The sequence below is a fragment of the Parageobacillus galactosidasius genome, assembly GCF_002217735.1.
Classification (GTDB): domain Bacteria; phylum Bacillota; class Bacilli; order Bacillales; family Anoxybacillaceae; genus Parageobacillus_B; species Parageobacillus_B toebii.
In genome coordinates this window covers 57,672-288,357 of record NZ_NDYL01000001.1, presented here as the reverse complement: position 1 = coordinate 288,357, position 230,686 = coordinate 57,672, and the positions used below count along the sequence as shown (strand labels likewise).

General features: G+C 41.0%; 229 protein-coding genes, 23 tRNA genes, 3 rRNA genes, 17 pseudogenes, 2 riboswitches and 3 other annotated features (2 of these 277 only partly in view). Of the genes and pseudogenes, 80 read left to right on the top strand and 192 right to left on the bottom strand.

Features of this window, described 5'->3' with window-relative positions:
- The 3 genes in view from B9L23_RS01630 to B9L23_RS01620 are tightly spaced (at most 8 nt apart) and all read right to left on the bottom strand, a layout consistent with a single transcriptional unit that may run on beyond the window.
- Positions 1–1,761 carry the 5' portion of a DUF4129 domain-containing transglutaminase family protein gene (locus B9L23_RS01630; protein WP_089096754.1) on the bottom strand. It extends 426 nt beyond the left edge of the window, so the window shows 1,761 of its 2,187 coding nt (coding positions 1–1,761); it begins with the start codon at positions 1,759–1,761; its stop codon lies beyond the left edge, outside the window.
- On the bottom strand, positions 1,758–2,945 hold the full coding sequence (locus B9L23_RS01625) for a DUF58 domain-containing protein (RefSeq protein WP_089096753.1): 1,188 nt from the start codon (positions 2,943–2,945) through the stop codon (positions 1,758–1,760). The genes B9L23_RS01630 and B9L23_RS01625 overlap by 4 nt, the downstream gene beginning before the upstream one ends.
- Positions 2,946–2,953: 8 nt before the next feature.
- Positions 2,954–3,904, bottom strand: coding sequence for an AAA family ATPase (locus tag B9L23_RS01620; protein WP_089096752.1), 951 nt, complete (start codon positions 3,902–3,904; stop codon positions 2,954–2,956).
- Between the two features lie 681 nt (positions 3,905–4,585).
- On the opposite strand from B9L23_RS01620, the pseudogene B9L23_RS01615 reads away from it, so the two are divergent.
- From B9L23_RS01615 to B9L23_RS01605, 3 genes and pseudogenes are all read left to right on the top strand, one after another.
- Positions 4,586–5,833 (top strand): annotated as a pseudogene (locus B9L23_RS01615) (Nramp family divalent metal transporter).
- Positions 5,834–6,309: 476 nt separating this feature from the next.
- Positions 6,310–6,804, top strand: a complete 495-nt coding sequence (locus B9L23_RS01610; protein ID WP_062677492.1) for a cation:proton antiporter regulatory subunit — start codon at positions 6,310–6,312, stop codon at positions 6,802–6,804.
- A 9-nt stretch (positions 6,805–6,813) separates the two neighbouring features.
- Positions 6,814–8,052 (top strand): cation:proton antiporter, encoded by a 1,239-nt coding sequence (locus B9L23_RS01605; RefSeq protein ID WP_089096751.1) that lies wholly within the window; start codon positions 6,814–6,816, stop codon positions 8,050–8,052.
- A gap of 258 nt (positions 8,053–8,310) precedes the next feature.
- On the opposite strand, the gene groL is transcribed toward B9L23_RS01605, so the two are convergent.
- Both groL and groES read right to left on the bottom strand, forming a co-directional pair.
- Complete coding sequence (gene groL / locus B9L23_RS01600) at positions 8,311–9,930, bottom strand: chaperonin GroEL (protein WP_089096750.1); 1,620 nt, start codon at positions 9,928–9,930, stop codon at positions 8,311–8,313.
- Between the two features lie 82 nt (positions 9,931–10,012).
- On the bottom strand, positions 10,013–10,297 hold the full coding sequence (groES, locus tag B9L23_RS01595) for a co-chaperone GroES (protein WP_043903404.1): 285 nt from the start codon (positions 10,295–10,297) through the stop codon (positions 10,013–10,015).
- A gap of 279 nt (positions 10,298–10,576) precedes the next feature.
- Between groES and B9L23_RS01590 the strand changes: the two genes are divergently transcribed.
- Entirely contained in the window at positions 10,577–11,311 is a 735-nt protein-coding gene (locus B9L23_RS01590) for a CPBP family intramembrane glutamic endopeptidase (protein WP_081189581.1), read from the top strand.
- 4 nt (positions 11,312–11,315) lie between these two features.
- Positions 11,316–11,498, top strand: a complete 183-nt coding sequence (locus tag B9L23_RS01585) for a YdiK family protein (RefSeq protein WP_012748978.1) — start codon at positions 11,316–11,318, stop codon at positions 11,496–11,498.
- Between the two features lie 14 nt (positions 11,499–11,512).
- Here the strand turns inward: B9L23_RS01585 and tatC are convergent, their stop codons facing one another.
- Genes tatC through moaC form a run of 4 tightly spaced genes read right to left on the bottom strand, consistent with a single transcriptional unit; the run spans position 11,513 to position 13,599 of the window.
- On the bottom strand, positions 11,513–12,259 hold the full coding sequence (gene tatC, locus B9L23_RS01580; RefSeq protein WP_089096749.1) for a twin-arginine translocase subunit TatC: 747 nt from the start codon (positions 12,257–12,259) through the stop codon (positions 11,513–11,515).
- A 20-nt stretch (positions 12,260–12,279) separates the two neighbouring features.
- Complete coding sequence (locus B9L23_RS01575) at positions 12,280–12,435, bottom strand: twin-arginine translocase TatA/TatE family subunit (RefSeq protein WP_012748976.1); 156 nt, start codon at positions 12,433–12,435, stop codon at positions 12,280–12,282.
- Entirely contained in the window at positions 12,432–13,088 is a 657-nt protein-coding gene (locus B9L23_RS01570; protein ID WP_081189579.1) for a redox-sensing transcriptional repressor Rex, read from the bottom strand. Before B9L23_RS01570 ends, B9L23_RS01575 begins: the two co-directional genes overlap by 4 nt.
- Complete coding sequence (gene moaC / locus B9L23_RS01565) at positions 13,078–13,599, bottom strand: cyclic pyranopterin monophosphate synthase MoaC (RefSeq protein ID WP_012748974.1); 522 nt, start codon at positions 13,597–13,599, stop codon at positions 13,078–13,080. Before moaC ends, B9L23_RS01570 begins: the two co-directional genes overlap by 11 nt.
- 124 nt (positions 13,600–13,723) lie before the next feature.
- On the opposite strand from moaC, the gene B9L23_RS01560 reads away from it, so the two are divergent.
- Complete coding sequence (locus B9L23_RS01560) at positions 13,724–15,658, top strand: ABC-F family ATP-binding cassette domain-containing protein (protein ID WP_012748973.1); 1,935 nt, start codon at positions 13,724–13,726, stop codon at positions 15,656–15,658.
- A 420-nt stretch (positions 15,659–16,078) separates the two neighbouring features.
- On the opposite strand, the gene tsaD is transcribed toward B9L23_RS01560, so the two are convergent.
- The 19 genes from tsaD to B9L23_RS01465 form a co-directional block, all read right to left on the bottom strand.
- A complete protein-coding gene (gene tsaD / locus B9L23_RS01555; protein ID WP_089096748.1) occupies positions 16,079–17,092 on the bottom strand; it encodes a tRNA (adenosine(37)-N6)-threonylcarbamoyltransferase complex transferase subunit TsaD in 1,014 nt (337 codons plus the stop codon).
- The gene (gene rimI / locus B9L23_RS01550) at positions 17,089–17,541 is read right to left on the bottom strand and encodes a ribosomal protein S18-alanine N-acetyltransferase (RefSeq protein ID WP_012748970.1); all 453 of its coding nucleotides are present in this window, start codon (positions 17,539–17,541) and stop codon (positions 17,089–17,091) included. The genes tsaD and rimI overlap by 4 nt, the downstream gene beginning before the upstream one ends.
- The gene (gene tsaB / locus B9L23_RS01545) at positions 17,501–18,241 is read right to left on the bottom strand and encodes a tRNA (adenosine(37)-N6)-threonylcarbamoyltransferase complex dimerization subunit type 1 TsaB (protein ID WP_081189578.1); all 741 of its coding nucleotides are present in this window, start codon (positions 18,239–18,241) and stop codon (positions 17,501–17,503) included. The genes rimI and tsaB overlap by 41 nt, the downstream gene beginning before the upstream one ends.
- Positions 18,238–18,696 (bottom strand): tRNA (adenosine(37)-N6)-threonylcarbamoyltransferase complex ATPase subunit type 1 TsaE, encoded by a 459-nt coding sequence (gene tsaE / locus B9L23_RS01540; protein ID WP_012748968.1) that lies wholly within the window; start codon positions 18,694–18,696, stop codon positions 18,238–18,240. The genes tsaB and tsaE overlap by 4 nt, the downstream gene beginning before the upstream one ends.
- 319 nt (positions 18,697–19,015) lie before the next feature.
- Positions 19,016–19,088 (bottom strand) — tRNA-Asp (locus B9L23_RS01535).
- A gap of 5 nt (positions 19,089–19,093) precedes the next feature.
- Positions 19,094–19,170 (bottom strand) — tRNA-Met (locus tag B9L23_RS01530).
- Between the two features lie 189 nt (positions 19,171–19,359).
- Positions 19,360–19,476 (bottom strand): 5S ribosomal RNA (gene rrf, locus B9L23_RS01525).
- Between the two features lie 267 nt (positions 19,477–19,743).
- Positions 19,744–19,817: transfer RNA gene (locus B9L23_RS01520), tRNA-Gly, on the bottom strand.
- Positions 19,818–19,843: 26 nt separating this feature from the next.
- Positions 19,844–19,917: transfer RNA gene (locus tag B9L23_RS01515), tRNA-Pro, on the bottom strand.
- A gap of 3 nt (positions 19,918–19,920) precedes the next feature.
- Positions 19,921–19,997, bottom strand: a tRNA-Arg gene (locus B9L23_RS01510).
- A gap of 76 nt (positions 19,998–20,073) precedes the next feature.
- A tRNA-Leu gene (locus B9L23_RS01505) sits at positions 20,074–20,156 on the bottom strand.
- 16 nt (positions 20,157–20,172) lie between these two features.
- A tRNA-Leu gene (locus B9L23_RS01500) sits at positions 20,173–20,257 on the bottom strand.
- 5 nt (positions 20,258–20,262) lie between these two features.
- A tRNA-Lys gene (locus B9L23_RS01495) sits at positions 20,263–20,335 on the bottom strand.
- A gap of 1 nt (position 20,336) precedes the next feature.
- Positions 20,337–20,411, bottom strand: a tRNA-Gln gene (locus tag B9L23_RS01490).
- Between the two features lie 20 nt (positions 20,412–20,431).
- Positions 20,432–20,507: transfer RNA gene (locus tag B9L23_RS01485), tRNA-Asp, on the bottom strand.
- 49 nt (positions 20,508–20,556) lie between these two features.
- A tRNA-Glu gene (locus B9L23_RS01480) sits at positions 20,557–20,628 on the bottom strand.
- 20 nt (positions 20,629–20,648) lie between these two features.
- Positions 20,649–20,741 (bottom strand) — tRNA-Ser (locus B9L23_RS01475).
- Between the two features lie 2 nt (positions 20,742–20,743).
- Positions 20,744–20,818, bottom strand: a tRNA-Asn gene (locus B9L23_RS01470).
- A 411-nt stretch (positions 20,819–21,229) separates the two neighbouring features.
- Positions 21,230–21,697, bottom strand: coding sequence for a SprT family protein (locus tag B9L23_RS01465; protein ID WP_012748967.1), 468 nt, complete (start codon positions 21,695–21,697; stop codon positions 21,230–21,232).
- A gap of 88 nt (positions 21,698–21,785) precedes the next feature.
- On the opposite strand from B9L23_RS01465, the gene cmpA reads away from it, so the two are divergent.
- On the top strand, positions 21,786–21,899 hold the full coding sequence (cmpA, locus tag B9L23_RS01460; RefSeq protein ID WP_089096747.1) for a cortex morphogenetic protein CmpA: 114 nt from the start codon (positions 21,786–21,788) through the stop codon (positions 21,897–21,899).
- Here the strand turns inward: cmpA and B9L23_RS01455 are convergent.
- The 6 genes from B9L23_RS01455 to acpS all read right to left on the bottom strand — a co-directional run bounded on the left by B9L23_RS01455 (position 21,894) and on the right by acpS (position 27,999).
- Positions 21,894–24,059 (bottom strand): Tex family protein, encoded by a 2,166-nt coding sequence (locus B9L23_RS01455; protein ID WP_211278802.1) that lies wholly within the window; start codon positions 24,057–24,059, stop codon positions 21,894–21,896. The two genes, cmpA and B9L23_RS01455, sit on opposite strands and share 6 nt — an antisense overlap.
- A 332-nt stretch (positions 24,060–24,391) precedes the next feature.
- The gene (gene ndoA, locus B9L23_RS01450) at positions 24,392–24,742 is read right to left on the bottom strand and encodes a type II toxin-antitoxin system endoribonuclease NdoA (RefSeq protein ID WP_003253417.1); all 351 of its coding nucleotides are present in this window, start codon (positions 24,740–24,742) and stop codon (positions 24,392–24,394) included.
- Between the two features lie 4 nt (positions 24,743–24,746).
- Positions 24,747–25,028, bottom strand: a complete 282-nt coding sequence (locus B9L23_RS01445) for a CopG family ribbon-helix-helix protein (RefSeq protein WP_003253419.1) — start codon at positions 25,026–25,028, stop codon at positions 24,747–24,749.
- 128 nt (positions 25,029–25,156) lie between these two features.
- A complete protein-coding gene (alr, locus tag B9L23_RS01440; protein ID WP_012748964.1) occupies positions 25,157–26,320 on the bottom strand; it encodes an alanine racemase in 1,164 nt (387 codons plus the stop codon).
- Positions 26,321–26,544: 224 nt separating this feature from the next.
- On the bottom strand, positions 26,545–27,558 hold the full coding sequence (locus B9L23_RS01435) for a LolA family protein (RefSeq protein WP_089096745.1): 1,014 nt from the start codon (positions 27,556–27,558) through the stop codon (positions 26,545–26,547).
- Between the two features lie 81 nt (positions 27,559–27,639).
- Positions 27,640–27,999, bottom strand: coding sequence for a holo-ACP synthase (gene acpS, locus B9L23_RS01430; protein ID WP_012748962.1), 360 nt, complete (start codon positions 27,997–27,999; stop codon positions 27,640–27,642).
- A 59-nt stretch (positions 28,000–28,058) separates the two neighbouring features.
- Between acpS and B9L23_RS01425 the strand changes: the two genes are divergently transcribed.
- Positions 28,059–28,676, top strand: a complete 618-nt coding sequence (locus B9L23_RS01425; protein ID WP_089096744.1) for a rhomboid family intramembrane serine protease — start codon at positions 28,059–28,061, stop codon at positions 28,674–28,676.
- A 37-nt stretch (positions 28,677–28,713) separates the two neighbouring features.
- Here B9L23_RS01425 and uvsE read toward each other — a convergent pair whose 3' ends face one another.
- The 8 genes from uvsE to B9L23_RS01385 form a co-directional block, all read right to left on the bottom strand.
- Complete coding sequence (gene uvsE / locus B9L23_RS01420) at positions 28,714–29,682, bottom strand: UV DNA damage repair endonuclease UvsE (protein ID WP_089096743.1); 969 nt, start codon at positions 29,680–29,682, stop codon at positions 28,714–28,716.
- A gap of 129 nt (positions 29,683–29,811) precedes the next feature.
- Positions 29,812–31,212 (bottom strand): degradosome RNA helicase CshA, encoded by a 1,401-nt coding sequence (cshA, locus tag B9L23_RS01415; protein ID WP_089096742.1) that lies wholly within the window; start codon positions 31,210–31,212, stop codon positions 29,812–29,814.
- Positions 31,213–31,303: 91 nt separating this feature from the next.
- Positions 31,304–32,014: an alpha/beta hydrolase gene (locus B9L23_RS01410; protein WP_169712544.1), complete on the bottom strand. Its 711-nt coding sequence runs from the start codon at positions 32,012–32,014 to the stop codon at positions 31,304–31,306.
- Positions 32,015–32,107: 93 nt separating this feature from the next.
- Positions 32,108–33,484 (bottom strand): UDP-N-acetylmuramoyl-tripeptide--D-alanyl-D-alanine ligase, encoded by a 1,377-nt coding sequence (locus tag B9L23_RS01405; protein ID WP_089097456.1) that lies wholly within the window; start codon positions 33,482–33,484, stop codon positions 32,108–32,110.
- Positions 33,485–33,501: 17 nt separating this feature from the next.
- Entirely contained in the window at positions 33,502–34,596 is a 1,095-nt protein-coding gene (locus B9L23_RS01400) for a D-alanine--D-alanine ligase (protein WP_062678769.1), read from the bottom strand.
- 149 nt (positions 34,597–34,745) lie between these two features.
- Positions 34,746–35,885 (bottom strand): MGDG synthase family glycosyltransferase, encoded by a 1,140-nt coding sequence (locus B9L23_RS01395; protein ID WP_062678770.1) that lies wholly within the window; start codon positions 35,883–35,885, stop codon positions 34,746–34,748.
- Positions 35,886–35,897: 12 nt separating this feature from the next.
- A complete protein-coding gene (locus tag B9L23_RS01390; RefSeq protein ID WP_062756420.1) occupies positions 35,898–36,494 on the bottom strand; it encodes a DedA family protein in 597 nt (198 codons plus the stop codon).
- An 11-nt stretch (positions 36,495–36,505) separates the two neighbouring features.
- Entirely contained in the window at positions 36,506–37,228 is a 723-nt protein-coding gene (locus tag B9L23_RS01385; RefSeq protein ID WP_089096740.1) for a polysaccharide deacetylase family protein, read from the bottom strand.
- A gap of 347 nt (positions 37,229–37,575) precedes the next feature.
- Between B9L23_RS01385 and B9L23_RS01380 the strand changes: the two genes are divergently transcribed.
- A complete protein-coding gene (locus tag B9L23_RS01380) occupies positions 37,576–38,649 on the top strand; it encodes an undecaprenyldiphospho-muramoylpentapeptide beta-N-acetylglucosaminyltransferase (RefSeq protein WP_062756422.1) in 1,074 nt (357 codons plus the stop codon).
- Positions 38,650–39,182: 533 nt separating this feature from the next.
- Positions 39,183–39,272 (top strand): putative holin-like toxin, encoded by a 90-nt coding sequence (locus B9L23_RS21610; protein ID WP_222706528.1) that lies wholly within the window; start codon positions 39,183–39,185, stop codon positions 39,270–39,272.
- A 448-nt stretch (positions 39,273–39,720) separates the two neighbouring features.
- Here the strand turns inward: B9L23_RS21610 and B9L23_RS01375 are convergent, their stop codons facing one another.
- The 6 genes from B9L23_RS01375 to B9L23_RS01355 form a co-directional block, all read right to left on the bottom strand.
- Positions 39,721–40,776 (bottom strand): RNA-guided endonuclease InsQ/TnpB family protein, encoded by a 1,056-nt coding sequence (locus B9L23_RS01375; RefSeq protein WP_089096739.1) that lies wholly within the window; start codon positions 40,774–40,776, stop codon positions 39,721–39,723.
- Between the two features lie 165 nt (positions 40,777–40,941).
- Positions 40,942–42,111: an IS256 family transposase gene (locus tag B9L23_RS01370; protein WP_089096738.1), complete on the bottom strand. Its 1,170-nt coding sequence runs from the start codon at positions 42,109–42,111 to the stop codon at positions 40,942–40,944.
- A gap of 276 nt (positions 42,112–42,387) precedes the next feature.
- Positions 42,388–42,516, bottom strand: coding sequence for a hypothetical protein (locus tag B9L23_RS21300; protein ID WP_257790145.1), 129 nt, complete (start codon positions 42,514–42,516; stop codon positions 42,388–42,390).
- Positions 42,517–42,537: 21 nt separating this feature from the next.
- Positions 42,538–42,783 carry a hypothetical protein gene (locus tag B9L23_RS01365; RefSeq protein WP_089096737.1) on the bottom strand — a complete coding sequence of 82 codons (246 nt, stop codon included), beginning with the start codon at positions 42,781–42,783 and terminating at the stop codon, positions 42,538–42,540.
- Positions 42,784–43,023: 240 nt separating this feature from the next.
- A complete protein-coding gene (locus B9L23_RS01360) occupies positions 43,024–43,407 on the bottom strand; it encodes a DUF302 domain-containing protein (RefSeq protein ID WP_089097455.1) in 384 nt (127 codons plus the stop codon).
- 119 nt (positions 43,408–43,526) lie between these two features.
- A complete protein-coding gene (locus B9L23_RS01355) occupies positions 43,527–44,219 on the bottom strand; it encodes a plastocyanin/azurin family copper-binding protein (protein ID WP_245842265.1) in 693 nt (230 codons plus the stop codon).
- A gap of 273 nt (positions 44,220–44,492) precedes the next feature.
- Between B9L23_RS01355 and B9L23_RS01345 the strand changes: the two are divergent.
- The 6 genes and pseudogenes from B9L23_RS01345 to B9L23_RS01320 all read left to right on the top strand — a co-directional run.
- Positions 44,493–44,780: pseudogene (locus B9L23_RS01345) on the top strand (glucose-1-phosphate thymidylyltransferase); the annotation flags it as partial.
- An 18-nt stretch (positions 44,781–44,798) separates the two neighbouring features.
- On the top strand, positions 44,799–45,356 hold the full coding sequence (gene rfbC, locus B9L23_RS01340; protein WP_089096736.1) for a dTDP-4-dehydrorhamnose 3,5-epimerase: 558 nt from the start codon (positions 44,799–44,801) through the stop codon (positions 45,354–45,356).
- A gap of 2 nt (positions 45,357–45,358) precedes the next feature.
- Entirely contained in the window at positions 45,359–46,372 is a 1,014-nt protein-coding gene (rfbB, locus tag B9L23_RS01335; protein WP_089096735.1) for a dTDP-glucose 4,6-dehydratase, read from the top strand.
- The gene (gene rfbD, locus B9L23_RS01330; RefSeq protein WP_089096734.1) at positions 46,369–47,229 is read left to right on the top strand and encodes a dTDP-4-dehydrorhamnose reductase; all 861 of its coding nucleotides are present in this window, start codon (positions 46,369–46,371) and stop codon (positions 47,227–47,229) included. Before rfbB ends, rfbD begins: the two co-directional genes overlap by 4 nt.
- Positions 47,230–47,494: 265 nt before the next feature.
- Positions 47,495–48,384, top strand: a pseudogene (locus B9L23_RS01325) (transposase).
- A 148-nt stretch (positions 48,385–48,532) separates the two neighbouring features.
- Positions 48,533–49,972, top strand: coding sequence for an O-antigen ligase family protein (locus B9L23_RS01320; protein ID WP_089096733.1), 1,440 nt, complete (start codon positions 48,533–48,535; stop codon positions 49,970–49,972).
- A 68-nt stretch (positions 49,973–50,040) separates the two neighbouring features.
- Here the strand turns inward: B9L23_RS01320 and B9L23_RS21605 are convergent.
- A pseudogene (locus B9L23_RS21605) lies at positions 50,041–50,229 on the bottom strand (transposase); the annotation flags it as partial.
- A 286-nt stretch (positions 50,230–50,515) separates the two neighbouring features.
- Between B9L23_RS21605 and B9L23_RS01305 the strand changes: the two are divergent.
- Positions 50,516–50,776: pseudogene (locus B9L23_RS01305) on the top strand (IS481-like element ISBst1 family transposase); the annotation flags it as partial.
- A 134-nt stretch (positions 50,777–50,910) separates the two neighbouring features.
- Here B9L23_RS01305 and B9L23_RS01300 read toward each other — a convergent pair.
- A complete protein-coding gene (locus B9L23_RS01300; protein ID WP_089096732.1) occupies positions 50,911–52,572 on the bottom strand; it encodes a hypothetical protein in 1,662 nt (553 codons plus the stop codon).
- 116 nt (positions 52,573–52,688) lie between these two features.
- Between B9L23_RS01300 and B9L23_RS01295 the strand changes: the two are divergent.
- Positions 52,689–53,811: pseudogene (locus B9L23_RS01295) on the top strand (IS3 family transposase); the annotation flags it as partial.
- A gap of 278 nt (positions 53,812–54,089) precedes the next feature.
- Here the strand turns inward: B9L23_RS01295 and B9L23_RS01290 are convergent.
- The 6 genes from B9L23_RS01290 to B9L23_RS01265 form a co-directional block, all read right to left on the bottom strand.
- Positions 54,090–54,812, bottom strand: a complete 723-nt coding sequence (locus B9L23_RS01290) for a hypothetical protein (RefSeq protein ID WP_013877627.1) — start codon at positions 54,810–54,812, stop codon at positions 54,090–54,092.
- Between the two features lie 570 nt (positions 54,813–55,382).
- Positions 55,383–55,583, bottom strand: coding sequence for a hypothetical protein (locus tag B9L23_RS20690; protein WP_035502542.1), 201 nt, complete (start codon positions 55,581–55,583; stop codon positions 55,383–55,385).
- A 235-nt stretch (positions 55,584–55,818) separates the two neighbouring features.
- Positions 55,819–56,874: a hypothetical protein gene (locus B9L23_RS01280; protein WP_245842261.1), complete on the bottom strand. Its 1,056-nt coding sequence runs from the start codon at positions 56,872–56,874 to the stop codon at positions 55,819–55,821.
- Between the two features lie 172 nt (positions 56,875–57,046).
- On the bottom strand, positions 57,047–57,604 hold the full coding sequence (locus tag B9L23_RS01275; protein WP_245842259.1) for an ABC transporter ATP-binding protein: 558 nt from the start codon (positions 57,602–57,604) through the stop codon (positions 57,047–57,049).
- A gap of 92 nt (positions 57,605–57,696) precedes the next feature.
- Entirely contained in the window at positions 57,697–58,635 is a 939-nt protein-coding gene (locus tag B9L23_RS01270; protein ID WP_013401801.1) for a hypothetical protein, read from the bottom strand.
- A 234-nt stretch (positions 58,636–58,869) separates the two neighbouring features.
- Positions 58,870–59,418, bottom strand: a complete 549-nt coding sequence (locus B9L23_RS01265) for a hypothetical protein (RefSeq protein ID WP_013401802.1) — start codon at positions 59,416–59,418, stop codon at positions 58,870–58,872.
- 185 nt (positions 59,419–59,603) lie between these two features.
- Here B9L23_RS01265 and B9L23_RS20250 point away from each other — a divergent pair, with 185 nt between their 5' ends.
- Genes B9L23_RS20250 through B9L23_RS01250 form a run of 4 tightly spaced genes read left to right on the top strand, consistent with a single transcriptional unit; the run spans position 59,604 to position 63,385 of the window.
- Positions 59,604–59,768, top strand: a complete 165-nt coding sequence (locus B9L23_RS20250) for a hypothetical protein (protein ID WP_013877629.1) — start codon at positions 59,604–59,606, stop codon at positions 59,766–59,768.
- 6 nt (positions 59,769–59,774) lie between these two features.
- Positions 59,775–60,725, top strand: coding sequence for a polyprenyl synthetase family protein (locus B9L23_RS01260; protein ID WP_062679274.1), 951 nt, complete (start codon positions 59,775–59,777; stop codon positions 60,723–60,725).
- A gap of 7 nt (positions 60,726–60,732) precedes the next feature.
- Complete coding sequence (locus B9L23_RS01255) at positions 60,733–62,814, top strand: sensor histidine kinase (protein WP_089096731.1); 2,082 nt, start codon at positions 60,733–60,735, stop codon at positions 62,812–62,814.
- Positions 62,786–63,385, top strand: a complete 600-nt coding sequence (locus B9L23_RS01250) for a response regulator transcription factor (RefSeq protein WP_089096730.1) — start codon at positions 62,786–62,788, stop codon at positions 63,383–63,385. Before B9L23_RS01255 ends, B9L23_RS01250 begins: the two co-directional genes overlap by 29 nt.
- A 47-nt stretch (positions 63,386–63,432) precedes the next feature.
- Here B9L23_RS01250 and B9L23_RS01245 read toward each other — a convergent pair whose 3' ends face one another.
- The 5 genes from B9L23_RS01245 to B9L23_RS19800 all read right to left on the bottom strand — a co-directional run bounded on the left by B9L23_RS01245 (position 63,433) and on the right by B9L23_RS19800 (position 66,884).
- Positions 63,433–64,254: an undecaprenyl-diphosphate phosphatase gene (locus B9L23_RS01245; protein ID WP_089096729.1), complete on the bottom strand. Its 822-nt coding sequence runs from the start codon at positions 64,252–64,254 to the stop codon at positions 63,433–63,435.
- 284 nt (positions 64,255–64,538) lie between these two features.
- Positions 64,539–65,495, bottom strand: coding sequence for a sporulation protein (locus tag B9L23_RS01240; protein WP_089096728.1), 957 nt, complete (start codon positions 65,493–65,495; stop codon positions 64,539–64,541).
- A 103-nt stretch (positions 65,496–65,598) separates the two neighbouring features.
- On the bottom strand, positions 65,599–66,267 hold the full coding sequence (gene ytaF, locus B9L23_RS01235; protein WP_081189358.1) for a sporulation membrane protein YtaF: 669 nt from the start codon (positions 66,265–66,267) through the stop codon (positions 65,599–65,601).
- Between the two features lie 110 nt (positions 66,268–66,377).
- A complete protein-coding gene (locus B9L23_RS21295) occupies positions 66,378–66,509 on the bottom strand; it encodes a hypothetical protein (protein ID WP_255265232.1) in 132 nt (43 codons plus the stop codon).
- A gap of 180 nt (positions 66,510–66,689) precedes the next feature.
- Positions 66,690–66,884 (bottom strand): hypothetical protein, encoded by a 195-nt coding sequence (locus B9L23_RS19800; protein WP_141103831.1) that lies wholly within the window; start codon positions 66,882–66,884, stop codon positions 66,690–66,692.
- A 407-nt stretch (positions 66,885–67,291) separates the two neighbouring features.
- On the opposite strand from B9L23_RS19800, the gene ltaS reads away from it, so the two are divergent.
- Positions 67,292–69,244 (top strand): lipoteichoic acid synthase, encoded by a 1,953-nt coding sequence (gene ltaS, locus B9L23_RS01230; protein ID WP_201030684.1) that lies wholly within the window; start codon positions 67,292–67,294, stop codon positions 69,242–69,244.
- An 18-nt stretch (positions 69,245–69,262) separates the two neighbouring features.
- Here ltaS and B9L23_RS01225 read toward each other — a convergent pair whose 3' ends face one another.
- The 3 genes and pseudogenes from B9L23_RS01225 to B9L23_RS01215 form a co-directional block, all read right to left on the bottom strand.
- On the bottom strand, positions 69,263–70,588 hold the full coding sequence (locus tag B9L23_RS01225) for a S8 family peptidase (protein ID WP_089096727.1): 1,326 nt from the start codon (positions 70,586–70,588) through the stop codon (positions 69,263–69,265).
- Positions 70,589–70,723: 135 nt separating this feature from the next.
- The gene (locus B9L23_RS01220) at positions 70,724–71,410 is read right to left on the bottom strand and encodes an N-acetylmuramoyl-L-alanine amidase family protein (RefSeq protein ID WP_089096726.1); all 687 of its coding nucleotides are present in this window, start codon (positions 71,408–71,410) and stop codon (positions 70,724–70,726) included.
- Positions 71,411–71,558: 148 nt separating this feature from the next.
- A pseudogene (locus B9L23_RS01215) lies at positions 71,559–71,758 on the bottom strand (DUF3949 domain-containing protein).
- A gap of 39 nt (positions 71,759–71,797) precedes the next feature.
- On the opposite strand from B9L23_RS01215, the gene B9L23_RS01210 reads away from it, so the two are divergent.
- Together B9L23_RS01210 and B9L23_RS01205 are read left to right on the top strand one after the other, a co-directional pair.
- Positions 71,798–72,025, top strand: coding sequence for an ATP-binding protein (locus B9L23_RS01210; protein ID WP_089096725.1), 228 nt, complete (start codon positions 71,798–71,800; stop codon positions 72,023–72,025).
- Positions 72,026–72,086: 61 nt separating this feature from the next.
- Positions 72,087–72,551, top strand: a complete 465-nt coding sequence (locus B9L23_RS01205) for a DinB family protein (protein ID WP_062679282.1) — start codon at positions 72,087–72,089, stop codon at positions 72,549–72,551.
- Positions 72,552–72,612: 61 nt separating this feature from the next.
- Here the strand turns inward: B9L23_RS01205 and B9L23_RS01200 are convergent, their stop codons facing one another.
- The 6 genes from B9L23_RS01200 to B9L23_RS01175 form a co-directional block, all read right to left on the bottom strand.
- Entirely contained in the window at positions 72,613–73,323 is a 711-nt protein-coding gene (locus B9L23_RS01200; protein WP_081189364.1) for a DsbA family oxidoreductase, read from the bottom strand.
- A 142-nt stretch (positions 73,324–73,465) separates the two neighbouring features.
- Positions 73,466–74,158, bottom strand: coding sequence for a DUF1129 family protein (locus tag B9L23_RS01195; RefSeq protein WP_089096724.1), 693 nt, complete (start codon positions 74,156–74,158; stop codon positions 73,466–73,468).
- Positions 74,155–74,487 carry a PadR family transcriptional regulator gene (locus B9L23_RS01190; protein ID WP_012748933.1) on the bottom strand — a complete coding sequence of 111 codons (333 nt, stop codon included), beginning with the start codon at positions 74,485–74,487 and terminating at the stop codon, positions 74,155–74,157. Before B9L23_RS01190 ends, B9L23_RS01195 begins: the two co-directional genes overlap by 4 nt.
- A gap of 404 nt (positions 74,488–74,891) precedes the next feature.
- Positions 74,892–75,344, bottom strand: a complete 453-nt coding sequence (locus B9L23_RS01185; protein ID WP_089096723.1) for a CPBP family intramembrane glutamic endopeptidase — start codon at positions 75,342–75,344, stop codon at positions 74,892–74,894.
- A gap of 125 nt (positions 75,345–75,469) precedes the next feature.
- Positions 75,470–76,111, bottom strand: coding sequence for a tetratricopeptide repeat protein (locus B9L23_RS01180; protein ID WP_012748932.1), 642 nt, complete (start codon positions 76,109–76,111; stop codon positions 75,470–75,472).
- 112 nt (positions 76,112–76,223) lie between these two features.
- Positions 76,224–76,694, bottom strand: a complete 471-nt coding sequence (locus B9L23_RS01175; protein ID WP_089096722.1) for a YjdJ family protein — start codon at positions 76,692–76,694, stop codon at positions 76,224–76,226.
- A 336-nt stretch (positions 76,695–77,030) separates the two neighbouring features.
- Here B9L23_RS01175 and B9L23_RS01170 point away from each other — a divergent pair, with 336 nt between their 5' ends.
- A complete protein-coding gene (locus tag B9L23_RS01170; RefSeq protein WP_089096721.1) occupies positions 77,031–77,252 on the top strand; it encodes a hypothetical protein in 222 nt (73 codons plus the stop codon).
- A 1-nt stretch (position 77,253) separates the two neighbouring features.
- Here B9L23_RS01170 and B9L23_RS20245 read toward each other — a convergent pair whose 3' ends face one another.
- Positions 77,254–77,403, bottom strand: a complete 150-nt coding sequence (locus B9L23_RS20245; protein ID WP_169712510.1) for a hypothetical protein — start codon at positions 77,401–77,403, stop codon at positions 77,254–77,256.
- 486 nt (positions 77,404–77,889) lie between these two features.
- Between B9L23_RS20245 and B9L23_RS01165 the strand changes: the two genes are divergently transcribed.
- The 16 genes from B9L23_RS01165 to B9L23_RS01090 all read left to right on the top strand — a co-directional run bounded on the left by B9L23_RS01165 (position 77,890) and on the right by B9L23_RS01090 (position 95,729).
- Positions 77,890–78,252: a DUF3147 family protein gene (locus B9L23_RS01165; RefSeq protein ID WP_190305454.1), complete on the top strand. Its 363-nt coding sequence runs from the start codon at positions 77,890–77,892 to the stop codon at positions 78,250–78,252.
- A 14-nt stretch (positions 78,253–78,266) separates the two neighbouring features.
- A complete protein-coding gene (locus tag B9L23_RS01160) occupies positions 78,267–78,650 on the top strand; it encodes a DUF3147 family protein (RefSeq protein ID WP_081188392.1) in 384 nt (127 codons plus the stop codon).
- A gap of 351 nt (positions 78,651–79,001) precedes the next feature.
- A complete protein-coding gene (locus tag B9L23_RS01155; protein ID WP_081188390.1) occupies positions 79,002–80,672 on the top strand; it encodes a response regulator transcription factor in 1,671 nt (556 codons plus the stop codon).
- A gap of 280 nt (positions 80,673–80,952) precedes the next feature.
- Positions 80,953–81,354 carry an ATP-binding protein gene (locus tag B9L23_RS01150; protein ID WP_081188388.1) on the top strand — a complete coding sequence of 134 codons (402 nt, stop codon included), beginning with the start codon at positions 80,953–80,955 and terminating at the stop codon, positions 81,352–81,354.
- Between the two features lie 21 nt (positions 81,355–81,375).
- Positions 81,376–81,714, top strand: a complete 339-nt coding sequence (locus B9L23_RS01145; protein WP_012749106.1) for an STAS domain-containing protein — start codon at positions 81,376–81,378, stop codon at positions 81,712–81,714.
- The gene (locus B9L23_RS01140) at positions 81,711–83,240 is read left to right on the top strand and encodes a SpoIIE family protein phosphatase (RefSeq protein ID WP_081188386.1); all 1,530 of its coding nucleotides are present in this window, start codon (positions 81,711–81,713) and stop codon (positions 83,238–83,240) included. Before B9L23_RS01145 ends, B9L23_RS01140 begins: the two co-directional genes overlap by 4 nt.
- Positions 83,241–83,395: 155 nt before the next feature.
- A complete protein-coding gene (locus tag B9L23_RS01135; RefSeq protein WP_089096720.1) occupies positions 83,396–83,803 on the top strand; it encodes an RDD family protein in 408 nt (135 codons plus the stop codon).
- Positions 83,804–83,937: 134 nt separating this feature from the next.
- Positions 83,938–84,363, top strand: coding sequence for a DUF2935 domain-containing protein (locus tag B9L23_RS01130; protein WP_062679323.1), 426 nt, complete (start codon positions 83,938–83,940; stop codon positions 84,361–84,363).
- A 190-nt stretch (positions 84,364–84,553) separates the two neighbouring features.
- Complete coding sequence (locus B9L23_RS01125) at positions 84,554–85,807, top strand: methyl-accepting chemotaxis protein (RefSeq protein ID WP_081188384.1); 1,254 nt, start codon at positions 84,554–84,556, stop codon at positions 85,805–85,807.
- 63 nt (positions 85,808–85,870) lie between these two features.
- A riboswitch (TPP riboswitch) is annotated at positions 85,871–85,985 on the top strand.
- A 370-nt stretch (positions 85,986–86,355) separates the two neighbouring features.
- Positions 86,356–88,077 (top strand): phosphomethylpyrimidine synthase ThiC, encoded by a 1,722-nt coding sequence (thiC, locus tag B9L23_RS01120; RefSeq protein ID WP_081188382.1) that lies wholly within the window; start codon positions 86,356–86,358, stop codon positions 88,075–88,077.
- Positions 88,055–88,240, top strand: coding sequence for a hypothetical protein (locus B9L23_RS01115; protein WP_012749112.1), 186 nt, complete (start codon positions 88,055–88,057; stop codon positions 88,238–88,240). The genes thiC and B9L23_RS01115 overlap by 23 nt, the downstream gene beginning before the upstream one ends.
- Before the next feature lie 232 nt (positions 88,241–88,472).
- Positions 88,473–89,930 carry an NAD-dependent succinate-semialdehyde dehydrogenase gene (locus tag B9L23_RS01110; RefSeq protein WP_089096719.1) on the top strand — a complete coding sequence of 486 codons (1,458 nt, stop codon included), beginning with the start codon at positions 88,473–88,475 and terminating at the stop codon, positions 89,928–89,930.
- 212 nt (positions 89,931–90,142) lie between these two features.
- Positions 90,143–91,312, top strand: a complete 1,170-nt coding sequence (locus B9L23_RS01105; protein WP_089096718.1) for an aminotransferase class I/II-fold pyridoxal phosphate-dependent enzyme — start codon at positions 90,143–90,145, stop codon at positions 91,310–91,312.
- Between the two features lie 26 nt (positions 91,313–91,338).
- Complete coding sequence (locus B9L23_RS01100) at positions 91,339–92,976, top strand: thiamine pyrophosphate-binding protein (RefSeq protein ID WP_089097453.1); 1,638 nt, start codon at positions 91,339–91,341, stop codon at positions 92,974–92,976.
- Between the two features lie 80 nt (positions 92,977–93,056).
- Positions 93,057–94,538, top strand: a complete 1,482-nt coding sequence (locus tag B9L23_RS01095) for an aldehyde dehydrogenase family protein (protein ID WP_062754909.1) — start codon at positions 93,057–93,059, stop codon at positions 94,536–94,538.
- A 3-nt stretch (positions 94,539–94,541) separates the two neighbouring features.
- Positions 94,542–95,729: a saccharopine dehydrogenase family protein gene (locus B9L23_RS01090; protein WP_281255481.1), complete on the top strand. Its 1,188-nt coding sequence runs from the start codon at positions 94,542–94,544 to the stop codon at positions 95,727–95,729.
- Positions 95,730–95,794: 65 nt separating this feature from the next.
- On the opposite strand, the gene B9L23_RS01085 is transcribed toward B9L23_RS01090, so the two are convergent.
- The 5 genes and pseudogenes from B9L23_RS01085 to B9L23_RS01065 form a co-directional block, all read right to left on the bottom strand.
- Positions 95,795–98,320 carry an EAL domain-containing protein gene (locus tag B9L23_RS01085; protein ID WP_089096716.1) on the bottom strand — a complete coding sequence of 842 codons (2,526 nt, stop codon included), beginning with the start codon at positions 98,318–98,320 and terminating at the stop codon, positions 95,795–95,797.
- 191 nt (positions 98,321–98,511) lie between these two features.
- Positions 98,512–98,826, bottom strand: a pseudogene (locus B9L23_RS01080) ((2Fe-2S)-binding protein); the annotation flags it as partial.
- Positions 98,815–99,209 (bottom strand): annotated as a pseudogene (locus B9L23_RS01075) (FAD binding domain-containing protein); the annotation flags it as partial. The pseudogenes B9L23_RS01080 and B9L23_RS01075, both read right to left, overlap by 12 nt.
- Before the next feature lie 148 nt (positions 99,210–99,357).
- On the bottom strand, positions 99,358–99,549 hold the full coding sequence (locus B9L23_RS01070) for a type II toxin-antitoxin system antitoxin (RefSeq protein ID WP_062754901.1): 192 nt from the start codon (positions 99,547–99,549) through the stop codon (positions 99,358–99,360).
- 15 nt (positions 99,550–99,564) lie between these two features.
- Positions 99,565–100,410 (bottom strand): SPFH domain-containing protein, encoded by an 846-nt coding sequence (locus B9L23_RS01065; RefSeq protein ID WP_081188366.1) that lies wholly within the window; start codon positions 100,408–100,410, stop codon positions 99,565–99,567.
- A gap of 453 nt (positions 100,411–100,863) precedes the next feature.
- Between B9L23_RS01065 and B9L23_RS21600 the strand changes: the two are divergent.
- A pseudogene (locus tag B9L23_RS21600) lies at positions 100,864–100,983 on the top strand (RNA-guided endonuclease TnpB family protein); the annotation flags it as partial.
- 38 nt (positions 100,984–101,021) lie between these two features.
- Here the strand turns inward: B9L23_RS21600 and B9L23_RS01055 are convergent.
- From B9L23_RS01055 to rrf (B9L23_RS00880), 37 genes and pseudogenes are all read right to left on the bottom strand, one after another.
- Positions 101,022–101,237: pseudogene (locus B9L23_RS01055) on the bottom strand (SgcJ/EcaC family oxidoreductase); the annotation flags it as partial.
- Positions 101,238–101,371: 134 nt separating this feature from the next.
- A complete protein-coding gene (locus B9L23_RS01050) occupies positions 101,372–102,577 on the bottom strand; it encodes a trans-sulfuration enzyme family protein (RefSeq protein ID WP_089096714.1) in 1,206 nt (401 codons plus the stop codon).
- Between the two features lie 315 nt (positions 102,578–102,892).
- The gene (locus B9L23_RS01045) at positions 102,893–103,642 is read right to left on the bottom strand and encodes a MerR family transcriptional regulator (RefSeq protein WP_089096713.1); all 750 of its coding nucleotides are present in this window, start codon (positions 103,640–103,642) and stop codon (positions 102,893–102,895) included.
- A gap of 172 nt (positions 103,643–103,814) precedes the next feature.
- A complete protein-coding gene (locus tag B9L23_RS01040; RefSeq protein ID WP_062679289.1) occupies positions 103,815–104,171 on the bottom strand; it encodes a putative RNA methyltransferase in 357 nt (118 codons plus the stop codon).
- 1,253 nt (positions 104,172–105,424) lie between these two features.
- On the bottom strand, positions 105,425–106,222 hold the full coding sequence (locus tag B9L23_RS01035; RefSeq protein ID WP_089096712.1) for a hypothetical protein: 798 nt from the start codon (positions 106,220–106,222) through the stop codon (positions 105,425–105,427).
- A 70-nt stretch (positions 106,223–106,292) separates the two neighbouring features.
- Positions 106,293–106,442 (bottom strand): hypothetical protein, encoded by a 150-nt coding sequence (locus B9L23_RS20240; RefSeq protein ID WP_160331333.1) that lies wholly within the window; start codon positions 106,440–106,442, stop codon positions 106,293–106,295.
- Between the two features lie 375 nt (positions 106,443–106,817).
- A pseudogene (locus tag B9L23_RS01030) lies at positions 106,818–107,613 on the bottom strand (transposase); the annotation flags it as partial.
- Positions 107,614–107,663: 50 nt separating this feature from the next.
- Positions 107,664–108,833 (bottom strand): annotated as a pseudogene (locus tag B9L23_RS01025) (IS3 family transposase).
- A gap of 379 nt (positions 108,834–109,212) precedes the next feature.
- Positions 109,213–110,034 (bottom strand): hypothetical protein, encoded by an 822-nt coding sequence (locus B9L23_RS01020; RefSeq protein WP_062679198.1) that lies wholly within the window; start codon positions 110,032–110,034, stop codon positions 109,213–109,215.
- Positions 110,035–110,481 carry a hypothetical protein gene (locus tag B9L23_RS01015; RefSeq protein WP_062679199.1) on the bottom strand — a complete coding sequence of 149 codons (447 nt, stop codon included), beginning with the start codon at positions 110,479–110,481 and terminating at the stop codon, positions 110,035–110,037.
- A 514-nt stretch (positions 110,482–110,995) separates the two neighbouring features.
- Positions 110,996–111,142, bottom strand: coding sequence for a hypothetical protein (locus B9L23_RS20235; RefSeq protein WP_160331329.1), 147 nt, complete (start codon positions 111,140–111,142; stop codon positions 110,996–110,998).
- Between the two features lie 31 nt (positions 111,143–111,173).
- A complete protein-coding gene (locus B9L23_RS20825) occupies positions 111,174–111,524 on the bottom strand; it encodes a hypothetical protein (RefSeq protein WP_070104976.1) in 351 nt (116 codons plus the stop codon).
- A 91-nt stretch (positions 111,525–111,615) separates the two neighbouring features.
- The gene (locus tag B9L23_RS01005; protein WP_062679200.1) at positions 111,616–112,116 is read right to left on the bottom strand and encodes a hypothetical protein; all 501 of its coding nucleotides are present in this window, start codon (positions 112,114–112,116) and stop codon (positions 111,616–111,618) included.
- 933 nt (positions 112,117–113,049) lie between these two features.
- On the bottom strand, positions 113,050–114,180 hold the full coding sequence (kdpDN, locus tag B9L23_RS01000) for a KdpD-like non-kinase potassium sensor (RefSeq protein ID WP_062678973.1): 1,131 nt from the start codon (positions 114,178–114,180) through the stop codon (positions 113,050–113,052).
- A gap of 20 nt (positions 114,181–114,200) precedes the next feature.
- Positions 114,201–114,767: a potassium-transporting ATPase subunit KdpC gene (gene kdpC / locus B9L23_RS00995; RefSeq protein WP_043903358.1), complete on the bottom strand. Its 567-nt coding sequence runs from the start codon at positions 114,765–114,767 to the stop codon at positions 114,201–114,203.
- A 22-nt stretch (positions 114,768–114,789) separates the two neighbouring features.
- Positions 114,790–116,823 (bottom strand): potassium-transporting ATPase subunit KdpB, encoded by a 2,034-nt coding sequence (kdpB, locus tag B9L23_RS00990; protein ID WP_062678974.1) that lies wholly within the window; start codon positions 116,821–116,823, stop codon positions 114,790–114,792.
- A gap of 18 nt (positions 116,824–116,841) precedes the next feature.
- A complete protein-coding gene (gene kdpA / locus B9L23_RS00985) occupies positions 116,842–118,527 on the bottom strand; it encodes a potassium-transporting ATPase subunit KdpA (RefSeq protein WP_062678975.1) in 1,686 nt (561 codons plus the stop codon).
- Between the two features lie 35 nt (positions 118,528–118,562).
- Positions 118,563–118,640: a K(+)-transporting ATPase subunit F gene (kdpF, locus tag B9L23_RS21595; protein ID WP_353652437.1), complete on the bottom strand. Its 78-nt coding sequence runs from the start codon at positions 118,638–118,640 to the stop codon at positions 118,563–118,565.
- Between the two features lie 30 nt (positions 118,641–118,670).
- The gene (locus B9L23_RS00975) at positions 118,671–118,880 is read right to left on the bottom strand and encodes a hypothetical protein (RefSeq protein ID WP_017553312.1); all 210 of its coding nucleotides are present in this window, start codon (positions 118,878–118,880) and stop codon (positions 118,671–118,673) included.
- A 5-nt stretch (positions 118,881–118,885) separates the two neighbouring features.
- Positions 118,886–119,048: riboswitch (cyclic di-AMP (ydaO/yuaA leader) on the bottom strand.
- A gap of 676 nt (positions 119,049–119,724) precedes the next feature.
- On the bottom strand, positions 119,725–121,527 hold the full coding sequence (glmS, locus tag B9L23_RS00965; protein WP_081189341.1) for a glutamine--fructose-6-phosphate transaminase (isomerizing): 1,803 nt from the start codon (positions 121,525–121,527) through the stop codon (positions 119,725–119,727).
- 465 nt (positions 121,528–121,992) lie between these two features.
- Positions 121,993–123,339, bottom strand: a complete 1,347-nt coding sequence (glmM, locus tag B9L23_RS00960) for a phosphoglucosamine mutase (RefSeq protein WP_012748922.1) — start codon at positions 123,337–123,339, stop codon at positions 121,993–121,995.
- 28 nt (positions 123,340–123,367) lie between these two features.
- Positions 123,368–124,603 carry a CdaR family protein gene (locus B9L23_RS00955; protein ID WP_012748921.1) on the bottom strand — a complete coding sequence of 412 codons (1,236 nt, stop codon included), beginning with the start codon at positions 124,601–124,603 and terminating at the stop codon, positions 123,368–123,370.
- Entirely contained in the window at positions 124,596–125,417 is an 822-nt protein-coding gene (cdaA, locus tag B9L23_RS00950; protein ID WP_062756465.1) for a diadenylate cyclase CdaA, read from the bottom strand. Before cdaA ends, B9L23_RS00955 begins: the two co-directional genes overlap by 8 nt.
- A 101-nt stretch (positions 125,418–125,518) precedes the next feature.
- The gene (gene rsiW / locus B9L23_RS00945) at positions 125,519–126,130 is read right to left on the bottom strand and encodes an anti-sigma-W factor RsiW (protein ID WP_062678980.1); all 612 of its coding nucleotides are present in this window, start codon (positions 126,128–126,130) and stop codon (positions 125,519–125,521) included.
- A 13-nt stretch (positions 126,131–126,143) separates the two neighbouring features.
- On the bottom strand, positions 126,144–126,707 hold the full coding sequence (gene sigW / locus B9L23_RS00940) for an RNA polymerase sigma factor SigW (protein WP_089096711.1): 564 nt from the start codon (positions 126,705–126,707) through the stop codon (positions 126,144–126,146).
- Between the two features lie 159 nt (positions 126,708–126,866).
- Positions 126,867–127,769, bottom strand: a complete 903-nt coding sequence (gene rocF / locus B9L23_RS00935; RefSeq protein ID WP_012748917.1) for an arginase — start codon at positions 127,767–127,769, stop codon at positions 126,867–126,869.
- A gap of 166 nt (positions 127,770–127,935) precedes the next feature.
- A tRNA-Ala gene (locus B9L23_RS00930) sits at positions 127,936–128,008 on the bottom strand.
- Positions 128,009–128,028: 20 nt separating this feature from the next.
- A tRNA-Gly gene (locus tag B9L23_RS00925) sits at positions 128,029–128,100 on the bottom strand.
- A gap of 7 nt (positions 128,101–128,107) precedes the next feature.
- Positions 128,108–128,180: transfer RNA gene (locus B9L23_RS00920), tRNA-Lys, on the bottom strand.
- A 144-nt stretch (positions 128,181–128,324) separates the two neighbouring features.
- A tRNA-Gln gene (locus B9L23_RS00915) sits at positions 128,325–128,399 on the bottom strand.
- Positions 128,400–128,491: 92 nt separating this feature from the next.
- Positions 128,492–128,576 (bottom strand) — tRNA-Tyr (locus tag B9L23_RS00910).
- A gap of 9 nt (positions 128,577–128,585) precedes the next feature.
- Positions 128,586–128,658, bottom strand: a tRNA-Thr gene (locus B9L23_RS00905).
- A 157-nt stretch (positions 128,659–128,815) separates the two neighbouring features.
- A tRNA-Val gene (locus B9L23_RS00900) sits at positions 128,816–128,891 on the bottom strand.
- A gap of 12 nt (positions 128,892–128,903) precedes the next feature.
- Positions 128,904–128,975: transfer RNA gene (locus B9L23_RS00895), tRNA-Glu, on the bottom strand.
- 18 nt (positions 128,976–128,993) lie between these two features.
- Positions 128,994–129,066 (bottom strand) — tRNA-Thr (locus B9L23_RS00890).
- A gap of 1 nt (position 129,067) precedes the next feature.
- Positions 129,068–129,142, bottom strand: a tRNA-Asn gene (locus B9L23_RS00885).
- Positions 129,143–129,294: 152 nt separating this feature from the next.
- Positions 129,295–129,411, bottom strand: a 5S ribosomal RNA gene (gene rrf, locus B9L23_RS00880).
- 262 nt (positions 129,412–129,673) lie between these two features.
- Positions 129,674–129,820, bottom strand: a sequence feature (23S ribosomal RNA rRNA prediction is too short).
- Positions 129,821–130,376: 556 nt separating this feature from the next.
- Between rrf (B9L23_RS00880) and B9L23_RS00875 the strand changes: the two are divergent.
- Together B9L23_RS00875 and pdaB are read left to right on the top strand one after the other, a co-directional pair.
- A pseudogene (locus tag B9L23_RS00875) lies at positions 130,377–130,598 on the top strand (transposase); the annotation flags it as partial.
- 147 nt (positions 130,599–130,745) lie between these two features.
- The gene (gene pdaB, locus B9L23_RS00870) at positions 130,746–131,507 is read left to right on the top strand and encodes a polysaccharide deacetylase family sporulation protein PdaB (protein WP_081189983.1); all 762 of its coding nucleotides are present in this window, start codon (positions 130,746–130,748) and stop codon (positions 131,505–131,507) included.
- A 96-nt stretch (positions 131,508–131,603) separates the two neighbouring features.
- Here the strand turns inward: pdaB and B9L23_RS00865 are convergent, their stop codons facing one another.
- From B9L23_RS00865 to B9L23_RS00860, 3 genes are all read right to left on the bottom strand, one after another.
- On the bottom strand, positions 131,604–132,209 hold the full coding sequence (locus B9L23_RS00865; RefSeq protein ID WP_012748915.1) for a KinB-signaling pathway activation protein: 606 nt from the start codon (positions 132,207–132,209) through the stop codon (positions 131,604–131,606).
- Between the two features lie 223 nt (positions 132,210–132,432).
- Complete coding sequence (locus tag B9L23_RS20820) at positions 132,433–132,708, bottom strand: hypothetical protein (protein WP_158268578.1); 276 nt, start codon at positions 132,706–132,708, stop codon at positions 132,433–132,435.
- 13 nt (positions 132,709–132,721) lie between these two features.
- Positions 132,722–133,276, bottom strand: coding sequence for a transposase (locus tag B9L23_RS00860; RefSeq protein ID WP_081189185.1), 555 nt, complete (start codon positions 133,274–133,276; stop codon positions 132,722–132,724).
- A gap of 331 nt (positions 133,277–133,607) precedes the next feature.
- On the opposite strand from B9L23_RS00860, the gene gerD reads away from it, so the two are divergent.
- Positions 133,608–134,237 (top strand): spore germination lipoprotein GerD, encoded by a 630-nt coding sequence (gene gerD / locus B9L23_RS00855; RefSeq protein WP_062756081.1) that lies wholly within the window; start codon positions 133,608–133,610, stop codon positions 134,235–134,237.
- Between the two features lie 39 nt (positions 134,238–134,276).
- Here gerD and B9L23_RS00850 read toward each other — a convergent pair whose 3' ends face one another.
- From B9L23_RS00850 to rrf (B9L23_RS00500), 70 genes and pseudogenes are all read right to left on the bottom strand, one after another.
- Positions 134,277–135,293, bottom strand: a complete 1,017-nt coding sequence (locus tag B9L23_RS00850) for an Mrp/NBP35 family ATP-binding protein (RefSeq protein WP_012748913.1) — start codon at positions 135,291–135,293, stop codon at positions 134,277–134,279.
- A gap of 98 nt (positions 135,294–135,391) precedes the next feature.
- Positions 135,392–136,099 carry an N-acetylmuramoyl-L-alanine amidase CwlD gene (gene cwlD / locus B9L23_RS00845; protein ID WP_062756047.1) on the bottom strand — a complete coding sequence of 236 codons (708 nt, stop codon included), beginning with the start codon at positions 136,097–136,099 and terminating at the stop codon, positions 135,392–135,394.
- Between the two features lie 64 nt (positions 136,100–136,163).
- A pseudogene (locus tag B9L23_RS00840) lies at positions 136,164–136,603 on the bottom strand (YbaK family protein).
- Positions 136,604–136,727: 124 nt separating this feature from the next.
- Positions 136,728–137,120, bottom strand: a complete 393-nt coding sequence (gene rpsI / locus B9L23_RS00835) for a 30S ribosomal protein S9 (protein ID WP_062756051.1) — start codon at positions 137,118–137,120, stop codon at positions 136,728–136,730.
- Positions 137,121–137,142: 22 nt separating this feature from the next.
- Positions 137,143–137,580, bottom strand: a complete 438-nt coding sequence (gene rplM / locus B9L23_RS00830) for a 50S ribosomal protein L13 (RefSeq protein WP_012748909.1) — start codon at positions 137,578–137,580, stop codon at positions 137,143–137,145.
- Between the two features lie 145 nt (positions 137,581–137,725).
- Positions 137,726–138,472 (bottom strand): tRNA pseudouridine(38-40) synthase TruA, encoded by a 747-nt coding sequence (truA, locus tag B9L23_RS00825; RefSeq protein WP_089096710.1) that lies wholly within the window; start codon positions 138,470–138,472, stop codon positions 137,726–137,728.
- A 13-nt stretch (positions 138,473–138,485) separates the two neighbouring features.
- Positions 138,486–139,283, bottom strand: coding sequence for an energy-coupling factor transporter transmembrane component T family protein (locus B9L23_RS00820; RefSeq protein WP_012748907.1), 798 nt, complete (start codon positions 139,281–139,283; stop codon positions 138,486–138,488).
- Entirely contained in the window at positions 139,273–140,148 is an 876-nt protein-coding gene (locus tag B9L23_RS00815) for an energy-coupling factor ABC transporter ATP-binding protein (protein WP_062756053.1), read from the bottom strand. The genes B9L23_RS00820 and B9L23_RS00815 overlap by 11 nt, the downstream gene beginning before the upstream one ends.
- Positions 140,124–140,963, bottom strand: coding sequence for an energy-coupling factor ABC transporter ATP-binding protein (locus tag B9L23_RS00810; RefSeq protein WP_062756055.1), 840 nt, complete (start codon positions 140,961–140,963; stop codon positions 140,124–140,126). Before B9L23_RS00810 ends, B9L23_RS00815 begins: the two co-directional genes overlap by 25 nt.
- A 121-nt stretch (positions 140,964–141,084) precedes the next feature.
- Complete coding sequence (gene rplQ / locus B9L23_RS00805) at positions 141,085–141,447, bottom strand: 50S ribosomal protein L17 (RefSeq protein WP_012748904.1); 363 nt, start codon at positions 141,445–141,447, stop codon at positions 141,085–141,087.
- 137 nt (positions 141,448–141,584) lie between these two features.
- Complete coding sequence (locus tag B9L23_RS00800; protein WP_012748903.1) at positions 141,585–142,529, bottom strand: DNA-directed RNA polymerase subunit alpha; 945 nt, start codon at positions 142,527–142,529, stop codon at positions 141,585–141,587.
- 174 nt (positions 142,530–142,703) lie between these two features.
- Positions 142,704–143,093 (bottom strand): 30S ribosomal protein S11, encoded by a 390-nt coding sequence (rpsK, locus tag B9L23_RS00795; protein WP_003247621.1) that lies wholly within the window; start codon positions 143,091–143,093, stop codon positions 142,704–142,706.
- Positions 143,094–143,118: 25 nt separating this feature from the next.
- Positions 143,119–143,484: a 30S ribosomal protein S13 gene (rpsM, locus tag B9L23_RS00790; RefSeq protein WP_012748902.1), complete on the bottom strand. Its 366-nt coding sequence runs from the start codon at positions 143,482–143,484 to the stop codon at positions 143,119–143,121.
- Positions 143,485–143,504: 20 nt separating this feature from the next.
- Complete coding sequence (rpmJ, locus tag B9L23_RS00785) at positions 143,505–143,618, bottom strand: 50S ribosomal protein L36 (RefSeq protein WP_003247619.1); 114 nt, start codon at positions 143,616–143,618, stop codon at positions 143,505–143,507.
- A 32-nt stretch (positions 143,619–143,650) separates the two neighbouring features.
- Positions 143,651–143,869: a translation initiation factor IF-1 gene (infA, locus tag B9L23_RS00780; protein WP_003247618.1), complete on the bottom strand. Its 219-nt coding sequence runs from the start codon at positions 143,867–143,869 to the stop codon at positions 143,651–143,653.
- A gap of 104 nt (positions 143,870–143,973) precedes the next feature.
- Positions 143,974–144,720, bottom strand: a complete 747-nt coding sequence (gene map / locus B9L23_RS00775) for a type I methionyl aminopeptidase (RefSeq protein WP_012748901.1) — start codon at positions 144,718–144,720, stop codon at positions 143,974–143,976.
- The gene (locus B9L23_RS00770; protein WP_012748900.1) at positions 144,720–145,370 is read right to left on the bottom strand and encodes an adenylate kinase; all 651 of its coding nucleotides are present in this window, start codon (positions 145,368–145,370) and stop codon (positions 144,720–144,722) included. The genes map and B9L23_RS00770 overlap by 1 nt, the downstream gene beginning before the upstream one ends.
- Positions 145,371–145,417: 47 nt before the next feature.
- Positions 145,418–146,710, bottom strand: a complete 1,293-nt coding sequence (secY, locus tag B9L23_RS00765; RefSeq protein WP_081189184.1) for a preprotein translocase subunit SecY — start codon at positions 146,708–146,710, stop codon at positions 145,418–145,420.
- Entirely contained in the window at positions 146,710–147,150 is a 441-nt protein-coding gene (gene rplO, locus B9L23_RS00760; RefSeq protein WP_081189183.1) for a 50S ribosomal protein L15, read from the bottom strand. Before rplO ends, secY begins: the two co-directional genes overlap by 1 nt.
- Positions 147,151–147,173: 23 nt before the next feature.
- Positions 147,174–147,362, bottom strand: coding sequence for a 50S ribosomal protein L30 (gene rpmD, locus B9L23_RS00755; protein WP_012748897.1), 189 nt, complete (start codon positions 147,360–147,362; stop codon positions 147,174–147,176).
- A gap of 13 nt (positions 147,363–147,375) precedes the next feature.
- Complete coding sequence (gene rpsE / locus B9L23_RS00750; RefSeq protein WP_012748896.1) at positions 147,376–147,876, bottom strand: 30S ribosomal protein S5; 501 nt, start codon at positions 147,874–147,876, stop codon at positions 147,376–147,378.
- A 19-nt stretch (positions 147,877–147,895) separates the two neighbouring features.
- Positions 147,896–148,258 (bottom strand): 50S ribosomal protein L18, encoded by a 363-nt coding sequence (gene rplR / locus B9L23_RS00745; RefSeq protein WP_012748895.1) that lies wholly within the window; start codon positions 148,256–148,258, stop codon positions 147,896–147,898.
- Positions 148,259–148,290: 32 nt separating this feature from the next.
- Positions 148,291–148,827 (bottom strand): 50S ribosomal protein L6, encoded by a 537-nt coding sequence (gene rplF / locus B9L23_RS00740; RefSeq protein ID WP_012748894.1) that lies wholly within the window; start codon positions 148,825–148,827, stop codon positions 148,291–148,293.
- Positions 148,828–148,858: 31 nt separating this feature from the next.
- Positions 148,859–149,257, bottom strand: coding sequence for a 30S ribosomal protein S8 (gene rpsH, locus B9L23_RS00735; protein WP_012748893.1), 399 nt, complete (start codon positions 149,255–149,257; stop codon positions 148,859–148,861).
- Between the two features lie 32 nt (positions 149,258–149,289).
- Positions 149,290–149,475, bottom strand: a complete 186-nt coding sequence (locus tag B9L23_RS00730) for a type Z 30S ribosomal protein S14 (RefSeq protein WP_003247599.1) — start codon at positions 149,473–149,475, stop codon at positions 149,290–149,292.
- Between the two features lie 34 nt (positions 149,476–149,509).
- Positions 149,510–150,049, bottom strand: coding sequence for a 50S ribosomal protein L5 (gene rplE / locus B9L23_RS00725; RefSeq protein ID WP_012748892.1), 540 nt, complete (start codon positions 150,047–150,049; stop codon positions 149,510–149,512).
- Between the two features lie 27 nt (positions 150,050–150,076).
- On the bottom strand, positions 150,077–150,388 hold the full coding sequence (gene rplX / locus B9L23_RS00720) for a 50S ribosomal protein L24 (RefSeq protein WP_012748891.1): 312 nt from the start codon (positions 150,386–150,388) through the stop codon (positions 150,077–150,079).
- A gap of 37 nt (positions 150,389–150,425) precedes the next feature.
- Positions 150,426–150,794: a 50S ribosomal protein L14 gene (rplN, locus tag B9L23_RS00715; protein WP_003247583.1), complete on the bottom strand. Its 369-nt coding sequence runs from the start codon at positions 150,792–150,794 to the stop codon at positions 150,426–150,428.
- 50 nt (positions 150,795–150,844) lie between these two features.
- Complete coding sequence (gene rpsQ / locus B9L23_RS00710; RefSeq protein ID WP_003247581.1) at positions 150,845–151,108, bottom strand: 30S ribosomal protein S17; 264 nt, start codon at positions 151,106–151,108, stop codon at positions 150,845–150,847.
- Positions 151,109–151,131: 23 nt separating this feature from the next.
- Entirely contained in the window at positions 151,132–151,338 is a 207-nt protein-coding gene (rpmC, locus tag B9L23_RS00705; RefSeq protein ID WP_003247579.1) for a 50S ribosomal protein L29, read from the bottom strand.
- Positions 151,328–151,762 (bottom strand): 50S ribosomal protein L16, encoded by a 435-nt coding sequence (gene rplP / locus B9L23_RS00700; protein ID WP_012748890.1) that lies wholly within the window; start codon positions 151,760–151,762, stop codon positions 151,328–151,330. The genes rpmC and rplP overlap by 11 nt, the downstream gene beginning before the upstream one ends.
- A 2-nt stretch (positions 151,763–151,764) precedes the next feature.
- Positions 151,765–152,421, bottom strand: coding sequence for a 30S ribosomal protein S3 (gene rpsC, locus B9L23_RS00695; protein ID WP_012748889.1), 657 nt, complete (start codon positions 152,419–152,421; stop codon positions 151,765–151,767).
- 3 nt (positions 152,422–152,424) lie between these two features.
- The gene (rplV, locus tag B9L23_RS00690; RefSeq protein WP_012748888.1) at positions 152,425–152,766 is read right to left on the bottom strand and encodes a 50S ribosomal protein L22; all 342 of its coding nucleotides are present in this window, start codon (positions 152,764–152,766) and stop codon (positions 152,425–152,427) included.
- An 18-nt stretch (positions 152,767–152,784) separates the two neighbouring features.
- Complete coding sequence (gene rpsS / locus B9L23_RS00685; protein WP_003247570.1) at positions 152,785–153,063, bottom strand: 30S ribosomal protein S19; 279 nt, start codon at positions 153,061–153,063, stop codon at positions 152,785–152,787.
- Between the two features lie 57 nt (positions 153,064–153,120).
- Positions 153,121–153,951, bottom strand: a complete 831-nt coding sequence (gene rplB, locus B9L23_RS00680; protein ID WP_012748887.1) for a 50S ribosomal protein L2 — start codon at positions 153,949–153,951, stop codon at positions 153,121–153,123.
- A 26-nt stretch (positions 153,952–153,977) separates the two neighbouring features.
- The gene (gene rplW, locus B9L23_RS00675; protein WP_012748886.1) at positions 153,978–154,265 is read right to left on the bottom strand and encodes a 50S ribosomal protein L23; all 288 of its coding nucleotides are present in this window, start codon (positions 154,263–154,265) and stop codon (positions 153,978–153,980) included.
- A complete protein-coding gene (rplD, locus tag B9L23_RS00670; protein WP_062756061.1) occupies positions 154,265–154,888 on the bottom strand; it encodes a 50S ribosomal protein L4 in 624 nt (207 codons plus the stop codon). The genes rplW and rplD overlap by 1 nt, the downstream gene beginning before the upstream one ends.
- A gap of 29 nt (positions 154,889–154,917) precedes the next feature.
- Positions 154,918–155,553 (bottom strand): 50S ribosomal protein L3, encoded by a 636-nt coding sequence (gene rplC / locus B9L23_RS00665; protein WP_012748884.1) that lies wholly within the window; start codon positions 155,551–155,553, stop codon positions 154,918–154,920.
- Between the two features lie 20 nt (positions 155,554–155,573).
- The gene (rpsJ, locus tag B9L23_RS00660; RefSeq protein WP_003247558.1) at positions 155,574–155,882 is read right to left on the bottom strand and encodes a 30S ribosomal protein S10; all 309 of its coding nucleotides are present in this window, start codon (positions 155,880–155,882) and stop codon (positions 155,574–155,576) included.
- 295 nt (positions 155,883–156,177) lie between these two features.
- The gene (tuf, locus tag B9L23_RS00650) at positions 156,178–157,365 is read right to left on the bottom strand and encodes an elongation factor Tu (RefSeq protein WP_012748883.1); all 1,188 of its coding nucleotides are present in this window, start codon (positions 157,363–157,365) and stop codon (positions 156,178–156,180) included.
- Between the two features lie 144 nt (positions 157,366–157,509).
- Entirely contained in the window at positions 157,510–159,588 is a 2,079-nt protein-coding gene (fusA, locus tag B9L23_RS00645; RefSeq protein ID WP_012748882.1) for an elongation factor G, read from the bottom strand.
- Positions 159,589–159,745: 157 nt separating this feature from the next.
- A complete protein-coding gene (rpsG, locus tag B9L23_RS00640; RefSeq protein ID WP_012748881.1) occupies positions 159,746–160,216 on the bottom strand; it encodes a 30S ribosomal protein S7 in 471 nt (156 codons plus the stop codon).
- 37 nt (positions 160,217–160,253) lie between these two features.
- Positions 160,254–160,676 (bottom strand): 30S ribosomal protein S12, encoded by a 423-nt coding sequence (gene rpsL / locus B9L23_RS00635; RefSeq protein WP_012748880.1) that lies wholly within the window; start codon positions 160,674–160,676, stop codon positions 160,254–160,256.
- Between the two features lie 104 nt (positions 160,677–160,780).
- Entirely contained in the window at positions 160,781–161,029 is a 249-nt protein-coding gene (locus tag B9L23_RS00630; RefSeq protein ID WP_012748879.1) for a 50S ribosomal protein L7ae-like protein, read from the bottom strand.
- Positions 161,030–161,161: 132 nt separating this feature from the next.
- Positions 161,162–164,761: a DNA-directed RNA polymerase subunit beta' gene (gene rpoC / locus B9L23_RS00625; protein WP_012748878.1), complete on the bottom strand. Its 3,600-nt coding sequence runs from the start codon at positions 164,759–164,761 to the stop codon at positions 161,162–161,164.
- A gap of 139 nt (positions 164,762–164,900) precedes the next feature.
- Positions 164,901–168,458 carry a DNA-directed RNA polymerase subunit beta gene (gene rpoB, locus B9L23_RS00620; protein ID WP_062756067.1) on the bottom strand — a complete coding sequence of 1,186 codons (3,558 nt, stop codon included), beginning with the start codon at positions 168,456–168,458 and terminating at the stop codon, positions 164,901–164,903.
- A 221-nt stretch (positions 168,459–168,679) separates the two neighbouring features.
- On the bottom strand, positions 168,680–169,282 hold the full coding sequence (locus B9L23_RS00615) for a class I SAM-dependent methyltransferase (RefSeq protein WP_012748876.1): 603 nt from the start codon (positions 169,280–169,282) through the stop codon (positions 168,680–168,682).
- Positions 169,283–169,383: 101 nt separating this feature from the next.
- Entirely contained in the window at positions 169,384–169,749 is a 366-nt protein-coding gene (rplL, locus tag B9L23_RS00610) for a 50S ribosomal protein L7/L12 (RefSeq protein ID WP_041269549.1), read from the bottom strand.
- A gap of 53 nt (positions 169,750–169,802) precedes the next feature.
- Positions 169,803–170,303 carry a 50S ribosomal protein L10 gene (gene rplJ, locus B9L23_RS00605; RefSeq protein WP_062756068.1) on the bottom strand — a complete coding sequence of 167 codons (501 nt, stop codon included), beginning with the start codon at positions 170,301–170,303 and terminating at the stop codon, positions 169,803–169,805.
- A 44-nt stretch (positions 170,304–170,347) separates the two neighbouring features.
- Positions 170,348–170,501: a sequence feature (ribosomal protein L10 leader region), on the bottom strand.
- Positions 170,502–170,548: 47 nt separating this feature from the next.
- A complete protein-coding gene (gene rplA, locus B9L23_RS00600; protein ID WP_012748873.1) occupies positions 170,549–171,250 on the bottom strand; it encodes a 50S ribosomal protein L1 in 702 nt (233 codons plus the stop codon).
- 108 nt (positions 171,251–171,358) lie between these two features.
- Positions 171,359–171,784, bottom strand: a complete 426-nt coding sequence (gene rplK, locus B9L23_RS00595; protein ID WP_012748872.1) for a 50S ribosomal protein L11 — start codon at positions 171,782–171,784, stop codon at positions 171,359–171,361.
- 247 nt (positions 171,785–172,031) lie between these two features.
- Entirely contained in the window at positions 172,032–172,565 is a 534-nt protein-coding gene (nusG, locus tag B9L23_RS00590; protein WP_012748871.1) for a transcription termination/antitermination protein NusG, read from the bottom strand.
- 128 nt (positions 172,566–172,693) lie between these two features.
- Positions 172,694–172,876 carry a preprotein translocase subunit SecE gene (gene secE, locus B9L23_RS00585; protein ID WP_012748870.1) on the bottom strand — a complete coding sequence of 61 codons (183 nt, stop codon included), beginning with the start codon at positions 172,874–172,876 and terminating at the stop codon, positions 172,694–172,696.
- A 42-nt stretch (positions 172,877–172,918) separates the two neighbouring features.
- Complete coding sequence (rpmG, locus tag B9L23_RS00580) at positions 172,919–173,068, bottom strand: 50S ribosomal protein L33 (protein WP_012748869.1); 150 nt, start codon at positions 173,066–173,068, stop codon at positions 172,919–172,921.
- Between the two features lie 89 nt (positions 173,069–173,157).
- A complete protein-coding gene (gene sigH / locus B9L23_RS00575; protein ID WP_062677080.1) occupies positions 173,158–173,808 on the bottom strand; it encodes an RNA polymerase sporulation sigma factor SigH in 651 nt (216 codons plus the stop codon).
- Between the two features lie 69 nt (positions 173,809–173,877).
- Positions 173,878–174,390 (bottom strand): NYN domain-containing protein, encoded by a 513-nt coding sequence (locus tag B9L23_RS00570; RefSeq protein WP_012748867.1) that lies wholly within the window; start codon positions 174,388–174,390, stop codon positions 173,878–173,880.
- A 4-nt stretch (positions 174,391–174,394) separates the two neighbouring features.
- Positions 174,395–175,132 (bottom strand): 23S rRNA (guanosine(2251)-2'-O)-methyltransferase RlmB, encoded by a 738-nt coding sequence (rlmB, locus tag B9L23_RS00565; protein WP_012748866.1) that lies wholly within the window; start codon positions 175,130–175,132, stop codon positions 174,395–174,397.
- Between the two features lie 2 nt (positions 175,133–175,134).
- Positions 175,135–175,554, bottom strand: coding sequence for a Mini-ribonuclease 3 (locus B9L23_RS00560; protein ID WP_012748865.1), 420 nt, complete (start codon positions 175,552–175,554; stop codon positions 175,135–175,137).
- A gap of 6 nt (positions 175,555–175,560) precedes the next feature.
- Positions 175,561–176,961: a cysteine--tRNA ligase gene (gene cysS / locus B9L23_RS00555; RefSeq protein ID WP_012748864.1), complete on the bottom strand. Its 1,401-nt coding sequence runs from the start codon at positions 176,959–176,961 to the stop codon at positions 175,561–175,563.
- Positions 176,939–177,610, bottom strand: a complete 672-nt coding sequence (gene cysE, locus B9L23_RS00550) for a serine O-acetyltransferase (protein ID WP_012748863.1) — start codon at positions 177,608–177,610, stop codon at positions 176,939–176,941. The genes cysS and cysE overlap by 23 nt, the downstream gene beginning before the upstream one ends.
- Positions 177,611–177,681: 71 nt before the next feature.
- Positions 177,682–177,914, bottom strand: a binding site (T-box leader).
- Positions 177,915–177,953: 39 nt separating this feature from the next.
- Positions 177,954–179,414, bottom strand: coding sequence for a glutamate--tRNA ligase (gltX, locus tag B9L23_RS00545; protein ID WP_062677078.1), 1,461 nt, complete (start codon positions 179,412–179,414; stop codon positions 177,954–177,956).
- A gap of 114 nt (positions 179,415–179,528) precedes the next feature.
- Entirely contained in the window at positions 179,529–180,005 is a 477-nt protein-coding gene (gene ispF / locus B9L23_RS00540; protein ID WP_089096709.1) for a 2-C-methyl-D-erythritol 2,4-cyclodiphosphate synthase, read from the bottom strand.
- A 16-nt stretch (positions 180,006–180,021) separates the two neighbouring features.
- Entirely contained in the window at positions 180,022–180,708 is a 687-nt protein-coding gene (gene ispD, locus B9L23_RS00535; RefSeq protein WP_012748860.1) for a 2-C-methyl-D-erythritol 4-phosphate cytidylyltransferase, read from the bottom strand.
- A 23-nt stretch (positions 180,709–180,731) separates the two neighbouring features.
- A complete protein-coding gene (locus B9L23_RS00530) occupies positions 180,732–181,826 on the bottom strand; it encodes a PIN/TRAM domain-containing protein (RefSeq protein WP_081189181.1) in 1,095 nt (364 codons plus the stop codon).
- A 111-nt stretch (positions 181,827–181,937) separates the two neighbouring features.
- The gene (gene radA / locus B9L23_RS00525) at positions 181,938–183,311 is read right to left on the bottom strand and encodes a DNA repair protein RadA (protein ID WP_062756074.1); all 1,374 of its coding nucleotides are present in this window, start codon (positions 183,309–183,311) and stop codon (positions 181,938–181,940) included.
- Between the two features lie 86 nt (positions 183,312–183,397).
- On the bottom strand, positions 183,398–185,833 hold the full coding sequence (clpC, locus tag B9L23_RS00520) for an ATP-dependent protease ATP-binding subunit ClpC (protein WP_062756076.1): 2,436 nt from the start codon (positions 185,831–185,833) through the stop codon (positions 183,398–183,400).
- Positions 185,833–186,921 carry a protein-arginine kinase McsB gene (gene mcsB / locus B9L23_RS00515; RefSeq protein WP_012748856.1) on the bottom strand — a complete coding sequence of 363 codons (1,089 nt, stop codon included), beginning with the start codon at positions 186,919–186,921 and terminating at the stop codon, positions 185,833–185,835. The genes clpC and mcsB overlap by 1 nt, the downstream gene beginning before the upstream one ends.
- A 4-nt stretch (positions 186,922–186,925) precedes the next feature.
- Positions 186,926–187,474 (bottom strand): protein-arginine kinase activator protein McsA, encoded by a 549-nt coding sequence (mcsA, locus tag B9L23_RS00510; protein ID WP_062756079.1) that lies wholly within the window; start codon positions 187,472–187,474, stop codon positions 186,926–186,928.
- Between the two features lie 13 nt (positions 187,475–187,487).
- Complete coding sequence (locus tag B9L23_RS00505) at positions 187,488–187,949, bottom strand: CtsR family transcriptional regulator (RefSeq protein WP_012748854.1); 462 nt, start codon at positions 187,947–187,949, stop codon at positions 187,488–187,490.
- 225 nt (positions 187,950–188,174) lie between these two features.
- Positions 188,175–188,291 (bottom strand): 5S ribosomal RNA (gene rrf, locus B9L23_RS00500).
- A 505-nt stretch (positions 188,292–188,796) separates the two neighbouring features.
- On the opposite strand from rrf (B9L23_RS00500), the pseudogene B9L23_RS00495 reads away from it, so the two are divergent.
- The 5 genes and pseudogenes from B9L23_RS00495 to B9L23_RS00475 all read left to right on the top strand — a co-directional run.
- Positions 188,797–189,900: pseudogene (locus tag B9L23_RS00495) on the top strand (site-specific DNA-methyltransferase); the annotation flags it as partial.
- A gap of 3 nt (positions 189,901–189,903) precedes the next feature.
- Positions 189,904–192,858, top strand: coding sequence for a type III restriction-modification system endonuclease (locus tag B9L23_RS00490; RefSeq protein WP_089096708.1), 2,955 nt, complete (start codon positions 189,904–189,906; stop codon positions 192,856–192,858).
- Positions 192,859–192,995: 137 nt separating this feature from the next.
- Complete coding sequence (locus tag B9L23_RS00485; RefSeq protein WP_074043459.1) at positions 192,996–194,150, top strand: ImmA/IrrE family metallo-endopeptidase; 1,155 nt, start codon at positions 192,996–192,998, stop codon at positions 194,148–194,150.
- Positions 194,147–194,650 (top strand): DUF4411 family protein, encoded by a 504-nt coding sequence (locus tag B9L23_RS00480; protein ID WP_089096707.1) that lies wholly within the window; start codon positions 194,147–194,149, stop codon positions 194,648–194,650. The genes B9L23_RS00485 and B9L23_RS00480 overlap by 4 nt, the downstream gene beginning before the upstream one ends.
- Positions 194,651–195,103: 453 nt before the next feature.
- A complete protein-coding gene (locus B9L23_RS00475; RefSeq protein WP_089096706.1) occupies positions 195,104–195,496 on the top strand; it encodes a hypothetical protein in 393 nt (130 codons plus the stop codon).
- A 70-nt stretch (positions 195,497–195,566) separates the two neighbouring features.
- Here B9L23_RS00475 and B9L23_RS21590 read toward each other — a convergent pair whose 3' ends face one another.
- On the bottom strand, positions 195,567–195,755 hold the full coding sequence (locus B9L23_RS21590) for a hypothetical protein (RefSeq protein ID WP_141103828.1): 189 nt from the start codon (positions 195,753–195,755) through the stop codon (positions 195,567–195,569).
- Between the two features lie 104 nt (positions 195,756–195,859).
- On the opposite strand from B9L23_RS21590, the gene B9L23_RS20815 reads away from it, so the two are divergent.
- The 15 genes from B9L23_RS20815 to B9L23_RS00410 all read left to right on the top strand — a co-directional run bounded on the left by B9L23_RS20815 (position 195,860) and on the right by B9L23_RS00410 (position 205,503).
- A complete protein-coding gene (locus tag B9L23_RS20815; protein WP_245842255.1) occupies positions 195,860–196,615 on the top strand; it encodes a hypothetical protein in 756 nt (251 codons plus the stop codon).
- A gap of 35 nt (positions 196,616–196,650) precedes the next feature.
- Positions 196,651–197,376: a hypothetical protein gene (locus B9L23_RS20810; protein ID WP_245842253.1), complete on the top strand. Its 726-nt coding sequence runs from the start codon at positions 196,651–196,653 to the stop codon at positions 197,374–197,376.
- A complete protein-coding gene (locus B9L23_RS20805; protein ID WP_245842252.1) occupies positions 197,336–197,992 on the top strand; it encodes a Piwi domain-containing protein in 657 nt (218 codons plus the stop codon). Before B9L23_RS20810 ends, B9L23_RS20805 begins: the two co-directional genes overlap by 41 nt.
- A 157-nt stretch (positions 197,993–198,149) precedes the next feature.
- A complete protein-coding gene (locus B9L23_RS00465) occupies positions 198,150–199,001 on the top strand; it encodes an Rpn family recombination-promoting nuclease/putative transposase (RefSeq protein WP_089096705.1) in 852 nt (283 codons plus the stop codon).
- Positions 199,002–199,085: 84 nt separating this feature from the next.
- Complete coding sequence (locus B9L23_RS00460) at positions 199,086–199,595, top strand: hypothetical protein (protein WP_021322736.1); 510 nt, start codon at positions 199,086–199,088, stop codon at positions 199,593–199,595.
- 330 nt (positions 199,596–199,925) lie between these two features.
- Complete coding sequence (locus B9L23_RS00455; protein ID WP_089097452.1) at positions 199,926–200,441, top strand: hypothetical protein; 516 nt, start codon at positions 199,926–199,928, stop codon at positions 200,439–200,441.
- Positions 200,442–200,477: 36 nt separating this feature from the next.
- On the top strand, positions 200,478–201,266 hold the full coding sequence (locus B9L23_RS00450; RefSeq protein ID WP_089096704.1) for an NERD domain-containing protein: 789 nt from the start codon (positions 200,478–200,480) through the stop codon (positions 201,264–201,266).
- A 53-nt stretch (positions 201,267–201,319) separates the two neighbouring features.
- Positions 201,320–201,943 carry a hypothetical protein gene (locus tag B9L23_RS20685; protein WP_089096703.1) on the top strand — a complete coding sequence of 208 codons (624 nt, stop codon included), beginning with the start codon at positions 201,320–201,322 and terminating at the stop codon, positions 201,941–201,943.
- A gap of 216 nt (positions 201,944–202,159) precedes the next feature.
- Positions 202,160–202,897, top strand: coding sequence for a hypothetical protein (locus tag B9L23_RS00440; RefSeq protein WP_089096702.1), 738 nt, complete (start codon positions 202,160–202,162; stop codon positions 202,895–202,897).
- Positions 202,884–203,456 carry a hypothetical protein gene (locus B9L23_RS00435; RefSeq protein ID WP_015863630.1) on the top strand — a complete coding sequence of 191 codons (573 nt, stop codon included), beginning with the start codon at positions 202,884–202,886 and terminating at the stop codon, positions 203,454–203,456. The genes B9L23_RS00440 and B9L23_RS00435 overlap by 14 nt, the downstream gene beginning before the upstream one ends.
- Positions 203,457–203,510: 54 nt before the next feature.
- Entirely contained in the window at positions 203,511–203,765 is a 255-nt protein-coding gene (locus B9L23_RS00430; RefSeq protein ID WP_089096701.1) for a hypothetical protein, read from the top strand.
- A gap of 18 nt (positions 203,766–203,783) precedes the next feature.
- On the top strand, positions 203,784–204,062 hold the full coding sequence (locus B9L23_RS00425; protein ID WP_089096700.1) for a hypothetical protein: 279 nt from the start codon (positions 203,784–203,786) through the stop codon (positions 204,060–204,062).
- Positions 204,063–204,162: 100 nt separating this feature from the next.
- Complete coding sequence (locus B9L23_RS00420) at positions 204,163–204,567, top strand: hypothetical protein (protein WP_211278787.1); 405 nt, start codon at positions 204,163–204,165, stop codon at positions 204,565–204,567.
- Positions 204,564–204,836, top strand: coding sequence for a DUF3986 family protein (locus tag B9L23_RS00415; RefSeq protein ID WP_089096699.1), 273 nt, complete (start codon positions 204,564–204,566; stop codon positions 204,834–204,836). Before B9L23_RS00420 ends, B9L23_RS00415 begins: the two co-directional genes overlap by 4 nt.
- A gap of 67 nt (positions 204,837–204,903) precedes the next feature.
- Entirely contained in the window at positions 204,904–205,503 is a 600-nt protein-coding gene (locus tag B9L23_RS00410; protein WP_015863639.1) for a Uma2 family endonuclease, read from the top strand.
- Positions 205,504–205,611: 108 nt separating this feature from the next.
- Here the strand turns inward: B9L23_RS00410 and B9L23_RS00405 are convergent, their stop codons facing one another.
- A complete protein-coding gene (locus B9L23_RS00405; RefSeq protein ID WP_015863640.1) occupies positions 205,612–205,977 on the bottom strand; it encodes a hypothetical protein in 366 nt (121 codons plus the stop codon).
- 287 nt (positions 205,978–206,264) lie between these two features.
- Here B9L23_RS00405 and B9L23_RS21290 point away from each other — a divergent pair, with 287 nt between their 5' ends.
- On the top strand, positions 206,265–208,385 hold the full coding sequence (locus B9L23_RS21290; protein WP_089096698.1) for an SEC-C metal-binding domain-containing protein: 2,121 nt from the start codon (positions 206,265–206,267) through the stop codon (positions 208,383–208,385).
- Between the two features lie 162 nt (positions 208,386–208,547).
- Here the strand turns inward: B9L23_RS21290 and B9L23_RS00395 are convergent, their stop codons facing one another.
- Entirely contained in the window at positions 208,548–209,852 is a 1,305-nt protein-coding gene (locus tag B9L23_RS00395) for an acetamidase/formamidase family protein (protein ID WP_089096697.1), read from the bottom strand.
- Between the two features lie 198 nt (positions 209,853–210,050).
- Between B9L23_RS00395 and B9L23_RS00390 the strand changes: the two genes are divergently transcribed.
- The 6 genes from B9L23_RS00390 (at position 210,051) to dhaM (ending at position 215,319) form a co-directional block, all read left to right on the top strand.
- Positions 210,051–210,245, top strand: coding sequence for a hypothetical protein (locus B9L23_RS00390; protein ID WP_015863651.1), 195 nt, complete (start codon positions 210,051–210,053; stop codon positions 210,243–210,245).
- On the top strand, positions 210,226–211,638 hold the full coding sequence (locus B9L23_RS00385) for an amidase (protein ID WP_089096696.1): 1,413 nt from the start codon (positions 210,226–210,228) through the stop codon (positions 211,636–211,638). The genes B9L23_RS00390 and B9L23_RS00385 overlap by 20 nt, the downstream gene beginning before the upstream one ends.
- A gap of 180 nt (positions 211,639–211,818) precedes the next feature.
- Entirely contained in the window at positions 211,819–212,811 is a 993-nt protein-coding gene (locus B9L23_RS00380) for an NADPH:quinone oxidoreductase family protein (protein WP_062679373.1), read from the top strand.
- Positions 212,812–213,278: 467 nt separating this feature from the next.
- A complete protein-coding gene (dhaK, locus tag B9L23_RS00375) occupies positions 213,279–214,274 on the top strand; it encodes a dihydroxyacetone kinase subunit DhaK (RefSeq protein WP_089096695.1) in 996 nt (331 codons plus the stop codon).
- A gap of 20 nt (positions 214,275–214,294) precedes the next feature.
- Positions 214,295–214,909 carry a dihydroxyacetone kinase subunit DhaL gene (dhaL, locus tag B9L23_RS00370; protein WP_089096694.1) on the top strand — a complete coding sequence of 205 codons (615 nt, stop codon included), beginning with the start codon at positions 214,295–214,297 and terminating at the stop codon, positions 214,907–214,909.
- 14 nt (positions 214,910–214,923) lie between these two features.
- Positions 214,924–215,319 (top strand): dihydroxyacetone kinase phosphoryl donor subunit DhaM, encoded by a 396-nt coding sequence (gene dhaM, locus B9L23_RS00365; protein WP_089096693.1) that lies wholly within the window; start codon positions 214,924–214,926, stop codon positions 215,317–215,319.
- A 440-nt stretch (positions 215,320–215,759) separates the two neighbouring features.
- On the opposite strand, the gene gltC is transcribed toward dhaM, so the two are convergent.
- Positions 215,760–216,662 carry a glutamate biosynthesis transcriptional regulator GltC gene (gltC, locus tag B9L23_RS00360; RefSeq protein WP_089096692.1) on the bottom strand — a complete coding sequence of 301 codons (903 nt, stop codon included), beginning with the start codon at positions 216,660–216,662 and terminating at the stop codon, positions 215,760–215,762.
- 124 nt (positions 216,663–216,786) lie between these two features.
- Here gltC and gltB point away from each other — a divergent pair, with 124 nt between their 5' ends.
- The 7 genes from gltB (at position 216,787) to B9L23_RS00325 (ending at position 229,408) form a co-directional block, all read left to right on the top strand.
- Positions 216,787–221,349 carry a glutamate synthase large subunit gene (gene gltB / locus B9L23_RS00355; protein ID WP_089096691.1) on the top strand — a complete coding sequence of 1,521 codons (4,563 nt, stop codon included), beginning with the start codon at positions 216,787–216,789 and terminating at the stop codon, positions 221,347–221,349.
- 202 nt (positions 221,350–221,551) lie between these two features.
- On the top strand, positions 221,552–223,033 hold the full coding sequence (locus B9L23_RS00350; protein ID WP_089096690.1) for a glutamate synthase subunit beta: 1,482 nt from the start codon (positions 221,552–221,554) through the stop codon (positions 223,031–223,033).
- A 103-nt stretch (positions 223,034–223,136) separates the two neighbouring features.
- A complete protein-coding gene (locus tag B9L23_RS00345; RefSeq protein ID WP_089096689.1) occupies positions 223,137–224,981 on the top strand; it encodes a sigma-54-dependent Fis family transcriptional regulator in 1,845 nt (614 codons plus the stop codon).
- Positions 224,982–225,138: 157 nt separating this feature from the next.
- Positions 225,139–226,131, top strand: coding sequence for a thiamine pyrophosphate-dependent dehydrogenase E1 component subunit alpha (locus B9L23_RS00340; RefSeq protein WP_062679381.1), 993 nt, complete (start codon positions 225,139–225,141; stop codon positions 226,129–226,131).
- Positions 226,132–226,159: 28 nt separating this feature from the next.
- Complete coding sequence (locus B9L23_RS00335; RefSeq protein WP_062679382.1) at positions 226,160–227,194, top strand: alpha-ketoacid dehydrogenase subunit beta; 1,035 nt, start codon at positions 226,160–226,162, stop codon at positions 227,192–227,194.
- 78 nt (positions 227,195–227,272) lie between these two features.
- Entirely contained in the window at positions 227,273–228,526 is a 1,254-nt protein-coding gene (locus tag B9L23_RS00330) for a dihydrolipoamide acetyltransferase family protein (protein ID WP_089096688.1), read from the top strand.
- 426 nt (positions 228,527–228,952) lie between these two features.
- Entirely contained in the window at positions 228,953–229,408 is a 456-nt protein-coding gene (locus tag B9L23_RS00325) for an OsmC family protein (protein WP_089096687.1), read from the top strand.
- A 364-nt stretch (positions 229,409–229,772) separates the two neighbouring features.
- On the opposite strand, the gene B9L23_RS00315 is transcribed toward B9L23_RS00325, so the two are convergent.
- Positions 229,773–230,573, bottom strand: a complete 801-nt coding sequence (locus B9L23_RS00315) for an ExeA family protein (protein WP_015863909.1) — start codon at positions 230,571–230,573, stop codon at positions 229,773–229,775.
- Positions 230,566–230,686, bottom strand: a pseudogene (locus tag B9L23_RS00310) (Mu transposase C-terminal domain-containing protein); its annotated part runs 236 nt beyond the window's last position; the annotation flags it as partial. The pseudogene B9L23_RS00310 and the gene B9L23_RS00315, both read right to left, overlap by 8 nt.

Below are 230,686 nucleotides of genomic sequence, written 5' to 3'. Positions count from 1 at the left end.
CTCCATCACATCTTTTATAGGAACACGGCCTTGCTCGAGCCTACGCTGTCGAGGAACCGGCGCTGTTTCCGGCGTAGATTGCAAATCGGTAAACTCATATGGGTTCGCAAACCCTTGCGTTGGCTCAAACGGAACCCAGCCGATTCCGGAAAAATACACTTCCACCCATGAATGCGCATCCTTGTTCGTCACTTGATATACATTTTTTCCTTCTTCCTCTCCCAAAGTTGCTCCTTCTATTAGTTGCCCCGACGTATATCCCTTCACCCAACGTGCTGGAATACCAAGAGAACGTAGGAGCACAACCATCGAAGTGGAAAAATTATCACAATATCCTTTTTTTGTTTCAAATAAAAACTGATCGACGTAGTCATCCTTTTCCCCTGGAATAGCAACATCACTCGTTTCATACACATATCCGTTCATGTGAAAATATTGCTCAATTGCTTTTACTTGTTCATACTGTGTTTGCTTTCCTTTTACGATTTGTTTCGCCAAATCGCGCACTCGTTTCGGCACGCTTTCAGGAAGCTGCGTATATCGCTTTTTTAACCCCTCATCTTGCACTGGCGGTGCGGCGTTTAATTTATCAATGGAGAACGTCGGATATTCATAAGTAATATTATATGTCCTTAACATAATCGCATAAGCTGAACGATCAGTTGCATACATTTTTTCCGTTGCCGTGTCCAAACGAAACACAATGTCTTCAGGCGTATCTATTGTCTTTAGCCCAAGAGGGTAAACAATATGGAAATAAGGCTCCTTTATATGGATGCTAGCTGTCATCGTTTGTTTTTTCACCGATAGATTCCACCAAGAATAACCGATATCTGTATTTTTTTCAAATGTTTTTACTTGCACACTATCCGAGCTTTCCCATCCTTTTCCTGTATAAATATCTTTCGTTTCGACACGCCAATAATGCCGCTTTTGGTCTTCGGCAATAAAAACGACCGTATCATCGGCAATAAATGGACCGCCAAGCCGCGAATCATTTTGCCCATAGCCGATTTTTTTCACCTTTGCTAAAGCAGGATCATTCCGTTTTTCCTCTTGCGGGGCTGCATAGCTTCTCACAAACGCCACCGGATCCGGCCATTTAGGCGGCAGTTTGGGACTAAAATATCCGCAGATGAAAGCTAGTCCAATTAGGCATAAGCAGAAAACCGTCCATTTTCTGATTCCGCCTGCAATCGATGCCTTTTCACGCAACCGTTCTATATGCAGGAAGCTTAAGAGGAAAAAACCAAAGACGACTAAACGAATAATCGCACCGTTTCCACGAAACATGGTAAACGTATCTAGTACCGTAATGTACGTAACAGTCAGGACATAAAAGAAAAACAGCCGTTTTTGCGTAAATAGCCAATAATGCAGTAAATACGCCATCATCCATAACAAAAGAAAAAAAAGAAAGCTGCGAAACGAGTTGGTCAGTTCCGCCCAACGCATCGAAAATAAAATAGGGACGTGATCAACAATTTCCCGAACAAGCAGCTTCAGCACCTGCAGATAAGAAACATGGTAAAACAATGTGTTTAACGCACAGACCATATATGCAATCTTTATAAAAGCAGAAAGCCACACTGGAATCCGCAACAAATAAAGAAGAAAACAGACAGACACAAACCAAATAAAGACTTGCACATTCCTGGTATCAGACACCGTTTCTAGCGGAAGAAGCCATTCGATCAGCAGCCAGCAAGCCAACCCATATATAAGCAGATTCTTCCCGAGATTTTTAATTGCATTCATCATTCATCCCTGCCTTTATGCAAGGTCGTCATTATATTTCGCGGCGATACGACCACAACATGGATTCCTTTGTGGCGCAGCGCTTCCATCCAATTCCGCTCCTCTTTCGTCAAATCATCCTTGATAAGAAACACGGTTCCCTCATGGCGGCGTGCAGACATTTCGCCTAACGTGAAAACCAGCTCTTTCTGTAAATAAGAAGTAACATAGCAAAAAGCAACGGACGCTCTCCAGTTTGCTCTTTCATTGGAAATAACGCGCGCAAATGGCTCATGACTATCACAAGCTACTTTTGCCAGATGATAAAACAAGCGCTGTAGATGCTCCTCACCATTTCGAGCAGGAAAGATAGTGCGGTCGCTGCCAACGGATACAAGTCCTGTCTGCACCCCTTGTTTAATAGCGGCCCGCAAAAAAGAAGCAACAAATGTCACGATCTCTTCAAACAATGATGTTGGTGTACGATCAAGTACAACGATCAAATCATCCCGCTGCCGTTCTTCAAACTCTTTTGTCATCAACCGTTGCTTGCGGGCAGATGCTTTCCAATGAACCCATGAAAAGCGGTCGCCTGGCGCATATTCCCGAACCCCCACAGCCATCGTCATATCTCGATGAATCTGTAGCAAGGAAGCGGCCATTCCTTGGTCAAACTGTTGTCCCGCTTTTCGGTACATGATATCGATATAGCGAGGATATACTAAAATCGTTTCTTCTGCGAAATGGCTCGAATTCTTTTCTATCAGTCCGAAAAAGTCCGTAGCGGTAAGGCGAAGCGCGGAAAATACATGTTCCCCTCGCGGCAGCTCGCGCAATTCATACGTGTAAGAAAACGTTCGTTTCCAAATAAATGGAATCGTTACTTTTGTCTGTTCCATCTTAAGTAAAGGAACATCGGCTTCCTCCATCGTCAACGCCACAAATGGAAACCAAATCGGAAAACGCACTTCGACCGTTGCCGTAAGCGAATCGCCGGCATGAAACTGCCGCTGATGAATCACTCGCCTCACAATGACGCGATGAAACGGATAGACGGCAATTGCTAGTGAATAAAGACCAAATGGAAGAAAACTATAAAACAAAAACCAACTGACAAAGCCTCCCTGAAACATCGCATATGAAAAAAGGATCACAAATAAACTAAATAAACCAAAAACTTGCCGAATAAAGCGCGTTCGTTTTCTCATCCGTTTCACTACCTTTGAATTGGAACAGGAATTCTAGCGATAATTTGGGCGACAATCTCTTCCGCTGTGAGCCCGTCAAACTTTGCTTCTGATTTAATGATCATGCGATGAGACAATACATATGGCGCTAAAAACTGCACATCATCAGGGACAACGAATTCCCGTCCGTGCATAAACGCATACGCTTGTGCCGCTTTCATCAGCGCAACAGAACCGCGTGGACTTACTCCTAGGTAAACGGACGCGTTCGAACGGCTTCGCTGCACGATGTCAACGATGTAACGCTTAATAGGATCGCTAACGTATACTTCCGTCACCTGCCGCTGCAGCTCCAGCAGCTCATCCAAAGCCATTACAGGGCGAATTCCCTCAATAGGCGGCGCTTTTTCCACTCGGCTTAATATTCCCACCTCTTCCTCAGGGGATGGATATCCCATGTTTAGCTTCAATAAAAAGCGGTCTAACTGGGCTTCCGGGAGCGGATATGTTCCTTCATATTCAATCGGGTTTTGCGTTGCCATGACGAAAAACGGACGCGGCAACGGTCTTGTCGCCCCGTCCACTGTAACGCTTCCCTCTTCCATCGCTTCCAAAAGCGCCGATTGCGTTTTCGGCGACGTACGGTTGATTTCATCGGCCAGCACGATGTTCCCCATAATTGGCCCGGGCTTGTATTCAAATTGCCTCTCTCTCGGGTTATAAATAGACACGCCTGTTACATCGCTCGGAAGCAAGTCAGGGGTGAATTGAATCCGCTTAAACTGCGCGTTGATCGATTTGGCCAGCGCGCGCACCAGCATCGTTTTGCCGACGCCGGGAACGTCTTCCAAAAGCACATGTCCTTTGGCCAGCAGTGCAACAAGGCTTAATATCGCTACGTTTCTTTTCCCCACAATCACTTTCTCGATATTTTCTACAACTTGTTCTATCGAAGGCTGTAACATTTCTTTTACCGTCATGAATGAAGCTCCTTTACTTTTAGGATGGCAGTCATATTGTTATGATGATAAAACTTTTGGCTGTGGACATTTCATTTCCTCAATTATTTAATATTATAATAACTAATATACATAATTTTTGAAATAATTTTTATTATTAAGGAGCATTCCTGTTAGAAGTTTTTTCGGGGACTTGAATAAAAAAAGCCCTCTTGGTATGATTCGGGGGTGTCAATCGGATGAATTGACCCCTAATTTGGATACCAAGGAGGACTATACATGAATTAGGACATCTTTGGCCTCGAAACGGCTGCTTGATGCCTATAGTCTCGATTCTCTAGACAACAAGGATGACACGGAGAAGCTGGCGCGATATCATCCATTCGACCTTGAGTCCCTAAAGGAGCTTAGCCGGCCTCTGCCTGATGACTAGACCGAACGAAGGAATGTAGGCACAAGGATGCCAAGAGACATGGGAGGGTTCGTCATCATCAGCGATGCAGAGATCCACGGTGCATCCCATACGCTTCCCCCCACTACAACCAAATTTAACCAGTAGTGGCCGCGAAGCGTACCCAGTAAATGTAAGATATACACATATTTAAGAAATAATGTTAGAAACTTTGTCGAAAAATATTTTTTTGACACCCCTGAAACGGCTACAACCGTTGATATATCAACATTTATAGAGGGAGGATGGAGATGGAAACATCAAATAGCCAAACTAACAAGAAAAAATGGACCATTATTGGTCCCGGTCTCATTGTCGCGGCTACCGGTGTCGGGTCAGGGGACCTCGTCGCCGCGCTTGTCGCCGGCACGAAAATTACGCTCTTGTGTTCGCATGGGCAATCATCGTTGGAGCTATCTTTAAATTTGTGTTAAATGAAGGGGTAGGACGCTGGCATTTGCTGAGCGGCAAAACCATTTTTGAAGGCTGGCAGTCGATGGGGAAATGGGCCTCCGGCTATTTTGGCGTCTATGCGCTTATTTGGGGCTTTGTATACGGCGCCGCCGGTACATCTTCGTGCGCCTTGGCGATGTCAGCGATGGTTCCGGCCATTCCTCTCTGGGCTTGGGCAATTATCCATGGAATCGCCGGGTTTGCGATCACTTGGTCGGGCCGTTTTCAGCTATTTGAGCGTGTCATGAACGTACTAGTCGGTCTCATGTTTATTACTGTAGTCGGCTCGGCCATTCTCGTTCTTCCGCAGCTGAACGGACTATGGCATACGGCCGTTCCTGACCTGCCGAAAGGATCCCTCCTTTACGCGCTTGGATTAATCGGCGGCGTCGGCGGCTCGATTACAATGGCATCATACGGCTATTGGATTCAAGAAAACGGCTGGAAAGGACCCTCCTACATTTCGCCGATGCGCTATGATTCCGCTATCGCTTACATTGTAACAGCTATTTTTACGTTGTCGCTACTTGTGCTTGGTGCCGCCTTGTTATACGGAACAGACACAAGCATCAGCGGCGAGCAAGGGCTTGTCTCCTTCGCCTCCATTATGGGCAATGAGCTGCATCCGGCAGCGCGCTGGCTGTTTTTGCTTGGATTTTGGTCTGCCTCCTTTACGTCGGTAATCGGCGGTATGGAACGGAGTATCATATTTGTTCGCCGATTTTATCCGCAATGTACGAAAATTGAACATTGATAAAGAAAAACTCAATCAAACAAAAGCATTCCGCTTTTACGTCTTTTGGCTCACATTTCCACCGATGCTTTTGCATTTTATCGGCAAACCGGTTGGATTAATTATCGTCTACGGTGCGTTAGGAGCATTATTTATGCCGTTTTTGGCGATTACGCTACTGTGGCTTTTAAATTCGAAAAAAGAGCTACCGGAAGGAAGACGCAACCATTGGCTGTCCAACTTATTGTTGATTCTTTGCCTCGTCTTGTTTGCCGTATTGGCGGTGAACGAACTGCGCAACCTTTTTGCCTGAATAAAAAAACATCCTGGAGCTGCCAGGATGTTTTTTTCTATCGTCCACATAATGATTTTTTATTGTCTTTCGTGTAACGCAAAACAAAGGAAAAGATATAGAAAGGCGGGGCAACTGACATATGTATTTCCCTCTCGCCTGCCTTCAAACAGTCAACCAAGACAAAAACAGTGAAAAGAACCTTTTTTACTGTTATAATAACTATAGCCCAAATAGATAACAGGAAAGGGATCATTTGGTGTAAGAATTAGATATAAACAAAAATGGTATTTTTATCCAAAAAAAATTTTCGACTGCTTCCTCTATAAGCAAACTACTCATCATCGACACTTCTATTCCTTCGATGGCCAAATCTAAAAAAGGTCGTAGAAAGTTTATTGTTGCTCACATTTGGTAATATTAGGGTTTATTAGGTGCCATAATCCAAATGGCGCTTCAAAAACAAATAAACAATCCATAAGGAGGAATCTTTGACCATGAATATTCGAGAAATTGAACTTCCAGGAATTGGGTACAAATTTGAAATTATTACGCGAAACAAAGATAAACTTGTCATCGTGATTCATGACGATGGACGAAGAGAAATTTATCACTTTGACGCAGAGGATTATGATGAAGTCGTTAGCAGTGTGACGCTAAGCGACCAAGAAGCGAGGCAAATCGCGGGGATCATTGGAGGAATGGCATACAAACCGAAAGCACTCGAAACGGTTGAATTCGCCTTTGACGATCTAATTATCGAGTGGTTTCAAGTAGAACCGAACGCCCCTGCTGTAAATAAAAAAATTGGAGATCTTGATATTCGGAACCGCTTCGGTATCACCGTTATCGCTATCAAAAAGAAACATTCCCAAAAATCTCATAATCCGGGTCCCAATACATTGATTGAAGCCGGGGATACATTGGTCATGTCTGGAGAAAGACAACAAATAAAGGAGATCATTAATCAGCTACTATCAAATAAGGAGTGATGTAGATAAATGAACTACTTAGTATTGGAAGTGGGAACAGCGCTCGTTTTAGTTGCTATTGGATCCATCATTGCCAATAAATTAAACTTCTCCATTATCCCGTTTTTGATCATTATCGGCATGCTGGTTGGTCCTCATGCCCCCACGATTGGGATTATTGACCTCACCTTTATTGAAAGTAATGAAATTATCCAGTTTTTAGGGAGGATCGGGGTACTTTTTTTGCTGTTTTATTTGGGGCTTGAATTTTCTGTCGGCAAACTGATTAAGTCCGGAAAAAACATTGTGGTTGGTGGCACCATCTATGTCATAATGAACTTTGTTTTAGGATTGCTTTACGGCAAGGCCGTCGGAATGCCATGGATGGAAACGCTTCTGATTGCTGGGCTCCTCAGTGTATCATCAAGTGCCATCGTGACTAAAGTGCTTGTCGATTTAAAGAGAACGGCCAATCCTGAAACAGAGCTCATTTTAGGGATGATCCTTTTTGATGATATCTTCCTTGCCTTATTTTTGACGACGATGTCAGGTGTTTTGCTAGCTGGCTCCACCTCCCTTTTTGGAATCAGCCTATCTGTTTTCACATCTGTCGCTTATATGTTGCTATTTTTTATCATCGCTCGAAAAGGTGCCCCTCTACTGAACAAATGGTTAAATATCAAATCCGATGAAATATTTATCATCGTCATCTTTGCTACTCTCTTCTTTGTTGCCGGTTTTTCCGAAACGATTCACGTCGCTGAAGCCATCGGAGCCTTACTGCTCGGGCTTGTCTTTTCGGAGACGGAACACCGTGATCGGATCGAACATTTAGTTGTTCCATTCCGTGACTTCTTTGGAGCTATTTTTTTCTTTAGTTTCGGTTTGAGTATTGAACCGTCAACCTTAATTCATGCGTTTTGGTTATCATTAGGGGCCGTTATCGTCACTCTAATAGCAAATATCGTGGCAGGGATGATCGCTGGGAGAAGGGCTGGATTGTCCTACAAGGCCTCTACAAACATTGGTTTGACGATCACTGCGCGTGGGGAATTTTCCATTATCGTTGCGAATCTGGGGATTACAGCGGGGTTAAACCCTATATTAACTCCTTTTACCGCACTTTACGTTCTCATGCTCGCGATATTAGGGCCGCTCTTTGCTAAAGAAAGCAAAAGTATATATAAACTACTCAATAAAGTATTTAAATGGGATAAGAAGGTAATAAAAGAGAAGCAGAAGGAACGACTGGAAACTGCGGAAAAATAATAGCGTCTGCAACGCCTTCTTTACCATTCGCTTACTTCAGATCCATCTCTTATTTGCTTCCCCCGAGTGGACGCTCAGTTACCGGACAAGCGGCAACTCGGGGATGTATTCATGCAACCGATCGGTCGAAAAGACGTTTACATTCCAAAAGAAGACCTCTCTATGCAAATACTGTAGACTCCGTTTCTTCTCTTCCCTCTATCCAAAAAGAAAAGGAACACCGGGATCACTCCCAGTGTTCCTTGTTTTTTATAGGGATTACATCATTCCGCCCATGTCAGGCATGCCTGCGTTGCCGCCTTTGTTTTCTTCTGGTTTGTCAGCGACAACTGCTTCTGTTGTTAAGAACATAGCGGCAACAGAAGCTGCGTTTTGAAGTGCGGAACGAGTTACTTTCGTTGGGTCTACGATACCAGCTTCAATCATGTCTACCCATTCACCAGTAGCCGCGTTGAAGCCGATGCCAGGTTTTTCTGTTTTTAAGCGTTCAACAATGACAGAGCCTTCCAAACCAGCGTTTTGCGCGATTTGGCGAACTGGCTCTTCAATTGCGCGAAGAACGATTTTCACACCAGTTGCTTCATCGCCTTCTGCTTCAATCGCAGCAACTTTGTTGTATACGTTCATTAATGCTGTACCACCGCCGGCTACGATACCTTCTTCCACAGCGGCACGAGTAGAGTTGAGCGCGTCTTCGATGCGTAATTTGCGTTCTTTCAATTCTGTTTCTGTAGCTGCACCAACTTTGATTACCGCTACGCCGCCAGCTAATTTTGCTAGACGTTCTTGTAATTTTTCACGATCGAATTCAGAAGTTGTTTCTTCTAATTGAGCACGAATTTGGTTGATGCGGGCTTTAATGCGGTCAGAATCGCCAGCGCCTTCTACGATTGTTGTATTTTCTTTTGTTACAACAACTTTTGAAGCGCGGCCAAGTGATGCGATTGTTGTAGATTTTAAGTCACGTCCTAGTTCTTCGGAGATAACTTCACCGCCAGTTAAGATTGCGATGTCTTCAAGCATTGCTTTACGACGATCACCGAAGCCAGGAGCTTTTACCGCTACAGCAGTGAATGTACCGCGAAGTTTGTTTACTACTAATGTTGCAAGCGCTTCGCCTTCGATATCTTCTGCGATGATTAATAATGGTTTGCCTTGTTGAACAACTTGTTCTAAGATAGGCAAGATGTCTTGGATGTTAGAGATTTTTTTGTCTGTGATTAAGATATATGGATTTTCAAGCACTGCTTCCATTTTTTCTGTATCTGTGATCATGTATGGAGATACATAACCACGGTCAAATTGCATACCTTCCACAACATCTAATTCTGTTGTGAAGCCTTTTGATTCTTCTAATGTGATAACACCGTCGTTACCAACACGTTCCATTGCTTCTGCGATTAATTGGCCAACTTCTTCGTCAGCTGCAGAGATAGCCGCAACTTGAGCAATCGATTCTTTTCCTTTGATTGGTTTGGAGATTGCTTTTAATTCTTCTACTGCCACAGCAACCGCTTTTTCAATACCTTTACGGATGCCCATTGGGTTTGCGCCAGCTGTAACGTTTTTCAATCCTTCGCGGATCATTGCTTGCGCTAAAACTGTTGCCGTTGTTGTACCGTCCCCAGCAACATCGTTTGTTTTGCTTGCAACTTCAGCGACAAGCTTCGCACCCATGTTTTCAAATGGATCTTCTAATTCGATTTCTTTCGCGATTGTTACACCGTCGTTTGTAATTAATGGAGAACCGAATTTTTTCTCTAATACGACGTTACGGCCTTTTGGACCTAACGTTACTTTTACCGCATCAGCTAATTTGTCCACACCACGTAACATCGCACGACGAGCTTCTTCGCTGAATTTAATTTCTTTTGCCATACCCCGTTACCTCCTTATGAAATAGAATCGTTAAGTATTTTGTTAAATATTATTTTTGCATATCTATGTTATCAATGCTATATTAACCAATAACAGCTAAAATATCGCTTTCACGTAAAATTAAGTATTCTTTGCCATCATATTTTACTTCTGTACCAGCATATTTCGAGAAGATAATACGATCGCCAACTTCTACTTCTGGAGCTACACGTTCACCGCTGTCAAGCACGCGACCTTTACCAACAGCAACAACTCTGCCTTCTTGTGGCTTTTCTTTCGCAGTGTCTGGCAATACGATGCCGCTTGCAGTTTTTTCTTCTGTTTCAATCACTTCAATGACAACGCGATCACCTAATGGCTTTAACACGGAAAACAACCTCCTTGATAATAATTTTCGCCGTTCTTATTAGCACTCGTCTTAACTGAGTGCTAACACACTTATAATATTAATGAACTTCTCTTTTTTTTGCAAGTGGGAAACACCAAAAAATAATATGTTTTTTCTCGTTTCCTGCCCTTTTTAATTATTTCACATTTCCACAAACCTAAACAACAATCCATTCTTTTTTTGTCATTTTTTATAGAAGATGTGCTACAATACGGGAAGTATCACTATATTATTTTATCGGCAAAGGGGTAAGTTTCATTGAAACGACGCTACTGGTATGTCATTATTACGTATGTCATCATGCAGCTATCAGGTATTGCAGGGGTCCCATTGTTGCATTTTCTCGGTGTTGGAAAACACGCAAAAAATGACTTTGTGGCAACAGAGATCGCCTCTGGCTATTGGGCGGTTATCAGCTTTTCCATCGCCTTTCTCATCATTCTCTTTTTCTTGCGTGAAGATATAAAACAGCGGCACACCCGTTATAGCGTTCCGTTATCTGCGGCATGGATGTGGGCCATTGGCGGCGTCTTTTTAGCCTTGTTTGCCCAAAGCATTGCCGCCAATATTGAATGGCGCTTGCTCGGCATCGAGCCCGGTTCAGAAAATACAAAACGAATTGTCGAGATTATTCGAGTCACCCCATTATTGATGGTCGTTACTTCTATCATCGGACCGATTTTAGAAGAAATTATTTTTCGCAAAATTATTTTCGGAACACTATATCAAAAATATAATTTCTTCATTTCCGCACTAGTTAGTTCTCTTTTATTTGCGGTTGTCCATATGGAGTTCGAACACCTGCTGCTGTATGCGACAATGGGATTTACCTTCGCGTTTCTTTACGCGAAAACAAAGCGTATTTTCGTTCCGATTTTTGCCCACGTCACTATGAATACGTTCGTCGTATTAATACAAACGATATTTGCGGATGAGATAGAAAAAATGATGCGTCAAACAGAACAGATACAACTCATTATTGGAGGCTTTTAGTACGATGAAAAGGTCACCATTACAATTCGCTTTTTTCTATTTTCTTATGGGCATCTTATTCACTTACTTGTCGATTCAAAGTGCGGATGAAACCATTTGGAATTTTTTCACGATCGTTCTTGCGATAATAGCTACGCTTGATTTTGGAACTGCGATACGTCTGTTAGTACTTTACTTTAAAAAATGAACCTCCCGCCGCATTCACGGGAGGTTTTCTTGTTCCGTCTGCGCCAATAGCGCTTTGCGATAAGCTATTTTCGAAATCCAAATGCTCACTTCATATAAAATCGAAAGCGGAATCATAACAATGACTTGTGACAGCACATCTGGCGGCGTAATGACCGCCGCTAAAATCAATAATGCTAAATAAGCATATTTGCGCACCTTGATTAATAACATCGGTGTAATCAAGCCAAGCCTTGTTAAAAACATCACAACTACCGGCAGCTGAAATACAATTCCAAATGGCAAGATCAGATGAAGCAAAAATTCAAAGTATTCATTAATCCCTATCACCTGATGAATGCCGAGACGGGACGCTAAATTTTGCATAAAACGAACGACGAAAGGAAATAAGATGAAATACGCAAAACTAATGCCAGCTAAAAAGAGAAAGATCGAAATCGGAATGTAGCTTAACGTGACTCTTCGTTCCTTTTCATACAGCCCAGGACTGACAAACGCCCAAATTTGATAAAGCAGAACTGGCGCGGTAAGAACAAACGCAAGAACAAACGCAAATTGAACATAAATTTTTATTGGATCTGTTAAACGAAAGGCGTTCATCGTTAATTCCTTCGCTTCGTCCGTTCGCTGCAAATATAAAATGACGGGCTCCACGAAAAAGAAACTAGCAATAAGGGCAATGACAAAAAACACAAGAACAATAATAAGTCGCTTTCGTAATTCTCCCAGGTGTTCGTACACCGACATTTCTTTATCGTCCATACTTCAATCATCCTAACAAATCATAATTGGTCTGGTTTTTTTTCATCCTCGTCTGTTAATCCTTTAGTGGCATCCTTAAATTCCCGCAGCGATTGACCGAGCGATTTGCCCAGCTCCGGAAGTTTTTTCGTTCCAAACAATAATAAAATAACAAGCACAATTAACAAATATTTCACTTTTCATTCTCTCCTTTATCGGCCGGATAATTTTTTAAGAAATAGACTAATGATTGCAATTCAACCGCTAAATCAATATGATGGACACGAATATGTTTCGGTACGTTCAATCGAGCGGGTGTAAAGTTTAAAATTCCTTTAATCCCTTTTTGAACGAGACGGTCCGTAATCCATTGAGCGGCAGGAGCCGGTACGGTCAAAATCGCAACAGGAATTCCTTCGTGAAGGCGATTTTCCAATTCATCCAAATGATATACTGGCACACCGCCAACTTCTTTTCCTACTTTCTTTTGATCGACATCAAATGCCATCACAATTTTTGTATTATTATTTTTTGTAAAATTATAATTTAAAAACGCTGTCCCTAAGTTCCCGACTCCAAATAACGCCACTTCGGTAATTTCATCTTGATCAAGCGTCTTGCGAAAAAAAGATAATAAATAATTGACATTATATCCGTATCCTTTTTTGCCAAGCGCACCGAAATAGGAAAAATCACGGCGAATGGTCGCGGGATCAACTTTTACTGCCTCACTTAATTCCGCAGAAGAAACTCGTTGTTTTCCTGAAGCATGTAAATTTTTCAAAAAGCGGTAATATAGTGGCAAACGTTTTGCAGTTGCTTGCGGAATTTTTGGTTGTTCATTGTTCATTCGCAAATCCCCCAACACTACTGTTTTCTCGTTGATAATGGCCTGATTTCCCACCTGATTTTTCCACTAAATAGGTTGGGCCAATCACCATCCCTTTGTCTAGCGCCTTACACATATCATACACGGTCAGTGCACAAACAGAAGCAGCCGTCAGCGCTTCCATCTCCACACCTGTACTTCCTTTTGTTTTTACCGTTACGGTGATCAGTAATTGGTAAAGCGCTTTTTCTTCCTCGACATGCCATGCAAATTGGATGTCGACACCTTTTAACATAAGAGGGTGGCACATTGGAATTAAATCAGACGTTTTTTTTGCGGCCATAATGCCGGCTACTTGCGCAACAGCAAGCACATCCCCTTTTTCAATCATGCGATTTGTCATTTTCTCGTAAATTTCTTTATTTACGGTCACGCTCGTTTGTGCTACCGCTACTCGAATGGTATCCTCTTTTTCCGTAATATCGACCATTTTTGCACGGCCTTGTTCATTAAAATGCGTAAATGATGACACACATATCTCCCCCATTTATAAACTATACACTATTTTTAGACATCTGTCTTTTATCGTTTTGTTTTATTGCGATAAGAAAACAAATTACGCTACACTATTATTGTTAAACGAGAGGTGAACAACAATGATTATTTTACAAGTCAATCAACTAACAAAATATTTCGGTGCTGACCTTATTTTATCGAATATAAAATTAGAAATACAATCCAAAGATAGAATTGCGCTCGTCGGAAGAAACGGAGCAGGAAAATCGACACTATTAAAAATTATTGCTGGTGAGATGTCTTACGATAGTGGAGAAATCATCAAACCAAAAGAAGTATCGATCGGATATCTTGCTCAAGATAGCGGTCTACACTCCTCTTTATCCATTTGGGAAGAAATGATGACAGTATTTGCTCCTCTAAAAACAATAGAAAAACAACTTCGCCAGATGGAGCTGCAAATGGGAGACCCTGATCTAATCGCCGATTCTTCCCGCTATGAAAAATTATTAAAAGATTATGATGCATTGCAAGAACGCTATAAAGAACAAGGCGGTTATCAATACGAAGCGGATATTCGTTCGATTTTACACGGCTTACAATTTGCGAAATATGACTATATGACGACTCCCGTTCAATCGTTAAGCGGCGGACAACGAACTCGTCTGGCGCTTGGAAAACTGCTTTTAATGAAGCCTGATTTGCTTATTTTGGACGAACCGACAAACCATTTAGACCTTGAAACATTAACATGGCTCGAACAATACTTGCAAACATATCCTGGCGCTATTCTTATCGTATCCCACGACCGCTACTTTCTCGATAAAGTTGTCACCCAAGTATATGAGCTGTCACGGACAACATTGAAACGATACACAGGAAATTACAGCCGTTACTTAGAACAAAAAGCAGCCGAATATGAACGAGAACGAAAACTGTATGAAAAACAACAAGAAGAAATCGCAAAACTCCAAGACTTTATTCAACGCAATATTGCCCGTGCCTCCACAACAAGACGTGCGCAAAGCCGGAGAAAACAGTTAGAAAAAATGGAGAGAATGGAAAAACCAGCAGGAGACGAAAAAGTTGCTTCCTTTTCTTTTGACATCGAACGGCAAAGCGGAAATGACGTATTAATCGCTGAAGATGTCGCAGTCGGATATGATGAGAACAAGCCGCTCATTCGCAACATTCGTTTCCGCATCACGCGCGGTGAAAGCATCGCCTTGGTCGGACCGAACGGAATCGGAAAGTCAACGTTGTTAAAAGCGATTGTAAACAAACTTCCGCTGCAATCAGGACATTTCCGTTACGGTTCGAACGTGCAAATCGGCTATTACGACCAAAACCAGGCTGATTTGTCCTCGAATAAGCGCGTGCTCGATGAACTTTGGGATGAATACCCTGACAAAACGGAAAAAGAAATCCGCACCGTGCTCGGAAGCTTCTTATTCTCTGGAGACGATGTATTAAAACCTGTATCGGCCTTAAGCGGCGGTGAAAAAGCGAGACTGGCGCTTGCCAAACTAATGATGCAAAAAGCCAATTTCCTTATTTTAGACGAACCGACAAACCATCTTGATTTAGACAGTAAAGAAGTGCTCGAAAACGCCTTAATCGAATATCCCGGAACTATTTTATTCGTTTCTCACGACCGCTATTTTATTAATCGAATTGCCACGAAAGTATATGAGCTTTCTAGTGACGGAATTACCGAGTATTTAGGCGATTATGACTACTATGTCGCAAAAAAGGCGGAAATGCTGGAGCTAGAACGTCTCGCTTCCGAGAAACAAACAGGCCGTTCTCATGAAGAGGCATCATCGAAACTTAGCTACGAACAGGAAAAAGAGGCGAAAAAACTAGAACGACAGCGCAAGCGGCGCATTGAAGAAATTGAAACAGAAATTAGCGAATTAGAACAGCAAATCGCATACATCGACGAACAATTATGCGATCCAGAAATTTATCAAGACCATGAGAAAGTACAAAAATTAACAAAAGAGAGTGACGAAATGAAGGGAAAATTAGAAAAATTACTAGAAGAATGGGAAACACTTCATACATTACAATAATAATTGCGAAAAAACATCCACGGTTGTGCATACCCGTGGATGTTTTTTAGTTAGTCACATACCCACAAACTTATCCCCAATTTTTTTCCCACAATTTAAGTTATTCACGGATTTTTCCACATTATCCACAAAAAAAGCCGTTTTTATATGAAAAAATTTGTGGTTATTTCATCCCTAATAAAATAAGATTCTTTCTCTTTTTCCACAATATCCACAATTTGTGGATAAATATATTCACATGATTATTTTTTTAATAAAAAATTGGTTTTTCCTTTTTCCACCATGTAAAACGCTCATAGCTAATCTGTTCAAAGATACTTTATCTCTCTTCCTTTCACTCCGTTCAACGAAAAAAGTTACACATTTTTATATAAAAAAAGAACTTCCTTCAAGACATATCTTGAAAGAAGTCCTTTTCGTTTAATCTAGTTCTAAACTTGGATCTGCGTTCAATGCCATGTCGGCAAGTTTTCCTTGTGTGAATAAAACAGTTCCTGCCGCCGCAATCATCGCCGCATTGTCGGTACAAAGCGATAAAGGCGGAATAACCAATTCGATATGGTCTAATTCAGCCATTTTTCGCTCCAACTCCGCTCGTAATCCTCTGTTTGCGGCGACTCCGCCCGCAAGCAGCACTTGACGGACATTATATTCTTTTGCTGCGTTGACGGTTTTGGTCACAAGCACATCGATTACGCTCGCTTGAAAGCTGGCTGCCATATCTTTCGGGTCGATGATTTCTCCACGCTGATTCGCGTTATGAAGCGTGTTTAATACCGCCGATTTCAACCCGCTGAAGCTAAAATCATATGACCCTTCTTCCAGCCATGCACGAGGCAAATCAATGGTCACCTTTCCTTCCTGTGCAAGACGGTCAATATGCGGTCCGCCCGGATAAGGAAGGTTTAATGCCCTCGCCACCTTGTCATACGCTTCTCCCGCCGCATCGTCTCTCGTTTCGCCGATGACTTGAAACTTGCCATGCCCCTCCATGTACACAAGTTCCGTATGTCCTCCTGAAACCACAAGAGATAACAACGGAAATTTCATTTCCGTAACAAGCCGATTCGCGTAAATATGCCCGGCGATATGATGAACGCCTACAAGCGGAAGACCATGGGCAAACGCTAACGCTTTCGCCGCGTTCACACCAATCAAAAGAGCGCCGACTAATCCTGGACCTTGCGTCACTGCAATAGCACTCAACTGTTGAAACGAAACATCCGCCTTACGCATCGCTTCTTCAATAACGAGCGTAATCTGCTCGACATGGTGGCGCGAGGCGATTTCTGGTACGACTCCGCCAAATCGTTTATGGCTTTCCATTTGGGAAGCCACAATATTAGACAAAATTTCCGTTCCATTTTTCACAACTGCCGCCGCGGTTTCATCGCAGCTCGTTTCAATTCCAAGAACATATATGTCATGATTCATGATAATTTCACCCACATTACAAGAGCATCTTCTAAATTATCTGGATAATAATGTCTGCGGATACCGCCATTAAGAAATCCTAATTTTCGATATAAAGATTGGGCTACATGATTAGAAACACGAACTTCTAATGTCATGGTGACAGCCCCAAGTTGCTTTGCTGTTTCCATTAATTTGCGCATTAGCGCTTCCCCTAATTTTTTGCCGCGATATTCAGGCAATACAGCTACATTTGTAATATGCGCTTCATCAATGACGACCCACATTCCCGCATAGCCAATGATGCGGCCGTTATGTTCCATTACGATATATTTGGCATAACGATTATAAACAAGCTCATTATAAAATGCTTCTCTGCTCCAAGGAGACGTAAAAGAAGCATGCTCCACTTGCAATACTGCATCAATATCATTTAAGGTCATTGAGCGAAATCGAATTTTCATCCCCATATTTGTTTTCCCCTTTTTGCTTGGCAAGCCATTTTGCTTCTGCCTCGGCAAGGCGAACGTAATTAGGCACAAAAGTATGAGTATTCTCTTTTTCTTTATTTTTTCCAAGCAGCGCTAACTCACCTGGGCGAGGCAATTGTAACGAAGACGGCGCAAATTCCGCAAAATCGCCAAGTTGTTGCTGAAACGTTTCTTTATATAAGGCGATATCGGCTCCGATAAATAACACTTTCTCCTGTCTTTCCTGCAGTTTGTGCGCCCATTCATCGGCCAAAACGATTCGGTCACTTTCTATACACTCTAGTTGTACGCCGTTATAGCGATATAATCCTGTATAAATTTGACCTCTTCTCGCATCAAAAAACGGAGCGATAACACCCGAAAAATACCTTCCGTTCGCTGCTAACACTTCAAGGCTAGATACTCCTACAATCGGGATCTTTAATGCCCATGCTAATGTTTTTGCAATCGTTACTCCGATGCGCACTCCCGTATAAGATCCGGGCCCTCTCGCAACAACAATTAACTCTAGTTCACTGGGAGATACACCGCAATCTTTCAATAAAGACTGGATTGCCGGCATTACGCGCGTGGAATGGTCTTTCTTTATATTTGTCACTATTTCTCCTTTTACGATATCGTCTTCCACTAATGCGACTCCCATTACCACATTTGATGTATCAATCGCTAATATTTTCATGACTCTAAAATCCCCTTACATAACTGTTCATATCGTTCTCCGATTGGTTCAATCACTAATTTTCGCTCATCATTCCCATGGTGAAACAGATAAATGTTCAATCTTTCCGGTGGTAGCTGTGGTTCGATAAGATGTGCCCATTCGATGACAGTGACACCATCACCATGAAAATATTCGTCAAAACCGAGATCCTCCATTGTATCTTCTAAACGATACACATCCATATGATAAAGGGGGAGACGCCCTTTATATTCCTTCACAATCGTAAAAGTAGGACTGCTAACCGTTTTCCTTACTCCCAATCCTTTGGCTAATCCTTTTGTAAACGTCGTTTTTCCCGCGCCTAAATCCCCTTCTAATGTAATGACATCTTTTGCTTTTAACTGTTCTCCAAATCTTGAAGCAAGATGCATCGTTTCCTCAGGAGAGTGCATAATCAGTTCATAACGTTTCATCACGTTTCACCTTTACATTTTTATAATGATAACCTTCGCTTCTGAAATTTTATCATATTCTTATCACTTGTTACCACTTTCCCTGCTAATATTTAATATTGTTGAAAAGAAGCATCTATGCCTCTACACAATGACTAAAGTTATCGGCTTCCTTCGTCAATCTTCTTAAAGGATGAGTCCAACCTGCAGTAAGCTAGTTGCACATCTAAAAAAAATAAAAAAACCCTAGGAAGCCACTTCCTAAGGAGAAATAAAAAAACGAAACAAGGCTGTTTCGTTTCCTACGCAAGAATTTTATTAAAATGCATTCAACCTTAAGCGGTCCCGACGGGACTCGAACCCGCGATCTCCTGCGTGACAGGCAGGCATGTTAACCACTACACTACGGGACCAATATTGGTTGCGGGGGCAGGATTTGAACCTGCGACCTTCGGGTTATGAGCCCGACGAGCTACCGGACTGCTCCACCCCGCGGTGATAGAAAGGAATGATTGAATTAGGAACAAATGATTGGAAAACTTTAATTCAATTCGTTGCCTCTTCCTCTACTAGCTAATTCAAAGATGTCAAATGCGTCGAGGCAACTCGTAGCTTATTCGATGGAGCTTAAGCTCGTTGCTCCACCCCGCGACGATAGAAAGAAATAAATTAATCATATAAATAGCCTAGCGACGACCTACTCTCGCAGGGGCGCTGGCCCCAACTACCATCGGCGCTGGAGAGCTTAACTTCCGTGTTCGGGATGGGAACGGGTGTTTCCTCTCCGCTATTGTCACTAGGCAAGCACTTCAATTGGCCACATATTATTATACCCGTCCGCCGCTAACCGAACAGAAGCAAGCTTCCGTTCGGTCCGCTCGACTTGCATGTATTAGGCACGCCGCCAGCGTTCGTCCTGAGCCAGGATCAAACTCTCCAAAAAGAAAGTTGATTGGCTTTAATTCGGCGCCGACACCGAAGGTGTCAAGTCGCCTTCGCTTTTCGTTGTGGACGCTTCGTTTTGTTCAGTTTTCAAGGAGCATTCCCTGAAACATTAGTTGTTAATTATGGAGCGGGTGATGGGAATCGAACCCACGACATCAGCTTGGAAGGCTGAGGTTTTACCACTAAACTACACCCGCATGTTTATTCATTAAGATTAAATAAATCGGGAAGACAGGATTCGAACCTGCGACCCCATGGTCCCAAACCATGTGCTCTACCAAGCTGAGCTACTTCCCGAAATGGCGCGCTCGAGAGGATTCGAACCCCTAACCTTCTGATCCGTAGTCAGATGCTCTATCCAATTGAGCTACGAGCGCAAATATTGATTTTGGAAACAACGAATTATATTTTAGCACTTCCTGAAATAAATCACAAGTATTTTTTTTGTATTTATGCGGTCGAGAGGACTTGAACCTCCACGGGGTTGCCCCCACTAGGCCCTCAACCTAGCGCGTCTGCCATTCCGCCACGACCGCATGTTTATTAAGTTAGTGGTGCGGGTGGAGGGACTTGAACCCCCACGCCGTAAGGCGCCAGATCCTAAGTCTGGTGCGTCTGCCAATTCCGCCACACCCGCAAAAATGAGCCATGGAGGACTCGAACCTCCGACCCTCTGATTAAAAGTCAGATGCTCTACCTACTGAGCTAATGGCTCATGGCTGGGCTAGCTGGATTCGAACCAGCGCATCACGGAGTCAAAGTCCGTTGCCTTACCGCTTGGCTATAGCCCAATGTAAATAAAGTATCTAAATGGCGGTCCCGACGGGACTCGAACCCGCGATCTCCTGCGTGACAGGCAGGCGTGTTAACCACTACACTACGGGACCATCAATAAAATGGGGTTGGTGCTTTATAGACCCCAACACCCATCAGCAGTGACCCGTACGGGATTCGAACCCGTGTTACCGCCGTGAAAGGGCGGTGTCTTAACCACTTGACCAACGGGCCACGACAAAATATATCAAAAGTGGCGGAGAAGGCGGGATTTGAACCCGCGCGCCGTAAAGACACGACCTAACGGTTTAGCAAACCGTCCCCTTCAGCCACTTGGGTACTTCTCCAATGGCTCCGCAAGTAGGATTCGAACCTACGACCTACCGGTTAACAGCCGGTTGCTCTACCGCTGAGCTATTGCGGAATAAAGGGAAATGTAGTTATCTTGTTGCAAAACATCATAACTTTCCAGTTCGTTGCCTCTTCCTCTGCTAGCGAACTCAAAGTTGTTGGATGCGTCGAGGCAACTCGTAGCAAATTCATAGAAGTATCGCTCGTCGCTGAGCTATTGCGGAATAAAAATCATAGCAAACTTTTTCATCGCTTCCCAATTACTTACGAACTTGGACAATCGACATTCTTTATTATATTGAGCTGAGTGATGGTTGTCAATAGCTTTTGTATTCATTTATCATCCATCGCCTTTTGGCGACGGCTTTTATAATTTAGCATATACAAACAATAGCTGTCAACACTTTTTTAACAAAAATATTGTTTGTTTTTTTAGGCTTGCCCCTATAAATGCACAAAAATGAAACTACGGCAAAACGTGCTTTCATATTTCTCCGCCGTTATCCAACATTAGTTTTCCGCCACATTGTCCACAAACATACTTGTCTGTATTGACCCGCTTTTTCCGTCTATATTTTAAACTGCACTTAGAACAAACATACACGTAAACTTTTTTTGTTCTTTGTTGTGCTTGCTGAGGGAGTGGCCGACAATAGCGGGGAGCCTGAACTTGTCGTAATAAATCACGAAAGTCTTGGTCACGATGGCGATATCCTTTTCCTTCCAAATGAAGATGGTAATGGCATAATTCATGCTTAATAATGGCAATAAGCTCTTCTTCTCCGAACGCTTCGTAATATTTTTTATTTAGTTCAATGTTATGAGTTTGTAATATGTAACGTCCTCCCGTTGTTCGAAGCCTTGGATTGAATGTCGCTGTATGTTTGAACGGTTTTTTGAAAAATTGTAAAGACACTCTTTCGACAAGCCGTTGCAAATCACTTTGTTTCATTTTCGTTACTCCTTACTTTTTTGACACAGGACAGACCAACCATACATACATTATATACTAACCTTTCTGTTACAGGAGGTCGACTGTTATGCCAACATGGTTAAAAAATCAAATGAGACGAGCCTATTATGAAAAAAATCGTTACCAAATCAAATTGCTAAATCAATGCTGGTTTTTTTATCGGAAAAAACACTGCTCATGAAAGCAGTGTTTTTTCTGATTCTTCCGGTGGAATCATAGATAAAGAAATTCTTCCTTTATCGAGATCTACATTGTCAACCCAAACTTTTACCACATCGCCTACTGATACAACGTCAAGCGGATGACGTACATATTGCTTGCTTAATTTTGAAATGTGAACAAGCCCATCCTGCTTAACCCCAATATCCACAAACGCTCCGAAATCGACGACGTTCCGCACCGTCCCTTCTAACTCCATTCCCCTTTTTAAATCTTCCATTTTTAAAATGTCTTTTCGTAATAACGGCTTTGGCAGCTCATCGCGAGGATCACGTTCTGGACGAATTAAAGCGTCGATAATGTCTTGTAATGTCAATTCTCCGATGCCAAGTTCAGCAGCCGTGTCAGGAATGGAAAGAGATTGCAATGCCTGACGAAGCTCTTCACTTCCGATATGTTCAGTTGTAAAACCAATTTGGTGCAACAGCCTTTTCACTTCTTCATACCGCTCAGGATGAATCGGCGTACGGTCGAGCGGTTCGTCTCCATCAATAATGCGTAAAAATCCGATACACTGTTCATATGTTTTAGCACCAAGCCGCGGTATCGATTTTAATTCCTCGCGGTTTTTAAATTTTCCTTGTTCCTCACGGCGTTTTACGATATTTTCCGATACTGTTTTCGTAAGCCCTGATACGTATTGCAATAAAGAGACGGAGGCAGTGTTGACGTTGACGCCAACTTGGTTAACAACGGTTTCCACGACAAACTGCAATGATTGCGCTAATTTTTTTTGTGAAACGTCGTGCTGATATTGGCCAACTCCTACTGATTTTGGATCAATTTTCACCAGTTCGGCAAGCGGGTCTTGTACACGCCTTGCGATCGAAACTGCGCTCCGTTCTTCTACCTGTAAATCTGGAAACTCTTGACGGGCAAGGTCAGAGGCGGAATAGACGCTCGCTCCCGCTTCATTGACAATAAGGTAAAAAATTTCTTTATCTACTTGTTTTAAGGTGTCCGCCACAAATTGCTCCGTTTCCCTTGATGCAGTTCCGTTCCCAATGGCAATCATTTCGACATGATATTCTTCGATAATGCGGATTAACTTTTCTCTCGCTTCTTCTATCTGTTGCTGCGGGGGATGAGGGTAAATGACATCGATTTTCAGCAATTTGCCTGTTTCGTCGACCACCGCCATCTTGCATCCCGTTCGATAGGCAGGGTCTATACCAAGAACAATCTTCCCTTTTAACGGCGGCTGAAGCAATAGCTTGCGTAAGTTCTCCGCAAAAATATGAATCGCCCGCTCTTCCGCTTTTTCGGTTAATTCATTGCGAATATCCCGCTCGATTGACGGTTCAATAAGCCTTTTGTAGCCGTCCTCAATCGCTTCAGAAAGGAGGGAAGCGGCGGGAGATTGCGGATTTGTAATAATGTGCTTTTGTAAGTATGTCATAATATCTTCTACCGGCGCCTGAATGGAAACACGCAACACTCCTTCTTTTTCGCCGCGATTGAGCGCTAATACACGATGCGGAACAATCCTATGTACTGGCTCTTCATATTCGTAATACATTTCATATACTTTTTTCTCATCATTTTCCGACTCTTTGACAGTCGATATGATCACGCCTTTTTTCCATGTGTGCTGGCGAATCCATTGGCGAAATTGTGCATCATCCGATACCTTTTCAGCGATGATGTCTTTCGCACCTTGAAGCGCCTCTTCGACGGTACGTACTTCTTTTTCTGGTTGAATAAACTCTTGTGCTTTTTCTTCCGGCCGCGGCCTCATTGGACACGTCCATAACCATTCCGCAAGAGGCTCTAACCCTTTTTCCTTGGCAATGGTGGCTTTTGTACGTCGTTTTTGTCTATAAGGACGATACAAATCTTCCACTTGCTGCAGTTTCGTAGCATTGATGATCGCGTTTTTTAGATCATCCGTTAGTTTTCCTTGTTCATCAATAAGGCGAAGGACTTCTTCTTTCCGCTGTTCTAAGTTTTGTAGGTAATTCCATTTCTCCAAAATATCACGAATTTGCACTTCATCTAAGGCGCCTGTCATCTCTTTCCGATAGCGGGCAATAAACGGCACCGTATTTCCTTCCTCAGAAAGAGAAATCACATTGCTAACTTGCTTTGTGGACAAATGTAATTCATTCGCTATCAGGTCCATCAACGCTTCTCTATTTAACAAATCCTTACCCCTCCATGACTAAAAATAAAAATAGCTACAATGATGCAGCTATTCCTAACGAGTCGTATATGAATAAAATAGTTGGACAGATCGATTGTTTGCGACCTGCCCTTTTTTGCGCATAGCAAACTACTCACCACTTTTTATGAAACGGAGGCGATAGGTGGCTCAGTGCATTCTCTCATGGTGAATGAGACTTATATATCCTGAAGGCCGTTTCCGTCTATACTCTTGCTGCAAAAACGGAGTGGGGGGTTCACGAAACAAGTTTTGTTTCGGAGAAGAGAAATTTAAATTTCGAGCGCTACTGTTTAAAAATCTATAAGTCCTAAACTAATTTGCAGCGCTTCGTCCACCTTATCCATCATTTCATCGTCCAAGTGAGTAATTTTGTCTGTTAGCCGCTGTTTATCAATTGTCCGAATTTGCTCTAGCAGAATGACAGAATCCCGCTCAAACCCGTAACGTTTTGCATCAATTTCGACATGCGTTGGCAGCTTCGCTTTTTGAATTTGTGCTGTAATTGCCGCCACAATCACCGTCGGACTAAATCGATTTCCAATGTCATTTTGAATGACCAATACCGGACGAACGCCTCCTTGCTCTGAGCCCACTACCGGGGAAAGGTCCGCAAAATAAACGTCGCCACGCTTAACAATCAAAGCATTACCCCCCGCTAACTAAACGTTCAACGGTGTGGTCGGCCTCGTATTCTGCAAGAAACGCTTCTGAAGCAATGGATAAATTGATTTTGGCCATTTCCATATAACCGCGTCTCATTGCTTCACGGATTTGACGTTTTTTTCGCTCGCGAATATACATTTTAGTCGCTTGATAAATAAGGTCATTGCGGTTGCCGTTTTCCTGTTTTACAAGCACATCTAATTCGGTTACCAATGCTTGAGGCAAACGAACGACGATTTCTGTTGTTGCGCTAGATTCCGACACGAACATACACCTCCACGAACTGCAGCCGATTCATTACTTCCATTTCATAATACCACTAAATAAAAACGCTGCAAAGTCATTTCTGCTTTTTCTACCTATTATCTTCTGAAAAGTCTTTCAGTTTATACTTAATCATTGCCATCCAAAACAAAATTTCTCACTTCCATTATACTCTTATTTCTGAAAAAAATACGGGGAACGCGATAACTTATTGTACAAGGAACCTCATAGTTAATCGTTCCAAGATATTGAGCCACGTCATCAACAGAAATATATTCGTCGCCTTGCCGCCCAATCAGCGTCACTTTCGTTCCAACAGGCATTTGCTTCGGCAGACGGACCATTAATTGATCCATGCAAATTCTTCCGATAATCGGCGCTTTTTCTCCGTTCACAAGTACATGAAAATTTTGCAGTTTACGCAACCAACCATCTGCATATCCAATCGGGACCGTTCCAACCCACTGCTCCGTTTCCGCCGTATATGTCGCTCCATAACTCACCTTTTCTCCAGGCTTTAACTTTTTCACATGAACGAGACGGCTATGTAATGAAAAAGCTTCTTTTAGCTCATACGGCAAATATTGTTTGATTTCCGGTGAAGGAGATAGACCATACATTGAAATGCCAAAGCGCACCATATTAAAGGCTTTATCCGGAAACCGTAAAGCTGTCGCACTGTTTCCGCAGTGGATAATCGGTGGTTTATATGGAAGCCATTCAAGCATTCGCAAAAAATTATCGTATTGGAAAGAAAAATAGTCCGTGTTTATTTCATCAGCTGTAGCAAAATGAGTATATGCTCCTTCCAATGAAAAATACGGATGTCGGTCAATTTGTTCAATGACGCGCTTTGTTTCCGTTTCCTCCCTGACACCTAACCGTCCCATTCCTGTATCCATTTTTAAATGAAATAAAACGGGACTCGTTTCGCTGTATACGTTTGCCGCTTGTTCTATCCATTCCGGCTGAAACACAGTGAGCGTAATCCGATGCTTTGCGGCAATATTAATATCGCTAGGCCGGCAAGCCCCTAACACAAGAATAGGTGCAGTAACTCCTTTTTTCCTTAGCGCAATCGCTTCGTCTAAAAACGCCACTGCTAAATAAGAAGCACCTGCTTCAAGCGCTGTTTTTGCCACTTGTACATCACCGTGGCCGTATGCGTTTGCCTTCACTACCGCCATAATGCGGATGTCGTTTTGCAAAAAGTTTTTTAATTGTGAAACATTGTAGTAAATGGCATCTAAATCAATTTCTGCCCAAGTATCGCGGTAAAACAAATTGCTCATATCTCGCTGCACTTCCTTGTCTATCAAAATGAATGCAAATACATTGAAAGATATTTACTCCAACTTTATCTTCCTATCTCGATAAAAGGAAGCATTCCATCTTTTTTTAGTTTACCACTTGCAAAGCAATGAAGGAATATGTACTTATCGTCAATATTTAAGTTCCCCAGATTTTTTAGCAAATAAAAAAAGGCACAGCAACTGCTGGCCCGTGTCAATAACGGTTATTTCATTGCTTTTCCTTGTACAGAACGAGCAACCATTACCATTTCTTCTGGCGTTAAGTCCTTCGAAGCGAGCGTAAATTCGACTCCTTTATACGACCATGTAAGAGTCTGATCTGTCAATGCGCCGATCGCAAAGCCTAAATCAACTGGCTCGCCATTGACAAGTGTCGGAGTGCTTGTTGCCGGCAATACTTTCGCTTTCTCTTGGACTAACGTGAATGATTTTTCGCCTCCAAATGTCATAATAATCCGTTTCCCATCTTCGGCAGCAACTTCTTTTTCATCTATTTGTTTTACCCCTTCCGGTAAATTGACCGGATACATTACTTCAACCGCTTTGTCTTCCGCTTTTGCCATCGTTGGTACTTCTAAGCGTGCTCCTGTCATGTTTTTAGAGGTATCAAACGCATCATCATCAAATTTTTTATTAAACTCCACTTTTGAAAATTGTACGGTTAACAAAGCGTTCCGGTCTGTATCCATCACTTTGACGGATACCGGCGATAAATCTTTTTTGTTTAACGTAATTTCTTGCTTTGGAATCATGTTGCTGTTCGGATAGTTTGTTTTCGTTTCAAATACGTAATGATTTTTCGTCGCTTTAAAACCCGCTTTCGGATCGCTTAAAATGTCTTTGACCAGTGACTCATACAAATACGCTTGACTGCTGTTTTTCGGCCAATCACTTTGGAAACGGAAGCTTTTGTTTAGCGCCGGAGTAAAAACAAAAACCCCTTCATCGTTGCGTAAAATCATCTGGCTTTGACCTTTGTCGGCATTTTTTAAGCTGACACGGTAGTACGAAGGCTGCTTATACCAAATTTCAACATGGTATACTTGCGGCTTAGATCCTGTTTGAAAGGTCATTTTTGCCTCTGCTTGGTAACTTGTCATCTCATCCATCTTTTCATCCAGCGCTTTCATCACGTCTTCTTGTGATTTTGCCCAGCAGCCAGTTAAAGCGACAAGCAGTATGATGCCCATAAATACACTAAACACTTTTCTCCTCATCGTTTCAACCCCTTTGTCTCATATCGATTTCCATCTGTGCATTACAATATATGAGACAACTTAGGGGAATATGCAGACTAGCTATGACAAGCGCTCAATAATGACTTGAGCAATCGCATAATCGCGGCTATGAGAGATCGAAACGTGAATGCGGCAATCCTTCCCATTTGAAACAACGATCGGTTTTCCGTTATCGTCATTCATAATTTGGATATCATGAAATGATACATTCTTTCCGATTCCTGTTCCAATCGCTTTTGCATATGCCTCTTTTGCCGCAAACCGCCCTGCCAAAAATTCTACTTTTCGTTTCGGTGATAATTGAAAAAAAATCCTTTTTTCTTCCTCCGTTAAAATTCGATCAATAAATTTTTCATTTTTCATCATTAGTTGCTCAATCCGTTCCAATTCTACAATATCGATGCCAATCCCGATAATCATCGTTCTTCTACCCTCTCTATGTACATACATTTTAATAAACGAATAAAGGAGCGAAGTTTATGTTTGCGCGCATGGAAAATGCCCATACATTTTTTCGGTTTTACCCTGTCGTTTCCATCCTTGTCGCCCTTCACGTAGTGATTTGGTTCACGTTTTTTTTACGCATTCCTATAGCCGAGCCATTATGGGAAAAAATGATTGGTTTTAATGCCGCTGTACAGAACGGGGAGTATTGGCGGTTAGTAAGCCCGCTTGTTTTGCATGTACGGTTTGAACATATGATCATCAACTCCATTTCTCTCATTTTATTCGGACCTGCTTTGGAAAAAATGTTAGGGAAAAGCAAGTTTCTGATTCTTTATATTGGCAGTGGAATATGCGCCAACATTGCAACATTTTTTGTTCTGCCAGCGATGTATAGTCATGCTGGAGCTTCTGGGGCCATTTTCGGTTTGTTCGGCATGTATGGATACTTGATCGTATTTTGCCGCGATATAATCGAAACACAACACGCGCGACTTCTTTTTGCCGTCATATGTATTAGCCTATTTATCTCATTTACTGCCCCTAATGTAAATATGGTCGCTCACCTGTTTGGTTTTTTAGGCGGTGGGATCATTGCTCCTTTCATTTCTTCCCATCTGCATCCACATCAGCCTTTTCTTCTTCATCGCTAAGATTCCGCTTTCTTCATTCATGAAAGCGGGATCTTAATTACCGAATGAGAAAACTTGCACCATCAATCCATTCGATTTCAGGAAATGACCGCAAATTACTAACAAGATGAAATAATGCTTCATCTTTTTGTTTCGCCTCAATCATACAGTCAAGCTGCTCCACCGTTCCTTTTATTTCATGTAAAAAAGAAAGAAAAAGCTGAGCGTCCACAAAATCATGATGCGCTCGGAACTCTTTGTCGCTTTTTGGACTAGATATATGCATTTTCATCGGTAAAGGGGAATATTTCCACGTATTTACGATACGATCCCACTCTTTTCTCCAATCTTCCTCTTCTTCGTGATTAGCGAAATGATGATGAAGGTCAAAAACAAATGGTATTCCTAATTTCTCACATAAGTATAATGTATCACGAACCGTAAAAACCTTATCATCATTTTCTAACATAATCATTCGTTGCAGTTCGTTCGAGATATATCCCCAATTATAAATAAACTGTTCAAGCGCTTTTTCTTTATCGTTATACCCTCCACCAATGTGGAGGACACAGCGATGTTGAGGATTTACCTTCATTCCTTTTAACAAAGCCTCATGCATGCGCAACGTTTTTAGCGATGTTTCAAAAATATTACGGTCGGTCGTATTTAAAATGACAAAATGATCTAGGTGGAAATCGATGCGCATCGGGTACATTTGTAAAAACTGGGCTATATCAGCGAGCGGTTGCTCGAGCATCCTCATATAATCCCAATCGTCTAACGCCTCGTGATTTGCCAATGGAATTAAACGGGAACTGAAGCGAAAAAAACGAATATCATGCACTTTGTTATGTTTCAACAACCGTAAACAATTATGCAAATTAGAAATGGCAATCCGTTCTAGTTTTTTTATCGCTTCATCCCGATCATGTATTTTTTGAAATTGCGCAAATGTCATCGTTTGGGAAGGAGAACAATTTTGTAAATGTACACTCATCGCTACATAACCAAGCCGGACAATTGTCATACGAATCACCTTTCATCTATCAGCATATTGTATATTCATAATGTCTACTGTCCGGCTGTCATTCATGCATACGGATTTTCCCGCTTTATTGGATCGCTCAAATAAAAAACGGCGCTTATGCGCCGTTTTTTAACGGGCAACGCGCCGTTTTTTTGTACGCTCTTTCGGTTGACTGCCTTGACGGTTCCCGCGCTTTTTCTCCCGTTTTACCGGAAGCGGCGGCTCTTCCGTTAATTGCACTGGCGTTGTATCAGGCTCTTTTGTCAACATTTTAATGCACGCGGCGACAAGCGACACGGAATCATGTTCTTCCAATAACTCTTCGGCAGCTCGTTTATAAAAAGAAAGATTTTCCGATTCGACAGTCGCAACCAGCTTTTCCACAGCGATACGCTGTTGGCCTTCTAGCGCCTCATCAAGCGTCGGCGGCTTCATCCGTTCCATCTTCCGTTTTGTCGTGCGCTCAATATTATGAAGCTGTCCAATTTCCCGCGGCGTAACAAACGTCATCGCTACACCTGTTTTTCCAGCGCGCCCGGTGCGGCCGATACGGTGAACGTAGCTTTCCGGATCTTGCGGGATATCAAAATTGTAAACGTGCGTCACGCCGGAAATATCCAGTCCACGTGCCGCTACATCCGTAGCGACTAAAATTTCAATCGAACCTTCTTTAAATTTACGAAGAACGGATAACCGTTTCGCTTGGCTCAAATCGCCATGAATTCCTTCGGCAGCGTACCCACGCAAGTTGAGCGCTTCTGCCAATTCATCCACGCGCCGTTTTGTACGTCCGAAAACAATGGCTAACTCCGGCGCTTGAATATCCAATAAACGCGTTAAAATATCGAATTTCTTCTTTTCTTGCACTTCTAAATAATATTGTTGAATATTTGGAACCGTCATTTCCCTCGCTTTTACTTTCACAATGTGCGGCTCATTCATAAACCGTTCGGCGATGCGGCGGATTGGCTCCGGCATCGTTGCGGAAAATAATAATGTCTGCCGTTTTTCAGGAACATTGCTTAAAATCGCTTCGATATCGTCGATAAACCCCATATTAAGCATCTCATCCGCTTCATCAAGCACAACGGTGTGCACGTTGTCTAACCGAAGCGTCTTACGGTTGATATGATCAATAATTCGGCCAGGCGTTCCTACAATGATGTGCGGGCGTTTTTTTAATGCGCGAATTTGCCGCTCAATATCTTGCCCTCCGTAAATCGGCAATACTCGAACGCGCTTGACTGCTCCAATTTTATAAAGTTCTTCCGATACTTGAATCGCCAGCTCCCGCGTCGGTGCCACAACAAGACCTTGAATGGCTTCATTTTTTACATCTACTTTTTCAATGAGCGGAATACCAAAAGCAGCCGTTTTACCGGTGCCAGTTTGCGCCTGCCCAATGACGTCTCTATTTTGTAGACTTAACGGAATCGTTTCCGCTTGAATCGGGGTCGTTTCCTCAAATCCCATCCGGCGAATCGCCTTCATTAATTCGTTGCTTAATCCTAATTCATGAAACGTTGTCAATGTTATTCAAACTCCTTTAAATTTCCTTACTATCCGAAATGAATCGAATAAAAATATTTAAGAGTTATCATACCATTTTCACGCTCTGTTTTCAATAAATACCATTTTCTAACTTATTTTCCCGTAAAAATTTTTCTACTTCGCAAAACAATAGATATCGGTCAGGGCCGTGGCAGACGTGATGGTATGATTCTCGTAACAATAACAGCTTTTTTTGCGATGAACCGATCTTATTATATAAATAATGGGCGCTTTTTACCGGAACGATGCCATCTTTTTCACCTTGAACAATCAGCGCCGGAATATGTACATTAGGCAAACGCGGCCGGACTTCATTGACTAATTTTCGGAACTCTAATATGGCTGTAAGCGGCGTTGCTAAAATTTTATTTTTGTAACGGATAAAAAGCGGATTTTCGCGAAGACGCCTCCTCCATCCATCACGAACGATTTCATGGATATCTTTTATTAATTGACGCGGATTGACATAATAAAAAGCGGCGCTTAATAGCACAAGCTTGTCAATCTTATATTTTTCCGCCAAATATACCGCGATTACTCCACCCATCGAAAAGCCGATGACATAAACCGTTTCGCATATTTCCATTAATGCTTGCAATTCCCTTTCTGCCGCTTGAAACCATTGATCATAAGTAATTCCTTTTAGTTGCAGCCGCTTTCCATGTCCGGGAAGTGTCGGCGTTTTGATCACCCAGTCCGTTCGTTTTTGTAAATATTCCGCCAGCGGAGCTACTTCATCAGGGCTTCCCGTAAATCCGTGTATACATAGACACCCAATCATCATCATCACCATTTTCCAAAAAAATCAAAAGCGGCAGTTAGAAACGCCGCTTTTATTTTTTCACGGTTGTTTTCATTTTACACAATGATATGGTTATTGCAAATCAGGAAGCAACTCTTCTAGCTTCATTCCACGTGAAGCCTTCAGCAAAATCACATCGCCAGAGGAAACAACTGCAAGCAAGTCTTTTGCCAAAGACTGCTTATCTTCATATGCTTTCACGCGTCCATCCGGAAAAAACGGCTGTGCCGCGAGCGCAATATGACGTGCTAACGCTCCATACGTAAATACATAATCGACCATTTCCGGCCGCAGCATCGCGCCGATTTCCCGATGAAACTCCGCTTCTTGATCGCCAAGCTCCAGCATGTCTCCTAATACAGCAATCTTTTTCTCATATCCCGTCAATTCGTGAAGCAATTGCAACGCCGCTTTCATCGATGTTGGGTTAGCGTTATACGCGTCATTAATAATCGTCCAGCCTTTCTTTGTTTCGATTAATTCCATGCGCATACGCGTCACTTGCAATTGTGAAAATGCTTCTTGAATCTTCTCCCAGCTTACGTGAAAAAAGCGAGCTACAGCGATAGCAGCCAACGCGTTATATACATGATGCTTCCCTAAAATCGGAAGGAAAAAGGAGCGATTTGGCGCCTGATGAACGGTAAACGTAGTGCCATTGGCCTGTACATGGACCGCTTTCGGATAATAATCGTTTTCGCTTCCTTGCCCAAATCTCAAGACGTGCTCAGGCAGCGGCAAGTCTGGAACCCGGTTCACCAGCAACGGCTCATCTCCATGATAAACAAAAAGGCCGTTCTTTTTTAAACCCGATAAAATTTCTAATTTTGCTTGAGCAATCCCTTCGCGTGAACCTAGTTCTTGCAAATGCGATTCGCCAATATTTGTAATAACTGCCGCATCCGGCTCGGCGATGTTAGATAATAATTCGATTTCGCCAAAATTGCTCATTCCCATTTCGACGACAGCCATCTCTGTGTCTTCTTCCAAGCGGAGCAATGTCAATGGTACGCCAATATGATTGTTCAAATTTCCTTCCGTCTTTTGTACTTCATAGGTGGTTGCTAATAATGATGCCACCATATCCTTTGTCGTTGTTTTGCCATTGCTCCCCGTAATGCCGATGACTTTTACCGAAAGCTGCTTGCGATACCGATGCGCGAGGCGCTGGAGCGCGCGCAACGTGTCGTCCACGATAATCACTGGCACGTCTTTCGGCGGGGTTCCTTCCGTTTCCGCCCAAAGCACAGCACTCGCGCCCTTATCGAGCGCATCTTGGACAAACGCATGACCGTTAAACTTAGCTCCTTTTAATGGAACGTACAAATTGCCTTGTTGAATCGTTCGCGTATCCGTTGAAACCCCATGAACCATTATGTCGAAAAAGCCGGCCGCTAAACCGCGTCCGTCCACCATCGACTGTATATCGCGCAATGTACGAGTAATCATTTCTTTCACCTTCATTTCTATTTCTCAAACGTGTACGTGATCGTTTGCTTTTCTTCATGACGTTCGATCGCTAATTGTACAAGACGTTCAATCAGTTCTGAATAGGAAATGCCGCTATGTTTCCATAACAAAGGAAACATACTATACGGTGTAAACCCAGGCATTGTATTAATTTCATTAATATACGCTTCGCCGTCTTCCGTTAAGAAAAAGTCGGCTCGTACGAGTCCAGAAAGGTCAAGCGCCTTAAACGCGGTAATCGCCATTTGTTTAATCGTTTCATACTGTTCTTTTGTAACGTCTGCCGGAATAATTAATTCCGTATTACCGTCTTCATATTTCGCTTGATAATCGTAAAATTCTTTTTTCGGGACAATTTCTCCAACAACCGAACAAATTGGATCATCGTTGCCGATGACGCCGATTTCGATTTCACGCCCAACAATCGCTTCCTCAACAATAATTTTTCGATCATACTTAAACGCCTCAGCAAAAGCCGCTTTTAAATCATCGCGCTGCTTGCATTTCGTAATCCCAACGCTTGATCCCGCATTCGCCGGCTTGACGAAACAAGGGTATCCAAGCTCTTGTTCCACCTTGTCATAAGCCGCTTCTTCGTTTCTACTCCATTCCCGCTTCGTAAACGATACGTATTTTGCCTGACGTAATCCTGCTTGCGCAAATAAGTTTTTCATCACCACTTTATCCATCCCGACTGCGGAGGCAAGCACACCGTTTCCAACGTATGGAATATTAAGGAGCTCAAGCAACCCTTGCACCGTGCCATCTTCTCCGTTCGGCCCATGCAATAATGGAAAAATGACATCCACTACCGCTTCCTCTTGCTTTTTCCCGTCCGCAACCGCCGGCGTTTGATTTAACGCTACCGGTATAATGGCTTTTGCGTCAGATTGAAACTGCAATTGCTTTATATCATTTACTTTTCCGGTCAACCGTTCTCCCTTGATCCACTGTCCTTCTGTTGTAATATAAATCGGGATGACGTCAAATTTATTTTTATCAATGGCATTCATCACCGCCATCGCCGTTGATAAAGATACGTTATGCTCAGGCGATTTGCCGCCGTATAAAATTCCAACTCTCGTTTTCATTTAGGCTCCTCCTCTTTGTTTACCATAGTTTCTATTTTAACACGTTTCCAGCATAATCGTATGGTATTTTATATGAGTAATATAGGTTGTTTCGTCACTTTGAAAACAGTAAAAACACCATCTAACCCATTCGTTAGATGGTGAAATCTCTATTTCCAGAGAGCACGGTATTGTCCTTGATACATTGCCACAATCTCTTTTAATGCGTCTTGCGCCGTTTTTTCAATCTGTGAAAAATATTCATGCACCCGTCGATAAAAATGATTTTTTTCTATTTCATCCGTGAGTACATGAATGATTTTTCGTTCGTAATAACGAAACCCTGTCAAATTATAAATCAATCCATGTTTTTCAAGATATTGCAAATTAATTTGTTCTTGACCAGGCAAGTAACCAACCGTAAAAACAGGCAATTGTTTATGCAGCACTTCACTTACCGTAACGCCGCCTGGTTTTGTAATTACCGCATCTACTTCGTTATACAAACGATTCATCTCTTGTGGGCTAGATATGTATGAGAAAGGGCGAATATGTGGATGCTTCCAGCTTGCGATTTCATCATATAACTTTTTGTTCGTTCCACATAGTACCGAATAGCGAAATAAACGGGAATCTTCTACTTTCTTAAAAAAATCGACAATATTGCCTAGTCCTTGGTTTCCTCCCGCCAACAGCAAATGAAACGGGCGTCTTTTCCCCCTCAGCTCGGAATGTTTCGTCATAAACACTTCATGGACGGGAATACCTGTCACAATAATTCGTTTTTCATCAATATGATATTTCGTCATTAACTCCTTTTTTGCGTCCGCATGTGGAACAAAATGATAGTCGATGTCCCGTTTCCCCCATACGCTATTGATGAAAAAATCGGTATATACGTTGATTACTGGTATTTGAATCAGCTTCTTCCGCTTTAGCCGTTGCAAAATGCGCGATGGGAACGAATGAGTGCAAATAATGAGTGTCGGTTTCTCCTTCTCCAACATTTTTTTCATTTTATTTTCAAAATAAGGCAGCCATGGCTCAAAAGAAACGAATTCTAACCGATGAACATCATAGTACATAAACGCCTTATAAACACGATGATAGGAAGCTGGATGAGAGCGAATCCATCGTAAATACATTTCAGAAACCATTTTTTCCATCAGTTCATTACAATAGCTTAAAAAGTCGATTTTTTTACAGTATATATCTTGAAATTGCCTTTGCAGAAAATCAATCAACGTATCGGCTACTTTATGATGGCCTGTGCTCATTTGGAACAATGGTAATACAAGAATTTTCATCATCGTTAGCTCCCTTTAATTTTCAAAAGATTTTTTGCGAAATTGCTGTCCAACCCACACTCCAAGCAGAAACAACAAAAATAAAACAATCCCGATCATCGGAAAATAAATCAGTGGAATTTGCACATGTTGACCAAGCAGCATTCCAACAACGATGATGGGAATCACCCATATCGCTGCGCCAACGGATGCAAGCAATAAAAACAAACGGAAAGGAAAGCGGATCACACCAGCCATATATGGCGAAATTTGCCGAACGCCGGGGACGTAATAGCCAAACAAAATGACCCATTTTCCATATCGATGAAACAACTTTCGTGTTCGCTCCCATTTTTCCTCTTTTATTCCTACATACTTTCCGTACCTTTTAATAAATGGCGCTCCTAAAAAGCGGCCGATGCCGTAGGCGACGATCATTCCTATAACAACACCGCCCCAGCTTACGATAAAACAATATTCCCATAACAGCTGCTTCCTGGCAATAACAATCCCTAGAAAAAACAGCAAACTCTCTTCCGGAGCGGGAATGCCGACAATGCCAAAAAACAGAAACAGAAAAATAATCACATATCCATATGATTGCACGTACGAAAAAAGAATGCTCGTATCCATAGATCCCCCAATTATATCGATGAAATTTGTTTATTAGTTTGCTCGTTCAGCAAATCTGTAATCGTCACCCAGCGCATATTTTTCGCTTCTTCTTCCTTCAATAACAATTCCAACGCCGAAAGCATTTGTTCTGGAGCCAATTCATCAGCGCCAAACGTTTTCCCGCTGTCATGAAGAACAATCACCGCTCCATCTTTCAAGCTATTTTTCAGCCGATTAAACAATTCCATTGTACCAATTTTGGCATTCCAATCGCCAAGAATGTCCGTCCACATCACCGTCGAATATTTTTTCTGCAAAAACGGGGTGAACAAATTAAAATGCCCCCACGGCGGACGATAATACATCGGCCGCGTTCCAACAATTTGTTCAATAATATCCGCGGATTTTTGCAATCCTTTTTCTAAAAAAGGAGGGAAAATAAACCAATTGCTTATATGTCGATAGTTATGCATCCCAATTTCATGGCCTTCATCATGCATTCGTTTCACAATATAAGGGTATTGCTTCGCCTTTTTCCCAACAACGAAAAAGGTTGCCTTCACTTGATGTTTTTTCAACAAATCTAACAGTCTCGGTGTATAATATGGGTCGGGACCGTCATCGAACGTTAACGCGATCATTCCTGGTTGTGTCCCTTTGCGGTAAATGCGAAAATTTGTTTTTCGAATAAGAACTGTTGGAACGATGCCGTATAATATCATTACTCCAGCGAACAAAACGATCCATAGCATCGTTTTCACCTCTTTATTTGTACTTTACCAGTACTCTTTTTCTTTGAAAATAGAAAATTATAATCCTATTTATCTTTATTAATCATTTTCACGTAACCATTTCCAATTTTACATTTTTTATTAAATGAATAAAATCAGTCATATGTTATATACCGCAAGCACTTTCATAAAAATAAAAAAGAAAAAGATACAAACATTGCCTTGATTCTTCTCCATCTAACGAAATTTTCATGTTTTCGCACCTCAAGCGTCAATTTGCTATAATACAATACGATATTAAAGATAGTAATAATCGTTTTTAAAAGGAATGTAAAATTTCAATATGCTCAAAAAGATAGGTGATTACATTGAATAAAAAAATTATTCTTACCGGCGGCGGAACAGCCGGGCACGTGATGGTCAATTTAGCGCTCATTCCCAAGCTAAAAGAACAAGGCTGGGATATCGCATATATCGGTTCCCACCAAGGTATTGAGCGCGAACTAATTTCGAAGGTGGAAGGCGTGCCTTATTTTCCGATTTCGACAGGAAAACTACGCCGCTATTTCGACTGGAACAACTTTAAAGATCCATTTAAAGTCCTCAAAGGTACATTTCAAGCGTACCGCATCATTAAAAAAGAAAAACCGAGCATCGTATTTTCCAAAGGTGGATTCGTTTCCGTCCCCGTCATTATCGGCGCATGGTTAAATGGCGTCCCATCCATCATCCACGAGTCCGATATTACCCCGGGACTTGCCAATAAAATTGCGATGCCGTTTGCGACAAAAATTTGCGTCACGTTTCCAGAAACACTCCGCCATGTCAAAGAAGAAAAAGGGATTTACATTGGCGCGGTGGTGCGTGAAGAATTAAAACGAGGAAACGCCGACAAAGGGCGGGAGTACTGCCAATTTGAAAAAGGGAAACCCGTTCTTCTCGTCATGGGCGGAAGTCTCGGTTCGAAGCGGATTAACGATGCACTGCGCGCCAATTTACAGACGCTTCTTGATGATTTTCAAATCGTCCACATTTGCGGAAAAGGAAATGTCGACCCTCAATGGACGAACAAAAAAGGCTACAAACAGTTTGAGTACGTTCATGAAGAGCTTCCTCATCTGATGGCAATGGCGGATATCGTCTTATCACGAGCTGGCGCAAACTCGATTTTCGAGTTTCTCGCCTTGCGCAAACCAATGCTGCTCATTCCTCTTTCCAAAGAAGCAAGCCGCGGCGACCAAATTTTAAACGCCCGCTCTTTTGAAAAATCCGGCTACGCGGAAGTGCTGATGGAAGAAAACTTAACGAACAAATCACTGCGCAATGCTATTTATCATCTTTACCAAAACAAAGACCGCTACCGGCAAAACATGGATCGGTCCGACGCGGGAGATGCACTGCAAAAGTTGCTGACGTTGATTGAGGAAGCAAGGAAAAGTTAAGTAAAAAAGACGAGGTTGACTCAAAAGGTTGCTAAATCCACCTTTTGAAGTCAGCCTCTCTTTCCCATTTTCCCTATTTTTATTATCTATTATTTATTACACTTACTAATTCCTTTAGTGTGTCATTAATTGGTATAGTTGAAAACCTACAAAAAAGACACCAATTGCTACTAGAGACAATACTTGTCTTGATTCTTCACAAATATCACCTCTTTATATGCACTAGCCGAAAAAGTACCATCACTTTTTACTATATTTAGAGTCTGCTTTAGCTGAATTTTTTCTTAAAAAGTTAAAGAGCGTAATCTCCGACTCTTCTTCTATTGCGCTTTCCACCGTGATAGCTAAACTATTTAAAATCCCTTGAATATATGTTTTGCTGTCGGAAATAATTTTCCATTTTTGCTTGACACATTACCTTATTATCTCCCGTTTTCAACAGTTGTAAATATATAGTATAATAGGAAGGCAATGGTACGGGGAAACTCAAGGGTGGGTCGGCATTGTACCCCTTTATATGCAGAAAGGGGGTGATGCCGATGACAGTGTTTGAAGCGTTAATGTTTGCGATAGCTTTTGCAAGTCTTATCGTTTCAATACTGTCTTACAACCAAAAGAAATAATCCACCCTTGAGTTGTCGGAGCTACGGGTGGATTATTTCTGCCCTGCTGCCGATCCCCCTTTCAGGGAACCGTTCTATTGCAGGACCGAGGGTGTTGCAGCACCCTTGGTCTATTTTATTTATACGAACCTTCTGTATATATTATACATGATTAGTGTCGTAAAATGAAGGCTTTTGTTTGATGTTGATCAAGTCCTAATGATTGTGTAAAATTTCGCTCTCAGTCCATTGAACTTGGATCACCGGAAAACAAAATCGTTTTTTGCCGTTTTCTTTTTATACAAATTTCAGGATTTAATCCAGTTTCCTCCTTTTATATATAAATCCAGTTTGAAATTCCGACATGTTTAATCAACCTGCATCCTTGTCTATACTGCTCCTAAATGAGTAAATCAAAGGAGCGGAAGAAGAATGAGGAAAAAAGGATTACAAATTACAAACGACTAGCCTAATTGGCTGCCGCGTTCGGCTGGTTGACAGCAGCCCTGCGGATGTTTTCCGCAGCCACGTTGTCGGCAGGGGCAGCGTACCCACAAGCTCGACAACAAAACTGATCCCTTGACGGTCTGTTTTCTTTGGCCACATGTCCGCAAACCGGACAGGTGCGGGAAGTATTTTTTGGATGAACCAATACCACCGGCACGCCAGCGATCGCCGCTTTATACTCAATAAACTTTCTCAACTGATAAAAAGACCAAGAAGAGTGTTGACGACGCTGTTGCTTTTTAACCGTTTTCTCGGTGCGTTGGCGGATGCCCTTTAAATCTTCAAGGGCAATGCCGCATCCGAGTGCCTTTGCCTTTTCAACAATCTTCTTGCTAATGCAGTGGTTCACATCACGGGCAAATAGTTTTTCCTTCTTGGAACGCTTTTTAAGCAGGCGTTTCGCTGACTTGGTGCCTTTCTTTTGGAGTTTGGCGCGAAGTTTCGCATGGCGGCGGCGCAGCCCGTTGACCTTCGAGCCGGAAAATACCTCACCGGTGCTATCGACGGCGATATTAATGATGCCAAGGTCCACACCGATAAATCCGTTTTCGGAATTGGGCTGGCCTTCGGGAACGTCCACCACGAGCAGTAAATAAAAAATACCGTTTTGAAGGACTAAATCGGCTTGACCCCGAACACGGTTGCCGCACAGCAAACCTTGATGGTAGCGGCTAATGACCATAGGGATTTCCATTCTTCCTTGCAAGGTAAGGATGGAAGCATACTCTAACCCTTTAAAGGACAGGATTCTTTCATCATACACGATGGCACCGGTTTCTTTAAAGTTATGCAAGGTTTTTTTATCCAAACGATAGCTTTCCGACACTTTGCCGATGGCACGAACGGTCATTTGGGCAGAGAGGCCAAATTTTTCCCTGACGTCATAGTAGCAAAGCCGCTGGATTTTCGTTTTGGAAAAGGTTCTGGAGCGAAAAGCAATCTCGCTAATATAGTTGCATGCTTGGTTAAACCGTTTCATTGTTTCCAGCAGCGCATGAAACTGTTCAAGAGTTGGCAGGTACCGTCAAGAATTTTGTGTAATGTAAATGGGGTAGGGTTTCTCTGAAATGGATTTGAATTGATAGGGGACTGATTTTCTCCACACAGGAGACTGAATATTCAGTCTCTTGTGTGGAAAGGGAGAATCCCCTTATCGTATTGGTTTGATATTTACATTATTTGGTTAATTGTAACGTTCTTCAAATATTCGCTCGAGGGCTTCCTGTGCTTCGGCAAATCCTCTTAACTTTCGCCCTGCCCATTTCTCATTAAAATCTTGAATGGTCAAATACACGATTTTTTCAGCGGCTTCTAAACTATTCAAACTGTTCATCGGTTTTAGGCGTTTCCGAATCTCCTTGATCGTTCGTTCGATGGCATTCGTCGTGTAAATCACACTTCGAATACTGCTTGGATAATCCATAAATGTAAGGAGGACATCCAACTCATTGGCCCAAGATTGAACTTCTCTCGGATACTTGCTGGACCATTTCGACTCAAACTGTTGAAACATTTGTAACGCCATCTCCTTATTCGGCGCGCGATAAATCAGCTTGAGATCCTCGGCCACTTCGAATTGGTCTTTTTTCCGAACACGGCTGAGGGTGTTGCGGACTTTGTGAACGACACAGCGCTGCACATCGGCTTTCGGATACACCGCCTTAAAGGCTTCCTCCAGCCCCGGTAGTCCATCGAATACGCCCAGAAGCACTTCCTTGACGCCTCTTTTGTAGAGCTGTTGGAGAATCTCCCGCCATCCATAGGCGCTTTCTTGTCCTCCCACGAAGAAATCCAGAATTTCGCGATACCCTTCTTCATTCACTCCTAACACCACATAAATGACTTCTTTCTCTACCGTATCGCGGCGAAGTTTCACGTACAAGCCGTCCAAATATAAGACAGAATAACGTTTGGATAGTGGACGATGGTGCCATTTCTCGATGTCTTCTTTCACGACATCGGTAATCCGGCTGATCGTCGCTGGAGAATAAGCATTTCCTAGAATTCGTTCAATAAACTTGCCAATTTCCCGTGTACTCATGCCACTTTGATACATCCTAATGATGGCTTCCTCCAGCCAGCCCGTGTGGCGTTGGTAAGGAGCGAACAATTGGGTTTGAAATTCTCCGTTTCGGTCTCTAGGGACCAAAAGACCTTCAATCCGGCCATATTGCGTATCTAGATTTCGTTGATAGTAGCCGTTTCTCCTATTTGATGTTCCGGCCTGTTCTATTTCGAGGAAATTCTTGATTTCTTCCCGCATGATCAGTTCTAATTTTTCCTTTACAAACTGACGAATGACATTTTCCAGTTGATTTGCCCAGTCGACATTCGGTATACTTCTTTTAGACATAGGTAGGGTACTCCTTTCTCTAAGATTTTTGGTCCAATCAGAGAATACCCTACCTTTTTTCTTTTGGTCTAGCAAAATGCTTTACACAAAATTTTATACATCATCAATAACCCTCTTCTTGAGGGTTATTTGGCATGCCCAGCATTTGGTTTTCTCTTCATCCTTTGATTGATTTTTCGAACATGCGTATCATCCTAAAAAATTTTATACCGCTAACTTGACGGGTATGGGGGCCAGTCCCCCTCTCCTGCTCGTTTTGTTTCGAGATATCTTGTTTTAGTCTTTATTGCGTAATGCAAGTTTCACGGCAAAATAAACGACCAATCCAATGATGAACAGGTTAAGGATCCAGCCGAAGAACCAAAATCCCATCATTCCCCAACCACTCATCATACCACCCATCATGATCATCGCCTCCCAAATTATCTAAAAATTATTCATCATCATTCCTTGAGGTTCCATTTGTTCAAAGTTTTTACTTGGTGCTGCCCCATTTGTGTCATAGCATGAATTATACATGTCTTTTAGCTCGTTTTCAGATAAGTAAGGGGGCATTTTCTTCATAAATGGAAGCATCTGACCGAAATTCAAAGTACCTTCGCCCACATCGTTACTATTCGCAAATACTTCAGTTCCTATTCCTAATACTAACGTAGCAATAAAAGATCCCACTTAAAATCTTTTTCGTGGTTAGCATCCACTTTCCTACTATGGTTTTAGAATAAAGGAAAATTATGGAGAAAGTGTTCATAAAAATTTACAATTTCTTGTCTTGGATTATTATTTGTTAATTGGATATTTTCGAAAAATGGACTAAACTCCTCCCAAATTTTACATAAAAGAGAAAAAGCCTAATAAAGGCTTTTTCTCGAAGGTTTAGACAATGTTATTTTCGGTTCATTTAACAGCTATTTATCTGCATTCATCAATACAGGATATTAATCTCTTTTCAATGTCTTCCGCTAGTTTTTTCAGTTCTTCATGATTCATCATGCTGATTAACATGGATGGTTTTGGCATACCAATTTTTGTTGTTTCATTTTCTTTATACACCACGATTTTGCACGGAAGAAAATAACCTGCTAATAAGTTTTCAGAAAGCACACGCGCTGCTTCTTGCGGATTACATACTTCCAAAATCACAAATGGTATTGGAAAATCGAATCCTTTTTCCTGCAGTTTTTCCGTTACACTAAATTTCCACAAAACTCCAAATCCTTCTTTTTTCAAGCTTTCTTCCAACATCTTTATCGTTTCGTTCATTCCCCTTTGTACTTCAATCGTATAATGAAACACCTTCATTCAACCGCCCTTCTCCAACATATTGCATGTTATTTCACTTTAGTTGTATGTAAAACTAAACAATAATATAAATGAAAAAAGCCGAGCATTGTCTCGGCAGCTACTTCACTTTGTTAAGAAACTTCAACGAATCCAACCATACCAGATTCTTTATGTCCGGGAACCGTGCAATAAAAGCGAAAAACACCGCTTTCGATTGGTATGAACTTCACTTCAGCTGTTTTTCCCGGTAAAGAATGAATATGAACGGTTTGATTTTTTGAATGATGCCCATGGTGACTCTGTTGTAAGAGAGATGCTTTCATATTTTCGAATTCGATATCATGTTCAACTTCACCGCTATTTTTGAAAATTAAGGTTACGGGTTGTCCTGCAGAAAGTTTGAAATCTTTAGGGAAGTAAGCAAATTCGGTTGCTTCAATGACTACTTTTTTCGCCTTTGTACTGGAATTCAACGGAGAGCCAGACGACTTATTATGGGTCATCGATTGACTCATATGGGAATTTTTTATGGGCACGTTATGGTCTTGAGCGAGTTCATTGTATAAGTGGTTATAGGTGTAGAAAAACAGCAGAAAGACGATTGATAATAACAATGGATTATGGAATATTTTGTTGATGAAAGAGAAACGGTTAAAACCAGTTTCTTGCTGAAGCATGTATAAAACAATACCAATCATCCCAACAAATATGACGAGCATTACACGAATCATTGAATTTTGGTGTTCCGGCGAAATCATTTCTCCTAACATCGCTCCCATCATTCCGCCCATTATTCCTGACAAAACGCCATCTATGATGGCCATGACACTAATCGGCAGCCCGGTTGTAAATTAGCACATTATTTCAGAATCCCTTTTTCAAATTATTTCAGGCGGATTCGGAAATAATGTGCAAAATTTTTGCGGATTGTTCCGGATTTTGCACATTCTTTCGGAACGTTTGCACGCTCTTTTTATGACGCTGCAAAGCAAGATATTCCCATTGATGTGATCAAAAAACAGCTCCGTATCGCGTAAGGGGTACCCTGTTTGTCTCTCTAACCATGGAAATTATTGTAATGAAAAATGCTCATCTACAGTAAAATATATTTAGAACTTGGCGAATTGCATGTTGAAATTTTAGGTCGAGGTTTCTCTTGGCTAGATTCAGGTACACATGAGTCATTGCTTGAAGCTTCGCAATTTATCGAAACAATCGAGAAACGTCAAAGCTTAAAGGTTGCTTGTCTTGAGGAAATTGCTTATGTGAAAGGATATATTACGCGGGAACAGTTGTTAAAGTTAGCGGAGCCGTTAAAGAAGAACCAGTACGGCCAATATTTAATAGATATCGCGAATCAGAAAAAGAAACCAATCTATTTATAAAATGGCGGGGTGCTTGTTATGAAAGTGATCGAGGCTTCACTGCCCGATGTGTTGTTGATTGAACCGAAAGTATTCGGCGACCACCGCGGCTTTTTTATGGAAAGCTACAATAAAAAGCTTTTTGCAGAATATGGGCTTGATTTCGACTTTATTCAAGACAATCACTCATTATCTCAACAAGCAGGGACGATCCGTGGGCTTCATTATCAGTTGAACCCGAAGGCTCAAACGAAGTTAGTTCGGGTTACCCGTGGTGCGATCTATGATGTTGTTGTCGATATTCGCAAAGGTTCACCGACATTTGGAAAATGGCAAGGGTTTATCTTAAGTGCGGATAATAAGCGGCAATTGCTTGTACCGAAAGGGTTTGCCCATGGATTTTGTACATTGGTGGAAAATACAGAAGTGCAGTATAAAGTGGATGAATATTATTCACCTGAACACGACCGCGGCATTCTCTGGAATGATCCAGCATTAGGGATTGACTGGCCGACAGCGAATCCAATTCTTTCTGATAAAGATACGAAACATCCACTATTAGCAGATGCCGAAATCAACTTTGAGTGGGAGAGATAATAATGAATCTTTTAGTTACAGGCGGAGCAGGGTTTATTGGTAGCAACTTTGTCCGTTACATGCTTGAGAAATATCCAAATTATAAAGTAATTAATTATGATTTATTAACCTATGCTGGTAATCTTGAAAACTTAAAGGATATTGAAAATCATCCGAACTATACATTTGTGAAAGGTGATATCAATAACCGTGAGTTAGTAGATTATATTGTTAAAACACATGAGATTGACGTTATCGTGAACTTTGCAGCTGAATCACATGTAGACCGTAGTATTACAGATCCTGATATTTTCGTAAAAACAAATGTATTAGGCACGCAAGCGTTATTAGATGTGGCGAAAGCCAACAATATTAAGAAATATGTGCAAATTTCAACGGATGAAGTGTACGGTACACTTGGAGAAACGGGGTATTTTACAGAAGAAACACCATTAGCACCGAATAGCCCTTATTCGGCAAGTAAAGCTGGTGGAGACCTACTTGTAAGAGCGTATCATGAAACGTATGGGTTAAATGTGAACATTACGAGATGTTCTAATAACTATGGACCATATCACTTCCCTGAAAAACTCATTCCGTTAATGATCACGAATGCGTTGGAAGGAAAAGAACTTCCGATTTACGGTGACGGCCAAAATATTCGTGATTGGTTGCATGTTAAAGATCATTGTGCGGCGATAGATTTAGTGATTCATAAAGGCAGACCTGGGGAAGTATACAATATCGGTGGACATAATGAACGGACAAATAACGAAATCGTGCATCTAATCGTTGAAAAATTAGGAGTTTCAAAAGATTTAATCAAATATGTTGCGGATCGTCCAGGACATGATCGTCGTTATGCGATTGATCCAACGAAAATTATGACCGAGCTTGGTTGGAAGCCACAATATACCTTTGAAAAGGGTATCATTGAAACAATCCAATGGTATATCGACAACCAAGAATGGTGGAAAAATATTAAATCAGGTGAATATATGAATTACTACCAAAAACAGTATGGTGACAAACTATGAAAGTGGTTGTAACAGGTGCAAAAGGTCAGCTTGGTACAGATTTAGTCCATTTACTCGCTGATAAAGAGTATGAAGTTTATGGTTATAGACGAGAAGAGTTAGATATTACAAACTTTGACCAAGTAACACAGGTTATTCGCAAAGTTAACCCTGATGTTGTCATTCATGCCGCAGCGTATACAAAAGTTGATTTAGCGGAATCCGAGCCAGACCAAGCATTTTTAATTAACGCATATGGAACGAGAAATGTTGCTGTTGCATCGGAAGCAGTAGGAGCTAAACTTGTCTATATCAGTACAGATTATGTTTTTGATGGAACGGCGAATGTGCCTTACAATGAATTTGCTCCAACAAATCCACTTAGTGTATACGGTAAAAGCAAATTAGCCGGGGAACAGTTTGTTCGAGATTTACACTCGAAGTTTTTTATTGTCAGAACGTCTTGGGTGTACGGAAAGCATGGAAACAATTTTGTTAAAACAATGTTAAAACTTGCACAAGAACGAGACGAATTGATGGTTGTGCAGGATCAAGTCGGCTGTCCGACATATACAGTTGATTTAGCGAATTGTATTTTGGAACTGATTCAAACGCAAAAATACGGAGTTTACCATGTTTCCAATTCTGGACATTGTTCTTGGTACGAATTTGCAAAAGCAATTTTTGAGGAAACGGGGATAGAAGTTAAAGTAAATCCTTGTACTACAAAAGATTTTCCAAGACCAGCGCCAAGACCGGCTTATTCGGTATTTGATCATATGTCATTGAGGATAAATGGTTTTAAAAAAATGCCGGATTGGAGAGAGTCATTAAAAAGTTTTTTGAAAAGTGTTAATCATATTTCTGAAAAATTTTAATATACTTTTTAGGAATTACCTATCAAATATAGATATATCAAATATAGATATTTTATTGTTACTTCTATGTGTAACCGTAATAATTAAAAAGTATCTATCTCCTAAGTTAGGAGATAGTCTCTTCTTTTTTTTGGTTGAATTGAGTTCTCTTTTAATTGAACGTGTTGCAAAACGCATAACGAATGCATAAATGCACATAAAAAATCCACCACCTTGGAAATCATATACAGTGACCAAAAAAACTCTCCAAGGGGTGGACACTATTATGATTTCCAATTGGAACAGCGAACATGCATGGACTTATGAAATTGACCCAATTTTAGAAGCATTATTTCGGTATATCGACTCGCTATCATTGCCGGAAACACCGTATGTGACAGGAAGACCGCCGGTGTCGAAAAAATCGTTGTTGAAATGTTTCTTTTTGAAAACCTATTTTCCATTGATTCCTTGCGAAAATTAGTGCGCATCCTGCAGCGTTTTCGCTGTTTTCAACGGGCCTGTGGGCTTGGTGAAGTCCCTCACCTTTCTACGTTTTCCCGTGCGGCGAAGTGGTTCCGGGAACAAGGATTTCCTGTTTTTCATGCACAGCTGCTCAAAGATCTAGAAGTACGTTATCCGCAAATCGTGCTGATCGACAGCACGGCCCTTCGAAGCAGTCTTTACGATCCACAGGCGAAGTGGGGAGTGTCCACCCGATATCACTGGTTTAAAGGATATAAACTCCATCTCTGCACCACCGCCGAGGGAATCATTTTATCTCATGTGTTGACCACAGCGAATCGAAATGATGCGGCAGTAGCACCAGAATTGCTTGTTTCTTTAAAGCAGTGGGATATCGAATTGGTATTGGGCGATGCCGCGTATGACAGTGAAAAGGTTCGTCAAACAGCAGAGCAGTCAGGAATCCTATTCATTTCCCCTATCAACCGCCGCAATAGCAAGGAACGAAAAGATGCCTATGGCCGGGTTCTTCCTGTCTTTTTGAAAACGAGATTTGGCCAATGGCTGTTTGGACTTCGTCGTGAGATTGAACGAGTATTTAATGAGTTAAAGAGTGACGGGTTGGAACAGCCAAGATGGTATGGATTTCATCGATATGTACTGCATGTGTTATGTTGCATCCTTATGCATAACTTCGAGTTTTTACTCTAGTTTTGCAACACCATCTTAATTAATAACATATTTTAATTTTTTAGGAATTTTAAGAATTTGAAAGTGATTAAACTGGAGATTGGTACTACTTTCCGGTGTTAATAGCCTATACGTTGTATGTAATTTAATATGAGAGGGGCTATTAAATATGATGAAAAATGCGGCTTTATCAACATCAAGTATAAACCTTAAATCAATAACAATATATATGTTCATCGGCTTAACTCTAGGAATTTTAGTATCCTTCTTAGGGATATATTCGATTGGTTTAGTAACAATGCTTTTTGCTTTGTATGGAATATTTAAGGTAAATTTAAATGGACTAACAACTATTTTCTTAACTACTGCTGTATTATATGTGAATTTTTTAAGGCCTTTAAACGGTTTCAAATATTTTTCAATAATGATAGATATCTTTATATTTGTTTTAGTTGTGAAATATTTGTTTAGTAAAGAGATAGGGAAAGAAAAAATATTTTGGATTGTTGTTGTTTCAAGTTTTGTAGTAATATCCTTTCTACAGATATTTAATCCCAATATTCCATCTTTTATGGCCGGAATAGAGGGATTTAGAAAAACGTCATTACCTTTTTTATTTTTTTATGTGGGGTTACTTGCTTTCAAAAATGTAAAGGAAGTCAAAAGCTTTATAATAAGTTTCTCACTAATTAGTATGCCGATTCTTTTATACGGTATAAAACAGTATTTATTCCCAACAAATTTCGACATGTTATATATAAAAGATAACGATGCTGATATGTACACTGGAATATTTTTTGGGAAAGTTCGCGCTACTTCAGTTTTTGCAGGACCATTTCATTTCGGTATGTTTTCTGCCATTTTGGCTGTATTTAATCTTTTTTTAATAGATATAGTTAAAAAGAAGAGACATAAATTCTATTTCTTTTTACAATTTTTAGTTTCAGTAGTTGCTTGTTATAGTTCTTTAACTAGGACAAATTTAATAGCTTTATTTGTGGCGTTGCTTCTTTATAAAATATTATTTGTGGATGTAAAAAAATTGTTTATTATTCTTTCGGTTATAAGCGTATGTTTTATTACCTCCATTAATTTTATTATTTCATATAGTCAAAAACTTATTTATTCTAGTAATGATTTGCTCAGAATGATAGGTACTATTGCAAACTTTAATGAGGATTCTCGTTTATTAGGAAGAATCCATGGATGGGAAACAATTTTGTATTTAATAAAACAACAACCGATTACTGCATATGGTACAGGATCGGCGGGCGACACACTACAGAATACTTATGATTTTCAGTACCATGTGACAAGTCATAACTTTTTCCTCAAAGTTTTTATGGAAACTGGTTTATTTGGGTTTATTATAATATTACTTTTATTTACCATGATTACTATCACTTTATTAAAAAGAATAACTATTGAAACTAACGTTTTTAATAAGAAATTGCTTATCTGTTGTTTTTCAGTTTTTAGTATTTTTTTAGTAAATACAGTTGTTGGTTCAACCATTGAAACTTATCCTGTCTCTGGGTTTATTTTACTTATGTTAGGATTAGCTCTTATTAAGTTTGAAAAATTAGGACATTTAGAAATCGGCCAATAAAATCTATATGCTAAGGAGTAAAATCAACAATGTCTATATACATGCAACATGAAGAGTTAACTTCTCAGTCATCCTGCACACCCTAAGCGCTGCAGCACTTCCTCCAGACGTTCGTGGATGTAGTTGACAAACCGAGTAATGGCTTGAATGATATCGTTGCGATCCTTGTGAAATACATTGGCAATCACCGTATCTTTCAGCCATTTCCATAAGCGTTCGATCGGGTTCAGCTGCGGCGAATAGGGAGGAAGGTAAATAAAGTGAAATGCATTGCGATCCCAAAAGTAGACAGTATAAATTCGGTTTTGCGAAGGAATCAGAGTGATAAAGCTCTGATTCTTTCCTTTTCTCGTCTTTTTCACAGTGTCTCAGAACCCCGAGGAACTGTCAAGGAAAGCACTTGACAGCCCCTCGGTGTAAATTAGCACATTATTTCAGAATCCCTTTTTCAAATTATTTCAGGCGGATTCGGAAATAATGTGCAAAATTTTTGCGGATTGTTCCGGATTTTGCACATTCTTTCGGAACGTTTGCACGCTCTTGGACCGCGGCCACTCAAGGCGTCTGTCGCCCGATGATGAGGATCATATTTTAGCCCTAAGAAAAGAACATCCCACCATGCCCGTGACGGTGTTCTACGAACACCTGATCGAGCAGGGGGAAATCCCAGAAAACCATATCTCTTACTTTACTATATACCGATTGTTGAAAAAATACAACCTTGTCGGGAAAGAAATCTTGCCCATGCCGGAGCGAAAGCGCTTTGCGTATGACCAGATCAATGAGCTTTGGCAAGGTCGTTTGTAATTTGTAATCCTTTTTTCCTCATTCTTCTTCCGCTCCTTTGATTTACTCATTTAGGAGCAGTATAGACAAGGATGCAGGTTGATTAAACATGTCGGAATTTCAAACTGGATTTATATAGAATTTGATGTCTTTTACCTTTTATTTAAAAGTTGGTATGTCTTTAAAACATAATAAAAATCTCTTAAATGAAATGTCTCCTTATTGTCTTTTATACTCTCTATACTTCTATTTAAGTGATCATTAATTAAACTATTTATATCTACATAATTTCCGTTTTGACTAATAATAGTAAGAATCCACATAATATAAGGATCATTTAAATTGTTTTTGATATCTTTTTGGAATTTTTCCCAAAAAATTTTAATGTCTTTTTGTGAGATTCTTTGAGATATACTAAGGGTTCCTAATAAAAAAAGATGATCTTTGAAATTAAGATTATTAAGATTATCCTGTATATTAATCTTTAATTTAGGTATTCCAACGTTAATAAGCTTCATAACATAGGATACATATAATGCATGTTCATAATTTTTATTCTTGATTAAGTCTTTATATTTATTTTGAATACTCTCAATAGCTTCTTCAGGTATTTTAATATTGTATGTTTTAAGAGTTTCAATAATATGTGCAATTGTCTTACCATCTAAGATATCCCAGTTAATTTTCCTAATAATTAATTTCAATAAATCCTTAGTTTCTTTTTCGTTTTTAGTTTTATACCCATAGTAGTCACTTATTTGTTTAACCATATTTGTACTCTCTATTGAGAACTCTTTTTGTATAATTTTTGAATAACCTCCATCAATGCCTTGGTGATCTTCTAACATCTCCTTTAGAATTTTACTTTTCCTTACATCTTTATTAAAATGTTCAAGGAATTTTAAAGCTAAATAAGTTCCCTGCTCATCACTAGGTCCCTCTAGTGCAGCATTCCATCCACCATCATTATTTTGATTTGCATATAGTAAAGAAAATATTTTATCTGGCGGTTTATTGTAGTCTAATTTATAATAATTTAACAAATCAATTATTTCTAGTGATGTATTCAATTCAAATAAATCCAATTTAGTTTTAGAAAATGTTTCATTAACGTATTTAACCATTATTTTTTTATCTGATTCAGGAATCTGATGATTATGGTTAAACTTTAATAAAAGAATATTTTTGAAATAAATCAATCTGGCGTTGCTTAAAGAATTATCCAGTTTAATATTTGCTATCCAATCTTCTTTTATTTTTGTTTTATCCAATTGTAAAAAATCTTCAATCTGGCTAGCCATATATGTAGATATTAAATAATCTTTCAGTTTCTCATTCCCATAAGTATCAAAAGAATAGTATCCGTCTCTGTAAAGCTTGACAAACATTTTTTCTAAAAGTGCATTTATTTTTTTATTTTTGAACTCCCCTAAATTTTCCAAAATATTTACTGTATAATATAAATCGTCCATCATAATATTTTTATCTTCAATATCTGCTAAGTTATTTTCTAACATTATTATTGTTTTTCTTTTATTTGTAAAGCTATTAACACCTAGTAATTTCAATGACTCCATAATATAATATGTGGAGTAAATATTCCCTCCATAGTAAATAAAAGGAATGCTGTATCCCCCTTCATACATACGCAGTTTCCCTTCATAAATAAGAAACTGTGTTCTTATGTCTTGTAAGTCTAAATTTCCTGTTTCGTTTCTATTCTTAATTGTTTGGTTAGTAGTTTCACTTATACAGCCAAATAAAATGATTATTATAATAAAGATCAGACTTATATTTTTGAACATTAACTTCATAATTTATTCTCCTTGTATACTTTATATATATACTTATAAAAAGACTGGTGTTAGTATAGTTTCATGGACACATCTTAGTTAAAATTTTTTATAACTGCTATAATAAAAACGAAGGGATGTGTCCTCTATGGGTAAATTTTAATGAAGATTTCAAAAAAATGGTTGTTGAACTTTATCACTCAGGAAGTGCAGTTAAGGATTTAAGTAGCGAACATGGCGCTTCAGATATAACGATTTATAAATGGATTAAAAAATATTCTCCTGTTCATTTAGAAGATGGCTCAACTTTAACTCCAGATGATTATGCGAAGTTACAAAAACAACTCCGGCGTTTACAGGAGGAAAATGAAATATAAAAAAAGCTATGGCCATATTCGCGAAAGGATAAATCCCCATGAAATAATCGAAGTGATTGATGAATGAAAAGACCAGTATACTGTCAAAACCCTTTGTGATGCATTAGAATTCCTGAGAAGTTCGTATTATGATTCTAAAAATAAGCAGGAGTCCAATCGTGCTCGTGAAAATAAAGAATTAACCGAGAAAATTAAAGAAATTCATTTGAAAAGCTCTAAACGTTATGGAGCCCCGAAGATTCATGAGGCACTTAAAAAAGCTAGTTATGTAGTCAGTGAAAAAAGAGTACAGCGTTTGATGAAAAAAGCCGGGATCCGTTCAATTATTACAAAAAAATAACGTCCTCATTGCAGTAGTAAAGGCGTAGTCGTTGATCACCCAAATATATTAAATCAAGATTTTTCAACAACCACCATTAATGAAAATGGGCAGCTGACATCACCTATATTCATACCATCAAAGATGGGTGGTGTTATTTGGCATCGGTCATGGATCTCCATTCCAAAAAAATTATCGGTTATTCCTTTTCACGGAATATGACGACAGAGCTGGTCATGAAAGCTTTTGATAATGCGTACTCAACACAACAACCAAAAGAAGGATTAATCCTTCATTAGACTTAGGCTCCCAATATACGAGTGAGGAATTCCAACAATATCAGCAATCAAAAGGAATGAAGCATTCCTTTAGCAAAAAAGGCTATCCATATGATAATACCTGCATGGAATCCTTTCATGCTATTTTGAAAAAAGAAGAAATCTAGCAAGTACGATACTTAGATTATCGTTCTGCTCAATTATCTTTAAATATATTGAGGGCTGGTACAATCGTCAAAGAATCCATGGAAGTTTAAGTTATTTGACCCCTCAAGAAGTAGAGGATCAAATCAAAGGGCAGCATGAACCACTACATTTTTATCGAGCGCTCTGCTTTATATGGAGAGGTGGGCGTGGTAGGCTATTTAGCCTTGCGAAATATGACCTCCCTTTCGCCCTTCGCAAGATACCACGCCCACAGATGCTCCATGTCAAGCGTCAAAATACAACCAACTATTTTGGTGCGATAACCAAAATTTCCCTTTAACTAAATTATGTCCGAAATATTGACCTAGATCCAGACCTTGTTCTATATGAACAAGATCTTTTTACTAATCATAGATATTAGTCTATAGTAGCTACTGCTGTTGTACGATAGTCATATCCTTGTGGGCTCCGTACAGTAGTTGTGGTATCTAAAGTTGCTTTGCCAAGAGATATCCAGCTAGATGCACTACCATTATTAAAAGTCACAGCATGAACATTAGTACCATATCTTTTTTCACCATTATATGTTGCTACTTTTGAATCGCTAGTAACAGAAAAACCTGCTGGCCAAGATATTGATACAGCTACACCGGAATAAGCTAATTTTTGGTCAATTTTAATCCATTGTGCCGTTCCAGATCCAGTCCATTTACCAATACCCGATCCTGCCACGCTTGTCCAATGTACTTTTCCATTATTCCAATGGTATCCCTGAACCTGTGACATGGAAGTAGCATAAACATTTTTAGAATCTTTTTGATCATAACGGAAAGCATCACTACACTCCTTAGTACATATACTAGCTCCAAGAGTAGTAATTCCTCCATTATTACTGGTATTAGAAATTAATTCTTTTTCACCTTCTTCTTTATATTTTTCCAATAATTCAGCAACAATCTTCTCTGTATCTTCTCCTGAGATTGTAATAATGTCTTCAGTTACTTTTTCAACAGTAGCATTTGTATACTTTTTCTTAATAGAGTCTAATGAAGTCGTTCCATCCTTAGCAAAGGCAAAGTTTGTTCCACCTAATAATAGAGATAAGCCTAAAACTCCAGATAAGATTTTTTTCAATACCATTTCCTCCTCATTCATTATCTTATCAAGCCGGCCGACTTCACCCTTACTGTATCAAAATGAACAAGAAAAAACATCCGTATTTTCCGCAAATTTGATTGCGGAAAATACCTATTTTTTCAAAAAATAATGACATAAATTGTAATATAGTGTAAAATTTTGATGAAAATATTGGTTGGCGGTAGATATTATGAACCAAAACTTATGGAATGTTCTTCAAACACTACTAGAAAAAGATTCCATTTGAACAACGGAACTTGCGTTAGCAAGGAGAAGTTAAACCCAGAAGTCTTCTCATCATTAGTGGAGTCTCTGCAAGATGGATGGAGATCAACAGGTATCAGATAAATATTGTCGGAAGAAGCGAAATAAAGACTTTTTGCAAAATCATTTGTCCACTAACTGCATGTTTCACCCATGAGTGGCAAAACGCTTGTAATGGACAATGGAGAGACTTGCATTTGGTCATAGAGTATTATTTGTCCCTTGTAAGACTAGTTTGCGAACAAAGCGAGATTCATCATCAAAACATATTGGGGATCCATTGCAACGAACATCGGTATTGCCAGTCAGCTAAAAATGAGCATTGGTGCTGTTTTTTTCGTGCGTGCTCCCAATTGTTCCATGTAGGCTTAAAGTTGGTTCATCATCCGTTCTTGCTGTTGAATCATTTGCTTTTGTTGCTGGGCGATGGATTTTGCCAGATTTATTGGCAAAGCCCTTGAACCAACTCAGTTCTTGTTGGTATACCGCTGCAATTAGTCCCCGGTTCATGTTCCCATTCTTCTCCCATCCCTACATCACTCCTGTCTTCATTTGGAGAACAACGGTAAGGGGTAAACAGAATATAGGCAAATTTATAGCAATAAACTGAGTAGTTAACTCATAAATTATCATTCATAGTAATAAAAGCATACTTCGATTGGTTAAGAAGCAGTGTCATATCCCGCTTTATCGTCACTGCCAATAATCGGATCATACCAAACATAAAAATTATAAGTTCGGTAATTTATTCAAATTCTTTGTTCATTTTCAAAAGTTCGATGATTCCTTTGCTTGTATATTTTTTAAGGATAATATGGACGATGACGCGATTGATAAGAAGCAGAATGAGTAACAAAAAAATGACAAGAAAAATTAGATAACCAATAGAGTGAAGCGGAACCAACAGCAATCCTACCAATATTGTATACGAAATGATAACTGCAATAACCTTAAAAAAGATATGGTTGATATTATATGAATATATTTCTTGAACGCTCTCATTACTATACCCATACTGTTTCAAAATCCCCATATCTCTTTGTTGGACTTTGAGATATGAGTTGAAAGAGAGGATAACATGTGTAGCAGTGATCAAAAGAATAACCAGAGCCAATAAAGAAGCAAGGATCGCCGTATTTTTCATAGATCCAGTGAAATTATCAAACGCTTTAAAAGTGTATCTTGTGTTATAACCAAGATCGTTCAATAATCTGGCTGCCGCTTCGACATCCGTAATCTTATCGACATAAATATACATATTTTTGAGCACTTGAATGCCGAACGGATTGTCCTGATCATATTTTTTCACGAATTCATCCCAGCGCACGTGAAATGCGATTTCAATCATTTTTTCAAATGTATGACTACCAACATATAAAATGCCTGTATCTGAGATTACCTCATCGCCTTCATATAATGTAAATGGATTCCTTTCAAAGACGCCGCCTTGATTGGCCACAGGAAAATCGACATTCTGCTGGCTGCTGAATCCCCCCTCTTGAACGTCGATCACTGGAATTTTCAGAACTGATCTTTGTTTGATTGTTTTCCTTGCACATGTCGTATTTACTTCCAAATGGCAATTTCCAAGCAAACGGGCAGCCCCTTCGTCTAAACCATATATAAAGTATGTATTGCCATTCTCATCTTGAACCCCAAAACTGAGTTGATATAGTTTGTATAATTGAAATTTCACATTTGGCAGATGTTTTGAGATTGCCTCTTTGACCTTGTCTTCATCTTGAAACGTTAAAAACTGTATCTGCGTGTTCCCTTCTCTTTTGCTAGTGATCTCGATCATATGTGTATTGTCGTTCCGAATAAAGTCTTTATCCACTTGTAAATATTGATTAATGAAAAAAACCGATGCTGTTGAAATTAAAACGAGCGACAAGATAAACAATCCAATCGATATTTTTAAATATGAGCTGGATTTCTTTAAAATGAGCTTGGAAATCTGCCTTGCTATTTTTTTATTCATATTGCAAACTCCCGTTCACTAATTTTAAATGAATGCTATTACTCGGCATCTGATCATTCTCATGGCTCACAATAATAACCAGTTTATTCCTAAAAGCATGAGTAATTGCATCCAAAATGCTCTTCCTGTTCTTAGCGTCTAGCTTCGACGTCGGTTCGTCCATGAGTACAATATCTGGATTCGACATAAACACATTGGCCAATTGAACACGCCGTTTTTCTCCACCTGACAGCATGGAAACCTTTCGATCTATTAAATCAATGATGTGAAAACTCCTTAAGACATCATGCGCTGTTTTTTCGAATCCGGCAGCATCAGGATGAAGTACAGCATATTTGATATACAAGTTCTCTTGAACAGTTAAATTGGAAAACAACATATCATCTTGAAAGAGGTATTCGATTTTTAAATCCCCCGCCCTCTCTACCTCACCTTCATCTGCATGAATATATCCGGCTATGATGTTCAATAATGTTGTTTTTCCTGAACCGCTTTCACCGCGAATAACATATATATTTCCGTCTTTGAATTCAAAATGGACATGATTCAAGACCTTTTTCCCGTTAAAGTTTTTCGTCACATTTGTAAGCTTCAGCATGATCATAGGCACTCCTTTGCTCCGCTGTACACCCTATTTTATGCTCATTGAATCGTAATTCGTTTGATATCCCTTTGGCCGTAAACGATAACCTCATTTTTCTCAATCGAAAAATCGATCACATCCGTCGCAGACCCTATGTGTTTCTTCGTTTGCGTGTCGATCACGTCCAGTATCAAAGTCGCATCACGATTAGGGTAAATTTGGATTAACATTTGACTGTCTTGATCGAAATAATTCAGGATTTTTTTAGTAAAAACATTGTTACCATGATATATTTTTTCTTTATCCGATCGATACAGCTGATCATTGAGACAATACAACTCACCGGCTTCTAGGCCAGTTTCGAGTAATTGCGGCATATTGTTTCGATCAGACAAGTCTAGCACGTACAATGAATAGGAGTCTGTAGGTTTATCATAAGCAGTGTAATAAAGCTGATTATGTATGATGACCCCATAAGATATCAGCCCTTTTGCATTAGGATAATCGATCAACTGATGTTCTCCTGCATCCAAACGAACAATAGAGCGCTTTATTTCTGCACCATTTTTGTCGCAGTATAGCATGATAAAAAAGAATCTTTTTCCATCCGTAGCCAAAGGGAAAATGGCTTGCTGATCCTCTAGACGATAGATTTCTTTTATTTGATTTTGATGAATACGCAAAATTGAAAAGTCTTTAGCGTGACTATCCCCTGCAGTGTAGTAGTTGCTTTTTGTATTAAACTCGTATACAACGTAATTTGGTCTATTCGTTTGTTGCTCTATCGTTTTCGTTGCCAGATTGTATGCCAATAACTTTTGAGTAAACCTGTTATATAGAATCATGCAGCTGTCTTTCGATTGACATTTGGGCAAGGTTACGCCCTGCCCCGACAAAGACGAACTATTGTTTTCTGAATTATTATTTTCATTTACGATACTACAGCCAGAAACAAAATAAAATACTATGCCCATTATGAGCATAACTACTCTTTTCATTTATTCACCTCACGAGCAGATAATCTTTGATTATATCAAGCGTGCTTAATACAATCATCAGATTGCATGCTATTAGAACTAACGGCTACAACATGCTCTAGATATATAATTATGAGCCGGCAGCAGTCTAATTATCTCTCCGATCACACCGACCCGCCGGCCCGTAATATTTCTGACCTTATTCTAATTTACTATTCTCATAGCAAAGTGTAGCGCTTGTACCTAAACTTTTTATTAAACCCCAGCAGAGATGTAATAGGTTCTAGGATCTCCTTTTAGTTTTACATATGCTGTATTGATTGTTGCAATAGTGCCACTTCTATAATCCTTCTCAGGGGCTATAACAATGTTTGAACGCCAAGAAGAACTTTTTGCTCCGTTGGTATTTGTCCAATATTTTACTTTTGTTTGGACAGTTTGCCATGATGATGAAGCACCAGCACTAGCACCATCTCCAGAAACCCCCATGGTAATAGAAGCGGAATTTCTTAAAGATGCAGTACTGTACCACTCAGTCTTAATCATTTCTACAGTGACATTACCACTATAAACTGCTGAAACTTGCCAGTCCCATTGTATAGTATTCCCTGAATACGTTGCTGAAGTTGATCGCCAAACATTAGAAGTTAATGTCCCTTGCCCGCCAGGAATTGTATAATCTTTTGCTTGAGAAACAGCAAACACCTTTGAATTCGAAATAGACAGAGAAAAACTTAAAACAGAAATAAGAAGCACAACAAACAAGCCTTTCAACCATCCTGAACCAATTCTGAGAAAAAACATAAATACCCCCCTTAATTTTAAAATGACAGCCGGCTTCACCCCCACTATATCAAAATAAATCTGAAAAAACATCCGTATTTTCCGCAAATTTGATTGCGGAAAATACCTATTTTTTCAGAAAATAATGACATAAGTTGTAATATAGTGTAAAATTTTGATGAAAATATTGGTTGGAGGTAGATATTATGAACCAAAACTTATGGAATGTTCTTCAAACACTACTAGAGAGAGATTCCATCGGAACAACGGAACTTGCGTTAGCGAGGGAGAGTTTAAGTCCAGAAGTATTTTCAGCACTGGTAGAATATATGCAGAACGGATTCAAAGCAAACGGAGATCAGTGGGTGTAGGATTGAATGAATATTGTTGGAAGAAACGAAATAAGAGCTTTCCTACAAAATCACTTATCTACTAACTGCATGTTAGAACAAGAGATCATTCAATATATTTTCCATATGCTGCACCGCAAAGGAAAAATATTTAATAATGATGAAACTTATTTTTCTTGGGGAGAGTTTTATGCATACGTATCCTCATTCCGTTTTGATGAGGATACATGCAGACAATCTGTTATTACTTACGCTGCGGCCATTGAGCTTCTTATTTTAGCGACCGACATTTTTGATGAGATTTCTGACCATGATCAAAGTAATGAGATAATAAGCCAGTTATCTATAGGCGAAACGGTCACCATTGCCAATGCGATTATGATGGAAGCGTTTCGACTCATTCTTCACAACTCTAAGACAGATGTGTATGAAAAGTTTGCTATTATCATCCATGAGTTGCAAAACGCTTGTAATGGACAATGGAGAGACTTGCATTTTGTCATTTCTGAACATGTTCCGACAGAAGAAGAGTATTTTCATCTCATCCAACAAAAGTCTTCGTCCTTAGTAAAACTAGTTTGTGAACTCAGCGATATCCATAACCAAAACATATGGGGACCCATTGCAACTGACATCGGCATCGCTGGCCAACTGAAAAATGACGCAAAAGATATTCTTTCTGATGATAAGAGTGATTTAATAAACCAAAAGGCCACTCTTCCTTTCATTAAAGCCGTTGAATATAGCATCGAAAATGATAATGGGTGGCTACTAAAGAAACTTCATCAATTGAAAGCAAATGATCACAACTCTCTATTAATGCAGGAGATTAAGAACTATATACGTAAAACCGGGGCAATCGACTACTGTTTCATTCTCTCCAAAGTTTATATGAATAAAGCATTGGACCAGCTTGCTGCCCATTTTCCTGAAAAACAAGTTCAAGTGAATCGTTTAAAAAGTTATCTAGAAAGCTAGGGATAATATGAACAAAAAAGTTTTTCCCTTTGTCATGCCACTCATTTTTGTCCTTATTATTTGTTATAATCTATTGAAAATGTACAATGAGCACTTTTCGTTCCAGCATTATTTCACGATGTTCATTGGAATGGCGTTTTTGTTTATTGGCATCTATAGCTATGTGCAAAAACCGAACTCCATCGTTGTTCAACATTTTTTAGCGTTAATGTTTATTAGCGGACTTGCTATTGCTTTGTCAACTCCTTCTAGCTGGAACATAAAACCGGCAAAAGAATTGGAAGTGATCGCCGTTTCTTTTGCCCCGTATATTCTTATGAAATTTTTTGAGCATTTTCCTTCATCTACAAAACCAGCATTTTTTCGTCAGGTGCGTATAATCACATTATTTATCGCTATTTTCGTAACGCTCAATTATTTTTTAATAGGTATTCGTCACGATGTCATCGTCAGCACGATCGTTCGGCCATGCATTGTTGCAAACATGGTTCTATCGTTACTATCTTGTATTGTCATCTTTTATTTACACCTTCAATCCAATTCCGATAGAATAAGAAATCAAATGTATCTTTTAATCGCTGGCTTGATTCTGTCGTTTGCTCCTGTTGTCATTCTTAGCTTAATTCCAGGTGCATTTTTTTCTTTTTCAGGCGTTCCTTTTCATTATAGTCTTAGCAGCATCATTGTCTTTCCTATGACACTGTCATATCTATTAACAAAGCAAGAAGTCGTTGATTTTCGAGAAATCTTTCGAAAAATTAGTTTTCAATTATTAGCAGTGATTTTGAGTTTAGTTGCATTTAACCTATTATTGGCTATGTTTTACAAATTCAACTTAAAGTCAGCTGTCTTAATAAACACCCTGCTCGTATGCACCTTCGTTGTTTATGACCTGATCCACAAAGGGTTGGAACCTTTAAAAATGAAAAAATGGGATCTTAAGAATCAAGAAATACAAAAAGAAAAATTGCTCATCCTTCAGCAATTGCTGAACGGGAAGCATTTGGAATATTGCGCAAAGCTCCTTGCTGATTTAATACATAAAACGATCGATGTTAGCGGAGTATGCCTGATATGGAAAAACGATAACATCCCTAAGATTTTACATAAAACAGGGGTTTTTCTCCATTTCAACGATGCGGAACTACTGACTTGCGTTCATCCAAGCTGCCATCCTGAAAAAATGAATATCAATGGAAAGAACTTTTTTTTCTATCCTATGAATATGGAGGATGTAACAATCGGATGGATCATCATCGGGGAAAAAACGAACGCAACGGTTTTTGAAAAAGAAGAAATCAAACTCATCGAAAAAATTCGAACCGACGCGACAGAATTATTTTCCAGCTCTAAATCGTTACAGCAAATCGAAAAACAGCTAAAGGAAACAGTGAAAGAATCCCTCACTTCCGAACAATTTCATTTGCTGCTGATTAATGAACAAGAAGAGGAAAAAAAGAAGCTATCTGTTTTTCTCCATGATGAGGTGTTGCAAAATTTAATCCTGCTTTTTAATAAACTTGAATTGCTAAGCAAAAATAAAAAAATGGATAACGGAGTTTTCGAAGACATTAAAGAGTCGCTCCGCAACAGTATTTTTGAAATAAGGGAAATGTGCCATGAGTTATATCCGGTTATAGTAGAAGATTTGGGATTGGAGAAAAGTCTTTATTCACTAAAAAGAAAATGTCAAACGAACCATAATGTGATCATTGAGATTGATTATAATACGAATCTGAGAGTCATTCCCGCTTCCCTCTCTATTCAAGTGTTTCGAATGATCAAAGAATTGGTTTGCAACGCTATCAAGCATTCTTCGTCAAAGAAGGTTTTCGTTTCTGTTGTAGAAACGAACAATTTCCTAAACATAAAAGTAAAAGATCATGGTATTGGATTTAAGGTGCCGAATCGTTTATCAGAGTTATCGCAAAACAATCATTTAGGATTGATTACGATTCAAAAACGAGTCAATCAGTTAAAAGGCACACTTGACATACAGTCTGAACCGGGAGCTGGAACTTGCGTTTCGATAACTCTGCCAATAGATGGGGATGGAACAAATGAAAATCAAAGTATTACTAGTGGATGACCATTTATTAGTGATGCTCGGGATTCAACAATTGTTAGAACATGAAGCTGATTTAGAGGTTGTAAATACGATTTGTCATCCCGCCCGTTTAGAGGAGGAAATCATCAAGCACAACCCTGACGTCATTGTCATGGATATAAGAATGAAAAACGATAACGGAATTGAATGGACGAAGAAAATCGCTGAAACATATCCAACATGTAAAGTCGTTATTTTATCAGGGTATGACTATGACGAATACATTCACGCTGCTTACGAAGCTGGGGCTTATGCGTTTGTGACAAAAGAAAATTCCGCCTTTGAATTGGCCAATGCGATTAGGCAAAGCCATTTAGGAATCAAATCTTTTCCGATTGACCGATTATCCAATTATAATTCTCCTCTCACAAAAATAGAATTAAACATTCTCCAACTCATTTCCGAGGATAAGACAAACGCAGAAATCAGCGAGCTGTTAAACATCAGCAGAAGAACGGTCGAACACCACGTATCTTCGATTTTGCGAAAATTGGATGTCGACTCACGGGTGGGAGCGGTTGTCAAAGCGATGAAACTAGGAATATTGGAATAAAAACAGCCCGATGGAATGTTGTCCATCGGGCGTCAGTTAAATAATTTCTAGAAATACACGATGTAAATAACAAGCGCCAAAACAATACGGTACACCGCAAACGGCACGAGGCGGATTTGGTTAATAAGCTTTAAGAAAAAGCGAATCGAAATGAGTGCGAACAAAAACGCGCTAATAAAGCCGGCGGTGAAAAACGGCAGAGCGTCGATCGTAAAATACTGCCAGTTTTTCAGCAAAGAGAGCACGCTCGCTCCCATCATAATCGGAACGGCCATAATGAACGTAAAATCGGCTGCCGCCCGGTGGCTCATTCCCACCAATACCCCGCCGGAAATCGTCGAGCCGGATCGGGAAAATCCTGGCCATAAGGACAAACATTGAACAAGACCGACGATAAGCGCCTGCTTATATGTAATTTGGTCCACCGTTTGCGCTTTTGGCGCCTTTTTGGCAAATACATCGGCGGCAATCATCAACAGCGCCCCGAGCACTAATCCGATCAGCACGGTTGCTGTGGAAAATAAGTGCTCGTCAATATAATCTTCAAATAATACCCCTAATACCCCTGCTGGAATGAGTCCAACGATCACTTGCATCAGCTTCAAGCGCGGCTTCCCATCACGATGGCGTCCGCGCAGCCCAAGCAAGTCGATAAATCGGTCTTTAAACACGACAACGACCGCCAAAATCGAGCCGAGCTGAATAACGACCTTAAAGGTATTTGCTGCATATTTTCCTAAAAATTTCTGCGATTTCAGCCACATATCATCGACAATAATCATATGACCCGTTGAGGAAACAGGGGCAAATTCCGTTAATCCTTCGACCATTCCTAAAATAATGGCCTTTATAATCTCTACAATGTCCATCCTCTAGCATTCCTTTCTTTTCGAAATTATGGCTGTCCTTATATAACATATTTCTCCGCTATGCCAAAATATCACGATTCTCTTCTTTTTACATCACTTTTTTGCTTTTACCAATCGATACACACCAAAAAGTCAGCACGCCTTATTTTACTATAAATCTTCAATTTCTACCACCGCCAAAAGAGGTATCTATCTGCCATAAGCCATTCACCGTTTAAGCTCACGATGATTGACGCAGAAAAAAGGGTGTCCCCTTTCGCTTTTGGAAACACCCTCTGTGATGATTATATAATATCGTCTCCACCGTCGAACCAATCGCCGACATCCAACATGTCTCCTAGGTCATGGTCATCGAGCGCTTCCTCAATGACATCCTCCAGCAACTCCTCCGCTGCCATACCTGCAAGCATTCCTGCCGCAAATCCTCCAATCGCTCCCGCCATTCCATGTCCGTGGTGATGAGATACGTACCGCGGAGGATAGGAAGCATGTGGAACATACGATGTGCCAGCATAAGAATGTGGCTGCTCGATCATTTCTTCGATAGCTGTGTGCAATTTTTTCGCGGTTTCTTCCACATCCTCTATTTCTTCATCGCTCAAGAAGATTTCTCGTTTTATTTCTCTTTCATGGAAGCCGCCAAATCCGCTCCATACATCCACTTCAAGGAACAATCGAATACCGTTTTCTTCGATGAATGCTGAAAATTCCACTTCTTGAACAGTGCCTTTAAACACTTCCGTTGGGAAAAACGCAAATTCCTGACCATATGCAGTTATTTTCCCAGATGAAGGCTTTTCGCGGAAGCCGAGCTTTTCAAACGCATGAAATAGTTTCTCGAGCGATAGTGGAGGAAGAATACGGATCGCATCTTGGTCAAAAGCATCGACTCCGTCTGCAATATCTAAACGTGTTACAAACGTATAACCCACGCTAGGACGAGTAATTGGCAAATGCAGTGGAAGCACATACGAAAACGGCAATACTTTTCTTCCTCCAGGCTGAATCGTAAATGAAGGGGAAACCGGAATGACAGCAACCGTTCGGCGATATGCTTTTCCATTCGTCTGAACGATAAGCTGTAGTTCCACCTCTAATTTGCGAATGCGTTGTTCTACTGTTCCTCCTTCAATAAAAAACTCCCCTTCCAACTTCTCCCCAAGGCGCACGTGAGGATGATGCAGCACAAGATCGACTTTCGCAGCTCCTACTCCAAGCTTGGACAAAAGCTTTTTCAACATGGCACCGATCTCTCCTTACGCAATAATGTTTATTTCAACAATGGTTACGAACCAACTGGCAAAAAGGATTCAACATAATAAATCCTAAAGGCAAATAGTACCTTTAGGATGTTCTAAAAAATATTTTGACAATCCCAAGAAAGATTAAAATCATCCCAGGGATGACAGTTGCTTTTTTCATTGCCTTTGTCTTGGCAAACATATTTCCGACCCTGAATCCTAAGCGAATGAAAATGACATTCCATATACATACAAGCAAAGCAAGCATAAACGGCGAATAGCCTAAAAACGAGGCGCTTAATCCCGCTCCAAACGCATCCATCGATAGCGCGAAACCAATAAGCAATGCTTCTTTTATACTAATGCTTCCTGAACGATCTAAATCCGCTAACATTGGGCGTTTCAGCACTTGAATAACGATACCAAACCGTTTTAAATCGAATCGCCATACTTTGATTCTAAGTTGTTTTGGCAATGGTTCGGAATAATCGCATTCATCCTCATCTTTTTTAATAACATTATAAATCGCCCAAATGCCGAGCGCAATTAGCAGACATGAGGCGATCCATCGTTCCGCTTGCACCGGTAAAAACAATAGAAGAAAGCTGCCAACATGCATAGACAGTAGTAACATCACACTGGACATACACGCAATAATCATAACGGATCGAAGCGGAAATTTAATATTTCTCATTCCATATGTCACACCGACACTGAAACTATCCATACTCACGGCAAAAGCTAACATGAACATCGATATATATTTCCACATAATTCGTTCCTCCTGCGTTACTATATGCAAACAACAACGCAGAGGAAACCATTTTGTTTCATTCGACACATATCGATTTCCAAGGAAATATTTCCGCTTTTATCGACACATTACTCTTTTAAATGATACGGCAACGTCGCAATGACAATATCTTTTTTCATAATAAAGAAAAAGCGCAAAATAATCGCTGTTTGGTTGTGCAGAAGCGTATGCCACCATTTTTTTACGATGAATTGCGGCATTAAGATCGTAACCGGTGAATCCCATTAGAAAATACAAGACGATCGCCGCGAGCCGATAAGCTCCTTGGCAAAAATCGATCATTGGCAATAAAGGAATTTTGCTTATTTTATGGCTTGCTGTTTTTTCTTTCTCACTCTTTTGCTTATTTTTCGCTTCTCGCTTAACCAATCATCATTTTTTTAGATAACAAAACGAATCATGTTTGCGATGCAATGTGGCCAGCCTAAGGCGATCGGTCCAACTCTTCCTCGCAAATATTGTAATGTTAAATCACCAGCATTCAATGTATCCAATCCAGCTGTTCGCGGTGCTGCGGCCTGATAAAGTCCGCATAGTTGTACATCAACCATAGAAAAACATACAAGTACGCTCAATTTTTCATTGCTTTATTTTTAATCATAATAAGCAATTCCATTAATAAAATGATTAGAGGGCATGACCATTCCTTTATTTTATAAATTTTACATAAATCATGAAACTATTTGTCTTCCATTTTCGTCTATGTAAAATGGAAAGAAAAATGCTTGGTTTTAAAGGGGGGGCTCACCGCAAGAAGCAAAAAATGGGGTGGAAATATGATAAAAACATTCCAATTGACTTTATATAAAATAGATATTATGCTACTTGACGTAGAGACTTTTCAATGTAAAATGGTGACATAACGTTTTTTTGCATGCTGCACGGAACTTTGTGCAGCTGTTGGTCTTATATTCATATATTCGTAGTTATTTGCACCAGACGTTGGAATAACGAATAAGGAGGCGAAGAGGACGTGAAGAGGATTGGTGGAAAGCTATTAGAAAAATACCGTTCTCTCCCTAATCAATATACTGTTTTTTTTATTTTTACCGTATTTTTATTTTGGATGAAAACATATGCAGCTTATCAAGCTGAATTTAATTTAGGCATTAGCAATTCCTTGCAGGAATTTCTATTATTTATCAACCCGGTTAGTTCGGCAATTTTCTTTTTTGGATTAGCGTTACTCGCGAAAGGGAAACGAACATATACTTGGCTCATTATCATTAATTTCATTTTATCGTTTATTTTATACGCCAATATTGTTTATTATCGTTTCTTTAGCGATTTTATTACGTTTCCGACGCTCACACAAACGAAAAACTTTGGCGATCTTGGCGGAAGCATTTGGGAACTAATAAAGTGGTACGATATTTTCTACTTTTTAGATACGATTATTTTAATTGCTATTGTCGTTTCGAAACGTTTTTCGTTGCCAGCAGTTCCGGTCGGACGTTATAAAAAACGCATTGTGTTCGCCATTTCTGCTCTCATTTTCAGTGTAAACCTTGCACTAGCGGAAGCAGACCGTCCACAATTGTTAACAAGAACGTTTGATCGCAACTATATCGTGAAATATTTAGGTGTTTACAACTATTTGATTTATGATGCTGTACAAAGCATGAAATCGTCGACACAGCGTGCTTTTGCGAATAAAAGCGATATCACAACCGTTCTGAACCATGTACAAGCAACATATGCAAAACCAAATCCAAAGTATTTCGGTGTAGCAAAAGGAATGAATGTGATTTACATTCATTTGGAATCATTCCAAAGCTTTTTGATTAACTATAAATTACATGGTGAAGAAGTAACGCCATTTTTGAACTCGCTCGTTCGTGATCCGAATACGTTTTACTTTGATAACTTTTTCCATCAAACAGGTCAAGGGAAAACATCCGATGCTGAGTTTATGCTAGAAAACTCGTTGTTTGGATTGCCGCAAGGAGCCGTGTTTACGACAAAAGGACAAAACACGTACCACGCAGCTCCGGCTATTCTTTCCCAGCAAGGGTATACGACAGCGGTATTCCACGGCAACTATAAAACGTTCTGGAACCGCGATGAAATTTATAAATCGTTTGGTTTCGACTATTTCTTTGACGCAAGCTACTATGACATGAGCGATGAAAATGTGCTTAACTACGGGTTAAAGGATAAACCGTTCTTTAGAGAGTCGATTCCGTTGTTAGAATCATTGAAAGAGCCGTTCTATGTAAAATTTATCACGTTATCGAACCACTTCCCTTATCCAATCAGCGAAGAAGAGGCAACAATTGAACCAGCTGAAACGGGAGATGGCTCGGTAGACCGTTATTTCCAAACGGCTCGCTATTTGGATGAGGCATTAAAAGAGTTCTTTGATTATCTCAAAAAATCCGGTTTGTACGACCGTTCCGTCATCATTTTATATGGTGACCATTATGGAATTTCCGAAAATCATAACAAAGCAATGTCACAAGTGTTAGGAAAAGAAATTACACCATTTGAACATGCACAATTGCAGCGAGTGCCTTTATTTATCCGTGTTCCGGGTGTCAAAGGCGGAATTATGCACCAATACGGCGGACAAATTGATTTATTGCCAACGGTTCTTCACCTATTAGGAATCGATACGAAAAACTATGTTCATTTCGGTACAGACTTGTTGTCACCGGAACATCAGGAAATCGTACCATTCCGTAATGGTAACTTTGTCACTCCGACAGTGACAGCAGTAAATGGAAAATATTATGATTCGAAAACGGGCGAACCAATTAAAGAAACACCGGAAATTAAACAGCTTGAGCAAATCGCCCGTACAAAACTCGATCTTTCGGACAAAGTCGTATATGGAGATTTACTGCGGTTCTACACACCAAAAGGATTCAAACCGGTCGATCCTACAAAATACGATTATAATAATCGTGAAGATAAAGAAAAGGGAAGTAAATAACAGCTTCCCTTTTCTTTTTTATTTTTTTAATAACTCAATCGCCCTTTTCGCATTGACATATCCCGCGCCATATATATTTGGGTCACGATCTTTCCATAAGACTGCGCCTTCTTTTAGCGCGCTTTTTATCTCATCTGGCGTTGCATTCGGTTTATATTCGAGCATTAAAGCAACAATGCCAGCGCAGATTGGCGTCGCCATCGATGTTCCTGACATGCTCGTATAGTATTGCCCAATGCGATTTTGCTTTTGATATTTATCGAATGTTGATTTTGGCGCACGTAAAGAAATAATGTTTACTCCTGGAACGACAATATCTGGTTTCCTAACTCCATAATAAGTCGGCCCACGGCTAGAAAATTCCGCAATTTCATCATCTTCTCTTGTCTCTGCTGTATCGCGGTCATCTAGCGCTCCAACTGTAATAATTTTATCGCTAATTCCAGGGCTTGAAATCGTTTTATATTCCGGCCCCTCATTTCCAGCTGCAGCACAGACGACTATGCCCCTGTCCCATGCCTCTTCCACTACTTGAACAAGCGGATCGTCATTTTCCGCTGGAAACGGCTGTGATTCCCCACCCAATGACAATGAAATAACATCGATCTTTCTATCTTTATTCATTTCATTATATTGGATGCACCATTCAATCCCGCGAATAATCGTATCAAGCGTGCCAGCGCCTGTTTTGTCCAACACTTTTACTCCAACCACATTTGCCTCATACGCCGGTCCCGCATACAATCCGGAAGAAACCGAACCATTCCCTGCTGCGTCCCCCGCGCAATGGGTGCCATGTCCATTATCATCATATGGAGCTGTACGCCCATTGACGAAATCGACAAACTCGACAATCCGTCCTTCTAAATCAGGATGCGGATAAATCCCTGTGTCGACAATCGCAATTGTCACTCCTTTTCCGCTTAACGTTGTTCCGTTCACCGCCACATGTTTCGCATTCGCTGATGGAACAGCGTTATTTAATAACGTGCTTACTTTTCGGTTTAAGTATACTTTTTTCACATCAGACCGCTGTAAAATTTGTTCTAACACTTGCGGAGTCACTTCGGCACTACACGAAGAGATATAGCGGAATTGATGGTGGATTTTCATGCGGAAGTGTTGTTTTTCAATTTCCCGGAGAGCAAAAATACTATTCTTTTCATGAAAATGAATGATAACCGGAATTTTTTTTGCCTTTTTCATCCATCTTTCTAGCTGCTTATGAATCATACAAGGAGTATACATAAAAGGCTTATACATACTTACCATAAAATGGCGCAAAGGACGGTCTAATTTATGTGTATAATTGCGCGCTAGTTGAACGATAGAATACCCAAACATTCGATCTCCCCCTCTAGTGAAACCTTGATATACTCTATGAAAAAGGAGGAGCTTGGCAACGGCTTGTATCTTGCGACAAACCAATCAAAAAAGCCTATCACACTTAATAAAGTGCGATAGGCTTGCTATACGAATTTATCTTTTCACTCGTTCCAACTCGATTTTATTAGCCTTTCCTAAATAGTACTCAACTTGTTTCAATACATTTTCTTTTTTCTCATAGGCACCGATTTGCTTTCCATCAACAATGACACGAATCAAATCGTTCGAATCCGACTTTTTCATTAAATGAAAAGCTTTCTCTAACCCATTCACATGTCCTCTTGCGATCTTTTGAAGAAACGCAGGGTCTTTCAACTTTTCCGCATCTTCCTTTCGATCGACAAATCCGTTTTCCGTAAGTATCGCTGACATGATCGTTTCCCTTAGCACATAAAAGTTTGCTTTCTTTTTCCCACGATCGCGGAATCCTGTCGCTCGTATCACTTCTTCGTGAATGATATCGCGAATCCGCGCTGTTGTTGAGTGATCCGAAAGTCCTTCATAAATGTAATCCTCATACCCCGTTCCTCCGCCAGCATTCACATGAATCGATACGTAAACATCGGCGCCCCAGCGGTTCGCTTTAGCCGCCCGCTCGCTTAACGGCACGGCTATATCGCTTGTTCGACTTAATTGCACAGATACGCTTTCATATTCGTTTTGCAATATACGCCGCATCTCCAATGCAATGGACAACGTAATATCTTTCTCTTGCAGTCCGTTTCCAAGTGCGCCTGTATCTTTTCCGCCATGTCCCGGATCAATAAAAATTTTCAGCATATGTTCCCCCCTATCAATTCCATGACAGAACCTCACTATTAGAATATGCACAACGATGAAAATCGCAACGCATCATCGTCTATGATAGAAATAAGGCACAACGGAACTAACATTGAAATGGATGAGGAAAGCGTTTGTCCCTTGATCGCTATAATTTTCCTTTATGATGGCGAATGTGATACAGTGCATTCGCGACCAATGCAGCAGGGCGATTCAAATGTTTCCTTGTATATGGAAGTGTAGCTGCTCTTTCTCAAACGATATGTTTACATACATTTGCTCTTGTGAAAACTTCAATTTTTTTGTCCGCTCTTTTGCTCCATATAAATATTGAATCAGAACCATCATAAGGAAATACAACAGTGCAATAATGCCGAAAAACCCTCAATGACGATGTCATTCTCATTTTCTCTTTTATTATATTACGAACGGTATTTCCAAAAGTTTCATTCGTTGTTTAATCGATTTTACCGCACTGATGAGTCAAGAACGTGCAAGCAGGGCGACTGGGGGCTTTCGATTGCGAAAGAATTCGTATTGACCCTCGATGACACGATCGGCATAGAAAGCTCCTCAGGGCAAGGGACGACCTTTATTGTCAAGCCGCCTTACTAACTATATCCTGTCCTTCTTTGATATAATCGAAAGGGAAACAAACCTAAAGGGAGGAATACACATGAGCCGTGCACAGCAATTCGTGCAACACTTTTTATCCCATCGCAATGTCACGGTGGAGTTAATTAATAAAATCGAGGAAAAGCATTATGACTACAAACCGACACCAACGTCGATGTCGGCAAAAGATTTAGCCACTCATATTCTTTTTAGCTTTTATAAATTCGCCAACACCGCAAAACAAGGGGATCCAGCGTTATTTACACAAAAAATCGAGGAAGCGGAGACCAATTTGCAAAAGCTTGCTGAAACATATACAGAAAAAACGAAGCAATTGCTCGAATCCCTTACCGATGAAGATTTCGAGCGCGTTTTAGATCTCACAAACGTATTTGGCGCAAAAATCCCAACAGCGCAATTTTTGCAAATGGCGATGGACCACGAAATCCATCATAAGGGCCAGCTTTTCGTATACGTCCGCGAAATGGGGCATACCGACTTGCCATTGTTTGTCAAACGAGGATAATGAAAAAAACAACCAGGCGTCTCTCTCCAAAGACCGTCTGGTTGTTTTTTCATACGCTTACCTATTCGATTTTGCAGTTGCCGTCCATGCATTGGCCTCCTCCATCAGCTGCCAGCGGCTGCAATGGAGAGTTTGCGTTTTCCTCTTCCCATACTTTTTCAAGCGCCTGCATAAACACTTCGGTCGGCTGTGCGCCGGAAATCGCGTATTTGCGGTTCAGCACAAAGAATGGCACACCGCGGACGCCGAAACGAGCCGCTTCCGCTTCGTCTTTTCTCACCTCATCAGTATAGCGGTCGCTTTCAAGAACTTGTTTTACTTTATCGCGATCCAGCCCTGCTTCGCCTGCCAACTCGATAAGCACGTCATAGTCGCTAATTAGTTTCGAATCGGTAAAATACGCTTGAAACAGCTGCTCTACCATTTCCCGAAGTTTTCCTTGTTCTTCGGCATATTTGGCAAGACGGTGGGCGTCAAACGTATTCGTCGGCTTCATCGTGTCAAAGCGGAACGTCAGCCCGACGGACTCTGCCTGTCTGCCAATATCGGCATTGACCCTTTTCGCCTCTTCAACTGAAATACCATATTTTTGCGCAATGATTTCGTGAATCGTCATATCATAATGTTTTTTTGCGTTGGGGTCCAGCTCAAAACTGCGGAATATGACTTCGACTTGGTCTTTATGCGGAAACTGCTCAAGCGCTTTTTCCAACCGGCGTTTCCCAATATAGCAAAATGGGCAGACAAAATCAGACCAAACTTCTATTTTCATCGTATATGCACCTCGGTTTAGGCTCTCCGTTGCATAAACAACAAGAAAGCAAAATTTCATGTTTCCACTTTATTGTAGCGAATCGCCATGCCGGTATTCAAATAAATGAACTTGGCATGCATAAAGGAAATGCCGCTCACAACTATTTTGTAATGCGAAACTTCTTATTAAGCAACCATGTCATAGCTAATACAAACAAGCCGAAAAGGATCCGAACCATTCCTCCCGCTTCGATACGGTAACCAAACTCAGGGACAAGCCTTTCCATTAGAATAAACATACCGAAGACAATGAAAAAAACAAACCATACAACCAAGAATGTCTTTACCTTATTGTTAAATGTGTTCGAATCATCACGAAAAGTAGATTTTCTAATCCATAGTACGATGATAGCAACCACTAACAAAATAACAGCACATTCAATCACAAAAAGGACAAACTCTTTTCCAAGATAGACGGTATCATCCACATCTGTAAACAGCTCTGCTACTAGTTCCACTGCACCTGTCGCCAAGGCAATGAGAGCGAATAATTGGATCATTAAGTAGCCAATAAAAGCATATATATTTCTCCTTTTTTCCTTTGGCAGCTGACCAATCAACTCATCGCAATACGCTTTCGGATCTTTGCCGAATACATCTTCCGCACTTTTGCCATGTTTCTGTGCCTCCAATAAATGATCTAACAATTCCATCAACAATTCCTCGCTTTGCTGTTCCGATAGCAACAAATGGGAACGGATATAAACGAGCATATCTTCATAGTAGTTTCGATTATGTTCATTTAATTGTTTACGCTTTTCATTATTAAGCACTGCCAAATCTTTCGCATTCATGTTACCTCTCCCCCTCGTAAAATCGCCTCTACCGGCGTCCGAATACTCTCCCACTCGGTGATGAAGTCTTGCAGCGCTTTCTCCCCTTTTTCTGTCAGATGATAATATTTCCTCTTCGGACCTGAAGGGGAGTCACGCATTTCTCCCTTAATCAATCCCGCTTTTTGCAGCCGAAGCAAAAGCGGATAAATGGAGCCTTCACTCACGTCATTGAGGCCAAATTGCTGCAGCTTTACTGACAATTCATAGCCGTACACGGATTCTTGTTTAATAATGGCCAAAATGCATCCTTCCAGCACCCCTTTTAACAACTGGCTTCTTAGCGACATGTTTTCCAGCTCCTTATATACCTTGTAATGCAAGATAGTCAGCAAAAGAAAATGTATCTTGCAATGCAAGATACCTACATGTTTATTATATATCCACTTCCATCTGAATTTCAACCAAAATATTCCTTACATTTCAGTGTTGATTTTAGACCACAGACAAAAATAGATCTTGTTCAACGAAACCCCCGTTAGCCAACTATGCCACATTTCATAGCACCACAGATGATGGAAGTTAATTCATTCTTCCATACCGCGTCACATCATCAGTAAATAAATGATCGTTGAACAAGATAATCAATCACATTTTTTATCAAGACCTAAAATCTAAAAATCTCTAAAAAATAAAGGTAAGCACATATTAGTCATATTGAATATGTTTGCTTACCTTTTATTTCATCTATTTTTTATCGGCATTTTTTCTTATGATAATGAACAGCTATAATAAAAAACAGAGTATATGTAATAATCGAATAAATAGTAGAAAGCATACCATTTACATCGATTAAGGCCAATAAAGAAGGAAGATTTCCATATACACTATTTTCATATGTCAAAAAGATACAAAAAAACATATTGTTTGCAGCATGAGCACCAATCGTGAATTCAGCACTATTGGTTCGAATAGTGATGTATGAAAGCATGAACCCAGTGAAAACATAATCTAACCCTACCCAAAGTGCGCTATTTGACATCTCAGGATTACCAAAATGTAATGCTCCAAAGATAAATCCTACTATGATGGATAATAAAATTGGTTGTTTGACTAGTTTCCCTATCCATTGCAATAAAAATCCTCTGAAAAATAACTCTTCCGAAGTAGTTTGAATAGGGACAAGAAAAATAACGAATATGACCATTTTTTCCTAATTCAGGAAGAACAAAATTTGGCTTCATATACTAACTCCTTCTAATATTATGTATGCTCTTATATTGAACATAGTATCCTCTAATCATTCTAGTTTTAATTTTTAAAAGGGCTTATTTAAAAAAATGAATGTCTGTTTGGATTTTTTTGCTGACGTTCTAATGATCGGACAAGCACATATTTTTGCAGGCCTCTTGCGGAAGAAATAGCGAGATGGCCAAGCTGTTCCGCCTCTTTTTTGTCTCCTTGGCGAAAAGCCTTTTCTGCCTCCAATACATAACGGAGCACTCGATTTGCCACGTTGTTCTTTGCCTGTGCAAACTGCTCCTCTTTCCCTTGCATGAGGGCGACGAGCGCCTGGTTATAATAACGGACGGTATCGTTCTTGATTTCATTCGCTATGTCAGCGGCTTCTTCCAGCTGATTTTTCTCTATTTGAATATTCGCCAGCGCCGATTTTCGCGCTTCTTCATACTTTCCCGTCAGTTGTTCGGCATATCGCTCCGCCTTCTCAAGATCCCCGTTTGCCAGCGCCAGCATCAAAGCGTAATAAGGCTGCTTCTTTCGCTTCTTGAGATATGCTTCGACGAGCTGGATATTCTTTGTCCAAAAAAGAACATACGCATGATAACCAACAATGACAACGACCAGCGCAATTACGATTCCGACGGCGGCCCAATCTGGGATCTGCACTCCCGCCATCCCGAGCATCCATCCTATTGCGGCTCCTACTATGCACCAAATAATAATTGTTCTCATTTCCAAACTCCTTTGCTATGTTTTCAACATTTATAAAAAACAACCTTATGGAGCGTCCAAATCCATTAGGGGTTAATGAGGAAACAACTCCGTAAAAAAATTAACTCCATTTTTATATCCTTTTATTACGATTTAATACTTGGAAATAAGTTATTATAGCTATTACAGTACACAAAGATCCACTCACTAACCAAATATAAAAAAAGATTTTTCCACCTATTGAAGTAGAATCAATAAAAAAATAACTAAGTAGGAGTAAGCCTCCTCCTAAAATTAATAGAAAATAAGCAAATCTTTTATGCTGCAGTTTTAAGAAATAGTATCCAATAAGAATTAATAAGTATAAACTGCTTATTGCCATGATACTTGGAAAAATAGGACGGAATTTAGCCGCGTATACAAAGTAGTCAAGTTGTGAAATATGGCTTTCACTATGTACTTGACCGTATAGCATTTGGGAAAATGGTGTTGAATGCTTCCATTCCCAAGGATTATCTAATATTGCACTACCTTCATACCAAGCAGCTAGAGTAGAAAATAAAAGTAAAATAGTGACTAATCCAAATTGAATAATAATCCTCAAAGCAATAATCCCTCCCCCTAAAACGTAATCTTATAATTTCTTCTATGTCTTGGACTGTTGCTTTACGAATTTCAAATTGCAAATTCATTATAAACCCTCCCTTCATTCATTATGTACACATAAAAAACTTCTCTAAAGACAATTCTCCCTACAAACTTGATATCCTTCTTCAAGAAAACTGCCTATTTACAGTTGCTTTTTTTATGCTCACGAGAACATCCGCCGGAAGCCCACTGCTTTAGCTGTGGAAGAAAGGCGGGGTTTATATTTTCAGTATATATTGAATTTTTCGTTCAGTATAAGTACACTGGATTTAGAAAGGTAGGTGAATCAAGAATGCTCTGCACTCTCAAGATTAAATTAATGCCAACTCTTGAACAGTTTCATGCGCTGCTGGAAACAATGAAACGGTTTAACCAAGCATGCAACTATATTAGCGAGATTGCTTTTCGCTCCAGAACCTTTTCCAAAACGAAAATCCAGCGGCTTTGTCTGGCATGGCAAGGGATGAGAGTTCGAAAGCGCTTACGGATGAAATTCAAAAAAATGGTTCGCTAACCTATGACTTACATCTGTTTTCAGGAATCAAAAAAGTTCCCACAAAGTCTTGACTGACTCCATTCACTGTCACTACTTGCCCATTAATACAACCACATCTTATCTTTGGCTTATGGTGATCTTTACATTTTTCTTCCCAATCTTTTGACATATGTTTCACCTCTTTTAATTAAGATTCGATATTAATATATGAGCAGGATAATAAGTTTGATTAGACAAGTTGTAGGTTAAGTGTTTGTATTTCCAAAATTAGGCTATTGAATATTCGGAGATGAGATAGCCAAAAGGAGGCATTCCCTCTTTCTCTTGTAGATTTTTTCAGTTCAGAATGTTCATTGATGTTCCAGCTAGCCATGCTGTTTTTGAATGTTTGCATTTACGTTGTTCATATGATGATTAAATCGATTTACTATAAAAATATTTGCCGCCATGGTTGGGAGTAAGAAAAAATAAGTTTTATTCAAACATTTGTCACAAATTTGGAAGTGTAAGCGTTACAAGAAAAAAATTAAATAAAAGTTCACAAGCGTTTGTTCTATCGTCGTTTACAATATATACGTGAAAATAATCACAAATAAATATATAAAAATAATATTTACCTCACTAGATTGGTCACCAAAGAAAGGATGAATCTATCTTGGAGTCATTATCAATTAGTGGAATAGTTATTCGATTTTTATTAGGGGGAGGCGCGGTCGTCGCTTCTACCATTATCTCGAGAAAATTAGGGCCGAAAATAGGAGGAATTTTTGCTGCCTTTCCCGCTGTATTTTTAGCAGCATTACTGACACTTCGGCTCGATGCAAAGGGCAGTGAATTAGTGGAAAAGTCGATTGTTCTATCTCAAGGAGCCGTTGTTGGGATGTTCATCAATATTATGTGTGCAATAGGGGCCGTTTACTTTTGTACTAAGCAAGGTTGGAAACGTGGGCTTACACAATCAATAGCTGGGTGGTTTCTCGTTTCCATCCTTTTTGCTGTCATTTCAGGATATTTTTAATTAAAGGTGATTGTATGGATAGACGTGATTTATTTTTCCGTTTTTTATTCGGCGGATCAGCCGTTGTGTTAAGTTATGTAACGGCAAAACTATTACCATGGAAAGTTATCGGGGGAATTTTTGCCGCATTTCCAGCCGTTATGGTTGTTGCTGTGATGATGGTTGGCATGAAGAAAGGTTCTAAAGAAGCAGCGAAAACTGCGCAAGGGTCTGTTTATGGGATGATTGGTGGTTTCATTTGTGTGTTAACGGTTTTATTTTCTCTACAATTTACACAAAATTGGTGGGGAAGTTTTATCTTTGGGTTGATTACATGGTTTGCAAGTTCATTATTCCTTGTATACATGCGGGATCATAAAAAAGAAAATAGAGCATCAAATATCAAATTGGAACATTGATAAAGAGGTGGCAGACCGAAAAACAATGGAGCCATGAGTAACGAATACAGAAGCCTGGCATGATACGAACGTGCCGGGCCTTTTATATGTTATGAAAGATTGAATTAATAGAATCGTAAACAATAGATGGAAAATGGTAGAGGTTGTTTGCCTGTTAACTGATGGTTTTGATCAATCGGCATTTCAAGACTAAAAAATTATTAACAGATCGACTTATGATATTGAACATATGAAAATAGGACTATATAGTTGAATTATCTATCCTTATTTTCCTAAACTTGACTTCGCTTTACTTATACGTAAATAATAGATAAGGATGACAATATTACAAGTAAGTGAGTTGAGGAGGAATTGAATATTAAAGATTTTTTGCAGCATGTTCAAGATGCATATGCAGCACTCACGGAGTTAAGCATTATTATGCTTGATTTACAGCATCAACCTGTTACAAAAGTCTCAAATATAACGGAATTAGCGGAGCTTGTACTTTTTTCTCCAGATAAGCCGTTTCCTCCTTCATGTTTTCCGAATGACTATACCGAATGGCAACGTCCGATGGTTGTTCAGACAGGGTATTGGGGAGTAAAGGCAATTGTCGCACCTGTACTAGTGGAACAAAAAGTCGAGTATTGGATTTGGGCAGGTGCGTTTATTGAAGAAGAGACAAAACCGATGATCAAGGAGCAGTGTTTTCGTTTCCCTGACTCACAAATATGGCTTCAAGCCATTGAACAAACAAAAGAGCAAACGATATCGGCGGTGGAAAAAAAGTTAAATGATATTGAAAAAATGGCAACAATATGTGGCGAGTTTATTAGCAATAATAGACAAAAACAACATTACGAACAGTACTTCTATTTATTAGATACGGCAGTGGATCGTGCGCAACAGTTTTCTTTGCATATGGACGATTTTTTACATATGTTTCAAAAGATAGACTCTGATATAGATTTTTCATTGTATATAAAACGGCAAAATCGCGAATGGGTTGTTGCACACGCTGTGGGAGAAAAGGCAGAACAGCTTTGGAATCAGCAGATAAAGACCGCTTTTCCTCCACTATCAAACTCCCTATTTCATTCGCACAATGTTGTTTGTGTTGAAAATGCCGCGCTTGACCCACGTTTTGCTTTTTTCGTGAAAAATGGAATAAAACCGAGTACTGTTGTGATATATCCGATTTTGCACAACGATGAAGTAGAAGGCTGGATTGTGATCGGCAGTCAAACAAAACGTTCATTACCGAAAGAGGCAGTCCAAATCGGCGCTATTCTCATGAAATATTGGCAATTACATTCCAAATATGAATTAGCTTACATAAAAATGGATCGACATTTCATGAGATTATCGATGTTAATAGAAATTGGCCGGGCAATGAATGTTGTAAAAGATACCGATGAAATTATACGGATGATGACAGATTTTGTTGCGGAACTGGCGTACGGTGATTTCGCATTTACAGTGTTAGCCGATCATAAAAGGAAAGTAAAGGTTCATTGTGGCGCCATTTCAGAACAACAAGTAACAGAATATTATGAAGATGTTTGCCAACGCTACTTTTCTACTGAAAAAAGACTGCTAGAAAATATACCGAAGCTGCGTGAAACAAAGTTTGGGACTGTAATGGAAATTTCATTTTCGGTTCATGAACATGTGCACGGCGTGATGGCTGTTCATTTGAAAGATATCGAGGCTGCAAAAGAAGCGGAAGTATATGTTGCGGCATTAATAGGGATCGGCACAATGGTCATGAAGCAAAATACTTATCAGACGTCAAAGCAAGAATTGAATATCGATATGCTATCGGAACGCTTAACGACCCGGGAGATGGATGTGTTAAACTTATTAGTCCAAGGATGCAGCAACCGCGAAATTGCGGATCGATTATTTATTAGCATTCATACGGTGAAAAACCATATTACAAATATTTTTCAAAAAATAGGGGTAAACGACCGTTCTCAGCTAATTGCTCTTGTATATCAGTTAAACAATCGTAAAGTTATCAATGAGGAACATCATTAGACAAAATTATGGATCGATGATGTTCCTTTTTTATTTTCTGCTTGTTTAACATGGAAATGTTTTGGTATATAGGAAATAGGAAGCAAAATAAATTTGTATTATAATCATTAATAGTATATAAGAACTAGGTATTTAGTTATAATAAACATATAGAAGCGAACATAGTGCGATGTTGCTGTGTTGTTATAAAGATGCTCATCCCCTATGAATAGAAAGTGTTATCGTACTTACAAAAGTACTATTTAGCACACATATTATAGAAGAAATAGGGGGAATATTGATGGAAAGTATAAGTATAAGGAGAAATATCACAGTAATGGAAGATTCTGATATTATGAAAGCGATGGATATAACCGAGCAAATCGCAAGTGAAATGGGATTTTTGCCACGTGATTGTCTCTTTCTTCGATTAGCAACGGAGGAAGCGTGTACGAACGCGTATGAATATTGTCAAAAAACAAACCAGCTGCCTTTTGAAGTATTTTGGAAATGTGGAAAAGAGAATTTGATTATTGGTGTAAAGCAACATGGAAAGAAATTTGACATTACAAGAAAGGATGAGGTCAACAAAGGCTTACGTGGTAGGGGGTTGCAGCTTATCACTCATATTGTAGACGATGTTTATATTGAACAAAAAGGGAATAACGTATTGTTTTATATGTGTAAATATAAAGCTCATTGACGACTGTTGGAGGAACGGAATATGGGTGCACAGCATGAACTAATTGATGTTTTCGTATGGAATGAAGATATTACTTTGAACAATACCGAACAATTTCGAAAAGCGATGGCTAAGTTTATTCAAAATCCAGCTGAGTATCTCATATTAAATATGGAACAAGTGAAATATATTAATAGCGCTGGTCTTGGCATTATTGCCAATAGTGTCATGACGGCAAGAAAGCAGCAAAAAGAGCTGGTGATCGCAGGGGTTCGAGATTCGCTTCAAGAAATTTTCCATATTGTTAAGTTTGCTTCGTTTATTAAACTTTTCGATACGGAAAAAGATGCGATTAATTTTTTTATGGAGAATGGGATATGATTCATAAGCATTTGCAAAAAATCAGGAAAGACAAAAATGTTTCGTTAAAAGAATTATTGGAACTTCTTGACGAATGGAACACACTCTATAATAAAGCGGACCAAGTTTATTGGCTAGCTAACTTAGCGGAAAGGCGGGTTATTTTTGTTTCTCCGGCTTGCGAGAAGATTTACGGAATACAGCCTGAAGCCTTTTATCAAGATGTAGAGCTATGGAAAAAAGTTATTCACCCGGAAGATCGAGAAAAGGTAGAGAAAAAGCAATCTGCTCTTTGGAAGGGAAGCTGTCTTGAACATGAATATCGCATTATTCATCAACAGGATGGGACGGTTCGCTGGGTTTTGGATCAAACGTTTCCCGCATTTGATGAAAATGGAAAGCTAGTAATGTTAAGTGGAGTGATTACGGATATTACGGAGATAAAAAAAATGAATGAAAAGCTTTTACTAGCGGAAAAAGTGTGCGAACATGTACAGCAGGGCATATTGATCACAGATGAAAATGGAGTTATTCAATTTATTAATCCCGCTTTTACAGAAATTACAGGGTACGGGTCAGAAGCAATCGGTTTGTCATTAGACTTTTTGTATTCTGGTTACTACAATGAACATTTTTATCAAATCATTAAGAAAACTGTCGCTGAAAAAGGACAGTGGAGAGGGAGTCTGCGGGGGCGCCGGAAAAATGGGGAAGTGTATGCTCAACAGACGACGATTACAGCGATTCATGATAAAGAAGGGCATCTGATTTTTTATCTTTTTCTATTTTCAGATATGATCAAAAACGAAAAGACCGCAACAAGCTTAAAAGATGATTTAAAGTTAGCGCAGGAAGTGCAAAAACGTGTATTGAGCAAGCCGCTTAAAACGGAAGCGATTGATATATATGGTATGTATGTCCCTTCAGGAGAATTAGGGGGAGATATGTACGCATGGTATCGGATTGATAGCGACCGATACGGAATCTTTTTGATGGATGTGATGGGGAACGGAGTAGCTGCTTCACTCATTTGTATGTCGGTTCGTTCATTATTAAATGGGGTTATTCGAAAATGCATTTATCCGCAAGAAGTATTTCATGAGTTAAATAAACATATGCAGTTGTTGTACCATGAAGATGGGCCAATGAATACGTATTATTTTACTGCCGTTTATGCGATGGTAAACACAAAAGAAAAGTTCATTGAATATGCTTCGGCAGGTCATCCTCCTGGCTTTTTATTTCATCCAAACGGTTTAGTCGAGGAGCTGGACCAAGGATGTGCCCCGATCGGGTTGTTATCGTATCTTCATGTGGAAACGGGAAAACTAAATTACGCTCCAGGAGCAACGTTAGTGCTGTACTCGGATGGAGTAGTCGAAGGGGCCCATGGTTCTGTTAGAACCAATATCGAAATGTTCCGGGAAAAACTAAAACCATATATTCATTTAGACAACAAAAATATGATAGTACATATAAATAAAATGTTTAAGGAAGAGTATCCGTTTCTCGATGATATTTCTGTCGTTGTGGCGAAATTGCATTAAATTGAACTGTTTTTCAAAGTTCGATAATGAAAAAATAATGTCATGCATTGTCAATAAAGAGATAAACCGGTATGATAAATAATAATCTTCCATGAATCGGATGCAATGGTGATGAATACATTGTAGTGATGAAGGGAAAGAAAGGGGATTGTATCATGGTGAGGAATCCAGCGGGATTTTGGAAACGGTTAGCGGCTGGTTTATTAGACGGTCTTATTGTCGGTTTGCCGCTAGTGCTTATCGGCTACCTTATTACGGGAAGCTGGGAGGAGAATTGGTTCACTACGGCAGCAAACATCGTTTACGGTCTAGTTGTACCGGCGGTTTGGTCTGGATATACAGTGGGGAAAAAGTTGTTGGGCATTCGCATCGCAAAAGTAAATGGCGAAAAAGTCGGAATCGGGACGATGTTTTTACGGTCCGTTGTCGGCGGACTTGTTTATGGGTTAACGCTTGGCATCGCTCTCATTATTAGCACCATTATGGTGGCAGCGCGCGAAGATAAACGTTCTATTCATGATTTTATTGCCGGAACGTATGTGACGACAGAGAAACCAGCATAATTGGATATTGATCATAAAGAACGGGTGTCTAAGAAGGAGATGCCCGTTTTTTTATGGTGAATTACAGGAACGCTTGTTTGTGTATTCATACTTTTTCATTTTCCCCCATATCATGCAATATGGGGGGGATGTTCATGCAATTTTACTATGGCCAGCAAATGCCGCTGCGTATTTTAGACGAAGCGGAATTTTGGAAACATCAAGAAGAGGAGCATACGGTCGTTATTCGCGAGCTTGTTAGCGGTTTAGAGCCGGCTTATGTCGAAGCGTTGAAAAAATGGGAAGAGGCGCTTTCTGCAACACATCAGCAAGTAGTGCGTTTTATTGAATCGGTCGTTCGCGCAGGATATTACGTTCCTTATCAGCTTTACCAGCAAGTGTTGCAGCTAGTGTCTCATTGCTTGCAGCAAAGTCTTGATTTTATTAAGCTGTGTCAACAAATAAAAACGGAAAGCAAAGCAGTGAGCAAAAATCCAACGGCAAAAGTAGTGCTGAACCATATTATTCGTGAGTCAGAATATTTTATTGGCATCGCGCAATTGTTATTATACGGAAAATAAGGAAAATGCCTATTCGTTTCGGATAGGCATTTTATGTGTTTGAAAAAGAGCAGAGTAAGTAGTAATGAAAAAGGGTAACGGTTTGTTTTATGTTTTGTAATATTATACTAGAAATATAAAAAAGAGGTGAATATATCCGATATAATTAATAGTAAGATTCTTTAATATTAGAAAAAAGGTGGGAAAAAGGTTGTCGCTGCATAGTTATATTTTACGCACGATGTTCATTGTCATACCTGGCACCGCTCTCATCGGCCTTGGTGTATGTATGGCGAATGGCATTAGCGGCGCGGCGTTTTGGTGGACGCTTGTTGCGACTATATTATTTGGGGCTGTAGTCGGAGTCGTTTCTGCGATATTAAACTATCGTCGATTTATTGCCCCGATCGCTATTATCAATCAGCATTTAGATAAGATGACCAATGGAGATTTATCGGCGCGTGTTCCTATGGATGAAGTGAGACAGTTAAAACCGATTGCCGTTTCGCTCAATAAAATGGCCCAAGCGTGGCAAGAAGTCATCGCCAACGTTCAACGCCATTCCGATGAGATGACGCAATTTTCCGGACAGTTAACCGCCATTGCGGAACAGACGACGAAAGCAACGGAGCAAATTGCGTCAACAATGGAGATAATTGCCTCAAGTTCGGAACAGCAAGTCAAAACGGCGCAAGAAACGTCGTCAGCGATGAACGATATCTCCGATACGCTTATGCAGGTGGCTGCGAATACGAAGTGCGTGTCTACGAACGTAAATGAAACATCGGCAAAAGCGCAATCGGGAAAACAGTCGATTTCGCAAATGGAAGAGCAGATGCAGTTTATTTATGACCATGTCCAATCACTTGGACAAGTTATTAAAGCGCTTGGAGAGCGTTCGAATGAAATCGGCCAGATTACGCAGGTGATTACAGGAATTGCTTCGCAAACGAATTTACTTGCCTTAAATGCGGCGATTGAGGCGGCAAGGGCTGGAGAACAAGGAAAAGGGTTCGCCGTTGTGGCGGATGAAGTTCGCAAATTGGCGGAACAGTCTGCTCAATCCGCACAGCAAATTTCGCAGCTGATCGGCTATATCCAAGAAGAAACGGAAAAAGCGATCGAATCGATGGAAACCGTAGTTAGCGAAGTATCGCAAGGGCTTGATGTTGTGCAAACGGCTGGACAGTCGTTTGAACAAATCCGCCAATCCATCGGCGAAGTCAATGCCCAAATCGAACAAGTATCCACAGCGATCGAGCAAATGACAGAAAACGTGCAACGGGTGGCCGCTTCCATTGGACATATGACGGAGATTGTGGAACAAACTTCTTCTGGATCAGCGAATGTTTCGGCGGCAACACAAGAACAAATGGCATCGATGGAGGAAATTGCTTCATCGGCATCATCGTTAAGCAAAATGGCAGAAAATATGCAAACAATGTTAAAACGGTTCACCGTATAAGGAAGCGTATTTACATTGCTTTATAAGTATGTTAATATTAAGAAAAATTAAATAAGTTTGTCGCTTATCTACTAGGGGAGTCCAATAGCTTGGACTGAGAAAAGAACGCGCTTAAGTTCTTTGACCCTTTGAACCTGATCTGGGTTATACCAGCGTAGGGAAGTAGATAGCGGGAGTGTATGCGTTTGTTGCGTACGTTTCGCTATTTGCGTTCCGTCGGGTTCTCTTAGAGAACCCGATTTTTATTTCCGCATATATTCTCCTATCTCCGCCCCGCGTTTTGGTGTAACTTCAGGTCCTCACTATTATTTTAAGGAGGTGTAGACCTGGTTACTAAAATCGTTGTCGTGTACTGACCGATGGAAGGAATGGTGCACGACAGATGCCGTCGCTGACAAGCGATCCACGGGGTGTCTTTCACAGCGGGTGAATGACAAGGGAAATTCCCTTCCTGATGGAACTCAGGTGTTTCCTGAGCGGCAAGCAGTTTTGCTGGTTCCATCGCGATGAGTCGATTTTTATAGATTTTAGTAACTAGGAGGAGTTACATGCAAAACATCAAATCTTTTATGCAATTTCCTGAGAGTAAAAAGGTGTATGTCGAAGGTTCAAGACCGGATATTCGTGTTCCGATGAGAGAAATTACGTTAAGTCCAACAAAGACAGAAACAGGAATCATCGAAAATGAACCTGTTCGTGTTTATGACACAAGCGGTCCTTACACCGATCCTGATTTTCAGCCGGACATTCAAAAAGGATTGCCGCCGCTAAGAAAACGCTGGATTTTAGAAAGGGGCGACGTTGAAGAATACGAGGGGCGTCCAGTGAAACCGGAAGATAACGGATTCCGTAATGGGAAGCAATCAGAGATTACTCTGCCTTTCGAGAGAAAACCGCTGCGCGCAAAAAAAGGAAAAACTGTGACGCAAATGCATTACGCAAAACGAGGGATTATTACGCCGGAGATGGAATTTGTTGCGATTCGCGAAAATATAGATCCGGAAATCGTGCGTCAAGAAGTTGCCGCAGGCAGAGCGATTATTCCTTCGAATATTAACCATCCGGAAAGTGAACCGATGATTATTGGGAGTCGTTTTCATGTAAAAATTAACGCGAATATTGGCAATTCCGCAGTCACATCATCCATTGAAGAAGAAGTCGAAAAAATGCTTTGGGCGGTGCGCTGGGGAGCAGACACGATTATGGACTTATCGACGGGAAAACACATTCATGCGACACGAGAATATATTATTCGCAATTCCCCTGTACCTGTCGGGACGGTTCCGATTTATCAAGCGCTTGAAAAAGTGAACGGCGTCGTCGAAGACTTAACGTGGGAAATTTACCGTGATACGCTCATCGAACAAGCGGAACAAGGGGTGGACTATTTTACGATTCACGCGGGGGTGCTGCTTCGTTACATACCGATGACGGTAAACCGAACGACTGGCATTGTTTCACGCGGCGGCTCGATTATGGCGCAATGGTGTTTAGCCCACCATGAAGAAAACTTCTTATACACGCATTTTGAAGAAATATGCGAGATTTTGAAAACGTACGATATTGCAGTATCGCTTGGAGACGGGCTGCGCCCAGGCTCGATTGCCGATGCGAATGACGAAGCGCAGTTTGCTGAATTGGAGACGCTCGGAGAATTAACAGAAATCGCTTGGAAGCATGATGTGCAAGTGATGATTGAAGGACCAGGGCATGTGCCGATGCATAAAATTAAGGAAAATGTCGATAAGCAAATCGAAATTTGCAAAGGTGCGCCGTTTTACACATTAGGACCGCTTACGACCGATATCGCGCCGGGATATGACCACATTACATCCGCGATCGGAGCAGCGATCATTGGCGCGTACGGAACGGCGATGCTTTGTTACGTGACGCCAAAAGAGCATTTAGGGTTGCCGAATAAAGATGATGTGCGCGAAGGAGTGATCGCTTATAAAATCGCAGCACACGCGGCCGATTTAGCAAAAGGGCACCCGGGAGCGCAACGGCGGGATGACGCGTTATCAAAAGCGCGCTTTGAGTTTCGTTGGAACGATCAGTTCAACCTTTCGCTTGATCCAGATCGAGCTCGGGAATATCATGATGAAACATTGCCGGCGGAAGGGGCGAAAGTCGCGCACTTTTGTTCGATGTGCGGGCCGAAGTTTTGCTCGATGAAAATTTCACATGAGCTGCAAAAAACGGTGAGGGAAGAAGGGATGAAACAAAAAGCGAAGGAGTTTGTCGAAAATGGCTCATCTCTCTATCGATGATGTTCAAGAATTGCAAAAGGAAATTGCCGAATTGAAGGAGAAAATTCTTAAATTGGAACAGCAAATTGCCCATATTCAAAAAAATTGCCAGCATTCATTTTTTGAGACACCGTTTATGCGAAAATGTGTCAAATGCCATTATATAGAGATTTTATATTATTAAGGGGATTGTCAAATATATAGCTAATTCATCTCCCGTTTTGCAGGACGGAAATCGGGAAATGAATTAGCCTTTTTATTTTTGTTTTTAGTCATTTCTTTTAAGTTTTTTTATATATATTTCATGAAAAAGTTTATTTGATTGGTTGCGGCGGGATATGGTGCATGATGGATAACAATAAAAAATGTCTAGTGATTATTTACAATCAGATTTTTATTTTGGAGGGAAACTATATATGACCAAATTTCCCAATTATACAAAAACAATTTTTATTGATGGACAATGGTTGGAAGCACATAATGGCAACACGCTTCCTGTTCAAAATCCCGCCACGTTAGAAACGATTACGGAAGTTTCATACGGCGATGAAGTGGAAGCGGAACAAGCGGTGCGCGCAGCCAGCCAAGCATTTCGAAAATGGTCGGCAAAAACAGCAAGAGAACGGTCGCAATTGTTATATGCCGCGTATGAAAAAATGCTGGAACATAAAGAAGAACTTGCTTCCATTTTGACAACAGAGCAAGGAAAACCGTTAAAAGAGGCAAGGGCAGAAATTGATTCAGCGGCAAGTTACTTTCTTTGGTATGCCGAGGAAGCGAATCGCCTGTATGGAGAAATTATTCCTTCGTCCAATAAACATAAACGGCTAATGGTCATTCCGCAGCCGATCGGCGTTGTCGCTGCCATTACTCCGTGGAATTTCCCGGCTTCGATGATTACAAGAAAGCTAGCGCCAGCACTTGCGGCAGGGTGCACCGTTGTATTAAAACCGGCTCCAGAAACGCCGTTAACCGCTTATCAGATTGTAAAAATATTAGAAGAAGTAGGGATTCCAAAAGGAGTTGTCAATCTCGTTACTGGCGATGCGGTTTCAATCGGGCAGTGCTGGATGAACCATCCCGATGTGCGGCTGATTACGTTTACCGGTTCGACGGAAGTCGGACGTCTGTTGATGAAAGGAAGCGCGGATCATGTAAAAAAACTTTCTTTAGAACTAGGCGGCCATGCGCCGATTATCGTATTTGATGATGCCGATCTTGATTTGGCAGCCGAGATGACGCTTGCCAGCAAGTTCCGCAACTGCGGGCAAACGTGTATTTGCGCCAACCGCGTATATGTGCAAAAAACGATTTGGGATGATTTTCTCGAAAAACTAACGGAGAAAGTACGCCGTTTATCGATTGACATTGGCGCAAAAGAAACGGCGGATATCGGGCCGCTAATTAATGAAGAGGCAGTGCAAAAAGTGCAGCGGCATTTAGAGGATGCTGTACAAAAAGGAGCTTCGGTCATTTACGGCGGAAAGAGATGGGATGGTCCGTATCCAGGATACTTCTTTGAACCGACCCTGTTAGTGAACGTTACGAAAGAGATGAGAGTAATGAATGAAGAGACGTTCGGTCCGCTTCTGCCGCTGCAGCCGTTTGAGGAGGAAGAGGAGGCGATTCGTCAGGCGAATGATACGCCATATGGGCTAGCAGCTTATATTTTTACGGATTCGATTCATCGCGCGTATCGAGTCATGGAGAAGCTGGAGTATGGAATTATTGGCATTAATGACGTCTTTCCAGCCGTAGCGGAAGCGCCGTTTGGCGGTGTGAAACAATCGGGGCTAGGAAAAGAAGGAGGAAAAGAGGGCATTTTTGAATTTGTGGAATTAAAATATGTTTCCATGGGGATACGGTCTAGCTGAGCCCCCTAAATATAAAACTGCGTAGTCTATTTCCACCGTCTTTGCCGGCGGTTTGTAAAAATAGACATCGGCCAGTTTAATCATTATGTGATTATACTGGCCGTTTTTGTTTTCTTGATTTTTTACAACCGTTTTCGAAAAAGAGTTAAATAGCCAATGAGAAGCATAGAGTAAGAGGGAAAGGACCATTTAATGGATGTGAGGGGATACGTATGGACGTTTATTCTGACATCATAAGAAGCATGCCGCCATATTTGTTCTCTGTTTTTCAGCAAAAGAAAGAAGAACTAATGAAAAAAGGAGTAGATGTGATCGATTTAGGGATAGGGGCGCCCGATTTGCCGCCGCCTGCTTTTGTGGTGGAGAAATTAAAGGAAGAGCTGGATAATCCTAAAAATTTTACGTATTCTCCATATGCCGGGTGCCGAGAGTATAGAGAAGCGGTTGCGCTCTTTTATAAACGGGAATATGGCGTAGAGTTAGACCCAGATACAGAAGTGTTGGCATTAATCGGTTCCAAGGAAGGAATTGTCCATTTATTACAAGCGATTCTTCATCCAGGGGAGACCGTGTTAGTTCCAGATCCTGGCTATCCGGTTTATAGCACAGCTGTACATTTAGCAAGAGGAAAAATCGTTCGTTTGCCGCTTGATTCGGAAAACGGATATAAGCCGAGTTTTTCGAGCGTTCCTTCAGGAATTTATCGGGATGCGAAATTAATGTTTTTAAACTACCCCAGCAATCCAACAGCTGCGACTGTCGAAATCGATACGTTTGCTGAAGCTATTTCGATTGCGAAACAATATCATATTTTCATTGCTCATGACTCGGCTTATTCTTTTGTTACGTTTCAAGGATTTAAAGCTCCAAGCATTTTGCAAGTAGATGGGGCGAAAGAAGTAGCGGTGGAATTTGGTTCGTTATCGAAAAATTACAATATGGCCGGTTGTCGAATCGGATACATTGTTGGGAATCGCGATATGATTAAAGCGCTGTCGATCATCAAAAGCAATATGGATACTTGCCAGTTTATTCCGGTCCAAAAAGCGGCGGCGGCAGCGTTAACAAGCGATCATGAAGCGGTCAAAGAAAACAATCGAATATATGAACAGCGGATGAATATGATGGTAAAAGCTTTGCGCTCGCTTGGCATAAATGTTCATCCCCCGAAGGCGACGTTTTTCCTATGGATACCTGTTTTAAAAGGATACTCTTCCGAACAATTTGCGACTAAATTGCTCAAAGAAGCGGGAGTAATTGTTACACCAGGAACAGCGTTTGGTCCATCAGGAGAAGGATATGTTCGGTTATCGCTTTCCGTTTCGATGGAACGGTTACAACAAGTGGCTGACCGACTCAAACAAGTAAATTGGGAGGAGTAGAAGCGGTGAAACAGGAAAAGGGCAAAATTACGGCGGCGAAGGCGATTGTCCATTGTTTGAAAAGCGAAGAAATTTCCCACGTGTTTTGCGTGCCGGGAGAAAGTTATTTGCCGCTAATGGACGCTATTTTTGATGAACCTTCCATTCAGCTTATTTCTGCTCGTCATGAGGGAGGCGCCTCTTTTATGGCGGAGGGCTACGCGAAAGCGACAGGAAAACCGGGAGTGGTGCTGGCGACAAGAGGAGTCGGTGGCGCGAATTTGGCGATTGGTGTCCATACGGCAAAGCAAGATTCGACGCCGATGGTCGTTTTTTTAGGCCAAGTGCACAACGATTTTCGCGGCAGAGAAGGGTTTCAAGAAGTCGATTTAGAGCAATTTTTCCAGCCGATTGCAAAATGGGCGGTAGAAATCAAAGATGCGAAGCGAATCCCTGAACTTGTTCAACGGGCGTTTCGTGTTGCGCAAACAGGAAGACCGGGGCCTGTTGTCGTATCGCTTCCGGAAGACGTATTTCTCGCAAAGATAGATGAAGTTATTTTTCCAAAAACAATCGTTCCAAAACCCGCCCCAAGCCAACAAGATATTTTGCGTGTTCAAGACATTTTACAAAACGCCAAACGGCCTGTCGTGATTGCCGGAGGGGGAGTGAAACTTTCGAAAGCGGAACGAGAATTGCTTTTGTTTGCTGAGAAGTTTACGATACCTGTTTCTGTCTCTTTCCGAAGACATGATGTATTTCCAAACGATCACCCATTATATGTTGGACATCTCGGTTTAGGAACGTCAAAAGGGATTATTGAGACAGTAAAACAAGCGGACATCATTATTGCGATTGGAACGAGATTATCGGAAGTGACGACACAAGACTACCGCTTGCTATCAGCAGGACAAACGCTGATTCATATTGATATCGATGCAAATGAATTGGGAAAAGTATACCCGCCAAAAGCGGCAATCATAGCTGATTGCAAGGAAGCGCTTTCGAAACTGCTTGAAATCGATATTCAGCCATTTTGGCATGACTGGGCAACATCGAGACGAAAAATATACGAACAAGCATCAACACTCCCAATGGAAAAACGAAATGTGAATGAATCCGTGATTGCTAGTCTACAAGAACATTTGCCGCAAGGTGCGATCATCACCAATGATGCAGGAAATTTTGCTGGTTGGCTGCATTCCTTTTTTCAATTTACGGAAAAACATACGTATATCGGCCCGACATCCGGAGCGATGGGATATGGCATGCCGGCCGCCATCGGTGCCAAACTAGCATATCCCGACCGTGTGGTAGTTTCACTATCAGGAGACGGCGGTTTTATGATGACCGTTCAAGAGTTAGAAACGGCTGCTAGATATGAAATTCCTATTATTAGTGTTGTTTTTAATAACCGCATGTATGGAACGATCCGGATGCATCAAGAACTGCATTTTCCAAAGCGAGTCATCGGAACAGATTTAGGGAATGTATCATTTGCGGAATTGGCTAAATGCTTAAATGGCAACGGCATTCAAGTAGAAACGGAACAGCAATTTACCGAAGCGCTTCTTCAATCTCTCCATGCAAAGAAACCTACGGTCATTGAAGTCATGACGGATCCAAATCAAATTTCGGTCACTTCTACAATTGAACAATTGCGGAAGCGGGTGGATTCTATATAATCATTTCATTTGATTAATAGCAACCATCATGGATGCATAAATTTTTAATAGAAAGTAAAGAGCAAGGAGGAACTCCGTTGATGAAAGTATTGAATTTTATTAATGGCGAGTGGAAAGAATCGAGCAGCAAACAATTCGCCCCGGTCATTAATCCGGCGACAGGAGATGCGATTGGAGAAGTGACGGTTTCGATTGAAGCGGATGTGGGCGCGGCGGTAAAAGCGGCAAAGGCTGCGCAAAAAAAGTGGGCGCTTGAACCCGCGCCGAAACGCGCCGAAGTGTTATATAAAGTAGGATATTTGTTGAAGGAACGAAAAGAACAATTAGCAAGAATGTTAACCATGGAAATGGGAAAAGTCATTGAAGAAGCTCGCGGAGAAGTACAGGAAGGAATTGATATGGCGTTTTATATGGCGGGAGAGGGAAGACGATTATTCGGAGATACGACTCCTTCCGAATTAAAAGATAAATTTGCGATGAGTGTCCGTGCCCCTGTAGGAGTCGTTGGCATTATTACTCCATGGAACTTTCCAATTGCGATCGCCACATGGAAATCGTTCCCTGCCATTGTAGCCGGTAATGCGGTCGTTTGGAAGCCAGCGTTGGAAACGCCGTTTATGGCGCAGGAATTAGCAAAAATTTTTGAAGAAGCTGGATTGCCAAAAGGAGTATTTAATGTCGTCAATGGTGACGGTCCGACAACGGGGAACGCGCTTGTCGAACATCCTGATGTACGGGTGATTTCCTTTACCGGATCCAATGAAGTAGGCAGAAAAATTGCGGAAAAATGCGGCCGAAGCTTGAAAAAAGTGTCACTCGAAATGGGCGGAAAAAATGCGGTGATCGTGATGGACGATGCGGACTTATCTTTAGCGGTAGAAGGAATTTTATGGAGCGCTTTTGGCACTTCTGGACAAAGATGTACCGCGTGCAGCCGAATTATTGCCCATGAAAGTATAAAAAAAGAATTAGAAAATAGACTGCTAGAGGCGATGCGAACTCTAACAATCGGGAATGGCTTAGATGAAAATGTAAAAGTTGGACCAGTTATCAATGAAAAAGCGTTACAAAAAATTGACCGATATGTGCAAATCGGTAAAGAAGAAGGAGCAAAACTATTGACAGGTGGGTATATTTTGCAAGAAGGAGAATATAACAAAGGATACTATTACGCTCCGACGCTCTTTACGGATGTAATGCCAAATATGCGGATCGCGCGGGAAGAAATTTTCGGTCCAGTCGCTTCTATTATTCCTGTGAAAAGCTTAGAAGAAGCGATTGAAGTGAACAATAGCGTTGACTACGGATTATCTAGTTCTATTTTCACTCGCGACGTGAATAAAGTGTTTACCGCAATGCGTGATTTGGATACAGGAATTGTATATGTGAACGCAGGTACGACAGGGGCGGAAATTCATTTGCCGTTTGGTGGAACGAAAGGAACGGGAAACGGCCATCGCGATTCCGGGGTGGCGGCGTTAGACGTATTTACAGAATGGAAAAGTATTTACATTGACTTTAGCGGTAAATTACAGCGGGCGCAAATCGATATTGACGAATAACGAATTCATCAGCGAAAGAATAAGGGGGCGCATGCCATGAAAGCGTTAGTGCTTGGAGCTGGACTGATGGGAAAAGAAGCAGCGCGTGATTTAGTGCAAAGTGAAGAGGTTTCTTCCGTCACCATAGCAGATATCGATATAAAAAAAGCGGAGCGAGTTTGCCAGCAGTTATATTCTAGTAAAATCGAGGCCAAACAAGTCGATGCATCGAATGAAAGAAAGCTAGCGGCATTAATGAACGAACACGATGTTGTCATCAACGCGTTGTTTTACGCTTTTAATGAAACGGTGGCGAAAACAGCGATTCAAGTCGGTGTCCATTCCGTTGATTTAGGCGGACATATCGGCCATATTACGGATCGCATTTTACAATTGCATGAGAAAGCAAAACAAGCTGGTGTGACGATCATTCCTGACTTAGGAGTGGCACCGGGAATGATTAACATTTTATCTGGTTACGGAGCAAGCAAACTAGATGAATTGAAATCAATTAAACTATACGTCGGCGGGATTCCTGTGCGTCCGGAGCCTCCGTTAGAATACAACCATGTCTTTTCACTGGAAGGATTGTTCGATCATTATACGGACCCGTCTCTCATCATCCGGGATGGACGGAAGCAAGAAATCCCATCTTTATCAGAGATTGAAACAATCTACTTTGATAGGTTCGGGCCGCTAGAAGCATTTCATACATCAGGAGGAACATCCACGTTATCTTATTCCTATCCGCAATTAGAATGTTTAGAATATAAGACGATCCGCTATCCAGGCCATGCGGAAAAATTTAAGTTGCTCGTCGATTTAAATTTAACAAGAAATGACTACGAGGTGGAAGTGAAAGGGCAAAAAGTGAAGCCGCGAGACGTGCTTTTAGCAACATTATCCCCGCTTTTAGACTTAAAAGATAAAGAGGATGTCGTCTTGTTAAGGGTGATTGTCGGAGGAATAAAAAATAATAAAGAAACGATTTTTGAATATGAAACGGTCACATTTAAAGATCGAAAAAAGAATATTACCGCAATGGCGCGGACAACAGCGAATACGATTTCTGTCGTTGCACAAATGATTGGAAACGGAATCATCGAAAAACGAGGTGTTTACCCGCCAGAACAAATCGTTCTGGGTGACATCTACATCAAGGAAATGGCAAAGCGCGGCGTTGTTATCAAAGAGAAACAATATGTAAAGTGATAAAAAAAGGCTGCTTTTAGGTGGAAAAATCTCAACTAAAAGCAGTCTTCATTGTTTTTATTAGCTCAACATTGTGATGAGCTGTTATGAAGAAGCGAAACGAGTTGTTCAAACGAAACAGGAGGGCTAAATAAATAGCCTTGGATTTTATCGCAATGGTGTTGTTCTAAGAAGTGTAACTGTTCCGCTTTTTCTACTCCCTCTGCGACAACTTGCAGGTTTAAGTTATGCGCGAACGTGATAAGCGCAGACGTCAAATGAGCGGTATTTGGATTGGTTGCTACATCGAAAATGAATGATTTATCAATTTTCAATGTGTCAACGGAAAAGGTTCGTAAATATCCGATGGAGGAATGGCCGATTCCAAAATCATCAATCGCGATGCGGACACCTATATCTTTTAATTTCTGAATGCTATAGATGACGTTTTTTTCGTCGCATAGCGCGATATTTTCTGTAATTTCTAGTTCTAAATAGTTTGCTTGCAATTTGTTTTTTTGCAGTAATTGACTGATCAGTGAGGTAAAGTCATGATGCCGCAATTGTCGTAATGAAAGGTTCACACTGACGTATAAATGATCAAATCCGATTTCGTGCAAATGTTTTAAATCGTGAAGAGCTGTCATTAATATATGCTTGCCAAGCGATACAATTAGACCGTTTTCTTCTGCAACTGCGATAAATTCATTTGCCGGAATCTCCCCGATCTCTGGATGGTTCCAGCGAACTAAAGCTTCTAAGCCGATAATCCGTTTTGAAACAGTATCAACAATCGGCTGATAGCATAAAGAAATCTCTTTGCTTTCTATCGCGGTGCGAAGCATCTGTTCAATTTTTGATTTTCTTGTTCTCTGTTGTTCTAGTTTGGTCGTATAGAATGAAAATTGGTTTTTTCCTTTCTTTTTCGCATCATACATTGCCATATCGGCGTGTTGGATTAAGGTCATTTCGTCATCTCCATCTTTTGGATACACGCTGATCCCTATGCTTGTTGTAACAAAGACTTCTTTATTTTCCAGTTTAATCGGCTGGCTTAATATTTGAATGGTTTTGCAAGCGATTTCCTCAACATTGAAATTTCCGGATAAAAGAACGGCAAACTCATCTCCACCCAAACGGGCGATAAAGCAATCAGGATGAATCATTGTCAAGCGTTGAGCCACGTTTTTTAATAGTAAATCCCCCATGATATGACCAAATGAATCATTAATATTTTTAAAATTGTCTAAATCCAAATACAGTACAGCAATTTGGCTGTTATGTTTTTCTGCGCTTTTCAGTTCGTTCTTCAGCTTCTCAATCAAGTAGCGGCGATTTGGCAAATCCGTTAATGCATCATGGTAGGCTTGATATTTAATTTTTTCATTGTATTTTTTTCGTTCAGTAATATCACGAAAGACAACGACAGAGCCGATTATTTCTCCGTTATCGTCGATCATCGGCGTAGAGACATAAGCAATTGGCAGCAGCGTCCCATCTTTTCGCACAAAAAAATCCTCTTCTACGCGATATGCTTTTTTTAATTCCATCGTCTGATGGATCGGACATTTACAGAGGGAATCGCATTGATTTTCACTGCCGCAATGAATTTTTTTGAACAATGCTTTTCCTAATAATTCACTTTTTTGATAACCGAGTAAACGCTCCGCTTCTTGGTTCATAAAAGTTACTTTTTTGTCTTTGTCTAATACGATGACACCTTCACCTAATGACGAGGTGATCGTTTTTAGATGTTTTTCACGTTTTTTCAATTCTTCCTCTGCTTTTTTCCGGGCATCGTATGGTTCTTTAATCGTCGCAATGTATATTCCTTTCATAAAATAAATGTAACTGATTCCTTTGTACAAATGACCTAAAAAATTTTGCAAGTCGTACACGTTTTTATACAGTGTAAACAAAAGTTCGCTTAAAATTAAAAATATAAACGCTAAGATGAGATCAAGATAAGACGTTTTTGGCTGTTTTTTGTAGGAAAGCAGCATCATCAAAGCGGTGGAAGCATAAAAAAGGATAACAATATATTCTAAGAAATTTTTTAAATTCGTTGTGCCTTTCCCATCGATCACAAGAAGCGGAAGTGTTTGTTCATAGCGAATGATAATGTAGGAAATAACAAATACATAGAGAAGAGAAAAAATAAACACCGTCTTTTTTTGTCTGCTTTGTACTTGTTTGTCTGGAAAAAACATGATCAGAAACAGCATGCATGCTTGTGTTAATCTGGCAGCAATCCAAAACCATGTAGCTTTTTGCGTAGAACTTTCCGTAACGATTAAGCCAGGCATGCCTTTATACGAAAGCGTGTGCAGTAAGTCGATGATACCGATGATTAGAAATATCCCGGAATACCATAAGCGATATCTAGATAAATGTTGCGGAAAAATCATCCATCCTTGAATCGCAATGGACAACGAGACGGTGATGCTGAGGAATTCTAAGATGGTGTGTATGGATAAATATTGTTTTGCTTTGGCGACAAAATACAGTTCATCGCGAAACAAAATGGTGACTAAAAAAAATAAGACAGCGATGCTGGTAATCATTAATGCTTTTTTCTCTTGTTTATTTGAAATGCCGGAATTGCTCGTCATCGATATCTCCCCTCCCCTCTGATATCTAAAATAGTTATATTTATCTATTACAATTGGCCTATTCAAATATAGAATACTCTATTTTTTGTTTGAGTCAAGAATCGCGTAAAAAATATGCAACAAAAAGCACTCCCGTTTTAGAGCGATATTTGCTCATAAGCGGGAGTGTTTTTTAGCTTTGAAAAACTTCTCTACTCGTTTTTTCTCTTTTCCATTAGTACGGATTTTACTGCTTCCTCAATTTCTTGATAACTTGTGCAGCGGCAAATATTGGATTCAAGCCATTCTTGAATAGTACTGTCGTCCGCGTCGGGATGCTGTTCTGTTAAAGCGTAGGCGTTCATAATAAATCCAGGTGTGCAATAGACGCATTGGAAAGCGAAATGTTCAATAAACGCACGCTGAATCGGCGTGTTACGAAGACCTTCGATCGTAGTAATCTCTTTTCCAACTGTTTCGATGGCAAGCATCATGAACGATTTGATGGGGATGCCGTCAACTAATAATAGCGGCAATACGGCTTCACGAAAAAAATTTGTCCGCAAATATTTCCGCCAAGGGTAATTTGGTTGCGTGCTGTCCGGTCGGCAACCTCGCTTGCGGTTTTTGTTAATAGTGGGAAAGGATTTGTTTCTTCAATCGTTGTCAACGATAATGCCGCTCCAAGGACGAGTTCGTGTTGTCCAACTTCGAGCGTGCGGCATTCAGGAATATGTTTAATGTCGATCACTGCATCGGCGGAAACGAAGTGAAGCCGAGAGAGTGTAATGATTTCCGTTCCTCCTCCATAATAGAGAGGCTTTTTTCCTTGCTGTTGCAATGTTTCAAATAGCTGAACCGCTTCTTCAATCGATATAGGACGATGATACGTCATATCAAATGGAATCATGAGCGTCACCTTTCTTTTTCCGCCAAATCAGTTCCGGAATAAGCGGCACTCCTGAAGCAAGTGATAGCGCGTTTGCCAGCGCCGCCGTCAAACAAAAACAAAATTGACAAAAATAAAAAGGCTAGCAATTCCGTCTAAATCGGAAATGCTAGCTTCTTTCATCTGGAGGATTGTCTGTATTTATTTTTCGCTGCGTAAGTCGTCCGGCTCGTTTAGCAGCTTCGCGCAATAGAAATTCAATATGAGCATTGACGCTGCGAAATTCGTCGTGCGCCCACCGTTCAATGACTTCGTATAAGACTGGATCGATTCGTAAGGGGAAACTTTTCTTTTTTGCCATAGCACTCCACAACCGTTAATATAGACTTCCGGTATTGATCACCGGTTGGGTCGCGCGTTCGGATACGATGGCGACCATTAAATTGTTAACCATGTTTGCTTTTCGTTCATCATCTAACTCTAAAATTCCTTCTTTGTCAAGTTGCTCGATCGCCATTTGCGCCATGGAGACAGCACCTTCGACAATTTTCTTTCTTGCCGCTAAAATCGCGGCTGCTTGTTGCCGTTGCAACATCGCGCTTGCAATTTCTGGAGAGTAGGCGAGATGAGTAAGGCGAGCTTCGATTACTTCCACTCCGGCTACTTTTAGGCGCTCTTGCAACTCGTTGGCAAGGACATCGGAAATAATATCTGCATTGCCTCGTAATGTGATTTCATCATCATCGGTAAAGGTATCATAAGGATATTTCGTCGCAACATGGCGAATGGCTGCCTCACTTTGAATCTCTACAAACTCTTCATAGTTATCTACATCAAAAACTGCTTTTGCGGAATCAATGACCCGAAATACAATAACAGCGGCAATTTCGATAGGGTTGCCTTGAACATCGTTTACTTTTAATTTTTTGCTGGTAAAATTACGGACGCGCAAAGAAACGTTTTGCCTAATCGTAAGCGGAACAGTAAGAAATAGTCCGCTGTCGCGAATCGTACCTAAATAGCGGCCAAAGAAAATCAACACTTTTGCTTGGTTCGGCTGAACAATGGTGATGCCGCTGGCCAACACGATGGCGGCAACAACGAATAGAACGGCAATAATGACTAGCTGCTGAAGCAAACTAATAATCGCCACTGCCACTAATACAGCAATACCAATAATCCCAGCAAACCCGTTCATATACCATGCCTTTGTTTCCTTCATGAGCATCGCTCCTTTAACATCAATTTTATATCAATATGATATCATGTTTTGAAATAAATGTAAATTTATTTTTGTGTTCTTTTATTACAAAGTTATTGGTTATATATTTCAGAATTAGCTAACTTTTTTGAATAAGGCGGTTTGCTTGTTGCGATTTTGTGTGAGTAAAATGTTTGTGGGAGAAATTCTTAGAAGTTCCCCGATGAGGGGGTTGGGAACGTAGGTTCGCAATCCCCCCCTCATCGGGGCCACCAAGCGAAGCGCGGTAGGATCCCAAGCAGGAAACATGAAAAAGGACTCTCTCCCTGGTAAGATGATCATTGTCCACACCATCAAACAGGAGGAGAGAGTCCTATGAATATTCAACAACATCTTACCACAAATTCGTTGACATGGAAAGAGATCGAACTTGATTTGTTTCGAGCCTTGCAAAACACCTTCGCTGAGCTGTACAGACCGTCAAGGGATCAGTTTTGTTGTCGAGCTTGTGGGTACGCTGCCCCTGCCGACAACGTGGCTGCGGAAAACATCCGCAGGGCTGCTGTCAACCAGCCGAACGCGGCAGCCAATTAGGCTAGTTGCAAGCCCACGACTTTAGCCGTTGGGTAGTTGACTTTGCTCACATATGGGGGAGTAGGATGACTTTCAAAGATCTGTTGAAGATGAGAAAAGATCTCTTCCCGTCCAATCGCCTGGCTCCCATCAAAACCGATGAGCTCGCCCTTCTCTGTAAACTGCTCGGCCATTGCAACGGCATTTCGGTTATTCCATCCATCTCACAGCTTTTGATAGAGTGCGATGGCTTCATTGGATGCAGAAGAGTTCACAATCATTTTCTCCTTTCCCTGCTTGATAGGATGGTTCTATTATAGAACATACGTTCACTTTTAGGAATCAAAAATTCCCGATTCATCTCCCCCCTTCCCTTTATTTTGAGGAGGGAGACTCCTCGGGAAATATGTTAAACTACCTGCAGAGCCTGCCATACATCCGCTTTCAGGTCCTCGATGTGTTCGATGCCGACCGAGAATCTCACGAAATTGGACGGAATCCCAGCTGTCTTCATCTGCTCCTCGGTCATTACTCCTTCCCACATTGCCGCAGTATGTACCACAAGGGAATCGATCCCTCCCAGACTCACCGCATTAGGTGGTAGTTTCAATGCGGAAACGAACCGCTGAGTTTCTTCATAACCCCCTTTAATGGCAAAGGCAATAACCGCTCCGAACCCTTTCATCTGCCGTTTTGCCAATTCGTGTTGCGGATGGCTAGGAAGGCCAGGATAATACACACGCTCTACTTGCGGCTGCTCCTCCAAAAACTTTGCCAATGCTAAGGCGTTGGCATTAATGCGTTCCATCCGTATCGGAAGCGTGCGCAGACCGCGCAATAATAGCCATGCATCCATTGGCGAGAGGACGGAGCCGATGGAAATATGCGTATGCCAAATACGCTCGGCTAACTCCTCGCTGGTGCAGATGACACCAGCTGTCAAATCATGGTGTCCACCCAAATATTTTGTCGCGCTATGAATAACGATATCAACGCCTAGATCGTGAGGACGCTGATTGATCGGAGACGCGAAGGTGTTATCAGCTACGACGATAATTCCATGCGGGCGCGCCAACTCCACCACAGCAGCTAAATCGGTCAACACCAAAGTCGGATTAGCTGGCGTTTCTACCATGATAAGCTTTGTGTTAGGCCGTATCGCTTCCGCAAAGGCGTTGATGTCCGCTTGTTCGACCAGAGTCACTTCCACACCAAATCGCGGTAACATTTCATCCATGATCTTGGCGGTGCTCATATAATGCCGTGTCTGTGCAATCACATGATCTCCTGCGCTGACCAAAGCCAAAATGGTCGTAGCAATTGCCCCCATCCCGGAGCCAGTTACCATTGCAGTTTCTGTACCTTCCAGTTCAGCCATAATCTTCGTTACACGCTCATGCACTGGATTGCTGTAACGCGTGTAATACCGAGGATGACGGGGTGTTCCCGCCATTTCCGCAAATTCACTGGAATTATGCGCGCGAAACGTAGCTGAGTAATAAATTGCCGGAGCTATCGTCCCATCATTAGTTACCCAGTCATCGCCATGCACGACCAATGTTTCGGTTCGGAGTCCTTCAAGGTTCATCTCTTTACGATTTTCACGTTTGTTCATCTATTCTCTCTCCTTTACTTTTCTAGATAAGCGGCGCCGGTCTATTATTGGGCCCATATGGATCTACTTTACAATTAACATAACCTTCATTTATTTCAGAATTTAATAGATATTATATAATTTTTCTTAAAAAAAAGTAAACCCATCGTTATAGATGGATTAAGTCAAGAGGGTGTGTAATATTCTCCCTTTTCCCTTTTTGTTTGCCATTGTGTTTTATCGCTCTTCTCCTGCCTGTATCACCATCTACTTAAGCAAAAACTTATTTTGTGGTATAAGCAGCAAAAGCGGGGCATTGCCCTGCTTTTGTTCACATCATTTTTTGTTTTTATCCGCAAAGACTGCCATGGCATCGCGCATAAATTTTGCCAGGCCTTCTCCAAATTGGTCGATGTTTTTAGTGAAGCGTGCATCATCCACGTACATTTGCCCTAATCCTTTGAACGCTTCGAGCGAGTAATTGCCAAAGTTATTGTTCAAAAAGTCATACCATTCTTTAATTGCCGCTTGCGCCTCTTCTGATTCAGGCGAGCCGTGGCGAAGGGCTGCAAGTTTTTTATAGATCGAATTCATTGTTTGAACCATAGCTTCTTGTTCTTCTTTAGACATGCTCCCGATTTTAGCGTTTGCTTTATCGACCGCTTCATCTCCCCAACGTTCACGTGCTTCTTGTTCATATGGATTATGACGAAAATCAAAACCTTCAAATTTCTCTTTGTTTGTCATTTGAATTTCTCTTTTCATGTGCTGAATGGTCTTATCAATTGTCGCAATCATTTTATCGAGCCGCCTGCGTTTCTCCAGCAGCATTTTCCGCTGCAGCACCAACGCCTCATATCGGTCAAACGAAGGATTATTGATAATTTCTTTGATCTTTTTTAAAGGGAAGCCAAGCTCTTTAAAAAATAAAATTTGTTGTAATTTCTCAAGATCAGCATCTGTATAAAGGCGGTAACCAGCTTCGGTTGTCTTCTCTGGGGTTAATAGCCCGATTTCATCATAATAATGCAGTGTGCGCACACTAATGCCAACTAAATCTGCTACTTCTTTCACTCTCATTGCCATCGTTTTGGCCTCCCTTCAACATTCACTATAAAGTATCACGCAACGTGAGAGTCAACATGCGTTTTGAAAAATAAACGTATAAAATATGCATAACACCGTTCAGAGATCCGAACGGTGTAAAAAACAGCAATTTCTTCTGTTTATGTGGCTTTCTAAACAAAGCCATATGGCCTTATTTTTTTCCAACTAAAATATCTAGATCGATGGTTATTTCGGTTAAATTCATATTTAACAATGCCTCTAAATGCACTTCATTTTTTATCCATTCACTAATCATCTTGTATAACGGTTCAAAAAATCCATTTTCAGCAATAATCTTACGTGATTCAAATAATTCCTTATCGTACTTCGTTGCGAGAGAACGAGTCATCAAATTTACATATCCCTGCTTAGCGATATCAAAAGTATGGTTGTTAGAGCAAACCAAACTTTTCAAGTCCACGATTCCCATAGGAGACGAACAAATAGGACATTGAAAAATCTCTTCAAATTTATTCATAAGTGTTGCGTTTATTATTTTTTTGTTCATTTGGACAAAGACACCTCATTCTTTCATATTTAGATAAATGAAAAAGATAGACAAATAAACCTCATAAATTAGTTATTTTTGTACTTTTTTCTCTTGGCTAGTATGGATGTTGAACATATTGAACCATCGTATTGAAGAATATTTCTCATTGAGGGAATTGGCTTGCTATCTCATTTTATCAAAGATTTATCTCATTACCAGACTTTCCTATTCACGAAGAACGAAAAGAAGGGAATCGCTCTGCACCTAGCTGCCCATTTGTCCCATCTGTTTTGAACGTACAACAAAAATGTCACCAAAGCGACATCAGTGGACACATGGATATTACCATTCGGTTGGATTATCTCGGATCGAATTTCTTCATGAAAGATGACGTTGCCGAGCTTGTCCCATCCTATCCAAAGCATTCACTTCAGGAAATAACAAAAAGAAAAAAGGAAAAACAAGGAATAAGGATTTTCTTCTCTCTTCCCCTTTAAAACAACAAAATCGAGAAAAGCACAGTTAGGCACTTTTCTCGATTCCCCTCAATCTTATTCCCTTTCTCCCTCAATTTATTTCCCAGCCATCGTCACACTTTTTTGTGTGCCGTCATGTTTTTTGTAGGGAGACACAAACATGTTAGTGAAAAATAAAGTTGGTAACCAAAAGTTCTTTTGTTCCAAGGATTATTTACTTTGTTAAAGTGGTACGTCTTTTATTAAAGTTGGTAACTGATCGTTAAGCATGTAATTTCAAATGAAAAATAAAGATGGTAACTGAACATCCTGGATATGACAAAGATTTTTTCATGATTATAATCAATTCTGTATGCACAAATTAAAAACGACCTTTGAACAGGTCGCTAAACTCCTCCGTCATTATTTTCCTTTTCTATTTTATCATAATTAAACATATGTTTCATCATGCTTTCATTTCCATTAGATCCTCAATACAAAAGAAGACCCCTTCAATAAAAATTGAAAGGGTATCTTATAATAGAATTTTTGATATTTTAAGTCTCAACTGTTACCAGCAATAAACAAAAAAAGATCTTTTCATCTTGTGAATAGGTTATAGTTTATTGAAAATTACGTTAACGATTTGATAAGGCTTTTCTATATTCATTCCAATTTATACGTTCAAATTTCAAATCAATTTCTGCAGGAGGAATTTTTTCTTTGCTTGTAACCTTAATAACAAAGTATCCCCTTTTTTTCGATCTTTTATTACTCTTTATTCGCTTAAGGAACATTTGAAATCTTCCTCCTTTTTTATCTTCTAATTGTTGCCATGGCTTCAGTTAATTTTTCGTTAAAACCCATTAACAACAAATACGATGTAGGAATCAAAAACTCCTGCTTAATTTGATCATTTATCACACCATTTTTATAAATCAAAACTGCAAATCCAAGTTTAAGATCTCCAAAGTTCCGAACACACATCAGTTCTTCAATTGGTTCATTATCGATATGTTGTGAAACTTGAGTGTCAAAATAACGAGACTTCGGGCTTCGAACAATAAAACTCAATAAATTTTTAATTTCGTTAGTTATAGTCGCCTTTGATATTAAAAGGAAGTCGGTTGTTTGATTTTCACCAGAATTAATACCAGATTCAAGTTGGGGCGAAGGTATAATCCAGAAACATTTATAATGTTTGCTTTGCAATTTCAGTATGCTTCCGATCCATTCCTCAAAAGAATCCATGAAATTTGTTATAGATTCTTTAATTTTAGAATCACTTTCATTTTTTTCTACATTCATTATCGCTTCGGATAAGTATTTCTCGAATTGCTTCAAATATTGATTTTCATTGAATTGATTTTCTCTCAATCCCATTATAAAGTTATATATGCCGCTTATAATAAAGTAATAAGATAAAAGAATAATGCCGAAAAATAATACTTTTACGAATGATAATTGATGAGCTTTTAAAGGATACAACCATTTTATTGGTTTAATAAGAACATCGTTAAAAATGTCTATAACATCTGTAAAGGTTTCTGACATTCCAGTCAATACAATAGTCAATAAAATATAAAAAATAGGGTACCTATAAAACCTACCCATATTAATCCCCCGAGACTTATATGCCAACCTCTCTTCTTTTTAATTTTACCACATAAGCCAAAATTTTTCATCATTCAGCTGGAGGTATAGGTTTATCACCTTTTACAATCTTCCAATTATATGTGATCCCTTTTTTATTTGTGTAGCTCCCTTTTTCTTGTAAAGGTTCGGTTAATTTTACTTTTTGAAATTGCTTTTTAAACAAGCTAAATAAAAACATTATTCATTCTCCCCTCTTATCAATCTATACTGGATTTATCTTGATACATCCTATGCAACAATTTAGAATACCTTTCCTCTCAAGATCACGGATTACTCTTTTTGTTGTATTAACTTCCGACCATTAAATTTTTTATCTTTTACATAATATCCTTGCCGGTTTAATAACGAGGTAAACATAACATTTACTTACTAATACGTAACTATACCTATGTTTCATCATGTTTTCATTTCGATTAGATCTTTAATACAAAATAAGGGGCTGACTCAAAACATCGCCTTTAAGCGATGTTGAGTCAGCCTTCTTTGTATAGTTTTGGAATTAATTGTTAATTATATGATGTTTTTTCTTACTTAATTTTATTTGATTGGGGGATTATCTTTTTCCCCCTTGTTGAAGTTCCCTTATCTTTTGCCACTTTTTAAAATTGTGCGCAACGCAAACTAGGCCCCATTCCACAGTCGTTTTGGAGAGGCCTCGCAAATGAAAACGTCGAAAGTCTTGATTCTGCTTGATTTGACCATACACACTTTCCACTTCCGTCTTTCGACGTCGATATTTTTCTTTTCCTTCTTCAGAAAGTAGTCGCTCTTTTATTTCCTTTCTTTGAATCTGATTCTTTAAGGATATCGTGATGGTACGATGCGTTTTTCCTTTTGCACACGTGCTCTGGAATGGACATCCTTGACACTGATCGCATCGATATCGACGTTTAATGGATAGGTATCCATGGGATGATTCCTTCTTTGTTTCATAACGAAAAGTGAAACGTTGTCCATTCGCACAAATGAATTCATCTGCTTCTTCCTCATATTCCATGTTCTCGACTCGTTCGATCCGTTTTTTCCATGTTCTCTTTTGCTCCTGGTCCAACGTATGGTAAGGGATGTACGCTTTCTTTCCTTGTTCTTCTAAAGTATGTATAGTTCTCCTCACTCCCGTATCCAGAGTCGCCAATAATATTTTGTGGGAGAGGAATGTATTGTTTTACATGTTCCAGATGCTCGATCAAACACTGGGTGTCTCCTGCCCGTTGATGAAGAGAATACCCAATGATAAATTGACCTTCCGTTCCCATTTGTACATTATATCCTGGTTTCAATTGCCCATTTTTCATATGATCTTCTTTCATTCGCATGAAGGTCGCATCAGGATCGGTTTTGGAAAAACTGGTGCTATGTCAAGAAAACGGACACGTTAAACAGAGAGAAATAGCTGAACTTAGGCAGCTACTTTTCTCTGGTTGGCGTAGTATGCTTCTTCAAATTCACATGGCGATACATAGCCAAGGGCGGAATGACTTCTTTTTCGGTTGTAGAAGCATTCAATGTATTCGAAAATTGCTTGTTTTGCTTCTTTCCGCGTACGGAATCGATTCAGATAGATGCATTCTTTCTTGATTAGGCTATGAAATGACTCCATACAAGCGTTGTCGTAACAGTTCCCACGTCTCGACATACTGACTTGAAAATGATGCTCTTGTAACAACTGCTGATAATCATTGGATGCATACTGGCTTCCACGATCCGAGTGGTGAATGACTCTCCCTGTCGGTTTTTCGCTGTTTAGAGCTCGTTGTAACGCTTTGATGACTAATTCTTTAGTCATTCGTGTATCGATATACCAACCTACGATTTTTCGTGTATATAAATCCATGATGCTCGCTAGATACAACCATCCTTCATCAGTAGGAATGTACGTAATATCTGCCATCCATACTTCATTCGGAGCCGTTGCTTGGAAATTTTGTTCCAACAGATTGGCATAGACGTTGTAAGGATGGTTACTGTTCGTAGTGGCTTTGAATTGACGGACGGTGATGGATCTCAAGCCTTCTTCATTCATGATGCGAGCGACCGTCTTTTGAGACACACGAATCCCTTGTTTGCGCAGTTCTTGCGTAATTTTCGGGCTTCCGTAAATCTTACGGGACTTTAGATACTCATTTCGAATCTGTTGAGTTAGTTGTTCTTTTCGTTCTTTCTGCTTGCTTTTCGGACGCTTGAGCCAGTCGTAATACCCACTTTTGGAAACACCGAGAACTTGGCACATCTCCACCACACGAAATTCATTTCGGTGTTGAAAAATGAACGTATAAATCACTTTTGGTTTCTGGTGAAGATGCCTAACGCCTTTTTTAGGATCGCTAATTCCTCCTCTAACTCTTGATTGCGGCGGCGTAATTCGATGATTTCTTGATTTTGCGGCTTGATGTTGCCAGAACCCACAAAACTCTTTCCGTTGCTTTCTTTGTATTCTTTGACCCAACGATGAAGAGTGTTGTAAGCCAAACCTAACTCTTTTGCCACTTGGGCAATGGACTTATCCCCCCTCCAGGCATCATTCAACATCCTGAATCTTGTACTCCTTATCAAATGTTCTCTTTCTCATGATTGGACACCTCGAACCAATTGTAATTAAGTTTATTATAATCTCTCTGTTCTCCGTGTCCAATTTTTAGACTAACATCATATTTTTCAACCTTATATGGAGGTACAGGATAAGAGCAGAAAAAGCCGAGACAAGGGAGAAAAATGAACGCGAGAGGAATGTTATGATTGCTGCTGATGGGTAAATGTTTTATGTTTTTGAACAATAGGACCTGCTCAAAAAAGAGCAGGTCTTTTTTGATTTCCGCTTCTCACGGCTTAAATAAAGGTGCCTGCAGCTCTAAAGCTTTTGAGTAATTGAATGCTTCCTTCGTCGCTTTTGTTTTCTTAATAACTCTAAGTAATTTATTATTCCTTGTATTTTTGATTAATTCCAAAATCTAGCCATTAATATTGCTTAGAAATTGTATAACTTTATCAATTTGCGTTGCTAAAAAAGTTGTATCATCAACTACTGTTCTAATTTTATTTAATGATTCCCTTGCTCTACGAATTACGGATGGTTTTGGTGTATTACCAGACTCTAATTCATTAGCTACTTCTTGTACGAAATCTATTGCATCTTCTTTATCTTCAGTATTATTAATTTCTGCATCTTTAAGACGACGGATTAAATCTTTTAAAATACTTAACAATTCTTGATTTTCATTATGATTATTTGTTTGATGCGCCTCAATGTCTCCTGTTTCCGTAAAGTTTAGTTGGCCAACATTTCCCTGAATTAAAACCTTAGCATTTGGTTTTTCGTCAATACCCAATTCTATCGCCTTCCCTTCTAAATAATCTGTTATATGATTAACCAATAATTTTACGACTTCTTTATTAAAATTCCGTATACTATCGGAAATCGTTGCACCTCTATAAAATGCATATCCTCTGGTAACAGTATCATATCTTTCAAAATGAGTAGTAATATATTTCAATAATTGATAAATAAAGCTTATTTCTTCATTAATATCTAATGGTATTTCAAATTTTTGGAAATCACTAGTTTCACGAATTATTTTCTCAAAATCGTAATCCTTTGTATGAGCCTTCTTAATAAAATCACTTATTATAGGTTCATTGTCAATATAAGAAATGAATCTCTTTGCCAATCTTGTTGCTTCATACGGATCTTCAGCATTTAATAAGTCTCCAGCAAATCTTCTAAATTGTCTAGATATAATTTTAAATTCCTTGATATCTATTACTTTTTCCATTCAATTCACCCCACAATAAGGACAAAACGGCCGTATTGTTTTTGATAATAACGAAAGTTTGGCTTTTTTATTACAGCATAGGAATTCAATTTGTTCTAAATCATCTTTTTCGTATAATGTTCTAGGTTTTGTATTTGGTAAAGACTTACCACGTTTAAAAGTAATATTCTTATTATTCCTTGTTGATTTTTCTAGCCTCTTAAACATATCATTAATCATATTTATTGCTTCATTAAGTGCAATTGTTTTTGCGTGATCTATTAAATCTTCGGTATAGTAAGTTGAGATAGGACTAGGAATTCCGCAGTTAGGGCAAAAAAGTTCAAGAACATCGTCTTCTTGCACTTCACTCGCTAGCAACTTAAATTCTTCACCGCATAATGAACATTTAAAAGAGTTAAATCCATCAATATCACTTTGTTTCGATATTACAAAGTTTTTCCTCATTCTATCACCTCCTTCTTACTAAAACCGCCGTACGACCTCAGCAACTTTTTTTACATTTTTCCGGATGTTTGGAAAATTTAATCCTCTCCTATAATTTTACAACAACTGACAAGTTTATATAACATAAAAAAAGCGAGAGGCTCCTTCTCGCTTTTACTTTATTCGATTGTAGAAAGGGTAGGAGTTTTAGTATATGTATAACGGGTTCACTTCAAGGAGAGAAAACATTAAAAAGCACACGATTTAGCAAGTGAATTCGCAACCAATTTAGTGATGTAATTAAATCATTAACGGAAAGGAAAAAACTTAATCAATATCATCAATCTTTTCTCCTTCTTCATCTACTTGATAAGTACCTCCACCGAAATTCCATCCCTTACTTTCAATAAACTCAGTAATGCACCCAAAAATTCATTGTGTCCCAAATCCCCTTCATTCGAATAAACAAAACCCTCTATTCGAACTCCAAACGGTCTTTTCATTGGAAATCACCTCGTTTTGTAACCGACCTTTTTCATTCCAGCAATTTCTCTAATTTTTTCACATATTCCTTGTATCTTGGTGTTTCTTTCTCTTTTAAGAATTGTTTACAGGCAGCACCCAGTTCAAGAGGTTTAGCATTTTTTACCTTCTCAATTCTTTTCTGTACGTTGTTCAACATAATCTCACTAACCTTTCATCAACAACGTTTCTTACTCAAAGCCTTGAATAATTTCTCGGCCACAATCATCGGTGGTTTGGGTCTTTGGTATTTTGATGGGTTTCTCGGGGTGGAAAATTTCACGTATGTGTTCCCTTATCTTGTTAATATCATATTTATCCTCATCTTCATCTTTATCATTTTCCTCTCGGTGTTCTTGAATAATTTCTAAAGTCCTGCGAATCCCAACGTTGTAAATCAACAAACGCAAAAGATTCTCCCTTTCCTCGGCCGACCAATACAAATTTCCGTCAATTAACTCCATATGGGATGAAGGAGTTAATTTAGAATACAGATCATAATCAATCTTTTGAGGCCCGTTTTTAAATTTAAAATCACTCATTTTCCTCATCCTTTTCCATTTGACAAAATAAACTTTTCAAATTGATTTCGCTCTCGATTTTAAAAACACGCACTTTTCCTTTGAGGTTTGATCACAAAAAGGGATTTTTGTTTTTTTGTTTTGATACCGCTATTTTTATTATTTCATCAACTAGCCATAAATTTTTCCTAGTTAACTCTTCATCTTTATCAGAACAAAATCTCAACAGATTTTGAAGAATACTTTTTAAAACTTTCATATTATTTTCATTTAAATGAGACGGATTTATTTCTTTCGGTAAAGGTAGATCTGAAGTAATTTTGAGAAACAATTCTCGCCAAGTTTTTGTCTTTTTATTTTTTAAATAAAACGCATTAGTAGCACCATTTAATTCTAACTGGTCAAGTGCATATAAATAAGAATCAAGATTATGATGTGAAATACTTGAAGTTTTTCCGTCCATAAAATTCCTTAATTGAATTCTAAAGTCTGCTCTCCTAAGTTTGGAATTATGTAATACGTTAACGTGGTAACTAAATGCTAAAGATTCAAATTTTTTTAAATTGGATTCATCCACTTGGTTTAATGTTTTCCTTAAATTATTTATATACATTGTATATCAACCCATCCTTAGTAATAGAAAACCCTAACTTGTAAAATTCAAGTTAGGGTTTTCTGTGGTGCATTATGGTGCATTATTTTTTTAAGTCTTGCTTAGAAGTATTTTATCTTAAAACTTCTATTTTGACTAGATAGAGGTTAACTTCTACTTACCAGTTTTTTTCAATTAACAACTTTTTTGGCTTAACATTCGTTTGAGGAAAATATTTACATTCTGCTTTACAACTTTTTTTCCGCTTAACAACTTTTTTCTACTTAACGACTTTTTTTAACTCGACAAGAGGGGCGACCTCTCAAAGGAAATTTTTAGTTCCTTTTGGGTCAGCCCCTTTTTCTAGTTACCATCATTATTTTCTAGTTACCAACTTTATTTTCTACGGACAAAACTGTTAAGTGACAAAAAAGTTGTATACTGAAAAGTCCATTGAAAAAGCAAAACACCGTTCAGAGACATGAACGGTGTAACAAAAAAGTTGTATACTCATTTTACAATTTTTTGAATCAGCCGATTAAAAAGTGACAAAATTGTTGTATACTCAATTTCCTTTATCTGGATTTTGCAACTTCCTTCAAAAGCTCTATTGCACTTTCTAATTTACCGCGAAAGGCTTTGTCGAGAATAGATTGTTTTACGATATGTCTATCATTAGATAAAACTTCTATTAAAAAATAGTTTTAAGAAAGTCATCGTAAACTCCTTGATTTTTCAAGGGGTTTTTTTATTGTAATGACAAAAAAATTTTAAAAAGAATTTCTTTCTGATCGGATTGTGACTAGAAAACTTTTAAAAACAGCGTAATTTATTCCGACGGAGTTTTTATCATCATCTAATACAGGAACTATTTATTATTCCAACATATAACAGTCGAACTTTGGTTGACAATAGCTAAAGTTTTTCATGTAATAAGTTTCTTTCAACATCAAATTAGCGATCCGATACAATTAAAACATCTACATATTTCAGCTTCCGCATGATTGCGTTAATAATTGATCCTTTCCAAATCTCTTCCCACCGCGTCCGAGCGGACATCCCCATAACGATTTGTGTAATTTTATATTGGCGGCACACTTCTACAATTTGTTGAGCCACCTTTCTTGATTTAGCTTCTTGAATAATAAATGTGGCACCAAATTGCTCAGCTAGATTTTTCCATTCATTGATTGCTTTTTCGTCTTGATGACCTGATTGTTTAATATGAAGAATATAGAGATCGGCATTTAAACGATCGGCAATCCTCCAGCCTCGACGAATTAATTTTTCTGCGTTCGGTCGGTAGTTCACACACACCAAAATTTTTTCATGTATGCCTGATGGTTCTTCAATGCCTAATTCCGTTCTCTCTTTTTCTAGCCGCAAATCAATGTCATCGGCCACTTCACGCAGTGCCAGCTCCCGTAAAGCGACTAAATTTCCTTTGCGAAAAAAATTATTGAGAGCCTGCTGGATCTTTTCCTTACTATATACTTTTCCTTCTTTAATACGCTCACGCAGCGTTTCTGGACTGACATCGATAACTTTTATTTCATCAGCTTCCTTTAGTATGGAGTCAGGGACTCTTTCGTTTACTTGTATACCCGTAACCTGCTGAACAATGTCTCGGACACTTTCTAAATGTTGAATGTTCATCGCCGTCCAGACATGAATCCCTGCTTGTAGGATCTCTTGAACATCTTGATAACGTTTTTTATTTTTTGAGCCGGGGGCGTTTGTATGTGGGAGCTCATCAATAATGACGACATCAGGATTTCGCTTAATAATGGCTTCCACATCTAATTCTTGGAATTCGCGTCCCTTGTAATGAATCGTTTTTTTCGGAATAATTTCTAAATCTTTGATTTCGGCTTCTGTATCAGCACGACCATGAGTTTCGACTAAGCCTATGACAATATCGACCCCTTTTGCTTTCAGGTCATGTGCGTCCCTTAACATATGAAACGTTTTACCGACACCCGGAGCCGCCCCAATATAAATTTTGAGGCGGCCCTTTTTCATTTTTTCGATTTTCTTTAATATTTCTTCCGGACTCATTCTTTTGTATTTTCTTCCATTATCCATATCCTTATTAACCTCTTTTATCAAGACTTGCCTTGAATCATCTTTTGCAGTTCCATATTCAGTTTTAATACATTTACTCTTGGTTCTCCAAAAATTCCTAGCACTCTTCCTTCAATATGCTTTTTCACCAAATTATTCAGTTGTTCTTCAGACAAACCAGTAGCTTTGGCAACAGAAGGAACTTGAAAGAAAGCCGCGGCAGGGCTGATATGAGGATCCAGCCCTGATCCGGAATTCGTGATTAAATCTAACGGAACTTCTTCTTTCGTTTTTCCGGGATTTTTCTTTAACCATTCTTCGGCTGCCTTCTCTGTTCGCTGAATCATTTCTTTATTAGATGGAGCATAGTTCGGTGTTCCTGAAGCTGCCGCATCATAATGAATCGAAGAAATGCGTCCATGAAAATATTTTGGATCTTGGAACAACTGACCAATCAACTCCGATCCTACAGCTTGTTTTTTATCGTTATAAATTATACTTCCATTTGCCTGATGAGGAAAAAGTGCTTGAGCAATCCCGGTCATCACAACAGGATAGCCTAAACCGAATAAAAGTATCATCACAATCGCTAAACGAATAAATTTCATATACCTCATTCCTCCTTTACTATTAAACGAACATCCCAACAAAAAGGTCAATGAGCTTAATACCGATAAATGGAGCGATCACGCCACCTAAACCATAGATCAATAAGTTGCGGCGCAATAGCTTCACAGCTGGCATCGGTTTATAGGTAATCCCTTTCATCGCTAATGGAATTAATAAAGGGATAATAATCGCGTTAAAGATTAATGCCGATAAAATGGCACTCGTAGGCGAATGTAAGTGCATAAAATTTAAAGCTTTCATTTGCGGAATGGCCACCGTAAACATAGCTGGTAAAATCGCAAAGTATTTCGCAATATCATTCGCAATACTAAAAGTTGTTAAGGCTCCGCGTGTCATCAATAACTGTTTACCAATGGAGACCACTTCAATAATTTTTGTTGGGTCTGAATCAAGATCGACCATATTGGCTGCTTCTTTCGCAGCAATCGTTCCACTGTTCATCGCTAATCCCACATCTGCCTGTGCCAGAGCAGGAGCATCATTTGTTCCGTCCCCTGTCATGGCCACCAAGTTACCTTTTGCTTGTTCTTCGCGAATCACACGAATTTTATCTTCTGGTTTGCTTTCAGCGATAAAATCATCTACTCCTGCTTCTTTCGCAATGGTAGCCGCAGTTAATGGGTTGTCGCCTGTACACATAATCGTTTTAATCCCCATCTTCCGAAGTTCTTCAAATCGCTCTCGCATCCCCGGCTTAACCGTATCTTTCAAGTAGATAATTCCTACAATCTTCTTGCCTACCGAAACAGCTAACGGCGTTCCTCCTTGATTTGCGATTTGATCACTTTTTTCTTTCAAATCGCTCGGAATTTCGCCACCTAATTGCTGAACATATTTTTGTATTGCATCCACTGCTCCCTTACGGTAGGAAACACCATTAATATCCATGCCGCTCATCCGCGTTTCAGCGGCAAATGGAATAAATTCGGCTTGTTCATATTGAGAATAATCAATCGAAAATCCTTGATTTTTCGCCAACTCTAAAACAGAACGTCCCTCTGGTGTTTCATCTTTTAAAGAAGAGAGGACCGCCGCTTCTCGTGCTTCTTCCTCAGTTGCCGAACCAACGGGGATGAACTGTGAAGCCATCCGGTTACCAAACGTGATGGTTCCCGTTTTATCCAGAATAATGGTACTTATATCCCCTGCAGCCTCTACGGCTTTACCAGACATGGCTAACACGTTGAATCGAGTAACACGATCCATTCCTGCAATACCAATCGCTGAAAGAAGTCCTCCAATCGTTGTTGGAATTAAACAAACGAGCAACGCAATTAAAGTGACAATCTGTAATTTTATACCTACATAACTGGCAATTGGTATCAATGTGATGACGACCATTAAGAAAATTAAAGTAAGCGTAATCAGTAATGTATTTAACGCCAATTCGTTTGGTGTTTTTTGTCGTGAAGCTCCTTCGACCAATGAAATCATTTTATCTAAGAATGATTCACCCGGATCCACCGTAATTCTTACTTTAATCGAATCACTGACCACCTTCGTTCCACCGGTAACCGAGCTAAAATCCCCTCCTGCTTCTTTAATGACAGGAGCTGATTCCCCTGTAATGGCTGATTCATCAATGGACGCTAATCCTTCAATAATCTCCCCATCTCCGGGAATAATGTCACCAGCTTCGACCAATACAATATCGCCCTTTCGTAACTCAGTAGACGAAACGGTTTCGATCTCTCCTTTGTCATTAATCCGTTTAGCTACTGTATCTGCTTTCGTTTTCTTTAATGAATCCGCCTGTGCTTTCCCTCTACCCTCGGCAAGTGCTTCGGCAAAGTTTGCAAACAAAATCGTGAACAACAAGATGATAAAAACAGCAAACACATATCCGCGATTTTGTATATTAAAATAACGAGGCATGAAAAGCATCAACAATATAATAAAGGTTCCAACTTCGACAACAAACATGACCGGATTGCGCATCATGACAAGCGGATTTAATTTTTTAAAGCTGTCAATAACAGCTTGTCGTACAATGGGGCCTTGAAAGAGCGACTGCTTTTTTATTTCAGATTTCATGCTTATCTCTTCCTCCTTCTAACGAATCGTTAAAAACTCAGCGATAGGACCTAATACAAGTACAGGGAAGAATGTTAATGCTCCAATTACTAATACAGTACCAATCAAAATCACTCCAAATGTGACGTTATCGGTACGAAATGTCCCCACTGTCTCCGGCACAGGCTGTTTTTGAACCAATGATCCTGCCACGGCTAACATGGCAATAATCGAAAGATATCTTCCCAGTAACATCACCAATCCTGTCGATATATTCCAGAACGGTGTATTATCACCTAGTCCCTCAAAACCTGAACCGTTATTGGCGGCTGCGGAAGTATACTCGTAAATCACTTGTGAAATTCCGTGGAATCCCGGATTGCTAATCGCATCCGTACCTAAATGCGTCATAAACGCAACGGCTGATGGCCCCAGAATAATAAAAGGATGTAACAATAAGGCAATGACAATCAATTTCATTTCCCGCGGCTCGATTTTCCGTCCTAAAAACTCAGGAGTTCGTCCTACCATGAGCCCAGCTAAAAAGACCGCTAACATTGCATACATTAGCATATTGACAAAACCAACACCATCACCGCCAAACACATTGTTTAGCATCATTTGCGAAAGTGGAACTAACCCACCAATTGGCGTAAGTGTATCATGCATGTTGTTGACTGTTCCGGTTGTCGCAGCGGTTGTGACTGTCGTAAACAAACTAGACAATGGAATACCGAATCGTACCTCTTTTCCTTCCATACTCCCTTGGGAAGAAGAGAAGCCCAGTTTATTCAGCATAGGGTTTCCAGCTTGCTCAGCGCTGTAAACGACGGAAAGCATGACAAGGAAAATCGCGAACATCGTTGCAAACAATACCCAACCTTGTTTACGGTTTTTCACAGCCAGCCCGTAAGTAAATGGTATAGCAGCTGGAATACACCACATCGACAGTATTTCAATGACACACGTAAGAGGATTCGGATTTTCAAAAGGATGAGCAGAGTTTACTCCGAAAAACCCTCCACCGTTCGTTCCTAAATGTTTAATCGACTCCAGTGAAGCCACAGGTCCCAACGCTAATGTTTGCACTTTTCCTTCCAATGTAGTGACCGTTGCACTAGAAGCAAATGTTTGCGGTACGCCCAATGCAACAAGAACAAGCGTCACAATGACGGAAAGAGGAAGCAGTACTCTCACATTCGCTCGAATGAAATCTTGATAAAAGTTGCCAATTGTTTTCCCTTTTTTAGATAGAGCACGAATAATTGCCATCGCAATAGCTAAACCACTAGCCGCTGAAGTAAACATCATCATCGTGACAAAAATCATCTGTGATAAAATGGAAAGACCTGTCTCACCACTATAATGCTGTAAGTTTGTATTGGTCATAAAGCTGACCACTGTATTAAACGTAAGTGTAGGTTCCATATTATCAATTTTCGCGGAATTTAAAGGCAAATATTTTTGTAATCTTAATATGAGATAAGAAATTCCTAAAAGAACAGCATTGACTGAAAGGAAAGCAAATGAATATTTTTTCCATCCAGTCTCTTCAAGATTTTTAATACCAGACGCTCGATAAATGATTTTTTCAATAGGGAGAAAGAAACGATCGAGCTTGCTTGTTTCCTTGAAGAAAACTACATACAAATATCTCCCTAACGGTATGGCGAGTGCCAATAATAAAGCAAAGATGACGATAAACTGTAAAATGGCGTATCCCATGATTGAAAGCTCCTCCTATCCTTCATTCAAGTAAGTTAAAATTTCTCAGGATAAATCAACGCATACACCAGATAAACAAACACCATTAAAGTAATAGCGCCAATGAGCCACATCATTGTTCTTCTCCTCCATGCACTACATCGTCACACCAAATCGTAAATCCGTAAAATAAAGCAAAAGTTAAGACCAATAATAAAATCATGAAAATATCCCACACGATTTTTTCCTCCTAATAAAGATAGTCCGCTAATTTTATAATTTTCCCCAAAAAATTCAATATTATCACTTATTATCCATCCACAAGCACAAAAAACCAACAGGAGGGTATCCTGTTGGTTTTTTGGCAACAACAAATAACCCCTCCTCTCACGACGCTTACGAGGTTAGCTGACGGGTTCGGGTGATGAGAGTCACCCTACTCATTCAGAACACTCACAAGTTCTGAACAAGATTCACCCCATGTGATCAACAAGATCACGATTGGTTCCCCCGCTCCTATTCGGATTCAGCGACTATTAGGGAAATCATTCATTTATGAAGTTGTTGTTGTAATCATACTCCTTTCCAACACGTTATGTAAAGGAACAATTTGGTTAAAAAATAGACGAAAAACGGTTATTTTTTCGAATGTAAGCGTTTTAAATATTATTTTTTTATTATTTTCTCACTTAATCATTATGTTTTCTGGCCTAACAAAAAATAAAATTCCATGCATATTAAAGTTTAGAATTTGGCTTGCTGTTGATAAACCTTTGCGTCTGTCTAAAAAATAAACGACAGCCGTTATAAGCTGCTGTCCTCTGTAATTCAGAATGAATCCATGTAACTGCACGTAATTAGGGAGAGAATTTACTCTAGACAAACATCAAATCGAGCTGATATGGTTAAAAAAATAAGACTGACATAGCCTTATCAAGATCCATCTCTTATAAATAAACGCCATTATTTCTAAAAATCATTTACGTATTCATCTTGACAGAGAGCTAAAATTTCCCTTTATTCAATCTTAGACCTTCCTCCTAAAAAATATAGCCTCTAACGCTAAAACGTTAGAGGCATAACTTTACTCAAATCGTCGCCCTAAAATATTTAATTAATCAAAAGCGAGTATACAACTTTTTTGTCGAGTATACGACTTTTTGTTCAGTATACAACTTTTTTGTCACTTAACAAATACGAGACGCGTATTTCTATCTTTTATTCGACCGTCACGCTCTTTGCTAAGTTGCGTGGTTTGTCGACATCGCAACCGCGATGCAATGCCGCGTAGTACGCGATCAGCTGCAGCGGCACGACAGAAACGAGCGGTGTAAGCATTGGATGAACCGCTGGAATGACGTAGCGGTCTTCGTCTGTTTCTAAGCCTCTCATCGAAATGATGCAAGGGTTGGCGCCGCGGGCAACAACTTCTTTAACGTTGCCACGAATGCTTAAGTTGACGTGTTCTTGTGTCGCCAAGGCGATTACTGGGGTGCCGTTTTCGATAAGAGCGATCGTACCGTGCTTCAATTCTCCGCCAGCGAATCCTTCTGCTTGAATGTAAGAAATCTCTTTTAATTTTAACGCGCCTTCCAAGCATACATAATAGTCAACAGTGCGGCCGATGAAGAAACAGTTGCGCGTTGTTGATAAATACTCGAGAGCGATTTTTTCCATTTCTTCTTTTGCATCGCACAACATTTCCATTACGTTGGCGATAATACCAAGCTCTTTTTTCAAGTCAAAGTCAAGCGCAATGCCTTTTGCTTTCGCCGCAGCTGTCGCTAAAATCGCAAGCACAGCGATTTGGGCCGTATATGCTTTTGTTGATGCAACAGCGATTTCCGGGCCGGCATGAAGCAATAACGTATAATCCGCCTCACGGGAAAGAGTAGAACCTGGTACGTTCGTAATCGTAATCGCTTTGTAGCCAAGTTCTTTCGTTTGGACAAGCACCGCACGGCTGTCCGCTGTTTCCCCGCTTTGAGAAATGTAAATGAATAGCGGTTTTTCAGACAACAGCGGCATATTGTACGAAAACTCGCTTGCAACATGTACTTCGACAGGGATTTTCGCCCATTTCTCGATCAATTGTTTTCCGACTAACCCCGCGTGATAACTTGTACCACAAGCGATAATATATAAACGATCCGCATTGATCACTTCTTTGACTATTTCTGGATCAATCGTAAGCTGACCATTTTCGTCTTGATATTTTTGAATAATGCGGCGCATGACAAACGGTTGTTCATCTATTTCTTTTAACATGTAATGCGGATATGTTCCTTTCTCAATATCGCTTGCGTCTAGCTCCGCTGTATATGGAGCGCGCTCAATAATGTCACCGTTTAAGTTTTTAATTGTAATGCTTTCTCTTGTCACAATGACCATTTCTTTATCCATAAGCTCGACAAATTGTTTTGTCACTTGCAGCATCGCCATCGCGTCGCTCGACACAACATTGAAACCATTGCCGAGTCCGACAAGCAACGGGCTTTTATTTTTTGCGACATAAATAACTTCTTGATTTTCCGCATCAATCATTGCGATGGCATAAGAACCTTTCAACAATGTTAATGTTTTGCGGAACGCTTCTTCGACAGAAAGACCGTCGTTTACAAATTTTTCAACAAGCTGCACGATAATTTCCGTATCCGTATCACTCTTTAGCGTTACATCTTGTAAATACTCCTGTTTTAAAAGCGCATAGTTTTCAATAACTCCATTGTGCACTAATGTAAAGCGGCCAGAAGCGCTTTGGTGCGGGTGCGCGTTGATGCGGCTCGGAGCACCGTGTGTTGCCCAGCGTGTATGGCCGATTCCAAGAGTAGCACTTACGCTCGGATCAACGACATTCCGCAAATCGGCAATCCGTCCTTTTTCTTTAAAAAGGTGAATTCCTTCATCATTTAGTACCGCAATGCCTGCAGAGTCATATCCGCGGTACTCCAATTTTTCTAATCCGCGCAGTAAAATTTCTTTTACGTCCTGTTGACCGATGTAACCGACAATTCCACACATAGATCCGTATCCTCCTTAATATTCAGGAAGACTGTCGCACAAAGGAATTCCTCTATTATTTTTTTGTCAAGGAACGTTGTCAGGTGTCTGACCCCTTTTGCGCGGACAGACTCCCCATTTCCGTATTTTTGCGATTATATCCTTCCCTTTGTCCAAAGAGTCACCTCTTTGTTTTAAGAAAGGACTTGCGGTTGTAATCGCAGCAACCGGGAGGCATCCGCCGAAACCTCGATAAACCTCCTCCTCGTCAACTAAGCGTTTTTCCGTCCACGCTTAGTCCAGGCGCTTTGAAAAATAAATAATAAATAAAACCTCTACCCACCTTTCTTTTTTAAAATAACAACAAAATAATATTACAGTACATCTCTAGAAGCGTCAACTGTTAGAATTATTTCATAAAATAACCTATGCATAAATGGAACAGAATGTTCCATTTATACATAGGTTAGTTATGAGCGTTTTATTTTATTCGACTCCCATTTCTTCGCGAACGACAGAGGCGATCCGTTCGACATAATTCCGGCATGCTTCTTCCGTCGGCGCTTCTGCCATCACACGTACAACCGGCTCCGTTCCAGACGGACGAACAAGAACCCGGCCGTTTCCGTTCATTTCTGCTTCCACTTCTTGAATAACAGCTTTTACTTTTTCATTTTCCATTACTTTATGCTTATCCGCTACTTTTATGTTTACCAGCTGTTGCGGATATTTTTTCATTTCACTGGCAAGCTCAGAAAGCGGTTTTTCTTTGACTTTCATAATGTTCACAAGCTGCAATGCCGTTAGCAATCCATCTCCTGTTGTATTGTAATCGAGGAAAATAATATGCCCTGACTGTTCTCCGCCTAAGTTATAACCATTTTTTCTCATTTCTTCTACGACATAACGGTCGCCAACAGCTGTTTGTACACTTTGAATTCCTTGCGCCTCAAGCGCTTTGTAAAATCCGAGATTGCTCATCACAGTGGAAACGACGGTTTGATGTTTAAGACGGCCAGTTTCTTTTAAATATTTCGCGCAAATGTACATAATTTGGTCGCCATCCACAATATTTCCGTATTCATCTACCGCAATCAAGCGATCCCCGTCGCCGTCAAAGGCAAGTCCAACATCTGCTCCTTTTTCTTTCACAAACGCCGCTAATGCTTCTGGATGTGTCGAGCCAACTCCTTCGTTAATGTTAAGACCGTTCGGTGATGCACCCATTGTAACAACATCCGCCTCCAAATCGGCGAATAAATGGGTAGCAAGAGATGAAGTGGCTCCATGCGCGCAATCGAGCGCAATTTTCAATCCGGAAAAATCTTCGTCAATGGTCTGTTTTAAATACTGCAAATACTTTTGGCCGCCTTCAAAATAATCGTTCACTTGTCCTAATGCTTTTCCTATCGGTCTTGGCAACATATCTTCCGGGCTATCAATCAACGCTTCAATTTCTTGTTCTTGTTCATCGGAAAGTTTAAAGCCGTCTGGACCAAAAAACTTGATTCCATTATCTTGAACAGGGTTATGTGATGCGGAAATCATAATTCCCGCTTGCGCTCCCAACGCTTTTGTCAAATAAGCAACACCTGGTGTAGAAATCACACCGAGGCGCATCACTTCCGCCCCGATAGAAAGCAGCCCAGCGACAAGCGCTCCTTCAAGCATATGACCAGAAATACGTGTATCACGACCAATTAATACTTTTGGCCGTTCTTCGCTTTTTGTTAATACATAACCGCCGCAGCGGCCTATTTTAAATGCCAGTTCTGGCGTCAACTCACGATTCGCTACTCCACGAACACCATCAGTGCCAAAATATTTACCCATTATACACTCTCTCCTTACGCAAATGAAATTATCGTTCATTAATTTTAATTTTTACTTTTTCTTTCGGTAATTGCCATTTGATATTTTGTGGACCATTTAATTCCGCTTTTACTTCATGTTCACCAACGCCTAAATCACTAACATCTATATATAATTGAATATCGTCTTTTGTTATATCGCTTAATACATTCGGTGCCCCATAAAGCTGAACATCCATCGCCCCTTCTTGCAGATCTACAAAATCAACCGTATATTGATCTCCTAATCCTACTACATGAATCGGTACATCTTTTAATGTTTTCGATTCTTCTTTTTGTACATCAATGACTATTTTTATTTTAGAAGGATCCACACTTTTTACTCCTGCAGGCAACGGAACATTCACTTCCAATGTCTTATCTTCTGTAATTTCATCTAAATGAATCGTAATACCGTCAATAAATTCAATGGAATTGATTTTTTCTTTTGAGCCAAAAATAGTTACTTGATTTGGGATGGTTTCTATTTTTACTATACTTAATCCTTTTCGCAGTGATCCTGTCCGATTAATTTTCAGTGGAACCGTTTTGCTTGGGCTTTTAATCGGAACGGTTACTTCTACTACGGAAGGCTGGACATCTACATTAAGTACGTTGCCTCTTTTGTCATAAACGGTTACGCTCGATTCCTCTGTTACGGTATCTGTTGCCCTATCTAAATCAATTCTAGCTTTTACCGATGATATACTTTCAATTAATTCTTTGGCACCCGTAATAGTAACGGCGTTTGGTTTGACAATCGGCTTTTCAATCAAATAGCCTTCGGGCACTTTATTTTTATTGATCAAATCAACCCCGACAGGGAAATTTTTAGAAACTTTTTCTTGAATCGTTACTTTTGCGACTGAAGGGTGGATGTTGACCTTTAGTTTATCAGATATATCTTTATATTTAATTGGAACGGTATACGTTCCTAATGGTAAATTCGTTAAGTCGATATACACTTCAAAATTGCGCTGTAAAGCAGTCGGCTTAACAATACTTGCAGGCCCTTGCAAAGTGACATTCACATATTTCGGAATACCGGAGACAACTAAATTTTCCTCATCATAATAAACCACTACAGGAACATTTGTCATTGTTTCCGTATCCTCTTGTCCTACCGTATTGCGGGTAATCACTCCCGATTTTGTTTCTTTCTCAATATTCGCCGACATATAAAGCATAATCGCTAACAGTAAAGAAAATATTTTAATAAACCAATGATTGTTCATTAACTTATCCATGTTTCTTCCCCCTCCATTGCCAACGGGATGAGGAAGTCGCCTTTGTGGATGGCACTAGCTCCTTTGTAAGCAACTCCCGAAACTGCTCCGGGGTTAAATCTCTGTGTAGCTCCCCGTTTTTTGTGACCGATACCGCACCGGTTTCTTCTGATACAACAACCGTTATGCTATCTGTCACTTCACTAATTCCTAATGCAGCGCGATGCCGAGTCCCAAGCTCTTTCGAAATAAAAGGGCTTTCTGAAAGCGGCAGGTAACAGGCCGCTGCTGCGACATGGTTTTTTTGAATAATAACAGCCCCGTCGTGCAACGGAGTATTAGGGATAAAAATATTAATTAATAGTTCAGAGGAAACACGGGCATTCAAAATAATGCCTGTTTCAATATAATCTCCCATTCCTGTTTCCCGTTCAATGGAAATTAACGCGCCTATTCTCCGTTTTGCCATATATTCCGTTGCTTTAATAATCGCTTCAACCATTTTTACTTGCTCTTCGTCCTCATTCGAACTGCTTCGAGAAAACAGCTTTCCCCGTCCTATTTGCTCAAGCGCACGCCGCAATTCCGGCTGGAAGATAATAATAATAGCGAGAAACCCCCATGTGATTGCTCGATCCATTAGCCATTGCAGCGTGTTAAGACCGAGAAAGTTACTAACAATATGCACTAGTATAATAAGAATAATTCCTTTTAGAAGCTGGACTGCCTTCGTCCCGCGAATCATCATGATTAATTTATATATAACATACCAAACAACAAGAATATCGACGGCCTTGCCTAAATAACTTAAAATCGGGAGCTCTCCGAAAGGCATTTTCACACTTCCTTTATCATTCTAATTCAAACATAATTTTATTGAAACAACCCTTCTATTATAACATATCATATAAAAAAGCCATCAAAAAAGATGGCTCTCTATTCGAACGCTTCCACCGCATCCTTGATTCGTTCCTTAATATTATACCAAATCCACTCAAATACTTGGTTAATTTCTTCAATTTCTCCTGTTACTTGTCCTGCAGAAGCTAAATATTTTTCTCCATGAATCACGGTGACATTGCCCTCGACTTTCCCTTCTATCTTTATAGAACCGTTGCGAACGACAATATCTCCTTGAACGACTTCTCCTTTCGGAACAATGACAGTATGACCGCGAATAATGACATTTTCATGTGTGGAAACAGAAAATTGTTTCTGTGTGTTCCATGTGGTAAATAGACTGCCTATCGTCAACATCATAAATAACGATGCAGCGGTAATAAACGGATGGGTTTGCAGCCACCTTCTAACACGAATCATCTTTCTTTCTTTCGGTAGCTGTGCCATCACACGGGCCGTAAAATCCGAAGGAGGGGTGAGATGGGACGCATGCTGAATGAACGCGACTGTTTTCTCTAGTCCATTAAAATGATCAGCGCATGCTGAACATTGCTGCAAATGCTCCCTTAATATTTTTTCATCATGCGGCCCAATATCACCATCTAAAAAATCATGCATAAGGTTTACAATGTTATGCGGACATTTCATGTTCTTCACCCTCTCATAAATGACCCAAATGCTTTCGCAACGCTTCTCTGCCACGGTGAAGTCTCGTTTTTACCGTGCCGAGCGGCAAGTCTAAAATTTCGCTAATCTCCTGTAATGATAGCCCTTCTATATACTTCAATACAATAACACTACGATATTTTTCTGGAAGTTGTTCAATTGCTTTCTGTACTGTTTCCTGTAGCTCCAAACTTTCTAATGCTTCTTCCGGAGAAGCTTCGCTAGAGGAAAGCTGTGAATACATCGTAAGCCCATCAGTACCGCTTATCTCTTCGTCTAAATAGGCATCCGGTTTTTTCTTCCGAATCTTATCAATCGCCAAATTGGCGGCAATTCGGTAAAGCCACGAGGAAAACCTCATATTTGGATTATACGTATGAATATTAACATAAGCGCGGATAAACGCTTCTTGCGCAGCATCTTCCGCCTCATGGCGATTTCCTAGCATACGATAACATAAACGGTATATTTTATCTTTATAAAGATCTACAATATCAGCATAGGCATTTTGATCGCCTTTTTTGACCGCTTTTATACGTTTTTTCACAAATATCTCCATAATAATACGTACCCCCGCTCACTGCGGCTACAGTGTATTACGTTCACAAATAAAAAAAGTTTCATGCAAACATGCACCATTTATTTTATCATATCCGCCTAATCTTTCCTAAGCAAAATAAAAACAGCAGATTCTGTAAAATCTGCTGTTTTTACACCGTTACACCAGCTTTTCTCCAAAAAGGGACCCCATCAATCCTACAGCAACAGAAGCAGTCTTATTGCGCTCATCTAAAATCGGATTCACCTCTACAAATTCCGCTGATGTAATTAGTTTTGCCTCTGCGAGCATTTCCATTGCCAAATGGCTTTCACGATAAGTAAGACCACCGATAACTGGCGTACCCACTCCCGGTGCATCGTTCGGATCAAGTCCGTCTAAATCAAGTGATAAATGCACTCCATCCGTTCGTTCTTTTAAATATGCAATCGTTTCTTCCATTACTGTCGTCATGCCGAGACGATCTATTTCATGCATCGTATATACTTTAATCCCTTTTTCACGGATTAACTGCTTTTCCCCTTCGTCCAGAGAGCGAATGCCAATAAGAACAATGTTTTCAGGTTTCACTTTTGGGCTATAACCGCCGATATTCGTCAAATACGGATGTCCTAAACCAAGACTCACAGCCAGTGGCATGCCATGAATGTTTCCGGATGGAGAGGTTTCTGGCGTATTTAAATCACCATGGGCGTCATACCAAATAACTCCTAAATTCTTATAATGCTTCGCAATACCAGCTAATGTACCAATGGCAATGCTATGATCACCGCCCAACACGAGAGGGAAGCGCCCCCTTTTGATCACTTCGTCCACTGTTTTTGCTAATTTTTCATTTGCTTCTGCAACCGCTTTCAAATTTCGTAAGTTGGGCTGTGATCCTTCATCATCAGGATGTTCTGTTTTTCCAATTGGAATATCGCCTAAATCTTCAATTTCATAATGAAGACGTTCTAACCTCTCGATTACCCCTGCATAACGCATGGCACTCGGCCCCATATCTACACCACGACGTGTCTGCCCTAAATCCATCGGTACACCAATAATCGATACCGTCTTCATGTTTCCCTCTCCTTCCCATTGTGCTACTTCAATTGTAGACAAAAATATCATATTGACTCAACTCGACAGTTTTTTGAATATTTATTCTTATAAAAAAAGAACAGTCTGCAATCACAATAAACAAAAAATCCCACTTCGTTTTTTCCGAAGTGGGATGTTATATCAATGGAGCCTATCGGGATCGAACCGATGACCTCCTGCGTGCAAAGCAGGCGCTCTCCCAGCTGAGCTAAGGCCCCAAACTATCTTGTTGTAAAAGAGCGGAAGACGGGACTCGAACCCGCGACCCCCACCTTGGCAAGGTGGTGTTCTACCACTGAACTACTTCCGCATGACAATGAGCCATGGAGGACTCGAACCTCCGACCCTCTGATTAAAAGTCAGATGCTCTACCTGCTGAGCTAATGGCTCGTGTAGTAAATGAAAACACTCCATGTTTTTGTTGCCTCTTCCTCTGCTAGCCAATTCAAAGATGTTGGATGCGTCGGGACAATTCATAGCGAACTCATAGAAGCTTTGCTCATTGCTTCCCTGCTGAGCTAATTAATGGGATTATGGCTGGGCTAGCTGGATTCGAACCAGCGCATCACGGAGTCAAAGTCCGTTGCCTTACCGCTTGGCTATAGCCCAATAATATTGGAGTACCTAATGCTACCGAAAAATATTATTTCACATAACTTAAAAATTATACTTCATTTCAGCTAATTACTCTATGTATAAGGTGGTGGAGGGGGACGGATTCGAACCGCCGAACCCAAAGGGAGCGGATTTACAGTCCGCCGCGTTTGGCCACTTCGCTACCCCTCCATATTATGATGCCGGCTGCAGGACTTGAACCCGCAACCTACTGATTACAAGTCAGTTGCTCTACCAATTGAGCTAAGCCGGCATAAGAAAGAAGTATTGACATATATACTTAATTTTTTGTGTCCCTTCCTCTTCTCGCTTATTCAGCGAAGTGATATGCGTCGGAACAACTCGCAGGGAATTCACGGAAGCTTAGGCTCGTCTCTACCAATTGAGCTAAGCGGGCATTAAAAATGTCGTGGTGGAGGATGACGGGATCGAACCGCCGACCCCTTGCTTGTAAGGCAAGTGCTCTCCCAGCTGAGCTAATCCTCCACAAAAAGAAAGTGACCCGTACGGGATTCGAACCCGTGTTACCGCCGTGAAAGGGCGGTGTCTTAACCACTTGACCAACGGGCCAAAAAATCACAATACGAAAGCTTCCAACCGGGCTTGAACCGGTGACCTCTTCCTTACCATGGAAGTGCTCTACCAACTGAGCTATGGAAGCATGGCTCCGCAGGCAGGATTCGAACCTGCGACCAATCGGTTAACAGCCGATTGCTCTACCACTGAGCTACTGCGGAATAACGGGTTGTTGGTTTATACTCAATTTTTTCGTTGCCTCTTCCTCTACAAGCTTTTTCAAAGAAGCTGGATGCGTCGAGGCAACTCGCAGCTTATTCATAGAAGCTTATGCTCGTTGCTTCCCACTGAGCTGCTTTGGAATATTCAACTTGCCTAGCAACGACCTACTCTTGCAGGGGCGCTGGCCCCAACTACCATCGGCGCTGGAGAGCTTAACTTCCGTGTTCGGGATGGGAACGGGTGTTTCCTCTCCGCTATTGTCACTAGGCAAGTTATCAGCCAAATATTATTATATCCAAATAAATAATCTTGTCAAGAGTGAAATTTCATTCCCTCAAAACTAGATAACCGTCTGTTTGGAAGAAGCCGTTTTGCATAGGCGGCTTCCGCTTTTCCGTTGTCTAGCTCCGGTGCCTAGCTCTCTTGCGCCAAATAACCTTCTCCCTTGAGGTGCAAGCACCTCTACGGGCGAAGAACATTTGGCTTCGAGAGCTAAGCGCGCACCTCCGCTTTTCCGCTTGGTTAAGTCCTCGATCGATTAGTATCCGTCAGCTCCACGTGTCGCCACGCTTCCACCTTGGACCTATCGACCTCGTCATCTTCGAGGGATCTTACTCGCTTGACGCGATGGGAAATCTCATCCCCGTCCGCCGCTAACCGAACAGAAGCAAGCTTCCGTTCGGTCCGCTCGACTTGCATGTATTAGGCACGCCGCCAGCGTTCGTCCTGAGCCAGGATCAAACTCTCCAAAAAGAAAGTTGATTGGCTTCTTTTCAGCTTCAGCGCCGACACCGCAAGGTGTCGCTCGCCTTCGCTTTTCGTATTGTCTAGCTTCAGCGCCTAGCTCTCTTGTGCCAAATAACCTTCCCCCTCGAAGTGCAAGCACTTCAGCGGGTGAAGAACATTTGGCTTCGAGAGCTGATCGCGGCGCTTCAGCTTTTCGTTGTGGACGCTTCGTTTTGTTCAGTTTTCAAAGAACATTTTTTCCTCTTTGCGACCTTTTTATGCTAACACATTCATTAATAAGATGTCAATATTATTTTCGCTATCACTTAGCGACGTTAAACAATTTACCATAGCAAATTTTTATTGTCAATACTTTTTTATGTATTTTTTACCCGTGGTGCTAGATAAAATCAAACAAGCATAAAAAATAGCTCTTGCCTGGCGAATCTCCTGTAGAATGAAAGTGCGACCTACCATTCGAAAGGAGAATCCCCATGCAAGAGCACTTTCATTTTACCCGTTCGAAAAAATCAGCGAATTCGCCAATCGGACGCATGGAAACAGTGGATGAAGCGAAAACGTAAAGTGGTGGAAACCGTGTTTTCGATTTTAGTCGATTCGTATCGGATCACCGAGATTCGAGCGAACTCGGTTTCTGGATTTGAAACGGCACTGGATGGTATTTTACTGGCTTACTCGCTTGTTGTTCTTGGGCTAGTTGAGCGTTAAGACTCAACTAGCACCACGGGTGTATTTTTTATTAATATGTTTATCGGGATCAAGAATAAAACATGGTTTGAAAATATTTTTCATAACACCCGGGGTGACAAGCATAAGATGGTGACAGAACAACTTTAGGATAAAGGGGGAAAAATAGTGAGTTTTTTCTATGCATTAAATGGACGTTCCTTAAAAAAGGCACTTATTATCGTTCTATCTGCATTTTTTACAGCCACTATTTTATATGCCCAAGGAATCAATAATCCCACGCTTTCTCTCTCTACTGGGCCAAAAGCGGTCTATAAAATAGAAAAAAGCAAGCATGAGGTATCACTAACATTTGATATCAGCTGGGGGGATCAAAACGCCTTACACATCCTCGATGTATTAAAACAAAATGGCATAAAAAATGCAACATTTTTTTTATCTGCCTCTTGGGCGGAACGTCATCCGAATATTGTGAAACGAATTAAAGAAGACGGTCATGAAATCGGAAGCATGGGATATAACTTTGTTAACTACACAGAGTTAGAAAGCCCGAAAATACGTCAAGATCTTATGCAGGCAAAAAAAGTATTTGACACGCTTGGAATTAAAGAAATTACATTATTGCGGCCTCCGGGCGGCAATTTTAATAAGAATGTATTAAAGATTGCTGATTCGCTAGGTTATACCGTCGTTCATTGGAGTATTGACTCAAAAGATTGGCTTAACCCTGGAGTAAAGACAATTGTTGAAAATGTCGTAAACGACATGGAAGCCGGAGATATTATTTTACTTCACGCATCAGATTCTGCTAACCAAACAGCAAAAGCACTTCCAAAAATTATTGAAGCAATGAAGGAAAACGGTTACCGTAATGTTAGCGTTTCACAACTGATCGCTAATGGCGATGTAAATAGTAAAGAAATAAACTAAACCGAGTCTCTGCGTGACTAAAGTCGCGGACTTTCGTGGTTAGTTATCCTGTAAACATAAGCACGCGCAAAAGAAAGGGAGGTATCCTCCTCCCCTTTATGACTTTGGAACACCTGTTAGTTTATGCAGTATAAGAAGCTGATAAGCGTTACAAACTAATAATGGAAATAACATTAAATAAAGCCAATCTTCATTGTTAATACGCAATGCTGGAAACCACTCAATAACCGTTACGACAACCATAAAAAATAATGCTGGTACGAATGCCCCTTTATTCGTTTGTGCACTTTTTATATAAGCAACAATAAGCCCGACAATCAAAATAAATAAAGCGACTAGTATGTAACTGACAATAGACTCCCCTTCCACAGCAAACACTTGATAGCGGAAATATACTAAATCGAAAAGCACAAACAAAATTAGCACAACTTGTACTGAGTTCCAAAGAGAGTCAGAACGAAAGATCCCAAGTCCAAAGCGATGAATGGTTAAATAGGCGAAAAACCCCATTTGACTAATGACACTAAAAATAAAGCCAACACCAATGTGCCACACTAACACCGCAATAATTTCCAATACGTCCGATCGTAAAAACAGTTTCTCGTATTCACTCCAGTTAAGTATAATCCCTATAATCGCTGTTGTTATTCCTCCAATAGCTAATGTTGTTAAAAATAAACGCACCCATTTACGGCTGTTCACAGCTTCATCCTGGTTACTAAAATCTATAAAAATCGACTCATCGCGATGGAACCAGGAAACACCGCTTGCCGCTCAGGAAACACCTGAGTTCCATCAGGAAGGGAAATTCCCTTGTCATTCACCTATTGTAAAAGACACCCCGTGGCTCGCTGTCAGCGACGGCATCTGTCGTGCACCATTCCTTCCATCGGTCAGTACACGACAACGATTTTAGCAACCAGGTCTACACCTCCCTTAGTTGAATTTGATACTGATTCATCCAGCAGAATTTGTGCAAGATGTTCCATAACGACCATTCATGTTCTTGTTTGAAATTTTCGATTTTTTGTAACATCATGATTAAATATTGGCGTTGTTTCTTGCCGCTTTTCGATTGCTTGTAGGATTCTTCCATCGACCCTAACACGGCAATCAAATGACGCTTCACTTTCGTTTTTATGATGTCCATGAGTTCTTTTGGCAATCGTTCCTGATGCCCTAACCCCCGTCTGCCAATCACCAAAGCGGCACTTTCATGAACGGATAACCCATACTTTTTCATACAACTGATTCGAGCGCAAATCTTTCCATTCTTCGTTCGTGATTTTTCCTTTCAAGCGCTTGTAAAAGTTTTGTTTTCCGCCAAAAATCACACGTGGAATCGTCCCTTGGTCGAGATGGTGCTTTAGCTCATCTTCTTTCGATTTCCATTTTTCTAATCGTCGGTGTAATCCGTCTAAACACGTTTGAAGATCGACTTTTTTCGGTGTTTTTCTTCCATGTTGGTAGTCATCGATTTTCTTTTCGGTTTTTTCGATTTTCGCCTGCACATCCTCTAAGCGCATTGGAAGCAACTCACGTTGAGAAGAAATCAACGATTGTGCAAGCAAGACCGCATCTTCGGCATACCGTTTGTTGAGCTGAAATTGGCGCAGAAGGTGCTGGATGAGGTCTTTGGCGTTCCTTCCCTCCAGCAAACGGTTGAACGCGTATCGCTTCGCGGAACCAAAGACGCGCATCAACTCATCTAATGAGCGAAGGTGTGTTTCATCATTGGAAACAATTTTCATCACCCGAACCGTTTTCATCCCCTTGCCTTCCCCCTTGTTTGGATCCTTAAGAACATATATTCGCTAAATCTTCTTCCTTTCCTTTTTACATGAGGAAGGGGAGATGATTTTTTATCATCAGACAGGAGACGATAGAAAAGATGGAGAACATCTGCCTCTTTACGTCCAATAGCAGGAGATATTTACATGATTTTATAGATGTTTAACAAACTGCTTATACCTCCATTATTCTCAAATTCGATTCGCTTTAAATTTTATCAACGACTTAGGAATAAAGCAAATGCATATTTTTTTGACAGAAATTCATATTAAGGGTAAGGGATTTTTGCAGAAAGGAGCTTATTTACACATGAAAAAAAGCGCATTGCTCCTATTATTTAGTTATTTCCTTATCCTTAGCTCTTGTGCTCCTCAAGAAATTAGCCCACCTCCCCCGGATTACGATCAAACGAAAAAAATGGTCGTTGATATTTTAAAAACAGATGAGGGGAAAAAGGCTATTCAGGAAATTATGACGGATGAAAAAGTGAAACAACAATTAGTAATGGAGCAAACCGTTGTCAAAGAAACACTCGAACAAGTGTTAACGTCGGAAAAAGGAATAAAATTTTGGGAAAAAGCACTGCAAGATCCAAAGTTTGCAGAAAGCTTTGCAAAAAGTTTAAAAACAGGGCAAGAAAAAACGATCAAAGCGTTAATGAAAGACCCTGAATATCAAGGGATGATGATAGATATTTTAAAAAATCCAGAAATGGAAAAAGCGATGATGGACGTGCTAAAAAGTAAAGAATTTCGCAAGCACCTTCAACAAGTCATAACAGAAACGCTGAATAGTCCATTATTCCAGGCAAAAATTCAAGACATATTAATAAAATCCGCTGAAAACATTCAGCAGGAAACAAAAAAACAAAATGAAAATCAAGAGGGAGGAGAAGGAGAGGAAAGCGGCGACGATCAGCAAGGGCAAGGAGGAAGTTAAAAAGGAGCTATCTCCGAGCGAGATATGCTCCTTTTTTCTTTAACACTTTTCAATAATTTTTCGCGCAATGTCCATATATATTTTCCCAATAGGATGATCTTCCGCATAAACAGATGGAGCGAAATCCTCATCGTTCCAATCTGGTTGTTGGAGTGGCAGCTGCCCTAAAAGCTCCGTTTGCAACTCTTTCGCAAGCTTTTCGCCGCCGCCTTTGCCGAATACATATTCTCTTTCGCCTGTTTTGCGGCTTTCAAAATAGGACATATTTTCAATCACACCGATGATTTCGTGTTCCGTGCGAAGCGCCATTGCACCTGCGCGCGCCGCGACAAACGCCGCTGTCGGATGCGGGGTAGTAACAATGATTTCTTTACACGAAGGCAACATGGTATGTACATCTAACGCAACGTCCCCCGTTCCCGGAGGCAAATCTAATAATAAATAATCTAAGTCGCCCCATTCGACTTCTTTGAAAAAGTTGTTTAACATTTTTCCTAACATTGGACCGCGCCAAATAACAGGAGCGTTATCTTCGACGAAAAAGGCCATGGAAATAACTTTTACGCCGAATCGTTCAACCGGAATAATTTTATCGCCGCGCACGGTTGGTCGTTCGACAATGCCCATCATATCCGGAACACTAAACCCATAAATATCGGCATCAATCAGCCCTACTTTTTTCCCAAGACGAGCGAGAGAAACAGCAAGGTTCACGGAAACGGTCGATTTTCCAACGCCGCCTTTTCCGCTAGCAATTGCAATGTATGTCGTTTTCGATGTTTCCCCTTGATATTTTGCTACTACTTCTTCAGGGAGCTGCGCAAACCGCAAACCGACCGAAGCAGCGCCAGCATCTTTTAGTAGCTGAACAATCGTTGTTTGGATGCGAAGCTGCTCGGCTGTCCCTGTTTTTGCTAATGCGATTTTGACGCTGACGTGCTTTTTATCTTCCTTGATTTTAATTTCTTGAATCGCATTTGTTTCTTTAAACGTCTTGTTTAAAAATGGGTCTTTTATATTTTCTAACAATCCTCTTACATCATTTTCTGTGAGCATCGGCCATCACCAATCCTTATGTATGTATTCCCTTTCATACTTTTACTATAACATATATAACCATTGCGTATCTATCATGTAAAAAAAAGGAATCCTCCCTATTCAGGAGGATTTTTTTCATTCGAAAAATATCGCAGTACCCCTTTATATATCGATGCCGCTAGCTTCGTTTGATAACGGTCAGAAGCTAAAAGTTCCCGTTCCTCTGGATTAGATAAAAACCCCACTTCGACAAGCGCACCTGGTTTTTTCGCATATTTCAACAAATAAACGGTATCGATTATTTTGGCAGTACGATTTGTATTTTCAAGATTGCGCCGCAATTCCGCTTGGATAAACTTAGCGATCCGTTCATTTTCGATCAGCGAACCGTAATAAAACGTTTGCGCCCCACGCCAACGCGGAGAGGGAATGGCATTAAGATGGATACTAATAAATAAATCTGCCTCCGATTTATTAATCAACGCAACACGTTTTCGTAAATCTTCCGCCTTTCGACGGCTATAGCCACGTGTGTCTTTATCGGCAAGGTCGCTGTCCGTTTCCCTTGTCATCAACACGAGCGCACCTTGCTGCTGCAAGTAGTCTCGCAATTTCTCCGCCACTTTCAGCGTCACTTCTTCTTCTACCACATCACCGCCGACAGCTCCTCCGTCCGGCCCGCCATGACCAGGATCTAAAATGATAATCCTTCCAGAGAGAGGGAGGTTCCACGATTTAGTTGAAGTCGTATTCGCAAAGATATATTGGAAAAGAACAATAACAATAATGGAACTAATGAGAGCACCCAACCATTTTACTTTCATTGTTTCTCCTCCTGCGTTTCCCCTTCTCTATCTTATATGGGACAAGAGGCAAAAATAGAACTTTTTAGTGAAGTTTCAGACGTCGACGTTTTTTTCCTCTTTCAAATCCTTCCGTCCACCAATAAACAACGTAATGTTCACAGGCATAATAAAGCGACTCATTGGCTAAACCATCATCAATGTTTCCCCAAAAGCAAAGAAAATCAAATAATGTATCAATGAAATATTTTTCTTCTTGCGCGCACCGTTGTCTTACACTTTCTGCTGGTTCTCCATAGTAACCGAATCGACTGTAGTTCGCACCAAGTAAATACGCTTCAATAGCGATATCGATACATCCTTCTTCAATGACGGTGGGAATGCACGGTACATTGGATAAAAAGGACTAAAATGCTTGATCGCCTTTGTTTTCAGCTTTTCGAAAGACAACTCACGCAACATTTTTCGTTCATATAACATTTGTTTTTCCTGCTTCTTTTCTTTAAATGAAGTGATCACACTCATGTTCTTTCACACCCCTTTAGGATGTAGTTTTTAACGATTCATCCTAAACATGCGTGAATAAAAAAAGAGGGAGAAAAGAAAAAAATCCCAGCCGATATCGGCTGGGATTTTTGGAAAAATACCATTAACGTTTTGAGAATTGTGGAGCGCGACGAGCACCTTTAAGACCGTATTTTTTGCGTTCTTTCACACGAGCATCGCGTGTTAATAAACCTGCGCGTTTTAATACTGGACGGTAATCTGGATCTACTTGCAATAACGCACGAGCGATTCCATGGCGAATCGCGCCTGCTTGGCCAGAGAATCCGCCGCCTTTTACGTTTACTAACACATCGTAATTTCCTAACGTTTCTGTTAATACTAACGGTTGTTTCACAACTTCGATCAACGCTTCCGATGGAATATAGTCACGAATGTCACGATCGTTAATCACAATGCGTCCGTCGCCTGGAACGAGGCGCACACGTGCGACAGAGGTTTTACGACGGCCTGTGCCATAATATTGTACTTGTGCCAAAATAATGCCCTCCTTCTATTGATTATCCGCGAAGTTCATAAACTTCTGGTTTTTGTGCTTGATGTGGGTGTTCGCTTCCACGATATACGTGCAATTTTTTAAACATTTGACGACCTAAGCGACCTTTTGGAAGCATTCCGCGTATAGCTCTTTCAAGCATTTGCTCTGGATAATTTGTACGCATTTCTAACGCCGTTCTTACTTTTAATCCGCCTGGATGCAAGCTATGACGATAGTATAGTTTCTTTGTTAATTTCTTTCCAGTTAGTTCAATTTTCTCAGCGTTGATAATGATGACATGATCACCACAATCCACATGTGGTGTGAATGTTGGTTTATGTTTGCCACGCAAAATGGCTGCTACTTCACTTGCAAGGCGTCCTAACGTTTTACCAGCAGCGTCGACAACGTACCATTTACGTTCTACTTCATTCGGCTTCGCCATATAAGTTGTACGCATACTTTTCCCTCCTAAATAAAAAATCAACGAACATCATCTATTTATCTCAACACGATTACTTTCCGGGGCTAATCGTGGAAAAATACATACCATATGATATAATATCTCTTTAGCATATCAATGTCAAGAAAATGTTACACCAGGACTAGTTGTCATAATATACTTTCCATAAATATAATCCTTGCGGTGGAGCCGTTTTGCCAGCAAACTGGCGATCTTTTGCCTCAAAAGCGTGTGAGATACTATCTATACTCCGTTTTCCTTGCCCAACTTCCAAAATCGTTCCAACGATAATCCGCACCATATTATATAAAAACCCGTTGCCAATAAAGCAAAATTCCAATAAATCATCATGCATCGCCATATCTGCTTTATAAATCGTGCGTACACGATCATCAACATCCGTCTTTGCTGAACAAAAGCTAGTAAAGTCATGCGTGCCCTCTATAAGTCGCAATGCATGTCTCATCGCTTCCATATCAAGTGGATAAGGGTAATGATAGCAATAATTACGTAAAAATACGTCACGTTCTTGGGCAATTCGTACTTTATATCGATATTCTTTTGCTTTGGCACTAAAACGCGCATGAAAAGAAGGATCTGCTTCTTGTACATCTTTAATCACTATATCATCCGGTAACTGGGCATTTAATGCTTTTTTCCATTGATCTGGAGAAAGCGATAAGAACGTATCGAAATGAATTACTTGCCCGTATGCATGAACACCCGCATCTGTCCTTCCTGAAGCAGTAATACGAATCGCTTTCCCTTTATGCATTTGTTCGAGCACTCGTTCTAACTCGCCTTGCACCGTTCGTTTGCCAGGCTGAATTTGGTAACCGAAAAAATGTGTACCGTCATAGGAAAGCGTACATTTGATCCGTTTACTCATTTTTCTCACCCTGTTATGAGCGTAGTATAAACAAAACAACTGCTAATAATAACACTGCCGCTAAAAAAGCTGTATCTGTCCATTTCCATACAAGCAGGCGAAATTTCGTCCTTCCCTCGCCGCCGCGGTAACCGCGTGCCTCCATCGCGGTCGCCAATTCTTCGGCACGTTTAAACGAACTGATAAACAATGGAACAAGCAAGGAGACGATTGCCTTGATTCTTTCAGAAAACGGCCCCCCTGTAAAGTCGACACCGCGTGCGGTTTGTGCTTTTATAATTTTCTCCGTCTCTTCCATTAACGTCGGGATAAAGCGAAGCGAAATAGACATCATTAGCGCCAGTTCATGGACAGGGACGCGCATTTTCTTCAACGGCGCCAGTAGGCTTTCCACTCCGTCAGTCACTTCGATCGGGGTGGTTGTTAAGGTTAATAAAGTAGTAATAATAATGAGCAGCAGAAAACGCAGCGAAATAAAAATTCCTTGCTTGACGCCGCCTTCGTAAATCGAAAAGGAACCAATTTGGTACAGCACATCTCCTTCTTTTGTCATAAAGACATGCAGCAAAAAAGTAAAGACGATAACCCATATAATCGGTTTTAAACCTTTAATCACAAACGATAACGGAATGCGCGATAATGCTAAAAGACTAAACGTAAATATCGTTAAAACAGCATAAGTAGCACTATTATTCGCTAGAAAAACAATGAATACGTATATAAAGATGATTAGCAGTTTCGCGCGCGGATCCATGCGGTGAATCACGGAATCGCCTGGTACATATTTGCCGATAATCATGCTATTCATCATGGGCGTTCACCTTGGAAAATAATTTTTGAATGGCGTCTACGGTCTGCTCGATCGTCAAACACGGAGACGGCACGGTGATCCCTAACTTTTTCTCCAATTCTTTTTTTAGCCGCACTGTCTCCGGCACATTGAGCCCAATTTCCGCCAAAGAATCGCTATCTTGAAAAATTTGCTGTGGTGTCCCCGTTTTCCACACTGTTCCTTTATGCATGACAATCATATAATCTGCGTATGCGGCAGCATCTTCCATACTATGAGTAACTAACACAGTCGTCAGCTGTTTTTCACGATGAAGGCGATAAAACATTTCCATAATTTCTTTGCGGCCGCGTGGATCTAAGCCAGCAGTTGGTTCGTCTAACACAATCACATCAGGTTCCATCGCAAGCACTCCGGCAATCGCAACACGGCGCATTTGCCCGCCGCTTAAATCGAATGGTGATTTGGTTAGTACGTCTTCTGAAAGCCCGACTAACTTAATAAGCTCCTTTGCTTTCTTTTTTGCTTCCTCCTCAGGAACGCCAAAATTCATTGGTCCGAAACATATATCTTTCTCCACCGTTTCCTCAAACAGTTGATGTTCCGGAAATTGAAAGACAATGCCAACTTTTTTGCGGAGCGGTTTTAAGTCCGTTTGTCGTTTTTTATTCGTAATCGTTTGATTTCCTATCATCACTGTTCCGCTTGTCGGCTGAAGCAAACCGTTTAGATGCTGAAGCAGCGTTGATTTTCCTGAACCAGTATGGCCGATAACCGCCACATAAGAGCCGCTTTCAATCATGATGTCTACATCGTACAACGCTCGGCGGGCAAACGGTGAGTTGGCATTATATACATGCTCTACCTTTTGGAATATAATGTCCATAATTCTTCTACCAACTCCTCTATCGTAAAGTAGCTTGAAGATAGCGGGATTCCGCACTGCTTCAGCCGGTCTCTTACTTTTACCGCAAACGGCAAATCTAAACCAATTCGTTCTAGTTTTGTCCCAAGCGCAAAAATTTGTTTCGGCGTTCCTTCTGCCATGATTTCTCCCCTATTCATAACAATAACGCGATCAGCCTTAGCGACTTCCTCTAAATCATGGGTAATGGACAATACAGTGATACGTTGCTTTTTGTTTAAATCACGGACCGTGTCTAATACTTCCTGCCTTCCTTTCGGATCTAGCATCGATGTTGCCTCATCTAAAATGATGAGATCTGGCCGCAATGCAAGGATGCCTGCAATCGCAACACGTTGTTTTTGACCACCAGAAAGGTGATGCGGTTCATGATGCAAAAACTCTTCCATACGAACTAGCTGTATAGCTTCATGCACTCTTTTGACCATTTCATCGCGAGGAATTCCATTATTTTCAAGAGCAAAAGCGACATCATCTTCTACCGTTGTTCCAACAAACTGGTTATCGGGATTTTGAAATACCATGCCAACACGGCGACGAATCTCCCAAACCGTCTGTTCATCGAGTACAGTGTGAAATAGTTTAATCACACCGCTTTCCGGTCTTAACAACCCGATAAGCAATTTAGCGATCGTTGATTTTCCTGAACCGTTATGACCGACAATCGCTAGCCATTCCCCGCGTTTCACTTGAAAGGTAACGTTTTGTACCGCGTAATCTGACTGATTCGGATATCGAAAGTATAGTTTTTCTACTGATACAATGGTTTCTTCCATCATTTCTTCCCCTTGTCTCTGACATTCTCATCTCTACTCTACTAAAAAAGGGCAAATAAAAAAAGGGCATAGATCCAGTTCAAAACAAACTGTCTCGCCCTTGTTAGCCAACCGAATCGTTTTATACTAACTCGATAATCACCATTGGTGCCCCATCACCACGACGAGGACCAAGTTTCATAATACGAGTGTAACCGCCTTGGCGATCTTGGTAACGCGGTGCAATGTCGCTAAATAGCTTTTGAAGTGCATCTTGACCTGTTTCGCTATTTGCTACTTCTTTACGGATAAATGCAGCAGCTTGACGGCGTGCATGCAAATCACCGCGTTTACCAAGCGTAATCATTTTTTCAACAACAGAACGCAATTCTTTTGCGCGCGCCTCTGTTGTTTCGATACGCTCATTAATGATTAAATCTGTTGCTAAATCACGAAGCAATGCTTTGCGTTGAGCGCTTGTACGTCCTAATTTTCTGTATGACATGAAGTGTCCCCTCCTTTTTAGCATTTTCACTACAAATCTCATTTCAGAAATGATACTTTATACGATCAAGTCTATTTTTAGAAACGTAAGCGTTCATGTATCTAGTAACATGAAAATACTAGTTAAACAAACGTTAACTAGTCATCTTTACGCAAACTGAGACCGAGTTCAGCAAGCTTTGCTTTTACTTCTTCGAGAGATTTGCGACCGAGATTGCGCACTTTCATCATATCTTCTTCCGTTTTTTGCGTAAGCTCTTGAACGGTGTTAATACCAGCACGTTTTAAACAGTTGTAGGAACGAACAGAAAGATCAAGTTCTTCAATTGTCATTTCGAGCACTTTTTCTTTTTGATCTTCCTCTTTTTCTACCATGATTTCGGCATTTTGTGCTTCGTCTGTTAGGCTAACGAAAATATTTAAGTGCTCGGTCAAAATTTTTGCGCCGAGAGCAATCGCTTCTTTTGGTCCAATGCTCCCATCTGTCCACACATCTATCGTTAACTTATCATAGTCTGTCACTTGACCGACACGCGTATTTTCTACTTGATAAGAAACGCGTGAAACCGGTGTATAAATCGAATCGATAGGGATAACGCCTATTGGCTGATCCTCGCGTTTATTGGCCTCAGCTGGAACATACCCACGCCCTCGTTTTGCTGTCATTCTCATGCGTAAGCGCCCGCCTTCTGCTAACGTAGCAATATGAAGGTCCGGGTTTAAAATTTCTACATCGCTGTCGTGAGTAATATCAGCAGCTGTGACAACTCCTTCGCCCTGTGCATCAATTTCCAACGTTTTTTCTTCGTCAGAATAAATTTTCAACGCTAATTTTTTTATATTTAAAATAATTGCTGTCACATCTTCTACGACGCCATCAATCGTTGAGAACTCATGCAGCACACCATCTATTTGAACCGATGTCACAGCAGCACCAGGGAGTGAAGACAATAGGATACGACGTAAGGAGTTACCCAAAGTTGTACCATATCCACGCTCAAGCGGTTCGACAACGAATTTGCCATATTTGGCATCTTCGCTGATTTCAACCGTTTCGATTCTCGGTTTTTCAATTTCGATCATTAGTTATTATACCCTCCTTCAAAACGTCGAAACCCCGACCAAACGATAAACGCCTAATCGAAATTCCCCCATGAATAAGTTCCCAAATGTGCGAATGGCTGAGCAAAACTTCCCTGTAATTTAATACTTATCATATCCCATTATTGACAAGGATACAAATTCTATACAGGGGTATTACACACGGCGACGTTTTGGCGGACGGCATCCATTGTGCGGTATAGGAGTTACGTCTTTAATTGCTGTAATTTCTAATCCAGCTGCTTGTAATGCACGAATCGCTGCCTCACGACCAGCACCAGGGCCTTTTACATTTACTTCTACTGTTTTCATTCCATGTTCCATGGAGGCTTTTGCAGCTGCTTCTGCTGCCATTTGTGCCGCAAACGGCGTCGATTTACGAGAGCCTTTAAAACCTAATGCTCCAGCACTTGACCAAGCAATCGTGTTACCGTGAACGTCAGTAATTGTTACGATCGTATTGTTAAATGTTGAACGGATATGCGCAATACCAGTCTCAATATTTTTTCTTACACGGCGTTTGCGTGTATTTGTTTTACGTGCCATTCGTGGAATTACCTCCTTTGCTTAATTATTTTTTCTTGTTTGCTACTGTACGGCGTGGACCTTTACGTGTACGAGCATTGTTTTTCGTATTTTGACCGCGAACTGGCAAGCCGCGACGATGACGAATACCGCGATAGCATCCGATTTCGATTAAACGTTTGATATTTAGCGATACTTCGCGACGAAGATCTCCTTCTACTTTCAAACGACCAACGATTTCACGAATTCTTCCTAGTTCTTCTTCTGTCAAATCACGAACGCGTGTATCTTCGGAAACGCCAGCCTCCGCTAAGATTTTTTTAGCAGTAGATTTACCGATTCCGTAGATATATGTTAACGAAATGACTACACGTTTGTCACGAGGAATATCTACACCTGCAATACGTGCCATACTATACACCTCCTTAAAGATTACCCTTGTCTTTGTTTATGTTTTGGATTTTCGCAAATTACCATAACTTTGCCACGTCTACGAATAACTTTGCATTTTTCGCAAATAGGTTTTACAGATGGTCTTACTTTCATGTCCTTTAACCTCCTTATTGATGCGGAGTCCTTTATTTATAGCGGTACGTGATCCGACCGCGAGTCAAATCATACGGAGATAATTCTACCGTAACTTTATCTCCTGGTAAAATTCGAATGAAGTGCATGCGAATTTTGCCAGAAACGTGTGCCAATACCGTATGACCGTTTTCTAATTCCACACGGAACATGGCATTGGGCAATGTTTCGACAACGGTGCCTTCCACTTCAATTACATCGTCTTTAGCCATCGAACGGCTCTCCCTCCTTCGAATGAGTAACATAGTGTTAGGAAAAAACCGAACGCATACTATATCTACGAATTGCTACACGACCAGTCTCCATCATGATTATATTAGAGAGTTGTTAAAATTTCATAGCCATTTTCTGTAATGGCAATCGTATGCTCAAAATGAGCACACATCTTTCCATCTACTGTAACGACCGTCCAGTTATCGGCAAGTGTTTTAACATAACGGCTTCCCGCATTTACCATCGGTTCAATACATAGCGTCATTCCTGGTTTCAAACGTGGCCCTTTATTTGGCGGACCATAATGCGGTATTTGTGGGTCTTCATGTAAGTTTTGACCAATTCCGTGCCCAACATACTCGCGAACAATCGAAAAATGATGGGATTCGACGTACGTTTGTATAGCATGGGAAATATTGGACAAACGGGCACCTGGTTTTGCTTCTTCTAATCCTATATATAAGGATTTTTCCGTTACTTCAAGAAGTTTTTTCGTTTCTTCCGCAATTTCCCCAACAGGATACGTCCATGCAGAGTCGGCATGATAACCATTATATTGGGCCCCGACATCAATGCTAATAATATCGCCTTCTTTTAACACCCGGTCACCAGGAATACCGTGAACGAGTTCTTCATTTACCGAAGCGCAAATGCTGCCAGGGAATCCGTTGTATCCTTTAAACGAAGGAATTGCCCCATGTTTCCGTATAACTGCTTCAGCAATCGCATCCAACTCTTTTGTCGTAATTCCAGGACGAATATGTTTTTCTAACTCTTGGCGAGTCAAAGCAACAATTTTTCCTGCCTCACGCATGATTTCAATTTCACGCGGAGTTTTGCAAATAATCATTATTGTAATCCCCCAAGAAGTTCACGAATGTCCGCAAATACTTTTTCAATGTCTTGCTGTCCGTTAATGTGGCGTAAATACCCTTTCTTTTCATAAAACTCAAGCAATGGCTGCGTTTGTTTTATATTGACTTCGAGACGGTTTGCCACCGTTTCCTCATTGTCATCTGCACGTTGGTACAGTTCACCGCCACATTTGTCACAAACACCAGACTTTGCTGGTGGGTTAAACACGAGGTGGTACGTTGCACCACAGTTTTTACAAATTCTTCTTCCAGTTAACCGCTCCATTAAAATATCTTTGTCGACTTGAATATGGATGACATAGTCGATCGAACGATTTAATTCCGCTAGAATGTTTTCTAATGCTTCCGCTTGAGCAACGGTCCGCGGAAACCCATCTAGCAAAAACCCTTTTTGGCAGTCATCTTTGCTTAAACGCTCGCGAACGATCCCAATCGTCACTTCATCAGGAACTAGATCGCCGCGGTCCATATACTCTTTCGCTTGCAGTCCTAATGGCGTCCCTTCTTTAATGGCAGCACGAAACATGTCGCCAGTCGAAATATGCGGAATCCCATATGTTTCAACGATTTTCTCCGCTTGAGTACCTTTCCCAGCGCCCGGCAATCCCATTAGTACTAAATTCATCCTCGCTCCCCCTCAGCTCTATAGAGGTTAGGGTACCCCTGACCTCTTTATTTAATAAAACCACGATAGTGACGTTTTACAAGCTGACTTTCAAGTTGTTTCATTGTCTCAAGCGCAACACCGACAACAATGAGCAAACTTGTTCCACCGATTTGAGCGGAAGGCGGCAATTTAGCAAATTCCACAAAGAAAACAGGAAGAATTGCAATAGCCGCTAAAAATAGCGAACCGACGAAAGTAAGCCGGTAAAGAATTTTCGTTACATATTCCTGTGTATTCTTTCCTGGACGTATTCCTGGGATGTAACCACCTTGTTTTTTCAGGTTGTCCGCCATCTGTTCCGGATTGACTTGGACAAATGCATAGAAATACGTAAACGCAATAATTAATAGAACATAAATAACCATGCCAACTGGATGTGTATAATCGAATGTTTTCCGAATCCACAATGTTACATCATTCGAACCAAAAAACGATGCAATTGTTGGTGGAGCAACAAGAAACGACACAGCAAAAATAACTGGAATCACTCCCGCTGGATTTACTTTCAGCGGCAAGTGAGTAGAATGCCCGCCAACTGGGCTGCGTCCTTCCAGTCGTTTTGCATATTGAATCGGAATTTTCCGGAATGCTTGTTGAATGTAAATAACGCCAACGATAACAACAACTACCGCTAACGCAACAAGCAGAAGCTTAACAATTCGTAAGAACAAATCTTCGCCGATGTTTTCAAATTGTTGAGCATAAATTTGGTTTAACACGGCAGGGATACCGGAGACAATCCCGGCAAAAATAATGATCGAAATGCCGTTTCCAACACCTTTAGCAGTAATTTGTTCTCCAAGCCACATTAGAAATGCAGTTCCGGCTGTTAACACCGTTGCAATTAACAGGTATGTTGGTATTCCAGGATTTTTAATGAGCGCTCCTGAAGCTAGGTTATTAAAACCGTATGACATTCCGAGCGCCTGAATAAAACCTAAAACGACCGTAAAATAGCGGGTAAACTGAGCTAATTTACGTCGTCCAACCTCACCTTGCTTTGACCACTCCGTAAATTTAGGAACAACATCCATCTGCAAAAGCTGCACGATGATGGATGCTGTAATATACGGCATGACGCCCATCGCAAAAATGGAAAAGTTTTGTAATGCCCCGCCGCCGAATATGTTCAGAACACCGAAAGCGTTCATTTGGTCTTGCACTTTTAATACATCCGCATTCACATTCGGCACAGGAATAAACGTCCCAATTCGGAACACAACGAGCATGAGAAGAGTAAAAATAATTTTTTTTCTTATATCACCGACGCGCATAAAGTTGGAGATTGTCCGAAACATTAAATCACCTCAGTTTTACCGCCAGCAGCTTCAATCGCTTCTTTCGCAGAAGCAGAGAATTTATGAGCTTTTACCGTTAACTTTTTCTCGATTTGGCCTTTTCCTAAAATTTTCACACCTGATTTTAATTTGCTGATTACGCCAGTTTCAAGCAACAATTCAGGCGTTACTTCTGTACCGTCTTCAAAGCGATTTAACTTATCAAGGTTGACGATCGTATATTCTTTGCGATTAATGTTGGTAAAACCGCGTTTTGGAAGACGACGGAATAAAGGAGTTTGACCACCTTCAAAACCGAGGCGTACCCCACCGCCAGAGCGTGCATTTTGACCTTTTTGACCTCTACCAGACGTTTTACCTTTACCAGAACCGATACCACGGCCCACGCGAGTGCGTTCTTTGCGGGAACCTGGTGCTGGTTGTAATTCATGAAGTTTCATCGCGAAGCACCTCCTTATGATCATTATTCTTCAATTTCTTTTACTTTGACAAGGTGAGCGACTTTGTTAATCATCCCGCGAATCGCAGGATTATCATTATGAACGACGGTTTGGTGCATTTTGCGTAAACCTAACGTTTTCACTGTGATCCGTTGATCTTCTGGACGACCGATGACGCTGCGAGTGAGGGTAATCTCCAATTTTTTTGCCATTGTATTTCCCTCCTTATCCTAACAGTTCCTCAACTGTTTTACCGCGCAATCTCGCTACATCTTCTGCACGTTTTAATTGTTTTAACCCGTCAACAGTAGCGCGCACCATGTTAATTGGCGTATTCGAACCGATAGATTTAGATAAAATGTCGCTAATACCCGCTAACTCTAGTACAGCACGAGCTGGACCACCAGCGATAACCCCTGTACCTTCGGATGCAGGTTTCAAAATGATTTTCCCTGCTCCAAAATGACCGATCACTTCGTGAGGAATCGTTGTTCCAACAATCGGTACTTCAATTAAATTTTTCTTCGCATCTTCAATCGCTTTGCGGATCGCATCAGGAACTTCTTGTGCTTTTCCTGTACCAAAACCGACATGACCGTTTTTATCGCCGACCACCACTAATGCGGAAAAGCGTAAACGACGTCCACCTTTTACTACCTTTGCAACACGGTTCACCGCTACTACGCGCTCTTCAAGTTCAAGTTTATTTGGATCGATACGACGCATCATTGTCCCTCCTTTATAATTAGAATTCTAAGCCAGCTTCGCGAGCAGCATCAGCAAGTGCTTTTACACGTCCGTGATATAAATATCCGCCGCGGTCGAAAACGACCTTTTTAATTCCTTTTTCTAACGCACGTTTTGCGACTAATTCGCCAACTTTTTTTGCTGCTTCGATATTTCCAGTCGATTCTAAGTCAAATTCTTTATCTAATGTAGAAGCGCTGACAATCGTTACTGCTTTCATATCATCAATAATTTGCGCATAAATGTGTTTATTAGAACGGAACACATTTAAGCGTGGACGTTCAGCAGTTCCAAATATTTTTTTGCGAACGCGCGCATGTCTTTTTTTACGAACTGCGTTACGGTCAACTTTTGTGATCATTTATGTCACTCCTTTCATTTCGCTAAGCTGCATTATTTGCCAGTTTTACCTTCTTTAAGACGTACGACTTCGCCTTCGTAGCGAATACCTTTGCCTTTATATGGTTCAGGTGGACGCACAGCGCGAATATTCGCTGCAAGTTCGCCGACACGTTGTTTGTCTGCACCTTTTACAACGATTTTTGTTTGTGAAGGAACTTCAATTTCTAATCCTTCTTCCGGTTCAATTTCTACTGGATGAGAAAAACCGACGTTCAGTACAAGTTTTTTACCTTGTTTCGCCGCACGATAACCGACACCGACTAATTCAAGCGTTTTTTCGTAACCTTTTGATACACCTTCAACCATGTTTGCAAGCAAACTGCGAGTCGTACCATGAAGAGCACGATGGCGTTTTTCGTCGCTCGGACGAGTAACAGTGATTACATTATCTTCTACTTTAATTGTCATATCTGGATGAAAAGTGCGAGTCAATTCGCCTTTTGGTCCTTTCACTGTAACGGTATTGCCGTTAACCGTTACTGTTACACCAGACGGAATTTCAATTGGCTTTTTACCAACACGTGACATGCATAAACACCTCCATTCTTAGCAAAATGAATTACCATACGTATGCGATTACTTCGCCGCCAGTTCCTTTTTGACGTGCTTCTTTATCTGTTAAAATGCCTTGAGATGTAGAAAGGATCGCAATCCCTAAACCGTTCAATACGCGAGGCACTTCATGGGCTTTAACATAAACGCGCAAACCAGGTTTGCTGATGCGTTTCAAACCGGTAATTACACGTTCGTTATTTGGGCCGTATTTTAAGAAAATACGAAGAATGCCTTGCTTATTATCTTCAATGTATTCAACATCACGAATAAATCCTTCGCGTTTTAAAATTTCCGCGATTTCACGTTTCATTTTCGAAGCAGGCACTTCGAGCTTCTCGTGACGTACCATATTCGCATTACGAATGCGAGTGAGCATATCTGCAATTGGATCTGTCATCACCATATGTTTTACCTCCTTCCCAATTCATGGGTTTATTACCAGCTTGCTTTTTTAATGCCTGGAAGTTGACCTTTGTATGCTAATTCACGGAAACAAATACGGCAAAGTTTAAATTTGCGATAAACCGAATGCGGACGACCGCAGCGTTCGCAACGGGTGTACGCTCTTACTTTAAACTTTGGCGTACGTTTTTGTTTCGCGATCATTGATTTTTTAGCCACGATTTCGCCTCCCTTATTTTACAGATGGGATTCATTATTTTTGGAATGGCATACCGAGTAATGTTAATAGTTCACGAGCCTCTTCGTCCGTTTTCGCTGTAGTAACAATAACGATATCCATACCGCGAACTTTATTTACTTTATCGTAATCAATTTCAGGGAAAATCAATTGTTCTTTAATTCCCAACGTATAGTTACCGCGACCATCAAACGACTTTTTCGATACTCCACGGAAATCACGAACACGCGGAAGAGATACAGAAATAAGTTTGTCTAAGAAATCATACATGCGTTCTCCACGCAATGTCACTTTCGCACCGATTGGCATTCCAGCGCGAAGACGGAATCCAGCGATTGATTTTTTCGCACGAGTTACAACCGGTTTTTGACCAGCGATTAATGTTAATTCTTCTACAGCACTATCAAGTGCTTTTGGATTTTGTACCGCATCACCAACACCCATGTTGATGACGATTTTTTCGATTTTTGGAACTTGCATTATAGATTTATAGTTGAACTTGCTCATTAAAGCAGGAGTCACTTCTTTTAAATACTTCTCTTTTAGGCGGTTCATAAGAGTACCTCCTTTCTGACATCACAATTATTTATCTAAAATCTCACCAGATCTTTTTGCATAACGTACTTTTTTGCCATCTACAATCTTATATCCAATACGTGTTGGAAGTCCCGTTTTTGGATCTAAAGGCATTACTTTAGATACGTGAATTGGTGCCTCTTTTGTGATAATGCCGCCTTGTGGATTTGCTTGAGATGGTTTTGCGTGTTTTTTAACGATATTGACACCTTCAACAATCACACGGTTTTTCTTAGGGAATGCAGCAAGGATCACGCCTTGTTTTCCTTTATCTTTGCCGGAGATTACTTGTACTTTATCACCTTTTTTTACATGCATCGCAGTTCGCACCTCCTTAAAAGGCTTTTCCTGTCCGTTAAATTACTTCTGGAGCTAAAGAAATGATTTTCATAAAGTCTTTGTCACGTAATTCACGTGCAACAGGTCCGAAAATACGTGTGCCACGCGGGCTTTTATCATCACGAATAATGACGCAAGCATTTTCATCAAAGCGGATATAAGAACCGTCAGAGCGACGAACACCACGTTTCGTACGAACAACTACCGCTTTCACTACTTGACCTTTTTTAACAACGCCACCTGGTGTCGCTTCTTTAACTGTCGCAACGACCACATCGCCAATGTTTGCGTAGCGGCGACCAGAACCGCCTAATACTTTAATGACAAGCACTTCACGTGCGCCTGAGTTATCAGCTACTTTTAAACGAGATTCTTGTTGAATCATTGACGAAACCTCCTTTCGGAATTATATCACGATCCGAACATAGATAATGATTAAACGATAACTGCTTTTTCAACGATTTCTACTAAACGGAAACGCTTCGTTGCAGAAAGCGGGCGAGTCTCCATAATTTTTACGATATCGCCGACTTTTGCGATGTTGTTTTCATCATGCGCTTTATATTTTTTTGAATATTTCACGCGTTTGCCGTAAAGCGGATGTTTTTTGTATGTTTCAACAAGAACAGTAATGGTTTTATCCATTTTGTCGGATACAACGCGGCCTACGTACACTTTGCGTTGATTGCGCTCACTCATGTCGCAAACCTCCTCTCAAACGGTTATTTTTTTGCGTTCGCAGCAATCTCTCTTTCGCGGATAATCGTTTTCATGCGTGCAATATCTTTACGCACTTGGCGGATGCGTGCTGTGTTTTCTAATTGCCCTGTTGCCAATTGGAAGCGAAGGTTGAATAATTCTTCTTTTAACGCTTTAATTTTTTGTTCGATTTCGGCAGTGGTAAGTTCACGAATTTCTTTAGCTTTCATTTGCTTCACCACCAATTTCTTCACGTTTTACAAACTTGCATTTGATCGGAAGTTTGTGAGAAGCAAGACGCAATGCTTCACGTGCTACTTCCTCAGAAACACCGCCAACTTCAAACATTACTTTACCTGGTTTTACAACAGCTACCCAACCTTCAGGAGCACCTTTACCGGAACCCATCCGTACTTCCAATGGTTTTGCTGTATATGGTTTAGAAGGGAAAATTTTAATCCAAACTTTACCGCCACGTTTCATATAACGAGTCATCGCACGACGAGCAGCCTCGATTTGTCGGTTTGTGATCCAAGCAGATTCTAGCGCTTGCAATCCGTACTCACCGAAATGTACTTCCGTACCGCCTTTTGCGCGCCCTTTCATGCGTCCGCGATGTTCACGACGATATTTTACGCGTTTTGGCATTAACATGATTATTTTCCTCCTTCCTCAGTTTTCTTTTTTGTCGGAAGGACCTCTCCACGATAAATCCATACTTTTACACCAAGTTTTCCGTATGTTGTATCCGCTTCTGCAGTTGCATAATCGATGTCAGCGCGAAGCGTGTGGAGTGGAACAGTTCCTTCACTGTAATGTTCAGAACGTGCGATATCCGCACCGCCAAGACGACCGGATACCATCGTTTTAATCCCTTTTGCTCCTGCGCGCATTGCACGTTGAATCGCTTGTTTTTGCGCACGACGGAACGAAACGCGGTTTTCAAGTTGGCGTGCAATGTTTTCCGCAACTAGTTTCGCATCTAAGTCTGGCTTTTTGATTTCAACGATGTTAATGTGAACACGTTTGCCAGTTAATTGCGTTAATGCCTTGCGAAGCGCCTCTACTTCTGAACCACCTTTTCCGATCACCATGCCTGGTTTCGCTGTGTGAATCGTAATGTTAACGCGGTTTGCTGCACGTTCAATTTCAATGCGAGATACTGCAGCGTCTTGCAAACGTTTATTAATATACTCACGGATTTTTAGATCCTCATGTAAAAGGTCCGCATAATCTTTTTCAGCGTACCATCTAGAGTCCCAGTCACGAATAATGCCGATGCGGAGACCGACCGGATTCACCTTTTGACCCACTGATTATCCCTCCTTCTTTTCTGAAACAACGATGGTGATATGGCTTGTGCGTTTATTAATTGCGCTAGCACGACCCATTGCGCGCGGACGGAAACGTTTCAATGTTGGTCCTTCGTCAACGTATGCTTCCGTAATCACTAATTTGTTGACATCCATATCGTAGTTATGTTCAGCGTTTGCTACTGCAGATTTTAAAACTTTTTCAATAATCGGAGAAGCAGCTTTTGGTGTGTGGCGAAGAATTGCGACTGCCTCACCAACTTCTTTTCCTCGAATTAAGTCAATCACTAAACGTGCCTTACGAGGAGCAATACGGACTGTTCGTGCAACAGCTTTAGCTTGCATGTGTTGAACCTCCTCTCATTAACGTTTTGTTTTCTTATCGTCGCCAGCGTGTCCTCTGAACGTACGTGTTGGTGCGAACTCGCCAAGTTTATGTCCTACCATATCTTCTGTGATATAAACCGGTACGTGTTTGCGTCCATCGTATACGGCGATCGTGTGACCAACAAATTGTGGGAAAATAGTGGAACGACGAGACCATGTTTTAATCACTTGTTTTTGTCCTGTTTCATTTAATTTTTCGATTTTTTTCATTAAATGCTCATCACAGAATGGACCTTTTTTTAAGCTGCGACCCATAAATGAACCTCCCTTCGTGATTGCTCTACGGTTCTTAAGAACCGTAGTTCAACCCCGTTATTTTTTACGACGACGTATAATGAATTTATCCGATTTGTTTTTCTTTTTGCGTGTTTTAAAGCCAAGTGTTGGTTTACCCCAAGGAGTCATTGGAGATTTGCGTCCGATTGGTGCTTTACCTTCACCACCACCGTGTGGGTGATCAACAGGGTTCATAACCGAACCGCGAACTGTCGGGCGAATACCTAACCAACGAGCGCGACCTGCCTTACCGATCTTCACAAGCTCATGCTGCTCATTGCCTACTTCCCCAACTGTTGCACGGCAAGCACCTAAAATCATGCGGACCTCGCCAGATGCAAGACGAACAATAACGTATTTTCCTTCTTTACCAAGCACTTGCGCAGATGTACCAGCAGCGCGGACCAATTGTCCACCTCTTCCTGGTTTTAGTTCGATATTGTGCACAAACGTACCAACTGGAATATTTTCAAGCGGCAATGCGTTACCCACTTTAATATCTGCATCTGGTCCAGACATAATTTCCATGCCTACTTTTAGATTTTTCGGCGCAATGATATAACGTTTTTCACCATCTGCATAGTGAATTAACGCAATGTTTGCAGAACGGTTTGGATCATACTCAATTGTAGCAACGCGGCCTGGAATTCCATCTTTATCACGTTTAAAGTCAATAATACGATATTGACGTTTATGACCGCCACCTTGATGACGTACCGTAATTTTTCCTTGGTTGTTGCGGCCAGCTTTTTTCTTTAATGGCGCAAGCAACGATTTTTCCGGCTGATCTGTTGTGATTTCTGAGAAGTCAAGAACTGTCATACCACGACGACCATTTGACGTCGGTTTATATTTTTTAATCGCCATGTTTGTTTCCCTCCTTCGCTTTTAAACTATACTTCGAACAATTCGATATCCTTGCTGTCTGGCGTTAACGTTACAATCGCTTTGCGGCGACGGTTTGTATAACCGCTGTAACGACCAACGCGTTTGAATTTTCCTTTATAGTTCATGATGTTTACTTTTTCTACTTTAACACCAAAAATTTTCTCTACTGCTTCTTTCACTTCTGTTTTATTCGCTTTTACATCTACTTCAAACGTATATTTTTTTTGAGCCGTTAAATTCATCGTGTTTTCCGTGATGATGGGGCGCTTAATAATATCACGAGGATCTTTCATTATGCAAGCACCTCCTCTACTTTCTCCACGGCCGCTTTCGTGATTACAAGTTTATCATGATTTAATACATCAAGAACGTTAATGCCGTTTGCTGTAACCACGGTAACGCCAGGAATATTGCGTGCAGATAATGTGACATTTTCGTTCACATCATCAGTTACAATTAACGCTTTGCGATCAACAGAAAGGTTATTTAAGATTTTCACCATTTCTTTTGTTTTTGGAGCTTCTAATGTTAAGTTATCTAAAACAACAATGTTGTTTTCAAGAACTTTAGAAGATAACGCTGACTTAATTGCTAAGCGACGAACTTTTTTCGGCAACTTATAGCTGTAGCTGCGCGGAACAGGACCAAATACCGTACCACCACCACGCCATTGTGGAGCGCGAATAGAACCTTGACGAGCACGTCCTGTACCTTTTTGACGCCATGGTTTGCGGCCGCCGCCACTTACTTCAGCGCGATTTTTTGTTTTGTGCGTTCCTTGACGCAAAGAAGCACGTTGCATAACAACCGCTTCAAATAACACATGTTTATTTGGCTCAATGCCAAATACGGAATCGTTCAGTTCGATTTCTCCGATTGTTTCTCCGCTCTGGTTATACAATGCTACTTTTGGCATTGGATAGTTCCTCCTTTCCTAGCAAAGTATTATTTTGCTTTTGCTTTCACTGCGCTTTTAACGATGACTAATCCTTTTCTTGGGCCAGGTACGTTTCCTTTAATAAGAAGAAGGTTGCGTTCTGGATCCACTTTGACAATTTTCAAGTTTTGGATTGTTACACGTTGGCCACCCATGCGACCTGGCAATTCTTTTGATTTAAATACACGGTTTGGAGCAATCGCACCCATTGAACCAGGACGACGATGATAGCGAGAACCGTGTGCCATTGGCCCGCGAGATTGTCCATGACGTTTGATTGCGCCTTGGAATCCTTTCCCTTTTGAAATTCCAGTAACATCAACAATATCGCCTTCAGCGAAAATATCTACTTTGACTTCCTGACCAACTTCATATTCATCAATATTTGCGCCGCGAATTTCACGGATGAAGCGCTTAGGTGCAGTATTCGCTTTCGCAGCATGACCGATTTGCGGTTTATTGGCGCGTTTTTCGCTTATATCTTCAAAACCTAATTGAATCGCTTCGTAACCGTCTTTTTCAATTGTTTTCTTTTGCAATACCACGTTTGGAGTCGCTTCGATGACGGTTACAGGAATTAAGTCGCCGTTTTCCGCGAATACTTGCGTCATACCAATTTTTCTCCCTAAGATTCCCTTGGTCATTCGTCACACCTCCTGCTAAATTAAAGTTTAATTTCAATATCAACACCAGACGGTAAGTCAAGACGCATTAATGAATCTACCGTTTGTGGAGTAGGATTTACGATATCGATCAAACGTTTATGTGTACGCATTTCGAATTGTTCACGAGAGTCTTTATACTTGTGAACAGCACGCAAAATCGTATAAACAGTTCTTTCCGTTGGCAACGGAATCGGACCGGACACTTTTGCCCCGGAACGTTTCGCTGTTTCTACGATTTTCTCAGCAGATTGATCAAGAATTCGATGATCGTAAGCTTTTAAACGGATACGAATTTTTTCCTTTGCCATTGTTTTCCCTCCTTCTTCGCCTATTTTGAAAATAGACATTCTCCATGGAAATTTCCTGCACACTCGCCATGGCAAAGCGACCGGGTGTGTCAGCAACCTTCCACTTCATCGCAGTCAAAGACCAACATTTGATATTATACAGATATGTAAACGAGATTGCAAGCAATTTCTTTGTTTTTCTACACACTTATTATATTATACATAGCTAATGAGCATTTTCAACTTGTCAAAAAATTGCGCAAATGAAATAAAAGCAGGTTTGCAAACGCAAACCTGCTTTTTAGTAGGGCTGTTATTATTCAATAATTTCAGATACAGAACCAGCGCCTACTGTACGTCCGCCTTCACGAATCGAGAATTTTGTACCTTCTTCGATCGCGATTGGCGCGATTAATTCTACAGTCATTTCAACGTTGTCACCAGGCATAACCATTTCCACGCCTTCTGGAAGCGTGATGATACCTGTAACGTCTGTTGTACGGAAGTAGAATTGTGGACGGTAGTTAGAGAAGAATGGAGTATGACGTCCACCTTCTTCTTTTGTTAAAACGTAAACTTGTGCTTTAAATTTTGTGTGTGGTGTGATAGAGCCTGGTTTTGCCAATACTTGACCGCGTTCTACTTCATCACGAGATACCCCGCGAAGAAGCGCACCGATGTTGTCACCAGCTTCTGCTTGGTCAAGAAGTTTACGGAACATTTCTACACCAGTAACCGTTGTAGATTTTGGCTCGTCAGCAAGACCAACGATTTCTACAGCGTCACCAACTTTTAACGTACCGCGTTCAACACGGCCAGTTGCAACTGTACCACGACCAGTGATCGAGAATACGTCTTCGATTGGCATCATAAATGGTTTGTCAATTTCACGTTGTGGAGTTGGAATGTATTCATCAACTGCATTCATAAGTTCAATAATTTTTTCTTCCCATTGTGGATCGCCTTCAAGTGCTTTTAACGCAGAACCTTTGATAACAGGTACTTCGTCGCCAGGGAAGTCATATTCAGATAATAGATCGCGAACTTCCATTTCAACTAGTTCTAGCAATTCTTCATCGTCTACCATATCGCATTTGTTCAAGAATACAACGATGTATGGTACACCTACTTGGCGAGAAAGAAGAATGTGTTCGCGAGTTTGTGGCATTGGACCGTCAGCTGCAGACACAACAAGAATTGCGCCATCCATTTGCGCTGCACCTGTGATCATGTTTTTCACGTAGTCAGCGTGGCCAGGGCAGTCAACGTGTGCATAGTGACGGTTGTCAGTTTCATACTCAACGTGTGAAGTAGAGATTGTGATACCGCGTTCACGTTCTTCTGGAGCAGCATCGATTTGGTCGTATGCTCTAGCTTGCGCTTTACCTTGTTTTGCAAGAACCGCTGTAATTGCAGCAGTTAACGTAGTTTTACCATGGTCAACGTGGCCGATAGTACCAATATTGACGTGTGGTTTCTTACGTTCGAATTTCTCTTTAGCCATTATAGTATCCTCCTTAAAATTAGAATATTAATTTTTAAATTAAAAATTGAATTTATAATATAGAATGCCCGGGAGCAAACACTTGTCATATTTGCTCCCAAGTCTTACATAAGTATTTATAGCGAAACTGCAGACAGAAATCAATTATTCACCCTTATTTTTTTTGATGATTTCATCTGCAATGTTTTTCGGAACTTCTTCATAATGGTCAAATACCATCGTGAATGTTCCACGTCCTTGTGTGTTAGAGCGTAGCGAAGTAGCGTATCCAAACATTTCCGCTAGTGGAACCATCGCGCGAACGACTTGTGCGTTACCGCGAGCTTCCATTCCTTCTACGCGTCCACGGCGAGAAGTAATGTCACCCATAATATCGCCAAGATATTCTTCTGGGATTACTACTTCAACTTTCATGATTGGCTCAAGCAACACAGGGTCACATTTTGTCGCAGCGTTTTTCAATGCTAACGAAGCTGCGATTTTGAACGCCATTTCACTCGAGTCGACATCATGGTAAGAACCATCAAATAGTTTCGCTTTAATATCGACCACTGGATATCCGGCAAGAACCCCGTTTTGCATTGCTTCTTCAAGACCTGCCTGTACTGCCGGTACATATTCTTTCGGGACAACCCCACCGACAATCGCGTTTTCGAATTCGAATCCTTTTCCACGCTCATTTGGAGAGAATTCGATCCAAACGTGACCGTATTGACCGCGACCACCAGATTGGCGGATGAATTTCCCTTCGACTTGCGCCGATTTACGGAATGTTTCGCGATATGCAACTTGTGGAGCACCGACGTTTGCTTCCACTTTGAATTCACGGCGCATACGGTCAACGATGATGTCTAGGTGAAGCTCACCCATACCAGAAATGATCGTTTGGCCAGTTTCCGGATCTGTATGAGCGCGGAATGTCGGGTCTTCTTCTTGTAATTTTTGCAATGCTTGACCCATTTTATCTTGATCCGCTTTCGATTTTGGCTCGATCGCCACCGAAATAACTGGTTCAGGGAACTGCATTGATTCTAGTATAACAAGGTTCTTTTCATCACATAGAGTATCGCCTGTTGTTGTATCTTTTAAACCTACAGCTGCTGCGATGTCACCGGCATATACTTTCGAAATTTCCTGACGGTGGTTCGCATGCATTTGTAGGATACGACCGATACGTTCACGTTTACGTTTTGTCGAGTTCATGACATATGAACCAGAATCTAGTGTACCAGAGTACACACGGAAGAACGTTAACTTACCAACGTAAGGGTCAGTCATAACTTTAAACGCTAACGCTGCGAATGGAGCGTCATCGTCTGCTTCACGAACTACTTCTTCTTCTGTATCCGGAACGATCCCTTTAATTGGAGGGATGTCCACAGGAGAAGGAAGATAGTCTACAACTCCGTCAAGCAATAACTGAACCCCTTTGTTTTTAAATGCAGAACCGCAAAATACAGGGAAGAATTCCACGCTAATCGTCGCTTTACGAATCGCAGCTTTCAATTCTTCTTTTGTAATTTCTTCCCCTTCTAAATATTTCATCATAAGCTCTTCATCTAATTCCGCAACTGCTTCAATGAGCTTGTTGCGATATTCTTCCGCCATATCGCGGTAATCTTCTGGAATTTCAATGCGCTCAATATTTTTGCCAAGCTCATCATGATAATGGTACGCGCACATTTCCACAAGGTCAATAATGCCGGAGAATTGGTCCTCCGCGCCGATTGGCAATTGCACAGGATGCGCGTTTGCATGCAAGCGGTCATGAAGCGTTTTTACGGAATACAAAAAGTCCGCGCCAATTTTATCCATTTTGTTAACGAATACGATACGTGGAACCCCGTATGTAGTCGCTTGGCGCCATACTGTTTCTGTTTGCGGTTCTACACCAGATTGCGCGTCAAGAACAGTGATCGCACCGTCAAGTACACGAAGAGAACGTTCAACTTCTACCGTAAAGTCTACGTGCCCTGGTGTATCGATGATATTGATGCGATGCCCTTTCCATTGTGCTGTTGTCGCAGCAGATGTAATCGTAATCCCGCGCTCTTGTTCTTGTTCCATCCAGTCCATTTGGGAAGCACCTTCATGAGTTTCCCCAATTTTATGAATACGGCCAGTATAGAACAAGATGCGCTCTGTTGTTGTCGTCTTACCGGCGTCAATATGCGCCATAATCCCAATGTTTCGAGTGTTTTCTAAGGAGAACTCTCTTGCCATGGTGGTTATTTTCTCCTTCCTTCAAATAAGTATCATGTGATATTCGCTAATACAAAATCATAATAATAAATAATATAGGAATATAGGTGAATTGGCGGCAAGTTTCCCAGCCACCATCACCTATTCTCCCTTGTAGATTATCAATAAAGAACCGTAATTACCAACGATAATGTGCAAACGCTTTGTTTGCTTCTGCCATTTTGTGTGTATCTTCGCGTTTTTTCACAGCTGCGCCAGTGTTGTTTGCAGCGTCCATAATTTCATTCGCAAGACGCTCTTCCATCGTTCTTTCACCGCGGAGACGAGCATACTGTACTAACCAGCGAAGACCTAATGTAACGCGACGATCTGGGCGAACCTCAACAGGAACTTGATAGTTCGCACCACCAACGCGGCGTGCACGAACTTCAAGCACAGGCATTACGTTTTTCAACGCTTGCTCAAATACTTCCATTGGATCTTTACCCGTACGCTCGCGAATAATATCAAATGCTGTATAAAGAATTTTTTGCGCTTTTCCTTTTTTACCGTCAATCATAATTTTATTGATAAGACGGGTCACTAGTTTTGAATTGTAAATTGGATCTGGTAGTACGTCTCGTTTTGGAACTGGACCTCTACGTGGCATATTTTTTCCTCCTTTCAACCAAAAATCCTATTTCATATTATTTTTTCGATTCTTTTGGTTTTTTCGCACCGTATTTTGAACGACCTTGCATACGGTTCGCTACGCCTGCTGTATCTAGGGCACCACGAATAATGTGATAACGTACCCCTGGCAAGTCTTTTACACGTCCGCCGCGAATTAACACGACGCTGTGTTCTTGTAGGTTATGGCCGATACCAGGGATATAAGCCGTTACCTCAATACCGTTCGTTAAACGAACACGCGCATATTTACGAAGCGCAGAGTTTGGCTTTTTCGGTGTCATCGTGCCAACACGTGTACAAACACCGCGTTTTTGTGGAGAAGACACGTTTGTTTGTATTTTTTTGAAGCTGTTGTACCCTTTATTTAATGCAGGCGATTTTGATTTTACCACTTTTTTCTCGCGACCTTTGCGAACTAGTTGGTTAATTGTAGGCATGTTAAATTTCCTCCCTTCACATACAAACTCAAGCCCACATATCCAGGCGGTTCATTATTTATGCAAAAACAAAGTTTTTGTAGTAAAAACCACAAAAACGGTTTTTAACGAATGATTGCTACAGCAGCTGCTCCTACTTGAATTTTGCATGCTTTCCCAAGTTTTTTCATGGAATCCACTTTCGTAACTGGAACGTTCGCTTCTTTTGCCGCTTCCATCACTTTATCGATAATGGATGGATCAGCATCTTCCGCAACGATAACTTCCAGTGCCTTTCCTTCTTTCAGAGCTCTTACTGTTTGCTTTGTTCCTACAACAGTTTTTCCAGCCTGCAATACTTTTTCATAAGACATGTAACATATCCTCCAAAGTACCAGGTTTTCGGAACACCTTTATTAGACTATCACTTTCATAAGACATTGTCAACTATATTTTTAAGTAATTTGCTACCAGCAAAGGAATCGTCCTTTGCTGGTAACAACCAATTATTTAGAAGTAACCGCGTCCTCATTTGCTTCTTTCTTAATTACCGGTTTTACTTTACGATAGCGCGCCATTCCAGTTCCTGCTGGGACAAGCTTACCGATAATAACATTTTCTTTTAAGCCGAGCAACTCATCCCGTTTTCCTTTGATCGCCGCATCGGTTAAAACGCGTGTCGTTTCTTGGAACGATGCCGCTGATAAGAACGAATCAGTTTCTAGCGATGCTTTTGTAATACCAAGCAATACTGGGCGAGCCGTTGCTGGACGTTTTCCTTCAAGAAGCGCTTTTTCGTTCACGTCCGTAAATTGATGCACATCTAATAACGTTCCAGGCAGGACATCTGTATCCCCCGCATCAATGACGCGCACTTTACGAAGCATCTGACGGACCATTACTTCGATATGTTTATCGCTAATTTCTACCCCTTGCATTCTATATACCTTTTGTACTTCACGCAATAAATATTCTTGAACGGACGTAACATCCCTTACTTTTAATAATTGTTTTGGATCAATGGATCCTTCAGTAAGTTCTTGACCACGCTCTACTTGTTGTCCTTCCTCTACTTTTAATCTTGCGTTATAAGGAGCAATGTAAGAGCGTGTCTCGACCTCGCCTTTTACGACAATTTCATATTGACGATCACGCGTTTGGCTAATCGAAGTGACGATTCCGTCAATTTCAGAAATAACCGCTTGCCCTTTCGGATTACGTGCTTCAAACAGCTCTTGAACACGCGGCAAACCTTGGGTAATATCGTCGCCGGCAACACCACCTGTGTGGAACGTACGCATCGTTAACTGCGTACCAGGTTCACCGATCGATTGCGCAGCGATAATACCGACCGCTTCGCCAACTTCCACATCCGCACCTGTCGCCAAGTTACGACCGTAACATTTTTTACATACACCGTGTCGTGTATTGCATGTAAAGGCAGAGCGGATCCATACTTCTTCAATGCCTGCTTTAATAATCGCGTTCGCAATATCTTCGGTGATCATTTCGTCTTTGCGAACGAGTATTTCGCCTGTTTCCGGATGTTTCACCGTTTTTTGCGCATAACGGCCAACAAGACGCTCTTCTAGTTTGACAATGACTTCCGTACCGTCCGTTAATGCTCTTGCAAGAATACCACGGTCCGTACCGCAATCCTCTTCACGAACAATGACATCTTGCGCCACATCGACAAGACGTCTTGTGAGATAACCGGAGTCTGCTGTTTTTAGTGCGGTATCAGCAAGCCCTTTGCGCGCTCCGTGTGTAGAAATAAAGTATTCCAATACCGTTAATCCTTCACGGAACGAAGATTTGATCGGCAATTCGATGATGCGTCCCGCTGGGTTTGCCATGAGACCGCGCATTCCGGCAAGCTGCGTAAAGTTTGATGCGTTACCGCGAGCTCCAGAATCGCTCATCATAAAGATTGGGTTGCGTTTATCGAGCGATTTCATCAGTCTGTCTTGAATTTTGTCTTTCGCTTCGCTCCAAATCGAAATGACACGTTCATAGCGCTCTTCGTCAGTAATTAAACCGCGTCGGAATTGTTTTAAGACCGTGTCGACTTTTGCTTGTGCTTCTTCAAGAATTTCTTGTTTTTCCGGTAATACGACAATGTCGGCAACCCCAATCGTAATGCCGGCTTTTGTTGAATATTGGAACCCTAAATCTTTCATGCGGTCAAGCATCTTCGATGTTTCTGTAATTTTGAACCGCTTAAATACCTCAGCGATAATTTGTCCGAGCACTTTTTTCTTAAACGGTGGAACAAGTTCGCGCTTGCGAATTTCTTCTTTTACATTTGCACCTTTATCGAGGAAGTATTTATCCGGTGTCCGCCCTTCGATATTTTCAGTTGTCGGCTCGTTAATATAAGGGAATGAGTTTGGTAAAATTTCGTTGAAAATAAGTTTTCCAACTGTTGTAATAAGCAGTTTGTTATTTTGCTCTTCCGTAAACGTTTCATTTTTCAATGAACCGGCATGAACGGCGATTCGTGAATGTAAATGGACATAACCATTATGATACGCAAGCAACGCCTCATCCGTATCTTTAAATACCATTCCTTCACCGATTGCTCCTTCACGTTCCATCGTTAAATAATAGTTACCTAAAACCATGTCTTGCGAAGGAGTAACAACTGGTTTTCCGTCTTTCGGGTTCAAAATATTTTGCGCGGCCAGCATGAGCAATCGCGCTTCTGCCTGAGCTTCTGCGGATAACGGAACGTGCACGGCCATTTGGTCTCCGTCAAAGTCAGCGTTATATGCTGTACATACAAGCGGATGCAAGCGAATCGCGCGACCTTCAACAAGCGTTGGTTCGAACGCTTGAATACCCAATCGGTGAAGAGTTGGGGCACGGTTAAGTAATACCGGATGCTCTTTAATCACATCTTCTAACACATCCCATACTTCCGGATGGACGCGCTCAATTTTCCGTTTTGCACTTTTAATGTTGTGCGCTAATCCACGTTCGACAAGCTCTTTCATCACAAACGGTTTAAAGAGCTCAAGCGCCATTTCTTTCGGCAAGCCGCATTGATACATTTTCAAGTTCGGACCGACGACAATAACCGAACGGCCTGAATAGTCTACGCGCTTACCAAGCAAGTTTTGACGGAAACGACCTTGTTTCCCTTTTAACATATGAGAGAGCGATTTTAGCGGACGGTTTCCAGGTCCTGTTACCGGACGGCCCCGTCGACCGTTATCGATTAACGCATCGACCGCTTCTTGAAGCATCCGTTTTTCGTTTTGCACAATAATGTTCGGTGCACCAAGATCTAATAAACGTTTTAAGCGGTTGTTTCGGTTAATGACACGGCGATATAAATCATTGAGGTCTGATGTCGCAAAGCGTCCACCGTCTAATTGCACCATCGGCCGCAATTCAGGAGGAATAACAGGAAGCACATCAAGCACCATCCAAGCAGGATCGTTTCCTGAATTCCGGAACGCCTCTAACACTTCCAAACGCTTAATAATGCGGGCGCGTCGCTGCCCCTGTGCTGTTTTTAACTCCTCTTTTAACGTTGCCACTTCTTTTTCTAAGTCGATATCTTGAAGAAGTTTTTTAATTGCCTCTGCACCCATGGAGGCTTGGAACGATTGCCCGTATTTTTCACGATACGCACGATATTCTTTTTCGGAAAGCAATTGTTTTTTCTCCAGTGGCGTATCACCTGGATCAGTCACAACGTATGAAGCGAAATAAATCACTTCCTCTAACGCACGTGGCGACATGTCCAAAACGAGTCCCATACGGCTTGGGATTCCTTTGAAATACCAAATATGTGAAACAGGAGCTGCTAGTTCAATATGACCCATCCGTTCACGACGGACTTTCGAGCGAGTCACTTCGACACCGCAACGGTCGCAGACAACACCTTTATAACGTACGCGCTTATATTTTCCACAATGACATTCCCAATCTTTTGTTGGTCCGAAAATACGCTCACAAAATAATCCGTCTTTTTCTGGTTTCAATGTACGATAGTTAATCGTTTCTGGTTTTTTTACTTCACCGTACGACCAAGAACGGATTTTCTCCGGTGAAGCGAGCCCGATTTTCATGTACTCAAATTTATTTACATCTAGCAAGGGGTATACCTCCCTCTTTATCACTCGGTTTTGCCTCGATTGCTTTTATGAAATAAAGGTTAGTAGTGAACGTTCTTTTGTGAGTCATAACATCTTGAAAGTGATGGAGGATCAACTCCCCCATCACCGTTCAATAAGCTTATTCTTTTGTGACAACATCTTTTTCGTTCTCTGTCGACTTCACTTCTGGAACAATGGCATCCGCACTATGATCATCATCTTCATCAAAGTTTTCCATATTAATTTCTTTTTCGTCGCTAGTCAAAATGGTTACATCCATACCTAAGCTTTGCAGCTCTTTAATCAACACTTTAAACGATTCCGGCACACCTGGTTCTGGTATGTTCTCACCTTTGACGATTGCTTCATATGTTTTCACACGACCGACGACATCGTCCGATTTGACTGTAAGTATTTCTTGCAATGTATATGCAGCGCCATAAGCTTCGAGCGCCCACACTTCCATTTCGCCGAAGCGCTGCCCGCCAAATTGCGCTTTACCGCCAAGTGGTTGCTGCGTAACGAGCGAGTACGGTCCCGTTGAACGGGCATGAAGCTTATCGTCAACCATGTGAGCAAGCTTAATCATGTACATAATACCGACAGATACGCGGTTATCAAACGGCTCACCCGTTCTGCCATCGTATAAAACCGTTTTTGCGTCACGCGGCATTCCTGCTTCTTCTAAAATGTTCCATACGTCTTCTTCCATAGCCCCATCAAATACTGGCGATGCAATATGGAGGCCGAGCTTCTTCGCTGCCATACCGAGATGCAATTCGAACACTTGCCCGATATTCATACGCGACGGAACGCCTAAAGGGTTTAACATAATATCAATTGGAGTACCGTCTGGTAAGAACGGCATATCTTCTTCCGGTAAAATTCGCGAAATAACCCCTTTGTTTCCATGGCGTCCTGCCATTTTATCGCCTTCGGAAATTTTCCGTTTTTGCACGATATAAACACGGACAAGCTGGTTAACACCTGGCGGAAGCTCATCTCCGTCCTCGCGGTTAAAGACCTTCACATCAAGGACAATACCGCCGCCACCATGTGGAACTCGAAGAGACGTATCACGCACCTCGCGCGCTTTCTCACCGAAAATAGCATGTAACAGCCGTTCTTCTGCTGTAAGCTCCGTCATTCCTTTCGGTGTTACTTTACCAACGAGCAAATCACCGTCTTTTACTTCCGCGCCAATGCGGACAATTCCACGTTCGTCCAAGTTCCGTAGCGCGTCTTCACCGACGTTTGGAATATCGCGCGTGATTTCTTCCGGACCAAGTTTTGTATCACGGGATTCTGCTTCATACTCCTCGATATGGATGGACGTATATACGTCTTCTTTGACAAGACGTTCGCTCATGATAATCGCGTCTTCATAGTTGTATCCATCCCATGTCATAAAGGCAACCAGTACGTTGCGGCCGAGTGCAAGCTCACCTTTATCCATGGATGGACCATCTGCTAAAATTTCTCCTTTTTCAACGATATCGCCTTTTTTCACAATCGGGCGTTGATTGTAACAAGTCCCTTGGTTCGAACGAACGAATTTCAAAAGACGATATTTATCAAGATCACCTTTTACTTCTTTTCCGTCCACTTCAATGAGGCGGCGAACCCAAATTTCCTTTGCCTCCACTCGTTCGACAATGCCGCGATGTTTACAAATAACAGCGGCACCGGAGTCTTTTGCGGACACATATTCCATTCCTGTACCGACAATTGGCGCTTCTGGCTCTAACAATGGAACTGCTTGACGCTGCATGTTCGCTCCCATAAGCGCACGGTTCGAGTCGTCGTTTTCCAAAAATGGAATGCAGGCTGTCGCTGCTGATACAACTTGTTTTGGCGATACGTCCATATAGTCGACGCGGTCGCGTTTTACGACAATGTTTTCCCCGCGGAAACGAGCAACCACATTTTCTTCTAAGAACGTTCCATCTTCCGCTAGAGGGACGTTCGCTTGTGCTATAACATAGTTATCTTCTTCATCGGCTGTTAAATAATCAATTTGATCGGTAACTCTTCCTGTCTCCGGATCGACACGTCGATATGGCGTTTCGATAAAACCAAATTTATTTACTTTTGCATACGTAGATAGTGAGTTGATCAACCCAATGTTTGGACCTTCAGGTGTTTCAATCGGGCACATTCGTCCATAGTGTGAATAGTGAACGTCACGCACCTCGAAACCTGCGCGTTCACGAGTTAAACCACCAGGTCCTAACGCAGAAAGGCGGCGTTTATGCGTCAATTCAGCAAGCGGGTTCGTTTGGTCCATAAATTGTGAAAGCTGTGAGCTTCCGAAAAACTCTTTAATCGCTGCAATGACAGGACGAATGTTAATCAGCTGTTGCGGAGTGATCGTGTTTGTATCTTGAATGGACATGCGCTCACGAACCACCCGCTCCATGCGTGACAAGCCAATCCGGAATTGGTTTTGCAATAATTCGCCGACAGAACGAAGCCGGCGATTTCCTAAATGGTCAATATCATCCGTGTCACCGACTCCGTGTAATAAGTTAAAGAAATAGCTAATCGAAGCAATAATATCCGCAGGAGTAATATGTTTCACATCTTCGGCAATATAGCCGTTGCTGATGACATTAATAACTTTTTCTCCATCCGCGTCGTTTGGTGAATAAATTTTAATAGACTGTAACGCAAATTCTTCATCCACTACGCCACCGACAGGTTTATAAACTTGTAATCCAACGCCGTTTTCAAGGTACGGTAAAATTCGATTTAACGTTCTTCGATCAATAAGCGTTCCTTTTTCCGCAATGATTTCACCAGTTTCCGGATTTACCAATGTTTCGGCAAGACGTTGGTTAAACAGACGGTTTTTAATATGAAGTTTTTTGTTAATTTTATAACGTCCAACGCTTGCTAAGTCATAACGTTTTGGATCAAAAAAGCGGGAGATTAACAAATTTTTCGCGTTTTCAATCGTCGGTGGTTCACCTGGACGCAAACGCTCGTAAATTTCAATGAGCGCTTTTTCAGTGCTATCCGTATTATCTTTTTCAAGCGTGTTGCGAAGATATTCATTATCACCGATTAAATCGATAATTTCCTGATCGGAACCAAACCCGAGCGCACGAAGAAGCACCGTAACTGGTAGTTTACGAGTGCGATCAATACGGACATATACAACATCTTTTGCGTCTGTTTCGTATTCTAACCACGCACCGCGGTTCGGAATAACCGTTGCCGAATAACCGCGTTTTCCGTTTTTATCAACCTTTTCACTATAATAAACGCTTGGAGAGCGGACAAGCTGTGACACAATAACACGTTCCGCCCCGTTAATGATAAACGTTCCTGTTTCTGTCATTAACGGAAAATCGCCCATAAAGACATCTTGTTCTTTTACTTCACCAGTCTCTTTATTAATTAAACGTACTTTTACGCGAAGTGGTGCGGCATATGTAACATCGCGTTCTTTTGCCTCTTCAACAGTATATTTTGGCTCCCCTAAACTATAATCAATAAACTCAAGAGAAAGATTACCGGAAAAGTCTTCAATCGGGGAAATTTCTTTAAACATTTCCCGCAATCCTTCATCAAGAAACCATTTATAAGAGGAAGTCTGAATCTCAATAAGATTTGGCAATTCTAGCACTTCACTAATACGCGCGTAACTTCTTCGTTGGCGGTGTCGTCCATATTGAACTAGTCGGCCTGTCAACTGATTCACCCCTCAAAATTTAAACATTAATCAAAATGGAAGGTAAACCTTCAGCTATAATGGAGAAAAAAAGAAAATGGTTTCTATTATAGAAAACCATATTTTTACCTGTTTATTGATTTTATCATTCTTCCCATTATGGATAAAATTATACGTCATATCCTTGCGATGAAATGTACATATTTAGCATTTTATAATACTACCACAACCATAGAATACTGTCAACATTTTTTTGACTTTATGATATAATATCCTTTTTTCTTTGTCACAACTTCTACATACGAGAATATTTCCTGCAGTTTTTTTAATGCAGAAGGAGCCCCTTGTTTTTTCTGAATCACAACCCATAATTCTCCGTTAGGATAAAGATGGGCAGCACTTTGTTCAAAAATGGCATGAACAACACGTTTCCCAGCGCGAATCGGTGGATTTGTCAAAATCGCAGCAAACTTTTTATCTCCTACTTGCGCAAATAAATCACTTTCATAAATGGAAGCGTTGGTAATATGGTTAGCATGTTTATTTTCATTTGCCAGCTCAAGAGCACGTTTGTTTATATCAATCATGTCTACATGTCGGTTTGGAAATGCCTTGGCAATAGATAAACCGATCGGACCGTATCCGCAACCTACATCTAAAAAATCACCATCTACTTTCGGTTCTTCAAACGTTTCAATAAGCAAGCGTGTCCCAAAATCAACTTCTCGTTTCGAAAATACACCACTATCTGTCGTAAACGTCAGTTCATTGCCCCGCAATGTAAATGCCCACGTATGGGGATTGCTTTCCGACGATGGAGTGGAAGAGTAATAATGTTCGCTCAATGACATCACCCTTCTATTACTGATTTATTTTCATCATACCCATTTTCTTATAAATAAAAAAGCCCGCTGGTTTCAGCGAGCTTTTTCTGCGCGAATGACAATTATTTCACTTCTACGCTAGCGCCAACTTCTTCAAGTTTCGCTTTGATTTCTTCTGCTTCTTCTTTAGAAACGCCTTCTTTAATTGGTTTTGGAGTGTTATCAACTAAGTCTTTTGCTTCTTTCAAGCCAAGGCCAGTGATTTCACGAACAACTTTGATAACTTTAATTTTTTGCGCACCAGCGTCAGCAAGAATAACATCAAATTCAGTTTTTTCAGCAGCAGCATCGCCGCCAGCAGCACCGCCAGCAACTACTACAGGAGCAGCAGCAGTGACGCCGAACTCTTCTTCAATTGCTTTTACTAATTCGTTTAATTCTAATACAGTCATATTTTTAACCGCTTCAATGATTTGTTCTTTTGTCATCATCAGTTCCTCCTTAATATCATTATGGTTTTATAGCATAAACGAAAGAGAAATTATGCGCTTTGTTCCTCTTTTTTGTCCGCAACTGCTTTTGCAACAAGCGCAAAGTTGCGAATTGGAGCTTGAAGAACGCTAAGCAACATAGAAAGCAAGCCTTCGCGGGAAGGAAGTTTTGCAAGCGCGTTGATTTCTTCAAGTGTTGCAATGTTGCCTTCAATGACACCTGCTTTAATTTCAAGCGCTTCATGGTCTTTAGCAAATTCGCTTAAAATTTTCGCAGGCGCTACAACATCTTCTTTGCTAAATGCAATCGCATTTGGCCCAGTAAGTACATCATTTAATCCTTCTAAGCCAACTTCCGCTAACGCACGGCGAGTTAATGTGTTTTTATACACTTTGAACTCAACGCCTGCTTCACGAAGTCGCTTACGAAGTTCTGTAACTTCCGCTACGTTTAAGCCGCGGTAGTCTACGATAACCGTAGATTTGCTGGCGCGGAATTTTTCAGCTATCTCTGCTACAATTTGTTTTTTGAGTTCGATCGCACTGCTCATTTTTACACCTCCTGTGGAAGATAAAATGAAAACACCACTTATACCGCATCAACAAAAAACCTCCATGCCACGTAGACATGGAGGTATCGTAAAACGCGCAAAATGACCTTGAACGCGTTTTTCTATCGTACAAATACCTCGGTAGGATATTAAGCTCCTAAGAGCACCTACTGTCTACGGTACAAATGATATTCATTTTTTCAGACAAAAAACATTTTACTAAAAGGATTGAAAGAAGTCAATATTTATTGCGCTACCGCTACTGTAGACGGGTCTACTTTGATGCCAGGGCCCATCGTTGAAGTAATCGTTACGTTTTTCACGTACGTACCTTTTGCAGCGGCTGGTTTTGCTTTTAAAATCGCCTCGTAAATCGTAGTGAAGTTTTCTGCCAGTTTCTCGTTATCAAATGACACTTTACCAATCGGTACATGAATGTTGCCGGCTTTGTCAACGCGATATTCTACTTTACCAGCTTTAATTTCTTGCACCGCTTTCGCAACATCAAATGTAACAGTGCCTGTTTTCGGGTTTGGCATTAACCCTTTCGGACCTAAAATACGTCCTAATTTACCAACTTCACCCATCATATCTGGAGTAGCGACAACAACGTCAAAATCGAACCAACCTTGTTGAATTTTGTTGATATACTCTGTATCGCCAACGTAATCAGCGCCAGCTGCTTCCGCTTCTTTTGCTTTTTCGCCTTTCGCGAATACTAATACGCGTTGTACTTTTCCTGTACCATGAGGCAATACAACCGCACCGCGAATTTGTTGATCGGCTTTTTTCGGATCAACACCTAAACGGAACGCAACTTCTACTGTAGCGTCGAATTTCGCAATGTTTGTTTTCTTCACAAGTTCAATTGCTTCTGCAATCGGATACGCTTTGAAGCGATCCACAAGCTTTGCTGCTTCTAAATATTTTTTTCCTCTTTTTGGCATGTAAAACTCCTCCTTATTGTGGTTTTAGCGGAATGACCTCCCACGAATAAAGGTTGCGAAAAGGATTTCTCCTTATAGTCGCAACCTCCTCAGCCAACTTTATGCACATTAGTCTTCGATAACAATACCCATGCTGCGGGCTGTACCTTCAACCATGCGCATCGCAGCTTCGATGCTCGCTGCGTTTAAATCCGGCATTTTCATTTCGGCAATCTCGCGCACTTTATCGCGTTTGATTGTCGCTACTTTATTACGGTTTGGTTCACCAGAACCAGATTCAATGCCGGCCGCTTTTTTCAATAATACTGCAGCTGGCGGAGTTTTCGTAATAAATGTAAATGAACGGTCTTCAAAAACCGTAATTTCAACCGGAATAATTAAACCCGCTTGGTCAGCTGTGCGAGCATTGAACTCTTTACAAAATGCCATAATATTAACACCGGCTTGACCTAACGCTGGACCAACTGGTGGTGCCGGATTTGCTTTACCTGCAGGAATTTGTAGTTTCACGACTTTTATAACTTTTTTTGCCACGAGACACACCTCCTTAAGTCCGTGATGTGGTATTAGGGATTGTCCCTCCCACTCATAAGGCTAACTATAGCCCTTTTCCGTATTCTCTCGTTTCGGTTGAGAGGATCTGCGTGTTAGAAAAACGCTCCCTTATACAAACTTGTATAAGTTCATTGCCTAATGCAAACCAATTGTTTGCCTCGATTCACGAGACATACTGACTTTAAAATATTATCACTTTTCTATTTCGATTGCAAGTTGTTTTCCATTATATTTTTTCAATTTGTGAAAACTCAAATTCCACTGGTGTTTCGCGACCAAACATATTGACAAGCACTTTTACTTTTCTCTTATCTAGATCGATCTCTTCAATTTTACCGGTAAAGTTAGCAAAAGGACCTTCTTTCACCCTTACCGTTTCATTTAATTCATAGTCTACATCGATCTCCGTCAACGGCATACCCATTCGTTTTAAAATCATTTCGACTTCCTCTTCAAGAAGTGGCGTTGGTTTTGAACCTGCCCCGCTTGATCCAACAAACCCTGTTACTCCTGGCGTGTTGCGTACTACATACCAGGAATCATCGGTCATCACCATCTCCACTAACACATACCCTGGAAATACTTTTTTCTTTGTTGCCTTCTTCTTTCCGTTTTTTGTATCTGTTTCCGTTTCTTCAGGAACGACGATGCGAAAAATTTTATCTTGCATACCCATTGATTCCACGCGCTTTTCCAAGTTGGCTTTTACTTTATTTTCATAGCCTGAATACGTATGAATGACATACCAATTTTTCTCCATCGATGAGGACTTGACTGTCCTTTCCCTCCCTAAATCGGTTTGGTTTCCTTTTTTAAGCAAAACAAAAACCCGTTACCGGGCTATACGTTCGCTTTATTATCTTTCATTATATCATATGGGCAAAAGACTTATTCAAAAACAAGACGAATTAATTTAGAAATACCTAGATCAACAATAGCGAAAAAGACCGTAAAAAACACAACGGTGGCCAATACAATAGCCGTATAATTGACAAGTTCTTTTCGGCTTGGCCAGCTTACTTTTTTCATTTCCCGTGCTACTTCTTTAAAAAAATTCATTATTCGTTGCATGATTAGTAACCTCCAACAAACGTACGAGCTGCCCACATTGCTTTATTTCGTTTCGCGGTGGGTCGTATGCATATTGCAAGTTTTGCAAAATTTGCTCGTTTCAAAGCGTTCTTGACAACGGTTGACGTTTTTCATTGTAACATAATTTCGACTATTGCATTGACTGCAAGCTAAAATAATTTTTTTCCTCATGAATGTCCCACCGTTCTAAAGGATGTCCATAAAAATTTACCATACACGTATTCCCATGTCAATGACTTCAGGAAAATAAAAGTCTTCTCCTAAAGACTAATTTCACGATATTCCAAATATTTTTCCAGTTTTCTTTTTACGCGCTGAAGGGCGTTATCAATCGATTTGACATGGCGATTTAGCTCTTCAGAAATTTCTTGATATGAGCGACCATCTAAATATAAAGCAAGCACTTTCCGCTCCAAATCGCTGAGCAGTTCAGTCATTTTCACCTCAATATCATCGACTTCCTCGCGATTGACGATCAGTTCTTCTGGATCCATCGCTTTCGTTCCAGAAATGACATCCATCAGCGTCCGGTCTGATTCATCATCATAAATAGGTCTATCCAAAGATACATAAGAATTAAGCGGAATATGTTTTTGTCTTGTCGCTGTTTTAATTGCAGTGATCATCTGCCTTGTAATACAAAGTTCTGCAAACGCTTTAAAAGAGGAAAGCTTGTCCCCTTTAAAATCGCGAACCGCCTTATATAAACCAATCATTCCTTCTTGAATGATATCTTCCCGATCGGCGCCGACTAAAAAATAAGAGCGCGCTTTGGCACGTACAAAATTTTGATACTTATGAATCAAAAAATCTAGCGCATCTCCATCCCCTTGATGCACAAGTTCAACTAATTGCTCATCTTCCAAATGTTTATAGTTTTTATATGTTTTTTCTTTGAAGCAATCGCACACGCTGATCCCCCCGACCGCATAAATCGCTAGAATTTATTATACAGTACAAATTTTTACAGCGTCAACCGCTCATTTTTGCCCTCTTCGCCATCTTTCGAAAATTTCAGCAATTTCATCTGTCAATGGAACTTTAGACATAGGAGTTTGTTCTTGTATATTTTGTAATTTTTTTGAAATAGCCTTTTCGATAGACTCCATTTCGACTAAAAGTTCACGTGCCGACTTACGCAACGCCCCTTGACTAAAAATCGTCCATTGCTCCGTATAATCCGACGTAGCGACATACACCTTTGTTTGCACATTAATTAAGCTTTTTGCTAACCTTTCAATCCGTTCATCCGCTGTCTCATTTTCTTTGGTAAAAATAACTTCGACTTGATGATCTTTATATTTTTTCTCATTCCCTTGTATGAGGTGCGCATCGAAAACGATAATGACTTGATCTCCAGTAAATCCTTGGTACTCGGCCATTTTGGAAATCAATAAATCCCTTGCCGCAGCAAGGTCATCCTCCTCTTTCAGCTTGCGAAGCTCCGGCCAAGCACCGATCATGTTATAGCCATCGACAATCAGAATATTCATCGATTTATTCTCCTTGCGGATAACGTTTGCGGTACACCTCATACATGAGAAGACTTGCAGCGACAGAAGCATTCAATGACGTAACATGCCCTCTCATCGGCAAATGAATGAGAAAATCGCATTTTTCTAAAATGAGCCTTCCGATTCCTTTTCCTTCACTGCCAATGACAAGAGCCAGCGGCATCGTTCCGTCAAGGGAGCGATAGTCATCTTTTGCTTTGGCATCTGTTCCAACAATCCATACACCGCGCTCTTTTAATTCATCAATCGTTCTCGCTAAATTCGTCACTCGCGCAACGGGGACATATTCGATCGCACCTGTCGAAGCTTTTGCTACCGTTGCTGTCAATCCTACAGAACGGCGTTTCGGAATAATGATTCCGTGGGCGCCTACGGCATCAGCCGTTCGCATAATCGAACCTAAGTTATGTGGATCTTCCAATTCATCAAGAATGAGAAAAAATGGCGGTTCGTTTTTTTCGGATGCTCGCGCAAATAAATCATCCACCTCGTAATAACGGTACGCCGCAACTTGAGCGACAACTCCTTGGTGCGCCCCTTCCACCATTTGATCAAGCTTTTTTTTCGGAACATATTGCACAAGCACACCATTTTGCTTAGCAAGCTGAATAATCGGTTGGATAGAGTTGCGCTGCACACCTTCTGCTATCCAAATCTTGTTAATTTCCCTTTCTGATTTCAATGCCTCGATGACAGGATTTTTTCCAATAATAAAATCCATTGCTACAACTCCCTTTCCTCACCTTCAATAATCGCAAAAGAACAGCGAATAATCTCCTCAACTCGTTTTTCATTATTTCCTAAAAAATGATAGCCAATAAGCGCTTCAAATGCTGTACTATATCGGTACGTCTGCACATCCGTGTTTTTGGGAATCGTACCAGATTTGGCGTTTCTTCCCCGGCGAACGACCGACTGCTCTTCTTCTGTTAATAATTCATTTTCTAATAATGTTAACAACACTTTTGCTTGTGCTTTCGCTGATACATATTGAATCGCTTGTTTATGAAGCTGATGCGGCTTCACATTTCCGTTTGAAAGAAGGTGATGCCGTACATAAAGTTCGTATACGGCATCCCCAATGTAAGCAAGCGCTAATCCGTTTAGTTGTTTTACATCTTTGATCGGCTGTAAAAGACTCATCGCATCTTATCCTCTTTTCCATCTCGTACCTTGCGGCGTATCTTCTAAAATAATGTTTTTCGCCTTTAATTCATCACGAATTTGATCCGCTAAAGCAAAATTCCGATTTTTTCTCGCTTCGTTCCGCTTTTGAATAAGCGCTTCGATTTCCTCGTCCAATAATTCCTCTTCTTGCAACGTAATGCCCAGTACATCTAACAGCTGTTCAAATTCACGCAAAAATGCATGAATGACGCGTTCGGACGTATTTTTTTCCAACAAATATAAGTTCGCTTGTTTCGATAGCTCAAATAACACGGCAATCCCATTGGCTGTGTTAAAATCATCGTCCATCTCCCGAATAAATGCCTCATGTTGCTCTTGAATGCGCGCAAGCCATTGATCATCATCATCGGTTAAGTTCGTGCTGCTTTGCAATCGATGTTTTAAATTAAAATAGGACGTTTTTAACCGTTCCAATCCTTTTTTCGCGCTTTCTAATAATTCTTCACTATAGTTAATCGGATGTCGGTAATGAACAGAAAGCATAAAGAACCGTAATACTTGCGGATCGATTTGCTGGATAATATCGTGAACGAGCACAAAATTACCTAGCGATTTTGACATTTTTTCGTTATTAATATTTAAATATCCGTTATGAAGCCAATATTTCGCAAACGGTTTTCCTGTTAACGCTTCTGATTGTGCAATTTCGTTTTCATGATGAGGAAACGTCAAATCTTGACCACCGGCATGAATATCAATCGTATCCCCTAAATATTTACGCGCCATTGCCGAGCACTCGATATGCCATCCCGGACGCCCTTTTCCCCACGGGCTATCCCAGCAAATTTCACCTTCTTTTGCCGCTTTCCATAACGCAAAATCAAGCGGATCTTCTTTCTTTTCCCCTACTTCAATGCGCGCTCCCGCTTTTAGTTCATCAATAGATTGATGCGAGAGTTTTCCATATTCTTTAAATTTCCTTGTACGATAGTACACATCCCCGTCTACTTCGTATGCATAACCTCTATCGATTAATGTTTGAATAAATTCAATAATCGTATCTATATTTTCCGTTACGCGTGGATGAACATCCGCTTTTTTGCATCCAAGCGCTGTAATATCTTCAAAATACGCTTGAATAAAACGCTCCGCGATTGTCGGCACATCTTCTCCTAATTCGCGCGCCGCCTTAATTAACTTGTCATCCACATCCGTAAAATTGGAGACGTATTTCACTTCATAACCGCGAAACTCTAGGTAACGGCGAATCGTATCAAACACAATCGCGGCGCGGGCGTTCCCAATATGAATATAGTTATATACGGTTGGACCGCATACATACATTTTTACTTTATTCGGTTCTAGCGGTTCAAACAATTCCTTTTTTCTTGTTAACGTGTTATAAAGTCGAATGCTGCTCATCTTCGACCTTCCTTTCCTTCTTTAAGCTTTCAATTTCTTCACGCAATCTTGCAATTTCTGCTTCTAACTCTTTAATGCGATCGGCAACCGGATCTGGCAAGTCCGTATGATTTAAGTCTTTTTTCACTTTCACACCATTGCGGACAACCACTCGTCCCGGAATGCCAACAACCGTGGAGTTCGGTGGAACGTCTTTCAACACAACAGAACCTGCTCCGATTTTTGAGTTTTCTCCAATCGTAATGGAACCGAGCACTTTCGCACCTGCTGCAATTAAGCAGTTATCTTTAATCGTTGGATGGCGCTTTCCTTTTTCTTTCCCTGTTCCTCCTAATGTTACACCTTGATACACAGTTACATTATCTCCAATTTCACATGTTTCGCCAATCACCACACCCATGCCATGATCGATGAAAAAGCGGCGGCCGATTTTCGCTCCCGGGTGAATTTCAATGCCTGTAAAAAAGCGGCTAATTTGCGAAATAAGGCGGGCAAGAAAGTAAAATTTACGCTTATATAATGCATGAGCAATACGGTGCGCCCAAATCGCGTGAAGACCAGAGTATGTTAAAATAACTTCTAAATAGCTTCTTGCTGCTGGATCTTGCTCAAAAATCACCTCAATATCTTCCTTAAGTGTTTTAAACATATGATCCTCCCTCCACTTTCATCAAATTTGCGGAAAGTACATCTATGAAAAAAGCGTCTCTGTGCCAATGACACAGAGACGCTTCTAGGCGCGGTTCCACTCTGTTTAGCTAAACGATTCGTTTAGCTCACTCCAATCTGATAACGGAGAAACTCCGCTCCTATCTACTACAGAACGTCTCTGCTCTGGTTCGAAAGGAGGCTCCGAGGGGCATTTCAAAAACATCGGTCATGAATCACTTCCAGCCAAGGTGATTCTCTCTGGAATGCCAATGTTTTCTACTTCTCCTCGTCAACGCTTTTTCTATATTTTATTTTTACTATATGAAAAACGGATAAAAAGGTTAATGAATTACTTTTTCTAATCGGCTTATAACTTTTTCCTTTCCTAATAATTGAATCGCAAATGGCAGTTCCGGGCCGTGTGTTTGCCCTGTTACCGCAACACGAATCGGCATAAACAATTTTTTCCCTTTTTGTCCTGTCGCTTTTTGCACCGATTTAATTGCCGCTTTAATATTTTCTGCCGTAAACGGCTCAAGCTGTTTCACTTCTTCTAAAAATGTTTTTAACACATCAGGGACTTGTTCGCCAGCTAACACTTCTTTCGCTTCTTCATTATACTCAATGTCTTCTTTAAAGAACAACTCCGATAGCTCTACAATTTCCGCTCCATAACTCATTTGTTCTTGGTATAATGCAATTAAATCACGCGCCCATTGACGTTGTTCTTCACTCATTTGTTCTGGCAGGCGGCCGGCTTTAATCAAGTGCGGCAATGAAATTTCCACTAATCGGTCTAAGTCTAATTTTTTAATATATTGGTTATTCATCCATGTCAACTTTTTCGTATCGAACATCGATGGTGATTTGGACAATCGGGAAACATCAAAAATACGAATGAGTTCCTCTTTCGAGAAAATTTCTTCTTCCCCTTCTGGTGACCATCCTAATAGTGCAAAGAAGTTAAACAACGCTTCTGGCAAATAGCCAAGCTCTTTATATTGAGAAACAAATTGAATAATCGATTCATCACGTTTTGAAAGTTTTTTGCGATTCTCATTTACAATTAACGTTAAATGAGCAAATTTCGGCGGCTCCCACCCGAAATAGTCGTAAATCATTAACTGTTTCGGCGTGTTCGATAAATGTTCTTCACCGCGGAACACGTGGGTAATTTTCATTAAGTGGTCATCAATAACAACAGCAAAATTGTATGTTGGGATGCCGTTTGCTTTCATAATGACCCAATCGCCAATATCTTTTGATTCAAACGTCACTTTTCCACGTACGATATCTTCAAATTCATATACTTTTCCTTCAGGTACTTTTACACGAATCGTATACGGCTTTCCTTCTGCTTCCAATTGTGCGACTTGTTCTTTCGTTAAATGGCGGCACTTTCCGCTATATTGCGGCGCTGCAATCCCTGCCGCTCTTTGCGCTTCCCGCTCTTTTTCCAGCTCTTCTGGCGTGCAGAAACATTTATACGCATATCCTTTTTCTAAAAGTTCATTCACGTATTTACGATATATATCGAGACGTTCCGTTTGGCGATATGGACCGTATCCGCCGTCTTTATCCACCGACTCGTCATAATCAATGCCTAACCATTTTAAGTTTTCTAACTGCGACTGTTCGCCACCTTCTACGTTTCGTTCGATATCCGTATCCTCAATACGTACAATAAATTTTCCATTATGATGACGAGCAAATAAATAGTTAAATAACGCCGTTCTTGCACCGCCAATATGTAAATGACCGGTTGGGCTCGGTGCGTATCGCACTCTCACTTCTTGTGACATCGTCAATAACCCTCCAATATCTAATCAAACTTGTACCACTATTGTACATTTTATATGAGCAAAGTTCAAAATGGATTGTTTGAGGCTATACAAGTAAGCAATATGATGTTTATTTTATTTTTTTTGCAATAATACGACTGCTTGAGCAGCAATTCCTTCTTCTCGGCCAGTAAAACCTAACTTTTCCGTCGTTGTTGCTTTGACATTGACTTGTGACAGTTCTCCTTCTAACAAATTCGCAATGTTTTCTTTCATTTGCTCAATATGTGGCGCCATCTTTGGCTTTTGTGCGATAATCGTGCAATCGAGATTAGCAAGTTCGTATCCTTGCTGCTTGACTAATTCCCATACTTGTTTTAATAATAGCGCAGAATCAGCGTCCTTATAGCAGTCATCGGTATCTGGAAAATGCTTGCCAATATCACCTGCACCAATTGCTCCTAAACATGCATCTGCGACCGCATGCAACAATACATCGGCGTCGGAATGGCCGAGCAACCCTTTTTCGTATGGAATGCGAACGCCTCCAATGATGAGGGGACGGCCCTCGACAAGCTGATGAACATCAAATCCTTGACCAATGCGAAACATGTAGTTACCCCTCTCGTTATGAAATTACCCAACTTGATAAAATCGCTTCAGCAAATAATAAATCATCCGGTGTCGTTAATTTAATATTGCGGTAATCGCCTTCGACAATTTTTACTTTCCCGCCAATTCGCTCTACAAGACTTGCATCATCTGTGCCAATATAACCATCTTTTTGTGCCTGCTCATGTGCCCTTAAAACGAGAGAAACATGAAAAGCTTGTGGAGTTTGTACAGCCCACAAGCTAGAGCGTTCCACCGTTTCCTCAACAAACTGATCGCGCGCCTTTTTGATAGTGTCTTTAACACGCACAGCCGGAATTGCTGCACCGTGTTCCTTCGCTTCTTTTACTAATTCATGAATGTGCTCTATCGTAACGAACGGACGCGCACCATCATGAATAAGCACAATATCCCCATTTTTCACCGCTTTCAGTCCATTGTACACGCTGTGTTGTCGCTCTTTTCCACCGCTTACGATCGCAGTGATTTTTTTAATATGGAAACGAGAAAATAATTGTTCAAACTGTGTTCTTTCCGCTTCATTAATCACAACAATAATACCACGGCACCATTCATCGTTTTCAAACACTTTTAATGTGCGCACAATTAGCGGTTCGTTTTGAAGTTCAATCAATTGTTTATTAACTCCTGCCTTCATTCGCTTTCCTTGCCCGGCTGCAGGAATGACTACCTCATACATCATCGCTGTTTCCCCTACTCATTCGTTTATAACGCTTTTTGCAATAGCTTTAGCTTCGCGAAAATCATTCTCCCTGCTGATGTTTGTAACACGCTTGTCACCAGTACGTCAACCCGTTTGCCTATATAATCTTTTCCGTCTTCCACGACAATCATTGTTCCATCATCTAAGTACGCCACACCTTGATTGTGCTCCTTGCCATCTTTGATCACATGAACGTTTAATTCTTCCCCAGGGAGAACAACCGGTTTCACCGCATTCGCTAAATCATTAATATTAAGGACACGCACATTTTGCAGCTCACATACTTTATTTAAATTGAAATCATTCGTGACGACAACACCTGATGTTAATTTTGCCAACTTCACCAGCTTACTGTCTACCTCTTGAATATCGTCAAAATCACCTTCATAAATTTCCACTTTAATGTCCAATTCCTTTTGAATGCGGTTTAAAATGTCAAGTCCACGTCGGCCACGATTGCGTTTTAACACATCAGATGAATCTGCAATATGTTGCAATTCTTCAAGCACAAAACGAGGAATGACAATCGTTCCTTCTAAAAAACCTGTTTGGCAAATATCCGCAATTCGGCCATCAATAATTACACTTGTGTCTAAAATTTTTACAGGACTGTCTTTTGATAAGCCGGTCTCTTCTTCTGTCCCCTTTTTCTTTGCCATTCGATTGGAAAGAGAAAATAAATTCATTAATTCATGCCGTTTTTTAAATCCGACTTGAAATCCTAAATAACCAAGCAGGATCGTCAAAAATATTGGCAGCACCGTATTGACGACTTGAAACTGAAACGATTGCAGCGGCATGACGACTAAAAACGCAATAATAAGGCCGAAAATAAGCCCTAAACTGCCAAATAAAAGATCAGCAACAGGCACTTTAACGAGCGATTCCTCGACCCAGCGAATCATATCTACAATATAATCTACTAGCCAAAAAGTCATCATAAAGAAAATAAGTGCTCCTAATACCGCTAATGTATATGAATTATTTAATAATGAAATGTCGCTTATATTCATAAGGCGCAACAAATTTGGCAAGAAAACAACACCTAATGTTCCTCCAACAACAAGAAAAAACAACTGAACGATACGTTTTACCATTTCTTTATTTTCACCTCCCTATTTAACATTATAAACAGTTTCCAATGTTTGAAACCAATCTTTAACATAGTTTTTAATATTTTTTAAATATTTGACATGTACTTGTAAATTTTACTGCAACGTATGTTCAAGTGCCTCGGCAACGTGGGACACACCGATCACGGTTATATGTTTTGGCGGATTCCATCCTGCTAAATTGTTTTTAGGAATAATGATGCGAGAAAACCCTAATTTTACTGCTTCTTGCACCCGTTGTTCAATACGGGAAACACGGCGTACTTCCCCAGTTAAACCGACCTCGCCGATAATCACATCGGACGGGTTGGTTGGCTGATCGCGGAAACTTGAGGCAATGCTTACGGCAATCGCCAAATCAATCGCTGGCTCGTCTAATTTTACTCCCCCTGCCACTTTCAAGTAAGCGTCCTGATTTTGTAAAAGCAGGCCGACCCTTTTTTCCAATACGGCCATTAATAAAGAAACACGGTTATGGTCGATTCCTGTTGCCATCCGCCGCGGGTTGCCAAAACTCGTTGGAGATACTAATGCTTGAATTTCGACTAATACAGGACGAGTTCCTTCCATTGCTGCGACAACGGTTGAACCTGCCGCCCCTCGGGAACGTTCTTCTAAAAACACTTCTGAAGGGTTTTCGACCTCGATAAGTCCTGAATCTCTCATTTCAAAAATACCAATTTCATTTGTGGAGCCGAAACGGTTTTTCACCGCCCGTAAAATACGATACGTATGGTGACGTTCTCCTTCGAAATAAAGAACCGTATCCACCATATGCTCTAAAATTCTTGGACCGGCAATCGCTCCCTCTTTCGTTACATGGCCGACAATAAAAATGGCAATTCCTTTTGTTTTGGCAATTTTCATCAGTTCCGCTGTACATTCACGGACTTGCGATACACTTCCTGGTGCGGACGTAATATCTGCACGGTAAATCGTTTGAATCGAATCAATCACAACACAAGCGGGGCGAACATTTTCGATTGCTTCTGCAATATATTCCAAATCTGTCTCCGCTAATACATACAATTGGTCGGAAGCAATGTGAAGGCGGTCAGCGCGCAATTTCGTTTGTTTTACGGATTCTTCGCCGGATATATATAATACTTTATGTTGCATAGCAGCAAGTTGCGCAGAAACTTGCAAAAGAAGCGTTGATTTTCCAATGCCTGGATCCCCACCGATTAAAACGAGCGAACCTTTCACAATTCCCCCACCTAATACGCGGTTAAATTCAGAAATATTCGTTTGTATGCGCGGCTCTTGCGTTGTGGTCACGGTAGTAATTGGAACTGGTTTTGAGATGATATCATCCGTGGAATGCACAAACACTCCTCTTGTCATTGGCTTTGTCCGCTCAATTTCCTCGACCATCGAATTCCATGTACTGCATCCTGGACATCTTCCAAGCCATTTCGCTGATTCATAACCGCATTCTTGACAAACAAACTTTGTTTTCTTTTTCCCCATCGCTAGAAAACCCTTTCTTTTTCATCGTTGAAACAAAAAGGTATGGGCAGTGAGCCGCCGCATACCTTCCATCAAGAAAACGCCGATTACATCACCGCTTGCTCTGATAAAACGACGAACTCTCCGTCTTTTACGTCTACAATGACTTTTTGCCCTTTGCCAATCGTTCCTTTTAACAGCTCTTCCGACAAACGATCTTCTACATGTTTTTGCAACGCGCGACGCAATGGACGAGCACCGTATTCTAGATCATATCCCTCGGAAACAATTTTTTCAATGGCCGCATCCGTTAACTCTAAATCGATATCTTGTTCTTTTAAGCGTTTTACAAGCTGTTCTGCCATTAGTTTTACAATTTCTTTTAAATGTTGTTTTTCAAGTGAATGGAAGACAATAATTTCATCAATTCGGTTTAAAAACTCCGGACGAAATGCTTTCTTTAACTCGTCCATGACTTTTCCTTTCATGTCTTTATACTTCTGATCTTCATCTTGGATATTAAAGCCGACGTATTTATTCCGCTTTAACGCATCCGCACCGACGTTCGATGTCATAATGATAATCGTATTGCGGAAATCAACCGTTCTTCCTTTCGAATCAGTTAAACGCCCGTCTTCCAACACTTGCAGCAAAATGTTAAATACGTCCGGATGCGCTTTTTCCATCTCATCTAACAACACGACCGAATACGGTTTGCGGCGCACTTTTTCCGTTAGTTGACCGCCTTCCTCGTATCCGACATAGCCAGGAGGCGAACCGATTAAACGAGATGTCGAGTGCTTCTCCATATATTCCGACATATCGATGCGAATAAGTGCGTCTTCATCACCGAACATCGCTTCTGCAAGCGCTCTTGCTAATTCTGTTTTTCCAACACCAGTTGGACCGAGGAAAATGAACGAGCCAATCGGGCGTTTCGGATCTTTTAATCCAGCGCGTGCACGACGAACTGCTTTGGCAACTGCTTTTACTGCTTCATCTTGACCAACGACGCGGGAATGTAAAATTTCTTCTAGTTTCAATAATCGTTCTGTTTCTGTTTGCGCAAGTTTTGACACCGGAATTCCTGTCCAGCTTGATACAACCATCGCAATGTCTTCCACTGTTACTTCAGAGTTTTCCTGACCCTGTTTTTCTTTCCACGCGCGTTTCGTTTCTTCTAATTCTTCACGTAAACGTTGTTCCATATCACGCAAGGAAGCAGCTTTTTCAAATTCTTGGCTTTGTACAGCAGCATCTTTTTCTTTGCGTACTTCCTCAAGTTTTTGCTCAAGCTCCTTTAATTGTGGAGGAGCAGTAAACGAACGAAGGCGAACTTTCGAACAAGCCTCATCGATTAAATCGATTGCTTTATCTGGAAGGAAACGGTCAGTAATATAGCGGTCAGATAATTTTACTGCCTGAATGATTGCTTCATCCGAAATAGATACACGGTGATGCGCTTCATAGCGATCGCGCAATCCTTTTAAAATTTGAATCGATTCTTCTACCGTCGGTTCATCGACGTAAATTGGTTGGAAACGACGTTCTAATGCCGCGTCTTTTTCAATATATTTCCGATACTCATCCAATGTAGTCGCACCAATGCATTGCAACTCCCCACGGGCAAGCGCTGGCTTCAAGATGTTCGATGCGTCAATCGCACCTTCTGCACCACCTGCGCCAATAAGCGTATGGAGCTCATCAATGAAGAGAATGATATTTCCTGCTTGACGAATCTCATCCATCACTTTTTTCAGACGATCTTCAAATTCACCGCGGTATTTTGTACCAGCTACTACCGTTCCCATATCTAACGTCATTACTCGCTTATCGCGGAGTGTTTCTGGAACCTCATTATTTACGATTTGTTGCGCAAGACCTTCAGCAATGGCTGTTTTCCCAACCCCAGGTTCTCCGATTAACACCGGGTTATTTTTTGTACGACGGCTTAACACTTCAATAACGCGCTGAATTTCCTTGCTTCTGCCAATAACAGGGTCTAATCTTCCTTCACGAGCAATCGCCGTTAAATCGCGAGCTAAGCTGTCTAATGTTGGTGTACTTACGTGTGAAGCACCGCCTCCTGAATGACCGGAAACAGACTCATTGCTTCCAAGCAGTTGCAACACTTGTTGGCGCGCTTTATTAAGACTTACTCCCAAATTGTTAAGTACGCGGGCCGCAACTCCTTCACCTTCACGAATAAGACCTAGTAAAATATGTTCTGTTCCTACATAGGAATGGCCAAGCTTTCTCGCTTCATCCATCGATAGTTCAATTACTTTTTTCGCACGCGGCGTATAATGGATCGTATGGGAAACTTCATGGCCGCGACCGATTAACGATTCTACCTCTTTTTGAATTTTTTCTGGCCCAAGCCCTAAAGCCATTAATGCTTTTGCTGCAATTCCTTCCCCCTCGCGAATTAAACCTAATAAAATATGTTCCGTTCCAATGTTATTATGGCCAAGGCGTATTGCTTCCTCTTGAGCTAGCGCCAATACTTTTTGCGCCCGCTCCGTAAATCTTCCAAACATCATTATTCATCACCCTCCATCGCTTTTCTTTCTTCCATTTTTAGACGTTCGCGGATTAGTGCCGCCCGTCGAACATCCCGTTCTTCCGGTCTTAGCACGCCGCCTGCATACTGTTGTAAAAATCCAGGTTGAGTTAAAATCATCAGCTCATTTAAAATATTGCGCGAAATATTTTTAATATATCCTAAGTCAATTCCTAAACGTACATCAGACAAACATTGCGCTGCTTCTTTAGATTCAATAACACGGCTATTTGCTAATATCCCATAAGAACGGAATACTCTGTCTTCTAATTGTATGTTTAAAGTTTTGACTAATGTCTCCCTCGCCATTCTTTCCTGGGCAATTAATTGTTGAACAACGCTTTTCAAATCTTCCACAATATCCTCTTCCGACTTTCCTAATGTAATTTGATTTGAAATTTGGAAAATGTTACCTAACGCCTCACTGCCTTCTCCATATGTTCCGCGTACTACTAATCCTAGTTGGTTGATTGCTGGAATAATGCGGTTTATTTGCTGTGTTAAAACGAGAGCCGGGAGATGCATCATAACAGAAGCGCGCATCCCTGTTCCAACGTTTGTCGGACAGCTTGTTAAATATCCGAGTTTTTCATCAAACGCATAATTGACATGTTCCTCAATCCAATCATCAAGCTCATTAGCCACTTTTAACGCTTCTGTTAATTGAAGACCAGGAAATAAACATTGAATACGAATGTGATCCTCTTCATTAATCATAATGCTTATTTCTTCATTTTCTGAAAGCAAGCACGCCCCAAAAGGAGAATCTTCTGCCAAATGCGGGCTAATTAAATGCTTTTCTACCAATACCCTTTTTTCAATCGGTTGAAGCTCTGACATTTTTAACAATTCAAAACGACCGACAGACGGGTAAAAACGATGAGCAAATGTTTGCTCAAACAATGAAACAATTTGCTGTGCTTCCTCATTGTTAAATACTGTTGGAAACTGAAAATCAACAATGTTTCTTGCTAAACGGATACGGCTGCTTAACACGATATCAGAATCAGGCCCCTCTTGACTCATCCAAGAACTGACCGCCGTATTAAAAAACTTCTCAAACGACATATAACTACATCTCCCCCCCTCGATGTTGATGCAACTGATATTCAAGAGAGCGAATTTGATCACGAACCTCTGCCGCCTTTTCAAATTCTTCTCTCGCCACAAGTTCTTGCAGTTTTTGTTTTAACATAGCAATTTGCTTGCGCAGATGGAGTGTTCCACCTTTTCGTTTCGGTATTTTTCCAGCATGGGTTGTATTTCCGCTATGGAGTCTTTTTAATATTGGTGGTAAATATCTAGCAAATGTGCGGTAACAGTTTGAACAGCCGAAACGGCCTGTTTTTGTAAACTGATGATAAGTCATTGCACACTTCTCGCATTGTAAAATATCGGTGCTTTGGAACGGGCTTGACGTCATTTCTTTCATTGGAGATGAAAAATTAAGCAGGCCAGCTAATAAATTATTAAAGGAAAAGTCATCATTTCCGTAAAACATAAACATATCACTATTCTCTTGAGCGCATTGTTCGCAAAGATGAAATTCGGTTTTTTCGCCGTTTATAATTTTCGTAAAATGCACTGTTGCCGGTCTTTGATTGCATTCCTGACATATCAACTTTATCCCCTCCCTACTTATATTTTAGCGATATCAACATCGCTCTTAGCATGCGTGCTCTCAATTCATCACGTTGGGGCAAATCGATGTATAATACAGAACGGTCCATTACGCTTAGCATAATCTTTGCTTCTCGTTCGGTAATTACTTTTTCCTCGACAAGACGATCAATAATATCTTCCGCATTTGATTGACTAATCCGATGCTGGATTAATTCTAACAGTTGATCAATTAACTGTGCTTCACTTTTTGTTTTCACTTTCATAATGCGGATGTAACCACCGCCACCGCGCTTACTCTCAACAATATATCCTCGCTCTAGCGTAAATCTTGTATTAATAACATAATTAATTTGTGAGGGAACACATTGAAATTTATCAGCAATTTCACTTCTTTTGATTTCCACAATGTCTTTACCGCTCATATTTAATACCTGTTTTAAATATTGCTCAATAATATCAGAAATGTTTGGCACTCTACCTCCTCCTTACAAACCAAGTTGACTTTGACTATATTTGACCTTACTTCTACTATATAGTTTATTATAAAAAAATGCAAGGGTCACTCACAAAAATGGCTAGTCATATGATTTCCTTTTTTTTCGAAAATGAAACATGATTTTAGGTAATAAAAGGAAAGGGTAAGCAAATATAGAAAAAAAGAAGCATGCCTTTCATTAAGGCATGCTTCTTTTTACATTGCCTAGCAACGACCTACTCTTGCAGGGGCGCTGGCCCCAACTACCATCGGCGCTGGAGAGCTTAACTTCCGTGTTCGGGATGGGAACGGGTGTTTCCTCTCCGCTATTGTCACTAGGCAATTATCTCAATTGGACATTTATTATTATATTCCAATCATCACGTTTGTCAAGAGGGATTTCGTTCCCTCAAAACTAGATAACCGTCCGTTTGGAAGAAGCCGTCTTGCGTAGGCGGCCTATGCTTTTCCGTTGTCTAGCTCCGGTGCCTAGCTCTCTTGCGCCAAATAACCTTCTCCCTTGAGGTGCAAGCACCTCTACGGGCGAAGAACATTTTCCTTTTGACGCTAAGCGCTCGCCTCCACTTTTCCGCTTGGTTAAGTCCTCGATCGATTAGTATCCGTCAGCTCCACGTGTCGCCACGCTTCCACCTCGGACCTATCGACCTCGTCATCTTCGAGGGATCTTACTCGCTTGACGCGATGGGAAATCTCATCTTTATGACGCTGCAAAGCAAGATATTCCCATTGATGTGATCAAAAAACAGCTCCGTATCGCGTAAGGGGTACCCTGTTTGTCTCTCTAACCATGGAAATTATTGTAATGAAAAATGCTCATCTACAGTAATTTTAGTAACCCTGATAATGATCCTAGAGGTGAATGGATTAAGGGTGATTTAACAGTAGGAATGACTAAAGAACAAAGACCTAATCAATATTATGATTTGGTTGACCCAAAAACAGGAATTGTTTATAAGCCTAATCCTCAAAGAGTATGGGCTTATGTAAAAGAGTCAATGGATAAATTAATAAAGGAAAATAGAATATATTTTCCGAACAACCCGAAACAGAAACCAATGTATAAAAGGTTTAAAAGTGAATTGAAAGTTGTTGTAAATCCTATTTCTACTTGGATCAACGAAAATTCAAAGTTGGTTGATTCTAATGAAGTCACACAGTTATATTCGGGACTAAATTCAGAGGGCACAAAAGTAATACAAAACTTATTTGAAAACAGAATTTTTGACTACCCTAAACCGATTTCCCTATTAATTTCTATTATTAATCAATGCACTAAAAAAGATGATATTATCCTTGACTTTTTTTCAGGTTCCGCTACAACAGCCCATGCAGTGATGCAATTAAACGCCGAAGACGGAGGAAAACGTAAGTTTATTATGGTCCAGCTGCCTGAGAAGACAGATGAAAAATCAGATGCGTATAAAGCGGGATATGAAAACATTTGTGAAATCGGCAAAGAACGCATCCGCCGCGCGGGCGAGAAAATTGTTCAGGAAACAGGAAAAACGGATTTAGACATCGGTTTTAAAGTGTTTAAGCTCGATTCTTCGAACGTGAAAACATGGGATCCTGATTTTGACAACTTGGAGCAAACCCTTTTCGATTTGCAGGATAACATTAAAGAAGACCGCACGAAAGAAGATTTGTTGTATGAGATTTTACTGAAAATCGGCCTGCCGCTCACCACACCGATTGAAGAAATTGATTATAACGGCAAAACGATTTATAACGTTGCCTATGGTTCCGTGTTAGTATGTTTAGAAGATGACATCGATTTGGATATCGTTCAGGAGATGTTGAAATATCAATCCGAGCATATGCCGCCGAAAGTCATTTTCAAAGAGTCTGGCTTTATTAGCGACGCCGTGAAAACGAACGCGATTCAAACATTGAAAAAGCACGGAATCACGGATGTTAGGAGTGTGTAACCGATGAAGCTGAAGTTTATCGCGGACTTGGATTATCAAAAGCGGGCGATTGATTCCGTTGTGCAAATTTTTAAAGGGCAAGAAATGAGCCAGTCCAACTTCACCGTTTCGTATGGACCAAACGCGGGGATGATTCAAACGGATTTAGGCGTAGGGAATCGTTTAGACCTTACGCCGGAAGAAATTTTAAAAAACGTGCAGGACATTCAAATGAAAAACGGCCTGCCGCGCAGTGAGCGGCTTGATGGCATGCATTTTACCGTTGAAATGGAGACAGGTACGGGGAAGACATATGTCTATTTACGGACGATTTACGAATTGCATAAACATTACGGATTTACGAAATTTGTCATTGTCGTTCCGTCCGTGGCGATTCGCGAAGGGGTGTACAAGTCGCTGCAAATTACGAGAGACCATTTCAATGAACTGTATGACCATACGCCAGTAGAATACTTTATTTACGATTCGCAAAAACTCGATCAAGTCCGTAACTTTGCGACAGCGACAACAATCCAAATCATGATCATTAATATCGACGCGTTCCGAAAAAGCTTTGAAGACCCTGATAAAGAAGATAAAGCGAACGTTATCCACCGTCCGAACGACCGTTTGAATGGCTATCGCCCGATCGAATTTATTCAACAGACAAACCCGATTGTTATTATTGACGAGCCGCAAAGCGTCGATACGACGCCGAAATCAAAAGAAGCGATCGCTTCGCTCAATCCGCTTTGCACGCTGCGCTACTCGGCGACGCATGTGGAAAAATATAATATGGTGTATCGCCTCGATGCAGTCGACGCGTATAATCAAAAACTCGTCAAAAAAATCGAAGTGATGTCTGTTCGTTCTGAACCGTCTTTTAATGTGCCGTACATAAAACTAATCGAGGTAAAGGAAAGAAAAGCGAAGATCGAACTGGACGTCGAATCGCGCGGAAAGGTGAAGCGGACGACGAAAACGGTGAAATACGGAGACGATTTGTACGATATTTCCGGGGAACGAGAATTGTATCGTGGCTATATCGTCGAGCAGATTGATTGGACGGAAGGAAACGAAGCGATTGAAGTAAATGGCTATCGTCTGCGGGTCGGTGATGCGATCGGCGATTTGGACGATGATGCGATAAAGCGGTATCAAATCCGCAAAACGATCGAAGAGCATTTGAACAAAGAGCTGCAGCTTCGCCCGCGCGGAATTAAAGTGTTAAGCCTTTTCTTTATCGACAAAGTCGCCCATTACCGTGATTATGATAAAGATGGCAATCCGATTAAAGGAAAATATGCGGTGATGTTTGAGGAAGAATATAAGGATTTGATCCAAAAACCGAAATACCGACAGCTTTGGGATGATCCAGGCATTGATAAGGACGTGGAAAAAGCGCACAACGGGTATTTCGCACAAGATAAAAAGGGGCGTCTGAAAGATACAAAAGGAAATACAGAAGCGGACACCGATGTGTACAACCTTATTATGAAAGACAAAGAACGGCTGCTTAGCCTCAATGAGCCGCTTCGCTTCATTTTCTCCCATTCGGCGCTTCGTGAAGGATGGGATAACCCGAACGTCTTTCAAATTTGCACGTTGAAAGATTCCGCTGGCACGTATGTATCGAGACGCCAGGAAATCGGGCGTGGCTTGCGTTTAGCTGTCGACCAAAACGGGGAGCGTGTGCAAGACTATCATATCAACACGCTAACGGTCATGGCGAACGAATCGTATGAAGAATTTGTCGCGACGCTGCAAAAAGAAATCGAAGAAGAAACAGGAGTCAAATTCGGCAAAATTGAAAAACATATATTCGCCAAACTTATTTATATCGACGAGAAGACGGAAGAGCCGATGCAAATGGGCTACGATTTATCGGTGAAATTATATGAAGAATTGAAGCAAAACGGCTATATCGATAAGCATAGCATGGTCACCTCTGAATTAAAGAAAGCAATAGAAAACTATGACTTGCGCTTAAGTTCGGAGTTTCAGCCATGGCTTCCGGCGATCGTAAAAGAAATAAAACGCCACTTGCAAGCATTGCCGATCAAAGACGCGACCAAAAAGCAAAAAGTGAAATTAAATATGTCTGTATTCAATCAGGAAGAATTCAGACAGTTATGGGACAAAATTAAATATAAAACGGTCTATTCCGTCGATTTCGACAGCGAACAATTGATTGAAAAATGTATCAAAAGCATTCAAGATATGGCGCCGATTAACAAAATTCGCATTTTAAGCCGTAAAGGAAAAGTTGAAATCGACCGAGTGACAGGGGTGCAGGCGCAAACGGTAAGCGAAAGCGTCGAAGATTACGTCAGCTTGCACCATACGCTTCCAGACGTCATTACGGAACTGCAAAACCGCACGAATTTAACGCGGAAGACGATTGTCCGCATCTTAACCGGCTGCAAGCGGCTTGACGATTTCAAAAACAATCCGCAAAAATTTATCGAAGAAGTGACAAAGATCATCCAGCGCGAAATGAAGCAACTGTTAAAAGACGGTGTGAAATATTATAAAATCGGCGACGATGCGTATTATGCGGTGGAACTATTCCAAAACGAAGAACTGCTTGCCTACTTGAATGACAACGCAATTCCGAGTGAAAAATCGCTGTTTGACCATGTCGTCTATGATTCAGATGTGGAAGAGCGTTTTGCCAAACGGTTTGAAAACGACGAAAAAGTAAAAGTATATGTAAAGCTGCCAAGCTGGTTTAAAATTGACACGCCAATTGGCTCCTACAACCCTGACTGGGCGCTTGTCATTGAGAAAGACGGGGAAGAAAAGCTGTACTTCGTCCTAGAGACAAAAGGACAGGAATGGGAAGGAGATTTGCGCCCGGGCGAATCGGCAAAAATCGAGTTTGCCCGCAAGCACTTTGAAGCAATCGGCACGGATATTGAATTTGTTGGTCCGGAGAATGATGTGGAGGCGTTTATGCTGCGGGCGGTTAGCCGTTAGTGATGCTTTTACAGGAGGCTGTCCCAAAAGGTGGTACAATGACCTTTTGGGACAGCTTTTTTTATTGAATGCTCTCTCCTCTCTTTTTTCTTTCCAGCATTTGTGGCATACTATTGTCAAAGAGGAGGGGCAATATGATGGTTAAGGTTGAGGTTAAACCCAATGTTCTACAATGGGTGATCAAACGCATGGATAATTTTGATCGGCTGAAGGATCAGTTTCCTAATATTGATAAATGGATCAATCAAGAGAGCCAGCCGACGCTTAAGCAGTTAGAAAAGCTTGCAAAAATGACAGCTGTACCTCTTGGTTATTTTTTTCTCCCTAATCCACCAGAGGAGAAGTTGAGAATTCCTCATTATCGCACGGTGAGAGATGAAGGGGCTGTCCGCCCGAGTCCAAATCTTTTGGAAACGGTTCAAACGATGGAAAGACGGCAACAGTGGATGCGAGATTATTTAATTCAGCTAGGCAATCCGCCTTTAAATTATGTGGGACGTGCGAACTTGTCAATGGATCCAAAACTCGTTGCACAAGATATGCGAAGGACGTTAAATTTGGAAGATGGATGGGCATCAAAACAATCAACTTGGCAGGAAGCTTTACGCAATCTTATTAGAAAAACTGAAGATATCGGTATTATTGTAGTCATTAATGGAGTAGTTGGCAATAATACACATCGAAAACTGGATGTTGCGGAATTTCGTGGTTTTGTCCTTATTGATGACTATGCCCCTTTAATATTCATAAATGGAAGAGACGGAAAAGCTGCGCAAATGTTTACATTGGCCCACGAACTTGCTCATATTTGGTACGGGGAGAGTGCCGCATTCGATTTAAAAAATCTTCAGCCTGCTGATGCTGAAATTGAAAACGCATGCAACAAAGCAGCTGCTGAGTTTCTTGTTCCTGAAGATGAATTAATTATTATATGGAAACAGGTTGGTCAATCGGAAGATCGTTTTGAACAGGCGGCTCGCTATTTTAAGGTTAGTGAAATTGTGGCGGCACGTAGAGCTCTAGACTTAAATCTTGTGACAAAAGAGGAGTTTTTTTTATTTTATGAAGATTATATGAAACGGCTTCGACAACAAACGGAACAAACGAAAACAAGCGGAGGCAATTTTTACGCAACTCAAACGATGCGTATTGGCCGTCATTTTGCGGAAGCAGTCATAAGCGCGGCAAAGGAAGGAACGATCCTTTATCGTGAAGCCTATCAATTGACGGGGCTTTCTGGTGACACTTTTGCTAAGTTTGCCGAATATGTCGATACGGGGAGATATGTATGAGTTCTAGCCATAAGTTTGTGATTGATACGAACATTTTTATTGAAGCCTATAAAAGGTATTATTCTTTTGATATCGCTCCTTCCTTTTGGGATGCCCTGCTTCAACATGCCGAAAACGGCAACATCATAAGCATTGACCGTGTTAAACAGGAAATTAATAGCTTTCATAAAAATGATGAATTAAGCGAGTGGGCCAATCATTATTTTGCCCAATGGTTCGAGCCAACCGATAAGATTGAAGTTCTTAGAACATATCAAGAAATTATTACCTGGGCTGTTCAGCAGGGGCAATATTTTGAGGCGGCAAAAAGAGAGTTTGCTAGTGCAGCAGATAGTTGGTTAATAGCGTTTGCAAAGACATACAATTTTATTGTAGTAACACATGAACAATTTCATCCTAATTCCAAAAGCAGAATTTTTATTCCTAATGTTTGCCATGCATTCAATGTGCCCTATGTCGATACATTTGACATGTTGCGCTGGTTAAGTATAAAGTTTTGAGCCTATGTCTGTCATTCTCTGGAGTACTAGTCTTTTAACATTTGCAGTGAACGGCCTATTGAATTGAAAGAAGAATTGGGTAAAAGAAAACATGAGTGATTGGTGTAAATTAGCACATTATTTTAGAATCCTTTTTCAAATTACAAATAAACACTGTCATTCATATGTATGATAAGCCAAGAGGAGAGATATTATGCCCGCTCCTTTTATTTTTACTTAAACAAAGATCTTTTTTGTATTCACGAATTGCTTTGTTTATTGATGGTCGGTATCTCCACAATGTGTTAAAAGGGCATCAAAAAACAAAAAATTGACTACATTAACATGGTTCATGATCATTTCTTCTAAGAATGCGCTTCTACCATGGTCTTCCTTATCAATCATCCAATTCATCCTCAGAATGAATACTTCTCAAATGCACAAAGTTTTTATTTCTGAAAGCGGGCGGTTTCATTGATTATTGCAAGTAACATTGAAGAAATTGAGAACGCTTTTGATTTTACCGACAGTATAATAACGGGTGTCAAATGGGTTAATCATTTAACAGATTTATCAATCAGCGTAGATTATTATTGGGATATACAAGACGGTAAGAGTGAAACTAGGGAATTGACACTTGTTTTTAAGGACTGCCTAAAAGCAGAATTTAGTATGCCAAGTAAGTTTACCCAACTGTCAAAAGACGAGATTAACGTGAATAGTTGGTTTACGATCGTATTGTTTGAAAGGGTGTACAACAGCCGACAGACTAATATGGGCTTGCATCACATTAACATCTATACTTTTGATTATACACATCCTTGGGTAAAGATATTATGCAAAGAAGTCATTCTTGAACAAAAGTAGAACTTTAATTGGCTGCAAGCTTTTCTGGTTATGATCCAATGGTTCCCCAGCACTTGCACATCGTCTCAGATCATCCATTTGGATGAAAATCGAACGAAGCTGTCCCAAACAGCTGTTTTACGGCCTTCCGGAACAGCTTCAATGTGTAAATTAAACTCTCTAAAATACGGATTATAAAGTTGCTTAGCATAATATCAGTCATTATGGCTATATAATCGCATACAACACGCTTTGTCGGGTTCCTTTTGGCTTCATGCATGATACTTAATTCAGATTTTTATTTCAAATCGTTCTATTCTTACTATAATTCCGAAGGATGATGATATAATATACGGTGGATCGATTTGGAAAGGCGGTGAGATTGTGAACCATTATTATTTTTCTGAATGTAAAGCGGATGAAAAAGCGTCGGATATTGCCATTCATCTTTATACGGTTCCTTTATCTAATCCGCACGAAAAATATTCTTATGCCCATTCGATTGCTTATGAACTGAGAAAGCTAAATTCGTACATAACGGTGGCGGCGCATGGACAGTATATAGCGTCGTTTGAAGAGATTTGTCATTGGGGAGATCATCGTTATATTCAGCACGAACATCGACCCATTCAATGTTCTTTGCCTATGGAAAGAACCATTTTGGAAAAATTATTAAAGAAAGAATTAGAGAATCGTTGTAAAAGCAGCTATAAGATAGATAAAGACTTATTCCGTTTAACTAATGAACGGTCGATGCATGTCGGTGAAATTAGCATTCATCCGGCGATCTATATTTCCTTTTCAGTCGAAGAAAATGGAGATATTTTCGTGGGTTTTGATTATCAGCACCGTTTTGAATATCGAAAAACATTGCAAGATGTGATCAATAATGATCCATCGCTTCTCAAAGAAGGAATGGAGGTTGTCGATCCATTTAATAGGCGGGCATACTATTACACTTTTGTGGGGATGGCTGACTATACAGCCGGGCAAAAAAGTCCGTTTTTACAACAAAGTGTCATTGATTATTACTTAGAAAAAAATGAACTGTGGAAGCTAAAAGGGGTTCATGAAAAAACACCGGTCGTACATGTAAAAAACAGAGACGGTCATCTTCTTCCTTATTTGCCCCATTGCTAAAATTAACTTGTTCATACGAGCAATTGCCGCCATCGATGACGAAGAAAGTGAATCGCCTGATTAAGCTGTCACCGCATGAAAAAATGTTTAAGCTTTATACAGAAGCGTTCCGCTTGCTTAGTCAACAGCAAGTGTTGACGTTCCAAAAAGAAAATGTGCGGGCGGTTAACCTAGGCTATGATGTTAATGAGCTTGATTCCCCGATAATGGAGTTTGGACAAGGATATAAAACAAATGAGATTTATAGAGGGCTTAAGCAGTCGGGAGTGTACGAACCGAGCAATGTAGCCGTCAGCTATTTCGTCGATCCAGAGCTGAACTATGACCCACAAAAGCGAAGAGAAGTGGGATGTTTTGTAAAAAAGCTAGAATCAATGTCTGAAGCGCTTGGAGTAAAGCTTAATGTTTCCAATCAGCCGCGCCAACTATACGGTCAATTGCCCAAAGACTTTTTTAAACAAGATAACCTGTCGTATCATTTGAAATCCATTACTGACCAGTTCCGCGGAACGGTTGTCGTGGTTATTGGAACAGAAGAAAATATTGATCGCGCCTACGTTACGATTAAAAAAGAATTTGGTGGAAAAGAAGACTTAATGACGCAATTTGTTGGGTTCACTTCTTCTTTAGTTACGGAAAATAATATCTTTCACTACTATAATATTTTGCTAGGGATTTTATGCCAAAGCAGGAATTCAGCCTTGGATTTTGGCCAGCCCGATGCATTCAGATTGCTTCATTGGCTTGGATGTCAGCCATGAACACGGAAAGCATGCCTCTGGTATCATTCAGGTGATTGGGCGCGATGGAAAAATCATTAAACAAAAATCAGTTGCCACTGCGGAAGCGGGGGAAACCATCGCCAATTCCACAATGGAAGAGATTGTGAATGAAAGCATATACAGCTATGAACAAACCTATGGTGCAAAGCCGCGGCATATTACTTTTCACCGCGATGGTATTTGTCGGGAGGATCTAGATTTTTTGCAAGCTTATTTGCGATCATTTCAAATTCCTTTTGATTTTGTGGAAGTCATCAAAAAAACGCGAAGACGAATGGCTGTTTACTCCAACCGAAAATGGATGACAAAGCAAGGGATATATTATTCGAAAAGAAACATGGCGTATTTATGCGCGACGGACCCGAAAGAGGCAGTCGGCATGGCCCAACCGATTAAAATTGTGCAAAAAACAAACGGTTTATCGATTCATGAGATTGTCTCCGATATATATAAGCTATCGTTTATGCATATTCATTCCATGCTGAAGACACGCTTACCGATTACGATCTATTATGCCGATTTGAGTTCTACTTTCCATAACCGCGGGTTGATTCACCCGCGTTCACAGCATGAAAGGGTATTGCCGTTTGTGTGATATGAAAGGGTTGCTTGCCCGCCACTCTCTAAGGATTGCTGGGATTTGTAGAAGCAGAGAGTCATTGCTTGGCTCTCTGTTTTTGTTTTATCCCATGTAGGAATTTCGCACATGTTGTCGAATAACGTATGTGAATTTTCACATGTGAGGTGAATGTATGGCTGTTGACCATGACCGCTTGTTCAAAGAGTTGATCCAAACATTTTTTGAAGAGTTTATCCTTCTCTTTTTCCCTGAAATGTACGAGTATATTGATTTTCAGCATTTGTCCTTTTTATCCGAAGAACTGTTCACCGATGTAACGGCAGAGGAGAAGTATCGCGTCGATTTGTTAGTCGAAACGAAATTAAAAGGGGAAGACGGGCTGATCATCGTCCATATTGAAAATCAAAGCTACGTGCAGCCGTCGTTTCCTGAATGGATGTTCATTTACTTCAGCCGCTTGTTTGAGAAATACCGTACGAATGTCGTTCCGATTGCCGTTTTCAGCTACGATACCATCCGCGACGAACCCTCTTCGTTTACGCTTCAACTTCCGTTTGGCAACATCCTTCACTTCCGCTTTTTCACCATCGAACTACGCAAACAAAATTGGCGCAACTACATTCGCATTGACAACCCGATCGCCGCTGCACTGTTAAGCAAAATGGGTTATACTGAAAGTGAACGAATCGAATTGAAAAAACAGTTTTTACGCATGTTGGTTAGTTTAGAGCTGGATGAAGCAAAGCAGAGGCTGTTAATGGGCTTTTTTGAAACATATGTGAAATTGTCGGATGAAGAAGAACAACGATTACGAAACAAGGTGAATCAAATGGAAACGAAAGAAAAAGAGCAAGTGTTGGAATTGTTGATTTCGTATGAACAAAAGGGAAAACGTGAAGGAGCTAAGCAAAAAGAGCGAGAAATGATGAGAAAAATGATTGCAAAAGGAATGAGCATTGCCGATATTGCACATATATTTGACCTAACGGAAGAAGAAGTTCATAAAAGGGTAAAAGATGAGTAGGAAGGGACAGTGCTTGGCATCTGCTAGCTCCTGAAATAGCGTTTTTATATTTAGCGATAAACTCACAATAAGGATGTGATTCCAATGATGACAAATAAAGATTATCAAGAAATCGTAGAAAAAAAGTACGGTAAGCCGTTGAAAGAGATTATGTATGAACTTTGCGTGATTAGAGATGTTGTTCCTTGGGAAGGGGCAAGCGAGTTAGGCGTGCCTAAAAGTACATTTTTATCATGGAGAAATAAATTTCGTTTTGGTCCGATTCAAAGAAGAGCTGATTTTGCAAGACAAATGCGTGATAACACGATTAACAAATATAAACAGGAATTAGAGGATATTGATTTCGAACGTGATTTTATTTATAAGGATGAAAAGACGATTAGAGGATTTAAAGAAATAATGGAGCGCCTTTTGGAACTGGAGAGATACAAGAGAACATTATTAGATGACGAGGATACTTCTTCCGATATATTAATAACAATGAAAATAGCAACCATTGAGCAGACACTAAATTATTTGATGGAATATGAACAAGGGAAGTTGCATGAAGAATTTAACCGAGAGAGAGAACGTATACATTATGGGAGGAAATAAAGAGATTTCAAACGATATTTTGCATGTGGAGTGAATGTATAACGATTGGCCACGACCGCTTGTTTAAATAGAGAGCTGGCACAGCGTTTTTTAATGGTTTTATTCTTGTATTGGCTTGGTACCTGTTGTTACCCACTAAAGGAGAAAGCTACCCTAAGCTAATGGGTAGCTTTTTTGTTTCAATCGTCTGAATTTTCAGATGGTATATTAGTTAATTATGCATAGGAAATTTGTAAATGATTTTACAATATTCGACAACGTTTTTCTACAAATGTTGGTACAATCGAATTAAATGAGATTATTGGTTTAGTAATAAGGAAGGGGATCATGATGACAACGATTTGCAAAGCTGACTACTATTACGGAGCGTTGCTTTCCGCGCTGGTTAATGGAGGGCTAGCGCCTGCACTGTTTGAAAAAGAAAACGACAATCGGCAAATATACGAAGTCACGACGAATAAAGCGAGTTATATCATTTATACGAAGTACAATACCACTCCATCAGGCTCCAAAGATTTTACCTGGTCTTTTTCATTTAGCGACAATGAGATCGAGGAAATTGCCAAGATTCATCAAGGAAATAAAGAAAAAACATTAATCTTTGCCTTTATTTGTAGCCAGAAGCAATTAAGCGACTACAACCAAGTCATTGCCATCGTCTACTGGGACGAATTTATCGAATGCGTGGATATCGAAAAAGAACAGATTCGTGGAACGGCACGGCTGTCCGTGAAAGCGGTCAAAGGTTCCCCGTGGCTTCGCATTTACGGCAGCAAGCGTGCCGATATGCTAGACGGAAAAGACAATACGATAAGAATTGAAAGAAGTCGATTGAGTAGTTTGTAACAATAACATTTGGGGGCGGGGAAGGGAATTGTGAATATGGGGCTTTTCTATACATTGCTTCTTTTGGTCTTGCTTGTTTTGCTGGCAAGATGGATCAAGTCGAAAGAAGCAGAATGGATTGGATCGTATGGAGAATATAAAGTCCGTAAAGCAATCAAAAAGATAGAAGCAACATCATCTGGAAAATACAAAGCTTTTCATAACCTGTATATTCCAAAACAAGACGGTTCAACTTCGCAAATTGATCATGTTATCCTTTCCGATCAAGGACTGTTTGTCATCGAAACGAAAAATTACAGCGGCTGGATTTTCGGAGATGAAACGTCAAAATATTGGACGCAAGTCATTTATAAACAAAAAGAAAAATTTCTTAATCCTATTTTGCAGAACAAAGGGCATATCAAGGCGTTAAGAGACTGGCTTGGGGAGGAGTTTGTGCATATTCCGATGCACTCGGTTGTCGTGTTTTTGCCGCGGGCAAAGTTTAAATCAAATGCTCATTTTGCCCATGCTTATGTGGTTTATCCGAAACAATTGAAACAAGTGCTCGAGCAACACCAAACAAAAGTGATCGATAGGGAAACAAAGCAACGTTTAGCTCAAAAATTAGAAACAGTGCTTGCCAAAGATAAGACACAAGAAAAAGAAATGAAAAAGTGGCACATGCAAGCGATTCGAACGAAGCAAAAGCAGACGGAACAACATATACAGCAAAACCGTTGTCCAAAATGTGGCGGTGTTCTAATCGTTCGGAAAGGGAAATACGGAACATTTAAAGGTTGCAATAATTATCCGAAATGCAAGTTTACGCAGTCGATTGGCTGAACTTGCAACATGGCGATCGGGTAGCAACTATAGATAAGGGAAGGAGGAAAATGATGTTTTCTATTCAAGAGGAATTGGAACGCCTATCGCAAAAGTATCGATTTTTTGCTTCAAAAGAAGCGTTTAAACAGTCATTAAAATTTCAGCTTCAAGAAAAATTCCGCGTCGAGGAGAACAAACGCTTTCATGATTATCTGATCGATTTGTGGGTGGAAGAACCGGAAAGTGGGCGCCAATACGCGATTTGTTTAATGAACAAGCTCGCTCGGGTCACGATAAAGCAAAACGGGCAAACGATTGAATTGAAGCACCACGGTGCTCAGGATCAGGGTCGTTATGATTTTTTGGCGCAAGTGGAAAAGTTAGAACGAATAACGATGGGGAGAAGGAATGTCTACGGGATCGTTGTGTTGCTAACGAATGACCATTTGTATTGGACCGAGCCGATGCGACCAAATACGGTGGACTGCGAGTTTCGCATTCATGAAAACCGGATCATCACCGGGGAGTTAAAATGGCAGGAACGTGCATCAGCAGGGACGAAAGAAAACCGTGATGCGCCGATCTTTATTAAAGGGAGATATCAATTGAAATGGCATCATTATTCTACCATCAACCAAGACAAACATGGCGAGTTCCGATATGTAGCTGTTCATGTTGGGGACGTATATAGTTGAGAGAAATAGTTTTAGTGTCTGTTGTCACCTATCGAAGAAAAGCTGTGTCAGGAACGAAAACGTCTCGGGCAAGACTTGATTAACCCGGATTTATCTGTTGTGATGAAGAAGTGTTATGAGAAGCAATTAAAAAATTAGAGTGCGACAGGAGAAGCTTCGTTGCACGCGGATCCTGTCACTTGTCGAATGTATGGGCACAGACAGGGGGGAGAAAGTTTGTTAGCTGAAATACATGGAAAAATATCATCGGAAGGTTCGAATTTAAGCGAGCGGCTTGAAGATCAGCTGACAGCGAACGTGTTTGGTACGTTGCGTTATCTCCCTTTTCACAAAGGGATTAAGCCGATTTTAAGCAAGGCTGTATTTTTTTCTCAAACTGATCAAATGGCGTTCATAAACAGTTTGGGAAGGCGAAAAAACGAATTTATAGGGGATAAGGTTAAGTTTTGGGTCAAGGGAGAAAGAAGTGAAATCGATGTTTTACTTGAATTTGATCATTTGATCATAGGAATCGAAGTGAAATACCATAGTCCTTTATCATCAGACGATCAATTGGAACGAGAAGCAAGCGATTTATTAAAGGGTAAAGGACAGACGCCAAAGTTTTTGCTCTTATTAGGAACGGAACCAGAAGTGAATATGATTGCTAAAAAGGTGATGGAAGACAGAAAACTGCCAAGCGGTGTTCATTTCGGATATTTATCTTGGCAAGAAGTGTTCCATCAATTGGTGTACGTGCAAAAAAATGAAACATTGAATGAGTTTCAAAGGTTAATATTGGAAGATTTGGTTGCTTTATTGAGAAAAAAGGGATTTGATCGCTTTCAAAACTTTCAAAGCCTTGCTTGTCCTTTAGTTGACCACTGCTCCTACTTTCATTTTTATACAGATGAACAGTTTTTTCATTTAAGTGCCAACCGTATTGAAAAGGAGGGGTATTATGAATTCTGTTAGCGTACAGGAAAACATAAAAAACGCTTTCGAGGTTGTGCGAAAAACGTACGAGAGTGTCGATAAACTGTTGGCGGAAATGGACCGTCAATCGGTCGAATGTGGATTTGTTCCGGTGATCCCGCAATTTTTGCGTTGGAAATCTGACCGAGAGTATCAAGGCTGGTTCATTCAATCTTTTATCAAACTATATCAGAGAGATTTTGCCACTCCTTGCCGGTCAGGGAATGGGTTGAAAAATGACCCAATATATGCGGTTGAAATTTCATTTGAAGAAGAACCAAGGATGACGTTGTGTAAATACGTGTATTCAACCCTTGAACATTGGGATAAACCACCGAGCGTTTCTGAGCATTGGTTTTTCTACTGGCCTTTATATGATGGCGATAATTTTACTGACCATGAACTTGAAAATGGAGTGTTTAGAACCGTTCCGAATGACGAAAAAACTTCGGAAAAATTCGGTAAAATTCAAGAGGTTATTTGGAAGGAAATTGACTTATTATCCATTACATCAACGAACATTAGGGATATGGTATTTCGTGAGTTGAAGTGTTTGTGACGGATAAACTCGAATTGGGGAAACAAAAGCAATTTATGGACTCAGGGAGAGGCTGTGCATGGGGATCAAAATAGAAAAATTCCTGTTCGGGTGGCAAGATTCCAAGCGCAGGAGCTAGAGAAATGGAGAAACGGGGAAAGAGAAAACGGTAAAGATTTTTATTGCAGAGAACTGCCTGGTACGAAAGGATTTGGTTATTTGGGAGTTTTAAAACAAGCCGATAGAGCATCATTACCATTTCACACTGCTTTCGGCGAAGATGTGGCGAGCCCTGTTTTTTACCGTGAATCGCAAAGAGCATCGTATTAAAGATATAGGGGGAGAGGAATGAACATGCTGAGCTTTGAGCATAAGAAAGCGATTTTTCGGTCATATAAGCAGCTACAAGAAAAGCCTATAAGTTACGATCGAGTAAATTATGTTTATCCAGAAAGCCGGCAAAGAGGGAAAGTATTAGCTAGGGAGTTATCCCCTAGTGGAAATGGATATGTAAATGGCAAGTATATGGATAGTGAAATCATAAAGAAAAAAGGATATAACGTTGATCCACGAGGATGGATAAGAATTGCCCATTTCTCTGAAGAACAGTTAAGGGAAGTTATTTGAGATTGCCATGATGTCTATGTCAGGGAAAAGTGCTGAAATGATACAAACTGGCGCAAATTTGAACCATGATAGTAACAAAATGAAGTAGCAAGAAATAGGGATGGAAACTTCGACTTCTTTTGAAAGACTGGTTCGTTCATGTTTGTATAATTGGATTGGCTATGGAAATGTCAATGCCCCGATTTGGTTTCTTGGAGTTGAAGAAGGTGGGGCAGAAATATGGAGACACCGTACGAAAATGCTTGAACAAAGTTTAGAGATTCGCTCAAAGTTTCATCTTCAAATGGATTTTCGGCATGTTTGGGAAGATTTGTACAATATATCGTTATCATCATGGACAGGCCCTAATGTTTGGCGCTATATAGCGGCTTTTATTCTGGAATTCGAAGGAAGGGATGCAACGGTTGAAAATATTAACGATTATTTGGACATGATCAAGGAGTTTAGAGATGCAGAACCGAAAAATTTGGTTGGTGCATTAAGAGACGGGAGTGGATCAACGTGAAATTTGATCCCAATCAGCATCTTCATTTAGGATATTATGAGAACAATGTTGACTTAGAAGCAGTTGCATATAAAATTCAGAACGAAAATAAGTGGGTGGTTTTTTTAGATAATGAACAAGATACTACATTAGTTCAAAAAATATTAGATCAATATGATTACCATGAAAAATATGGTTACAAGATTTTTACTATTGATGCAGATGATTTATCTTATGAAGTCGGAAGCAAGCTATTGGAAGAGTGGTTAAAAACAAATAACGTAATATAACAAGGAACAAATTCGCTAACACGGCTTCAATCCACGGCCAAAGAATAATATTTGGCGGCATGATATAATGGAAACAAAAAGCAAATGGAGTGAAGGCGCGGTGAAAACTCCAGAGTTTCCAAATCACAACTACACGTATGAAGATTATCTGAAATGGGACGGACAATGGGAATTGATTGACGGCGTGCCATATAGTATGGCTTCTTCTTCGTTTACCCATCAATATATCATCGGTGAGCTTTATGCGGCGTTGCGGGATTATTTTCAACAACAAGGATGCATAGTGGTCATGGCACCGTTTGATGTCATATTCGCTTCAAATCTTGATGACAAATCTGTGAAAAATGTGGTGCAGCCCGATATTTCCGTTATTTGTGATCGAGAGAAAATCACAGAAAAGGGATGCGTAGGCGCACCTGACTTAATCGTAGAGGTGTTGTCTCCGAGTACGGCGTTAAAAGACCGAAATGAAAAATACAAATTATATCAACGGTTTGAAGTAAAAGAATACTGGATGGTTGACCCGCTGCATCGAACTATCGAGGTGTACGGATGGCATAACGGAGTATATGAAAAAAGGGAAGTATTTGGAGAACAAGATGTGCTAGTTTCTTTTCTGCATCCAGACTTAAAGATTTGCCTAAAAGATGTGTTTCAACGGTTATAATAAACACATATATGCGCACATGTTTAGAATGGCTGTGAAAACAAACACCCCCATCTGTTTGGCGATGGGGGCAATTTCATCGTGGAGAGAACGTTACGGATAGAGAGGTTATTGTTGCTGGGAGAGCTTGCGGATTTTTCGGTCATGTTGGGCGATTTTGGCTGAGTGGAAATCGACGGTTTCTTGTGTTTCAATAAGTTCAATGCGCAAGTTGTCGATTTTTGTTTCTAAGCGGTTAAATCGTTCGTTCATTTCATTTTCCAGCCGATCGATTCTGCCTTCCAACCGGTCGTCCATCTCTTGTATCCGCTTGTCTATTTCCACAAACTTTCTTCTAAATTCACCATTCATTGCTTCGACTTTTTTATCTATTGCTTCGATTTTTTTGTCTAATGCAGCGATTTGTGAGCGAAAGTCAGATGCATACAGATCGAGTGCTTTTAAAATTTCTTTTAACATCGTTTGTTGTTCCACGTCATTCACCTCCTCACTAAACAGTATAACCCGATCATATAGACAAGAAAAGACAAAAAGGTGTAGGCAGGAGCCTAATACATCTGTCTTTTTGTTACTATCCCCTATAAGTAGACAGCAAAAAAGACATTGGGTATGATGTTCTTGAGCGTCAGCTTTTATGGAGAAGAAAAGATCAAGTTTTTTTATTTGTCTAAAAGACACGTCTCAACAGTTATAATATGATTGTTGCTTATTTACTAATGGATGCTTCTTATTTTTTAAAAATGATGATAAGGAGAAAAGAAATGAAAGTAGGAAGAAACGATCCTTGCCCTTGTGGAAGCGGGAAAAAGTATAAAAAGTGTTGTATGAAAAAGGATGCTGTTGTAGAAATCCGAAAAGTGAGGGAGGAGCGCTTTTTTCAATTAAAAAATGAGTTATCGGAAGAAATTTACCAATTTTTAGAGCGGTCGTTGCCTTTTTCGGAAAAACTGCGCGCGGAAACAGTGTTCGATCAAAAAATAAACTCAACACAAAATGGTGATATGTTTGGACCTTTGTTTCGTCTTTGGTATTTATTTTTCCATCGATTTGACAACGGATTGCGCGGAGTCGAATGGTTTTATCAAGAGAAAAAAACTGGTTTAAAGGCGGAGAAAGCGCGATTGCTTGAAACATGGGTATCACTTGTCCCACGCCTTATTCAAATTGTAGATATGGATGACAATGGAATAACGGTGGAAGATGCGTTTACGCACGAACGATTTCATATGCCGTTTTGTGAAACGATGAGTAAGCCTATTCCGTGGGGAGGAACGTTTTGTCTGCTTGAGCCATTCGGCGAAGGTTATTATGTTCATGGTGTGGCAATTATTGAAGGACCACGTGGAGTCAAGCGCGCATATGCAAAGATCAACGAATTGATGTCAGAAACGAGACAATCATATGAACAAATCGCGATGACCTGCTTTTTAGAAATTGTGAATGAATTAATGGATCCGTATGATTTTCGGCATCGCGAAATGACAAAAATTGATGAAGTGACATTGCATTATGAAGTGGATGATGGAAAAAAGCTGGTTCATTCTTTAGAAAAACAAGACGTCGTTATCGTGGATGAACAGAAAGGAAAAATAACAAAGTTAAGTTTTGCCGGCAAACAGTATATATATGAGGACAATCTAGCTTCAAGTCCGGTGTATATGCGCGAAGTGTTAGGATTTATAGAAATCAATAAACACCACCTAAAGTTTGTGACTTTTTTGCCAGATGCGGTGGAATCGTTTATAAAAGTGATGGAGAAAGCGGGATCTGTTGCCCGTTTTATCAAAAAAACGGTACGCAAATTGGACGCGCCGAAAAACGTCGAATTTCGCTCTTATGCGATGCAGTTAGGAGAAAATGTACCGCTTTATTTTGGCGCACTGGCGAATCAGACGCTAGATATTTATCAGTCATTGCACACTCCGCAAGAGGAATGGGACGGGAAAACCGTGATGCAAATGGTGGAACAAGGGAAAAAAGAAGAAGTCGAGCGATGGCTGCAAGAACGCGAGTATATTAGTTTTATGAACGCCGAGCGTCTAGAATGTCCGGTTACGGTTGATTTTAATACGATTCGCCGGAAGTTTGGTCTTCCTTTATCTCCATTTGTCACGTTAGGGGAAAAACGACAAACGCGATTGCTGGAGAAGCAGCGAACAGACGAAATGGAACAATACGAGCAATATGACATGCCGCTTGAATGGATGGATTCCTTCTTTGGTAAAGATATAGCAGAGTTTTTTATCGAAAAAACGAGAGGAAAATCAGAAGCAACGGTATCGAAATATGGAACAGGGCTATCCATTATCGCCCAATATTTGTTACAGTCTCGTCTTTCGTCATGGACAAGCATCACAAAAGACCATTGGCAGCAATGCATCGTTTATCATTATTTAGAAATGAACGGTGATGCGAGCATCAATCAAGCGAAGTCGTTTTTCAGCACGGTAAAAGCGTTGGCAAAGTGGATTGACGCGCGATATGGAACGAATCATGATAAAACGGTTCGATCCATCATCCAGACGGTGGAAGAAGAGATATATGACGCGATTCGTTTGCTTGATTTATACGTTCCGTATACAACGAGAAAATACCATTATTGGTTACAGAAAATAGAAAGAGATGTAGTTGAAAACACACTAGCGAACTATCAAGTAAGCGGCCTGTTTCAAATCATCGATATTTCCGCTGCGACGATGAAATGTAAACATACAGAAAGCGGAAAGCAATATACGATATCCGTCACTTCATTTGTTCGTTCTTATGCGAAAATAGGGATGATCATTCGCGGAAACATTGTCAAAACGGCAAACTCTGGCCGTTGGAAATTCATCTATGTGTCACGGGTGTTCCCAAAAGAGGCGGGGCAGTATTTGAGTTGAAAATGGAGTTTGCTTCAAGAATAGAAAAGATTGCTTAGTTGGTTGACGGACAGTGATAGGCACTGTCCGTCTTTTTCCAATCAATAGAGAGCCGTCGATGCAATTGGAATGGAGCGGCTCTCTTTTCATGTGAGATTGATAGGGGGTGCGTGTTTTAAATTGTTATTCCAAACTATCGCGATATTGATCTCGGATTAATGTCGTAAGGCCAATATTGTCTAAATAACGGACAGGACATAGGAATGTGACAGTGACGACTCCTGGGTGTCTGCCGATTTCGATCGCGCCGGTGATCGTTGCGCGGTTCATCACTTCAGGGACGGAAATGCCTAACACATTCGCCGCTCTTTGTAATCCGTTTTCCGTCGCTTCATTCAAGTTTGCGCCTGTTCCGATAAAGGAAATCGGAAGGGATTCTTCTAGCTTTTTCACGCCCCATGTTTGTGCGAGGTCAAGCGCAATTTCTTTTTCTTTTTTCGTTATTGGCTTTGCTAGATATGGAAGGTCTTCTTCGACAGGGAGAAGGATCGGACCTTCAATCGTTAAACCTTTAATCACTTTTACTTGAAGCGTGACGATACCAGCTACATCTGTTGTATGTCCCGCGATTTCCCCATCTCCTTGCATGGCGTGCATATCCCCGAGATAAACGCCGCCGCCCGGCACTTTCACAGGGCAGATTAAGACGGCACCTTCCCGCACGCGATTAATATCCATATGTCCGTCTGTGCGGTCTTCGAGCTGCTCTTTGGTGATCCCGTATTCATGCGGGGCATCAACGAGAAACTGCCCGAAGTCCCCCGCGTTGTGCGAGTCTGGAAATGGGCGTGCCGGCGTTGTGCCAAGTTGTCCAAGGAAAGGTCGAAGTCTAGCGACAGTTCCGACTAAATCGTGAGGTGCAAAAGTGACGATCGGGTTTTGCACCGAGTTGTCAGGGGTCGCCATGTAATAGCGCCCTTGTTGGGCGATATGTTCTGCCGCTTCTTTATGCAGTGTGATGCCGACTTTTTTATTGGAATCAAATGCCATCGTATAACCGTTTGTAAACACAAAAGGAGTGACGTCCGCGCCGCAATTGGCGCAACGAATTGCTTCTTGGCCTATTCCTTCTATTTTTGTCTCTGGATACATCGTTCCGCATTCAGGACATTTCACGGCGACAAATGGGTCTCCTACAAATCTTCCTTCCATCGGCTTATCATTTCCGGAGGACGTAGCAATGGAAGTGACGCGGATCGATTTAATTTTGATCGCGATCGCGTCTCCCACTTCTGCGCCTTCTACGAAAACAGGTTTCGTGACTTCGTGGCCGCCGCGAATACAAGGGGTGATCATCGGTCCCCAGCAGCCAGGGGCCGTATTAGCCACAATATATCCGCCATCTTGCACAGGACCTAGCATGTCACCGTTAGGATCTAAAATTCCGTTCGTGAACTCGTTGACAAATACGGTTTGTTTTGCTTCCATCGTTTTCCTTTCCTTTCATGATAAAATATTTTCTATGCAAATTATAATAGATAATAGAAAGCGATTTCAAATAAATAGCTTGATAATTCTAACTTAATAGATTGTCCAATTGGAAATTATTAAAAAATATAATATTATGAATATTGTTAATTTTATGTATAATATTGTATAATTCAATTTTAGAAGGGAGGAAAATGAATGAGAAGCAGTATAGAAAAGGTGTTAGAAGAAAAAGGAATTAAAGTATCTGAAGGGGAACTAGAGCTGTTAGAACAGCAATGGAAGGCGATTCAACAACTGAAAAATGGAATCGAAACATTGAAATTAAACGATGCCGATATTGGCATCATCCATCATCCGGGGGGTGTGTATCGTGGAAAAACGGTTCAATGAGAAAACGATTTCCGAACTTGCGCCGCTTGTAAAAAGCAAGCAAATTTCCCCAGTTGAGATCGTCCGTGATGTACTCGAACAAATCGAAAAGTTAAACGGTGAGTTAAATGCTTATATTGAGGTAACCGCGGATAAAGCGCACAGACAGGCGGAGACGGCGGAAGCGGAAATATTATCGGGAAATTATCGTGGTCCGCTGCACGGCATTCCGGTGGCGATTAAGGATAATATTTATATCGCCAATGAAACCACAACGATGGGATCAAAAATACATCGGAATTTTCAACCTAGCTATCATGCGACTGTGGTGGAGAAACTTTCCAAAGCGGGAGCGGTTTTTCCTGGGAAGCTCAATTTGCATGAATATGCTTGGGGAGCGACGAATAATAATCCTCATTTTGGCCCTGTTCGCAATCCTTGGGATACCGAGCGAATTTCGGGAGGATCGAGCGGAGGATCAGGAGTTGCGACAGCCGCTCATATGACGATTGCCTCTTTAGGGACGGATACGGGCGGATCGATAAGAATTCCTTCCTCCTTTTGCGGTATTGTCGGCTTAAAACCTACCCATGGATTAGTGAGCAAATACGGTTGCTTTCCGCTCGCGTGGTCGTTGGATCACATCGGTCCGATGACGAAAACGGTGGAAGATGCTGCTTATGTTTTAGAAGCGATTGCAGGCTATGACCCCAAAGACCCGACCTCTATTGATGCCCCTACAGCTAGATATTCCACGCAATTAACGGAGTCCGTCAAAGGTGTAAAAATCGGTATAGAACCATATTTCTTTGACAATGTGGATGCGGAAGTGGAAAAAGCGGTGAAGAATGCCATTTCATCGCTGGAGCGTGAAGGCGCCATCGTCGAAACAGTACGAATTCCGACATTGCAATATGCGCAATACGCGGAAATGATTACGATTATCTCGGAAGCTAGCGCCATTCATCATCATAATTTAGTAGAAAGAGAAGAGGATTTTGGTGATGATGTCCGTTTTCTATTGAAGCTTGGAGAAATACCGTCCGCCGTGGACTACTTGCAGGCGCAGCAAATTCGTTTGCAGTTGGATCGCGAATTTATGGAGATATTCAATAAGGTAGACGTCATCATTACCCCGACGCTTCCGTTGCTGCCTCCGAAAATCGGCCAAGATACGGTACTATTAAATGGAAAAGAAGTGAATTTTCTTGACCATATTATTCGTTTTACTGGTCCGTTCAATTTGACGGGCTTGCCAGCTGTAACGGTACCGTGCGGTTTTGCGCAAGGTCTTCCTATAGGCATGCAAATAGTCGGTCCGGCCTTCCAAGAAGGAAAAATATTAAACATTGCCGACGTGTTTGAAAAGTTGCATCCAGAGTTAAAACAAAACCCGATTGTTCTTAAACAGTAAGAAAACGGCCTTCCCTTTCCGATGGGAGAGGGGAGGTTTTTATGTATGGATGGATATCCCCGAATAACGTGAAGCAGGGGTAATGCAACACGACTTGGACAACAAAAATATTTTGACCAGCAGGAATAATTTTGTTATCGTTAAGACAAGAATATGGAAAAATTTTGAGGGGGATGTCTTGTGAGCGAATTCAAAGCGTTAGTAGTAAATAAAACCGAAACAGATTTTACCGTCAATGTACAAACTGTTTCCATGGATGACCTTCCAGAAGGGGATGTCTTGATCAAGGTCCAATATTCCAGCGTCAATTATAAAGACGGATTGGCGTCCATTCCTGATGGAAAAATTGTAAAAACATATCCGTTTATCCCGGGGATTGATTTAGCTGGTATTGTTGTTTCTTCGGATGATCCGCGTTTTAAAGAAGGAGACGAAGTCATCGCAACTGGCTATGAAATTGGTGTGACGCATTACGGAGGGTACAGTGAATACGCCCGTATTCCTGGAGATTGGATTGTTCCGCTTCCAAAAGGATTGACATTAAAAGAGGCAATGGCTTTAGGAACAGCTGGCTTTACGGCGGCACTATCGATTCACCGCTTGGAGGAAAACGGCCTGTCCCCGGAAAAAGGGAAAGTGCTTGTCACTGGGGCAACCGGCGGTGTCGGCAGTTTGGCGGTTTCGATGCTGGCAAAACGGGGCTATGAAGTGGTCGCAAGCACTGGCAAAGAAACAGAACATGAATATTTGCGCGAGCTCGGCGCGAAAGAAATTCTTTCCCGAGAAGATGTATGTGCCGAGAAGATCCGCCCGTTAGATAAACAACAATGGGCAGCGGCGGTGGACCCTGTCGGCGGGAGAACACTTGCGACTGTTTTAAGCCGCATCCAATATAATGGCGCCGTGGCAGTCAGCGGGCTGACAGGCGGCACGGACGTTCCAACAACCGTTTTTCCATTTATTCTTCGCGGTGTAAGTTTATTAGGCATTGATTCTGTCTATTGCCCAATGGAGTTAAGAAAACAAATTTGGGAACGAATGGCCAGCGATTTAAAACCGGATAAACTATTAGAATCGATTGCGCAGGAAGTTACTCTCGAACAGCTTCCTGAGGCGTTATCGAATATTTTAAAAGGTAAATTACGTGGCAGAACGGTGGTAAAGCTATCATAATGATGGATAATCAGTCGACTACATGTATATCCCCATTCCGAAAATTCGGGCATGGGGATTTTTTATTTTGATCAAACGATGATGAGTCAAACTAGAAAAAGTGATAGATGGCTCGCCTAGAATTGTTGGTGAAAAATATTTATCCTTTCATATCACTCGATCTAACATATAGTCTGATGCATCTTATTTTTCGCTTTCTTCCTAATATCTTAAACCTACATTCTCACGTTGCTTTTATGTATTCTTATTAAACTATGTAGTAAATATTTTATTTTCTAAAAAAACACTATTAAAAACAAGCATTTTCATAACCTGATTGTTTATTGAAATTTGTTCACATTTCAAACAGGAAAAATATTGATTGATTTTATGTGTGAGTTTGACATACAAAATTTAGAAATAATGGTCGCTATTTATGGTAGAATGTAAGAAGATAAAAACGATTCATCATACAGGGGGAGAGAGTGATGAAAAAACTAATTAACGATCCGAACCAAGTCGTCAACGATATGTTAGAAGGAATGATAGCGGCTTATCGCAATCGGGTAAGACGGCTGCCGGGTACGAATGTGATGGTAAGAAATGATGCTCCAGTAAAAGGAAAGGTCGGAATCGTAAGCGGCGGCGGCAGTGGACATGAGCCGGCGCATGCGGGCTATGTCGGAAAAGGAATGTTAGATGCGGCGGTATGCGGGGAAGTGTTTACCTCTCCGACGCCTGACCAGGTGCTTGAGGCGATCAAAGCGGTCGATAGCGGAAAAGGCGTATTGTTGATTATCAAAAATTATACGGGAGACGTCATGAATTTTGAAATGGCCGCGGAGTTGGCGGAAGCAGAAGGAATTCGTGTCGCGAAAGTCATTGTAAATGACGACGTAGCGGTGGAAGATAGCACGTTTACAACAGGACGGCGCGGCATCGCGGGAACGGTGTTTGTTCATAAAATCGCAGGAGCACTATCAGAACGCGGCGCATCGCTTGAAGAAGTCGAGGCGGCGGCGAAAAAGGTGGTGCAAAATGTTCGCTCCATGGGGATGGCACTTACTCCGTGCACCGTGCCGGCAGCGGGAAAACCTGGCTTTGAACTTGGAGAAAACGAAATCGAAGTCGGCATCGGCATTCACGGTGAACCGGGAATTGAAAAAACAACGATCAAAACAGCGGACGAAATTGCGGAAACGCTGCTAGACAAAATTTTCGATGACATGAAACTAGAAAAAGGTGATCGCGTCGCAGTGATGATTAACGGGCTTGGTGCGACACCGTTAATGGAGCTATATATTGTGAATAAAAAAGTATCAGAAATGTTGAAGGAAAAACAAATTCACGTCCATGAAACATTTGTCGGAGAATATATGACCTCGCTGGAAATGGCCGGCTGTTCCATATCGCTGTTAAAATTGGATGATTCCTTGATCGAATTGCTAGATGCGCCTGCAGATACGATTGCGTTGAAAAAATAAAAGGGAGAGGAGAAATCATTATGGCGTTTGATATGGAACAGGCAAAACGATGGATGAGAATCGCAAACGATCACATTCAACAACAAAAACAATATTTAACGGAACTCGATCAAGCGATCGGCGACGGCGATCATGGGTTAAATATGACGCGGGGATTTCAAGAAGTAGTTGAAAAAATCAGTTCTGCCAATTACGAAGATCTCGGTTCGCTTTTCAAAGATGTAAGCATGACGCTAATCGCGAAAGTCGGAGGAGCGTCGGGACCGTTATACGGCACTGCTTTTTTGAAAATGTCGCTTGCGCTCGCGGGAAAAAAGGAAGCGGATGATAAAGAGCTGATCGCAGCGTTAGAGGCGGCGTTAGACGGAATCAAAGCGCGCGGAAAAGCAAACGTCAGCGAGAAAACGATGGTGGACGTATGGGAGCCGGTCATGGAATTTTTGCGGGAGAAAGGAAGCATACATGCGAAAGAAGCAGCACTGCTCGCGAAAGAAAAAATGGAACATACAAAAGAACTCGAGGCGAAAAAAGGGCGCGCCGCTTACTTAGGAAAGAGATCGATCGGCCACATCGATCCAGGTTCCGCTTCTTCGTATTTATTGTTTGCCGCTTTAGCGGAAGTGCTCGAGGGATAAAGGAGAGATCATTCATGAAGTATGTCAGCCTTGTATTAATTTCGCACAGCGAGGAAATTGTAAGCGGTTTAAAGAAATTATTAAATCAAGTCCAACCCGATGTCAACATCGCAGTTGCCGGTGGAAACGATGGGGAGATCGGGACGAACGCTTTCCGCATCAAAGAAGCGATTGAATCCGTCTATTCGGAAAAAGGGGTTGTCATTCTGTTTGACCTTGGCAGCGCTTTGATGAACGCGGAATTGGCGATCGAGATGCTCGAGAAAACAGATCATATCGTGATTGCCGATGCTCCGTTGGTGGAAGGAGCGTATATCGCCGCGGTGGAAGCGGGATTGGGAAAATCGCTCAGTGAAGTTGTCCGTGCATGTGAACAAGCGAAACAGATGGTGAAAGTGGCGCGTTCATAGGCTGAATGAGCAAACTATGGCAATAATGGAAAGCGAAAACATGAGGAAATATTGATAGAAAATCCCCGGAATCACAATGATTTCCGGGGGTTTTATTTGCTTGACCGCGAAAAAATTTTGCTGCTGCCGATGTTGGTACATTTTCTTTTTCAGATGGTTCTGTTAAATGTTAATGTTGATAAATTGGATAAAATTAAGGGAAACCCAATCTAGAAGGGTTTTCTCGCTCTTATTAAACTTGCCCACTTGTTACTCAAATAAGTTAATGTGTATTAAAATATCTATTCTTTAACTACTACTTTGTAATTTTGAAGTTGTTTTGCAATATTTACTATCGAGCCATATTCCTCTAATCTTCCTTACTATAATTATCTGGGTAAAAGTAAACATTCGTCATCAAGTTCACCTTCTTTTATTATAAAAAAGCTGGACAATGTTTTTTATTGATACCGCTCCAACTGGGCGAAAAAGTCTTTCACAAACCGATAAAACACTTTGACCGACGGCGCCAGTTCATGATGGTCAGAGATGATAATGCCAACGTTTCGTTTGACTTGCGGTATTTCGATTGGCACTTTTACCGCGAAGCGGGGCACCGTTTCATAAAAGGCGCTTTCCGGAAGAAGAGTGACGCCAATCCCCGCGGAGACGAGACCTTTAATTGCGTCTAAATCTTCGCCTTCCGATGAGATGATCGGGGAAAATCCTGCTTGCTGGCAGGCATCGAGAACAATTTGATGCAAAATGTACCCTTCAGGAAATGTCACAAACGGTTCGTTGCGTAGTTCATTTAGTACTAAGCTGTCTCGTTTGGCAAGCGGATGATTGCTTGGAAGAAGGGCGGCAAACATTTCCGAAAACAAAATCTCCCCTTTAATGCCTGGCTCACCAGTTGGAACAGGTCCGAGAAACGCCAAATCGATTTCTCTTTTTTTCACCGCTTCGATTAAATATTTGTAAGCTCCTTGCCGCAAATGAAACGACACATTTGGATGCTCTTCTTTAAAAGCGGAGATGACCATCGGCATCGTATGGCTTGCTAGACTCGTTGGGAAGCCGATTCTGATCGTTCCACGCTCCGGGTCTAAATATTCTTCGATTTGCTGTTTCGCGTATTCAATGGCCTTTAGCGCTGTCTCCACATGAGGCAAAAAATGACGGCCGACCGGGGTGAGTTTTACGTTTCGTCCTTCCCGTTCAAATAACTGTACGCCAAGTTCGGCCTCTAAATTAGCAATTTGCCGGCTGATGGCGGATTGTGCGACATGAAGAGCTTCCGCCGCTTCGGAAACGTGCTCCCGTTTGGCCACTTCTAAAAAATATTGAAGTTGTCTTAGCTCCATTTTCCTCACCTCCCTTCTATTAATCTCAAAATGTGATTGATTTAATCTAAATTATATATTGTTTATATTATTTTTGAAAACTACAATTATATACACAGAGCAAATGGAACGGGAGGGAAGCAAGATGAAACATTACGGGCTACCGAAAGCGCAAGGGCTTTATCATCCTGAATTTGAGCATGATGCGTGCGGTATCGGCTTTTACGCCCATTTAAAAGGAAAGCCGTCCCACGATATTATAAAAAAAGGTCTTCATATGCTTCGTCAGCTTGAACACCGCGGCGGGCAAGGAAGCGATCCAGAAACAGGCGATGGCGCGGGTATTATGGTACAAATTCCGCACGAATATTTCCAAGTGGCGTGCGGAAAAATGAAGCTTCCGCCAAAAGGGCGTTATGGCGTCGGCATGGTGTTTTTGCCGGAAGATGAGGAAAAACGATTGTATTATGAAAGAGAAATCAATAAAATCATCAAAAAAGAAGGACAGACGCTGTTAGGCTGGCGCACTGTGCCTGTAAATATCGAAAAACTCGGAAAACTCGCAAAACAAAGCAAGCCGTTTATCCGCCAAGTGTTTATCGCAGCAAGCGACGATATTCAAGATGAGCTTGCATTTGAACGAAAATTGTATGTCATTCGCAAACAGGCGGAAAAGCTTGTTCAAAATAATGAATGTTATTTCGCCAGCCTCTCAAGCCGGACGATTGTATATAAAGGATTGCTTACACCGGAACAATTGGATGAATTTTACGTCGATTTGCAGGACGAACGGTTTCAATCGGCGTTTGCCCTCGTTCACTCCCGCTTTAGTACAAACACATTCCCTAGCTGGGAAAGAGCGCATCCAAACCGCTATTTAATTCATAACGGCGAAATCAATACGCTAAGAGGAAACGTCAATTGGATGATGGCGCGGGAAAAGCAATTTGTATCTGAACTTTTCGGTGAGGATTTGCAAAAAATTACGCCGATTTTAGATATGAACGGCAGTGACTCATCCATTTTAGATAATGCGTTTGAATTTTTCGTCTTAGCCGGGAAAAAATTGGCTCATGCGGCGATGATGCTCATTCCGGAACCATGGTTCTGGGACAACGAAATGGATGATGACAAAAAAGCGTTTTACGAATACCATAGCTGCTTAATGGAACCGTGGGACGGCCCAACAGCGATTTCGTTTACGGACGGCAGACAAATCGGCGCGATTTTAGACCGTAACGGTTTAAGACCAGCGCGTTATTATGTGACAAAAGATGACTATATTATTTTCTCATCGGAAGTCGGTGTCATTGATGTAGATCCAAATAACGTGCTATATAAAGATCGCTTAAGCCCAGGGAAAATGCTTTTAGTCGATTTAGAGCAAGGCCGGATTATTTCTGATGAGGAAATTAAAGAAGAAATCGCTAAAGAAAAGCCGTACCGCAAATGGTTGAACGAAAAAATGATGACGTTAAACGATCTCGATATTCCAGAATATACGGAGCCGGTCAAAAATCTTGTCACATTGCAAAAAGCGTTCGGCTATACGTATGAAGATGTAGAAAAAACGATCATCGCGATGGTGAAAGAAGGAAAAGACCCGACAGGCGCGATGGGAATGGATGCGCCGCTTGCGGTGTTGTCAGACCGTCCGCAAAGCTTGTTTAACTATTTTAAACAGCTGTTTGCGCAAGTCACCAACCCGCCGATTGATGCGATTCGCGAATATATTGTGACATCGACGATGACGCTTCTTGGAAAAGAAGGAAATATTCTTCATCCGGATGCATCGGCCGCCCGCCGTATTCGCTTGGATACACCGATTCTTTCGAACGAAGAACTTGCTGCGTTAAAGTCGAACCCGTATCCTGAGTTTAAATGTGTGACGATTCCGACATTATTTACCGACGACTTGCAAAAAGCGCTTGATGAAATGTTTGAAAAAGCGGAAAAGGCGATGGAAAACGGCGCGGTGCTTCTTGTATTGTCTGACCGAGGCGTTGACGAACGTCATGTCGCCATTCCGACGCTTCTTGCCGCAAGTGCGCTTCATCAATATCTTGTACGAAAAGGAACGCGCACGAATGTAAGCATTATTGTCGAATGCGGCGAAGCGCGGGAAGTGCATCATTTTGCCGCTTTAATCGGATACGGCGCGGATGCGGTAAATCCGTATTTGGCGCTGGAGACGATTCGCAGCGCTGTGGAAAACGGAGTCATTTCGCTTTCCTATCATGAAGCGGTGAACAAATATAAAAAGGCGGTTACCGATGGCGTTGTCAAAGTCATGTCGAAAATGGGAATTTCGACGGTACAAAGCTACCGCGGTGCGCAAATTTTTGAAGCGGTCGGCATCGGTGAAGAAGTGATCGAACAATATTTCACAGGCATGGCATCCCAAATCGGCGGCATCGGTTTAGCGGAAATTGCTAAAGAAGCGAAAATGCGCCATGAAGCCGCATTCCAAACGACATACAAAGACGATACATTAGACCCAGGCAGCGAGCTGCAATGGAGACGAAACGGAGAACATCACGCATTCAATCCAAAGACGATTCATCTGCTTCAATGGGCGTGCCGGAAAAACGATTATGAGCTGTACAAACAATATTCGAAATTGGCGAATGAAGAGCGCATGACCTTTTTGCGAAATTTGTTTGAATTTGATGAAACGAGAACGCCGGTTCCGATTGAGGAAGTCGAGCCGGTTGAATCGATCGTGCGCCGCTTTAAAACAGGTGCGATGTCTTATGGTTCATTAAGCAAAGAAGCACATGAAGCGCTCGCTATCGCAATGAACCGCATCGGAGGAAAAAGCAATAGCGGCGAGGGTGGAGAAGATCCGAGCCGTTATGTGCCAGATGAAAATGGGGATTTGCGCAGAAGCGCGATTAAGCAAATCGCTTCCGGCCGCTTTGGCGTCAAAAGCCATTATTTAGTCAACGCCGATGAATTGCAAATCAAAATGGCGCAAGGGGCAAAACCTGGCGAAGGCGGACAGCTGCCTGCCAATAAAGTGTATCCGTGGATCGGAAAAGTGCGCGGCTCTACGCCTGGAGTAGAATTGATTTCTCCTCCTCCGCATCATGATATTTATTCGATTGAAGATTTGGCGCAGCTTATTTACGATTTGAAAAATGCCAATAGAGATGCACGGATCAGCGTGAAACTTGTTTCCAAAGCAGGTGTCGGAACGATTGCGGCCGGCGTTGCGAAAGGAAATGCGGATGTTATTGTCATCAGCGGTTACGACGGCGGTACAGGAGCGTCGCCAAAAACGAGCATTAAGCATGCTGGGCTTCCGTGGGAGCTCGGTCTTGCGGAAACGCACCAAACGTTAATGTTAAATGGCTTGCGTGACCGTGTTGTGCTTGAAACAGACGGAAAATTAATGACTGGACGCGATGTTGTGATGGCCGCATTGTTCGGCGCTGAAGAATTTGGTTTTGCGACAGCCCCGCTTGTTGTTTTAGGCTGTGTGATGATGCGGGCATGCCATCTTGATACATGTCCGGTTGGCGTGGCAACGCAAAATCCAGAGCTTCGCAAAAAGTTTATGGGAAAACCAGAACACGTGATCAACTTCATGTATTTCGTTGCCCAAGAAGTGCGTGAAATAATGGCACAGCTCGGTTTCCGCACCATCGATGAAATGGTCGGAAGAGTCGATGTCTTAAAAGTGAGCGAGCGTGCGAAAAAACATTGGAAAGCGAAGCATTTGGATTTGTCGCGCCTACTTTACCAAGTAGACGGTCCACGGACATTTGCTCGTCCGCAACAGCATAAAATCGAACAAACGATGGATTATAACGAAATTTTGCCGGCGGCAGTATCTGCGTTAGAGAAAAAAGAACAAGTCGAGCTTCATCTTCCTATTCGAAATGTTCATCGCACCGTCGGAGCGATTACGGGAAGCGAAATATCGAAACGATATGGAGAAGAAGGGCTTCCGGAAGATACGATTCGACTGCATTTCACAGGTTCTGCCGGACAAAGCTTTGCCGCTTTCGTTCCAAAAGGAATGACGATGACGCTTGTTGGCGATGCGAACGACTATGTCGGAAAAGGCCTTTCCGGCGGAAAAGTGATCGTCCGTCCGCCAGAAGAAGCGGAGTTTGCTTCTGCGGATAACGTCATTATCGGCAACGTCGCTTTCTATGGGGCGACGAGCGGAGAAGCATATATTCGCGGACGCGCCGGCGAACGGTTCTGCGTGCGGAACAGCGGCGTGAACGCTGTCGTTGAAGGCGTCGGCGATCACGGCTGTGAGTATATGACAGGAGGACGTGTCGTGATCCTTGGTTCCGTCGGGAAAAACTTTGCCGCAGGAATGTCCGGGGGAATCGCTTATGTGCTAACCGATGATGAAAACGAATGGCAAAGAACCGCGAATAAAGAATTAGTGTTGTTCGAACGTCTCGAAGAGGAAGAAGAGATCAATGAAGTGCGTCAAATGATTGAAAAACATTACCAATATACCGGAAGCATAAAAGCTTCTCACATTTTGGCGCATTGGGATGAATATGTCGGAAAGTTTGTGAAAGTCATTCCGAGAAACTACAAATTGATGATCGAAACAATTAAAGCGATGGAACAATCCGGGCTTTCTCAAGATGAGGCGATGATGGCTGCTTTTGAAGCGGTGGCCAAACAAAAAAAAGTTGCGGTAAACGAACCACTCGCATTACAAGCGGTCGCTAAATAAGCGATCGCTTCGCCATCGTTACTGATCACAACAGCATGTGATTTCAATTACGGGGAGAACCAATCCGACACGATGTGAAAACGTCCAGGAAGTCGAGCAGAACAAGCGTTGCGAAGGTGTAGAAAAAACTTTTTTAGAATCTGCCGATTTCTATCGTATAGAGGTTCAATGGAATGGTACGGAAATGGAGGGGAAAACGATCATGGGAAAAGCAACCGGCTTTATGGAATATGCACGCGAGGAAGAAACAAAACGTGACCCGCTTTCCCGTCTCGACGATTGGAAAGAATATGCGTTTCCGTTTTCCGATGAAACGCTCGCAAGACAAGGCGCCCGCTGTATGGATTGCGGGACTCCGTTTTGTCATATGGGACTGGAATTGAACGGGTTGACATCGGGCTGCCCGATTCATAATTTGATCCCGGAGTGGAACGATTTAGTCTACCGAGGCAGATGGAAAGAGGCGCTCGAGCGGTTGCTGAAAACGAACAACTTCCCAGAATTTACCGGAAGGGTTTGTCCGGCGCCTTGTGAAGGTTCCTGTACGGTAGCGATTTCCGACCCGGCTGTCGCCATCAAAGGAATCGAGAGGGCGATTATTGATAAAGGGTTTGCCGAAGGATGGATTCAGCCACGGATTCCGCAAAAACGAACAGGAAAAAAAGTGGCGATTGTCGGTTCTGGGCCTGCCGGTCTTGCTTGCGCCGACCAACTCAATCAAGCGGGCCATTCGGTAACGGTGTACGAGCGGGCTGACCGAGTCGGCGGGTTATTAATGTATGGCATTCCAAATATGAAACTAGAAAAAGAAATTGTCGAGCGGAGAGTTCGGCTTTTAGAACAAGAAGGGATTACGTTCATAACCAATACGGAAGTTGGAAAAGACATCACCGCCGAAGAGCTGCGTTCTCAATATGACGCCGTCGTATTATGCATCGGCGCGCAAAAACATCGTGACCTTGCGATTGAAGGAAGAGAGCTTGAGGGTGTTCATTTTGCCATGGATTATTTAACAGGTGTGACCAAAAGCTTGCTTGATTCCGATTTTGCCAACGGAAACTTTATCGACGCCAAAGACAAGCGCGTCATTGTCATCGGCGGAGGCGATACGGGCGCGGACTGTGTTGCCACTGCATTAAGGCAAGGGTGCAAAAGCGTTGTGCAGTTTGGGAAGCACCCGGCATTGCCGGAACAACGATCGGAAAATAATCCATGGCCGCAATATCCGCTTGTATTTACACTGGATTACGCCTATGAAGAAGCGAAAGCGAAATTCGGTGCTGACCCGCGGCAATATTGCATTCAGACGAAAAAAATTGTTGGCGATGAGCACGGGCGAGTCAAAGAGCTTCATACGATTCAAATGGAAAAAATCATCGATGAAAACGGCAAAGCGATATTTAAAGAGATTCCGGGCACCGAACAAGTTTGGCCATGTGATTTAGTATTTATCGCCATCGGCTTTGAAGGTCCGGAGCAGCCGATTTTGCAGCAATTCGGCGTCGAGACCGTCAACAATAAAGTTAAAGCGCCGTACGGTAAATACACAACCAATGTCGAAGGAGTATTTGCGGCCGGAGACGCCCGTAGAGGCCAAAGCTTAATCGTTTGGGCGATTCACGAAGGCCGGGAAGCAGCAAGAGAAGTCGATCGTTTCTTAATGGGAACAACGAATTTGCCGTGATGTGGAAAATCCTCTTGAAAACAACTGGTTTTCGAGAGGATTTTTTCATGTAAAAAACGAATGTAAACATTATCTGATATTCAGAGTGTTGGAGGGGATGGATATGAATATCATAGATCCATCTAGACGCGAAATTTGGCAGCGCTTTGTTCGTGAAGGAATTTTGGACCATGCAAGGATGAATAAAAGAATTGCGGAATCATGGCATCTCTGCCGCCAGAAAAATGTGAACCCTTATGACGGAAAAGGAAAGATGATTTTAGAGCCGCATGTGCTGGCAGAAAGAAAAAAGAGGAATCAACGATTGCTTCATATTGCCGTACCTATTTTAGAAAAGCTGCAAAAATATTTTCAAGAAACCAAGTCTATTTTTCTTCTTGTCGATCGAGAAGGATATGTTTTATATGCAAAGGGACATAAACAAACAATGAAAATGGCTGAAGGAATAAAATTTGTGGAAGGTGTAAAGTGGACAGAAGATGAAGTCGGGACAAATGCCATTGGCACGTCTTTGCGAATCCATGAGCCTATTGCGATTGTTGGCTTAGAACATTATTCCGTTGCTTCCCATCAATGGGTTTGTTCCGCAACACCCATTTATGACGAAAAGAGAGAACTTGTCGGAATTATCGATGTTTCTTACCCCATCAATCATTATCCATTTCACGACCATGTTTTAGCCACTGTGGTTGCCGCGGCATATACCATCGAGCAACGATTCCACATTCAAGCAAAAGAAGATGAATTGGAGTTGTTTAAGTATAGTCGTAATATGGAAAATACAAATTCCCCTGTAGTGATATGCAATCATAAAGGGCGTATTGTCTGGGTGAATCATTGTTTGCGCTCTTCCTTTTCAAACATGCTTGATCGATCGCTGGAAGATGTTTGTGGCGATCATTGGATTATCAAATCCCAAACTCCCATTTATTCTTCTATTCATCATGATATTATTGGTTATCAAGTTACTCTTCAAAAGGCAAAAAATAATGATTTTAAATTTGTTTCTACGACATTTCATTTTGAAGGAGTAACCGGTAGGAGTAAATCATTTGCAAATGTAATAAAAAGTTGTGAAAAGGTAGCGAAAACAGATGCCACTGTTTATATCACCGGAGAAACGGGAACAGGGAAAGAATTGATTGCTCGCGCTATTCACCAAAACAGTGCCAGAAAAAACGGCCCGTTTGTTGCGATTAATTGCGGTGCGATACCAAAGGAACTAATTGGCAGTGAATTGTTTGGTTATGTAGAGGGGGCATTTACGGGAGCGAAACGTACGGGACATAAAGGAAAATTTGTCCAAGCAAACGGTGGAACCATTTTTCTCGATGAAATTGGCGAAATACCTTTGGAAATGCAAATTGCGCTTTTAAGGGTTTTGCAGGAAAGGGAAGTCATTCCTATTGGCGGAACGAAACCAATTCCTATTGACGTGAGAGTAATAACAGCGACACACTGCGATTTATATCAATTAGTAAGAGAAGGAAAGTTAAGGGAAGATTTATTTTATCGCATTTATGTATATCCGATTAAAGTTCCGGCGTTAAGAGAACGAAAAGAGGATATACCGTTTTTGATTCAGTACTATTGCCAAAAAAACAATTGGTCTGTTTCCTTTCCTGATGAAGTGATGCAACTATTTATGACCTATCATTGGCCAGGAAATATTCGAGAATTATTTAACGTGTTAGAGCGAGTTCGAATTGAATATGGAGATCATATTCCATCTATTCCGGAGCTCAAATCGATGTTCATTGGATGGGAAAGTCAGGGAGAAAATATGAAGTCAGATCAAGAAACTTTGTCCTATCGGGAACAGATTGAAAAAAATCATATTATGGATATGCTGCAGAAAACAAAAGGCGATATTGCTAGAGCGGCAGCTGAGTTGAATATTCCTCGCAGTACATTTTACCGAAAATTAAAGAAGTATCATTTGATATGAGACAAAATGAGAAAGAATGAGAAAAAATGAGATTAGTTAAAATTTAATTTTTTAAAAACGCTTACAACAATATTGTTGTAAGCGTTTTTTTTGTTGGCACATTACTTGCATGGTTAGAAAATGAGAAGAATTCACTTTAATTAAGGAGGATGGAAGCATGACAGTGACAAAGCCAGAATCCAAGAGTATTACGAAAGAAAGAGCAAAGTGGATGTATCAGAAAATGTGTGAAATTCGTCAGTTTGAGGACAAAGTTCACGAAATCTTCAGCAAAGGTATTTTGCCAGGATTTGTTCATTTATATGCCGGCGAGGAAGCAGTAGCTGTAGGAGTTTGTGCTCATTTGAATGAAAAAGACTATATTACGAGTACACACCGCGGGCACGGCCACTGTATTGCAAAAGGTTGCGACTTGAATGGAATGATGGCGGAGATTTACGGAAAAGCAACAGGATTATGCAAAGGAAAAGGGGGATCCATGCATATTGCCGATGTGGAAAAAGGAATGCTTGGTGCTAACGGAATAGTCGGTGGCGGGTTTCCTCTGGCGGTCGGAGCTGGTTTGACGGCGAAATTGAAGAAAACAGGTGCTGTGACCATTTGTTTCTTTGGCGATGGAGCGAATAACCATGGCACATTTCATGAAGGAATCAATCTTGCGGCTATTTGGAAACTGCCGGTTGTTTTTGTCGCGGAAAACAATGGTTATGCTGAAGCAACTCCTTTTGAATACGCATCGAGCTGCAAAAACATTGCAGACCGGGCGGCCGCTTATAACATTCCGGGAGAGATTGTTGACGGCAAAGATGTCATTGCCGTATATGAAGCGGCAGAAAGAGCAATAACACGAGCTCGCAATGGGGAAGGACCAACTTTAATTGAATGTAAAACATATCGAAATTATGGCCATTTTGAAGGGGATGCACAAACGTATAAACCATCGGAAGAAAAAGAAAAACATTTAAAAGAGTTAGATGCCATCGTAAGATTTCGCAACTATATTCTTTCCAATCAGCTGTTATCAGAACAAGAACTATTGGAAATAGAACAGAATGTAGCAGAAGCGATTGAGAGAGCGGTAGATTTTGCGGAAAAAAGCCCATTCCCATCGGAAGAAGATCTTTTAAAAGATGTCTATGTATCCTATTAATCATAAAAGTTAGGAGGTAAAAACCATTATGACAAGAACAATTTCTTTCTCACAAGCAATTAATGAAGCGATGAAGCTTGCGATGCGCAAAGATGAAAATGTTATTTTGATGGGAGAAGATGTTGCTGGCGGTGCGGCTGTAGATCACTTGCAAGATGATGAAGCTTGGGGAGGAGTAATGGGTGTAACAAAAGGTCTCGTTCAAGAGTTTGGAAGAGAAAGAGTATTAGATACGCCGATTGCGGAAGCTGGGTATATTGGTGCAGCTGTTACAGCGGCGGCAACGGGGTTAAGACCGATTGCAGAATTGATGTTTAATGATTTTATCGGAAGTTGTTTAGATGAAGTAATGAACCAAGCAGCGAAACTTCGTTATATGTTTGGCGGAAAAGCGAAAGTGCCTTTAACCATACGAACGATGCACGGTGCTGGATTTCGCGCGGCCGCACAACATTCACAAAGCTTATATGCGCTTTTTACCCATATACCAGGGTTAAAAGTCGTTGTTCCTTCTACCCCGTCTGATGCAAAAGGTCTTTTACTTGCCTCTATTTTTGATGATGATCCGGTCATCTTTTTTGAAGATAAAACACTTTATAACATGAAAGGAGAAGTGGAAGAAGGATTTTATACCATTCCTCTTGGAAAAGCAGATATTAAAAGAGAAGGCAGTGATTTGACCATTGTGGCGATCGGAAAACAAGTGCATACGGCCTTAAAGGCAGCGGATATGTTGAAAACAAGAGGACTGGAAACAGAAGTCATTGATCCAAGAACGTTGTCCCCGCTGGATGAGGAAACAATTTTATCTTCTGTAGCTAAGACAGGACGATTGATTATCATTGATGAAGCAAATCCGAGATGCAGTGCAGCGACAGATATTTCTGCTCTTGTAGCAGATAAAGGGTTTGATTATTTAGATGCTCCGATTAAGATGATTACTGCTCCGCATTGTCCTGTTCCGTTTTCACCAACATTAGAAGATCTTTACTTGCCAACTCCAGAAAAAGTGCTTCAGGCAGTAGCTGAAATGATAGGAGATGAAACGATTGTAGCAGTTTAATAAATTCAAGCGTGTTGCTAAAAGCAATTTTGAGCAACACGCATTCCTTGTATCAATCGAAAAAGGGGAGAGATAGGAATGGCGGTTGAAATCTTCATGCCAAAGCTAGGAATGAGCATGAAAGAAGGCACGGTGGTAGAGTGGTTAAAGAAAAAAGGAGATAAGGTGAAAAAAGGGGAATCGGTCGTTGTTATTAGCTCTGATAAGATTGAGACAGATATTGAAGCACCGCAAGATGGGGTGTTATTAGAGATCCTTGTCGAACAAGATGAAACGGTGGAAGTAGGGAAAGTAATTGGCTACATTGGCCAGGAAGGAGAAGAAGCGGGTGATCAGTCCAATGAAGCACCGCAAGAAACACCACAACAAGCAATGCAAGAAGTAGCCGTGTCTGTTGGAACCATCGAACCAAAAGCAATATTAAGACAAACATCTAGACATATGTTGCGCGTTTCTCCTGCCGCTAGAAAATTAGCTCGCGAAGCGGGAATCGATTTAAGCAATATTAAAGGTTCGGGTCCAAAGGGACGAATAACAAAAGCAGATGTAGAAAAAGCCATTCAACTAAAACAAGCATCCTTACAGCCAGTGAGCGAGAAGCAAATGATCGAAGAAACAAGCCAGATCACAACGGAACAAAAAGGCGTCACCGTAAAACCGGTAACCGGCATGCGAAAAGTAATTGCCACAAGAATGTTTGCAAGCCTGCAGCAAACGGCTCAGCTAACGATTCATATGAAAGTAGATGTGACAGAATTGCTTGAATTACAGAAAAAACTAAGGGAAGAGCTGCAAGACGAACCGGATATAAAACTTACAATCACCGATTTTATCGCACGGGCAACAGTTTTAGCATTATGTGCCCATAAACAAATGAACAGTCTTTATCAAAATGGGAATATTCATACGTATGATTCCGTGCATTTAGGAATTGCAGTCGCATTGGAGAACGGTCTAGTCGTTCCGGTCATCCCTTATGCAGAGAAACTTTCTTTAAAAGAAATTTCGAAAAAAATTAAGGAATTGAGCGTACGGGCAAGGGAAGGAAAATTAAGCAGTGAGGAAATGAAAGGTTCTACTTTTACGATTACAAGTCTCGGTGCATATGGTGTTGAATTTTTTACACCAGTATTAAATCCGCCGGAGGTAGGAATTCTTGGGGTAGGAACAGTCACAGATACTCCGGTTTTTGTAGGAGATGCTATTCAGAAGAGAAAGATTTTACCATTGAGTTTAACGTTTGATCATCAAGTGATAGACGGTGCACCGGCTAGTCAATTTCTTACTACCATTAAAAATTATCTGGAAAAGCCATATAAAATGTTATTATAGTATGTATTATTTAGAGGAAAATGTTTTTATCACGGCCGTTTGGGAAAGAAAGCAGCCTAATTTTGGGTTGCTTTCTTTTTGATAAAATATGTCTTCTTACTTTTTCCATCGTTCCGAAAGAAGGCGCGCTGGTGAGAGTCGAAGCTTCGATCTCGATCCGAACTATCGTTTGCTTAATAATTCCATACTGCTTCAAATTTAGAGCATAAATCCGATGAGGGAGTTTGTATCATTTTCACCTTCAAAAACGTGCTGAATGCGTCACCATTTACGATTTCATGATTCATTCTTTCCGTTTCATTGTGAATGCTGTCAAAACTTTATGGAGAAATTGTGAAATGGTGAACAAACTCGTTTTAATGTCTGTAGAAAAATAGTATGATTAAAGTGTAAGGAACATATAAAAATTGAGCGGGAGGAGAAAACATGGCACAAGCTTCTACATTAGTTAAAGTAGCCGCTAAAGGAAAGTGGGAATTTGGTGTCAAAACGAATGTTTCTATACGAAACTTTCCTGCTTTTTCTATGGATGAACCAGCGGAATTAGGGGGAACAGATACAGCTCCAAATCCGATGGAATATGTGGTTGCGGCTCTGTGCGGCTGCAATGGAGTGATGATTCCATTAGTTGCCAAAGAATTAGACTTTGCTTTCTCGGGAATTGATTTTGAAGCGACAGGCATCATTGATATTCGGGGACTAATGGGGGAAGAAGGCGTTCGTCCGCATTTCCAAAAAGTTCGTTTCCAAGTGAATATACAAACCGAAGAAAGCGAAGAGAGAATTGAGCAGCTGAAAAATGAAGTGGAGAGAAGATGTCCTGTATTCAGTCTTTTGCATGATGCCGGAGTTAAAGTGGATACAAAATGGAGCAAGAAATAAGAGTATTGAAGCAAATTAAATGAATAGAGTGGGAAAAAGAATGGGTGCATGCCATTCTTTTTTTTCGTGCGCCAGATTAAGGATGATAGTTTGTGTTTTTCTTCGTCTTGGATCGCATCTCCTTCATCCATGCGCCGCGGTCTTTTCCTGTTGTAACTGTAAATTAGCACATTATTTCAGAATCCCTTTTTCAAATTATTTCAGGCGGATTCGGAAATAATGTGCAAAATTTTTGCGGATTGTTCCGGATTTTGCACATTCTTTCGGAACGTTTGCACGCTCTTTCAGATGAAGATTTCCAGCGCGCCTGATGGACCGATGGAAAAGAGAAAGCACAAAAGAGGCCGATTCGGCCCCTTTCGTGCTAATACCCCATTTCCTCTGCGGCCATGCGCACCATTTCTTCGTCAATGGCGTCCTTTTTCAGCTGATACCCGTATAACAGGCACGTCGTGGCCAACGTGTTGATCACCCGAGGCCATCCCCGCGACTGCAGGGCAATCGCCTCTAACGCCGATGGGGTGAAGATCGGATGCTTCGCCCCAGCCTGTTTCATCCGATGTTCGATGTAGCCCGCCACCTCTTCCTTCTCCAGCGGTCCCATCCGGTATCGCATGATGATCCGCTGGTCGAGAGGGCGGTGCTGATTGAGCCGCAGCTTCCCCTGTAAATGGGGCAGCCCGGCCAAAATCAAGACAAATGGGTTGGTCGAATCCATCTCAAAGTTGAACAAGATCGCGATGTCCTGTAAAAATGCATCCTTCGCTAAATGCATCTCGTCCAAAATGAACACCGGCGTGATCCGCCGTTCATGATACAATCGCTCGATCGCCTGCTGGATTTGGCGGAAGAGGTCTACCTTGCGGTACTTCGGTTCCTCTCCTAATCCCAAGGCCAAACCACGGTAAAAATCCATCACGCCTCCGGTGGATAACGGAAAGTAGACGACATGATACAATGATGGATTCAATGACTCTTTCAGCGCCCGAAGGGCGAACGTCTTGCCCGCCCCTGGCTCTCCGATTAACAGCCCGATCCCCCGGGTTCGTTTCACGTACTCCAGCGCCCGCAACGCTTCCTGAAACGGTGCCCCTTGATACGCCTCGGACGGGTCTGTTTCTTTCGCAAACGGCTCCCGCGAAAGGGAGTAAAACGATTTATACACCGTGTTCTCCCTCCTTCGCCGGAATCGCCGCAAACGGGGACCGATGGCGTTTTACATAGGCGTTGTCCTCCAAACGAACCCGAACGGCCTCCGCCACCTTCCTTCCATCTTCG

Bases quoted from the DNA above. Each gene is read 5' to 3' on its own strand.
- B9L23_RS01400 (WP_062678769.1), bottom strand. From the start codon at position 34,596: ATGAAAACGAGAGTTGGAATTTTATACGGCGGCAAATCGCCTGAGCAT.
- B9L23_RS01390 (WP_062756420.1), bottom strand. From the start codon at position 36,494: ATGGATACGAGCATTCTTTTTTCGTACGTGCAATCATATGGATATGTG.
- B9L23_RS01195 (WP_089096724.1), bottom strand. From the start codon at position 74,158: ATGAATGCGAAAGATTTGGCAGTGCTTAATAATGAAAAGCGTAAACAA.
- rpmD (WP_012748897.1), bottom strand. From the start codon at position 147,362: ATGGCAAAAAAATTGGAGATTACCCTCACTCGCAGCGTCATCGGTCGT.
- B9L23_RS00480 (WP_089096707.1), top strand. From the start codon at position 194,147: ATGAGTTCTAGCCATAAGTTTGTGATTGATACGAACATTTTTATTGAA.
- B9L23_RS01255 (WP_089096731.1), top strand. From the start codon at position 60,733: ATGAACAAAAAAGTTTTTCCCTTTGTCATGCCACTCATTTTTGTCCTT.
- B9L23_RS01005 (WP_062679200.1), bottom strand. From the start codon at position 112,116: ATGTATATAAATAATTTAAGGAAAACATTAAACCAAGTGGATGAATCC.
- B9L23_RS01270 (WP_013401801.1), bottom strand. From the start codon at position 58,635: ATGAAAAGAGTAGTTATGCTCATAATGGGCATAGTATTTTATTTTGTT.
- rplX (WP_012748891.1), bottom strand. From the start codon at position 150,388: ATGCATGTAAAAAAAGGTGATAAAGTACAAGTAATCTCCGGCAAAGAT.
- gltB (WP_089096691.1), top strand. From the start codon at position 216,787: ATGAAACATTACGGGCTACCGAAAGCGCAAGGGCTTTATCATCCTGAA.
- kdpDN (WP_062678973.1), bottom strand. From the start codon at position 114,180: ATGGATAATGGAAGAAAATACAAAAGAATGAGTCCGGAAGAAATATTA.
- glmM (WP_012748922.1), bottom strand. From the start codon at position 123,339: ATGGGTAAATATTTTGGCACTGATGGTGTTCGTGGAGTAGCGAATCGT.
- B9L23_RS01115 (WP_012749112.1), top strand. From the start codon at position 88,055: ATGGCTCATCTCTCTATCGATGATGTTCAAGAATTGCAAAAGGAAATT.
- B9L23_RS01435 (WP_089096745.1), bottom strand. From the start codon at position 27,558: ATGAGGAGAAAAGTGTTTAGTGTATTTATGGGCATCATACTGCTTGTC.
- cysE (WP_012748863.1), bottom strand. From the start codon at position 177,610: ATGTTTAAAACACTTAAGGAAGATATTGAGGTGATTTTTGAGCAAGAT.
- B9L23_RS01035 (WP_089096712.1), bottom strand. From the start codon at position 106,222: ATGGGTAGGTTTTATAGGTACCCTATTTTTTATATTTTATTGACTATT.
- B9L23_RS00410 (WP_015863639.1), top strand. From the start codon at position 204,904: ATGGAAACAAAAAGCAAATGGAGTGAAGGCGCGGTGAAAACTCCAGAG.
- rpsJ (WP_003247558.1), bottom strand. From the start codon at position 155,882: ATGGCAAAGGAAAAAATTCGTATCCGTTTAAAAGCTTACGATCATCGA.
- B9L23_RS00570 (WP_012748867.1), bottom strand. From the start codon at position 174,390: ATGAATATTCTGATTGTCGATGGCTATAACATGATCGGTGCTTGGCCG.
- B9L23_RS01095 (WP_062754909.1), top strand. From the start codon at position 93,057: ATGAAAGTATTGAATTTTATTAATGGCGAGTGGAAAGAATCGAGCAGC.
- B9L23_RS01290 (WP_013877627.1), bottom strand. From the start codon at position 54,812: ATGGTATTGAAAAAAATCTTATCTGGAGTTTTAGGCTTATCTCTATTA.
- B9L23_RS00800 (WP_012748903.1), bottom strand. From the start codon at position 142,529: ATGATCGAAATTGAAAAACCGAGAATCGAAACGGTTGAAATCAGCGAA.
- B9L23_RS21295 (WP_255265232.1), bottom strand. From the start codon at position 66,509: ATGCCGCAATTCATCGTAAAAAAATGGTGGCATACGCTTCTGCACAAC.
- rfbB (WP_089096735.1), top strand. From the start codon at position 45,359: ATGAATCTTTTAGTTACAGGCGGAGCAGGGTTTATTGGTAGCAACTTT.
- B9L23_RS01570 (WP_081189579.1), bottom strand. From the start codon at position 13,088: ATGAACAATGAACAACCAAAAATTCCGCAAGCAACTGCAAAACGTTTG.
- B9L23_RS00450 (WP_089096704.1), top strand. From the start codon at position 200,478: ATGGGGCTTTTCTATACATTGCTTCTTTTGGTCTTGCTTGTTTTGCTG.
- B9L23_RS00820 (WP_012748907.1), bottom strand. From the start codon at position 139,283: ATGATGAATAGCATGATTATCGGCAAATATGTACCAGGCGATTCCGTG.
- B9L23_RS00560 (WP_012748865.1), bottom strand. From the start codon at position 175,554: ATGAGTCTTTTACAGCCGATCAAAGATGTAAAACAACTAAACGGATTA.
- rpsQ (WP_003247581.1), bottom strand. From the start codon at position 151,108: ATGAGTGAGCGCAATCAACGCAAAGTGTACGTAGGCCGCGTTGTATCC.
- tatC (WP_089096749.1), bottom strand. From the start codon at position 12,259: ATGGACGATAAAGAAATGTCGGTGTACGAACACCTGGGAGAATTACGA.
- B9L23_RS01170 (WP_089096721.1), top strand. From the start codon at position 77,031: ATGCTCTGCACTCTCAAGATTAAATTAATGCCAACTCTTGAACAGTTT.
- ytaF (WP_081189358.1), bottom strand. From the start codon at position 66,267: ATGTGGAAATATATATCGATGTTCATGTTAGCTTTTGCCGTGAGTATG.
- B9L23_RS00485 (WP_074043459.1), top strand. From the start codon at position 192,996: ATGGTTAAGGTTGAGGTTAAACCCAATGTTCTACAATGGGTGATCAAA.
- B9L23_RS00335 (WP_062679382.1), top strand. From the start codon at position 226,160: ATGACAAGAACAATTTCTTTCTCACAAGCAATTAATGAAGCGATGAAG.
- rpsG (WP_012748881.1), bottom strand. From the start codon at position 160,216: ATGCCACGTAGAGGTCCAGTTCCAAAACGAGACGTACTACCAGATCCA.
- gerD (WP_062756081.1), top strand. From the start codon at position 133,608: ATGAAAAAAAGCGCATTGCTCCTATTATTTAGTTATTTCCTTATCCTT.
- thiC (WP_081188382.1), top strand. From the start codon at position 86,356: ATGCAAAACATCAAATCTTTTATGCAATTTCCTGAGAGTAAAAAGGTG.
- B9L23_RS01370 (WP_089096738.1), bottom strand. From the start codon at position 42,111: ATGTCTAAAAGAAGTATACCGAATGTCGACTGGGCAAATCAACTGGAA.
- tsaB (WP_081189578.1), bottom strand. From the start codon at position 18,241: ATGAAAATATTAGCGATTGATACATCAAATGTGGTAATGGGAGTCGCA.
- B9L23_RS00630 (WP_012748879.1), bottom strand. From the start codon at position 161,029: ATGTCTTATGAAAAAGTATTGCAGGCTGGAAAAACTGTTGTAGGAACA.
- rplW (WP_012748886.1), bottom strand. From the start codon at position 154,265: ATGAAAGATCCTCGTGATATTATTAAGCGCCCCATCATCACGGAAAAC.
- cdaA (WP_062756465.1), bottom strand. From the start codon at position 125,417: ATGCCTTTCGGAGAGCTCCCGATTTTAAGTTATTTAGGCAAGGCCGTC.
- B9L23_RS20685 (WP_089096703.1), top strand. From the start codon at position 201,320: ATGTTTTCTATTCAAGAGGAATTGGAACGCCTATCGCAAAAGTATCGA.
- B9L23_RS01225 (WP_089096727.1), bottom strand. From the start codon at position 70,588: ATGTTTGGGTATTCTATCGTTCAACTAGCGCGCAATTATACACATAAA.
- rpsE (WP_012748896.1), bottom strand. From the start codon at position 147,876: ATGCGTCGTATCGATCCAAATAAACTTGAACTTGAAGAGCGCGTAGTA.
- B9L23_RS01110 (WP_089096719.1), top strand. From the start codon at position 88,473: ATGACCAAATTTCCCAATTATACAAAAACAATTTTTATTGATGGACAA.
- B9L23_RS01205 (WP_062679282.1), top strand. From the start codon at position 72,087: ATGAGCCGTGCACAGCAATTCGTGCAACACTTTTTATCCCATCGCAAT.
- rocF (WP_012748917.1), bottom strand. From the start codon at position 127,769: ATGAAGACGGTATCGATTATTGGTGTACCGATGGATTTAGGGCAGACA.
- B9L23_RS01135 (WP_089096720.1), top strand. From the start codon at position 83,396: ATGGTGAGGAATCCAGCGGGATTTTGGAAACGGTTAGCGGCTGGTTTA.
- secE (WP_012748870.1), bottom strand. From the start codon at position 172,876: ATGCAACGAATAATGAATTTTTTTAAAGAAGTAGCACGGGAAATGAAA.
- fusA (WP_012748882.1), bottom strand. From the start codon at position 159,588: ATGGCAAGAGAGTTCTCCTTAGAAAACACTCGAAACATTGGGATTATG.
- rplD (WP_062756061.1), bottom strand. From the start codon at position 154,888: ATGCCAAAAGTAGCATTGTATAACCAGAGCGGAGAAACAATCGGAGAA.
- B9L23_RS01145 (WP_012749106.1), top strand. From the start codon at position 81,376: ATGGGTGCACAGCATGAACTAATTGATGTTTTCGTATGGAATGAAGAT.
- rplA (WP_012748873.1), bottom strand. From the start codon at position 171,250: ATGCCAAAAAGAGGAAAAAAATATTTAGAAGCAGCAAAGCTTGTGGAT.
- rplF (WP_012748894.1), bottom strand. From the start codon at position 148,827: ATGTCACGTGTTGGTAAAAAGCCAATTGAAATTCCGTCTGGTGTAACA.
- B9L23_RS20240 (WP_160331333.1), bottom strand. From the start codon at position 106,442: ATGTTTTTATTTAGCTTGTTTAAAAAGCAATTTCAAAAAGTAAAATTA.
- B9L23_RS01210 (WP_089096725.1), top strand. From the start codon at position 71,798: ATGACGATGTCATTCTCATTTTCTCTTTTATTATATTACGAACGGTAT.
- B9L23_RS01015 (WP_062679199.1), bottom strand. From the start codon at position 110,481: ATGAGGAAAAACTTTGTAATATCGAAACAAAGTGATATTGATGGATTT.
- rplR (WP_012748895.1), bottom strand. From the start codon at position 148,258: ATGATCACAAAAGTTGACCGTAACGCAGTTCGTAAAAAAAGACATGCG.
- B9L23_RS01560 (WP_012748973.1), top strand. From the start codon at position 13,724: ATGATTATTTTACAAGTCAATCAACTAACAAAATATTTCGGTGCTGAC.
- map (WP_012748901.1), bottom strand. From the start codon at position 144,720: ATGATTATTTGCAAAACTCCGCGTGAAATTGAAATCATGCGTGAGGCA.
- rpmJ (WP_003247619.1), bottom strand. From the start codon at position 143,618: ATGAAAGTAAGACCATCTGTAAAACCTATTTGCGAAAAATGCAAAGTT.
- rplE (WP_012748892.1), bottom strand. From the start codon at position 150,049: ATGAACCGCCTAAAAGAGAAGTATTTAAAAGAAGTGACTCCTGCTTTA.
- B9L23_RS01200 (WP_081189364.1), bottom strand. From the start codon at position 73,323: ATGAAAATAGAAGTTTGGTCTGATTTTGTCTGCCCATTTTGCTATATT.
- B9L23_RS01585 (WP_012748978.1), top strand. From the start codon at position 11,316: ATGAAAAGGTCACCATTACAATTCGCTTTTTTCTATTTTCTTATGGGC.
- B9L23_RS00345 (WP_089096689.1), top strand. From the start codon at position 223,137: ATGAATATCATAGATCCATCTAGACGCGAAATTTGGCAGCGCTTTGTT.
- B9L23_RS00530 (WP_081189181.1), bottom strand. From the start codon at position 181,826: ATGGTAAAACGTATCGTTCAGTTGTTTTTTCTTGTTGTTGGAGGAACA.
- acpS (WP_012748962.1), bottom strand. From the start codon at position 27,999: ATGATTATCGGGATTGGCATCGATATTGTAGAATTGGAACGGATTGAG.
- B9L23_RS01465 (WP_012748967.1), bottom strand. From the start codon at position 21,697: ATGAAACAAAGTGATTTGCAACGGCTTGTCGAAAGAGTGTCTTTACAA.
- B9L23_RS00815 (WP_062756053.1), bottom strand. From the start codon at position 140,148: ATGGACATTATATTCCAAAAGGTAGAGCATGTATATAATGCCAACTCA.
- B9L23_RS01020 (WP_062679198.1), bottom strand. From the start codon at position 110,034: ATGGAAAAAGTAATAGATATCAAGGAATTTAAAATTATATCTAGACAA.
- B9L23_RS01395 (WP_062678770.1), bottom strand. From the start codon at position 35,885: ATGATGAAAATTCTTGTATTACCATTGTTCCAAATGAGCACAGGCCAT.
- B9L23_RS20825 (WP_070104976.1), bottom strand. From the start codon at position 111,524: ATGAGTGATTTTAAATTTAAAAACGGGCCTCAAAAGATTGATTATGAT.
- B9L23_RS00395 (WP_089096697.1), bottom strand. From the start codon at position 209,852: ATGGAAGCAAAACAAACCGTATTTGTCAACGAGTTCACGAACGGAATT.
- B9L23_RS01180 (WP_012748932.1), bottom strand. From the start codon at position 76,111: ATGAGAACAATTATTATTTGGTGCATAGTAGGAGCCGCAATAGGATGG.
- B9L23_RS01085 (WP_089096716.1), bottom strand. From the start codon at position 98,320: ATGACGAGCAATTCCGGCATTTCAAATAAACAAGAGAAAAAAGCATTA.
- B9L23_RS01245 (WP_089096729.1), bottom strand. From the start codon at position 64,254: ATGGACATTGTAGAGATTATAAAGGCCATTATTTTAGGAATGGTCGAA.
- B9L23_RS01040 (WP_062679289.1), bottom strand. From the start codon at position 104,171: ATGAACAAAAAAATAATAAACGCAACACTTATGAATAAATTTGAAGAG.
- B9L23_RS01625 (WP_089096753.1), bottom strand. From the start codon at position 2,945: ATGAGAAAACGAACGCGCTTTATTCGGCAAGTTTTTGGTTTATTTAGT.
- dhaM (WP_089096693.1), top strand. From the start codon at position 214,924: ATGAAGTATGTCAGCCTTGTATTAATTTCGCACAGCGAGGAAATTGTA.
- B9L23_RS01355 (WP_245842265.1), bottom strand. From the start codon at position 44,219: ATGGCCATCATAGATGGCGTTTTGTCAGGAATAATGGGCGGAATGATG.
- cmpA (WP_089096747.1), top strand. From the start codon at position 21,786: ATGCCAACATGGTTAAAAAATCAAATGAGACGAGCCTATTATGAAAAA.
- tsaD (WP_089096748.1), bottom strand. From the start codon at position 17,092: ATGAATCATGACATATATGTTCTTGGAATTGAAACGAGCTGCGATGAA.
- B9L23_RS01265 (WP_013401802.1), bottom strand. From the start codon at position 59,418: ATGTTTTTTCTCAGAATTGGTTCAGGATGGTTGAAAGGCTTGTTTGTT.
- rpsM (WP_012748902.1), bottom strand. From the start codon at position 143,484: ATGGCACGTATTGCAGGTGTAGATATTCCTCGTGACAAACGTGTAGTC.
- B9L23_RS00860 (WP_081189185.1), bottom strand. From the start codon at position 133,276: ATGAAAACGGTTCGGGTGATGAAAATTGTTTCCAATGATGAAACACAC.
- B9L23_RS00420 (WP_211278787.1), top strand. From the start codon at position 204,163: ATGGAAACTTCGACTTCTTTTGAAAGACTGGTTCGTTCATGTTTGTAT.
- B9L23_RS01300 (WP_089096732.1), bottom strand. From the start codon at position 52,572: ATGAAGTTAATGTTCAAAAATATAAGTCTGATCTTTATTATAATAATC.
- nusG (WP_012748871.1), bottom strand. From the start codon at position 172,565: ATGGAGAAAAATTGGTATGTCATTCATACGTATTCAGGCTATGAAAAT.
- B9L23_RS00435 (WP_015863630.1), top strand. From the start codon at position 202,884: ATGAATTCTGTTAGCGTACAGGAAAACATAAAAAACGCTTTCGAGGTT.
- radA (WP_062756074.1), bottom strand. From the start codon at position 183,311: ATGGGGAAAAAGAAAACAAAGTTTGTTTGTCAAGAATGCGGTTATGAA.
- tsaE (WP_012748968.1), bottom strand. From the start codon at position 18,696: ATGAAACGTTATGAACTGATTATGCACTCTCCTGAGGAAACGATGCAT.
- rsiW (WP_062678980.1), bottom strand. From the start codon at position 126,130: ATGAAATGTCCGCATAACATTGTAAACCTTATGCATGATTTTTTAGAT.
- rplN (WP_003247583.1), bottom strand. From the start codon at position 150,794: ATGATTCAACAAGAATCTCGTTTAAAAGTAGCTGATAACTCAGGCGCA.
- B9L23_RS00390 (WP_015863651.1), top strand. From the start codon at position 210,051: ATGAGAAGCAGTATAGAAAAGGTGTTAGAAGAAAAAGGAATTAAAGTA.
- B9L23_RS01405 (WP_089097456.1), bottom strand. From the start codon at position 33,484: ATGATTACTCGTACATTGCGCGATATACAGTCGATGGTGGACGGACGC.
- B9L23_RS01105 (WP_089096718.1), top strand. From the start codon at position 90,143: ATGGACGTTTATTCTGACATCATAAGAAGCATGCCGCCATATTTGTTC.
- B9L23_RS00465 (WP_089096705.1), top strand. From the start codon at position 198,150: ATGGCTGTTGACCATGACCGCTTGTTCAAAGAGTTGATCCAAACATTT.
- B9L23_RS00955 (WP_012748921.1), bottom strand. From the start codon at position 124,603: ATGGATAAGTTAATGAACAATCATTGGTTTATTAAAATATTTTCTTTA.
- truA (WP_089096710.1), bottom strand. From the start codon at position 138,472: ATGAGTAAACGGATCAAATGTACGCTTTCCTATGACGGTACACATTTT.
- B9L23_RS00460 (WP_021322736.1), top strand. From the start codon at position 199,086: ATGATGACAAATAAAGATTATCAAGAAATCGTAGAAAAAAAGTACGGT.
- B9L23_RS21290 (WP_089096698.1), top strand. From the start codon at position 206,265: ATGAAAGTAGGAAGAAACGATCCTTGCCCTTGTGGAAGCGGGAAAAAG.
- B9L23_RS01220 (WP_089096726.1), bottom strand. From the start codon at position 71,410: ATGCTGAAAATTTTTATTGATCCGGGACATGGCGGAAAAGATACAGGC.
- rplM (WP_012748909.1), bottom strand. From the start codon at position 137,580: ATGCGTACAACTTATATGGCGAAGCCGAATGAAGTAGAACGTAAATGG.
- rplL (WP_041269549.1), bottom strand. From the start codon at position 169,749: ATGACAAAAGAACAAATCATTGAAGCGGTTAAAAATATGACTGTATTA.
- alr (WP_012748964.1), bottom strand. From the start codon at position 26,320: ATGAGCAATTTGTTTTACCGCGATACTTGGGCAGAAATTGATTTAGAT.
- B9L23_RS00325 (WP_089096687.1), top strand. From the start codon at position 228,953: ATGGCACAAGCTTCTACATTAGTTAAAGTAGCCGCTAAAGGAAAGTGG.
- B9L23_RS21300 (WP_257790145.1), bottom strand. From the start codon at position 42,516: ATGATGGGTGGTATGATGAGTGGTTGGGGAATGATGGGATTTTGGTTC.
- B9L23_RS00810 (WP_062756055.1), bottom strand. From the start codon at position 140,963: ATGGAAGAAACCATTGTATCAGTAGAAAAACTATACTTTCGATATCCG.
- glmS (WP_081189341.1), bottom strand. From the start codon at position 121,527: ATGTGTGGAATTGTCGGTTACATCGGTCAACAGGACGTAAAAGAAATT.
- sigW (WP_089096711.1), bottom strand. From the start codon at position 126,707: ATGGAGATATTTGTGAAAAAACGTATAAAAGCGGTCAAAAAAGGCGAT.
- rfbD (WP_089096734.1), top strand. From the start codon at position 46,369: ATGAAAGTGGTTGTAACAGGTGCAAAAGGTCAGCTTGGTACAGATTTA.
- gltC (WP_089096692.1), bottom strand. From the start codon at position 216,662: ATGGAGCTAAGACAACTTCAATATTTTTTAGAAGTGGCCAAACGGGAG.
- kdpB (WP_062678974.1), bottom strand. From the start codon at position 116,823: ATGAAATCTGAAATAAAAAAGCAGTCGCTCTTTCAAGGCCCCATTGTA.
- rpmC (WP_003247579.1), bottom strand. From the start codon at position 151,338: ATGAAAGCTAAAGAAATTCGTGAACTTACCACTGCCGAAATCGAACAA.
- B9L23_RS01605 (WP_089096751.1), top strand. From the start codon at position 6,814: ATGAACTACTTAGTATTGGAAGTGGGAACAGCGCTCGTTTTAGTTGCT.
- groL (WP_089096750.1), bottom strand. From the start codon at position 9,930: ATGGCAAAAGAAATTAAATTCAGCGAAGAAGCTCGTCGTGCGATGTTA.
- rplJ (WP_062756068.1), bottom strand. From the start codon at position 170,303: ATGAGCAGTGCGATCGAACTCAAAAAACAAATTGTAGCAGAGATAGCT.
- rlmB (WP_012748866.1), bottom strand. From the start codon at position 175,132: ATGGATTTTATTATTGGAAAAAATCCTGTCATCGAGGCATTGAAATCA.
- B9L23_RS01610 (WP_062677492.1), top strand. From the start codon at position 6,310: ATGAATATTCGAGAAATTGAACTTCCAGGAATTGGGTACAAATTTGAA.
- B9L23_RS01150 (WP_081188388.1), top strand. From the start codon at position 80,953: ATGGAAAGTATAAGTATAAGGAGAAATATCACAGTAATGGAAGATTCT.
- rplB (WP_012748887.1), bottom strand. From the start codon at position 153,951: ATGGCGATTAAAAAATATAAACCGACGTCAAATGGTCGTCGTGGTATG.
- rplV (WP_012748888.1), bottom strand. From the start codon at position 152,766: ATGCAAGCTAAAGCTGTTGCACGAACAGTCCGTATTGCTCCTCGTAAG.
- B9L23_RS01240 (WP_089096728.1), bottom strand. From the start codon at position 65,495: ATGTTGAAAAAGCTTTTGTCCAAGCTTGGAGTAGGAGCTGCGAAAGTC.
- B9L23_RS01050 (WP_089096714.1), bottom strand. From the start codon at position 102,577: ATGAACAAACGTGAAAATCGTAAAGAGATGAACCTTGAAGGACTCCGA.
- cysS (WP_012748864.1), bottom strand. From the start codon at position 176,961: ATGAGCAGCATTCGACTTTATAACACGTTAACAAGAAAAAAGGAATTG.
- cwlD (WP_062756047.1), bottom strand. From the start codon at position 136,099: ATGAAAGTAAAATGGTTGGGTGCTCTCATTAGTTCCATTATTGTTATT.
- B9L23_RS01065 (WP_081188366.1), bottom strand. From the start codon at position 100,410: ATGAAGGAAACAAAGGCATGGTATATGAACGGGTTTGCTGGGATTATT.
- B9L23_RS01070 (WP_062754901.1), bottom strand. From the start codon at position 99,549: ATGGCAAAAAAGAAAAGTTTCCCCTTACGAATCGATCCAGTCTTATAC.
- secY (WP_081189184.1), bottom strand. From the start codon at position 146,710: ATGTTTCGGACAATCTCCAACTTTATGCGCGTCGGTGATATAAGAAAA.
- rfbC (WP_089096736.1), top strand. From the start codon at position 44,799: ATGAAAGTGATCGAGGCTTCACTGCCCGATGTGTTGTTGATTGAACCG.
- rpsL (WP_012748880.1), bottom strand. From the start codon at position 160,676: ATGCCTACAATTAACCAACTAGTTCGCAAAGGTCGCGAGAAAAAAGTG.
- B9L23_RS01320 (WP_089096733.1), top strand. From the start codon at position 48,533: ATGATGAAAAATGCGGCTTTATCAACATCAAGTATAAACCTTAAATCA.
- B9L23_RS01140 (WP_081188386.1), top strand. From the start codon at position 81,711: ATGATTCATAAGCATTTGCAAAAAATCAGGAAAGACAAAAATGTTTCG.
- B9L23_RS01425 (WP_089096744.1), top strand. From the start codon at position 28,059: ATGTTTGCGCGCATGGAAAATGCCCATACATTTTTTCGGTTTTACCCT.
- B9L23_RS20250 (WP_013877629.1), top strand. From the start codon at position 59,604: ATGAACCAAAACTTATGGAATGTTCTTCAAACACTACTAGAGAGAGAT.
- dhaL (WP_089096694.1), top strand. From the start codon at position 214,295: ATGGCGTTTGATATGGAACAGGCAAAACGATGGATGAGAATCGCAAAC.
- B9L23_RS01620 (WP_089096752.1), bottom strand. From the start codon at position 3,904: ATGACGGTAAAAGAAATGTTACAGCCTTCGATAGAACAAGTTGTAGAA.
- kdpC (WP_043903358.1), bottom strand. From the start codon at position 114,767: ATGAAATTTATTCGTTTAGCGATTGTGATGATACTTTTATTCGGTTTA.
- mcsB (WP_012748856.1), bottom strand. From the start codon at position 186,921: ATGTCGTTTGAGAAGTTTTTTAATACGGCGGTCAGTTCTTGGATGAGT.
- rpsH (WP_012748893.1), bottom strand. From the start codon at position 149,257: ATGGTGATGACAGATCCAATTGCAGATATGCTCACTCGCATTCGTAAT.
- rplC (WP_012748884.1), bottom strand. From the start codon at position 155,553: ATGACCAAGGGAATCTTAGGGAGAAAAATTGGTATGACGCAAGTATTC.
- B9L23_RS20810 (WP_245842253.1), top strand. From the start codon at position 196,651: ATGACGAAGAAAGTGAATCGCCTGATTAAGCTGTCACCGCATGAAAAA.
- kdpA (WP_062678975.1), bottom strand. From the start codon at position 118,527: ATGGGATACGCCATTTTACAGTTTATCGTCATCTTTGCTTTATTATTG.
- B9L23_RS01160 (WP_081188392.1), top strand. From the start codon at position 78,267: ATGGATAGACGTGATTTATTTTTCCGTTTTTTATTCGGCGGATCAGCC.
- B9L23_RS01185 (WP_089096723.1), bottom strand. From the start codon at position 75,344: ATGGTCATATTCGTTATTTTTCTTGTCCCTATTCAAACTACTTCGGAA.
- B9L23_RS01045 (WP_089096713.1), bottom strand. From the start codon at position 103,642: ATGGCAATGAGAGTGAAAGAAGTAGCAGATTTAGTTGGCATTAGTGTG.
- B9L23_RS01455 (WP_211278802.1), bottom strand. From the start codon at position 24,059: ATGGACCTGATAGCGAATGAATTACATTTGTCCACAAAGCAAGTTAGC.
- uvsE (WP_089096743.1), bottom strand. From the start codon at position 29,682: ATGACAATTGTCCGGCTTGGTTATGTAGCGATGAGTGTACATTTACAA.
- rplP (WP_012748890.1), bottom strand. From the start codon at position 151,762: ATGTTAATGCCAAAACGCGTAAAATATCGTCGTGAACATCGCGGACGC.
- B9L23_RS20235 (WP_160331329.1), bottom strand. From the start codon at position 111,142: ATGTTGAACAACGTACAGAAAAGAATTGAGAAGGTAAAAAATGCTAAA.
- B9L23_RS20805 (WP_245842252.1), top strand. From the start codon at position 197,336: ATGCATTCAGATTGCTTCATTGGCTTGGATGTCAGCCATGAACACGGA.
- B9L23_RS00490 (WP_089096708.1), top strand. From the start codon at position 189,904: ATGAAGCTGAAGTTTATCGCGGACTTGGATTATCAAAAGCGGGCGATT.
- B9L23_RS00770 (WP_012748900.1), bottom strand. From the start codon at position 145,370: ATGAATTTAGTACTAATGGGATTGCCGGGCGCTGGGAAAGGTACTCAA.
- B9L23_RS01190 (WP_012748933.1), bottom strand. From the start codon at position 74,487: ATGTCGCTAAGAAGCCAGTTGTTAAAAGGGGTGCTGGAAGGATGCATT.
- rpmG (WP_012748869.1), bottom strand. From the start codon at position 173,068: ATGAGGAAAAAAATTATTTTAGCTTGCAGTCAATGCAATAGTCGAAAT.
- rimI (WP_012748970.1), bottom strand. From the start codon at position 17,541: ATGGGGATGAAAATTCGATTTCGCTCAATGACCTTAAATGATATTGAT.
- ispD (WP_012748860.1), bottom strand. From the start codon at position 180,708: ATGATGTATGAGGTAGTCATTCCTGCAGCCGGGCAAGGAAAGCGAATG.
- dhaK (WP_089096695.1), top strand. From the start codon at position 213,279: ATGAAAAAACTAATTAACGATCCGAACCAAGTCGTCAACGATATGTTA.
- B9L23_RS20690 (WP_035502542.1), bottom strand. From the start codon at position 55,583: ATGAACCGGGGACTAATTGCAGCGGTATACCAACAAGAACTGAGTTGG.
- B9L23_RS00350 (WP_089096690.1), top strand. From the start codon at position 221,552: ATGGGAAAAGCAACCGGCTTTATGGAATATGCACGCGAGGAAGAAACA.
- B9L23_RS00340 (WP_062679381.1), top strand. From the start codon at position 225,139: ATGACAGTGACAAAGCCAGAATCCAAGAGTATTACGAAAGAAAGAGCA.
- ispF (WP_089096709.1), bottom strand. From the start codon at position 180,005: ATGTTTCGCATTGGTCAAGGATTTGATGTTCATCAGCTTGTCGAGGGC.
- clpC (WP_062756076.1), bottom strand. From the start codon at position 185,833: ATGATGTTTGGAAGATTTACGGAGCGGGCGCAAAAAGTATTGGCGCTA.
- B9L23_RS00455 (WP_089097452.1), top strand. From the start codon at position 199,926: ATGACAACGATTTGCAAAGCTGACTACTATTACGGAGCGTTGCTTTCC.
- B9L23_RS01410 (WP_169712544.1), bottom strand. From the start codon at position 32,014: ATGATTGGGTGTCTATGTATACACGGATTTACGGGAAGCCCTGATGAA.
- B9L23_RS00330 (WP_089096688.1), top strand. From the start codon at position 227,273: ATGGCGGTTGAAATCTTCATGCCAAAGCTAGGAATGAGCATGAAAGAA.
- tuf (WP_012748883.1), bottom strand. From the start codon at position 157,365: ATGGCTAAAGAGAAATTCGAACGTAAGAAACCACACGTCAATATTGGT.
- rpsS (WP_003247570.1), bottom strand. From the start codon at position 153,063: ATGGGTCGCAGCTTAAAAAAAGGTCCATTCTGTGATGAGCATTTAATG.
- B9L23_RS21610 (WP_222706528.1), top strand. From the start codon at position 39,183: ATGCCGATGACAGTGTTTGAAGCGTTAATGTTTGCGATAGCTTTTGCA.
- B9L23_RS01250 (WP_089096730.1), top strand. From the start codon at position 62,786: ATGAAAATCAAAGTATTACTAGTGGATGACCATTTATTAGTGATGCTC.
- rpsK (WP_003247621.1), bottom strand. From the start codon at position 143,093: ATGGCACGTAAAACAAATACACGCAAACGCCGTGTAAGAAAAAATATT.
- B9L23_RS01130 (WP_062679323.1), top strand. From the start codon at position 83,938: ATGCAATTTTACTATGGCCAGCAAATGCCGCTGCGTATTTTAGACGAA.
- rplO (WP_081189183.1), bottom strand. From the start codon at position 147,150: ATGAAACTTCATGAATTACAACCAGCACCAGGTTCCCGCAAAGAACGC.
- kdpF (WP_353652437.1), bottom strand. From the start codon at position 118,640: ATGTGGCTCATTGGCGCTATTACTTTAATGGTGTTTGTTTATCTGGTG.
- infA (WP_003247618.1), bottom strand. From the start codon at position 143,869: ATGGCTAAAGACGATGTAATTGAAGTGGAAGGCACCGTTGTCGAAACA.
- B9L23_RS01260 (WP_062679274.1), top strand. From the start codon at position 59,775: ATGAATATTGTTGGAAGAAACGAAATAAGAGCTTTCCTACAAAATCAC.
- B9L23_RS01280 (WP_245842261.1), bottom strand. From the start codon at position 56,874: ATGATCGAGATCACTAGCAAAAGAGAAGGGAACACGCAGATACAGTTT.
- B9L23_RS20245 (WP_169712510.1), bottom strand. From the start codon at position 77,403: ATGTCAAAAGATTGGGAAGAAAAATGTAAAGATCACCATAAGCCAAAG.
- B9L23_RS00425 (WP_089096700.1), top strand. From the start codon at position 203,784: ATGAACATGCTGAGCTTTGAGCATAAGAAAGCGATTTTTCGGTCATAT.
- gltX (WP_062677078.1), bottom strand. From the start codon at position 179,414: ATGTCACAAGAAGTGAGAGTGCGATACGCACCGAGCCCAACCGGTCAT.
- rplQ (WP_012748904.1), bottom strand. From the start codon at position 141,447: ATGTCATACAGAAAATTAGGACGTACAAGCGCTCAACGCAAAGCATTG.
- B9L23_RS00850 (WP_012748913.1), bottom strand. From the start codon at position 135,293: ATGCTCACAGAAAATGATGTAAGAGGATTGTTAGAAAATATAAAAGAC.
- B9L23_RS01385 (WP_089096740.1), bottom strand. From the start codon at position 37,228: ATGCTATGGATCGTTTTGTTCGCTGGAGTAATGATATTATACGGCATC.
- B9L23_RS21590 (WP_141103828.1), bottom strand. From the start codon at position 195,755: ATGCATGAAGCCAAAAGGAACCCGACAAAGCGTGTTGTATGCGATTAT.